Source organism: Falsihalocynthiibacter sp. S25ZX9 (assembly GCF_041205405.1).
GTDB classification, from domain to species: Bacteria; Pseudomonadota; Alphaproteobacteria; order Rhodobacterales; family Rhodobacteraceae; genus Falsihalocynthiibacter; species Falsihalocynthiibacter arcticus.
On record NZ_JBGFCD010000010.1, the window covers coordinates 1 to 178,196 of the forward strand.

Below are 178,196 nucleotides of genomic sequence, written 5' to 3' on the forward strand. Positions count from 1 at the left end.
ATACATCAATGGGTTCTACAATCCGCGACGGCGCCATTCAGCACTGGGATGGAAAAGTCCCGTCGCTTTCGAACGGAAAGTGGCTTAAACGAGCACTTGGGGCGGCACTAAAGCGCGACAGCTCCATGATACTATTACGTGGCCGTGCATGTTTACATGCATGAGAAGGCACAAACGCGTTTACCGGATCTACCGTGAACTGGAGCTGAACCTGCGGATCAAGCCAAAAAAGCGCCTAAATCGTGACAAACCTGAGCCGTTGGCGGTGCCTGACGTGCCAAACGATACGTGGTCCATGGACTTCATGGCCGATCAGTTGGCTGACGGCAGGTCGATCCGAACTCTGAACGTCTTGGACGACTTCAACCGTGAACGCCTGTGCATTGACGTGGACGTTTCATTGCCCGCTGAACGCGTCGTCCGGAGCCTGAACCAGATCATTGAGTGGCGCGGCAAACCCCAAGCCATACGTGTCGACAACGGTCCAGAATATGTAAGCGCAAGTTGATGGCGTGGGCTGAGAAACAAGATGTCAGGCTCGAATACATCCAACCAGGCAAGCCGCAGCAGAACGCCTATATCGACCGATACAACCGCACCATTCGCGGTGAATGGCTCAGCCAATACATTTTCGAAGCCATCGAGGATGGCGCAGGATCAAGCAACTGAATGGCGAGGGACTTCTGTGGTTGCCGCCCGTGATGCAAAAGGTTTTTCCCTTTTTGAACATGTGATCGAGTGCGGTTTTCTGACATGGCCCTAATTGTGCGGCGTTTTCAGGAGCCGCTGGCCGGTATGGTGATCTGCGGATTAAGTCCAAACCTTACAAACGAGCTTTGTTGGCTGGAAGTCCATAACTGGTTTTCCCAATCCAGATCTGTTCGATCATTGCGCCCATTCGGGTCGTCGCCTTCTCACACCCCCTTCACCGGCTCAGGTCGTGGCGGCATATGTAGATAGTGCTGCCACGGCCTGCGTCGGATCCTTATAATTTTCACCCTTGGTCAGCATGGCCCAGATCCCGCGCGCAATCTTGTTGGCCAACGCAATCGCCACCAGCATACGCGGCTTCCTTGCCAGCATTCGTGCCAGCCCCGATCCCGCGGGGATCATCTTGCACCCCATCCAGTTCAATCGTGACATTGCCCCGATGATTAGAAAACGACGGGGCAGTGTCAGCCGTCGCCGCCATTTCCTTCGCGGCCCTTGTCTTGGCGTCGTTCCGGATCGTTTGTTCTGCTATCTGTTTAACAAGACCCTTGCATTTGTCGCGGACTAACGATGGTAAATCACAGTTCGGTTCCTCCAGAATCGCGTCGATCCGCTTGATATTGCCGATTCCCTTCGGGAAAGCGTGGCCGAATTCATAAAGCACTGCGCGCAAGGCATTTACCAATTCCGTGCGCTGATGAACCGAGCGTTCGCGCCCCCCGGAACAGCACCGCTCTGCCCTGCTGCTCTTGCGACTTCGGGGCGACAAAACGCATCTCGGGGCGCTGTGCCGCAATCACAATCGCTTTGGCGTCGGCTGCGTCATTCTTCTGACGTTTCACAAAAGGCCGCACATATTGCGGTGCGATCAGCTTCACGTCGTGGCCAAACCTAACCATTTCACGCGCCCAGTAATGAGCGCTGCCGCAAGCCTCCATCACCACCATCGAGGGCGACTGGTCTGCCATAAATTTTCGAAACTGGGGTCGCGTAAGTTTCTTGCTGTCTTTCAGGTGGCCCGTCATTGACGCACAGTGAAATTGGAACACAGTCTTTGCCAAATCCACCCCAATCATTGTGTCTTTTATTTCGCCGTCCTCTCCGTTTCGTGGCTCTTTCAAAACCACATCTTGGCACATTGCGATGCCGTCAGGGGAGCGCGGCAACCACCCCATCTTACAACAATGAGCGACCCAACATGGGCATCAGCAGCGAAACCTCCGCTATGAAACTGAAAACGGCCGCGTAAATTCTACGACTGAACCCCACTAAAAATGGGGAGATTACCCATGAGATTGTATTCGGTCACAAAGAGGTTAGAGGGGGCATTGTCAATGTCTTAACAAGTTGACCGCAGTTCTTAGCGGGCTTATTGATAATCATGAATTCTGATTTGATCGTTCTTATTCTCGGTAGCGCTCCGGACGCTATGCGGGCGGCTACCTGGCCGAAGCAAGAGTCTTGCAAGGTAGTCAGCTTAAACAATGCGTGGAGAGTGCGTGATGATTGGGATTACAGTATCTATCCGGACGACTTCCCCGCCGGAAAAAGACCCGACCAGATAAACCGCACGCAGAGGCTGATCAATTCGTCGATCTATGTTCCGGCTAATAACCAGTTTGGTGGAGTTGTATATGCCGGAGCAACCATGGCGTTTACGGCGGGTTATTGGGCTCTGAGTGCATTGAAACCACGGGTTCTTGCCTATCTAGGCTGCGACATGGTCTATAAGGGAAGCAACACGCATTTCTATGGACAAGGGACTCCTGATCCCCTGCGCGAAGACGTTACGCTGGCATCTCTGGAAGCCAAGTCGGCAAGGCTCATGACGATCGCGGCTAAACAGCAATGTGCATGCATCAATCTATCGGAGGAACCGGAAAGCCGCCTGCTGTTCCCGAGAGTAAGCCACAACGCATTCGCTGCGGATATACCTATACCCAGCTACGACTCAGCATCGGCTAATGAGGCTCTGAGTTTGGAACAAAAGGCCGGTTACTTGGTAGCGGATGGCCAGTATTGGGAACATTACACCTCATTCGATCCAGATATATTGAACGAGATAGATATGCACTGGTTGTCTGCGATTGAAGGGCAAACCAAACCTCCTAACGGTGGTGTCAAACTAATTCGAACTCGTCTCAGCTAGGCCAGTACCCTTGCCCTTTTATGCCGCACAAAGGCCGCGCCACTCGGCGAGAGCGGCGGTGCTGGTGGCCTTAAAGTGATCGCGTTGGGAGAGGCTTCGGTCAAGATTGAAATGGCTGTGAATGGAAGCGTGGACAGCAACGAATTTCTGCAAGGTTCGCATGCGCCTGAAGCGGATCATTGCCCGCTCCCGTCGTCGAAACGGCAAGTGCGAATTTTCAGCGCTATTATTTTCCCAACGACCCGTTTCCTGTTTCGCCACGTTACCAATCACCTTCATCGCTGCGCCATAAGAACGCAATTTGTCGGTGACCACGACATCCGGCTGACCATACCGTTTCATCGCTTTCTTCATAAATTTAAGGGCCGCAGCGCGATCACGGCGTTTCGTTACAAAGCTTTCCAGCACTTCGCCTTCGTGATCTACTGCGCGCCATAGGATAGTATCGCTCGCCATTAATTTTGACGAATACTTCGTCCAGATGCCATTGCTAATTCAAATAAGAACGCAGCTGTTTAACCCGTTTTCGACGAATTTCCGACGCGAACGTTGCGCCAAATCTATTCCACCAAAAACGAACCGTTTCGGGGCTGACATCGATGCCATGCTCATAGAGTAGATCCTCGACATTCCGAAGTGAAAGCGGAAATCTGACGTATAACATCACTGCCAAGCGAATGATCTCTGGTCTTGAAGTAGCCGAAGGGAGAGCGTTTTGTCGTAATCATACGCCAATTCATTGCCCTGAACCACTCAAATCAATTTCCTCTGACACCACTCGCTAAGCTCTACAGCACACGGATAAGGCCTTTTTCGAGAGCATTTTTTGCCCGCGGTAGTTTCTCAGGACGTTTTGTCAGGGCCTCAAACACTAGATGCGTCGCAAATATCAATCCATATTTGTCAACCCATCCAAGATTGACGTCCGAACCATAGCCAGTCAGTAGTTTTGGAAAGTATGGCTGGAAAGAAATTTTTGAAAGTGCAAGATCGTATTCCGCAACCCCAACCGCCGCTTTTTCCCAATCTATAATCCCAGTAACTTTGCCCTGAACGGAACAAATATTACCTCTATTATAATCTCGATGTAAAAGTACCCCACATTTGGGAGAGGTATCAGAAAGTTCATCGACAGTATTTACTATTTGTTGCCGTTGCTCGTCGTTCAAAACACCGTTCTCAAATAGATAGCCAATTTTTTCGGCCGAAGCCACCCACCGGAGGAAATCAGCCCAACTGTCTTCACTTCCTCGAAACTTGCCTGTTTTATCGCGTTTAATTTTTCCGAATCCAGGCAACTCTAGTGAATGAATTTTTCTTAACTGCCTACCCACGTCTAGCATGGAAATCTCCATATTCCCAGCTGCTTGTAAGTTTTGCCCAGCAACAGATTTTTGAATCAAGTATGAGTATTTGGATTGCTCATCATGACCGCCAGTCACAATTTCAGCCAGAGGAACTAAGGATTGTAGTCCTATATTCCTGTGGAGAAAATATAAGATCTCACTGTCTTGTGGACGCAACAACGTGACATAGACATTCCGCCCGCCGACGTCGCAGGAAAACACTGATCTTGTGCTTCCGGAAGCGGGAACTTCGATTGAACGAATATCTACTCCGGCTCGCAACAAAATAGTTTTGGCCTCCTCTGGAGAGATTTTCATTGATCCACAACTCTTGCCAAAGGCCGTATTTCCATGCTGGGAAATCTAATTGCCGTCAAAGTGCACCCATTCGCATTCGATTCCAAAAATCTTGAAAAGCTCTTTACTGGTTGGCATACGCCGCTGTCGACCATCAAATATAACATTCTCCGCCCCTGCATGTTCGCAAAGAACTTCTAGTTTTTTTGCACCAAACTTTGGGATTCCCTCAATCACATAAGATGCCAACAGTGGATCGCAAAGTATAAGACCGTTGGTCGTTGTTTTTTGCTGTGCACTCACTTGTTCAATAGCAAAAGAACCGAGAAGTTCTTCTATTCTATCGTGAAAGTTATTGTCGGATTTTGTCTCAAAGTCTGGCCAATGAAAAATTCCAATCTTGCGTGATTGAGAGGCAGCTTTTGCGACGACGTCGGCAACCATGTCAATTTTGTGAGCGCGTTTCGAGAAATCGGCGATGAAAACTCGCGAATATCGACGGTTACTATTGATAATTGGTAGAATAGGCGACGGAGCAGCGAAAGCTCGAGAAGGAGCGTCCGTTTTTGGAAGGGCTAGCTCGTCTGGCGGAATGCTTTTTTGCCAGCGCCTATAGCTTCGGCGGTAATCTTTATGCAATCCGTGAAAGTCTGTCCGAGCATGAGTAACACTGTCGCGGTCCAGAGAATCTGGTGCCGCGAGTCCAACGGACACTGGTAAATCTTGATCGGTTCTCGCGATGGCGTCATTTCCATAACGCATTCTGAAGCGCCAAATGAACTCGTTTTCGGCCCCCACACGCACATTATCCCATGGTCCAATTTCGGCAAACACAGACCGTGGAATTAGGAAGGAGGATTGATTCATGCTGAAAAAATTCTCTTCTAGACGCCAATTTCCCACAACAAATAGATCGGCGCGAAGGCAAATCCAACGAGACATGACACCAATTGCCCCTTTGGATTTCCGTAAATAATTAAGCTGGTACTCAATTTTTTGAGGATGCGCCCACTCGTTGGCATTATGCACGCTCACATAGTCCCCAACAGCGATTTCTAGAGCGGCATTCCGCGCAACATACTCTCCAAGGTTGTCTGACAATTCCAGCAACTCAATGCGCGGGTCGGTTTTCGCCAGTTCCTTCACAATGCTGCGTGTCTCATCATTGCTTGCGCTATCGACGACAATAATTTGAAGGTTTGCCCAAGTTTGCTCCTGTAGACTACGGAGCGCGTTCTCCAGTGTCTCCGCGCCATTTTGTACGGGCAAAATAACGGAAACTTTTTCATCGATGGTGTTAGTATTTAAGGATGTTGGATCGTTTTCACCAATGATATTAAACATGTCCAGCGGTGCATTTTGGGTCCGCTTTTGTATGCCGGTCAAACCTTTCAGGAGATACAGTCTATTGAACCAAGACAGAATATTCCTTTCGTTTGTCATGGTGCCGGAGTTTGGGTCGGCAACATAGGTGTTTGCTATCTGGAGGAACAAATTTGGATCGTCAGGAAAATGTTGCAACATATCAATCGCGAATTGCCGCCCCTCCTCTGATCGGTTCAACTTCGTCAATAAGTTAACTTCCGCCAATACATAGCGGCGTCGGGGCGAGGGAGTTAGAGCCTGAGCCAGTTTCACATTTTTCAACGAGTCGACATTGTCACCGCAAAAACTTTGCCAGCGAGCTAAAGCCCAAGCCGCGTCTGCACGCCTACTTTTGGGTACTATTTCTGTTTGGCATATTTTTTTAAGAGGCTCTTGTGCGTAGCTCGAATATCCTCCCCAAAGACGAGCCTCAATCACTTTGATCTCGTCCACATTCGCTATATTTTTGGAATTAAGTCCTCGGAAAGTATTTTCGGACTGTGAAATCCGTTTTAACAGTTCATCATTGGCTTGCCCGCCAGATGCATCAACCATTCGCGATAGCATCCAAAACGGCATAATGCCGTCATGTGGCGAAAATATCGGTTTACGGACATAGCCTAAAGCCCTTTCCACCGCACCATCTCGCACATATTGTGCACGTGCTGCAAAGATTAGCGGTAAAAAACGATCCCTATCAAACGGAGTTATCTGCTTATATGGCCACTTTCCTTCGGACTGTTTGGACAATATCCAAGTAAAAGCAATAGCTAACCCTCGCCCGTCGGAATCAACGTAATCCCACAATCTATCACCACAACTATCGGCCAAAGTGGCAAGGTGGACCCAAGCCTGTAGGTTGAATGCACAGTAATGCTGCGTTTGTGTTCGGGTAAGCTCGTGCTCCTGCGCTCCTTGAATGTCAAACTGACCGGAAATCCGTTCACGACTTCTCCGAAAGACTGTCGAAAGGACTTCTACATCACCAAGGTAGGCCGCAATCGAACCAATTTGGAGGTCAAAATATGTACCATGGTTGTTTCTTGTTCGGACCTCGCCGATCCCCTGCAGACTTTCTTGAAGCCAAGTCATATATTCGCGTAGCCAAGCTGAGAACAGTTGGTGATCTTCTTCGGTAAACTCGCCTGACCGCCGCAGCAATCGGACAGCATCCAGAAAGAAATACAAATCTTTCATTTCGATCAATCCAGAGGAAACCCCCTCGCGTTTGCCTTTTATTGGCTTAACTTGCGCAAAATTTAGATTGGGATTCATCCGTGTTTCAGTGTTGATAAACCAATGCCTAACGAGCTTTGCAGCATGCCGGCTGTAGTCTGGCTGATTACACGCGGCTCCAGCGAGCGCCAAGAGTGTTGTATCATCAAATAGCTTTTGAAGCCGTGTTCGGTCATAGCGATCACTTTCGGGTTCATAAAGCCGCGTCCCAGGTGCGCGCAGGCCGTCGCGATACGTTGCAAGTCCGGTATCCGAGTCCGACGCGTCCCACCAATACGGTGATGGATGATAATAGTCATGCATGTCGCCACTTGGGGGCAAAGTTGTTTTTTGCGTTACCGAATATGGACCGCGTTGCAATGCGAGGTCTGCCTCTTGCAACAGCCGCGTATAGAGGTGGCCTTTTTCAGTATCCTCAGGAGCAACTTCAAGCGACTCAATAAGGTCACAATTATATGCAGTTAAGGCCATCGGATCGACATTCCGCCGAAGAACTTCGTGATCCACTTGGTCAATGATCAAACTGATTGCTTCGACTCTCGCTTGACCTCGTGCAACTATTGAACTCGGCAAGTCTGCCTCAAGATCATTGCGCCCAGATTGCATCCTTGCTACCCAACCAGCTTTGCCAAATTCGCGCACTTGAGTGGCACGGACAGGCCGAGGCAAGTCCCAGAGATCATCCCCCCAATTATCCCATATACCCCTAATGCCAAGCCGCCAAAACAACTCCACTTTAGGGCGACGACCGTATGAGCACTCCTCATTAAATTCTTCGGGAGCATCGTTGCGAAAGACCATTTGTGGCTCTTCTACAGCATCCGGACTGTATCGAGGGTTCAGAAGATCGTTATTATCTACGATGCGAGCCATAGGGACGACAAAATATTTTAAATAGGGTTCGCGCATTACCTCCTTGGTAATTTTAGACCACGCTGATTTTGTTAAGAAACAATTTCCATCCCAAGGTAGCACCCATTTGGCGCGCTCACGACCATCGCGGAGCGCCGCATTGCGAGCACCGTTATTGTGCATCAAGTATTTGTTTTTGTGACGTCTTGAATGAACTTGGGCGCGTTGCTGAGCTACTTCGGACATACCGTCATACTCTTTGCTGAGGAAAAACGCTTTCTGCGGAAAGCCCCCAAGGTCCCATTCAAGAGCTTGGTACTCCTGAAAATCGAACGGTATTCTTAGATAGGATTGATCAAACTCCTCTAGCAAGGCAATGGTTGCCCGCTCTTGCTCGGGGTCAACTATTCGGTTTACGATCCAACGCTTTTCACAGCGCGCAAGTTTTGGTTCATTTTCTAGAACAAACCGGACGTTGCGAAGGGTTTGCCCGTCTTGGTGCCGCGGTGGGAGATCATTTCCCAAAACTCGGTACAGCACAAAAGTGTCCGCAACTTGGTCCAACCCTTTCGTCAAATATTCGGCCTTCAAAGCGGCATTATCTGGCACGACTGGCGCGAGTGATGCTCCGCCGTCCTTCCGATGATCAAATCGTGGCGTTGTCCGCAAAGTGGTCTGAAAAAGTTGATCGTAATCATCCAACCGTAAACGTAAAAGTCCGGGCTGACCCAAATCTATGAAATGGCTGACTTTCCACTTTTTACGAGATGCCCTAAACCGACTATTGAAAATCCCTCGCTGATCTGGTTTCGCGTAAGCATCTGTTGGGAAATACTCAATTATTGCACCAGCTTTGCGCAAGATTGAATGGTCTTGAAAATCGGTCAGTATCAGCGGAATGAAACTGCCAGAAGTGTAATGAAGGCGGCTAATTTTTTGGAGGGCAATTAAAAGTTGATCTTCACGCAGGCCAAATAAAAGAAAACCAATTATCGGCGACGCACCCTTATTTTTAACATCTTCCTGCGAATGCCGCATGGGGAGGAGATTCTTCGCTGGAGGGGTCTCTGAAGGCCATACATTCTGCGGTGCGGCGGACCCTACATTTTCGTCGGAAGGCCAATTAAAAACGGGGCCCGGCGCGTCGCAGACGACGGTTAATACTGAGCGGTCCGCATACCCCGCTCCAGCAGTTGCGGATCGAGTCTGACTTTCCACGTTGATGTTGAGACCGCCGCGTGGCGCAGCATTCTCGAGCGGTTTCTGCGTGGGTTTGTTCATATCCGCTCCGCCAATTCTGTTATTGCTGCTGCCGCAGTTTTAGCACCATTACTCAAATACAATTTGTTCGCTTCGTCTCGGAACAATGCAGTGGCTTGATCTGTCATCAAAATTTCGCAAATTGTTGGCAAGTGGAATAACTCCTCTTGGGATAGATCGAAGCCCGCGCTATGTTGTTGCGCAAATTCTGCGCGCGCAGCTTGGTTGTCCATCGAAGGGTGGCGATTTGCGATAAATACGCTCGGCAAACCAAAAGCCATCACTTCATGGAAAGAATTATATCCAGCGGCAGAGATCGAGAAATCAAATGCGTTGAAGTAACGGCTAATCGGGAAACCGCGTAATATTTTGACGGAAGGCCAATTTGGAAACTCCACTGAACTATTCTCCCACTCGACCAATACTATTTGTAGGGTCGGGAAGCCTTTCAGCAGATCAATAATTTCACCGGTAAGCGAGACCACATCTCGAGTGGCGTTTCCGCCTAGCTGGATGATTACGGTTTTGCCTTCAGGCGACAAACCAAGCGCCCTTCGCGCAGCTTCGCGTGGCAATATCTCATCTCGATCAAGAAGTGTTATAGGGTCGACTTGCAGTGCTTCATGCTTGCGATCAACGGTTGAACCCACATCTAGCTCGCCCGCAATTTCCCCAGGTTCGATGATTAGGTCCATATAGCGGGAATTGCCTAGATAACGAGATGGCGTCGACCCAATCATGCCTCTCCTCACCCAAACCAATCCCCGACGCCGCCTAGAAAGCACTGCATTTATCAGCCCTGAGCTTGGGTTGTTACCGTCGAACACGACAACGTTTGGGTCGTAACGATCGATCACACTCCCAAGTTCATATCGCATCCAACTGTCCCACTGGCCGTGTTCAGTCCCAGTGTCGCTTTGGGACGGTATATATTCAGTTGGATAGCCGAACCCCTCAATAATCGGTGCCGCCTGTGCAAATGTAGCGAAAACTGGTTCCAAAGAATTTTTCAATTGTCGTGCGATCGCAAGTTGCCGTGTTACATGGCCAAGCCCGACTCCGTTTGAAGGGACAAAAAGTACTCTCTTGCTGGTGCTTTCTTTGCGTTTTCGCTTAGTCCGCGGCTTGTGGTCGTCGAGAAGGGATGAAATTTTATGGGAATAGTTTTGCTCTGTAAACTGGAACTTAGCATGATGCTTCGCATTTTTCTTTGCGACATCAACAGCATCGTCGTCGTTCAGTATACTAAAAATGGTTTCCTTTGCCATTGAATGTTCTGAATAGATAGCCCCTTGACCGAAATGACCCTCGAGGTGAGGTGGTAAAATGACAAGCTTTCCAGATGCCATAGCTGTTGCAATGGCGGCCTCAGGAAGTGTGGGAGTGGGTTTGCTCGGAAAGTACATGAATACATCAAGCATCTCAAGAAAGCGTTCAACCGTTATGTCCCGCTGTGAATAGACTTTGAGACCCGCTGGCGAACCTAGCTCTTTTAGCAACTTGGCTAGTGGCGGGCCCATTATCCGGAAGTCGTTTCCGTTTCCTATTGGGTAAGTCTGAATTAACTCTTTCTTTGTTGTGGGCCACTGTGCGGATCCCGAAACACTGACTCGCCCGAAAACCGGTTTCTGGCTGAATTTTAGGGCGCGGGTGACGGGGCTAAGTGGCATTCCAGTCGGGCGCCAGTCTTCCTCTTCCAGTGGGATTGCGGCATTGAGAGCAACCAAACCCGCGCGCACCCAGCGATTTGTTGGCGCCCAAGATACAGGCCCGAAATGAAAACTTAGCCACTGACCAAGTTGAGCCGGATCCGGCTTGCGATCAACAACCAACACAACCTTATCCGCACTTAGATAGTCGATTTTTTGAACCGAAGGTGTGACGTTGGAAGGAGAATGGACAATCGCTAACTTCGCGTGAACGGGCGTTTCCGGCAAAACTACCTCTGCAAGGTTCTCCTTAACACAGACCTGTACATCAGGTGAAACGATAGAATTGTTGGAATTGACCTGCAGGTGAACAAGTCCAACCCGACAGCCAATTCTGGTGCACGCTCTGATTTCTTGCGCGACGCGCAAGCCTGCGTCCCCACCACGAGTAAAATCCGCCAAAAATACTATATCATAGAGGTTATTCTTACTCGCTGAGACCATTTAAAATTCTGCCCTAATTTGCGTCAATTCGCCCACCCTAAAGGGAGTTTTATTGCTCTGGCAAGCCTTATAGGTGCCGTGCCGGAATTCCTAGTCACTTGGAAGCAACGGTTTTTGAAGGAAATTCTGCGCTTTCATCACCCAAATATGAGAGCGGCACCAGGGAGGGCCGCGTGTTTCTCAAAACTATTCTATGCGGAGTCCAAGCTTTCCACGTGATTAGAAGACAATCCCTCAAGAGCAAATCCAGCGTCTAATCGGTAAATTGGTATTGGCTTATTATTGCACCTAATTTTTCTTATTTCCGCCTCAATCCCCTGCCAACTCTATTGAAGAAGCTCAGATAGTACCCGCAAAAACGGCGAGCGAGCATACGCAAGTTGGAGTAACAGATGAAAAAATTGACACCATTCTTGGCCGTATGCCTCGGGTTTGCGCACGCTGCCTACGCAACATCTGACGACGTAACACGCAGCACCAATTCCCCAGCAGAACTTTCAGCAAGCATTGTACCGAACTCATCCTCCCGCGGCACAGCCACCCCACAAACAAGAGTGGCGGCTCTGTCTAATAAGTCATTCATACCTCAGAGAAAGGTTATTGTGATTTCTAGGGATGATGGTGGAGATCTGGTTAACTATGCCAAACGTGTTTCGCGCGCACGGCAAGAGAAAGACTGGCTTGTCTTCAATGGCCAATGCGCCTCAGCTTGCACATTGTATTTATCGCTTGATCCAAAACAGATGTGCATTACGAAGAACACGTCTTTTGTGTTTCACGCAGCCTACGGAGCAAAACGTGATGTCAATCAATGGGGAACGCGCTACCTAGCTAAACAATATCCTGACTGGGTCCAAAACTGGATTGCAAAGCGTGGAGGGCTTTCTAACCGCATTCTAAGGATGAGTTACACGCAGGCCTCAAAACATATTAACCCCTGCAAAATCGCGAAAAGCCGACCTTCCTAACAGTTAAAAGCCTGCGCCGAATACAATATCAGGCGCGACTTCAGCTTTCACTATTCTGAGGTGGACGCTACCCTGACTAGCGACGTTTAAGTGATAACAGCCTGTTGGCCCTCAAAAGGAAAACTCATAATTCGATCGCACAAACAATTGGGCCTGGAAGAAAGACACAAGATCGAGATGTGGCGCGCAGCCAAAATCAGCGTGGATGTGATAGCAGAACGTCTTGGACGCAACAGATCGACCGTTTTTCGAAACTTCACCTCAACCATTTCAAAGACGCAGACATGCCAAAAGTCGTCGGATATTTTGGTGTTGGTGCATCGATGAAGGCCCTGTCCCGACGTCAAAAAGACCGCAAACTGATGCGTCATCCACAGCTTCGAGAGTCGATCTTTGAGCGCATCAAAGACGGTTGGACGCCGGAGCAAATCGCGGGCAGTCTAATCTATGAAAATGCCTCGGTTCGGGTGTGCCAAGAGACGATCTACCGTTATGTTTACTCGGCCGAAGGCATGATGGATGATCTCTGGTGGTATCTACCAGAACACCGTCGCAAGCGGCGACCCCGCAACGGGCGGCTGCCTAAGAAACCCGAGCCCCACCCCGCCCTAAGCATCGCCAACCGCCCTGAAATCATTGGTAAACGGATCCGATTTAGGCACTGGGAGGGCGACCCAATGCTGCTTCGTCAGAAGTTTGGCAAGGCAAACGTGACGTCATTGGTTGAGCGCATCAGTCGCTTCACTGTGTTGCAAATGAACTTAAACCGAACAACTGCCCGCGTTATGGGGTATCTGGCGAAAGTCATGCGAACTCTGCCCTTAACGGCGCGCAAGTCTGTGACTTTTGATCAGGGTTCCGAGTTCATGGAGCGGCTGCACTTGCAGGCCTAGGTCGGCACCAAAACATGGTTCTACTATCCCTCAGAACCGTTGCTGAAGGGAACCGTCGAAAACACCAACCGAAGGGCAAGACGTTGGCTGCCGCGAGAAATCGATCCCATCAATATCTCCAATCATCATTTGGAGAGTATCTGTGCCCGCCTGAATGCCACACCTAGCAAATGTCTGGGATGGAAAACGCCTGCTGAGGTGTTCAAAGAAAAGGTCTTGATTAAAGCCCAAAACTCACCCCAACTCAAAAGTCGCGGTTCATGCAGCGCGAAAAAACGCGGCACGATCAAGTTTACAATTAATATGGCTCAGAAACAGAGGCCACAGTGATAGCTGGTCCATCAAAGACACTGTCAAAGGGTCCGTTTCCAAATTGTCCTCCTAAGCCAGAAATACTAGCTACTGGCGCTCCGCCTAGAAGGCCAACGATATAATCGACACATTCATCATCGGGGTTGAGGAATAGGAGTTTCTCTAGCTCCTGCTGAAGCACAGAGCGATCACTAATGTTCTTGTAAGCTTCGCAACGAATGTTAAGATTTATCAATGCCGCAGTTCGTGCATCCGCGTCTTGCGAAAAAGCCGCATCTGGAACTCCCATGCGCAATGTAATTGCCGCTAACGCTGCTACGATCCCAAGCTTCTTATTCATTTCGTCATCCCCTTATCTATTATAATAGAAGCGATAAAGTCATCAAATCTGCATAATTGCGTTAGACCTGAAATGGTCTTAAAGCAGAATCGCGAGCACGCATCATCATATTCTAGCCACTTGCTTGCCCAATTCTTGCCACAATATCAAGCCCTTTAAGGCAATCGTGCCTTATTTTGCAAAAACAGACTGTTTCCAATAAATGACGGAATTCCCAAAAAACGGACGCTTGGTGTTGGCACACGGTGTCAAACGGACTTTAGGCAATAAAGGTAGTTTTCATTATGTTGCGATCAAGACACATGCATCGTGCCTAACAAAACCACGAGTTCTCCAACCAAACGGTTCGGATATCGAGGAAAATTATAATCCGGACACATCTTCAATCGACTCAATTCTACTAAAGGGTGCTCGTTGATGGTTTGCCACAGCGCAGGTGCAATTGCTGCGATTCCAAAAGCCGCTAAGTAAGTGTATAAATTGAGTACACATGCGTGATCGCCTCTTGGAAGAATTGGGCAGAATCCTAAGTCTTAGATTTGATCTGATTGCGATTACGTTTCTGGGCCGAAATGTATTACGTATCGGGTTCACAAAAAAACGATCATTCAACTTCACATCGTTGTCTCTTACTTCTAATTGCAGCGCTCTTCCTGGCCAGTTGGAGCTGTCACAAAACGCGCTGATGGTCAGCATTCTGCTGTGCGGCCAACCGTTCGACGCACCATGTTTAACAAGCTTTCAGCTTGAGTGTAATATTTCAAAATTCTGCGGAAGCCCGCATTCAACCGTCTATTAATCGCGGCGGGAGTGCCGTCAGACAAATTCAAACTCGCCTTATCTAGTATGGTTTTAGCCGAGAACGTGCCGCGCCAATCAGCGAGAGCGGCGGTTCGGACAAACTTGAAATGAACTCTTTGCGAAAGGCTGCGATCCTGACTGAAACGGTTGAAAACGGATGCGTAAACGGAAATAAATTTCTGCAGACTTTGCGTCCGACGAAAGCGGAGCATAGCACGCGCACTTCGTGGAAAACGTAGGTGTGAATTTTGGCTCTATTGTTATTCAGGCGGCCGGCCTCATTTCTGGTCACATTCCCGATAACTTTCGTCGTAGCATCATTTGAACGTAACCTGTCAGTCACGATGATTTTCCGTAGCCCATAGCGTTTCATCACATCATTATGAATTTGGGGGCTACGACACTTGGTGGCGTAGCTTTCCAGCACCTCTCCTTCGTAATCCACAGCTCGTACTAATAGTGTCGCTCGCCGTTCATTTTTACGAAAACCTCATCCAGATGCCAATTCCATTGAGGTCAGGATCACAATCGCTCCACTCGTTTGCGCCGGATTTCCGAGGCGAACATCGGGCCGAACCGGGACCAACAAAACGGAATGGTTTAATGGTTAACGTCGATGCCGCATTCGTATCGCAAGTCTTCTACATTTATGAGGTAGAGTGGAAAACTGACGTACATCATCACCGCAAGGCGAATGATCTCTTGGCTCGTTTTTGAAATAGCTAAAGGAAGTGGATTTTGTAATACACTGAAGCTAGTTGGCTACCCCGGTTCGCATAGGTCAGTTTCCTCTGACACTACCTTCCGGTGCGTTCCAAAAGTCAACTTTTGTCCCTTTAAGGCATGAACTGCCAGACCTAGCCTATCGATTGATTTCTCTGAATTCGTCGCGTTAAAAACAAATCACAGTTTGAAGCGAGATTTATTATTGAGAGGCTTTTATCTTCTTTACGTCCACGCCCCGAGAAATCAATTTATAGTCAAACTTGTTCTTCGAATAGACCCCATGCTTGAAATAGAAAGTCTTGGACTTGAAGGCCCCCTTAAAATTGGGTTGGGAATAGGCTCCTGAGACCGCTGGCTTGCCATCAACCCAAACATCAGTACTAAACTCACCACGCCCTTTGAATTGGATCAGAATCCGAAGGTTATGCTCCACCCCATCACGACTTATTGTAACATTTGGTCGCCCGGTTTCTCGGATTTCCTCTTCGCACTGTTTACCGGACCCGAATTTAACGCCGCTTTGCAATCTGATAGTTCCATTCGGCGCCACTTGGACTTTTAGAGGCGGAGCACAGCTGTCACGACCGTCATGAATTTGGAAAATATCGAATTTTTCCTTTGATTTGCTCTTCATGGCGACGTTTGTCTCGAACAGATATATACCCGTAATGTTGGAAGAGACCTTTTCGGATTTGATTTCCGCACGTTGATTGTATGACCCGTTTTCACAGCCGTTGGTACTTGTTTTGAAGGTGTAGGTTCCTCGCTTTCTCTTTATTGCTCCTTTGTCAACCGAGCATGATATCGTCCAGCGGTCCAAGGGCGTAGCGTTACCAGATACGGGCAAGCAGAGCGCACAGAAGAGAACAATGGTTGATATAGCATTCATAAATCGGCCCTTTCTTCGATAGTTTTTAAAACGTAACTCATTTCAGAATAAGGATTCTGGTTTTCCCACGGTTCCAATGCTTTGAACCAGAAGACACATTCTGCTCATTTGCCAATTATTGTACACCAAAAAGACCGACTTAAGAATAAACGGTGGTGTCAGACTAATTCGAACTCGTCTCAACTAGGCTAGGATCCCTGCCCTTTTATGCCGCGCAAAGACCGCGCCACTCAGCCAGAGCAACGGTGCGACTGGCTTAGAAATGAACTCTTTGCGATAGGCTGCGATCCTGATTGAAGTGGTTGAAAACGGATGCGTGAACGGAAACAAATTTCTGCAAACTTCGCATTCGACGAAAGCGGTGCATCGCTCGCTCTCGTCGTCGGAACGGCAAGTGTGAATTCTCAGCGCGATTGTTTTTCCAGCGTCCTGTTTCCTGTTTCGCCGCGTTACCAATCACCTTCATCGCAGCGCCGTATAAGCGAAGTTTGTCAGTGACTATAATCTCAGGCTGGCTGTACCGTTTCATCGCTTTCTTCATAAATTTAAGGGCTGCGCCCTTATCGCGGCGCTTGGTGACGTAACTTTCCAACACCTCACCTTCATGATCAACCGCTAGCCATAAGTAGTGACGTTCGCCGTTTACTTTCAAAACAAACCTCATCTAGGTGCCACTGCCATTGAGGCCGGGATCGCAATCGTTCCACTCGTTTCTTCCGTATCTCAGATGCAAACATTGGCCCGAACCTGTTCCACCAAAACCGAACCGTTTCGTGGAGTAAATCCTCCACGTTTCGAAGTGAGAGCGGAAACCGAACGTAAAGCATCACCGCTAGACGGATGATTTCAGGGCTCGTTTTGAAATAGCGAAAAGGGGAGTGTTTTGTCATGGCCCTAAGCTAGTTACTTACCCCGCCCCGCCCCGCTCAAGTCAGTTTCCTCTGACAACACCCGCGACTAGATCAGGACCGGGCGGGATAGTAAAATTTAAGCTCGGGCAGTTCGAAGGTAAAAAGTTGAACGCAATTCGCTGCAATTCTAAGCGATTTTTTTATGTGGGGTATTATTTGCGGTATCTAGTCATATTCGTCATTTTATCTAATGATTTCAATAGACAGTGGCGGAGGAGCAGGGATTCGAACCCTGGGGACCCGTTAAGGCCCGTCGGTTTTCAAGACCGGTGCATTCGACCACTCTGCCACTCCTCCGACTTCGCACGTGTTAACGAGGGTTTTGTGATTCGAAAAGCCCTCAGTTGAGCGCAGAAAATCGCGCATTGGTGTAGGACAGGCTTTTCATGTGCCCAAGGCTTGGTTAGAGTGGCGGCAAAAGACACTATAGGTGTAATAAAATCAGGCGAATTGCCACCAGTGCATTTTACGAAAAATGGACCAAGGCATTGGGAAAGAAATATAAAAATAGCCAGAAACTGGCGGTTACGCGTGCAAACGCGGACGATAGAGGGCGAAGCATGTTGGGACAATCGTATATCAAATTTGCCGTAATCACGGCCTTGAGCTTTGGGCTTGCGGGTTGCGTCGAAAATACGGGCACAAAAAATAACCCTGGAAAATCAACATCAGGATCAACAAGAACCGTTGAAAATGATGTCGAAGCACCGGAGGTTTTTCAAGTCACCGAAGAGGGGCTTTGGGATGGCCGCCCGTCACTGGGTGGGGTTTGGGTTGCACATCCAACCGCAAAAGACCCTGAGCGGGTTTTAATCCGGAATGAGGCAAACGGCAAGTTTGTCATTGGCGCTCTTTTCCGAAAAGAACGTGAAACACCTGGCCCCAAACTTCAGGTTTCCTCGGACGCGGCAGACGCCATTGGGATGATCGCCGGTGCTCCCGTCCAGATGAGCGTTACCGCTTTACGGCGTGAAGAAATTACGATTGAAGACCCCGACGAGAGCATAGAAATGGTTGAGGTTTCGGATGGAGAGGGCGTGATCGCCGCTGAAGTTACGGAAACCGCGCTCGATCCAATTGCATCCGCTTCTGCGGCGCTTGATGCGGTAGACAGCGAAGTAGCACCAGTGATCGCGGCAATGCCAGCAGCGACACCAAAACCTGCTTTATCGTCGACGAAAAACACCTCCAAGCAATCCTTCCTACAACTTGGGATTTACAGCATCGAAGCCAACGCAAACTCAACCGCAGAAAAAATGCGCGGCGCGGGCATGATCCCAACGATCAAGAAACAAACCTCCAAAGGGAAAACTTTCTGGCGTGTGGCTGTTGGCCCTGTGGGCGGAAAATCCGAAAAAGATGCGTTACAAAAATCGGTGACCGCACTGGGCTATAGCGACGCCTACTACGTATCGAACTAAATCTAAAAAGGGGGAGCGTCATGCGTTTGTTCAATAACCTGCGATCCGAAATTGGGCGCCGATCCGTAATAACCGGATTTTTGACGCTTCTTCTCGCGTTACCCGCCGCTTTTACGGCACAGGCGCAGAACTACGATACGCGCGCCCAAAGCGCGTATGTATTGGACCTTACGACGGGTACAGTGCTTCTTGAAAAAAATGCCGACATCCCTTTGCCACCAGCGTCAATGTCAAAACTAATGACGATTAATATGTTGTTTGAGGCCCTACAGGACGGGCGCGTGACCATGGACACGGTTTTTTCCGTATCCACGCGTGCGAAAAACATGGGCGGCTCGACAATGTTTCTCAACGAAACCGACCGCCCCACCGTTGGCGAATTAATTCAAGGCATCATTGTGTTGTCTGGAAACGACGCGTGTGTCGTTGTAGCTGAAGGGCTTGCGGGCACTGAAGAGGCCTTTGCTCGCCTAATGAATGACCGCGCCAAGGCACTCGGGATGAATAATTCCACTTTTGAGAACGCCTCCGGCTGGCCTGCGCCCAATCAACGTATGAGTATGCGGGATCTTGGCTCATTGGGGCAACGGTTGATCACGGAATTTCCTGAATACTATCATTTCTTCGCTCAGACAGAGTTCGGCTATGACGGGCGGGCACCAGACAACCGCTTCAATCGCAACCCGTTGCTCAAACTGAACATTGGCGCGGACGGCCTAAAAACGGGGCACACAAGCGAAGCGGGCTATGGACTTATTGGCTCTGCCCTTCAGGGCGATCGACGGGTTGTATTTGTCATTTCTGGCCTTAACAGTGAAAAAGAGCGCGCAGAAGAGGCGGAGCAAGTGGTGAACTGGGCCTTTCGGCAATTTGTTCTAAAGACATTGGCCAAAAAAGACGAGATCTTGGCAACCGCCCCCGTGTGGATGGGCAGTACACAAACTGTCGATCTGATCGCCCCAGAAGACCTGCAGATATTATTTCCAGCTCTTGCACAGGGCGAAATTCAGGCAGAAGTAGTATTCAATAGTCCGATTCAAGCGCCCGTCAAGGCGGGGGACGCCCTCGCCGAACTCGTTTTGACGCTTCCCGACATGCCCCAAACCCGCTTGCCCCTCGTCGCCAAACAGGACGTCCTTGAGGGCGGTTTTCTCCCTCGGTTGCGCTCGAGTTTTTCAATTCTGTTTAATCGCTTCACGGGCGACACGCTGGGCTTGTCCATCTGAGCCTAGAGGGCTAGGTTCCGCAAATGACCATCGCTAAATTTTCATCCCCCAAATGCAATCCCTCCAACTCTGGGGGGCTTTTCATTAGTTTTGAGGGGATTGATGGCTCGGGAAAATCGACTCAGATCAAGCTCTTAAGAGATGCATTGCGAGCTGATGGGTATGACGTTGTTTTAACGCGCGAACCCGGTGGTTCTAAGGGAGCTGAAGAAATACGGTCGCTGGTCCTTGAAGGCGATCCGGATCGCTGGTCGGCGGAAAGTGAAATTTTGCTTTTTACAGCCGCCCGTCGCGACCACCTCGAAAAAACGATTTTTCCCGCCATCGAAGCCGGAAAAATCGTTCTCTGCGACCGTTTCGCCGATTCCACCCGCATGTATCAAGGCATAAGCCGTGGCGATTTACGCGCCGTAGTAGATCAGTTGCACAGCTTGATGATTGGCCGTGAACCCGATTTGACCTTCATCATTGATATGGATCCGAAAACGGGCCTCTCCCGCGCCAAGTCGCGTCAAACAACCGAAGAACGGTTTGAGGACTTTGGCGAAGACCTACAGAGCAAAATGCGCGCAGGATTTTTGAAACTCGCGCAGGAGTTCCCGACACGCTGTCAGTTAATTGACGGAAACCGAGATATGGAAAATGTTGCCGCCGATATCCTAGCGCGTGCGATGGCGAAGATATCTCAGAACATGGCGCAACAGAATGGCTGAAGCGCTAGAACCTGACCGCATCGAAGGCGCGCCCCACCCGCGTGAAACCCACGAAATCTTGGGGCAGAACCGTGCTCAGGCTGCGTTTCTTGAGGCGTTCAACACTGGCCGCCTGCATCACGGCTGGCTAATGACCGGCCCACGCGGTGTCGGCAAAGCAACCCTCGCGTGGCAAATTGCGCGCTTCCTTATCTCGCAACCTGCGCACAGCGGGCCAAGCCTTTTCGGCGACGATCCCGCCCCTGCAAAAACGCTTGCGATTTCTCCTGACAATCCGGTCTCGCACCGCATTGCGGCGATGTCGGAGCCACGTCTATTTTTGTTGCGGCGGCCAACGGATGAGAAAACGGGCAAACTTAAAACCGTCATTTCCGTTGATGAAGTGCGTCGACTCAAGAATTTTTTCTCCCTTTCGGCCACCGATGGAGGACGTCGCGTGGTGATCGTGGACGCAGCTGATGAGATGAATGTTCAGGCGGCGAATGCGCTTCTGAAGCTTCTAGAAGAGCCGCCAGAAAACGTAACGCTCCTCCTGATCAGTCACCAGCCCAGCCGCCTTTTGCCGACGATCCGGTCGCGGTGTCGCGAATTGCGATGCCACCCTCTTCCCCCCGAGGAAATGGCTCTGGCCCTCGCGGCGGCAGGGGCGCAAAACGACGCCAACCCCGTTATTCTTGCCGCACTCGCGGCCGGAAGCGTCGGAGAAGCCATGCGCCTCACCACGCTAGATGGGCTCAAAACCTACCAATACATCATTGATTTGATGCAGGCAGCACCCGGGCTTGATCGCCAACGCGCCCTCGCTCTTGCGGAAACGGCTGTTGGGGCAAAAAATGTGCCCCGATACGATCTATTGCTCGATTTGCTAGACCTTCTGCTGTCGCGCATGGCGCGTGCGGGCGTGTCGGGGCCACCTGTGATTGAAGCCGCCAAGGGCGAAGCGGGATTATTTTCCCGCCTGTCAAATTGCCCACCGCACGCGCGGGAATGGGCCAATCTACAACAATCGTTAAGTACACGCGTGCGCCATGGGCGCGCCGTGAACCTTGACCCTGCCGCGCTCATCCTTGATATGCTTTTGAAGATGGACCAAACTGCGGGCACACTTGCCCAAAATCAATAGACTTCAAGGGATTCCGGATGCTGCCCCAAATTACCGATAGCCACTGTCACCTTGATTTTCCGGATTTCGCCGACGAACTTCCTGACGTCATTGCTCGCGCTCAGGCCGCAGGTGTAAGCTGCATGGTGACTATATGTACGCGCCTCAAAAATGCCGCGAACGTTCGCGCGATTGCGGACGCCTATGATCCCGTTTTTTGGGCCGCGGCGACGCATCCTATGAGTGCCGCCGAAGAGCCGATGGCAACAGTACAAGAGCTTGTCGATCTTGCGAAACACCCAAAATTCGTCGCCATTGGCGAAACGGGACTTGATTACCATTACACCCGAGAAAGCCTTGATATTCAACAGGAAAGCCTGCGCATTCACATCGAGGCCGCCCGTAAAACAGGCCTTCCCCTCGTCATCCACGCGCGTGCGGCCGACGACGACATGGCGCGTATTTTGGCACAAGAGCACGCGGCTGGTGCCTTTTCCTGTGTTATGCATTGCTTCTCAAGCAGTGCCGAATTGGGCCGCGCGGCCCTTGATCTTGGATTCTACCTTTCGATGTCTGGCATCGCCAGTTTTCCACGTTCTACCGAGCTTCGTGAAATCTTTGCCTCGGCCCCCGTGGACCGGATTCTGGTCGAAACGGACGCACCGTATCTTGCGCCACCGCCCCACCGTGGCAAGCGCAACGAACCTGCATTTAGTGCTCTAACTGCCGCCGTCGGCGCTGAGGTCTTTGACATGCCCTTCGCGGAATTCGCCACCCAAACGCAGTTAAATTTTGATCGGCTTTTTGCAAAAGCCGCGGCTTGGACTCCATCGTGATGCGTTTCACTATATTGGGCTGCGGCTCCTCAGGTGGCGTCCCTCGATTGGGTGGGCTTTGGGGCGCGTGCGATCCGCAGAACCCAAAAAACCGCCGCCAGCGCTGCTCCATGTTGGTTGAAAAAATTGGCCCCAACGGGGTTACCCGCGTGTTGATCGATACATCGCCCGACATGCGCGCCCAGCTTTTGGCCGCCGAGGTCGGCACGTTGGACGCCGTGGTGATGACCCACGCCCATGCCGACCACATGCACGGCCTCGATGACATTCGCCAAATCGTTTTCAACACGCGCACACGCATGCCCGTTTGGGCCGACAGCGACACAACCAACGATCTAATCTCGCGATTTGGTTATGCTTTTGTGCAACCAAAGGGCAGCGACTACCCGCCCATTTGCGATCTCAACTCGATTGATGACGAGGATTTTGTGGTTGAGGGACCGGGTGGCGACATCACCTTTACCCCCCTTCCCGTTCAGCATGGACGCATCACGGCGCTGGGGTTTCGCATGGGGGGCTTGGCGTATCTTCCCGATGTTTCCGCGATGAGTGAAGACACGTTCAGTCGCCTCAACGGACTTGAAGTTTTCGTGCTCGACGCTCTTCGCTACAAGCCCCATCCAAGCCACATAAATCTTGAGACCTCCTTGGACTGGATCGCTCAAACCGCCCCGGAGCGCGCGGTCATTACAAACATGCATATCGATTTAGACTTCCAGACCCTCGCCAGCGAATTGCCTGCAAACGTGACCCCTGCCTTTGATGGTATGGTGATCGAAACCAAAGGCTAACCATGCAAGCGCTCATTGATGTCATCTTGCCGGTTTTTTTGGTTATCGGTGCGGGCTATCTTGTTGTTTGGAAAAAGCTATTTTCCGACGATGGTGTCGATGCCCTGATGAGGTTCACCCAGTATTTCGCAATTCCCTGCCTGCTTTTTCGGGCCATTTCAACGCTGGATTTGGGCGAAAACCTCGACCCGCGCCTTCTCCTCAGCTTTTATGCAGGGGCCACAATTTGCTTTGTCCTCGGTATGTTTGGAGCGCGTTTTTTGTTCAATCGCCCGTGGGAAGATTGTGTGGCCATTGGGTTTTGCGGGCTGTTTTCAAACTCGCTTTTGCTTGGTCTGCCCATCACAGAACGGGCATTTGGCCCCGACGCTCTTCAGGCAAATTACGCGATCATCGCGGTGCACTCGCCCTTCTGTTACGGACTTGGCATCACCGTCATGGAAGTCGTTCGCAATCGCGGCGGAAGCCCCCTTGCAACGGGGCGCGCCGTCTTGCGCGCGATGTTCCGAAACGCTTTGGTCATCGGCATCGCACTGGGGTTCGTAGTTAATCTGACGGGCCTCTACATCCCGACGCCCTTGTCCGACGCGATTGACCTCGTCGCAAGAACCGCTCTTCCCGTCGCGCTTTTTGCTCTCGGAGGCGTGCTCTTTCGCTATCGCCCTGAAGGGGATTTACGCACGATTTTCTTTGCGGTCACCCTTTCGCTGCTCGTGCATCCGATGATCACCTTTGCGATGGGAACTCAACTCGATTTGTCGACACAAAGCCTGCGCTCCGCTGTCTTGACGGCATCTATGGCGCCAGGTGTGAATGCCTATGTTTTTGCAAATATGTACGGTGTCGCGAAGCGTGTCGCGGCCTCGACTGTGCTCATTGCGACCGCCCTTTCTATTGGGACGATTTGGTTATGGCTCGCAGTTCTGCCCTAGGGTAAACTTTGGAACGCGGGCCACGCTCTAAATGTCCTTTTGACAGAACCGATTAGCGGCTATAGTTCCCACAGAGCAAAAAAATGTTAGAGCGCGTACATTATGGCAAAGAAATCTGACGTCGGCCAAAAATTCAACATTTTGATCATCGGACAAAATGGACGTCTCGTCTATGAAGCCTTGCTTTTTGTAGCCAGCCTGCGCGCGAGTTCGCCGAACTTCAATGGACGCGTTTTTGTCGCCGAACCCCAGCCATCGGAGCTTTGGCGCGGACAAGACCCCCGCATGCCCTCCGATATCCACGACGCGCTTACAGATATGGGGGCGGAAATCCTGCCGTTTGAGAACCAATATTTTGGCAAAGCCTATCCCAATGGCAATAAAATCGAAGCGCTGCTTGCGATGCCCAAGGGCGAGAATTTCGTCTTTTTCGACACCGATACTTTGGTGACCGGCCCCTTGGATGAGATCGAATTTGACTTTGATCGCCCGTCCGCTTCGATGAAGCGTGAAGGAACGTGGCCCGAACAAGAGCTCTACGGCCCCGGATATACCCAGACGTGGAAATCCCTCTATGATCGCTTTGGTCTTGAATTTGAAAGCACGCTCGATCTCTCGCAACCCGACGAATACTGGGAGCGCTACCTCTATTTTAACGCTGGATGGTTCTACTTTCGCTGCCCGCATGAATTCGGCACCCGCTTCCTCGAATATGCCCTCGAAATTCGCGACAACGCCCCAGAGGAGCTTGTGTGTCAGCCGCTCACCCCGTGGCTCGATCAAGTCGCGCTCCCCTTGGTCATTCACTCCTTTGGTGGCGGTCGCCCCTCTCCGTCGGTCAGCAAACTGGATGGTGAAACGAGTTGCCACTACAGGTTTCTCCCCCTCCTTTATGCACGCGAACCTGAACGGACCCTCGAAATTCTTGAGGCCGTAGCAGCCCCCAATAAGCTTAAAAAACGTCTAAAACTCTATGACCCGATCAAGCGCATGATCTATCAGGGGCGCGGACGCAAAGCCCGCGCGCTTTTTGATCAAGACAACCTACCGCGCCGCGAAAAAGTGATCCGAAACACCCTTCGGCGCGAGGGATTTTGGATGCGCTAGGGACGAAGTTTCCCTCAAGGCCAATTAAGGCATTGAGGCGACCCAGAGTATTGCTTAACCTTCTGGAGATTTTCATCAGGAGGTTCCAATGAGTGACGTAAAAACCCTCGGTTTTGACACCCAACAAATTCACGCGGGCGCACACCCCGATCCCGCGACGGGCGCACGCCAGACACCTATTTACCAAACGACGGCTTATGTTTTTCGCGATGCGGATCACGCCGCCGCGTTGTTTAACCTGCAAGAAGTCGGATATATTTACTCCCGCCTAACCAACCCCACCGTCGCAGTTCTGCAAGAACGTATCGCAACCCTTGAGGGTGGCATTGGCGGTGTTTGCTGCTCCTCAGGTCACGCAGCCCAGATCATGGCGCTCTTTCCCCTGATGCAACCGGGCTTGAATGTGGTCGTCAGCACCCGTCTTTACGGTGGCACAATCACGCAATTCAGCCACACGATCAAACGTTTCGGATGGTCAGCCACATTTGTTGATTTTGACGATGAGGCCGCGGTTGCAGCGGCAATCGACGAAAACACCCGCGCCATTTTCTGTGAAAGCATCGCAAATCCGGGCGGCTATATCACCGATATTCCGGCCATTGCGAAAATCGCCGACGCGGCAGGTATTCCGTTGATCGTCGACAATACATCCGCGACGCCATATCTCTGCAATCCAATCGCCCTTGGGGCCACATTGGTTGTGCATTCCACCACGAAATACCTCACCGGCAATGGCACGGTCACGGGCGGTTGCGTTGTGGATTCGGGCAATTTTGATTGGGGTGCTAACGATAAATTCCCGTCGCTGTCCCAGCCAGAACCCGCGTACCACGGCCTCGTGTTCAAAGACACATTTGGCCCGATGGCCTATACATTCCACGGTATTGCCATTGGTTTACGCGACCTTGGCATGACCATGAACCCGCAAGCCGCCCACTATACTTTGATGGGTACCGAGACGCTTTCACTGCGCATGCAACGCCACGTCGAGAACGCGCTTGAACTGGCGACATGGCTCGAAAAAGACCCCAGAGTTGACTATGTGACCTATGCGGGCCTGCCGTCGTCGCCCTACTATGGCCGCATTGAAACAGTCTGCCCCAAAGGTGCGGGAGGGCTCTTTACCATCGCGCTTAAAGGCGGCTATGACGCGTGCCTCAAGTTTGTGGACAGCCTCGAAATCTTTAGCCACGTCGCCAATCTTGGAGACACGCGCAGCTTGGTTATCCACTCTGCCTCGACAACCCACCGCCAATTGTCGCTAGAGCAGCAAGAAGCTGCGGGCGCTGCTCCAAATGTCGTGCGCCTCTCGATCGGAATTGAGGACGTCGCAGATTTGAAAGTTGACTTGGACCAAGCCCTTACCAAAGCAACGGCTTAACAAAATCGAGGGGGGTTCGCCCCCCTCATCCCCCAAAAACCGCTTCGCAATATGCCGTATTTTGCTATGGGCAAGAATACGCCTCCTCGGTAAAATTTGGCGCAATTGGGGGTGCCAAGATGACTCTAATATGTGGTAGATCAAGAGGATGAAGCCAAGTTTTGCCCTAAACCTTTCTCACGAAGGCATTCGCCTGTTCTCCCGCGCAACTGGGGGATGGCGACTCGTTGGTGAGACGGATCTCGACACGCCCGACCTCGCAGAAACGCTCGCCTATTTGCGCAACAAAGCAACCAAGCTTTCTGGCAGTGGTTTGAGCAGCAAACTCATTCTGCCAAACTCCCAAATCCTATTCACAAGCCTCACCGCACAAGGGCCAGATGACGCAAGCCGAGAGGCACAAATCCGTGAAGCCTTGCGCGATTTGACGCCCTATGATCCATCGGAACTCGTGTTTGATTGGCGTGTAGCAGGTGATATGGTGAATGTGGCCGCCGTGGCCAAAGAAACATTGCAAGAAGCCGAAGCCTTTGCCGTAGAGCATCGTTTCAACCCTGTTTCCTTTGTTGGGGATACGACGGATGCCAATTTCGAAGGGGAACCTTTCTTTGGGGCTACAGCCTTTTCATCCGCATTTCTTGACCAAGAAGATGCCGTTGAAAAAGACTTTGAAGCCTTTGTTATTTTAGACAAAATGCCCAACGGTAAAAACAAGATTTTCTCAGGAAAGCTACAGAAATCAGTCCTGTTGACACCTGCGGCTGAAGACAAAGTCAAGCCCACCGAAGAGCTTATGAGCGAGATACCGACGGAGATTTCCGCACCAGAAGTTACTCAGCAGACAGTAGCCGAAGACACAGTCCCAAGCGACGACATACCTGTAGTTGAACCCGAAATTTCCGATCCGGAAGCCTCGAAAGAGGACAAAATTTCGAGCAGTAAAAGGCGTTTATCGATTGCGCTAGGAACGCAGCCTGAAAGCGAGGAAGAAGCGAGCATCATCACACAAGTTGATCCGCAATTGGACACCTCAGAAGCGACTGAAAGCGACGAAGGCCCCTCTGATGACCTTGAATTTCAAAACGAGGAAGCCCCTGACACCACCAGCGTCCCCGACCTTGAGGCTTTCTTTTCGAGCATTGACGCGAAAAAACCTGTTTTAAACCAACAGACCCCCCCAATTCCCGCGCATTTATCCAAGGTGAAGGGCACATCCTCTGTGCCACCCTCAATCGCCGTGTCGCGCAAAGCACTCACAGCCGAGCGCAGTGATACAGGGGGCGCGGGCGAATTTGTGCACCGTCCTGTGGCTGCGCCAAAGATTCCCGACGGGATCGCCGCGCGCTTGAAAAACAACGGGGCGAAGCAAAGCGAAAAGCCCGCAAGCAAATCCCTAACGCAAACCGCAAGGGGACTTACGTCGTGGCGCAGAAAGTCACAGTCGGAAGACACCCAAACACCCCCCTTTGCCTCGACACGCGAGCCGACCGATATCGAGGCCAGCGAAACCCGTCAGAAGCCTTCGGACGCGGTCCTTTCTCCTGATCTCGTCGTCGTCACAAAATCAGAGCCTCTCCCCCTTCTTGCGCCCATCATTCCCACACCTGTTGTCAGCGAAAGCGCGAGCTCGGATCCAATTCCAAGTTTTGAGGAACGCTTGGCGCACGCCCATGTCACCTCAGCGGATATGGAATTGCCCGACAGCGAGCATTTAAGCGCAAGCCTTGGACATGAGGCACAACTCGCGCGTGACAACGACTTCAAACCCGCCGCAGTTCAGCCCCCATTGGACGTCACTGTATTTGGGGCACGAAAGAACAAAGCATCCTCATCGAAAACGCCACGCTTCCTGGGCCTTTTTCTCCTTTTGACGCTTCTTTTGGTCATGGGCATTGCCGTTCTTTGGTCTGTTATGGGACCGATTAAAGACGCGCGCATCAATATCGACTCCGATGTGGGAACCTTCACGGAATTCAACGCTCAAGCGCAAACATCAGCCCAAGAAGCGGCCCTGCCAGAAGACTCTGTTTTTGCAGCCTTTAACGCTGAGGCTGAAATTGAAGCTGAGGCCGACAATTTTGATCTCGAGCTGGAAATCCCATCGGATCAGACGCTGAGTATAGTAGAGCCAACGCGCCCTGCCCTGCTGACTGTGGCCGAAGCCGAAAAAACCTATAACGACTCTGGGATTTGGCAACGGTCGCCAGACCTCAAACCAGCGCCAGAGATTGAAGATACCGACCATCTCTATGTTCCGTCTCTTGATCCGGAAGTTGATTTGTCTGACCCAGTAGCGCTTCCGACAGCGGACGCCCTTCCAGATGACTCCCCCATTCCACAGCAACCGTCGCCCGCCCCTGCCGGAAGCACTTTTGCGCTTGGCGACAATGGTCTCGTTGTTCCTTCAGCGGATGGGACGATCAATCCCGACGGAATTTTGGTTTTTTCCGGTCCGCCTCCTAAACGCGCCGCGCCGCGCCCCGATACCGGCGACGTCCCCCAGACTACAGATTTGGCCCAGACCGAAATTGGCAATAAGCGCCCTTTGGCACGCCCAGAAAACCTAGCTGATCTGCGCGAAATCGCCCTCTTGGGGGGCCGCACACGAGAGCAGTTGGCCCGCCTTCGTCCGGCACCGCGCCCAGTGTCCGAACAAATCGCGGCACAAACCTCCCCCGAAGGCGTCGCTCTCAGCACAACAGCAACAGAGTTTGCCGTCAGCACCTCACGTATCCCAAAGACGCGACCGAACAACTTTGCCGCCCTTGTAGAGAAGGCTCGCGCCAACCCCAAGAACGTTGCTGAAAAAGAAACCGTTGTGGCAGCAGTGGCCGCAAAACCAAGCGCCGCGGCGACGGGGCCAAAAATTCCAACCCGCGCATCCGTCGCAAAAGAGGCAACACAAAAGAACATGATATCTCTGAGAAAAATCGCGCTAATTGGCGTTTACGGCACCCCGTCAAAACGCTCCGCCCTTGTGCGTATGGGCAATGGCAAAATAATCGAAGTCAGCGTAGGCGACCGTGTGGACGGCGGAAAAGTAGCGGCCATCGGCGCGGACGAAATCCGTTATGTCAAAGGTGGGCGCAATATATCATTAAAAATGCCGCCACGCGGTTAACACGCGTAGCGGCAAGACCGAAGATTATTCTGCGGCAACTCCCGCACCGTTTTTAGCGTCTTTTTCGGTATCAAGTTCGCCGTTATCGATTTGCTCTTGCTCGATGGATTCAAACAGCGCTTTGAAATTGCCCTCGCCAAACCCGTCGTCCCCTTTACGTTGAATGAATTCAAAGAAAATAGGACCGATCACTGTTTTTGAGAAAATCTGAAGCAGAATTTTCGTTTCACCACCATCTACAACGCCTTCGCCATCAATAAGAATGCCGTGTTTTTTCATGCGCTTAATCGGCTCGTCATGCCCGATAACACGATCCTTGGAGAGGGTGTAATATGTGTCCGGTGGTCCGGGCATGAATTTAAGCCCACGCTCTGCAATCGCATCAGTGGAAGCGTAAATATCATTCGAACCGACGGCAATATGCTGAATGCCTTCGCCTTTGTACTTCTTAAGATAGGCCACAATTTGCCCAGTTTCTCCTCGGTCCTCATTGATTGGAATGCGGATACGACCACAAGGCGACGTGAGAGCGCGGCTTAGCAGGCCCGTGTATTTCCCCGCGATGTCAAAGAAGCGAATTTGTTTGAAGCCGAAGATGCCGCTGTAGAAATTAAACCACGTATCCATATTGCCCTTGTGGACGTTATGGGTGAGGTGATCGAGGTAATAGAACCCAACGCCTTCAACAGGTTCTGTACGATGGAAAGTAAAATCTCCGTAGGCGGAGCCATAGTCGCCATAGGCGTCGATGAAATAGATGAGTGAGCCGCCAATCCCCACAATCGCAGGCACGTCGAGCGTTTTTGTGTCTGCATCAAACGGTGTTGCACCGGCGGAAATGGCGTGATCGTAGGCCTTCTGAGCATCAACAACCCGCCACCCCATAGAAGCGGCGCAGGGGCCATGTTCACTCACGAATTCCATCGCCATAGAGTCAGGTTCGGCGTTCAAAATATAGGTAATGTCACCTTGCTGCCAAAGTTCAATCGCTTTGGTTTTATGCGTGGCGGTGTGACTGTACCCCATCCGAGAGAATAGATCGCGTAACTCCTGCGGGTTCTCGTGGGCGAATTCGACAAACTCGAATCCATCTGTTCCAGCGGGGTTTTCTGCTGTTATTTTTGGGCGTGGGGCATCGTGAGGGAAAGGTCCCATTTTATATCTCCTGTGTGCGCTAAACACAGGCTATCTGCAGTATCGCGCGTAATGTGCGCGAAATGGCAACCTTAAGGGATTGATTCACACTTATATTGCAGAATAGAGTCTATTTATGAAGAAATCACGCACCTCGCTAGATCGAATGGATCTAAATATTCTCGGCGCCTTGCAACAGGACGCACGCCTCACGGCCCAAGAGTTGGCACAAAGACTCGGCCTGAGTGCCAGCCAAGTCGGGCGTCGCCGCCAGCGCCTCGAAACCGAAGGATATGTTCACCATTATACGGCGCGCCTTGATCCTGTCGCGCTTGGCCTATCTGTTCAGGCATTCATTGAGGTTTCCATGGCAACGCATGGAATCGAAAACGCGACCAGCTTCATGCGTCTCATCGGGACCTGCCGTGAGGTCACGTCAGCTTGGACTCTTACCGGTGCGGCTGACTATATGTTGCGGTGTTATTGCGAAGACCTTCCATCGCTCAATCGTTTAATCCACGAAGTGCTTCTGCCGCACCCTTCCGTCGCCCGTGTTCAAAGCCAAATCGTTATGGACCAATTCAAAATTGACGCACCCCTGCCACTTTGACGTCCGAAAATCACTTTTCCTCGCGAATTGAACTACACCTCCCGTGCAACTCCCCTTAAGGTCATCCCTATGGAAAGTTTCCTATTTCAAGCAACTATTTACCTCGGGATCGCTGTGATTGCCGTGCCGATTGCAATGCGATTTGGGCTAGGCTCGGTGTTGGGGTATCTTCTGGCGGGGATCATAATCGGCCCGATGCTCGGGTTCGTGGGCACCGAGACACAAAGCCTTCAACATTTCGCCGAATTTGGCGTCGTCATGATGATGTTCCTCATCGGCCTTGAGCTTGAGCCGCGCGCGCTTTGGGCTATGCGGCACCGCCTCATTGGGCTTGGTGGCTTGCAGCTGGTGCTCACGACGGGGGGCATCACGGCAATTGCGCTGTATTTCCAACTTCCTTGGCCGCAAGCACTGGCCGTCGGCCTTACGCTTGCCCTCTCTTCAACAGCCATCGTTTTGCAAACTTTAAACGAGAAAAACCTGATGCAAACGAACGGGGGGCGGGCGTCCTTTTCTGTGCTTCTGGCCCAAGATATCGCCGTAATCCCCATTCTCGCGCTTCTCCCCCTTCTCGCACTCACAGGAGTGTATAATGAGCCAGCTGCTGCGCAAATTGCGAGCGAGCACGGCCCCAAATTCGGCCCGTTTGAGCCTATCAACACTTGGTTCTCGGCCCTCTCACCTTTTGGCACGACCTTTGTGACAATCACGGTAATTCTCCTGATCATACTTGGGGGGGCCTATCTTACCCGTCCGCTGTTTCGGTTTATCCATTCCGCACATTTGCCGGAATTATACACCGCGCTTTCCCTTGTGATTGTCGTGTTCATCGCGGCCGTTATGTTGTTGATCGGCCTCTCGCCGGCTCTTGGGACCTTTTTGGCGGGAATGGTTTTGGCAAACTCTGAATTCCGCCATCAACTCGAAAGCGATATCGCGCCCTTCAAAGGATTACTCCTTGGCCTCTTTTTTATCACTGTCGGTGCAGGCATCAACTTTGCGCTGTTGATCGGGAACCCCATACAAATCCTCGGCTTTGCCATAATGCTGCTGGCCTTTAAATTTTTGGTTCTTTTTGTCATTGGTTTTGCGTTCAAATTGAAAGGCCCTGACCAATGGTTGTTTTCACTGGGCCTCGCTCAAGCCGGTGAGTTCGGTTTTGTACTGGCGTCCTTTTCGCTCACCCAAAACATCATTCCGCGCGACTTAAGCGAGAAGATCCTCCTGATTATCGCGCTTTCGATGCTTCTCTCGCCTCTCCTGTTTCTCCTGTACGAGTTTCTGGCACAGCGTTCAAAAAAAGAAACCAAGGCGCACCAGAAGGAAGATGAAATAGACGAGCAGAACCCCATTATTATTGCGGGAATCGGACGGTTTGGGCAGGTCGTAACACGGCTGGTTCAATCTGCGGGCTTCAAAACAACGGTTCTGGACCACGATCTTGCCACTGTTGAGGTGATGCGAAAATTCGGCTTTAAAGGGTTCTTTGGCGATCCGACACGCCCCGAGGTCCTCAATGCTGCAGGCTTCGCAAAGGCACGCGTTTTGGTGGTAGCCCTCGATGACCCTGAAGCCGCCCTGCGCCTTGTAACCTACGCACGCAGCAAACGCCCCGACATCCATATCATTGCGCGCGCACGCGATCGCGGAGACGTATATCGCCTTTATGCCGCGGGTGCGAACGATATCGTGCGCGAACTTTTTGACAGTTCTCTTCGCGCGGGTCGCTATGTTTTAGAGAACGTTGGCCTCTCCAAATACGAAGCCGCAGAAGCCGAACAGACATTCAAAACGCACGACCGTATTGCCGTCCGCGAACTTGCGGCTCTTTATGATCCACGGGTCCCGTTTGGCGAGAATCCCGCATATATCGAGCGCTCCAAGGAATTCGCCAAAGACCTCGAAGCTGCCCTTTTGGCAATCCGGAAATCCTCTGAAAATTAGTCGTTAGAAACCCCCGCCTCTGCGAAGGTGGACATGCCCGAGTGACAGGCCACGGCACCAATCAAAACCCCAATAGCCAAGGCCGCGCCCGACCCTTCTCCAAGACGAAGCCCAAGATCAAGCAACGGTTCTTTGCCAAGTTTTTTCAAGACAGCCCCGTGCGCGCCTTCGGCTGAGACGTGTCCCGCAACAGCATGGTCAAGTACATTTGCATTCAACGCGTGCAAAACTGCCGCCGCAGAGCAGCAGATAAACCCATCCAAAATGACTGGAATTCCTTCGATCCGCGCTCGTGCTATGGCGCCTGCCATTGCGGCGATTTCACGCCCCCCAAGGCAACGCAGCACCTCAAGGGGAGCACCAAGGGCGCTGGAATGTAGGGCAAGCCCCGCGTTGACTACGGAAATTTTCGCAGCCAAGGCCAAGTCATCCACACCGGTTCCGCGCCCGGTCCAGTCCTCACCTTGTCCACCAAAGATCGCCGCCAGAATTGCGCTGGCAGAGGTTGTATTGCCAATGCCCATTTCACCTGTCACCAGAAGGTCCGTGGCAGGATCGACCGCGTTCCAGCCAACCGTCAAGGCCTCAACGACCTCTGCTTCGCTCATCGCCGGAGCCGTCGTGAAATCTGCTGTTGGTGTATCCAACGAAAGTGCATGCACAGTCATCTTCGCGCCAAACGCTTTGGAAAGCTGATTGATCGCCGCGCCACCGTGCTCAAAATTCATCACCATTTGCGCCGTAACTTCGGGCGGAAAAGCTGACACGCCTTGGGCGGCAACACCATGGTTTCCCGCAAAAATCACCACCTGTGGCGCTTGAATCGAAGGGCGGTCTGTTCCACGCCAGCCAGCGTACCAAATGGCAAGGTCTTCGAGGCGCCCTAACGCTTGCGGGGGTTTGGTGAGTTGGGCATTACGCGCCCGCGCGGCTAAAACGACTTCAGGATCTGCAGATTTGGCGTCGGCGAGCACCTTTTCAAACTCGGCCAAAGTGGAAAATGGTGCGCTCATATTGTTATCCTTTATTGCGGTACGTGCCAGCAGTGAGTACCCTAGCTTTGAGATTGTATAGCGACAGAAAGGGCATGAAGATGCCTCAAAACGACACGCCCCTCATGCAAGTCACAGATATTCCAATTGCCCTTGGCATATTAAGCCGCTTCCCCGTCGAAGTAAGCCAAGAAGCCGCGCAGAAACGAGCGGCCTCGGCGGCATGGGCCTATCCAATTGCAGGCGCGGCGATTGGTTTTGCTGCGGTTCTCGCTGGATGGGCGGCAATGGCATTTGGTCTGCCGAATGTGGCGGTCGCTGGGGTGGTTTTGGCGACACTCATTATGGTGACAGGCGCAATGCACGAAGACGGGCTTGCGGATACATTTGACGGGCTTTGGGGAGGGCATACACGCGAACGACGCCTCGAAATCATGAAGGATAGCCACGTTGGTGCCTATGGTGTTTTGGCGCTTGCCGTGTCTGGTTTGGTTCGGTTCGGGTTGATTTTATCCTTGATCGCATCTGGGCATCTCTGGGCCATCATCGCGACCTGTGCAGTGAGCCGTGCGCCCATGGCCTTGCTGATGGCCAAAATGGAACCAGCGCGCAGTATGGGCCTTTCCCACAGTGTTGGGCGTCCACGCCTAGAAACCGCTTTACTTGCCGTTTTGATCGCGCTTTTGATCGGCTTTCTCTTCTTAGGCGGCACAATTTTACATGGCGTATTGCTCGCGGCAATCGCAGTTGGCGCTTTGGCGTGGATCGCTGAGAAAAAGATTGGCGGTCAAACGGGCGACATTTTGGGCACTTCGCAGCAACTGACGGAAATTGCGTTTCTCGCAGCCGTCGTCTCGGCCCTCCCCGCATAGAAAAACGCGCCCAACTTTCATTGAGCGCGTTCTCTAAAATCGTATTTGAAGCTTAGGCTGCGGCAGGTGCGCGCGAATCCAAAACGTCGTTGATCTGTTGCTGTGCGAGGTCTTCGCCCTCACCAGAAACAGCCGCAACTTCACGGGTCAAACGCTCTAGCGCCGCCTCATAAAGTTGACGCTCGGAATAGCTTTGCTCGCGTTGATCATCTGTGCGGTGAAGGTCGCGCACAACTTCAGCAATGGCCAACAAGTCGCCGGAATTGATTTTCTGTTCGTACTCTTGTGCACGGCGCGACCACATCGCGCGTTTCACCTTGGCTTTGCCCTTTAGGATACGCATGCAATGGGCAACGGTATCCGCAGACGCAAGCGAACGCATACCGACTTCGATCGCCTTATGGGTCGGCACCCGCAGTGTCATTTTATCTTTGGCAAAGGAAATCACGAAAAGCTCAAGCACGATGCCTGCGATTTCTTGCTCTTCAACATTCACAATCTGGCCAACACCATGCGCAGGATAAACAACGAATTCGTTGGGGCGAAAGTCTAGTTTTTTAGATTTGCTCATTCAGCACTCTTCCTTGTTTTGAGACAGCGCAAGGGATGCATCCGCGGACTTGGACAAAGCCACGTTCGGTCTGCACCTCTCAGAAGAAAAAGGCCCGCGCACGGTCTGTGCTAAGCGGGCAGCTTCGGGACACTGTCTGTATCTACTCGCCTACTATATCAGAAAATCAACCTATAGGAAAGTTACGTCAGCATAGGTTTGCACAACCCCCTAAAATCATGGGGGATTTCACAAAAACTCTCAAATTTAGGGCCGTTTTCTGAGCCCAAAATAGGCCAAAAAACGAATCACTCTTAGCTGCCTTCGCCGGGCTTCTCTGAGAAGTACTTCTCAAGTTTTCCGTCTTCTCCATCGCGCTCTTCCGCATCGGGGAGCTGGTCTTTCTTGGCGATGATCACAGGCCAAAGTTCCGAATACTTGCGGTTAAACTCAACCCATTTTTCTGTATCTGGCTCGGTATCGGGACGGATCGCATCCGCTGGGCACTCAGGCTCGCAAACGCCGCAATCGATGCATTCGTCTGGATGAATCACCAGCATATTTTCCCCTTCGTAGAAGCAATCTACGGGGCAAACCTCGACACAGTCGGTATATTTGCAAGCGATACAGGCGTCGTTGACGATATAGGTCATGCGGGAACTCGTTTGTTTGTTTCGACGCCCTAGCTATTCTAGCTCGCGTGATCTTTCAAGCATTTGACGTCGGGAAAGAATGCTTTTGCGCCGTTCCTTTTTGGTAGGCCGCGCTTTTCCCTCGTATTTCGGTTTAGCTGGAACAGTTTTCTGCTCGTAGGGCGCTTTGGGATCGGGCGGTGGCGAATGATCCTCATATAGTCCTTGCGCTTCGGGTGCTGGCCCGCGTCGAACCGACATTTGCATCACGCGCACGATCCGAACGCGGTCTCCTTGCGGAAAGGTTAGCGTATCCCCGAGGGCGACAACGTAGCTCGACTTAGTTATTTTCGCTCCATTCACCCGCAAATGCCCGCCGGTCACGAGTTTGCTCGCTAGCCCGCGCGTTTTAAAGAATCGCGCGTGCCAGAGCCATTTATCAACCCGAAGTTTGGGCGGGAGTTCACTCATAGATTATTTTTTATCTTTCAACCCCATGAGGGCCATTGCGAAGGGATTGTCGGGATCAATCGGCTTCTCTTTTTTAGGAGGTCGTGCTTGGAAGTTTTTGCTGCCTTGAGGGGCTGGCTTTCCACCTTTTGGCCCACCGCGTTTTGCGTCAGGTTTACGTCCTTGTGGCTTGCCCCGAGTACCTTCAGCCGCATCCTTTTGTGGACGACGATTGTTTGGCCGAGGCTTCGGTGCCCATGTAAACGTATAGAAAGCCTCCATTTCAGGAGCTTCGACGCCTGCATCTGGAGCTTTCGCCTCTTCTGCGTTTTCTTCCGCAGAAACGGCCTCTAACGGGGCCGTATCCTCTGGAACTGCAGTTGTTGCATCTTCGGTCGCAACCACTTCTGGCGCTTCTGGTTCAACCGCGGCCACAACGGGGACCGCTTTAATTTTGCTGCGCTCGCCCTTTTCGGCTTTATAGCCAAGGCCGACCATCAGCTTGGAGAATTGCTCCAAAGTCATGCCCGTAATCGACAACATGTCAGGATTGGCTTCAAAACCGGAACGACTGTTTTGTGTACGCAGTAGGTCTGCCAAGCGTTCCAACATATCAATACGAATGGCTCGGTCGCCCGCGTTCCGATATCCCGCCATCATATCAGCGCCCAATGGAGCCGAAGTGTCGGTCGGAATTGTCACAAGACCCGGAGGGGGGCTTTCGGGAAATTCTGCCAAATCTTTGGCCAACGACCAAAGAACCAGACGCAAACGTGTCGCGGCAGGCTTAAGCAAGAGCGGCATAAAGATCGTAAACTGACCGAAACGAATGCCGTGCTTGCGCAGCGCGCCACGGGCGTCCTGATCAAGGTCTTTCACTTCCGTGGCCACTTGATCGCGCGAAATAATGCCGAAATCTTCGACCATCCGGAAGGCGAAACCACGGGCCATCCCTGTGAGGGCTTCATCGCGGCTCATCGCCAGCAAGGGTTCAAACAAGGTCGCAACCTTGCGGTCGATAAAATGCTGTAGGCGGCGTGTAACCTTTTGGATCACATCGGGGCCAGCTTCTTCGTCAACAAAGGCAACGACCAAAGGCTTGAGGGGGTCCGATCCGACGACCAATTTTCCTAGCGCAAGTTCGCCCCACATAAGGCCGCCTTGCTCGGTGAAATCGATCTCCGTATCTGGAGCGTTATAAAAACGATCTGCACGCAAATGGAACTCTGGGGCCAGTGCTTGCAGGCTTGCTGCCCGCAGTGTTTTGGCCTCTTCAGAGCTAGCGCTCTTATCTTGGCTGAACTGAAATCCTTCTAGCTTACCGACGAATTCGCCCTCAACTAGAACTTCACCTTTATCGTTTACGTCGGCCACTAGGCCCTCCTTCTGCTTCAACCGCCGCAACAAAACACTTGTCCGCCGGTCAACAAATCGTTGTGTGAGCGCCCCATGGAGCGCGTCTGATAATCGGTCTTCTACAGCGCGCGTCGCTTCTCGCCAATGGGTTTCGTCGTCAAGCCACCCGCTACGCTGAGAAACATAAGTCCATGTGCGGATAAACGCCAATCTTTTAGATAAAACATCGATATCACCGTCCGTTTTATCGATCCGTTTGACCTGTCTGGCGAACCAATCGTCTGGCACACGGTTGAATTCCTGCAAGAATCGAAACAATTGCTCCAAAAGTCCTGCATGCTCATCGTGGCTGATTCCCCTAAAATCGGGAACACGGCAAACATCCCAAAGGCGTTTAACATCGCCAGCAGAAACAATTTTATCGCTCACAATCGGCATCGCCGTCAGTGTTTTGAGGGTGCGCAGATCGTCCGCTTCGCGCGCTTTTACCAAACGTTCGTCATTTGGCGCGACTTCAAGGCTTCGAATCAAGGCGTCGCTGGTACCAAATTCCAGCCGAGAATTACGCCAGTTTAGCTTTTTAATGGGGGCGAAACGGTGGTTCATTATGGCATCGGCCAAACCTTCCTCAAGCGGAGCAGCATCGCCCGTTACGCCAAAGCTACCATGGCTCATGTGCCGCCCTGCCCGCCCTGCAATCTGGGCCAACTCATTGGGCATCAAAGGCCGCATACGCCGCCCGTCAAACTTATCTGTGGCCGAAAACGCCACGTGGTTGATATCAAGGTTGAGCCCCATCCCAATGGCATCCGTCGCCACCAGATAATCCACTTCACCGTTTTGATACATCTCGACTTGGGCATTGCGGGTGCGCGGACTAAGCCCGCCCGTCACAACGGCCGCTCCACCTTTTTGCCGACGCAGAAGTTCCGCGATTGCATAGAGATTTTCCACCGAAAACCCAACGATCGCCGAGCGCCCCGGCATCCGCGCGATCTTTTTACTGCCCGCGTAAGTCAGCTCCGAAAGCCGTTCGCGCCTTATAAAATCCACATCCCCCAAGAGATCGGCAATTGCGCTGCGCATCGTGTCCGACCCCATAAACAGGGTTTCGTGCAAGCCACGGGCGCGCAGCAATCGGTCGGTAAAAATATGGCCTCGCTCGGGATCGGCGCAAAGCTGAATTTCATCAACCGCAAGGAAATCACAGCCCATTCCCTCGGGCATCGCTTCAACCGTACAGACCCAATATTGCGCGCGCGGCGGCACAATACGCTCCTCGCCCGTCACCAAAGCCACGACGGATGGCCCGCGCAGAGCGACAATCTTGTCGTAAACTTCGCGCGCCAAAAGGCGCAACGGCAGGCCAATCACACCAGTTCGATGTGCCAGCATACGTTCGATTGCATAGTGAGTTTTGCCCGTATTCGTTGGGCCTAGGATCGCCTTGATCCGCGGCGCATTCGCCATGTAAATCAGCCCTTAAAGGTTGGTCCCGCCGACTGATGCACTCAAGCGCGCAATGGCTTTTGCGACCTGCGGTTGGTTGGGGTGTATTAAGGCAACCTGCTGATAGACCTCAAGCGCTTGTTTGGGTTTACCCGAATCCTCCAAGATTCGCGCCAGTCCAATGATCGCGCCAAAGTGGCGTGGCTCTAACGATAGGACCGTTGCGATGTCCGAAACCGACGGCCCATACATACCTAGATTAAAATACGTCGTCGCCCGCCCATTATACCCTTCGGCAAAATCGGGTGCGTGGTCGGTGAGCGCCGTAAAATGTTCCACGGCCACTTCCAAATCCCCTTGTGAAAGAGCCGCATAACCGCGTTCTAGCAAGAAATTCATCGACTCCGAGCCGGATTCCCTGAAAAGAGCGCGGATTTGATCTTCGGTCTTTTCCCAGTTTTCGTTTTGCGGGTCTGCGAGGTCTGCGAAAAGCACATCCAAATCGACATCCTGCGCCTGCGCGGCTTGCCCGCCAGCCCATAAAATGACTGTCGCAAGAAGAAATGCCGTAACGATACGATTGAGAAAGGGGTTTAAAGCGCTCATAACAAATGCAACTGTAGCCGAAAGGTTGGGAAAAGCGACCCCCAAACCTTCACGTTTTTAGGAGAATCTAAATGAGCGAAATAATCACTGCTGCCGTCGGCGTTTTGTCTGAGAAAATCAAATCCTTCGATGGGACTGCAAAGTTCATGGTCGAAGGCGAAGGCGGCATTGTCATCGACGCGGACGGCGTGCGTGCGGGCGACGACGACACGGATGTTACTTTGTCGGCGGATGTCGAAACGTTTCAGGCCATTCTCGACGGCAGCTTGAACCCCACAACGGCCTTTATGACGGGCAAACTTTCTATGGACGGTGACATGGCAACCGCCATCAAACTCGGTGCAGAATTGTCCTAAGCCATGAAAACTGCCCCCTTTTATGACGATATAGTCGGCGCCGCAGACCCAGGAGACGCCACATGGTGGATGACTTCTGACGGTGCGCGGATTCGATTGGGCGTTTGGAACCAAGATGCGCCCATGGGAACGGTCCTGATCTTCCCAGGGCGCACGGAATACATCGAAAAATACGCGCCAACGGCCACGGTTTTGGGCGCGCGCGGCTATTCGGCTTTGGTCGTTGATTGGCGGGGACAAGGCCTCGCAGATCGGGATGCACCTGATCGCCTCCTTGGTCATGTTGAAGATTTTCAGGACTATCAACTCGATGTCGCGGCCATGGTGGCCGCAGCCAAAGAAATGTCCCTTCCCGAGCCGTATTATCTACTGGGGCATTCGATGGGCGGATGTATCGCTCTGCGCGCGCTTTCAAATGGTCTTGATGTCAAAGCGGTATGTTTAACGGGGCCAATGTGGGGGATCAATGTCCCGCCAAGGATGCGCCTTCCCGCGTGGGTTTTGGGTGCGGTTGCGCATCAGGTCGGCAAGGGGAAAACCCTAAGTCCGGGGACAAATATTCAGACCTATGTCCTTACGGAACCCTATGCGGACAATATGCTGACAAGTGATCGGCCAACCTACGAATGGCTTAAATCCCAAGTCGTTGCGCATCCTGAATTGGCTCTCGGCGGACCGTCGCTTGGCTGGCTCATCGAAGGGTTGCGAGAGTGTCGCGATCTCGCAAAACTGCCCTCGCCCAATGTTCCTTGCCTGACGTTTCTCGGAACAAATGAGCGCGTCGTTCGCGCAGGTGCCATTGGAAAACGCATGGCGCATTGGCCGAACGGACGTTTAGAAATAGTCGCGAAAGCCGAGCACGAAATCCTCTTTGAAACACCCGAAACATTAGATCGTGTAACCGACATGATGTGTGAGTTTTTTGGTGAGAATACTTAGCCCGCGCCCTTTCTAAATAAAATCCCGCGCGATTTTCCTGTGGCTTGGGGTGTTTTTACCTTTGCGCGCCCCCATACCCCTTGAACCGCCCCCCTCCGAAGGCCTATGTCTAGAGGGCAATTATTGAGGTTTTTCATGCGTTTTTCCCGTCCTATGCCCGTCTTCGATGCGACCCCTTCCACAGGGGAGGCCGCCGATTTCGGCGACCTGCCAGAATGGAACCTCGACGATCTTTACACCAGTGAAGACGCACCCGAATTGACCCGAGATATGGCTTGGCTTGAGACGGCCTGCGCCGATTTCGCCGCGGCCTACGAAGGTAAACTCGCCGATCTGGATGCCGCTGGAATGCTTGCTTGCGTTCACGCCTATGAGGCAATTGACCTGATCGCAGGCCGCATCATGTCATTTGCGGGCTTACGGTATTATCAGATCACAACCGATAGTGATCGCGCGAAATTCATGTCCGACACCCAAGAAAAAGTAACCGTTTTCACGACTCCGCTGGTTTTCTATAGCCTTGAGTTGAACCGCCTTGAAGACGAATCCTTGGCAAACATGTTTGCCGAAAATGCCGATTTGAAACGCTACAAGCCGATTTTTGATCGTCAACGCGCAATGAAGCCGCACCAATTATCCGACGAGTTGGAAAAATTCCTGCACGATCAATCAACCGTTGGTGCCGCCGCGTGGAACCGTTTGTTCGACGAAACAATCGCCGGCTTACAATTCACTATTGACGGCGAAGACATGAACCTCGAAGCCGTTCTCAACCTTCTGACCGACCAAGACCGTGCAAAACGCGAAGTGGCGAACTTTGAATTGGCCCGTGTTTTTGAAGAGAACATCAAAATATTCTCTCGCGTTCACAATACATTGGCCAAAGAAAAAGAAATTGATGATCGCTGGCGCAAAATGCCCTCGCCCCAGACGGCGCGGCATTTGTCGAACCATGTAGAACCAGAAGTTGTCGAGGCCCTGCGCAATGCGGTTGTGGCCGCCTATCCAAAACTCTCGCATCGCTATTATGCCCTCAAGGCAAAATGGCTTGGCCTTGAGACAATGCAAACTTGGGACCGCAACGCGCCTCTCCCCAAAAAAGACGAGAAAACCGTCGATTGGCAAGAAGCCAAAGACACTGTGATGGAAGCCTACGCGGGTTTTGACCCTAGAATGGCCAAGATCGCCGCGCCGTTTTTCTCCGAAGGTTGGATTGATGCAGCGGTCAAACCGGGCAAAGCGCCCGGGGCCTTCGCGCATCCAACGGTCACAAATGTGCATCCCTATGTCATGCTCAACTACCTTGGGAAGCCGCGCGACGTGATGACGCTAGCGCATGAACTTGGCCACGGCGTGCACCAAGTTTTGGCTGCGGAACAGGGCGAGCTTTTGTCCTCCACCCCCCTCACATTGGCCGAAACCGCCAGTGTTTTTGGCGAGATGCTGACCTTCCAAGCGATGCTCGCTAAGGCCACCACCAAAGAAGAGCGCAAAGTCCTGCTTGCGGGTAAAGTTGAGGATATGATCAACACGGTCGTGCGCCAAATCGCGTTTTACGACTTTGAATGCAAACTCCACGCGGCCCGCGCCGAAGGTGAACTCACCCCTGAAGACATCAACGCGCTTTGGATGTCAGTACAGGCCGAGAGCCTCGGACCTATCTTTGAATTCACACCGGGTTATGCCACGTTCTGGGCCTATGTCCCGCACTTCGTGCACTCGCCGTTCTATGTCTATGCCTATGCCTTTGGTGATGGCCTCGTGAACGCGCTTTACGCCGTCTACGCCGAGGGCGGCGAAGACTTCCAAGAGAAATATTTTGATATGTTGAAGGCGGGCGGCTCCAAGCACCACTCAGAACTGCTCGCTCCCTTCGGACTTGACGCCTCCGACCCCAAATTCTGGGACAAAGGTCTGTCGATGATTTCCGGCATGATCGACGAACTTGAAGCGATGGAGGACTAAATGCGCGTCACCCTCCCCGCTTTCACCCTCCTCGCATTGGCGCCCTTCGGTGCCTTTGCGGAACCATCTATGGTCGGTCAATGGAGTTGTGAAAACTACTCCGAGACCAACCAAATCATGGGAACCGTCGCCTATTACAATAATGGCACGAGCGAAGGCAGCTTTGACGCCACAATTGTCGGAAGCGACGCAACTGTCGAATTGATCGGGACTTATCGCGCGGATTGGAAACAGGAAAAATCGCTCCTTGTCGAAACAATGACGTCGGTTGATGTCCAAGACCTCTTGATCAACGGCCAAAGCTACATGGATACGCCCACCGAAACAGAATTTGAAAATGCCATGTTGGCGGAGGGGGCAACCACGTCGCAAATTATAGATTCGAGCGAAGTTATGGTTGTACTCCAAGATACCGACGGCAATATTTCTTCCTGTAGTTTGTTTTAAAATACTTTTCACATCACGTGTTTAGCAATTCTCATTGTTTATTCGCTCATATGAAATAGACTTTTCCGAAAACAACGAGGGTTCCTATGCGCGGTATTAAACGACTCCTGAAAATTGTTCTCGCCATCCTTGTTGTTGGCCTTGGGGCTTTGCTCACTTTTGGACCGGGCTATTTGGAAAGCAATTTGAATACGGTCGAGGCTCACGCGCCCTACCCCGTCACGCCTGATGCCCAAGCGTTACACGACAGCCTCGTGATCGGTGATTGGCACGCCGATACGTTGCTTTGGAACCGCAGCTTGCTTGAACGTGGCGACCGTGGCCATGTGGATGTCCCGCGCCTGCAGGAAGGCAACGTCGCCCTTCAGGTTTTTACCACGGTCACCAAAAGCCCCGCAGGGTTAAACTACGAAGAGAATTCCACCTCTGCGCGCGACAATATCACCCTCTTGGCTTATGCGCAGTTATGGCCACGCGCCGCATGGGACAGCCTGCTTGAACGGGCGCTGTATCAGGCAAGTCGTTTGCATAAATACGCAGACAAAGCTCCCGATGACTTAACGATTATCACCACGCGTAGCGAACTCGACAGCCTGTTGGAAAAGCGTGCCGCAGGGGCAAAAACCGTGGGCGCATTGCTCGGCACCGAAGGGGCGCATCCTTTAGAGGGTAAAATCCAAAACATCGCCGCCCTCGAAGCCGCAGGGTTTCGGATGATCTCGTTACAGCATTTCTTTGATAACGCCGCTGGGGGCTCGCTCCATGGCACAGCAGACGCAGGGCTGACCGATTTTGGCCGCGAAGTTGTCGCCCAAGTCCAAGCCCGCAACATGGTTTTGGACGTGTCCCATTCAAGCCAACAAGTCATTCGCGATGTGCTCGAAATTACTGAAATGCCCATCGTTGTAAGCCATACAGGTATCTTCAGCAACTGCCAGATCAAGCGCAATATCCCCGACGACCTCATCCAAGCCGTTGCTGCAAAAGGCGGCACGATTGCGATTGGCTATTGGAAAGACGTCACTTGCGACGATACTCCAATGGGCGTCGCAAAAACCATCAAGGCGGCGATTGACCTCGTAGGTACAGATTATGTGTCTCTTGGTTCGGATTTTGACGGTGCCGTGGGCACCGCCTTTGATACATCCGAATTGGCCGCGCTGACGCAAGCGCTCCTCGACTTAGAGATTTCTGAAACCGATATCCGCAAAGTTATGGGCGAGAACATGGTGCGCGTGTTGCGCGCCCGCCTCGCCCCCTAGGCTACTTTTTCGCTTTTGCAAAGATCTGATCCATCATGGATTGGGCCTTTTTGCTATCTTCCAGCGTGTATGGATAGGCGGAACCGGTGCCAACGGATTGAGCAAAGTTTTCGACTTGAAGCACATATTGGTTCAGCCCCGGATAACGCGACACAGTTTCGCCCGCTTCATTAGACAGCCAAACTTGCGCCTCTCCGGCGACATTGGCATTGAAAGGTGTCGTCACGCGGATTTTCCCTTTGTCTCCAAGGAATAGCATTTCTTGATGTGGCGCGAGGCGCATCGAAACCATGCCCGAATAGGTAAATCCTTCGAACTGCGCCTGAACATCGGTAAACACATCCACGCCCCCCTCCTCACGCATTGAAACGGCCGTAATTTCGGGCAGGTTTGCGCCCGTCGCGAAAAGGGTACTGGCATAGATGTATACGCCAATATCACGCGCCGCGCCGCCGCCAAATTCCGCAAGATTGCGGATATTGTCGGTCGCGGACTCGTTGTTGTAACAAAACTGACCACTCACATGACGTAGGGTACCAATATCTCCTGCAGCGATCCGGTCCCTGACCTCAATCCACTGCGGGTGATGTGCAATCATAAAGGCTTCGGCGGCGACAAGGCCCGTTTGATCGCGCAGGGCTATAAGGTCGTCGATCTCATTCGCTTCAAGCGCAACTGGCTTTTCGCACAACACGTGCTTCCCCGCCTGAAGAGCTTTTTTTGTCCATGCCACATGGAGATGATTGGGCAACGGAATGTAAACGGCATCGATATTTGGCGAGGCCAACAAAGCATCGTAATCGCCAAAGACCTCAAGCGACGGGCAGAATGCCTGAAATGGCGCGGCCTTGGCTGCATTTGACGTTGCCAAGGCTACAAGTTCGTTTCCTTTGGCTGCGTGAATTGCGGGTGCCATGAATCTTTCTGCGAAATTTGACGCTCCCAGAATTCCCCAACGTAAAATGTTGCTCATATGAAGCGCTCCCTATAAATTTTTGCTAAGTTACCATGTTGTCCACGTTGCGCAATACGCGTCAGCGACACAGAAAAAGGGCCCCGATCAACGGAGCCCTTTCTAAAAATTTCGATTGAAAGCCTTAGGACGGAACCAATAGGCCTTTGTCTTTGGCGGTCTCACGCATCCGCTCTTGAAGCTTCTCGAACGCACGCACCTCAATTTGGCGTACCCGCTCGCGGCTCACATTATATTGGCCCGACAGCTCTTCCAACGTCACCGCTTTGTCTGTCAAGCGGCGCTGTGTAAGGATATCTTTTTCGCGGTCATTCAAAACGTCCATAGCTTCGGTCAAAAGCTCGCGACGAATCGTCAATTCGTCATTCGCTTCATAGTCGCCCGCTTGGTCGGCATCGTCATCTTGGAGCCAATCCTGCCATTGTGTTGTGGTGTCCCCGTCGCTGCCGATCACGGCATTGAGCGACGCATCCCCACCGGAAAGCCGGCGGTTCATCGAGACAACTTCAGCCTCGGTCACACTCAGATCATGGGCGATACGCGCCACATGCTCGGGGCGCAAATCGCCGTCTTCAAGGGCACCAATACGGGCTTTCGCCTTGCGCAGATTAAAGAACAGCTTCTTTTGCGCGCTAGTTGTACCCAATTTAACGAGGGACCAACTGCGCAGCACATATTCTTGAATGCTGGCGCGGATCCACCACATGGCATAGGTCGCCAGACGGAACCCCTTCTCGGGATCAAAACGCTTCACAGCCTGCATCAAGCCTACATTCGCCTCAGAGACGACCTCGGCTTGTGGCAAGCCATAGCCCCGATACCCCATGGCGATTTTCGCCGCGAGACGCAGGTGGCTTGTGACCATCTTATGCGCGGCTTCGCTGTCTTGGTCCTCGACCCAGCGTTTGGCCAGCATATATTCTTCCTCGGGTTCCAGCATTGGAAACTTGCGGATGTCCCGAAGGTAATGACTCAGACCTTGTTCCGGTGTTGCGGCCGGTAGGTTTTTAAAATTGCTCATTTTTCTGCCCCCTGTTTGTTATGTTTAGACAGTTAACATTCAGATAATTACGTTCGTACTAAGTTCAAGTGGCAAAGGCACATGGAAGACCTAATAATGCGTTGATCTTAACCAAATATGAGCGCCACCCACAGTAAATTATTGGGAAATCACAGCTAAGTGCGAGTCTGAAACAATCCTATGGGAGTGCGTCAATATCCCCGCCAAGGGCTTGAATCAGGCCAACCATATCCGCAGGCATCGGCGCTTTGAACTGCATTTTTTCCTTGGTTACGGGATGTACGAAGCCAAGAGTTGCCGCATGAAGGGCCTGACGCGAGAAGGCACGAACGGCCTCGACACCACCAACGCCCACAACTTTCTCCGACAGTTTGCGTCTACCACCATAAGTCGGATCGCCAATCAAACTGTGCCCTGCATGCGCCATGTGTACGCGAATTTGGTGGGTGCGGCCCGTTTCAAGCCAACATTCAATCAGTGACGCCACCGCAGGTATCCCCAAAGGCATAACAATCCGACTGCGGGTCACCGCGTGACGTCCACCATGGAACAACACCGCCTGACGTTGGCGATCATTTTTATGACGCGCCAAATGCGTAGTGATCTTCATAATATTACCGGATTCAAAATTGACGCCTTTGACGCCCCGTACGCGCGGATCATTCGCATCGGGCATGCCGTATACAACCGCGTGATAGTGGCGCACAACAGTGTGTGCCGCGAACTGTTTTGCGAGACTGTGGTGCGCCACATCCGATTTTGCTGCCACCAAAAGGCCGCTGGTTTCTTTGTCGATCCGGTGCACAATACCAGGCCGCTTCTGGCCGCCAACACCCGAAAGCGTATCGCCACAGTGAAACATCAGCGCGTTCACAAGCGTGCCATTCGGCGATCCGGGTGCGGGATGCACCACCATGCCGACGGGCTTATTTACAATAATGAGATCGTCGTCCTCAAAAACCACCTCAAGCGGGATATCTTCAGGGAGGATATGGCTTTCGGCAGCAAAAGGAACTGTGATTTCAAAGACATCCCCTTCGCTTACCTTCGCCCGAGGGTCGGTTTGCACCGTGCCGTTTTGTTTGATCGCGCCTTCTTCGAGCAATTTCGCCATACGCGACCGACTCAAAGAGGCTTCTACTGGTACGTCACGCGAAAGCGCTTTATCAAGGCGTTTAGGGGGATCAGCAGCGATCACCACAGATACAACGGAGAGTGCGGACATGAATGAGGCTCCTGAAACGGAAATCGAACTTCCGGCCAACCTAAAATTTCTGCGCGTCTTGGTTACAATACTGACGGCAACGATGATTGCAGGGCTTGTAGTGGTGATTGTTCTGCTTGTCACCCGTTTCCCTGATAAGGAAACACTTTCAGGTACGAATTCAAGCATTCTACCCAGCGAAATTACGTTGCCCGAGGGCGTCGTTGCTCGCGCCTTTACGCAGGGAAGTGACTGGTATGCCATTGTCACGGATCAAGACCAAATCCTAATCTATGACCGTGACAAACAAACCTTACGCCAAACAATCACTTTGCAAAACAACTGACCCAAAGCGGATAGCCCAGCGAAGAACTGGGCTATTTACTCTATTTTACTGGTTTTCTTGGCTTGGCGAACTTGCCCTTGCCCGTGGCCTTATGGCGCAGCTTTTGCGACGTATCTTTGGGGTCAAATCCGGCTGGTGGTCCCGATTTTTTCGGGCCACCCGCAGGTTTTCCAGCCGGTCCACCACGTTTGGGTCCAGAATCTGCAGATCCACCGAATTTCGGTTTAAAGTCCGCGCCAGAAGCCCCTTCTGCACGAGGTTTGCGGGGTTTGTCATCCGTGTTTCCGGCGTATTTCCCTGCTGGCTTACCTGCATATTTACCGGCGGGTTTGCCTTCATACTTACCGGCAGGTTTGCCTTCGTATTTTCCCTCAGGCTTCTTGCCTTCGTATTTACCTGCGGGTTTGCCTTCGTACTTTCCCTCAGGCTTTTTGCCTTCGTACTTACCGGCGGGCTTGCCTTCGTATTTGCCTTCAGGCTTGTTGCCCTTGTACCCGTTGGCGCCATCATGCGGCTTGCGGTGCGAGTCCGAACGTGGGGCGCGTTCTTCGCGAGGGCCACGATCGGGGCGCGGGCCACCACGTGGTTTGTCACCAAAGCTCGGACGAGCACCTGAATGACCACTGCGCGCAACGTCTGGAACCTTGTCGAGCTTGGTCGCTTTTACGTCTTCTTCTAGGATGTTGTCTTTGCCCAACGCAGCAAAGAAACGATCTGCAATGGTGGCGTCCAACTCAACATATGTTTCATTGGGAACCATCTTGATCGCGCCGATTTCGCGTTTGGTAATGCCACCAGCCTTGCAAAGCAGCGGAATGAGCCAGCGTGGCTCGGCCCGTTGCTCGCGGCCAACATTGAGGGACAGCCAAACAGAACTCGCAAATCCACGATTCTCTGTGGGCGCGTCTACACCGCCGACTTCACGCAACTCTTCCGGAGAGGTGCGCAAGGAGCGATACTGCGCGATATACGCAGAAGCGATTTGCTCGGGAGTGTTCCCTTCGAGGAGCGCCGCAACAACGGCTTCTTCGCCGACAACTTCTTCTGTTTTGAAGCTGGCGATCAAACGCTCATCGTCTTTGGCGCGCACGTCAGACGCACTTGGAGGAGTGCCCCAATTCGCGGTAACTTTCGCCCATTTCAGCAAACGTTCAGCCTTGCCACGTTGATTTTTTGGAACGATCAACGCCGAAATGCCTTTTTGGCCCGCGCGACCTGTACGGCCAGAGCGGTGCAGAAGAGCTTCTTGGTTTTGTGGTAAATCAGCGTGCACAACAAGATTTAGACCCGGAAGGTCGATCCCGCGCGCCGCAACGTCAGTCGCCACACAAACTTGGGCGCGGCCATCGCGCATCGCTTGAAGAGCGTGGCTACGTTCTGCTTGGGAAAGCTCGCCGGAAAGCGCCACAACGCGGAAACCACGGTTGGTAAAACGCGCCGTCAAATGGTTTACGGTCACACGTGTGCCACAGAAAACAATCGCCGTTTCGGGTTCATGAAAGCGTAGCAAATTGATAATAGCGTTTTCGCGGTCAGGCGCGGCACAGACCAAAGCTTGATAGTCGATATCAACGTGTTGCTTGGCTTCGGAAGCGGTTGCAACCCGCTTGGCGTCTTTTTGGAAGTTGCGTGCAAGGTCGGCGATTTGACGTGGAACCGTCGCCGAGAACATCAAAGTGCGACGCTCTTCTGGGGCTTCGCCAAGAATAAACTCGAGATCATCGCGAAAGCCAAGATCGAGCATCTCGTCGGCTTCGTCCAAAACGATTGCCCGCATTTGGTCCATACGCAAAGATTTGCGCGCGATATGGTCGCGAAGACGGCCAGGTGTGCCCACAACAATGTGTGCGCCTTGGTCCAATTCGCGGCGTTCGGTCCGCATGTCCATGCCGCCAACACAGGACGCGATGCGCGCACCCGTTTCAGCGTAAAGCCATTCAAACTCGCGGCGCACTTGCAGAGCCAATTCACGCGTCGGCGCCACAATCAATGTAAGGGGCGCATCGGCCCGCTCAAATCGGAGAGCATCGCCAAGAATCGTCGGCGCAATCGCCAGACCAAAAGCAACCGTCTTACCCGACCCAGTTTGCGCGGACACCAAGAGATCGGATTCAGCTAATGCAGGATCGGATACGTCTAGCTGAACGGGGGTCAGCTCGGTGTAACCCTTTTTTACAAGGGCGTCGGAAAGGGGCGGCAGAATGCCTTCGAATTGCGTCACGGCGATATCTTTCGAAAAAATCATATCGACCCATTGGCCGACGGAAAGGGCGGGCATATTCAGAAGTAGGCGATAAAGCAATCAAAGAAGAGCCAAAAATCGCATTTACCCCTTAAAAAGTAACAAATGCATGAATTTCGCTCTCAAGAAGCAATAATGGCCCACGAATACGATGGCTGTAGGCGCGTTTACTTTGCGCGCGCGGCACGAGAAATGATCTCGCACCGTGCGGCAACAAGTGCCTCTGCCGTTTGCGCGAGTGAATTTGCAGACGCGAATGCTTCTAGTTCCGCGAGCACATCAAGCATCCATTGATGTTTTTCCAGATCTTCCCAAAACACCAATGCGCTTGCTTGATCCGCGCTTTGCCCCCGCGCCCCTATTTTCAAATATCCCGGTTGGATTGAAACAATAGTATCGGCAAAGGCATGCGTGCCCGTTTTGGTCGACCGGATGTGATTGGAAACTTCAGACAATACATCGCCTTTCCCGCCAATTACTTCGGACTTTTGCAAAGAAGCGTCATCGGCAGAAACATTTGCTCCGCGTCGTTGGTTTTTCACTGGGGCAAAGGGCACAACATTGATGCCGGATTTACCAGAGGCCAATCCCCCAAGAGCGACCATCGCTTCAGCTGCAGCAAAATACGCGCTAACGATTTTGTTTTTTTCGCTCTCATCCATAGTAAATCCCGTACCAACCCTAATAGTTACAAAACAAAATTCTCTTTTCGTCTCAATCTGCTTTTCTCCACACGCTGCGTCGCCGCTTGCGCAATATGGAGAACAACATCCTTAACCCCAGACTCGAATCCTACGACCCGATCAATTCCCGCAAGTTTTGCATCTTCAGGCGATACCTCATCAGAAATGACCAAAACCGTAGCAACACGTGTTCGCGTAGACTGAGAGCGAATGTGCCGCGCAAACTGCAACACCTGAAGTTCAGATTGCCTCGAAACAATAACCACAACATCGAATACCCGAAGGGACATTTGATCCAAAGCTCGTTCAAAATCTGTGACGACTGACAACCAATTCTCGGAACCCAACCTATTCAGGACAGCTTGTCCAGCGAGCGAATGCTCGCCAAGAATCAAGGCCGCGGGTCGTCGTTCTATTGCAAAAGAATCAATCACACACCGTCCACAGACAATTGCTTATAGCAACTTTATCTAAAGGAACCCTGCACATATGTAAAGATGCTAGTAGCAATAAGATAAATTTCAGTACGGTTAGAACACGATTGCGGTCATACCTAGGATTACTTGTGGATTAAAGGAGCGCCGAAGTGACAGCGGCGACTAAATCGTCGCCTTTAAATGGCTTGTACAGAAAGGTTTTTGCGCCTTTGATATCCGCGAGAGCCGTCGTCGTTTCCAAGGGAATAAGACCGCCGCCCCCCGATACGAAAACCACGGGTAAATCTGGTAGTTTCTGGAGAATACTGTCGTAGAGATCTAAACCACTATCCAGTCCTAGCCATACGTCCAGCACCGCAACATCAAAATCATCGGTTTCAGAAATGACAACAAGAGCCGGTTCTGGCCCCTCGCAAAGAACGACCTCAAATCCAGCTCTCGACAAAAATCTTTCCATCAATTCTCTTAATTGTGGATCATCATCAACGACCAATACTTTTGACATTAATTGCCCCAGCCAATTTTACCCTACATTCACGACAATACACTCTAAAGATTTTTTGAACACACCCTTTTCATCTTCAGGTAGTTTCGACACGCATTCAGCGAGGCGCATCAATGGATCGTCCTTTAGCGCTTGCAAGGCAGCAGGCTGTAACACCAATAAGAAACTGCGCGCATCGTGTTCGCTTTTCACCTGTTCTACAAACCCGCGTTTTACCAATGTTTGCACTGCGCGACTTGTCGGCGCGGCTGTGATCCCCAAGAATTTTGCAACCATATGTGCTGTGCGTTGCTCTGATGGAACCCTTGCAAGAAACCTCAGAATCGACCATTGGAGCGGCTGTATGGCCCCTGGTTCTCTGCTTGGATAGGTAGCGCGAACGATTTTTTCAATCAATACCGCCGCTGCAACATCACTTTTTACCATTAAAAACCACTCACACTTGCACAAATCCACTATAGCTAGGTACTTGTTACTAGCAATAAATATAACATTTTTTGTTAAAATATACGCTGTGACCTGAATAGAGCAAGATTTTTAATCCGACATTTTAAACGAAGGGTCAAAAGGCGGGCAACAGCTTAAAAATGGTGGGAATGGGTTTTGATTAGCAAAACGTTAGAGAAAGCCATGCGATACGCCCTACAACGGGTAACAAAATCCCTAAATGTTACTGTATTTAGAAAATGGTACCGCCACCCCGACTTGAACGGGGGACCTCTTGTTCCACAAACAAGCGTTCTAACCAACTGAACTATGGCGGCACACTTTGGCTGATTTAGCGCCCACGTGCGGTGAATGCAAGGGCCGCGAGGTATGAAATTGTGGAATTTCGCAAGTATTTGCCTCCATCACCGCGTCGGACCTCAAAACGTCGCCAATTGCCGCCTAAAAAACGCCCTCTTGCCTCCGTTGCCAGTTGGGTCTAGTCAATTTGGGCAATCAAGGAGAGCAAAAATGGGTATCAACACCGAAAAAGAAGTCGAAGCCAATCTACAGATTGGGCCAACATCTTTGGGGAACGTGCGCCTCTATATCGAAGCAGATGGTGTTGAAATTCCAATGGATTTCACGCCGGATGAAGCATTGGAAATCGCCGAAGAAATCCGTGCTGCAGCCCTTATGCTTGCGGGTAAGAAATAGCTGCCACACCAGGATCACGATAGCTTTGCAATCTTCGTGCGGCATCCCGCGCGAATTTTTGCGTGAGTTTTTTACGTCGTGCGGGCGCAATTTTCACTTCGGGCCCCATACGAACAATTTCGGCGTCATAGCTATCGGCAAGGATAAGCCCCGTTTCAAGTGGAAGCAGGTTTATTGGAAAACTCCCGTCAACGGCCCAGAAATATCGATCACACCAAGGTAGATACCCCTGCCATTTGCTGTCGGCTTGAAAATCGGCACGACTAGACTTGCATTCAACCACCCAAAACTCGCCTTTAGGGCCTAATGCGATGACATCCACACGCAACCCGCGCTCAGGAACGAATTCCTCGATCACCGTGAAATCAAGCTGCAATAAGTGCCTGCACACACCCCGCGCCAACAATTGCCCAGCTTTGCGCGCCTCTATGGAGTTATCGCCAGTTAAAGAGTTCATGCTAAACATGAACAAACCATAAACAAAAAGTCAAGACACAAGAGATTTCCAATTAAAGCCCCTTCGCCCCTTGCCGCATGCTCTGTGCCCACTTATGTCAATGGACGGCGGGTTCTGCTCTTCTCGTAAACAGTGGGTACAAATTCCAGAGGCCTTAAGCAAATCCTAGGGAGCTGGCTCTGTTTGGACCCTGGTTCAATTATCTGGTGCCCACCTGTACATACAGGTCCCCAGGAATTAGCTGCCCCTACGGTCGCTGCGGGCCCGCCACAATCTCCCAATAAAAAACGCCCCAAAAGGGGCGCTCCATGTGGCTTAGACCGGCAATTTTTTATGCAAAAGCTTCTGGTTTGATTTCACGCGCCATAAAATCCAGCACTGCGTTGACAAATTGTGGCTCTTTGCCACTAGGATCAAAAGCACGGGCAATATCGACGAACTCACTGATTATTACGCGTGGCGGCGTTTCCAAAGCCACCATTTCCGCACCCGCGGCCCGAAAGAGCGCACGCAAGGTGGGGTCGATCCGTGCGATGGGCCATTTTGCGACCAAAGCGCGATCGGTCATTTGGTCAATCTTTGCCTGATGGTCGACTGCGTTTTCGACGAGCGCTTGGAACAATTCCATGTTGCCCTCCATCATCTCGACACCCTCATAAATGGCACCGAAACGGAACTCTTGGAATTCCTGCACGATAGCTTCAATGGTTTGCCCAGAATTCTCCATCTGAAACAGCGCCTGAACCGCATAGAGCCGCGACGCAGATTTTTTCTGGCGGCCTTTAGATATTTTTGGCGCCGCTTTCGCGGAGGTCTCTGGGTTTGTCATGCGGTCGTTCCGTTTTCCTTGCCGCCCGATGAGGCGATCAAAATACTGTCGGGAGTGGATTTAAAGCCCGCTCCTTTACCTTGGCCGCCCCATTTGCGCGAAAGTGCGATGAGATGCAAGGCCGCAGCGGCCGCCCCGCCCCCTTTATTTTGATCGGCAGGGTCTGCACGCACCTCAGCTTGCTGCCGATTTTCGACAGTAAGGATGGCATTACCGATGCATACCCCTTGCAGTCCCAAGAGCTGAATCGCACGACTGGAGTCATTACACACCGTATCATAGTGCGTGGTTTCCCCTCGAATAACACAGCCCAGCGCCACATAACCGTCGAAGTTTGACATACGATCCGCGATGCCAATACAGGTCGGAATCTCAAGCGCACCAGGGACTTGCGCGATTTCATATGTGCCGCCAGCGGCTTCGATTTCGGCGATCGCGCCCGCAACCATATTGTCGGCAATATCTTTATAGTATGGCGAAACGACGATCAGAAGTTTCACCGGAGCCGCGAATTCCGCACGCGGCATAATGTAGTGCTGTTCGTGCCCAGCCATCAACCGATCTCCGAAATTTTGCGGGTGCCCGTAATTTCGAGCCCATAGGCCTCAAGCCCCACAACTTTTGGAATCGGTGAGTTGGTAAGCAATTCCAAGCGCGACAGGCCCAACGACGAGAGAATCTGTGCGCCGACTCCATATTGACGCAAAGTCTGTGGTGACGCTTCTTCGCTGGCGTGAAGTTTCATGTGAACGTCGCGCAACAGCACCAAAACGCCGCGGCCTTCGTCGGCAATCATATTCATCGCATCGCTAAATTCAGCGGCACGCCCCTTGCCGCCCACGCCGATCACATCCAGCATTGGATCAAGCGCATGCATCCGCACAAGGACGGGTTCATCGGTGGAAATATCACCCTTCACAAGTGCGATATGTTCTGCCCCGTGTGCCTCGTCCGTGTAAATCCGCAACTCCCATTCGCCGCCAAACTCGGACTGAATCTTGCCCTGAGAATTGATTTTAACGAGGTTATCGTGGCGACGACGATAGGCGATCAAATCGCTGATCGTACCGATTTTCAGCCCGTGTCGTTGCGCAAATGAAACGAGGTCCGGCAGGCGCGACATAGTGCCATCGTCGTTCATAATCTCACAAATCACGCCGGAGGGGTTTAAGCCCGCAAGGCGGCTGATATCGACGGCGGCTTCTGTATGCCCTGCCCGCACCAACACGCCGCCCTTACGTGCGCGCAAAGGAAAGACGTGGCCCGGTGTGGCAATGTCAGTCGCACCCTTCGTGGAATCAACAGCCACAGCGACCGTCAAAGCGCGGTCATGCGCCGAGATCCCCGTGGTCACCCCTTCACGTGCCTCAATTGAGGTGGTGAAGGCCGTTTCATGGCGCGAGGAATTGCTGCTGCTCATCATCGGCAAGCCGAGTTGATCAAGGCGCTCGCCTGTCAATGCGAGGCAAATCAATCCGCGCCCATGGGTCGCCATGAAATTAATCACATCCGGCGTCGCCATCTGGGCTGGAACAACCAAATCCCCTTCGTTTTCGCGATCCTCGTGATCCACAAGAATAAACATCCGTCCATTACGGGCGTCTTCGAGAATCTCTTCAATTGTGGAAACGGCCTCAGAGTAGTGGTTTGAAGAATCTGTCATTTACAGTCCTGTGATTTGGGCAGCTACGGAGGTGCACCTGATTAAATATTTCGGCAGGAAGGCCGCGCATTGGCACGTGCTCATGTCGAAAACTCCTGAAGTCTAGCCACATAACGGGCCATGGTATCGATCTCAAGATTGACCATATCGCCAACTTTCGCGGCACCCCAAGTCGTTACGTCCTTGGTATGTGGAATGATATTCACGCCAAAGGAACAGCCATCAACGTCATTCACAGTCAGGGAAGTGCCGTTCAACGTGACCGACCCTTTTTGGGCAATAAACTTGGCAAAGGCTTCGGGAGCGAGGAAGGTAAACCGCGTGCTGTCCCCCTCGTCTTTCATCGTGATAATTTCGGCCACGCTATCCACGTGCCCCGACACAATGTGCCCCCCGAGTTCATCGCCAATCTTAAGGGCGCGTTCAAGGTTTATACGGCGGCCAACATGCCAATCGTTGCCCTGAGTGCCAATATTGGTTTTCGCAACGGATTCTGCCGAGATTTCGACATCGAACCAATTTTCCGGGCTTTGGCCAAGGGCGACAACCGTCAAGCAAACACCATTGCAGGCAATCGACGCGCCAATATCAATTCCCGACACATCGTAAGATGTTCCAATACGGGCCCGCAGGTCGCCACGCTGTTCGGCTTCCAAAACCGTGCCAACATCCGTAATTATACCTGTAAACATCACGCATCCCTTCAAGAATTCTTATGTTTGGAGTAGCCGCTCAGGCCGGTCGGTGCAAGACCGACGCAGCGATGGTTTCAAGGAGATTTTTGCCACTTTAACGGTTTGGCATTGAATTTGCCATATTCCTGCCCCACGAACTTGGTATAAAAACTATGAAAACGGAAACTTTCGTCCTTTGAACGGAGATTTCGCCGCCTCAAGACCAAAAGCGAGACAGAGAACTCAATGAGCCAACTCCCCCCAGAAAAGCGGCGTTTTTTATTTCTGCAAGGACCGCACGGGCCGTTTTTTCATCGTTTAGGCAAAATGATGCGCCTCGCGGGCGCCGAGGTCTGGCGCGTGGGTTTCAACCAAGGGGATCGGGCATTTTGGCGCCACGCCGAGAGCTATATCCCTTTTCAAGAACCCCAATCCGCGTGGCCCAGTTTTTTCCAAGACCTGCTCACCAGCAAAGGCATAACCGACGTCACCCTCTATGGCGACACACGCCCAATACACGCGCAGGCTATTGAAATAGCAAATAAAAATGGCATCACAATACATATTTTCGAGGAGGGTTACCTTCGCCCCTACTGGGTAACCTATGAGCGCGGTGGTGCGAATGGGCACTCCGCTTTGATGGGAATGCAGGTAGCCGATATGCAGGAAATATTAGCCCATTCCGTTTTAGACATTCCAGAAGCGCCCGCCCATTGGGGCGATATGCGGCAACATGTGCTGTACGGCGCGTTGTACCACTGGTTTGTGATGTTCAGAAACGGACCTTACAGCAATTTTCGTGCCCATCGGGCCCTACCTGTTTCTCGAGAGTTTCAGTTATACATCAAACGTCTGCTTCTCATGCCGCTTCACTGGGTGGAACGGGTTCTGGCGACGACGCGGATCAAATGGTCGGGCTTCCCCTACCATGTGGCGCTTCTTCAACTCGAACATGACAGCAGTTTTCAAATGCACAGCCCGTTCGAAAGTATGAGTGATTTCCTCCAAGTTGCCATTGAAGGCTTCGCCAAGGGCGCTCCCCGACATCACCATCTTGTTTTCAAAGCTCACCCGCTGGAAAACGGCCAGCTCCCTCTTCGTAATAATATTCACGCGTTAGCCAAAGAGAACGGGGTCGAGAACCGCGTCCACTATGTCAGGGGCGGCAAACTCGCCCAGCTTCTCGACAACGCGCGCTCGGCCGTGACCGTCAACTCGACTTCAGCACAACAAGTTCTGTGGCGTGGCTTGCCCCTAAAAACCTTTGGTGTCGCCGTTTTTGACAAACCAGAGTTTGTCTCGACTCAACCGCTTGCAGAATTTTTCTCCGCACCAACACGTCCCGACAACGGCGCATACAGGGACTATCGTCACTTTCTTCTAGAGACCTCACAGGTTGCTGGGGGTTTCTATTCCGCTCGGGGGCGCCGTCAATTATTACGCCAAGTCGTTGACATGATGTTATCCCCCCTAGATCCCTACGAGGCCTTAAAAACGGGGAAAGCGGCTCCAAGGCAACAGTTGCGGCTCGTTAAATAAGTCCGTCTAGCTTTTTCCTCAGATTTCCGTAACTTGGCTTAAAAAGACTGAGGCAGTTATAATAATCGAGGAGCTCCAGCAGTGAGCATTCTGGCTTCCAAAGGTGTCCGTTCGGTCGCCCTACTTGCGCTTGTAACAGCGCTTGCATCCTGTACGCTTCCGCGTTCCGGCCCAAATAAAAACGAAATCTATTCGGGATCAGTCCTAAAACAGGGGGACGCATTCGTTGTAACCGTTAACGATCGTGTGACGCGGGCGACATCTGTTACGCCAGCCCTCGGGTTTTCGGCAGCGTTTAAAAATGCTGGCCTTTTAGGGTCCGATACCATTCGTTCCGGAGACGTTTTAGGCGTGTCAGTTTGGGAGAACACTGATGTCCCCATTTTGGGCGCGCCACAAGTCGCAACTATTTTGGAAGAAATCCAAGTTGACGGACAAGGATTTATTTTCGTTCCTTATGCAGGACGCATTAAAGCTGATGGCAATACGCCCGAGCAATTGCGCAATATTATCACGCGCAAGCTTGATCAGCAAACTCCCGACCCCCAAGTTTCCGTGCGTCGTCTTGCCGGCGACGGGTCTACGGTTTCGATTGTTGGCGGGGTTGGTGCACAAGGGGTTTACCCCATTGAGCGCCCCACACGCACACTTTCCGCCATGCTCGCGCGCGCATCCGGTGTGACGATTGAACCAGAGATCGCCCAAATAACAGTAACGCGAAACGGTTTGAAAGACAGAATCTGGCTCCAAGACCTCTATGAAAACCCCGAAATGGATATTGCGCTACGCGGAGGAGATAAGATCCTCGTTGAAAAGGACAATCGTGCGTTTACTGCCCTTGGTGCTATGGGGACGCAAAGTCGCGTCACTTTTGAATCCCAAACGGTTTCAGCAATCGAAGCCCTCGCACTTGTCGGCGGCCTCAATTCCAACCTTGCCGATCCAAAAGGCATTTTCATATTCCGCAACGAACCCCAAGAAATTTCTAATGTGGTGCTTGGGCGGAATGATCTACAAGGCGATCAACGGTTTATCTATGTCATTGATTTGACTGCACCCAACGGAATGTTCCAAGCGCGTGATTTCGCAATCCGCGAAAACGATACCGTCTATGTCACCGAAGCGCCTTATGTGCGCCTGCAGAAAACACTTGGTGCCATTATCGGTCCGGTTGCTGACCTCGCGGTCCTTGATGGCGCGTTCTAAAAAGGGTCGACATGTACGATGAAGAAACCAGCAAAGTTGCCGCGCCCCCCCCGCGGCAACTTTTTGTTTTTAACGGCGGATTTCTTACCCAACCAAGATTGCGACGCATCCTTGCGCTGTCTGGCTATGACGTAAAAATCGGAAAACCCTCAGCAAAAGACCTTGTAGGCGTTTGGGGGCAAAGCCCGACTTCGGGGCGCGGAGAAATCGTTTCTGCACACACCGACGCCGAAATAGTAAGAGTTGAAGACGCGTTTTTGCGCTCTGTTCTTCCTGGACGTTTAGCAGGTGATCCACCCCTTGGCCTCTGCATCGACCGATCCGGCGTGCATTTTGATCCTTCCACCCCGTCCGACTTGGAAAAAATCCTTGCCCATTCGCCCTTAGACAACACATCCATTCTAAACCGTGCTCGCAACGCGATTGATCGCATAAACGCGCTTAAACTCTCGAAATATAACGGCTTTGCGCTTGATACCTCGCCCCCCGCTCCTGGCTATGTCTTGGTCATTGACCAAACCCGCGATGACGCCGCCGTCACCGCCAGCGGGGCCGATTGGACTCGCTTCAAAGAGATGTTGGTTTTTGCACAAACGGAGCACCCGTCCGCAAAAGTCCTGATAAAAACCCATCCAGAAACGACTGGCGGGGCACGGCTGGGCTACTTTTCCGACAAAGACGAGAGCGCGCGCGTGTCCCTTTATACAAACGATATCGCGCCACAGACCCTCTTTGAGGGGGCCATCGCCGTCTACACGGTTTCATCTCAAATGGGGTTCGAAGCCATTTTTGCAGGGCACAAACCACGCGTTTTTGGCCAACCCTTTTACGCTGGCTGGGGCCTAACAGACGACGAATATCCAGTGCCACGTCGCGAACGAAAGCTAAGTCGCCCACAGCTTTTTGCGGCGGCCATGATCCTCTACCCAAAATGGTATGATCCCTATAACGATCGCCTCTGCCAACTCGAAGACGTCATAGAAACCCTTGCGATTCAGGCGCGCGCATGGCGTGAGGACAAGGCGGGATATGTTGCCGTAGGTATGCGCCTTTGGAAACGTCCCGCGCTTCAACGCGCCTTTGGGAGAGGCAAACCCCTTGAGTTTGTGAGCCCGGAGGCCAAGGCAATTCAACGCGCCTCCGCCCTCAACGCACCCCTGCTTGTTTGGGCAAACCGCGCGAACCCTTCGCTTTTAACGGCTGCAAACACCCAACAGGTTCCCGTGGTCCGCGCGGAGGACGGGTTCCTTCGATCACGCGGTTTAGGTGCGGCTTTGGTGCCCGCAATGTCGCTTATTCTTGATGATTTGGGCGTCTACTATGATCCTCGATCTGAATCCAGATTGGAGCAATATATCACCGCGTCATCGCACCTTTCGGACGCAAGCCTTGAGCGGGCCCAAAACCTTCTAACTGGAATTCTTCGAGCGGGGTTGAGCAAATACAACCTCTCCGGCGCCCCCCTTCCCAACCTTCCAAAAGGGCACCGTATCCTCGTTGTCGGCCAAGTTGAGGACGACGCCTCAATTCAGTTCGGCTGTCAAAGCACCGCAACGAATCTCGACCTGCTCAAAGAAACCCGTGACCGAAATCCCACGGCCGTACTTCTCTACAAACCCCACCCCGACGTTGAAGCGGGGCTGCGTAAGGGCGCACTTTTGCCAGCACAGGCGCTCGAATTTTGCGATGCGATCCTCGCAAAAACGGACCCAACGTCGCTTTTCCCCCATATTCAAGAGGTCTGGACCATGACGTCCCTCCTTGGCTTTGAGGCCTTGTTGCGCAACGTCCCTGTAACCTGTCTTGGCACCCCATTCTATGCAGGCTGGGGTCTCACAAACGATTTGGGCGAGGTCCCTTCACGCCGTTCGGCGCGCCCAACACTTTTAGGCCTCACCCATGCGTGCCTCATCGACGCACCACGATATTTTGATCCCGTCACCGCCCTACCCTGCCCACCAGAAATCATCCTGCAACGCCTCAAAAGCGTGGGTTCTGCTGCTTCTAGACGAGGTGCAAGCCTGAGATTTGTGTCAAAGGTACAAGGAATATTTGCAAGCTTCGCCCCGTTGTGGCGTCGCTAGAGCACGCGCCAATGATGCAGAACATCATCGCCAATTGCGCGGGCTTCAATGAGTTTAAACCGTTGAGCTTTTGACAGCTTGTTAAGTTGCATCGGGGCAATCCCCGCGAGCCCGTCACCGCCGATCACCACACCCGCAGTATAGGTCATCAGATCATCAACGAGCCCCGCATTCAACATTGACGCCGCCAAATGCCCGCCGCCTTCGCAATACACCCGTGTCAAACCTTCGTTGGCCAAAGTCGACATCATCGCGCGCACCGAGAGTTTTCGATCTACGCCCAACTCCACTTCAACAAGCTTCGCACCAATGCCGATCCAAGCGTCCTTCAGGAAGTTCGACGCACAGGATTGATGGCAAATCCAAAGCGGAATCTCTCCTGCTGTCGCGGCCAGCTTCCCGCCCAGCGGAATATCGAGCAGCGCCGATGCCACCACTCGAATGGGTTGGCGCACGACTCCCAAATCACGCACGTTGAGCATGGGATCGTCCGAACGCGCCGTGCCGCCCCCCACAAGCACCGCATCATGACAGGCACGCATCGCATGCACATGGTGCCGCGCAGCAGCCCCCGTAATCCACTTACTCTCGCCCGTTTGAGTCGCAATGCGTCCATCAATACTTGTGGCTAATTTCAGGGTCACAAACGGCAGACCCTGCTCCTTGGCCTTGAAAAAACCGGAGTGAGTTTCGCGCGCCTGGGTTTCCAAAACACCCGTGGTAACCGAAATTCCAGCGGCCTCAAGAAGCGCCTTCGCGCGCCCCGCAACCCGCGGATCCACGTCTTCAATCGCATAGACCACACGCGCAATACCCGACGTGATGAGAGCGTGTGTGCATGGCCCCGACTTTCCTGTATGCGTGCAGGGCTCTAAGGTCACATAAGCCGTTGCACCTCGCGCATGTACCCCCGCTTGCTCCAAAGCGACCACTTCGGCGTGCGGACGGCCCCCATGGGCCGTAACGCCTTCGGCAATTATTTGATCGGAATGAACAACAACACAGCCCACAGACGGGTTTGGCCATACCTGCCCCAAACCCTGCGCGCCCAGAATAAGGGCGCGACGCATAAACCGTTCGTCTTGAAGCCTAGATTGCACGGGCGCCCCTAAGCTCAGCCGCCATGGTCAGTCTTCCGAGGGGGCTGGCGGACGCAGCTCGCTCACAAACTTATCGAAATCGTCGGCAGCTTGGAAGTTTTTATACACACTGGCAAACCTCACATAGGCAACAGTATCAATGCGCGCCAAGGCTTCCATGACGATCTCCCCAATCGTTCCCGACTGAATATCCGTTTCGCCCATGCTTTCAAGACGCCGCACGATCCCCGAGATCATTTGATCCATCCGTTCACGCTCAATCGGGCGCTTCTGCAGAGAAATTCGCACCGAGCGCTCAAGCTTGTCACGGTCAAATTCCTCGCGTCGACCGTTGGACTTAATAACAACCAGATCGCGCAACTGCACCCGTTCATAGGTGGTAAATCGACCACCACAGGCAGGGCAAAAGCGACGTCGCCTAATGGCTACGTGGTCCTCAGCGGGCCGAGAATCTTTGACTTGTGTATCAACGTTTCCGCAAAATGGGCAGCGCATCGCCACTCCCTTGGGTTTAATGAGAAGTTATACACAGGCACTATAGGACAGCCGCGAGCCCTTGGGTAGAGAAGAATTTCAGACACAAGATAGACACACAAACTGTTGCGATTTGAATTCACGCATCCACAAAAAAAGGCGCGCTCCAAACCTGGAACGCGCCTAAAAACCTTGAAGTTAGGCGCCTTAGCGGAGACGACGGTTAAAGTTGGCGGCGCACTGTAGGCGGCCATGCGCTGCAGACCAGTTTTCTCCGACCCGCGTGACAGTCATGGTTAAGCCATTTGATTGCGCCGCAGCAATTTGTTGAAGCTCTGCATCAGGAGAGACTGTGAAGGCGGCCGTTTTCGAATTTTTAGACAGATGCCCATCACCGATAGGGGCGGCAAGGTAAATACGTGCCCCGGTCGCAACACCAAGACTTTGAACCGCATATTCGCCTGCGGCACACCAGTAGTCAGAGCCACCGCGGCTCGCGCGTTGCTGAACTTCAAAACGGCCAGCAACCGCAGGGTCACCATAAACAACCATATTGTTGCTTGCCGTAAAGATATGTGCGCCCGCACGGGTTGGTGTTGAAGCGGACACACCAACTCCACTTGAGCTACCGGAAACACTTGTGTTACAGGCGCTAAGCGCAACAAGAGAAAAAACGGTGGCGGCTTTTAAAAAGGTCATGAGCCAAAATCCTACTACTGGTGATTTGAAATATCACAGTGATAATAAATAATTCGGCCGGAAAGGTCTACACTTTCTATTTCACATTTACGCGTCGAACACGCGCTCTACATTCATACAAATGCAGCCACTCTTCCCCCACGCCCCTACGACAGATGCGCAACTATGTTGCGTACCTGTGGAGCGGTCCGATGTTCGAAAAGGTAAATTCCTTGCCAAGTTCCAAGCCGCAATTGGCCGTTCATGACAGGAATAGACAAGTTCACCGGTAGCATTGCCGCCTTAATATGCGCTGGCATATCGTCTGGTCCCTCGTATGTATGTGTCAAATAGGCCATCCTTGGGTTCGTCGTCGGCGGCACAAGGCGGTGAAAAAAGTTCTGCAAATCAGTCTGGACTTCGGGATCTGCGTTCTCCTGTATCAGGAGCGAACAAGACGTATGTTGGATAAAAAGCGTGAGCAATCCATCTCCGGACACCCAATCCGCAACGTCGCGGGTGAACTCGTAAAGACCTTGGCCTGTGGTGGCTTTTGAAAAGGTTGTCTGCATGGCGACTTATTGCATCCCATTGAAGAAGGCCAAAGCAATCGAAGTTACCGCCACCTTCCCTTGTGGACGAAGCGCGATTGCATACAAGGCGAAGTTCCAGAAAAATATCCGTTGTAAAGAAGTTCGGAACGGCTCTTTCGTTGTTTTATGTCGGAAGGCCTTTTGGCCGATTTTCGCGCCAAGCGCACCCCCGAGAATGGCTGTAAGCAAGAGAGTACTTTCCGAAATCCGCCATCGTTGCCTGATCGCGCAGTATTTATCCCAACTGAACTGCAGGTACGAAAGGATACAAAGCCCACCAAAAAAACACAAAATCCAGAAGTTAATATTATGGGCTGAGATAATTTGATCTAGGAAAGTGGGGTCTGAAAGAGACTGCTGACTTTCTGGAACGGAAATAAACTTCATCGTGATTGGCATGTAGTTAGGGATGATAGAAAAAAGGCGCCCCGAAGGGCGCCCAATTTATTGATCCAAAAAGCTGCGTAATTTGCGGCTGCGGCTTGGATGTTTGAGCTTGCGAAGAGCCTTCGCTTCGATTTGACGAATGCGCTCCCGTGTTACCGAGAACTGCTGCCCGACTTCTTCGAGTGTGTGGTCGGTGTTCATACCGATGCCAAAACGCATTCGCAAAACGCGCTCTTCCCGCGGGGTAAGTGACGCCAAAACACGTGTGGTGGTTTCTTTGAGGTTCTCTTGGATCGCAGAATCCAACGGAAGGACTGCGTTTTTATCCTCAATGAAATCGCCGAGTTGACTGTCTTCTTCGTCCCCAATGGGCGTTTCCAGCGAAATCGGCTCTTTCGCGATCTTCATCACTTTGCGCACTTTCTCAAGTGGCATTTGAAGTTTCGCGGCCAATTCCTCAGGCGTTGGTTCCCGGCCAATTTCGTGCAACATCTGGCGACCCGTGCGAACCAGCTTGTTGATGGTCTCAATCATATGAACCGGAATACGGATGGTGCGGGCTTGGTCGGCAATCGAGCGTGTGATCGCCTGACGAATCCACCACGTAGCATAGGTCGAGAATTTATACCCACGACGATACTCAAATTTGTCCACGGCCTTCATCAGGCCGATATTGCCTTCCTGAATGAGGTCAAGGAACTGAAGGCCGCGATTAGTGTATTTTTTGGCGATAGAAATAACGAGCCGAAGGTTGGCCTCGACCATTTCCTTCTTGGCCTGACGCGCTTCTTTTTCGCCCTTTTGAACTTGCTGAACAATGCGGCGGAATTCGGAAATATCAAGGCCCACATATTGGCCAACTTGTGCCATCTCGGAACGAAGTTCAGCGACTTTATCACTGGAGCGTTCGACAAAGCTCTGCCAACCGCGACCGGCTTTTTCGGCCATTTCGTCCAACCAAGATGGATCAAGTTCGCGCCCACGATAGGCGTCAACGAATTCACGGCGGTTAATGCGAGCTTGGTCGGCGAGCTTAACAAGCGAACTGTCGATCGACATAATGCGACGGTTGATTCCATAAAGCTGATCGATCAATGCGTCGATACGGTTGTTATGAAGGTGAAGTTCGTTCACCAACACCACAATTTCGGACCGCAATTTTTGATAGGCGCCTTCAGATTTAGATGAAAAGCTCTCGTCCTCGTTCAACGTCGCGGAAATCCGAATATCCTGCATTGCGGAAAGTTTTTCATAGTCGCGCGCGATCAAGTCCAGTGTTTCTAGAACGCGGGGCTTAAGCGCGGCTTCCATCGCAGCAAGCGACATGTTGACTTGTTCGTCCTCATCGTCGTCATCATCCGAAGCAATAGGGTTTCCGTCGGCGTCCAGCTCTTCGGCCTCGTCCTTTTTCTCAGGTCCCGCAGCAGGCGCAGCCCCCGATCCTGGAACAACGGGCACAACTTCGCCGCCGTCCTCTTCCAGCGTATTGCCGAACGTCGTCTCAAGGTCGATGACGTCACGCAGCAGAATGTCTTCGCTCAAAAGCTCGTCGCGCCAGATCGTAATAGCTTGGAAGGTCAACGGACTCTCACAGAGCCCCGCAATCATCGTGTTGCGACCCGCTTCAATACGCTTAGCAATCGCGATCTCGCCTTCGCGGGACAGAAGCTCAACAGAGCCCATTTCGCGCAGGTACATCCGAACGGGATCATCGGTGCGATCCAAGACTTCGGTTGTTGTCGTGGAAAGAGTAACTTCCCGATTGCCCGTCGCCTCGACAACGGCCGTCGCGCCTTTTTCTTCTTCTTCCGACTCTTCGTCTTCGATAATGTTGATGCCCATTTCTGAGAGCATCGACATCACGTCTTCGATTTGGTCAGTAGAAACTTGATCTGGCGGCATGACTTGATTGAGTTGATCGTATGTAATGTAGCCGCGCTCCCGCGCGTCAGCGATCATCTTCTTCACAGCAGCTTGGCTGGTATCCAGGCCCGAATCTGCATCTTGATCGTCTCTTTTACGGTCGTCTAAATCTTTGGCGGCCATTCATAGCTCCTACAAAATCGGCGGGTAGCGAATCGGTTCTTCGCCCCGAATCAACAACGCGAATCATTGATTCTCAACCCGTTTAACCTGTTTTCTTTACTTGTTCCTCACCAAACGCGTTTTAGGTCGTGTCTTTTTGACCAAAATGCCCAGTTGCGGCTAAAATATCGTCTAAAGCTGACCGTTCACTGCGTACCATTTGGGCACCGTTCTCTCCGACATCATATTCAGCGGAATCCTCCCCCTCGCACCTTTCAGCGCGGTTTCTGTTTTCTGCCGCTTGCCCTAAACGCCAAGTGACCCCCTCATCCACAAGGCCATCCATATCCCGCATTGCGTCAGAGACTTCCCTCTTGGCGCCGCGCCGCGCTGTCAATTTGGCCAATTCCTCTGCAACGCAGAGACTCGCAAGGTCAGTTTTTTCCGGCGTACGAATACCCGGTGCAAGCTGCACATGGCGTGGACGCAACAGGTTTTCAAGTGCTTCTGGCCCCACCGATTGAAAAACAGCCTCCTCTGCGTCGCTCTGAGGCGAAATTCGTAGTAAAACATCTCGAATAAGGTTCATTTCCGGGGTCGCAAACTCATAGCGCTCCAACTGACTTTCAAAACGCTCAATCAACGTAGGATTACGCATCAGGGTCGCAAGAATTACACATTCGCGCAAAACATCCGCAACGCTATCTGTCCCCATCGCGAGCAGAGACGTCTTGGTCACCGGTTGAAACATGGGCCCCTGTGGCTTCCATTTCCCAAAGCCGCCTTTTTTGCGTTCAAACGTTTGTTTTTGAAAATTACCTCCGCGATTTTCCTGCGGCGTTGTTCCAAAAAGCTCCCAGCGCATCCGCTTGAGATCTTCGCCATAATGGCCACGCACAGAGGGATCACGGATTTTTTTGATCGCCTCCCTCAGGCTTTTATCCAAACTTGCCTTGCGCTCGGGACTGTCAAACTTTTTACCCTCAGTTTCGCGCCGCCACAGGAGCTGTACCATCGGAATGGCACCGTCCAAAAGCCCTTGCATCGCTCCGTTCCCTTTGGATTTCAGAACGTCATCTGGATCTAACCCGTCGGGCATAATCGCAAATCGCAGGCTTTGCCCAGCTTCCAACAAAGGGAGCGCCAAATCGATAACACGCATGGCTGCGTTCAGCCCCGCCTTATCTCCATCCAGCGCGATAATTGGCTCGGGGGCAATTCGCCACATCAAGCGCAACTGGTCCTCAGTAACGGCCGTACCCAGTGGCGCAACACAGGCGTCAAAATCAGCCTCAGCCAAGGCGATTACGTCCATATACCCTTCAGCCACGATCAATGGTTTGCCTTTTCCGGCAGCTTCCCGCGCAGGGCCATGGTTGAAGAGACAGCGTCCCTTATCAAACAGTAATGTTTCTGGCGAATTCAGATACTTGGCGCGCGCATTTGGATCGAGAGACCGTCCGCCCAGCGCAATTGCGCGGCCACGTGCGTCCCGTATTGGAAAAATAATCCGCCCACGAAAACGATCATAGGGCGCGCCGCCATCGTCTGGAACAGCGCAAAGCCCTGCGTCGACAATCAAGTTCTGCGCGACACCTTTGCCGGTAAGATAGCTAAACAAAGCCTGCCGTGAATCGGGTGAAAAACCAATTTCCCACCGATCAAGTGCGGCTTCACGCAACCCACGCTTCTCAAGGTATGACCGTGCGTTTTGGCCCGCGTTTGTTTTGAGCTGGAGGCGAAAAAACTGAACGGCCTGCTCCATCACTTTGATCAGTTCGGCACGATAATCCTGTTTTTCCTGCGCTTTGGGGTCACGGACAGGCATAGGCATGCCACTTTCGCGCGCCAGTATTTCCACGGCCTCCATGAAATCAACATTCTCGGTTTCGCGTATGAAACTTATGGCGTCGCCTTTGGCCTGACACCCGAAACAATAATAGAACCCTTTTCGGTCATCGACATGAAAGGACGCTGATTTTTCTTGGTGAAAGGGGCACGGTGCCCACATGTCGCCTTTGCCTTGGTTGGATTTACGACTGTCCCACATCACTTTTCTGCCCACCACTTGTGAAAGCGATGTGCGTGTGCGCAACTCGTCAAGGAATCCAGTGGGTAAACTCATAGCAGCCAGTATCCCTATCCTGATTGGGAGAGTCTAGCGCCTGATGCGTTTTTCGATGCCTAAAACGCACCTATTTTAGAGGATCTCCCCCCAGACCATTCTGGGTTTGGGGGGAAGAAATGGTTAAAGGCCTTTCGCCTGATAACTTGCAGCAACCTTTCCAATGGATACCAAATAGGCAGCCGTTCTCAGATCAGTCACGTCTTCTCTACCGTGCCAAACTTCGCGCATCGATTGATAGGCAGTGCGCATTGTGTCGTCTAGGCCCGATCTCACAAGCTCTAATTCGTCGGCGCCCTTAAGGTATTTCGTCTTGAAATCAGGGGACAGAGTCCATCCGAGTTCTTTGTCTGCGGAAAGCCGCTCGAGTTCATCCACAACCAATTGGTGCCGCCCCTCTTCCTGACGGCGCTGCATGCGGCCAAATCGAATATGGCTTAAGTTCTTCACCCATTCAAAATAGGAAACCGTTACACCGCCGGCATTGGCATACATATCCGGAATGATTACGCAGCCCATTTCGCGAAGAATTTTGTCGGCACCCGCAGTCACGGGCCCGTTGGCCGCTTCGATAATAAGTGGAGCTTTGATGTTTTTGGCGTTTTTAAGGTTGATAACGCCCTCAAGCGCCGCAGGAATTAGAATATCGCAGTCATGCTCGAGCAGCTTTGCGCCCTGCGCAATATACTTCGCTTCTGGATATCCAGTAACACCCCCATGCGTAACGATCCAATGCCGTACGGCCTCAACATCTAAGCCATCTTCATCCAATAGCGCGCCATCGTGCTCGACTATGCCAATAATTTTGGAACCGTCTTCTTCGGAAAGAAATTTGGCTGCATGGTATCCAACATTTCCAAGTCCCTGCACAATTACGCGCTTGCCATCCAATTTACCCGACAAGCCCGCCGCTGCTTTATCTTCTTCGTGGCGGAAAAACTCCTTCAAAGCGTATTGAACCCCTCGACCGGTTGCCTCAACGCGCCCCGCAATACCACCTGCATTCAAAGGCTTGCCCGTAACACAAGCCCGCGCATTGATATCGGTTGTATTCATGCGTGCATATTGGTCGGCAATCCAAGCCATTTCCCGCTCGCCCGTCCCCATATCCGGAGCGGGGACGTTTTGGCTTGGGTGAATAAGGTCGCGTTTAATCAATTCGTACGCAAATCTACGTGTTATAAGCTCAAGCTCATGGGTGTCATACTCACGGGGATCAATACACAAACCGCCTTTTGAGCCACCAAAAGGCGCTTCAACCAACGCGCATTTATATGTCATCAAGGCTGCAAGGGCTTCGACTTCATCCTGCGAGACGCCCATGGAGTAGCGAATACCCCCCTTAACGGGCTCCATATGCTCCGAGTGAACCGACCTATAGCCTGTGAATGTTTGAATTTGCCCCCGCAAGCGCACGCCAAATCTCACAGTGTAGGTCGCGTTACAGACGCGAATTTTTTCCTCCAAGCCCGGCGACAAATCCATCAAAGCAACCGCCCTGTTGAACATAAGGTCAACGGATTCCCGAAAACTCGTTTCTTGCATTTCAGTCATAGATAGCCCTCCCAAAACGCGACAATGCGAATCACCGTGCGTATATAGTTACAGCCAGACTAGGTATTAATGATAAACATGCCACTTCTGTTAACGGTAACACCGAAAGAAATTTAAACCGAACAGGACGAAGGCCGTACACAACTGTGGCATCGCGCAGTTCGCGCCCAAATTCAACAATTTTAACCCTCTCATTAGATTGTCGCCGAACCGTCGACAGTAACGGCTAATTTTTCGTTAAATATCTCAATTTTCTCATAAAAATTGCCTTTCCGTCCTATCTGCGCCCTAATTCCGCCACAAGTCTCAATCATAAAACCCGTTGGCGCACTTTGCGTGTCGTGTAAGGGAGTCTGTGTTTTTGGACTCCGGAAAAGGCAAATGATATGTTTGAAAATTGGAAAAATTCTGTGGCTAACGTCAGCCCAACGTTTACCCCAACCCGCTTTGGGAAATCGTTTGGCGCGCGCTTGCGGGGATTGAAATCCTTTGGCCGGAATGAAGACGGGTCGCTGATCGTATTTTCACTTTTCATTTTCCTCGTCATGCTGATGGTCGGTGGTATCGCCGTTGATGTCATCTATCTTGAGACGCAACGTACACGCATGCAATACACCCTCGATCGCGCAATCCTCGCCGCTGCGAGCCTAGACCAGTCACTCGATCCAGAATTCGTTGTCCGCGATTATTTTGAGAAATCCGGTTTAACCGGTTTCGACATTCAGATTGAACATAAGACCATCGAGTCCGCAGGTTTGAGGAACTATCGTTGGGTAAAAGCATCGACTTCCCTCGAAATTGATACCTCCTTTATGCGCCTCGCAGGTGTAGATCATTTGTCGTCGCCTGCCTTCGGTTCTGCCGAAGAAGGCATTACCGATGTTGAAATTTCGCTTGTCGTCGACGTGTCCGGGTCCATGCGGTACACTTCAGAGTCTGGCAATTCAAAACTCTACGAGCTTCAAAAAGCCGCCAAAGAATTCGGATACGCAATGCTCTGCAATCCAAGCGATCCAAACCGCGAGCAGGAATGTACCGTCGAAGACGGGCGCGTTTCCCTATCGATCGTTCCTTACGCAGCACAAGTCGACGTGGGCGCCGATCTATCCGAACAATATGGCGTATTCTCGGACCATACGTTTTCGCGTTGCGTTGATTTCAGCTCCGATGACTTCAAGTCGACGAGCATCAGCATGTCAGGTGATTTGTTACAATCTGCGCATTTTGACTACTGGAATAACTCCTCCAGATCGCCTAGCTATTTTTACTGTGATACAACGGGATCGGGGCGAGATATTCAACCGATGCTGAGCGACTATTCCGACGTAGATACGTTTATCAATAGCCTTTACGCAGACAAGTCCACCTCCATCGACCAAGGGATGAAATGGGGTGTCGGGCTTCTCGATCCTGTGGCGCAACCTGCGATTCAAGCGATAACCGAAAAAGACAACCCAAATATCGATCCTGTCTACTCAGAGCGCCCCTTACCGTTTGGTGATGGAATTAATGTACGGGATTCCTCAAAAGTGATCGTTCTGATGACGGATGGTAAACACGAGGGTCGTCCGCTTATGAATTTACTCAAACGTCGTGGCGCCACGCCTGTTTATCAGGAATTGGTTTCAGGCGAAGACAACCTCTTTATCTATTACGAAGAGCGCGACGAGTTTAAGGAATTAAGCACAGGCGACTGGGTCAGCTCACCCGGCACCTATGAAGTCACCGGCGAAGAGGAAGAGTGCACTTGGTATCAGAACCGTAGAGGCCGGTGGTATCAGCGATGCGTGATGGTTCCCACCTATTCATACGTCGAAGTCGACATGGACGACGAGAACTCCATAAAACAGGTCACGTGGCCCGAACTGTTCGCCATGAAAACTGAGTCGTGGATTAAGCAATACAGCCCCCTGTATGACTCCCAGACCTCAAGGTTGAATACAGGGATCACTCCTACAATGCAGGACGCAAACCTTTTTGAATCCTGCGACGCCGCAAAAAAGAAAAAGATCCTGATATTCACAATCGGTTTCGAAGTTGAAAATGCCTATCTTGATGTCATGCGCGACTGTGCAAGCACCGAGAACCACTTCTTTGATGTGGACGGGACAAATATTTCTGCGGCATTCGCAGCGATCGCCAGCCAAATCAATCGTCTAAGGCTCACTCAATGATATCGCCCCTCTCCCTCCCCAAGCGGCTTTTGCGTAAATTTGCGCAGAGCGAAGCGGGATCGGCGACCATCGAGTTCGTGATCCTCTTCCCGTTTCTCATAAGCTTTTTGCTTGGATCGGTAGAGATCGGGGTTCTAAAAGTTCGTCACGTCATGCTTGAACGCGCGGTGGATCTTTCGGTCCGCGATTTGCGCCTTGGAACTTGGAACCCGCCAACACACGACGAGCTCAAAGAAAAAATCTGCAAACTCGCAGGCATTATTCCAGATTGCATCGACGTGATATTGATTGAGTTGCGCCCCGTTTCCACAGAGACTTGGGCCCCGCTAGGAACGGCAACCAAATGCCTCGACCGTGGTTCCGAAATCAAACCGCTCACAGCCTTTAACGGCGGCACTCAAAACGAAATGATGTTGGTTCGCGCATGTGTCATTGTGGACCCGTTTTTTAAATCCTCAGAATTCGCGTTGGATCTTCCAAAACACGACTCAGATGGCGGATATGCTTTGATTTCCGTTTCAGCCTTTGTAAACGAGCCAAATTGATATGAAACACATCTTCAAATCCAAAGAGACGCGCCAAACGCACATTCCATTGCTGCGCCGCTTCATGGTGGGCAATGAAGGCAGTATGACGGTCGAAGCAATCATCATGTTCCCGCTTCTGTGCTGGGCCTATGTGGCGACCTTCGCTTTTTTTGATGCCTTCCAAGCGCGGAGCACAAATCTCAAAGCGACTTTTACCGTGGCCGATATGCTCAGCCGCCAGCTCGACGTTGTGGATGCGCCCTATATTGAAGGCTTGTTGGACATGTTCGAATTTTTGTCCAACTCGGCAGATGACGACACTTGGATACGCGTCACTTCGGTCGTTTGTACCGAAGAATGCGACAAAGACGCGCGCGTTTTGGTCAAGGACTGGTCCTTTGCAACCGGAAACAACTACACTCTCACGGATGTAGATGTCGCAACTTATGGGGACCGCGTTCCCGTTATGCCCGTGCATGATCGTGTGTTGATGATTGAAACCTTTATGAATTATCAACCCGTATTTAACGTTGGCATTCCCCTCTTGGAAATGTCCGAACTTGCCGTCACACGCTCACGCTTCGCACCAAAGCTGTGCTGGGAAACCTGTGTTGAATAGCTTTTAAGGCTCCATATTTTCGTCTGGACCGTGCATCCGTTGATGCACCATCATCGCGAGAATTTCGGCCATGCTTTTTGTTTGCGATGCTTGAATAACCCCGCCAACCCCTACACGACGTCCCAAACGCCACCAAATGCCGGGGGACCAAGCGCGCGCCTGCTTCTTGTGCATAAGAACGGTAAAGCCATTTGACGGTTTAAAAGCAAACACGCCACGGTCGATTGACTTCACATTATCCACATCAACGATTTTAATACCGTCCGACGTAACCAGTCCTTCGGCCGTCAAGAATATCGATTGAAGCGTCGCTTTGCGCATCCGTTCCCCAAGATACATAATGAGCAGACCGAACAGGATCAAAAACACCTGCCAAAGGAGCTCTGCTGGGGGCTTCACGAATGAAATATAGAGCAGCAACCCACCCAACATATAAATAACTGCGAGCCCCATCAAACGTCGTGGCGCCGAGGGCTTTGCTTCTGCAAAAGGAACGTCAGGCGCGTTCTGTGGCTCGTTTTCCGCCGCTACGACTTCTGGTTCATGCGTCTCTTGTGTCATTGTGACCTCCCTAAATGCAGGCGTCGGTGTACCTTGCTTGTCGGCGAAATGATAGCGCGGATACTGGGTAGGGTTTTGAAGCGCGCATTAATGCACAGACGCTGTGCTGAATGTGCTATTTTGCAAAGGCATTGGAGCGACTATCTTCGTATCACACAGTTTGAAAGGACAAGAAAATGTCAATTCGCCCTATTTTGGATACATCCCTCGCCAAGCCAACCATTGAAGGCGCTGGCGTTAAATTGCACCGCGCCTTTGGGTTTGAAAACCCCGATATGTTGGACCCGTTCCTGTTGTTCGATGATTTCCGCAACGAAAGGCCCGAGGATTTTGCCGCCGGCTTCCCGTGGCATCCCCATCGTGGCATCGAAACCATAACCTATGTGTTGTCAGGCTCCGTCGAACACGGTGATAGCCTTGGAAATGTGGGCACTTTGGGCGCAGGCGATGTGCAGTGGATGACCGCTGGCTCTGGGATTATGCACCAAGAAATGCCTAGCGGGAATGCTGCGGGCCAAATGCATGGCTTCCAGCTTTGGGCCAACTTACCGGGTGATCTCAAGATGACCACGCCGCGATACCAAGATGTCACAGGAAACGATATACCTGAAATCATCGACGACGACGGCACGCGCGTAAAAGTTATCACGGGAAATTTTTGGGGGAAAAGCGGCCCTGTTGATGGCGTCGCCGCCGATCCGCAGTACCTCGATATTTACGTGCCCGCTGGTGTGAAAAAGAGTTTCAAGATCGACACCTACCGTCGGGCCTTCGCCTATATTTTCGACGGGTCGGGCCGTTTCGCCGATGCTTCAAGACCGACGGGTGTTCTCCTCGAGAAAGAAGTGCGCGGCGAAGAGGTCAATATTCGCGATATGTCGGGCAACCGGACTTTGGTTCGATTTGGCTCAGGTGACGAGGTCACCGTTCAAGCAGGCGAAAAAGGCATCCGGTTTTTGCTTATCTCGGGTGCGCCGATCCAAGAACCCGTTGCTTGGCACGGACCGATTGTGATGAACACACGAGCAGAGCTTCAACAGGCTTTCGCAGACTTGCGCAACGGAACCTTCATCAAACCTGCGCATTAAATCAAAACTTTACGCGCCGACGGCCTTCAGCGCCATCTGCGCGTAAACATCTTCGACCTCAGCGCGCGACATGCGCCCGCCCTCGCGATACCACGTGTTCACCCCCGTGAGCATGGCGATCAAAGCCATCGTCGCAAGCTTGCTGTCGGGTACATCAAAAATACCCTCGGCCTGCCCCGCCTTTACGATATTCTCCAACAGGCTTTCGTATTGGCGTCGCAGCTCCTCAATCTTGGTGAAATTCGCAGGTTCTAGGTTTCTCAACTCCATATAGGCGACAAAAACCGCGTCAGGCCGCTCCATGTGAAATCCGATATGAAACCGCGCAAATTGTTCTAGCCGCGCGCGGGCGGATCCCGCGATTTCAACGGTGTCAAATGCGGCCAATAACTCGTCCATGTGGCTTTGCATCAGATCAAAAAGCAGCGTTTGTTTGTCGGGCGTATACAAATACAACGCCCCCGCTTGCACGCCAACTTCACTGGCGATTTTGCGCATAGAAACGGCTGCGAATCCTTGTTGCGCAAACAGCGAAAGAGCCACCTCGCGAATGCGAGGGCCTGTGATATTGGAGTGTGAACCAGTTTTGCGTGCCATATCTTCTTTTAAATGAACAAACGTTCATGATCCAGAGAGAACCCCCATCGGCATCGCCTTCTTGTTCTTTTGCGACCAACGACTATAACCAAAGCTCACTATTCTTAGCTTTTGAGTCCGCCTTGTCGCTTCGTTTACCTTACCTATTCGCAACATTTTTCGCGTTGATGAGTTGCTCCTCTGCGCCCGACATCGGCGCGCAAGTCAGCGAAATTGATCGCGCGGCGAAGTTTCCATCGCTTTTGCCCTTATCCTCCTTGATTGCAGCCTATCCAACCGTGGCGGCCCCCTCCACACAACTCGTAGGAACCGCCGCCTTAAAAGCGCGCGCCGCCGCCTTGCGCGGGCCCGTCCTTGACCCGATCTCGCGTCAAAAACTCCTAGCAGCCATTGAAAGACACCGCCCCCTTTAGCATATTTCGTCTAAAGCACCTGCAAAACAAAGCGAATAGCGAGGAAAGTTGCGTTGCAACCGGCGCTAATTCCCGCTAACAGACGCCTAAGAAATCAGACATCGAAAACACCCTGCCCCTAGCACCAAGGACTTTCCTATGACCACGCCACTTCGACTCGGAATTGCTGGACTGGGGACTGTAGGAGTTGGCGTTGTCAAAATCCTACGCCAGAAGGCGAATTTGCTGGCGGATCGCGCCGGTCGCCCCATCGTTATCACCGCCGTTTCCGCGCGCTCCCGCGACAAGGATCGTGGCGTTGTGCTGTCAGATTATGCTTGGGAAGATGATCCCGTAGCCTTGGCAAAACGAGATGATGTCGACGTATTCGTTGAGTTGATGGGCGGTAGTGAAGGCGCGGCAAAGGACGCAATGGAGGCTGCACTTGCCGCAGGCAAAGATGTTGTGACCGCCAACAAAGCCTTGCTTGCTATCCACGGGCATGCCCTTGCACTTGCCGCTGAAAAAGCAGACTGCGTCATTCGATTTGAAGCGGCCGTTGCGGGGGGAATTCCCGTCGTTAAGGCCCTCACTGAGGGCTTGGCTGGCAACGAAATTTCCCGTGTGATGGGCGTCATGAACGGCAGCTGCAACTATATCCTTACACGGATGCAGAGCGCCGGCCTCACTTATGAGCAAGTCTTCGAGGAAGCCAGTCAACTTGGTTATCTTGAGGCCGATCCAAACCTTGATGTGGGAGGCGTTGATGCAGGGCACAAGCTTGCGATCCTGTCCGCCATTGCTTTTGGCACCAAGATCGACTTTGCAGGCGTGGAGCTTGAAGGCATCCAGCGCATCACAATTGAAGATATTCATCACGCCGCCGACATGGGATATCGCATCAAACTTTTGGGTGTCGCTCAGCGCACAGGACGCGGCCTAGAGCAGCGCATGTCCCCCTGTTTGGTGCCCGCAGACTCGCCGCTTGGGCAGCTTGAAGGCGGTACCAATATGGTCGTTTTGGAAGGCGATGACGTCGGCCAAATCGTTTTACGCGGCGCAGGTGCTGGCGAAGGTCCAACCGCAAGCGCGGTACTTTCGGATATTATGGACATCGCTCGTGGGACACGTCTTGCGACATTCGGCAAACCCGCCGAGGCGCTGGAAACCGCGCGCAGCGCGGTCTCGGGTACATCCGCCCCCTATTATCTCCGTCTAGAGCTTCTGGACAAACCCGGAGCTTTGGCAAAAATTGCCTCGGCCTTGGGAGAAGCAGGCGTTTCCATCAATCGGATGCGCCAGTATGAGCACAAGGCCCAAACAGCACCCGTATTGATTGTTACCCATAAAACGACCCCCGACGCGTTGGAAAACGCGTTCGTCGGATTTCAAAACTCGTCCGTTTTGGCCTCGGCTCCGGTCGCCATTCGTATCGAAACAGTTTAAAGTTACTGGGCCGGCCCGCCCCTGACTTTGACCGTCCCTTTAGTGAGAGCAAGGAAAACACCATGGCAAATGCCACTGATTTTAATGACCGAATGTTATCGTTGGGCCTTGCCCGCGTCTCCGAAGCTGCCGCGATTGCGAGCGCGAACCTGATTGGACGCGGAGACGAGAAGGCCGCCGACCAAGCCGCCGTAAACGCCATGCGCGACCAATTGAACATGCTAGATATCAACGGCGTGGTTGTGATCGGCGAAGGCGAACGCGACGAAGCTCCTATGCTTTATATCGGCGAAAAAGTTGGCACGGGCACTGGCCCCGCCGTCGATATTGCACTTGATCCGCTTGAGGGAACAACCCTTACAGCAAAAGACATGCCAAACGCGCTAACCGTGATCGCAATGGGCCCACGCGGCTCCATGCTGCACGCACCAGACGTTTACATGGACAAATTGGCTATCGGCCCTGGATTCGCCATAGATACAGTAACCCTCAGCATGTCGCCGTCAGAGCGCGTTGCAGCTCTTGCAAAGGCCAAAGGGTGCAACGCCAAAGATATCACGGTTTGCGTTTTGGAACGCCCGCGCCACGAAGCCATGATCGCGGAGTTGCGCGAAACAGGCGCGGCAATCCGTTTAATCACCGATGGCGACGTCGCTGGTGTGATCCACTGTGCCGAAGCCGCGATCACGGGTATCGACATGTATATGGGTTCTGGCGGCGCACCAGAAGGTGTTCTGGCTGCGGCGGCTCTGAAATGTATGGGCGGCCAGATTTACGGACGCCTCATGTTCCGCAATGACGATGAGCGTGGCCGTGCCACTAAGATCGGCATCACCGATTTTGATCGCATTTACACCCGCGATGATCTGGTGACACAGGACGTGATTTTTGCCGCGACGGGCGTAACCGATGGCTCCGTTGTTTCGGGGATCAAACGCGAAATTGGCTTTCTCACAACGGAAACAATCTTGATGCGCTCAAAAACCGGTTCCGTGCGGCGCATGTTGTACCGTAACCCAACAAAATAAGAGATAACGTCGCGCGCCTTTACCAGCGCGCGACACTGACTTGCCCCTAATTGTTGGGGTGCATGTCGTAAATATGGCTGATAAGATACCCAAAACAAACGGGGGCCATATGCAAGATTTTCTCAACGTTTCCAAATCTCTAAATGGACGCCGCTGGTGTGGCCCCACAGGCGATGAAGATCGCGCGGCGTTGGCATTGGAACAACAGACCCAACTCCCCCCTGCCCTGTGCCGCATTCTGGCAAAACGGGGCGTCGCAGCGGCTGACGTTGATAGCTTCCTCGCCCCAGCCCTGCGAGACCTCCTTCCTGATCCGCGCAGCTTGCTGGACATGGAAAAGGGTGCGACCCGCTTTCTCAAAGCGGTAAATACCAAAGAACGTATCGCCATTTTCGCAGATTACGACGTGGACGGCGCCACATCTGCGACGCTTTTGATCGACTGGTTGCGCCAAATGGGGTGCCAAGCGACCCTCTATATTCCCGACCGCATTGACGAAGGCTATGGCCCAAACGACGAAGCTATGGCCGCACTCGCCGCTGAGCATGACCTCATCATTTGCGTCGATTGTGGCACCGTTTCCCACGGGCCGGTGGCCGCCGCTAAGGGGGCCGAAGTTGTCATCCTTGACCACCACCTCGGTGCGGAAACCCTGCCCGACGCCCACGCGGTTGTGAATCCAAACCGCCAAGATGAAAGCGGCGACCTCGCGCATCTTTGCGCCGCCGCCGTTGTGTTTCTGATGTTGGTAGAGGCCAACCGACAACTCCGTGAAGCGCAGGCAAAAGGCCCAGACCTCATGGCGATGCTCGACCTCGTGGCCTTGGGCACAGTGGCCGATGTAGCCCCGCTGATTGGGGTGAACCGTGCGTTGGTGCGCCAAGGCCTCAAAGTGATGGCCAACCGCGCCCGTCTTGGCCTTGTGGCCCTCGCAGACGTCGCGCGCATGGACACGGCCCCCAATAGTTACAGCCTTGGATTTCTCCTCGGCCCCCGCATTAACGCGGGCGGACGGATCGGCAAAGCCGACCTTGGCGCGCGCCTCCTCGCCACAACGGATCCCAACGAAGCGCAAGCGCTTGCGGAACGTCTGGACCAACTCAACTCAGAGCGTCGTGAGATTGAAGAAGGCGTGCGTGCCGCCGCAATGGAACAGGCCGAAAACCGTGGCTTGGACGCGCCCTTGGTCTGGGCCGCGGGCCACGGCTGGCATCCCGGAGTCGTTGGAATTGTCGCGAGCCGGCTCAAAGAAAAAACCAACCGCCCTGCTATCGTAATCGGCCTTGATAATGGCGAAGGAAAAGGATCTGGGCGATCGATTTCTGGCGTCGATTTAGGAGCCGCCATTCAAAAGCTTGCATCGGAAGGTCTACTCATTAAAGGCGGCGGTCACAAAATGGCGGCCGGATTGTCGATAGAAGAAGATAAACTCGAACCAGCGATGGCACGCCTGAGCGAACTTTTGGCCAAACAAGGTGCGGGGAATGCCGGCCCTGCCGATTTGCGACTGGATGGAATGCTGATGCCCGGCGCGGTAACGGTTGAACTCATTGAACAGATTGAGACTGCAGGCCCTTTTGGCGCCTCCGCCCCCGCCCCCCGCTTCGCATTTTCAGACCAACAGATTTTCTTCACAAAACGAGTCGGCGAAAGTCACCTCAAGATCACATTCGGCGACGGAATCGGGCCCCGAATAGAAGCCATTTGTTTTGGAGCGTTCGACTCAGATCTCGGTCCTGCCTTGGAGAATCACGGCGGGGCACGTTTTCACCTCGCTGGACGGCTCGAAATCAACACTTGGGCCGGCAGACAGAAACCGCAGATGCGCCTCGAAGATGCAAGCCGCGCCTCAGAAGCCTAGTGTTTAAAGGCCTCAAAAGCTTGTTCATTTCACTTTTTTAAGTTTCGAAGTTTTTTTCGCAATTTTAGCAAATTTACCCTTGCACCAACCACGCACAAACCCTAAAACCCGTCTCACACAAGGTATGGTCCATTCGTCTATCGGTTAGGACGCTAGGTTTTCAACCTGGAAAGAGGGGTTCAACTCCCCTATGGACTACCACCTTTGTGTATTTCATCGCATCAGTGGTTTTATTTTTGGATTTCAAGTAATTGAAATCTGTGGATAAACTATTTGCGGTACAAAACACCCCTCCCGTGAGAATAGATATAATTCTAAGCAATGTGTTCTGTGAGGCTCACCAGAATTAACGCGCCCTTCAGTCTTTAAATGGCAAACCATAGGCTCGGAATGGAGTTTCTATGGATAGAGTTGCTATTTTTCTAATGTGCGTATTGGGGCTACTTGCTGCACCTGCAGCGGTTGTCCTCTCTGCCCCGGTGACCGAAGGGCAAGTCATGCTGGTTGTTGCACCACCGTGGCAGAACGCACAAGACATTATTCTACGCGCAAAGGCCGACTCTGTTGGTCCAGAAACCGCTCCATTTGCAGCCTTCGCAGCCAGCGATACGCCTGGCCTAGAAGCGCGCCTAAAACACGCTGGTGCGTGGGCGGTCCTAGACGGCCAAATAATTTCTCAACTTTGCGGGGCATAAATGACAAATGAAATGAACTCTTTCGCTGAAAGCCAAAACGTCGCTGCAAAATGGATGGCGTACGCTGGTTTCCTTTTCACGGCGGCGAATGTGGCAATAGCTTTTGTTGTTGGATCCAATTGGATGATCGCACTTGGTGCGTCGCTTGCATTTGCGCTCCTTGCACTGCTTTCGCTGCGCGGTTCTCCTGCGCTGGGACGCATTGGCGTGTCGCTCGGCCTTATCGGCCACGCGATGATCCTGACGGGCATATTTATCGGCCACCCTTGGCAAATTGACAGCCACATGGTCTTTTTTGCTGTCCTAGCAGCCCTCATTGCTCTTTCTGATATCCGCGTCATTCTCATTGCGACCGCTGCAATTATTGTACACCATCTGTCGCTAAGTGTTTTGACGCCAACGCTAATTTATCCCTCCACGGACGCTGTCGCAAATATTGGACGATCTCTCTTCCACGGCCTTGTTGTCGCCATCGAAACCTTCGCCCTCATTATTGCGGTCCGAACACGTCTGGCGCAAAACAAGGACGCAATGGAACGCAATACAGAACTCAGTGCAGAAAAGGCGAAGGCAGAACAAGCGCTTGTCCATGCAAATGAAAGTGCGGCGGCCGCAGAGGCAGCGCACGCCGAGGCACAAGAAGCCCTTGCTAAAGCGGAAGAAGCCATTCGCAATTCGGCTGAACAATCCGAAAAGGCGCGTCAGATAGAAGCAGAAACGCGTGCGATGGAAGCAGAGCAAAGGCAGGCTCAACTTGAACAAGAGCGCATGCAATCCGAAGTTGTTGAAGCATTGCGTGGCGGGCTGCAGCGCCTGTCATCTGGCGATCTAACTGCGTCAATTGATATCGTATTCCAGCCTGAATACGAGCAGTTACGTCAGGATTTCAATGAGGCTGTCAGGACTTTGGGCGAGGCAATGGTGAACGTTTTAGCGAACGCGTCTCAAATCCAGGGTTCAACAAATGATATTGGCCGTGCCGCGGAAGACCTTGCGCAAAGAACTGAGCGACAGGCCGCAACCCTTGCAGAAACAGCCGCAGGTCTAGATGGATTAACTCAATCTGTTCGGATTGCCGCAGAAGGCGCTAAGCATGCCAATACCCTTGTTTCCAGCACGGTGGAAAACGCTACTCAACGAGGATTTGTCGTAAAAGACGCTGTGGCAGCCATGGGAGAAATCGAAGAGTCTGCAAAACAGATTTCCAAAGTGATCAAAGTAATCGACGATATTGCCTTCCAAACGAACTTGCTGGCCCTTAACGCAGGAGTCGAGGCGGCACGCGCGGGCGACGCTGGGAGGGGGTTTGCGGTGGTTGCAACAGAGGTCCGCGATCTCGCTCAGCGCAGTGCGGCTTCGGCACGCGAAATTAACGAACTGATTTCCGCTAGCTCGCGTCAAATTGAACGGGGCGTTTCTCTTGTTGGAGAAACCGGAAACGTTTTAGAAGCTATCGTAACTTCGGTTTCAGAAATATCAGGACAGGTTTCAGCGATCGCTTCATCAGCCCAAGCCCAATCTGACGGACTGGTTGAAATCAACTTGGCGGTTAGTCAACTTGACCAAGTGACTCAGCAGAATGCAGCAATGTTTGAAGAAACTACCGCTGCAACCGTAGATATGCAGAGCCAAGTGAATGAGCTTTCTAGAACAACATCCGCTTTCATCACAAGGGACGGTTTAGGAAACACAAACCGGCCAACATCTTCTGCCAGAGTGTCAACGGGAACATAAACTTGCCACTGAATAATCCTACGGCTTTAGCCAGAGCCTCTCGAGTTTAAGCCGTCTAGCACAGGTTTGGCAACCGACTGCTGCGCGGCGATAAAGAAGTCAGGCGCTCAGCAAAGGCTTTGGGGTTCAGTTTCCACGTGCCCAATGTAGCCAGCTTGCATTGTAGTCACGCGCAGTCAGTGTTTACAATACTCGTAGGAGCGAGTCGCGGTGCATAGTCTCGTGGACAAGGCACCGAATTGAAACTTTCTTCAAATCTACCTGTTTTGCTCGATAAGACAACGCGTTGATGCCAAGTTTGCGAATAATGTGTGGCAAGCGCGTCCTCTATTTTTAGACGCGTAGAGCGCAATATCGGCATCATTAAGCATGCCTTCAGCATTAGGCATTTCGTAGTTGCTCGAGATCGTCGAGCCCAAGCTGCATGAAATTTCGCACATTTGGTCTTTGTATGGAATGGGTTCCTCCAATCGAGAAATAAGGCGATTGGCAATATCTTCCAACCGTTCCTCTCTCGCGAGCCCCTTAAACAGAATGACAAATTCATCGCCACCAACCCGGGCAACAACATCGTCATCACGTGTCTCTTCGTTCAAAACCTCAGCCACACGCAAGAGAACCCGGTCACCGGCAGCATGGCCCATATTGTCATTTACAGCTTTAAAAAAATCCAGATCCATGTTCATCAGCGTAAACGGCTTGCCACTTTTTAAATACCGCGCAAGATAGTGGTCCATGGCGCGCCTATTCTTTAAGCCAGTAAGCGTATCCGTAGCAGCCAATTCTTCGGCTTCATTTTTCTCCCCCTGTAAACGTTCGTTCAATGCAGAGATCTCGGACATTGCGAGTCCCTTTGCCTCTACGAGATAGAGCATTTCGACGGCCAAATCGGTTGCCGCGAAATCCGCGCTGGTCAATTCAAAGGCTTGAACCGCATCCACAACAGAGATACCGAACGATAGATTGACGAGGAGATTTTCACTTCCTTCGACCGGGACGGCCAACCCCACCAATTGGATTTTTCGGTGACCGCGCCCCCTCAGATAAAGCTTCTGACCAAGCAGACATCTAAACTTTTCCATTGTCCGGATTGCGCGCGGTCGTGCCAACTCAAACACTTCTAAAAACCGTTTTCCCTCAAGCGTTTCTTCGGAAAAAAGCTTAGCGAGCGTGTCACCTACGTGTAAAATATGCCCCGTATGTGAAATCAACGCGTGCATCGGCATAAGGTGAGAGCATTGTTCAAAATCAAGTTTCATTGTTTTATCTTTCACCTAACTAACCCTATCTGCCAAAGTGAACGCGCGCCCTTCTGCAAACGCGCTTTCAAGCACATCGATCGATATGGTTTCGACACCGTGCTGGCCACCTTGATGCTCCAAAAGGACAAGGGAGCCATAATCATCGGCCATTGCGCGCAAAAGCCCAACCATAACGTGGCCAAAATTCGGCCCAAATGCCTGCATATTCGAACTGCAATTCAAACTATACTTTCCTGGAGCATGCTCTCTTAATTCAAGATGAGGTAACTCTAAATCCGATACCGCCAATCGCGCGCGATCATGCAAATCATCGAGGGAGTGTAGAAACTCTTGAAATGTCGTCCCGCCAAATCGCAATAGCCTTCTCAGCGCCTCGACATTCTTGTGTGAAACCAAATAAGTTCCCAAATCTTCCAGAATTTCCTCGCGATTCCGTCGCAATTCCGATGATAAACTATCCAGCAGAACAAAAGTGCTTTCGTCCGTGTAGGAAAGCATGGTTTCAAAATTGTCGGATTCAAATTCCGATCGCGCAATAACATTGCTCCAGACCTGAGGTCCATAAATGTCGCGTGTAAAACACTGAATAGAACGGTTGATCAATCCGTGCATATGCCACCCCCCTTGATTGGTTGTCCAACCGTAAGGGGCGCTTCTTAAGAAACAGCCAAGACTATCCCTAACCGATAAAATTTTCAGAAGATTTCAGAACCCCTGTCGTCGCGAAATCAACTCGCGATCGACACACGCTCCTCCTGTTTGGTTTGAGCTTCAAGCCACGCAGGTAAATGCCCGATATGTGGCATTACGACGTCTGCAAAAGGCGCAAGATCCCTTTCCGTAGCGACGCCAGTCAGTACCGCAGCAGTCTTCATTCCGGCCGCACGGCCCGCGCTTAAGTCGTGCCGACTGTCGCCAACCATGACCACGCTGGACGGGTCCAACCCTGTTTTTTGACAGAACCCAAGGCACATGCCCGGCGCAGGTTTTGCCCCATAACCGCTATCAAATCCAACGACATACTCAAAATGCTCTTCGATTTTTGCCGCCCGCAAATGGGCCAAAGCCGGTACTTCGGCATCATTCGTCGCAACCCCGAGTACGAGCCCACGCGCCAATAACCCTCGCAATAAAGGGCCCAATGGCGCGGCTTCGATCATTTCAGCCGTTGCCGTCGAATGATTTATCGATTGGAGGAGGCCTTCTCGGCTCGCCCCTGGCAGATGCGGAAGTAGGTCGCTGATGATATCGTCTGGCGTGCCCGCAATAACGCGTGACTCTGCCTTAAAACGGCATTTGTCGATATCAAATCCTAGAGCATCCGCCAAAACGCGCTGCTTTGCCGCGTTTCCTGCGGCCAATTCCTCCAGAAATCGGAGGGTCCATCGTCCCCAGGACGTATGGAAATCGAACAGAGTCCCGTCCTTATCGAATAGGATACCTTTAATGTCGGCCATATCTCCTCCCAAAGAGCGTCTAAAACTTAAGACCTACCGCCTCGTAGTGTCGCGGCATTCTGGTCCTATGACAACCGCCTCATTGCATTTCTTCGAAATACCATCGCTTGACACAGTTTAACATAATTGACATCGTCAACTATGTTGTCAGAAAAACCTTACCTTCTTCACGCATCTATTGGGTATCAACTAAGCAAAACGGCGCGCCTTCAGGAGCGTGGTTTTGAGACTGAGTTGAAATCCCTCGGCCTGACGCGGATTTCGTGGTGCATTCTGCTTGCAGTCCATACCGAATCCCTGCGCAACCCTTCGGCTATTGCTGATTTTGTTGGGATTGATCGCACGGCCACCTCGCGCGCCCTTACCAAAATGGCGCGCGATGGTCTTGTTGAGCGCCATGAAGAGCAGTCAGATGGTCGCCGCGCCTCGGTTCAGGCCACCAAACTTGGACGTACACGCCTAGAAAAGGCGACACAATCTGCGCGCAAAAACGCCGCGCACTTTGAAGCTAAACTGTCTGGGATGGAGCAGGAAGCTCTGCGCAGTCTGTTACTTAAACTTCAGTCTGGCGAGGGTTCCCCCCTCCCGAATCTATAAGGCTTCCCAATGAGCAAACCTTTTTCTTATGCCAACCGCCCGTTCCATCTTGGGGGGTTCCCTATGGAAAAACTGGCACGAGACGCGCGGACAATCGATGCAAGCCGTCTTGCGCCGCAAACGGGTTTGTCTTTTGTCGATGCTCCGAAACACTCAATCATTTCCGCGATGCAAGACTATCAAGCGATGCTGGACGCCACCCGCGAAGGGATGGTCAAAAAAGAGATTGCCGAAATTCCAAGTGCCCCGTCCGAGCGCTCCAGCCACCTAAAATCCTTCGGATACTTTTGTGATTCAGAGATGGTGTCCGCCTGTGCAATTCCTAAGGGTGCTTGGTTGAACACGCCGATCAAAAATCCAGATGTTGCCCGCCTGACTGCCAAAATTGAAACGATGCAACCCAAGAGTATGGCCGCAGGTGTCGATGTTATCATGGCCGGTCTGCGCGAGTCATTGCGCGTCCCTCCCGCAGAATGCACCCACCACACCCACGCGCTTGTGTTCCTCTATGCCCTGCCACGCGCACCACATAAAGGCGAGCAAGGCACTGATTGGATTCAAGGCGCTGAAGCGCAACGCAGCTGCTTACGTGCGGCGGAAACCGCTGTCACCCTTGCGAGCTACATTCGCAGTTTGGGCCATGACGCCCGCGCACATACCGAAGCCGCAACGGACGTCCATTTGCGCCACCTCGCGCTTTGTGCGGGGCTTATTGACAAGGACGGCAACAATCCCTTCCTCGGCAAAGATTTCGCGCTTGCTGTTGTTACCACAACTTTAGAGCTGGCCGGCGACCTGCCCCTTGCAGCCTCCGCAAAGGCCCCCGCGAGTTACACCACGGGATTGGGTCGCCATGCCCAATCGGCCTCTCGCCGCGATCCCTACAGAAAACGTGATTTTGCCATGGGTCCGCACCCCTTCGAAACCCTCAAACGGGTGGATAATCCAACAACCTATATCGACACGCCAAATGTTGCCCGCGTTCCAAAACGCGCCAATCTTTTTGTCCGCGCCCTGTTTGGCGACATGGGAAAAAAGGTCCAAGAGGCCGCAAAAAACGGCAATTACGTGCGCAAATCTGCGTCTGCCTTCGCGTTTCGACCGTCCCTTGGCGCGTTTTTGCTGCTTCAAGATGGCGAAGCAGCGCCGGAACGCGATCAGTCAACCCTTGATCCCGTCCAAAACGCCGCCAATATTAAAGCCGCGCTGTACTTCCTTGGCGTCGACGCTGTGGGCCTTTCCGCTTGCCCTGACTTTGCCTATTACAGCCATGATGTGACGGGTACGCCGATCACGCCTTACCATAAAAACGCGATCTCTATGATCGTCGATCAGGGCCACGAGACTATGGAGGGCGCGACGGGTGATGATTGGATCGCCTGCGCCCAAAGCATGCGGGCTTACCTACGGTTTTCATTGCTTGGCGGCGTGCTCGCTGGGCATCTAAGGCGGCTTGGGTATACCGCGCGCGTGCATTCCGTCATGGACGACGAGGTCCTGCACCCGCCGCTCCTCCTTCTATCTGGCCTCGGCGAAGTTTCCCGCATCGGCGAAGTCATCCTAAATCCCTTCCTAGGTCCGCGCCTAAAATCCGGCATCGTCACGACGGATATGCCGATGGCCCACGACAAACCGATCGATTTCGGGCTGCAAAAATTCTGTGAGGCCTGCAATAAATGCGCCCGCGAATGTCCGTCTGGCGCCATCACGGCAGGCCCGAAGGCCATGTTCAACGGCTATGAAATATGGAAAAGCGACAGCCAAAAATGCACTACATATCGTGTTACCAACGAGAATGGCGCGATGTGCGGGCGTTGTATGAAAACCTGCCCCTGGAACCTCGAAGGCCTCTTCGGCGAGGCTCCGTTTCGCTGGGCAGCGATGAATTTCCCGGCAACCGCAAAAGCCCTCGCAAAGCTGGATGATTTGGTTGGAAACGGCGAAGTCGTCGCGGGCAAGAAATGGTGGTGGGACCTTGAGATGCGCGACGACGCGGCCTATCGCGCTCCACTGAACCCCGTGAGTATCCGCCCGTTACAAAAGAACCTCGATCTTAAATTCGCGGACCAAACCTTGGCCGTCTATCCGGCTCCTCTGGCGCCGCCGCCCTATGCTTGGCCGTTCCCGATGGATCGCGAAGCGGGCATCTCGGCCTATGAAAACATGATTTCCGCTGAGGAGCATAAAAAACGCCGCGCGGCGGGCCTGCCAACAGAACATATTTACAGCGCCGATCACGGTGACACGCCTGTTATGCAATTGGTGGTCTCCAAGGTCGAGAAAATGGGTGATCTGGTCACCAAATACGAGTTCTCAGATCCCGATGGACATCCCCTTCCTGCAGCCACGGCTGGTGGGCATATCGATGTCGTTGTCGCGCCGGAATTCTTTCGGCAATATTCCCTTTCAGGCGATCCCGCAGACCGTTCAAAATATCAAATCGCAGTGCTGCGTGAGGACAACGGGCGAGGTGGCTCAAAACTGATGCACCGCATTTTCACGCAAGGACGCCGTGTCTTTGTTTCCAAACCCATCAACCATTTCCCCCTGACAGAAGACGCGCCAATGAGCTATCTTATGGGCGGCGGAATTGGGGTCACTCCGATGATCGCCATGGCCCACCGCCTACACGCGATTGGTCAAAAATTCGCGCTTCATTACAGCTGCTCATCGCGCACCAATGCTGGCTTTATTGCAGACCTCGCGGGCTATCCTTGGACAAAAAACGTCCATTTTCACTTCTCCGACGAAGGAACCCGTGCGGATTTGAGCAAGGTTCTGGCATTCATGGAGGGGGCCCATGTCTACACATGCGGCCCCGAGGCATATATGGCCAGCGTTATAGACGCGGCAGAAGTTAACGGATTCCCCGAAGACACGCGCCATCTTGAGTATTTTGCCGTCCCTGAAACGCCCGATTACGTTAACACTCCCTTCACACTTCGGCTCAAAGACGGTCGTGAACTCCCTGTATCGGCGGAAAGCAGCGCATCGGATATTTTGCTCGCTGCGGGCATTCACGTGGACATAAAATGCTCCGACGGCCTCTGTGGCGTGTGTAAATGCGGCGTCATTTCGGGCGAAGTCGAGCACAGAGATTTTGTGCTCTCAAAGGCCGAGAAATCGAGCAGTATCATCCTTTGCCAATCTCGAGCCGCAATCGAAAACGGCGTTATCGAAATTGATCTTTGATCCATGCCTGCCTAGAAACGGATAGGAAACCACTTCCTATCCGCATATAAACAAACGATTAAGTCCAACTCCTATCCCGACCACCAGGAAGCGCTTGGCGCGCTTGCATCAGGGTTTCATTTGGCATTGAAAGCGCCCCGCAGGCGCGCATGACCCATGCATCATCCATCATGAGAAAGTCTAAAACCGAGCCCAAAAATATGGGATCTTGGGCGCTTGTTTTGATGCTTTCAATGTTCGCCCCTGAGGACCCAAGAAACACATCCCAAAGGTCATCTTCACTCGCGAGCCAGCCAAGTGTTTGGATTGCAACTGTATGCGCTGATTTCTCGTCCATCTTTTATCTCTTTCGGAAAGGAATTTTTAACCAATCTAAACAAAGAATAGGACATTCAACAGTAATTTGAGTTAAATCTGTGAGGAAACATGGCCGGACGGATCCTTATAGCGGACAACGTTGCGACAAATAGAATTGTCCTGAAGGTAAAACTATCTTCGGCATTTTATGACGTGATCCAAGCGGCCAGCGGCCAACAAGCACTTGAAGCGGCGCGTTCTGAGCATCCGGACCTGATCATCCTCGACGCGCAAATGCCCGAAATGGACGGAATCTCAGTATGTGAAGCGCTGCGAGCGGACCCGATCACGGAACATATTCCGGTCATTATGATCACCTCATCGTCAGATACGACCTCCAAATTACGCGCCCTCAAAGCAGGGGCAGACGACATTCTCTTTAAGCCTCTCGACGAACTCACCCTCTTGGCGCGAGTCCGCAGTTTACTCCGTGCTTGTGGTACGGCGGATGAATTGCGCTTGCGTGCGTCAACTTGCAGAGAGTTGGGTTTTGCAGAAGCACAGGCGGGTTTTGAAATGCCCGGAAACGTTGCTCTAATTGCGGCGCACAAAGAAACCGCCCTTCGATGGCGCTCCCTGCTAGAGTCCAAAGTCAGTGACCGGATCACTATTCTCTCGCGGAACGAAGCTTTACAGTCGCTCTATAATGGTCCAATGCCGGACATGTTTATCATCGCAGGCGACCTTGATCATCCTGACGAAGGACTGCGACTTTTGTCCGAACTCAAGAGTCGAACGGAAACGCGCTATACCCCTGTTTTAATGGTGTTAAAACAACCTTCCCACTCGCAAGCAGTTGTAGCGCTTGATCTGGGAGCGAGCGACCTGATCAGTGATGATTTCGACCCCGAAGAACTTGCCTTGAGGGTCAAAACCCAAATCAAACGCAAACGACAGTCGGACCGCCTGCGCGAAACCGTTCAGGATGGCTTGCGGATGGCGGTGATCGATCCCCTTACGGGCCTTTATAACCGCCGCTATGCCCTTCCCCATTTGGGACATATCGTTGAGCGCGCCTACCAAACGAAACGAAGCTTCGCAGTCATGATCCTAGATTTGGACCGCTTTAAAAGCGTAAACGATAGCTTTGGCCATGCCGCGGGCGACGAGGTCCTCATCGAAGTTGCAAAACGCATACGTGAAAATTTACGAGGTGTTGATCTTTTGGCTCGTATTGGAGGCGAGGAGTTCCTGATCGCAATGCCCGACACGTCCTTAAGTGTGGCGCGGATTGCCGCCGAACGCTTGCGACATGCCGTGGAACAGACTGAAATCACAATCGGGGCCGTCCCAAAATCATTGAGCGTAACTTTAAGCATTGGCGTCGCAATGGGGGATGGAAAAAGTCACAACTTGACTGAACTCCTTGCCCGAGCTGATCGTGCCTTGTTTACGGCAAAGTCCGACGGGCGCAATCAGGTGACGGTTAATTTAAGCGCAGCTTGATTACTTCTGCTCGGGGGAGGTTTTTTTAGGTCTGGAGCGATGTTTCTTTACTTCCCGTTCCAACCTTTCGACATAGGTAGAACGTTCTTGCGGGGTCATCGTTTCAAGGGCATCTAAGTACGCATTTGTACCCTCCATGCGCCGCGTTTTGCTCTGCATTTCCATCGCATTCAAAGCATCTACAACCTTTGCGCGCTCGAACGGTTCCTGCTGCAAAGACGCTAAAAATGCGGCAAACGCCCTCCGGCTTTCCCGCCAGTCATTTTTACGCCGCACCTCCATGTTTTCTTTGAGGTTTTCCCTGATTTTTTGGCGTTGAACGTCCTCTAATGCTTGCGTAAAGGCACCGACCGAAAAGGAGGAGGGCAAAGGCTGGCGATGCTTGTCTGCCGTGAGAATAAACCCAATTGCGCCACCAATAATTAGAAAATTAAGCGCCAGTGAGCCGATAAGAATTCCACGCGTCAAGCGGGAGGTTTGGGAGGGGGGCGGATTTTTGATCATGATCTATCCTTCCGTCAAAACGCTGTCAAAGCTAGGGAGGTAGTCCGAATAATCAAAACTGTTGCCCAAGACTGAATCGGTCAAAGTATCAAGGCCTTGCGGAGGGCTAACCCCGATCCAAACACCCGCGATGGTCGCCGTTGCCAGTCCTGCAAACGTTGGCCAACCGCCAAGAACCACATTGAGTGTTCGCCAAAAACCAACAGATGTCTTTGGTGCCTTGTTTGCTGAACCAAGCTGATTTTGCACAAGAGTCGCATCCGCCAAAACGTTCGCCAAAAATTCTGCGGACGGCTCTGACGTATCCTTTTTCTCGGCCTCAAAAAAGCTATCAAGGTCGAACGGATCGGTTCTATGATCACTCATCTGTATATCCCAACTCGTTGCGTTTTCCCGCCAACATGGCCGTAAGCGAACGTTTGCCCCGTGCCGTCAAACTTTCGACGGCCTCGGTGGTAATTTCAAGTATTTCCGCAATCTCTGGGTTTGAAAGCCCATCAATGTGCCGTAAAATAACGGCTTCACGTTGCCGCTCAGGCAGGGCAGCAAGCGCTTGTCTCAGCGCGGCGGCCCGACCCTCATTTAGCATAACCTCAACCGCAGATGGAGAGTCATCCAGTGGTTCAGCGATTTCATCTAGCCCCACACCGCGTTTTTTACGCAATCGGTCCGTACATAAATTTCGAACGACGCGATACAGCCACGTTGAGACTTGCGCCTCGCCCTGCCGCCAATCTGGAGCAATTTTCCACAGGCGCAGCATGGCTTCTTGTGTCACATCTTCGGCTTCCGCCCGATCCCCAAGCATACGTGCGGCAAATCCCAACGCACGGGGCGTCAATCGCAACGTCAAAGCCTGCGCCGCTCCCCGATCACCGTTGGCGAACAGCACCAAAAGGGCGTCATCGGCAACATCTGAAAGAGCATCTAGCGGCATGGACATTCTCAGGGCGTAACTCGTTTCAAATCATCTGGCAACTGATTGGTCGTCCGAAGGACCGTAACCCTTCGGACAGTCTTAACGCGCCCTAATTTGAGCTTTTGTCTTTTTTACCATGGCCACCTTTTTTGCCATGGCCGCCTTTGCGGGCATCCATCTCTTCTTTGCTCACGGCACCATCTCCGTCCGTGTCGAGACGTTCAAACATTTTATCCGCATCTTTTGGCGCCATTTCGATCGCACTCAATGCGCCATCAGCATCCGTATCCATTCTTTCCATCATCTTCTCGAGACGCTTTTCAGCACGTTCCATCCGGCCTTCTTCAGAATGGCTGCTTAGCTCTTCTACGGAAAGTTTTCCGTCACCATTTGTGTCCACAGCGGCGAAACGTGCTGCTTGATGGGCCTGCATTTCTTCGGCCGTGATTTTACCATCGGAGTTCAAATCAACTTCTTCGAAGTTAAAGCGCGGGCCATTATGGCGTCCCTTGCCGCCTTTTTCATCCGCGAAGGCCCCCGTGCTCAACGCGGCTGCGCCGATAGAAACTGCTGTCAAACCTGCGATCAATGTAGTGCGTTTCATCTTTATTTATCCTTTGTAGTTCAAACCTCACAAGCAGTGCTTTCTGCCTATGTTCTGAGTAATAAACGCGCCACCCAAAGCTTTCCGTCGCAATTAGGCGAAAAATTTGCGACATCCCGACGCAATTCCAATTTACCCCTGTGAAAAAAGGGCTTTCGCCGTTACCTAAGTTTACGCGACGAATAGGATCAAGTGATGAGCATGCCCCAAACCCAAACTGAACGCCCCCTTAAACAAGCCTTAAAACGTGGATGGCGCCGCCGCTGCCCTAACTGCGGGTCCGGCCCTATGCTTGTGAGCTACCTTAAAGTGCGCCCACATTGTTCGGTTTGCAGTGAGGAATTGCATCATCAACGCGCAGACGACGGCCCAGCCTATCTCACGATCCTCGTGGTCGGGCACCTTATGGCCCCAACACTCTTGATGGTTTTTGTGCGCTATCAGCCCGATCCCCTTCTCTTAGCGACGGCTTTTACGGTTGGCTGTGTCGGGCTTTCGCTCTATCTTCTGCCTAGATTCAAGGGCGCATTTGTGGCGCTACAATGGGCAAAGCGGATGCACGGATTTGGAATAGTCCCACCGGTGCGTAAGTCCGCCTCCTAGGAGGTAATTTGGATAAATCAGCCCTTCGCAACGCGGCAACAACGATTTTACACCGCGACATCAACGGCGTTCCGCATGTTCTTATGGGGCAGCGCGGCGCAAAAGCGGCGTTCATGCCCAATAAATACGTGTTCCCCGGGGGCGCGGTTGACCAAGGCGATCACGACATTCCTTTGTGCGCCACGGTTGGTGGGAAATGCTTGGAGCGCTTGCAAGAAGGCAGTCCTCGCAACCTATCCCACGCTCTTTTAGTCGCTGGAATCCGGGAACTTTGGGAAGAAACCGGACTGATCCTTGGTCGTGAAGGCCAATGGGCTAGCGATATTCCTCCTGATTGGACAGATTTTGCTGCGCGCGGTTTTCTCCCCTCCGCGGAAGGTCTGTCCTTTGTTTTTCGCGCCATTACGCCCCCCGGACGCCCCCGCAGATTTGACGCACGCTTTTTCCTCGTCGACGCACATCATGTTCATGGCGATCCAAGCGATTTTTCGGCAGCTTCGGACGAGCTTTCCCATCTGCATTGGATTGCAATTCCCAACGCTAAGGAGCTTGATCTTCCCTTTATTACCGAAGTTGTCCTCGCCGAAGTTTCCCAAGTTCTACGCGACGGATTACCGCCAAAATCGGTGCCCTTTTTCAAGAATAACGACGAAGAAAACCTGTTCCTGCGACTCAACTCCTAGGCAAAAACCACAAGAAGCAAGATAGATCCTGTCAGGAAGAGCATTGCGATGCGTTCCCGCTCGGTCGTCTTTTCGTGAAAAAACAGCGTGCTTGCAAGGAAGCTAAACAGTAACTCGACCTGCCCCAAAGCCTTCACATAGGCCGCGTTTTGCAGCGTAAAAGCTGTGAACCACCCCAGTGATCCGATCATAGATGTGACTCCAACAAGGCCCGCAACCCGCCAGCTGGCAACCACACGTGTCATTTCTCCACGTTCCCGCATCAAAAGCCAAATCCCCATCGCAACCGTTTGGCTGGTCGTCACAATCGCCAAAGTAAAGCACGCCCGCGCAAAAAACGGCACGTCCAGCCCAAGCGACAATGACGCGCCCCTATACCCCGTTGCCGAAATCGCAAAGAGGACGCCAGACAACAATCCAAGCCCCGCTGCCCGATTGAAAAGCCTTGCTTTCCAGCCAGTTGCGCCCATTCCCCGATTGTCGGCAAGAAGTACGACTCCTACAAAGCCAACCAAAATTGCCCCCAAGCCCCAAGCTGAAATTTTTTCGCCAAGGACGACAAAACTCAACAGTGCCGTTTGCAGGACTTCGGTTTTCTTGAAGGTAATACCGACGGCAAAACTACGGTGGGAAAACAATGCAACCACACACATTGTTGCCAAGATTTGCGCGAGTCCACCAGACAGAGCCATGACCCAAAATCGCGCATTCACTTGCGGAATGGGTGTCCCACTAAAATGCAGGTAGGCCGCAAGCAAAAGCGCCACCAATGGCGCGGAATAAAGAAACCGCGCGAAGGTCGCCCCTCCGGTGGAAAGCTGGGTTGACTTGAGGTGCTTTTGCAACATGAACCGCAAGTTCTGTGCAAATGCAGCAGCAATCGTGATGGGAATCCAAAGTTCCACGGGCAATTCCTTTAGGAATAATTGGCGCTTTAAGCGAGAATGATTCGAGGGTCCAAGCCAAGCGTTTTTAAAAACTCAGAGAGTTGAGCAAGTAGCTCTAGCGGACTTAATGGGCCTTCCAGAACACCCACTTTCTCGGTCGTAAATCCCGCGCTCAAAGGACGAATAACCAGCATGTATTTTGCGCGAGTTGCACTGGCTTGAATATCGGCCGAAGTCAGCGTCTCGGAGGACGACGCAATCAAGGCACTGGGCTGCGAATGCGCCTGAACGATGTGATATATCTGGCGTTTTAAGTCTAATCTGTCAGGCGCAGATTCTTGAATCCAGACAGCCCCTTGTACGACCTCAGAGAGCCCCTTGTGGAAGCTTAGCGCTGTATCTTGAACCTTCTCAAACGCTAAAATCTCCGCTTGGGCCTGCTGAAAAAGACGACGCATTTTTTCTTCCGCCAGCGGATCGGGATCAAAAACCCGAACGCGCCACCCCGCCCGCAGAAAGAGCAACGCCCAATTCCGCCCCACGGTCCCGCAGCCAATTATGGCTACGGTTTTTTCCTCGTCGCGACTCATCTAATACGGCATCGGATGGCTGCGGTAAGCCTGATTGATGTCGGCCAGTACCTCTGCGCTTAAGGTAAGCGAATCCGCTTTAAGCGAGTTTTCCAATTGTTCAACCGAGGTTGCGCCGAAGATTGGCGACGTCAGGAAGGGGCGTGTCATTGTCCATGCAATCGCCATTTGTACAGGGTCGATCCCATGCTTTTTTGCAATCGCATGATACGCATCAATGGCGGGCCATACGCGCGGGGTCACGCGTCCGCCAAGTGTCTCCTCAAGCGTGCGGCGCGACCGCTCAGGGAATACTGTTCCACCTTCATATTTACCGGTCAAAAGGCTCGCGGCCAACGGGGAGTAAGCCAGCAAGGTGACGTCCTCGTTACAGGAAAGCTCTGAAAAATCGGTATCAAACACACGGCACAGCAAGGAGTATTCGTTTTGCACGGTTTGGACGCGCGGTGCGCCAAGCTCGTCGGCAAGGCGCAACCACTGGGACGTGCCCCATGCACTTTCGTTTGAAAGCCCAAACTCGCGGATTTTGCCTTCTTTCTGAAGGGCGGCCAACGTCTGGAGGATGTCGGCCATGTGATCCATGGTTTTCGCGCGATCCTGAGAAGACGGGTCAAATTCCCAATACTGGCGGAAGTGATAGGACCCGCGATTGGGCCAATGGATTTGATAAAGGTCGATGTAATCGGTTTTGAGGCGCGCAAGAGAGCCTTCGAGCGCGGCGCGCATTGTTTCGCCCGTAAGGGGCTGCCCTTCGCGCACAAACCGTTCGTTAAACCCGCTGACTTTCGTCGCGATCACCCAATCGGCGCGGCGCGCTTGGTTCTTGGCAATCCAGTTTCCAACGATGGTCTCTGTGTTGCCGACGGTCTCTTTCGCAACTGGCGTCACCGGATACATCTCGGCGGTGTCCATGAAGTTGATGCCGCGTTCGGCAGCGAAATCAATCTGAGCATGCCCTTCGGCTTCGGTGTTTCGGCTTCCCCAAGTCATTGTTCCCAAACAAAGTTGTGTGACTTCGAGAGAGCTGCGGCCCAATTTGATTTTTTTCATAACCCGATCCTTTTTATAGTGCCGCCAACTTAGGGGTAGACGCGCCTATGGCAAGGGGAAAATAGATTGAGAACAAAGTGGGAACGTGTTACTTTTGGACCATGTCCAGCCCCCTTATCACCCGCGCGCGGCCGAGTCCGAGTCGCGACATCACTTTTCTAAAGGAACTCACTCTGGCGCCCTCCCGCGCCCATGAGTTCTGTGGAAACGCCCGTCACAGCCTTGCCTTGATGGTCGCTCAAGAAACACAGGGGCCGGTTTTCTGGATTCATCCCGGCTGGATCCCCGACCAGCTCAATCCCGATGGCGTCTGTCGGTTCATTGATCCGTCACGCCTGATTTTCGTGACGCCAAATCGGGCCGAGGATTTGCTTTGGAGTGTGGAAGAAGTTCTGCGGGCGGGGATCGTGCCGCTTGTGGTCGCCGATATTCCGGGATTTCCCAGCCTTACCTCGGTGCGTCGCCTGCATCTTGCGGCGGAAACCGGTACGCGGGAAGGCCGCGAGAGGCCGATTGCCCTTTTGCTAACGCCAGCAGATGGCGGGGCGCAGGGATGCGAAACGCGCTGGCATATGGCGCAGGATTATAAGGCCGACGCTCCGGCATGGCACCTAGAACGGCGCCGCTCCCGCTCCCTCGCGCCAAAAGCGTGGCACATCACCCGAGATCAGGAGCGTTTTCACCTTACCCGTGCTCTTCTCAAAGCGGACTCCACACAAAACCCAGAGCAGCGCGCCCAAGCCAAGGCCGTTAAGTAAAGAGAAAATCACCTTGGTACCCGCGGCCGGGCTCGAACCGGCACGGCCTTTCGGCCCAGAGATTTTAAGTCTCTTGTGTCTACCATTCCACCACGCAGGCCAAGGTGTGGCGACCATAGCGATTGGGGGAAAAAGGTAAAGGCCACACAGACGAAATTCGGCAAAAAATCGGGATCAAAAAACCGCGTTAATTTCGCTGCTCCATTGCCCGCCCTCTTTCACCGTTTCCATGGCAACATGGGTGCTGGTGTGGGCAACAAAGGGGAGTGCCGAAATATCCTCGCCCAAAACTTTTCGAAAGTCCTGCATGTTTTGGGTCCGTACCTTCAAGAGATAGTCGAACTGACTCGCAAGCATGTGGCATTCTTCAATTTCAGACACTTTCTGGGCAGCCAAGTTGAACATCTTCAGCGCAGATTCACGCGTATCCGTCAGGCGCACCTCGACAAACGCCACGTGATCGCGCCCAAGTCGAATAGGATCAATGATCGCCTGATAGCCCGTAATATAGCCCTCGACCTCAAGGCGTTTAAGACGCACCTGCGTCGGGGTCTTGGATAAACCGATCTCTCGCGCCAAGTCTGTCACGCTCAAGCGACCGTTGCGCGACAAGAGCCGAAGGATCAACGAGTCAAAACTATCCAGATCGCCTAAAATTACCGCCAAAATAAGTCTCCTAGCCTATTAAATCTCGAATTACAGGAAAAAGTACCTTATTTTCTCAGCTACACCAAGGAAATTGTCAGTCACCTCAAGTCTAGAAGAAAGGCTTCTATATGGAAACAATCTCAGACCTTCGCTCACAAATCACTCAAGCCACTTATATGGATCAAGAACAAGCCATTTCCCGTCTTCGGGACATCGCCGACCTTGACGCATCGGTGCGCGCGCAAATCAGTGAAGAAGCCGCAGCCCTCGTTGTGGCCATCCGCGAAGGCTCCAAGCCGAGCATTATCGAGAACTTCCTTTCGGAATATGGTCTTTCCACCGAAGAAGGTGTGGCGCTGATGTGCCTCGCTGAAGCCCTGCTACGTGTCCCTGACGCGCCAACCATGGACGCGCTGATTGAAGACAAAATCGCGCCGTCCGATTGGGGCAAACACCTTGGCCAAGCGGCGTCGTCCCTCGTGAACGCCTCGACATGGGCACTGCTTTTCACAGGGCGCGTTCTTGAAACCAACACTCCCGGCATCGGCGGTGTGTTGCGCAGCGCAGTTAAGCGTCTGGGCGAACCCGTGATCCGTTCCGCAGTTAAACGCGCAGTCCAGGAAATGGCGCGGCAATTCGTACTGGGGGAAACCATCGAAGGCGCCCTCAAGCGTGGCTCTGGCATGATGGCCAAAGGCTACAGCTATTCTTTCGACATGCTCGGCGAGGCGGCCCTTACTGAGGACGACGCCCTTAAGCATTTCGAAGACTACGCTACCGCCATTCGCACCATCGGACACCAGGAATCCCCACAAGCTGGGGCTGGCATATCGGTCAAACTTTCGGCCCTCTATGCGCGCTATGAACCCGCGCAAAAAGCCAAGGTTATGGAAATTCTCCTGCCCCGCGTCAAAGAGCTGGTGCTCATGGCAAAAGAGCGCAACATGGGCTTTAATATCGACGCCGAAGAGGCCGCGCGCCTCGACATTCTACTCGATATCACTGAGGCCCTGATCTCCGATCCCGACCTCGGCGATTGGACGGGCTTTGGCTTTGTCGTTCAAGCCTATGGGCAGCGGGCAAGCTATGTCATCGATTGGCTCGCAGCCCTCTCGAATACCCATAACCGCCCGATCATGGTCCGCCTCGTCAAAGGTGCCTATTGGGACACCGAGATCAAACACGCTCAAGAGCTTGGCCTCACAGGCTACGCCGTTTTCACAACAAAACCCGCGACCGATATCTCCTACATCGCTTGTGCGCGCCGCCTTTTCGCAGCGGGCGACACGATCTTTCCACAATTCGCAACCCACAACGCACATACGATTGTCGCCATTCGCACCATCGCCCCCAAAGGCGCGCGGTACGAGTTTCAGCGCCTGCATGGCATGGGTGAATCCGTCCACGAAAGAGTCCGCGAAACCTATGGCGATGCCTGTCGGATTTACGCCCCCGTCGGCACCCACAAAGACCTGCTGGCCTATCTGGTGCGCCGCCTTCTTGAGAACGGTGCAAACAGTTCCTTCGTCAACCAAATCGTTGACAGTTCTGTGCCTGCAAGCGAAGTCGCAGCAGACCCGTTTTCCCTCGAAACCACCAGCACCCTCCCAACGGGCGACGCGCTCTTTCAGCCCGAAAGACGCAATTCTGCGGGCATTGATTTCGACTACCCGCCCGATCTTGCAAAAACCCTCGCGGCACGCGCGCCCTTTATGAAGTCAAGCTTCACCGCCGCCCCCACAAATGCCACCGATCTCACCACTGGCGAGGACGTGCAGAATCCCAACGATTTTTCGGACATCGTCGGAACGGTACACCACGCCTCCCCTGAACAAATTGAGGATGCATTCGCGCAAGCAAAACCTTGGGAGGCATTGCACCCCGAGCGCATTCTTGTGCTCAATCGTGCAGCGGATCTCTTTGAGGAAGAAGTCGGACAGGTCTTTGCGATCCTCGCACGCGAGGCCGGAAAAACGCTCCCCGACTGCCTTGCTGAACTGCGTGAAGCCGTTGATTTCATTCGGTACTATGCCGTTCAAGCCCAAGCCAGCCCACAACCGGCTGTTGGGATTTTCGCCTGTGTTTCCCCTTGGAATTTCCCGCTGGCGATCTTTACGGGCCAAATCGTGGCAGCGCTCTCGACGGGGAATGCCGTACTGGCCAAACCCGCCGAAAGCACACCACTGATTGCGGCTTTGGCGGTCTCGCTGTTTCACAAAGCGGGCGTACCAAAGAGCGCGCTACAACTCCTACCCGGCACTGGCGCGACCGTTGGCCAAGCCCTAACTTCCGATCCGCGCGTCGATGGCGTTTGCTTTACGGGGTCAACGGGAACAGCCCACAGAATCCGCAAGAATATTGCCAACAATCTCTCGACCGGCGCGCCCTTGGTTGCCGAGACGGGCGGCATAAACGCGATGATCGTCGACAGCACGGCCCTTATGGAACAGGCCGTTTCGGATGTGATCGCGAGCGCGTTTCAATCCGCGGGTCAACGCTGTTCTGCACTGCGCTGCGTCTATGTGCAATCGGACGTCGCACAGGAATTTGAAACCATGATCGCGGGGGCAATGGACTTGTTGAATATCGGCGACCCTGCTGATATTTCAACCGATATTGGCCCTGTTATCAGTGAGGTAGCGCGCAAGAGCATTCAAGACTACATCGACGAAGCCCGTACAAATGGCCGCGTTATGAAGGAACTTGCACGCCCTGAAAACGGTCATTTCGTCGGGCCAACTCTGCTTAAAACGCCCGGTGGCTTGAAGGACATGCCGCGCGAAGTTTTTGGCCCCGTCTTGCATTACACCACGTTCAACAGCGAAGACTTTGAACGTGTTTTGGCCGATGTGAACGCCAGTGGATACGGGCTTACCTTCGGTCTTCACAGCCGGATTGATGCCCGCGTTGAAGTCGTCAAAGCCACGCTCAACGTCGGCAACCTCTATGTGAATCGCAACCAGATTGGGGCTATCGTTGGAAGCCAACCCTTTGGTGGGGAAGGATTGTCCGGCACAGGCCCAAAGGCGGGCGGGCCCTATTATCTTGCGCGATTTACGCGGCCAAATGCACCCGACGACCAAGAGCCCAGAGAGCCCTATGTCGACGAGCCGACCCCCTATGGCACAGGCGAAATCTTCCCGCTGCCGGAACGTCTTCTTCCGGGACCAACGGGCGAAGCAAACACCCTTTGGACCTCTCCCAGAGCGCCCCTTTTGTGCCTTGGACCAAGCGTCGCGGCGCAAAATGCCCAAGCAGCCGCCGTTCAGGCGCTTGGGGGTGCGGCGATTGTTGGACGTCTCGCGCCTCAGCAACTCACTGATTTAGAAGGGATTTCTGGCGCAATCTATTGGGGAGATCACAGCGATCCAGAAGCGCGTGCTTATGTACAAGCGCTTTCGGAGCGTGAAGGGCCGATCCTGCCGTTCATCACCTCGCATCCTGACATCGCGCATGCTTTGCATGAACGTCATCTGTGCGTTGACACCACAGCGGCGGGCGGAAATGCGGCCCTTTTGGCAGAGGGAGGCCTCTAGCGCTTGACCAAAACTCGCGAATAGGCAAGCTACCCAAATGCTTCCTATTCGCGACCACAACCCATCGACCCGCAAACCGTATGTGACCCATGCGCTCATTTTTCTGAATGTCGCAATTTTCGTCAGCTACTACATGAAATTGGGCGTCCCATCCGAGATAAATCCGTTCCTCGCCCAATGGGCGTTGGTGCCACAGTGGGTTATGAATGGTGAGGGGCTTTATACGCCTTTGACGGCAATGTTCCTGCATGGTGGCATTATGCACCTTGCAGGTAACATGTTGTTTTTATACATTTTTGGCGACAACCTCGAAGACCAACTCGGGCATATTGGCTTCCTTGCTTTTTACCTTATTGGCGGGGTCGCCGCCGGATTTGGGCATGCGATTTCGGACCCGAATTCCCTCACACCGATGATCGGCGCCTCGGGGGCGATTGCCGCAGTGATGGGCGGATATTTACTGTTATTCCCGCGCGCCAAGGTGGATGTATTCTTCTTTTTCCTCGTGTTTTTCAGGATTTTCGCGCTGCCCGCGTGGATTGTTTTGGGGGTTTGGTTTGGGATTCAGGCCGTTAATAGCGCGATTATGACCGCCGCTAGCAGTGGCGTTGCCTATTGGGCGCATTCGGGGGGTTTCGTTGCGGGGGCGCTTATGATGATCCCGTTTTGGCTCAGCCAAGGCGGCACCGGATTTTGGAGGCGCACCCATGGTCACGCCCCCAATCCCGAAGCGAAATACCCCGTGTCGCGGAGTTCGATTCCCAGCGTGCGACGGCGCAAATAAAAAGGGAACCGGAAGGCCCCCTTTTTTAAACTTTTTAAACACCGCAGATGGAATTTTTTAAAGTTTTTAAACCTTTTTGAAGCCCGTTTTAGCCGCGAATGACCTTTGCAAAGCGTTCGAACATCGGCTCGTTGGCACAGATGACCGAGCCGCTTTCAATAATGTTGTCGCCCTTGGCGAGAGGTTCCACGAGAGCACCCGCTTCGCGCGCGAGCACGAGGCCAGCGGCCATGTCCCACGGCTTGAGGCGACGCTCCCAGAAGCCGTCATAGCGGCCAGCGGCCACATAAGCGAGATCGAGGGAAGCAGCCCCCCAACGGCGTACGCCAGCACAGGCGGGAAGGATGCGCGCGAGGTCTTGAAGCGTGTCTGGCAAATCGCCGCGACCCGCAAAAGGCAGACCCGTGGCGTAAATTGTTTCGATCATATGGGTGCGACCGGAGGCGCGAATGCGGCCTTCGTTCATCCAAGCGCCTTGGCCTTTTTCGGCAAAGAAGGTTTCGTCCTTGCAGGGGTCAAAAACCACGCCCGCAACGATTTCGCCTTTGTGCTCCAATGCAACCGAAACGGCCCAATGCGGCAAGCCGTGGAGGAAGTTTGTGGTGCCATCAAGCGGGTCGACAATCCAGCGGCGTGTTGGGTCAGTTCCGGGGATTTCGGCACTCTCTTCGGCCAACCAACCGTAGGTCGGGCGCGCTTCCATCAAGTCTTCTTTGAGAATTTCTTCGGCGGTAATATCGGCTTTGGAGACGAAGTCGCCCGCACCCTTTACCGAAACCTGAAGGTTTTCTACTTCGCGGAAGTCTTTTGCCAGGCTGCGACCAGCCCGACGGGCGGCTTTCACCATGATATTAAGATTCGCACTGCCGATCATGAGGGTACTCCATTGATAAGATCGCGCATATACGCGGCGACAGCCGATTTGCCAAGCCAAAAGGCGCTATTAGATTAAACAGTCGCCCTTAAGCGTTGGAGCTTCACGGGTTCGGTGCGCGCCAAACGAATAAAATGCGCCATAAAAGGTTTTTGGATGTCGTCGGTGCGCACGGCGGCATAGAGGCGTTTTGTGGCCCCCTTTTTGCCTAACGGGCGCGTGACATAATCGGAGTTGTAGCGCACTTCGCGCACGACCCAATCGGGCAACACGGCCACCCCGCGATTAGAGGCGACGAGCAAAAGGATGACGGCCGTCAGTTCGACCTGACGAATGGCGGCGGGTTCGATTTTGGCGGGTGTGAGGAACTCGGTGAACACATCCAGACGGGTACGATCGACGGGATAGGTTATGAGGGTCTCGCCGCGCAAATCCTCGGGTTCGATGAATTCTTTTTTGGCCAGCGGGTGGCTTGCGGCGGCGACAAACACAGGCTCATAGTCAAAAAGAGGTGAGAATTGAATGCCTTCCAGCGTTTCGGGGTCCGAAGAGACGACCAGATCAACGCCCTCCTTTTGCAAGGCAGGCAGGGCATCAAAGGCCAATCCAGGGCGGATATCGACATCGACATCGGGCCAAGCTTTGCGGAATTCCTCAAGCACGGGAAACAGCCACTCAAAACAGGCGTGGCATTCAATTGCGATATGCAAGCGGCCAGACTTGCCGGAAATAAGCCCCGCAAACTCGGCCTCAAGGGCGGCAACTTCGGGGAGGACCTTCTCGGCCAACCGCAGGAGTTTCATGCCCGCGGGGGAGAGCTTCATCGGTTTGGTGCGGCGAATGAAAAGCTCCACCCCCGCCTGATCCTCAAGCCCCTTTACTTGGTGCGAAAGCGCCGATTGTGTGGTATTGAGGAGGTCAGCCGCGCGGGCCAAACCGCCAGCCTCATGAATGGCTTTGATCGTTCGCAGGTGCCGGAATTCCAGATGCATTATGCATGAGCCTCATATTAATCTTGAGAATTATGAATTTGTCTCACATTGCGAGATGTGAGACAAGGGTTCAAGCCAAAAGGATGGATACAAAATGACAACGACACAGACGCCGCGCATTTCTTTCGAGTTTTTCCCACCGCAATCCTTGGAGGCCTCTTTTCGGCTTTGGGATACGGTGCGCGCCTTGGCCCCTCTTGAGCCCAGCTTTTCATCGGTGACTTATGGCGCGGGGGGCACGACACGTGACTTGACCCATGAAGCGGTCGCCACGATCCACAAAAATTACGGCCTGAATGTTGCGGCGCACCTTACCTGTGTGGACGCAACCCGCGAAGAAACCATGCAGATTGCGCAATCTTATTCCGACGCTGGTGTGACGGAAATTGTAGCGCTGCGCGGCGATGCGCCCAAGGGAGCCGAGTCGTTTACGGCCCATCCAGACGGGTTTGCGGATGCCTGTGAGTTGATCGAAGCCCTCGCAGATACAGGGAAATTCAAGCTGCGCGTTGGCGCCTATCCTGAGCCGCACCCCGATTCGCCGTCATCGCAGGCCGATGTTGACTGGCTTAAGCGCAAGATTGATGCAGGGGCGCATTCGGCGATCACCCAGTTCTTTTTTGAAGCGGATACGTTTTTTCGCTTCCGCGATGCCTGTGTAAAAGAGGGTATTGATGCGCCTATCATTCCGGGCATTTTGCCGATCCAAAGCTGGAAAGGCGCACAACGTTTTGCTGCGCGCTGTGGCACCTCGGTTCCGACTTGGGTTGCGGAAGCGTTTGAGAAGGCGGAGCGCGATGATCGGAGCGAACTTTTGGCGACGAGCCTGTGTACGGAACTGTGTTCGGACCTGCTTGAGGGCGGTGTTGAGGACTTGCATTTCTATACGCTCAACCGTCCAGAACGCACGCGTGATGTGTGTCATGCGCTGGGAATTACACCGTCGAAAGTCTTGCAAAACGTCGCATAACTTTAGCTGACGGGTTCGCTTTGTAGCCGCTCAAGCGAAGATTTTTGCGGGTGATCGCGGGGAACCGACGGGTGAATGCTCTCGGAGGGATCGCGTCCGACTTTGCGTTTCCAACGGGACACAAACATCGGCCCCCAGCGGTACTGCGTTGTGACCGAAGGCGCGGTTACATCGCAGGGGTATTGCGCGCGCCATCCGTTTGGGAGCGTAAGGCCGAGCGCCTCGGCTTGCTCTAACATCCAGACGAGGGGAATGTTGGAGAGCGGTCGGGCAGCCTCAAACCCGCCCAATTGCCCACCGATATCGGCATGGTGTCCGCGAAACCACATTTGCTCCACATGACCTGTCCACGAGGGCGAACTTTCCCACATGACGGGCGCAAAGGTCTGGCGCGTTTCGTCAAGCGCCAGCGCCTGAAACCCATTGCGCACGGAGGTTCCAAGGTGGGGGCTGTGAAAGGCGTGACGGTGATCGGTGAGGCGCCAGAGGAAGGGAATTGGCAGGCCGAGCGCTTTGACCGTTTCCCAAACGCCGACCATTTCGATCTCGATACGCGGGTGGCAAAATGCTGCGCGAAAGGCGTGGATTGCATCGGTGTCGGCGGGGCCTTGATACAGGCGATAGGCTTGGCGAATGTTGCGTTCGGTGGCGTGGTGCGGTTTGAGCAAGCCGACTTGTTCGATCATCCCCGCCAAGGAGCGCACGGTAAACGCGCCGCGTGAATATCCAAACAGGTAGATGCGATCCTCGGTGTGATAGCGGCTGGCTAAAAAACCATAAGTCCGGCGGATTTGGCGATTGATGCCGCGCCCTTCGATGACGTCCCGTGTGCTGCGCCAATCGGGCCATTGGATACCAGATTCATACCGCAGATTTGGGCGATCTCGAGCAGGAAGGCTGCACAGAAGTTTATAGAACAGACCGGCGTTGGAGCGCCGCCCATCGTCGAGGCTAGAGAGCGTTCCATCAAGGATAATCACATGATTTTGAGCACCGCGATGCGGCGTTAACGGCGGTTGCTCGACCTCCTTTTTGAGGCGAAGCCAACGCAGTAAGTGATCACGCAGCCTTGTCATGAGCCTCCTGCAGGAGGGCCCAAACGCGCGACGGAGTGAAGGGCATATCGGCCTGTTTTACACCACGTGCATGCAGTGCGTCCTGCACCGCATTGGCGACGGCAGCCATGCTTCCGACGGTGCCCGCCTCGCCGCAGCCCTTCATGCCCATGGGGTTGGCCGTGGAGGGGGTTGGCTCGGTGGTGAAGTCCACGAAGGGCATATCATCGGCGCGGGGCATGCCGTAATCCATGAAACTCGCACTCAGGAGTTGGCCTTCGGCGTCGTAAACGACATGTTCCGAGATCACTTGACCCAGCCCTTGGGCCACGCCGCCGTGAACTTGGCCTGCGACCAACATCGGGCTGATGAGATTGCCGAAATCATCGGTCACCGTATAACGCACCACGCTTGTTTTGCCGGTTTCAGGATCGATCTCGACCTCGGCGACATGGGCGCCGTTTGGATACGAGCGCCCCGGTATTTCGGCGCGGGCTTCGAACGTCAGTAAATCAGTGCGACCGTCGACCCGCGCCATCTCGGCCACCTCAAGCATGGTCGGGGCAAGGTTGGAGGCGTCGGCGCGGAACTGGTTATCGTCAAAGGAGATTTGCGCAGCGTCGACGCCCATTTTCTCGGCCAAATAGGGGGTGAATTGCGCCACGATTTTGGCCACGGCCGCGAGGGTCACGTGGGTTTGTACTGTGACCGAGCGCGAACCGCCCGTGCCGCCGCCCTTGGCGATGCGGTCGCTGTCGCCTTGAACCACTTCGATAAGCTCCATCGGGATGCCCGATTGATCGGACAGGAAGGTGGCGTAGACGGTTTCGTGGCCTTGGCCGTTGCTTTGGGTGCCGACATAGATTTTGGCGGTGCCGTCCTCAACGAACTCAACTTTTACCGCCTCGGAAGGGTCGCCAAGGATGCTTTCGATGTAGAAACACAGGCCAAGGCCGCGCAACTTGCCGCTGGCTTCGCTTTTGGCGCGACGATCTGCGAAACCTGCCACGTCACATTCGGTTTCTACCCGCGTGAGGACGCGGTCAAAATCGCCTACGTCATAGAGTTCGCCCGTGGCGCTTGTGTAGGGGAAGGCGTCTTTGGGGATGAAGTTTTTGCGGCGCAATTCCCATGGATCGACGCCCAATTCGCGGGCGGCTTGGTCCATTGTACGTTCTAGCGCGAAGATGGCTTCGGGGCGGCCCGCGCCGCGATAGGCGTCGGTTTGGGTGGTGTTGGTATAGATGCCCTTCACGGCGTGGAATGTGGTGGTGCAATCGTATGTGCCCATCAAAACCTTGGAAAAAAGCTCGGTTTGAATGGGCTGTCCGAATTGCGAATTATAGGCACCGAGGTTGTTGACCGTGGTGACGCGATAGGCTTGGATTTTGTGGTTTTCGTCGAAGGCCAATTCGCAGGTCGAGATCAAGTCGCGGCCAGCGTTATCCGACAACATGCTTTCGGAACGGTCGCCCATCCAGCGCACGACACGGCCCAAGGATTTGGCAGCGGCGGCGACCAGAAAGTTTTCCGGATAGGCCATGGCTTTCATGCCAAAACCACCGCCGACGTCGGGGTTGGTGATGCGGATATCTTCGGGGTCCATCTTGAAGGCGTGCGCGATTTGATCTTTGTGCTCCCAGACGCCCTGTGCATTGATGGCGACGTGCAAACGGGTGCCGTCCCACTCGGCATACGCGCCGCGCGGCTCCATTGAATTGACGATAATGCGGTTATCGACCACCTTGGCTGTGATGTGATGCGCGGCGGCGTCAAACGCGGCTTGGGTGGCGGCCTCATCGCCCATCGACCAATCAAAGGCAATGTTATCAGGAGCTTCGGGGTGGATGAGCGCGTCACTTGGGATGGGGTCTGCGGAGACGGGAAGATCGGTATAGTCAAATTCGATCAGTTCAGCGGCGTCGCGGGCCAAGGCCAGCGTATCGGCGACGATGAAGGCGATGGCCTCGCCGACAAACCGTACACGACCCTTAGCCAAAATCGGCCGCAGGGGCGCGGCCCCTTTGGAGCCGTCGCGATTTTTCACGGTCGCGCCCTTCATGCCTATATTCATGCCCATTGCATCTAGATCGGCGGCAGTTAAAACCGCGTGAACGCCCTCCGCCTCCAAGGCCTCACTCACATCCAAATTCACGATGTCCGCGTGGGCCACCGACGAGCGGAACACATATCCGTAAAGAGCATTCGCCGGAACGATATCGTCCACATAGCGTCCCTGCCCCGTTAGAAACCGAACATCTTCGGTTCGTAACACAGACTGACTTTTTCCAAACTTTTCCATAGTGCCTCCACGCGTTTTGGGTATCTTTAGCGCCCATGTTCCAAGTGTCCAGAGCGATGGCCTAAATCCATGGATAAAGTGGCACCCTGCGCGGGAAAACGCGGATATTGCACAATAATTGGCGTTCATCCTTGACAGATCATGCGATACATATCGTAACAATCGGTAGAACAAACGACATATAGGACAGGCGCTATGGACCCTCTTGATCGCAACATTTTGGCACAATTATCCAGCGATGCGCGCCTGTCTGTGGCGGTATTGGCACGCAATCTTGGGGTGGCGCGCTCGACCATTCAGGCGCGAATTGCGCGGCTTGAAAAGCAAAACATCATCGCGGGATATACGTTGCGGATCGGGGCCTTAACACAAGAATCGCGGATTCATACGACGGTTTTACTGACGGTTGAGCCAAATGCGCACCTGATCGTGTTGGCGGGTTTGCGCACCATTCCGGAGGTGGAGCGTGTCTCGACCACAAGCGGGCGGTTCGACCTTTTGCTGCAAGTTGTCTGTTCCACACCGCCCGCCCTCAACGATGTCCTCGACCAAATCGGCGAAATCAGCGGTGTGCAAAGGAGTGAGAGTTTGATCCACTTGGCCACAAAACTTGACCGCACGACATAATTTGTAAAGCGCGCCCTTCCCCTTGGGCTATGCATTCTATAAGGCATTCGGGACAGATTTTTTGCGCGGACACCGTGGCAAACCAATGGACTTAGCAAGATTGAGGGCCAAAAATGGCGATGGAAAAAACATTCGACGCGCGTGAAGCCGAAGCACGGATTTACGCAAAATGGGAAGACGAAGGCGCGTTCAAAGCGGGGGCAAATGCCAGCCGCGAAGAAACCTTTGCGATCATGATCCCACCACCGAATGTCACGGGCAATTTGCACGTGGGTCACGCCTTTAACAACACGCTTCAGGATATCCTCACGCGGCAAAAACGCATGCAGGGGTATGACACTTTGTGGCAGCCAGGCACCGACCACGCGGGCATTGCGACACAGATGATTGTGGAGCGCAAGCTGGCCGCTGAGGGCCTTCCGACCCGCGCCGAGATGGGGCGCGAAGCCTTTTTGGAGAAGGTTTGGGAGTGGAAAGAGGAGTCCGGTGGCAACATCAAGAACCAGCTTAAGCGCCTTGGATCAACCTGTGATTGGTCGCGTGAAGCCTTTACGATGGACCCAAACTTCCACGATGCCGTGATCAAGACCTTCGTGAAAATGTACAACGATGATCTGATTTATCGTGGCAAGCGCCTTGTGAATTGGGACCCCCATTTTGAGACCGCGATTTCGGATCTTGAGGTGGAGAATATCGAAGTTGACGGCCATATGTGGCACTTCAAATACCCGCTCGCGGGGGGGCAAACATATGAATACGTTGAAAAAGACGAAGACGGCGTTGAGACATTGCGCGAGACCCGCGACTATATCGCGATTGCGACAACCCGCCCTGAAACCATGCTGGGCGATGGTGCGGTTGCAGTGCATCCGGACGACGCGCGCTATGCGCCAATCGTTGGCATGCTCTGTGAAATTCCCGTTGGCCCCAAAGAGAGCCGCCGTTTAATCCCGATCATTACCGATGAATATCCCGAGATGGATTTCGGCTCGGGCGCGGTAAAAATCACCGGAGCCCACGACTTTAACGACTATCAGGTTGCAAAGCGTGGCGGCATTCCGATGTATAACCTGATGGATACAAAGGCCGCCATGCGCGCGGATGGGCGCCCCTATGTTGAGGAAGCCGCCACCGCACAAGCCATTGCAAACGGGGACTTGGAATTCGACGAGGCGATGATCGCCGCGATGAATTTGGTGCCCGAAGCCTATCGCGGCATGGATCGTTTTGAGGCGCGCAAAGCGGTGATTGCAGATATTACGGCTGAGGGTTTGGCTGTGATGACGACCGAGGTGCGCAAGGACGACGAGGGCGAGGAGTTCACGGTTTCCGTGCCCTACGTCGAAAGCAAAAAGATCATGCAGCCGTTTGGGGACCGCTCCAAAGTGGTTATTGAGCCAATGCTGACGGATCAGTGGTTTGTGGATACGGCGAAAATCGTCGGCCCCGCGCTGGAAGCTGTACGCGAAGGTCGTGTGAATATCATGCCCGAGTCTGGCGAGAAAGTATTCTATCACTGGCTGGAAAACATCGAGCCTTGGTGTATTTCACGCCAACTTTGGTGGGGCCATCAGGTGCCTGTTTGGTACGATGAGGACGGGGCGTTTTTCTGTGCGCCGACCGAAGCGGAAGCCCAAGCGCAAGCGGGTGACAAGGTTCTGACCCGTGACCCCGACGTTTTGGACACATGGTTCTCGTCTGGCCTTTGGCCCATGGGGACGCTTGGTTGGCCTGAGCAGACGCCGGAATTGGCGAAATACTATCCGTCTGATGTGTTGATCACGGGGCAGGATATCCTGTTTTTCTGGGTCGCGCGGATGATGATGATGTCGCAAGCCGTTGAAAAGAAAGACCCCTTCCATACGGTATACCTCCACCAACTCGTGCGTGACGAGAAGGGCGAGAAGATGTCGAAAACCCGCGGCAATGTGATTGATCCGCTGGAAATTGTGGACGTTTACGGCGCGGACGCGTTGCGGTTTACCATGGCGCAAATGGCGGCGATGGGCGGGGTTTTGAAGCTGTCTGAGGACCGGATTAAAGGCTATCGCAACTTTGGCACCAAGCTGTGGAATGCGGCGCGTTTTGCCGAGATGAACGAATGCGTTCCTTCGCCAGATTTCGACACCGCGAGCGTTAAGCAGACCGCCAACAAATGGATCATCGGCGAAGCGGCAAAAGCACGAATTGACGTGGACGCAGCCCTTGAGGCGTACCGTTTCAACGACGCGGCCAACACGCTATATGCGTTTGTCTGGGGCAAGGTTTGCGATTGGTACGTTGAGTTTGCCAAGCCGCTATTCTATTCCGAAGACGATGAAATCATTGCAGAAACACGCGCGACAATGGCGTGGGTTATTGATCAATGCCTCATCCTTTTGCATCCGATCATGCCCTTCATAACTGAAGAGCTTTGGTCCTCGATTGCGGCACGTCCCAAGATGTTGATCCACACGGATTGGCCGACGTATGGCGAAGACATCATGGACAAGGACGCGGATGGCGAGATGAATTGGGTCATCGGATTGATCGAAGCGATCCGTTCTATTCGCGCCGAAATGCGGGTACCTGCGGGGGCGAAATTGCCGATGTTGCAAATGCAACTCGACACAAAACAGCAAGACGCCCTTGCACGCAACGAAGCGATTGTGTGCAAATTGGCCCGTATCGAGAGCATCACGCCGGTTTCCGAACTGCCCAAAGGCTGTGTGACGATCGCCGTGACAGGCGGTACCTTCGCGCTTCCGATCGCCGATATCATTGATTTGGATGCAGAAAAATCGCGTCTTGAGAAAGCGGCAGAGAAGCAGAAGAAGGAATATGGCGGTTTAAAAGGGCGGTTGAGCAACCCGAAATTCGTGGCCTCGGCCCCTGAAGAAGTGGTTGCGGAAAGTCGTGTGCGGATGGCGGAACTTGAGGCAGAAGCCGAAAAACTCGCCGCTGCATTGCAAAGACTTGCCGATCTTGTTTAACTCTGGTTGGGCCGTGTAAATTCGGCCCAACGCTGCATTTTATGGGATTTTCGCCAATGAAAACACCACGACAAACGCGCCTTGCTCAAACGCTTCCGGCCTCGGTGCCCTTCGTTGGGCCTGAAACCCAAGAACGCAAACGCGGCAAGGTTTTTGCAGCGCGGCTTGGCGCGAATGAGAGCGTTTTTGGCCCCTCACCCCGCGCCATTGCGGCGATGCAAAAAGCGGCCAAAGACGTCTGGATGTATGGCGACCCTGAAAGCTATGATTTAACCCACGCGCTGGCGAAAAAGCACGGTGTCGCGCCGGAAAATATTCTTGTCGGCGAAGGTATCGACGGAATTCTGGGCTATACTGTGCGGCTGTTTCTGGAACCCGGCGACACTGTGGTGACCTCGGCGGGGGCCTATCCGACCCTCAATTATCACGTCGCGGGGTTTGGCGGAAATATCGTCACCGTCCCGTTTACCGGCGACCACGAAGACCCCAAAGCCCTTGTTGCGAAAGCCCACGAAGTTGGGGCGAAAATCGTCTATTTGGCCAATCCTGACAACCCGATGGGAACGTGGCATTACGGCCCGATGATTGACGACATGATCGCCGCCTTGCCCAAGGGCAGCCTGTTGATCTTAGATGAGGCCTATATCGAATTTGCGCCGCAACACACTGCGCCCGACTTGGATGTGACGACCCCGCAAGTCCTTAGAATGCGCACATTTTCAAAAGCTTATGGCATGGCGGGCGCGCGGGTTGGTTATGCGATTGGCCACGCAGAGAACATCCAAGCCTTCAACAAAATCCGCAACCATTTCGGCATGTCGCGCATCTCGCAGGCGGGTGCGCTTGAGGCATTGGCAGACACGACCTACCTTGCGGAGACCTTGGAAAAGGTCGCCCATGCCCGCGAGCGTCTTTATCAGATTGCACAGGACAACGGGTTGACCGCCCTCCCCTCGGCGACGAATTTCGTCACGATGGATTGCGGGCGAGATGGCGCGTTTGCCAAGCGGGTTTTGGCGGAACTTTTGGCGCGCGATATCTTTGTTCGCATGCCGTTTGTTGTCCCACAGGATCGATGCATTCGCATTTCGGCGGCGTCAGAAGCGGACCTCGCGCTGTTTGCGCGGGCCTTGCCCGAAGCGTTGCAAGCGGCCAGCCGTTAAGCCTCTGAGATCACCCGCGTTGCGGCCTCTAAAGCGCCGTTTCCATGGGGGATTTTCAACGCTTTGAGGCCTGCGTCGATGCAAGCGAGCGTGCCCAAAACCATATGCGCATTCACGTGGCCCATGTGGCCGATGCGGAAATACCCGTGCCATTCGGGGGAGCCGCCGGGCGCCATGCCGAGGCCAATTCCAAGTGTCACGCCGAGGTTTTTGGTGAGGTAGTCGCGCAAGGCCGTGCCGAGGGGAGCGTCTATTTTGACCGAGGTTACCGCGTTGCTTCGCAGGGCTGGATCCGTGACATTCATCCGGATAGAGCCCTCCTGCCCCCATGCATCGAGTGCCGCCCAAACCGCGTTGGCGAGGATTTTATGGCGGCGATATGCGGAGTCTAACCCCTCTTCGTGGACCAACATATTCAGGGCTTCGCGCAAGGCAAAAAGATGGTGCGTTGGCGCGGTTCCGCAGAAATATTCATAGAATTCTTGCGGGTTGCCACGCACCGTCCAATCCCAATATTTGGAGATTTGACCTAAGGCTGCACGGGTTTTTTCGGCCTTGTCATTATAGAACACAAAGCCAATTCCGGGGGGAGTCATCAGGCCTTTTTGGCTGGCGGCAATCATGACGTCGACGCCCCATGCGTCCATTTGGAACTCTTCGCAGCCAAGGCTGGCGATGCAATCCACCATCAGGAGTGCGGGATGGCCGACGGCGTCGATCACTTCGCGCAACTCTTTGATATTATTGCGAAAGGATGTGGATGTATCCACATGAACGGTGGTTACCGCTTTGATTTCATGGGCTGTATCCGCCCGAAGAGCGGCTGCAACTTGCGTCAAATCTAATGTGGAATGCAGCCCGAAATCCAGCACTTGGGTTTCAATTCCCATAGCCGTGGCCATTTCGCCCCAGCCAATGCCAAAGCGACCCGTCGCCAACACCAGCGCTTTATCCCCGCGTTTGAGCGTATTGGCGATGGCCGCTTCCCAGATACCGTGGCCGTTCGCGATATAAATCGCGGCGCGGTGACGTGTTCCGGCGATGGCTTTTAGATCGGGGATCAAGGTGGCGACCATCTCGACCAATGCGCCTGTATAGATATTGGGCGCGGGTTGGTGCATGGCTTGCAAAACGCGGTCTGGCATGACCGATGGGCCTGGAATGGCGAGGTAGTGGCGTCCGTTGGCAAGGCTCATTCTGGTCTCCGTCAATTGGCTATAGAACCCGCTTACTCGGGAAATTCCGACCCGTCAATCGCCGCCGCGCCTGTCTTGCGTTGACCACGTATCAGGGTTAAACAATTGTCTAGTCTAGCCGCGATTGAGAGACACTTTTGCCCCATTCTGCTCCTCGGAATCCCCCCCACGCTCCCACGCTTTCGGGCTATACATCGCGCGAATTGTTCCGCCGTTTATGGCATGATTATTTGCGCCGATATTCGGGCCTTATGCTCATTGCTTTCTTTTTCATGGTTATCGAGGGCGGTTCGCTTGGGGTGTTGTCCTACTTACTGCAACCAATGTTTGACCAGATTTTCATCGCGGGGGATTCTGCTGCGATTTGGCGGGTTGGGGGGCTTATCGTGGCCCTGTTTTTTGCGCGCGCGATTAGTAATCTTGTGCAAAAAACGCTGCTAACGACGGTTGCGCAGCGCACCTCCACGACCATGCAAAAAGAGCTTGTGGGGCATCTGATGACGCTTGATAGCCAGTTCTTTCAAAAGAACTCTCCCGGGGCGCTGATGGAGCGTGTTCAAGGCGATACGCTGGCGGTTCAAGGCGTTTGGAGCGTGATTATTTCGGGGGTCGGGCGCGATTTCATCTCGTTGCTTGCGCTTATGTATGTGGCGATCCAAGTGGACTTGATTTGGACCCTGATTTCCATTGCAGGCATCCCTCTGCTTCTTCTGCCGATGGTGGTATTGCAGAAATATATTCGTCGCAAAACCAATGCGTTACGGGTTGAGGCCAGTTTGCGCTCGACCCAACTCGACGAGATTTTTCACGGGATCAACCCGATCAAGCTCAACGTCATGGAGAGCTATCAACAGAGCCGTTTCAACTATATTATTGGCCGCATTGTGCGGGCCGAAATCAAGACAGCCGCCGGACGGGCGTTTATTCCGTCGATGATTGATATCATGACGGGTTTTGGGTTCCTTGGCGTGTTGGTTTTTGGCGGCCAAGACATTGTGACGGGGGATAAAACCGTCGGCCAGTTCATGAGCTTTTTCTCGGCGATGGGTCTGACGTTTCAACCCATGCGGCGTTTGGGTTCCATCGCGGGCACATGGCAGGTTGCAGCGGCGAGTTTGCAACGTTTGTATACACTATTTGACGAGCGCCCGACCATCTTGTCGCCAGCCGTTTCAAAGGGAACCGAGGCATTTTCGGGTGATGTGACCCTGCGAAATGTTGAGTTTTCCTACGGCGATACGCCCGTTTTACATGATGTGAGTTTTGTGGCGAAAGCGGGCGAAACCACGGCACTTGTGGGGGCGTCGGGGGCGGGGAAAAGTACCGTTTTCAACCTCCTCACGCGCCTGATTGAGCCAACCAGTGGCGCGGTTTTGGTTGGGGGTGTGCCGGTTGCAGATTTTGACCTTTCTATCCTGCGGCATTCGTTTTCGGTGGTGTCACAGGACTCGCTTTTGTTTGACGAAACCTTGCGCGACAATGTTTTGATGGGGCACACGGATATTACAGAGGTAGACCTTGAACGCGCGCTTGAGGCGGCGCATGTGACGGATTTCCTTGGTCAGCTTCCCGATGGGCTGGCGAGCCCAGCTGGCCCCCGTGGTACGAACCTTTCTGGCGGTCAGCGGCAGCGGGTGGCCATTGCACGGGCCCTGTTGCGCCGCTCGCCAATACTGCTGCTGGATGAGGCAACATCCGCGCTGGATGCCAAGTCCGAGGTCTTTGTGCAGTCGGCACTGGAGGAGTTATCCAAGGGGCACACGGCGATTGTGATTGCGCATCGCCTCTCGACGGTACGAAATGCGCATAAAATTGTCGTTATGGATCAGGGGCGCGTGGTTGAAGAAGGCACGCACGATGAACTTTTAGCCCGATCGGGGACCTATGCGGCGCTCTATGCCATGCAATTCAAAACCGAGGAAGACGTTACTTCTTAGCGTAGGACTGCGCTAATTTCTTTGGGTCAGCGCCCAATTTATAGCGCAGAAGTGTCGTTAGATTTCGCAGGGAACGTTTGGCATAGCCTTGTTCGCGGTAACGTGCGGCGCTGGTTTGAGACTGAAAACCGCCGCGTTTGAGCCGCCCTTTGAGGGCTTTGGCGAGGGCGACATCTTCCATGAGCGGAATGTCAGGATAGCCGCCCACCTCGTCGTATAAAGCCCGCGAAATCAGTAGGGTTTGATCGCCATAGGGCAGCCCGAAAAGGCGGGACCGCAAGTTGGCGCCACGGGCCGTCATCCGCGCCATCATGGCGTCATCGCGTAAAACCAGATCGCCGTATCCAGCATCCGTTTCCTGCGCGATAAACCTTGAGACATGCGCGCTCCACCCCTCCGAGAGATGGGAATCGGCATGGAGGAAGAGCAGCCATTCGCCCGAACAGGCCGCCGCCCCAAGGGCGAGTTGCGCCCCCCGCCCCACCGCGCCAGAAACGACCTCGGCCCCCGAAAGTTGTGCGATTTCAACGGTATCATCAGATGAGCTTGCGTCGGAAATCACCAGTTCGCGGATCAAACCTGCATTCAACCCCTCCATCAAACAGGCAAGGGTCGGCGCCAATTCTGAGCCTGCGTTCAATGTCGGGATCACAATGGAGAGAGGGGCGCGCATCTTGGACCTTTTCACTAAATTTGGCGCTGTTCCCTGCGCCCAATCACCTATATTGAATAAGGCCCAGAATGAGGAGCGGAATATGTCGCAAGCTGATCGCAAGATTTATACAATTTCGGGAGCCGACCGTGTGGAGTTTCTGCAGGGGCTGGTGACCAACGATGTGGCGCGGGGCGGGCTGATTTATACGGCGCTGCTGACGCCACAGGGGAAATACCTGGCGGATTTCTTTTTGATGGTGCGGGTGGATGATATTTTGCTGGACGTAAATGCGCAAATCGCAGATGCGGTGGTGCAACGTTTGAGCATGTATAAATTGCGCGCTGACGTGCAGATTTCACCTAGTGACCTCAAGGTTTCCAACGGGTTTGGCGCGGCACCAGAGGGAGCGGTTGCCGACCCGCGCCATGTGGGTCTTGGCTGGCGGTCCTACGGGACGGGGGTGCAGGTTGCGGCGGACCTCACGGCGCAGCGTGTGGCTCATTGCATCCCTGAGACGAGCATTGAGTTGACCCCTGACACGTATATCCTTGAAGCCGGATTTGAGCGTTTCAACGGTGTGGATTTCAAAAAGGGCTGTTATGTCGGCCAAGAGGTCACAGCGCGGATGAAGCATAAAACCGAGCTGCGCAAAGGCTTGGCAACGGTTTCGATTGACGGCGCGGCCCCCATTGGCACAGAGATCACCCGCGAGGGCAAGACGGTCGGAACACTGTATTCTCAAGCCGATGGACGCGCCATTGCCTATCTGCGGTTTGATCGGGCGATTGGGGAAATGCAGGCGGGTACGGCGACCCTGACCTATAACGCGACATCATAGGGTAACGCGCCCCCTCGCAGGGGCGCGATTGGAACAAGCGTTAGGACGCGCGTTCGGAATATTCCATGGCAACGGTGTCGACGACAACGTTTTCGCCCTGTCCCACAAACGGCGGTACCATGATTTTGATACCGTTGTCCAAGATCGCAGGTTTAAAGGAATTCGCGGCGGTCTGGCCTTTGACAACAGGCTCGGTCTCGACGATTTCGCAAATCACTTTTTGCGGCACGCGGGCGTTCAAGGCTTCTTCGTCATAAAATTCGATGACAACCGTCATGCCGTCTTGCAAAAACGGGCGACGTTCGCCGAGCAAATCCGAGGGCAGTTCGATTTGATCGAAGGTTTCGACGTCCATGAACACCAACATTCCGTCGTTTTCATAGAGAAACTGCTGATCTTTTTGCTCAAGACGAACGCGTTCGACCTTATCGGCACTGCGGAAACGCTCGTTCAGCTTGGAACCGTTACGCAGATTCTTGAGTTCCACTTGCGCGAAAGCTCCGCCTTTTCCTGGCTTTACGTGATCTACCTTTACGGCAACCCACAAACCCTCGTTGTGATCAAGCACATTTCCGGGGCGAATTTCGTTTCCGTTTATTTTTGGCATGGTAATTCTCGTCTCGGAGGGTTGATGTAAACAATGGTGTACCTATATATTGGCCAAGGTTGGCTGACAAGGCGACTATATCGATGTTTATTGAAATAAAGCTATGCGTGGAGCGCATATCTGGTATTCCAAATGAGAAATACCGAATCGTCAAAAAACCGTCATATTCGCCGAACGCTCAAAAGTACAAGTGCAATATTTAAAAGGGGATGCCCAAATGGCTGATTTCGTTGATGGCACCGCTTTCAACCACGAACAAGGGAACCGCTCGCGAAAGCTTTTCGCGGCTGTTGTTTTGGCTGCGTTGGATGATGCGATTGCAGACGATAAGAAATACGGGAATGGTCCTGAGCAAATTGCTCGCTGGGCACGTTCACGTGATGGCCGCGAGGTTTTGTCCTGCGCGGGTATCGATCCAAACGAACGCGTTGTCACAGGCTTGATGAGCTTTGTGTCCAATGGTGTTCGGACTTCTGTTGCTCTTTCTCGTGAAGAAAGCGACCGTCGTAATCAACAGGCTGAAGCCGCTTAAGGCTTTGACTACCAGTTTTGCTGAGCGCGTCCTTAAGGGCGCGTTTTGCGTTTTTAGGTTAAAAACGTTGCACATGCTGCCTGATTTGGTGTTTCTAGGACAAAGAATTTTTGGGGACAGATTTGGCCAAAGCGATCATGATTCAAGGGGCTGGCTCTAACGTCGGCAAGTCGATGCTTGTCGCGGGGCTTGCCCGTGCCTTCACGCGACGCGGGTTAATCGTGCGCCCGTTTAAGCCGCAAAACATGTCCAACAATGCAGCCGTAACGCTGGATGGTGGCGAGATTGGTCGCGCCCAAGCGCTTCAGGCTATGGCGTGCCACACGCCCCCCATCATTGATATGAACCCCGTTTTGCTCAAGCCCGAGTCCGATACAGGCGCGCAAGTTGTGGTTCAGGGCAAGAGATTTGCCACCATGAAGGCCCGCGATTATGGGCGCGCCAAGGCGCAACTTCTGCCTGCGGTGCTTGAAAGTTTTCATCGCCTAGCCGCGTCCTGTGATTTGGTCCTCATTGAAGGCGCTGGCAGCCCTGCGGAAATCAACCTGCGCGATGGCGACATTGCCAACATGGGATTCGCCGAAGCGGCTTCGGTTCCGGTTATTTTGATCGGCGACATCGACCGCGGTGGCGTGATTGCGCAAATTGTCGGGACGAAGGTTGTTTTATCAACCTCGGATTCGGCGCGGATCAAGGGGTTTGCTGTGAATAAATTTCGCGGGGATCCCAGCCTGTTTGACGCGGGTGTGACGGCGATCGAAAGCCGGACCGGCTGGCCCTCGTTGGGGGTTGTGCCGTGGTTTGAGGGCGCGTGGCGCCTGCCCGCCGAGGATGTGATGGATATTGCGACCCGCAAGGGCGGCGCGTTCAAAATCGCCGTGCCGCGCCTGTCGCGCATTGCGAATTTCGACGATCTTGATCCTTTGGTTGCGGAACCCTCAGTTACAGTTGAGATAATCGAGGCTGGACGCCCCCTGCCCGCCGATGCTGACCTGATTTTGATACCCGGCACGAAATCCACCATTGCCGATCTCGCGTTCTTTCGAGCCCAAGGATGGGACATTGATTTGGCCGCACATATCCGGCGCTCGGGGGCGGTTCTGGGTATTTGCGGCGGCTATCAAATGTTGGGAAAAGAGATTGTCGACGAGGACGGAATCGAAGGCACGCCCTCCCGCGTCGAAGGCCTCGGCCACCTCGACATCACCACCCATATGAAGCCTGAAAAGCGCGTGGCATTAACCAAAGCGACCCACATCGAAAGCGGCTGCGCGGTTGAGGGGTATGAAATTCATATCGGGGAAACCAACGGGCCAGATTGCGCGTTTGCGTGGCTGGAAATTGACGGACGGGCCGAAGGGGCCGCGCGCGGGCGGGTTCAGGGATGCTATCTACATGGCATTTTCGCTTCAAACGCGTTTCGAGCGGCCTATTTGAGGCAACTTGGCGCACCAGTTGAGATGCGCGATCACACTGCGGATGTGGAAAAAACGCTCGACGCGCTTGCTGCGCATTTAGAAATGCACATGGATCTTGCGAAAATTCTGGACCTAGCGGACGAGGTTTAGCTCATTCGAACTCTTGGCTTGAGATAATCCGATGAATTTCACGCCGTACCAATTTGCGCACATTGCGGGTAATTCGCTCGCCCAAAGCCCCTTGCAACTCTTGGCGGACAATCTCCGACACCAAATCCCTGAGCGCATCTTCGTCGATAGGCAGATCATTGACCCCAAAATCGCGATCCAACGCTTCTTGGAGATCGTCAGGTTCGGAATGAGCGAAACTTGGTGCAGGATCCTCGTCTTCTTCAAAATCATCTACGCCCACGGGTGCCGCGTGACGCCGCACAAAGTCAGGATCGACCTCTTGTGGCCCCGCATCAAGCTCGATGACTTCAGGCTCGGCAACCAGCGCTTCAAGCTTGGTGCGAGCATCCGCATCTTGCCACTGAAGCGGTTCATTTTCCGGAATAGACCCGACTTCCTCGCTTCCATCAGGCTCAAACACGCTTCCCTGCTTGGAAATTGCGGCCTCTAGCTCAGCGATGGTCGCTTTGAGCGAGGACTGGCGGATCAGGGAAGCTGAAATAGCGTCAGCTTGCGCCGCCATTTCAGATTCAACTTCAACGTGGGTTTTAAGCGACTGCTGAACGAGGCTTTCGACTGCCACGTTTGGCGTATTTTCTTGAGGGGTCTCGTCTAAGGTTTTTTGCCATGCCCCAAGAACCAAAACCTCAAGGTTTTCCTTGGGAGCCTCATCGGGGAGGAGATGCAAACGCGTCACAGAAGCTTTTGGCGGCTTATCCACAGAATCAGCGCCGCTGACAGGCGCGTCAATCAACGATTCGAGTTCAGGATCAAAGGCTTCTGCAGCCCACTTCTCGCGATTTGGATCAACCCGAAAAGCGGGTATCAACACAAGGCGATCATCACTGTCTTCTTGTGGTAGGGCCGTTGAAACGCCTTGTTTCTCGGGGTTTTCCTCGGCAACATTTTCGTGCCGACTGTCCTCTTTGAACAAGCGTCTGATGGACGACAAAACGTCTTCAATTTCAATATTTGCAACTGGGTCGGACATGAATTACCTGCTATCGCCTCATGAATGAGTTTACCCGTTTTCGCAAATTTTCACAACAGATAGCGCCAATTCTACTCTTTTCCCAAGCCTTTGAGGACACGGTCCAGCGCCTTCCCCTGCTTACTATACCCAGAGGGCGCATTTTCGACAGCGTTGTAATAGACCGAAGGGTCATAGATTTGGACCTTAAGCTTCAAGTGCTCGGCGGTTAGCAACCCCATTTGAGCCAGCAAAGCATAGTCGGCAAGATAGCGAATTGTATTCGCCACGATCACATCCGCTTTTGCATCCAAGACTTCTTGCTCGGCGTTCAAAACATCCAATGTGGTGCGCGCGCCCAAGGCGGCCTCTTCGCGTGTGCCATCAAAGGCAGATTGCGCCGCGACGACCTGCGCTTGCCGTGATGACAGACTTGCTTCTGAAACCAACAACCGCGCCCATGCGGTCCCAACGTTTTGTTGCACCGCAAGGCTTACCAAATGAAGTTGGGCACGTTCAGCTTGGACCGCAGCAAGCGCTTGCCGCGCGAGCGAAGGAAGACGGCCACCTTGATAAATCGGGCCCGAAAGTTCGAGGGATACAACAGCACTTGAACTGTCGTATTCATTCCAAACGCCATTCAAACCCGCCCGCGCCGCGCCATTTAACGTCGGGTATTTCAACCGTTCTGCCCGTTCTTCATTCAATTCGGCAACTTTAATTGTTCGCTGAACGGCTTTCAAATCCGGATGATTTCTAAGCGCCACGTCCCGCGCTGCGTCAAGAGAAGTCGCAACTTTGGGGGCACGCGGAGGGCTGGCCAAAGTCGTTGGATAGTGGCCAATCGCAGAATTATAAACTTCTCGCGATACGGCAACTTCGCCCTTGGCCTCCGCCAAACCTGCCTGCGCCGCCGCTAAGCGGGCTTCGGCGTTCGAAACATCCGTGCGCGTCACTTCGCCCACTTCAAAGCGATCCTGAGCAGCCTTAAGTTCTTGCCCAATAACCCGAAGGTTATTCTGGCGAAGATCGACAAATTCAAGATCTTCTGAAAGGGACAAAAATGCGTTAATCGCGTTAAAGAGCACTTGTTGCTCGATACCGATCAAGTTTTCGCGCGCCGCGAGCACCGATTCTTTTGAGGCTTTAACAGCTAGTTGATTGCGCCCGAAATCATAGAGGGTCATTTCCGCGACAAGGTTTAGCCCTGTCCCAAGACCATCAGAGTATCCGCCAAGATTTGGGCGCTCGAGGTCAGAGTACGAGTAATCAAGAGAGGCAATATAAGACAAGGTCGGGCGCAATGCCGCAACCGATTGCGCTACATCCTCATCCGCAGCCCGCAAAAGCGCCCGGTTTTGTTCTAGCAATCCACTATTATTATAGGCGGAAACAAGGGCGTCGGCCAATGTCTCGGCACGACTGGCGATCGTAGAAGACATGAGCATCGCGACCGTGAACCCGATCACCTTTTTCATTTTCTGCCCACTCATACCACGCTCCAAAATTTTGCTGGGCTTGCCGCCCTTTGGTTGTATTTTTCTTGTTAGCCGCCAAAAGGAGCCTACAAAACAAACTCTTGCTTGTGCTGGAAGCCCGCCAAAACCGGTGCGGAAGCATTGAACGCCCGACGCCAGTTGATGTTTGCACCGTGACGTACGCCGATACGAACCTCGCCTAACGCGCCCTCCATAAAGAGCGCGGCAATACGGCCACCGTCTTTGAGTTGCGCCGTCAAAGCTTCGGGAATGATCTCAACGCCACCTTCGATAACGATCACATCATAAGGACCGTGCTTTGCGTCGCCCAGTTCAAGCGCGCCAGCCACGACAGCCGCGTTATCAACACCGTTTTCCGACAACGCGCGCTGCGCCTCCTCGGCTTGTGTTTCATCGCTTTCAACTGCAACCACAGTATCCCCGAGGCGCGCCAGCAACGCTGCCGAGTATCCAAGGCCACAGCCGATATCGAGAATGAGGTCATCCTTGCGCACATCCAAGGCGTCCAACAATTTCCCCATGGTACGTGGTTCAAACACCACGCGTCCCACGCCGAGCGACAGATTTCCGTCCAGATAAGCTGCTTGGCGCAACCCCTCTGGCACGTATTTCTCGCGTTCGACATCCAGCATAGCTGCAATAATTGGGAATTTCGTTACATCCGACGGGCGAACTTGCGTATCAACCATCATTGTGCGGCGGGTCATAAAATTAGTCATGGACTAAACTCGTTCGTCTAGTTTCGTTTAAACCGTCTTGCCACAGATCGCCACGCTGGGCAAGACACCCTCTCCACACAATGATGCGGAATGTCTCTTATTTTCGACAGCGCTGCGTTTCACAGGGCGATATTGCGAAGGGCGCGCAAAAGAGCACTTGATACGCACCACAATCCCCCCTAAATAGCGTCCAAGACCACCACGGCGGCGAGTTGGCGGAGTGGTTACGCAGCGGATTGCAAATCCGTGTACACGAGTTCGATTCTCGTACTCGCCTCCAATATTTTCAATGACTTACAGTTTTGTTGATTCATAGGGTATCACCTCGGGTATCAGTTTCACGTTCTGTGCTTGTTCTGTTCGTTAATCATCTGCGCTTCGCTGCGGCCTGACGTGCCCGCATGATTTGCCGCGCTTCGCCTGCATATTTGATAATCATGGCTTTGGACGTGTGGCCACTGAAGCTGGCGATCTCATCGTCGGTACAACCGGCCCACGCCAATTCCATCACACCCCGATAGCGTAACGCGTGTTGATCAAAGGCCATCAACCCCAGCCGCTTGCGCTCTCGCACCATCACCCGCGCCATCGCGTGATAATCCATCGCAGAACCGTCAGCGCGCGTCAGGATGTGCCGTGATGGATGTGGCGTAAATTCAAGACTGGATTTGGCACGGTCCAACGCTCTTTTCAAAGCTTCGGTGCAAGGAAGAAGCAAAGGTTTGCCAGTCTTATTCTGCCGTAATTTCAAAGTTTCGCCGTCATAGTCGCCCCACTGAAAGTCCACCCAGTCACCGGGACGCTGTACACTCCCCACACCGATCTCAAAGATCAGCAACGGCAGCAGCCCACCCTCTTCCCGCATTTTCTCAACCGCCCAGTCGGCCCATGGCAGATGTGGTTTTTCACGATCTTTAGGAACTTTAAGCTGTTCGATATCAACGGCAGGGTTGTCTTGCCGCCACCGCTTGCGGATCGCCAGCTTGGATAACATGCTAATTGCAGTCGGAATGTAGTTGGCAAAGCGGACTCGATGGCAGTTATTGTCCATCGCCTCATAAATGTCGGCTTGGGTCAATTTGGCGACATCTGCGCCACCGATTTTTTCAGTCAGATATTTGAAGACTTTTTCGAGGTCGCCACGATATCGGGCAGAATAGTTGGCCCACTTGTCGGTTTCGCGCATCGCATCGATTAGCGCGGCCCATGACGTTTTCACGTTGGCCTTCTTTCCGCTCAAGATCTCCCAATATTGCTGATCAAACGCAGCTGTGCCCTCTTCGGCTGTAATCCGCCCCAGATAGATCATTTTTCCATTCACGCATTTCCGAACGTACCAACGTCCCGATTTATGCCGCCAAAGGTACTTTTTGCGTGTGGTCACCAATCGATTCCCCCCCACGTGTCGCTGTTATCGCCATTCGATATTCGGCGAAGGCCTTCCGTGTCCCAGCGAAGCACGCCCGGGGCAATCTCTCGCCCAGGCGGCAAATGGCCCTGCTTAACCAAGTCCGTGAACTGATTTGTTCTAAGGTCTAGCAAGCGCGCGGCTGTTGCGTCGCTTGCGAAAATGGGGGTCCTAGGCTTCATCAATGAACCTTCCGTCTGCTTGGGCTTTGACGCTAAATTGTGAAACGTACTTCTCCCATGATCCTTTAGGTATCTTTGGGTTCCGCTTACCCGGGGCGGTGAAGACATGCTCAAGCATCTCTTCTCGGATGAGGTAGCGAATGTTGGTGACTGGCAATCCAATGCGGTTTGCCAATTCCTTCGGTGTTTCCAGAACTTTGGGCACGTTTCACCTTTCTATTGAAATCAATCTTTAGTTCCTCCAAAGTGAACAGAACGACGCAAAACGCACTTAAGGGGCACCATTGTGCACCATAAGTAACCAGAGGTGCACCAATGTCAACAGGTTTGTATGGAATAGGGCAACGACTGAAGGAGGTAAGGAATAAACACGGCCTCACCCAGCCCGTATTGGCCGCCGTCATCGACGTCTCAGACCGGACCTACAAATACTACGAACAAGAAAAACGGGAACTGCCTGCACTGGCAGCTGTGAAGATTTGCGAACGTTTCAACATGAACCTTGAGTGGCTGCTAACGGGGAAGGGTCCGGTCGAAAAGAGTGAGAAACGCCTCTCTCAGATTTGCTCCTTTGCGGTCCTAAATGAGAGAACGCAACGCAAGCTCGATCTCAGTGACGAAAAGACAAGTAAAATCGTCGGCTTCGTCGAAGAACAAGCATCCCAATCAAGCGAGCCGGCGGCTGAAATTGCCAAGAAGTACTTTGACACCCTTTAGACAAGAGGAACTTAAACAAATGACTACAAGCGCACCTGATGTAGAACTTGAAGACCGTCCCCGTCTCATTCGAGGGCAGCGCATTGGCACTTTCGGTTTGGTCTGCCTCCTTGTTGGCGCATCAAGCATGATCGCGTCGTCTGCGCAAACTGAGTGGGATGCCGTTCGGTCGTTCTACGTCGTCCTGATCGTATTTGGAGTGTTTGGCATTATCTTCGGCCAAAAGACGCTTCGCCCACTGATGAAAAAGTATCTCCGATCATTTCCGTTCATTTCTTGAGCCCCGGCCGATTGTGCATTAGCCTCATAGGATCCCCCCGGAGAAGAAAGCAATACGCTGCTCGCTCCAACCAATGGCGGCATCGATGCAGGTCGCGGCAAAGACATCCCGCACTATTCTAGAAGGTGTAGTGAACGGCCCTGAGCCGACCTGCGATCAAGCTGCGGCGAATGTCTGCTTCTAGGGTCTACAAGAATGCACCAAGCATCTTCAGATAGAACAGGACGGTCGCCAGAACACCAATAGCACCTGCATCTGGGCCTATTACGGGAGCGTTAGATATTCCGTGTCATTTCTATAAACTGAAGAAAAGGAATGACACATGCGCGAAGAATTTGATTTTGATGCGGCGTTGGCTGCATTGCAAGATGGCCATGGGCTCACCGGCAAGGATGGCATCCTGACGCCGCTGATCAAGCAGTTAACCGAAGCGGCTCTTCAGGCCGAAATGGACGCGCATTTGCGTAATGCCAAGCCAGCCAACCGCAGAAATGGTTCTGGCCGCAAAACCATAAGATCCACCACAGGCAGCTTTGATCTAGCCACACTACGCGACCGGGACGGGTCGTTTGAGCCGCAACTGGTGAAGAAACACGAGACCCATATGAGCGACGAGATCGAGCGCAAAATCCTTTCGATGTTTGGGCTGGGGATGAGCTATCTGGACATTGCGGGGCACATCTCTGAAATCTACGGGCTTGAGGTTTCCAATGCCTCGATCAGCGCCATCACTGACAAACTGATCCCCGAAATCAAGGCATGGCAAAACCGCCCGCTCGCCAGCCACTATACTTGAGGCATTTCATAGATCGAAAGTATTGTGACAACGCCGTGGGTTTCTCTCAGTCACGCTCACTTTGCGGGCTGGGTGCTGTCGCGGTCAGGTTGCAGTATGTCCAACAACTCAACAATTTCCTTGTCGGATTTCTCAAACGTCAAGATTTTGGGAACGTCCAAGTCCAACCAATTATTGAGTACCCTTCTGATCTCGATAATGTCCGACGGGAGCGGTCTGGGTTTTTCGAGTGCCGGATCGGTTGGTCTGGCTGATAGCAGAAGCGCGGATGTGTGTTTCGAGTAATCGTAAAAGATGTGATGGTTTTTTTCAAATTGTTCCGCCGTGACCATTTTGTGATAAACACTGACGGCTTTTGATTGGTCGTAACCAACAGTTTCCAACAGTTTTTCCATCAGTTGGAATATCGGATCACTGGACGGCACTCGGCCAGACAGCCAAGCCAGGGCTGTGGTTATCTCTAACTTGAATTGTCGGAGTTTCGGAGCAAAGGAAACGATCTCATCAAACATATACGTTTCTTTCCGTTGTCATGGATTTGTAGATAGAAGACCGTAGTTTCTATCTAAGGTATGGGTATAAGATATTGTTATAAAACATATACTTCCTATAATTTTTGCAACCTGTCTGATATAGGCGCGCCTGATCCCGAGATTTCCAACATGCGTTTAGGAACTCCTTTTAGGTCCGGGCGAGTGTGACAATGTCCTATAACTTAGTACTTGGGTCGCCGAAAAGGCCCTTCCACAACCAGGCGAAGATCTCGCAACGTTCAGAGTGTACCCTCCAACCGCGCCCTGAGGTACGCCTATCTTCAGACGAGAAGCACGAATTTTATTTGCGTTATGATAATACCCACCTCGCTGCTAGACATCCTTCATGATGAAAGCTCTTCTCGCGGCCACTTTGGGTTTGGTCTTAATGATGCCCTCGAGTATTTCGGCACAAACGCTTCGCGCTCTACCTGTTGACGAAGGCGCGTCAAATCAAAGCTTTTCGAGTTTTCGAAGCGATCTACTTCAAGCAATTGAACGCCGTGATGCGGACTACGTCGTTAGCCAAGCAAGTAGCGAAATCGAACTTAGTTTTGGTGGTGCGTCTGGTCACGAAGATTTCCGCAAACTTTTGACGGTAGGTCCCAATAACCTAGCCGAGGATTATCGGCATTTAGCACCACAAATGCGTGCGGAATACTGGGCTAATCTGGAAACCACGCTACGGCTGGGTGGTCGATTTCAAGAAGGCGGAGATGTATTTGTTGCTCCTTACACTTGGAGTGTTGATCTTCCGGAGTATGCGGATCCATTTGAGACGTACTTCGTTACGGGCGATGGCGTTGCACTGCGGGGCGGGCCAAGTAAATCCGGAGAAGTTATTTCGCGTTTAAGCTATGACATCGTCACAATGATGGACCTTGGCGAAGTGAGTGCACCCTACCTGAAAATTCGACTTAATGACGACACCACAGGTTTCGCCCACAGCGACTACCTCAGATCATCCGTTGGTTACCGCGCCTTTTTTACCTCCGAGAATGGCCAGTGGAAAATGACGACGTTTATTGCAGGAGATTGATAGGAAAACCGCTCACCATTAAAAAAGCGGTAGCCTCCTATCAGCCCAAAACGTGTAACTTGGTCACACTGGATGTAAATTCAGTCCCCCACTCAAGTTTTCTAAAAAATAGCTTGGCGACCAAATATAACCTTCTGAAAAGCGAAGGAGAAGTTTCTTTGTCGCTTTGGGAAATGTTGGTTTTTGAAAGGTTGTCATCGTGAAGCTTGGGTTACTATTAAATATCGTCTTGTTAATGTTTGCGCGTGCCGTTGTGGCGCAAGAGTCATGTGACGAGGCGCGCTCCGTTTGGCCTGACGTAAAGGACAGCGGATCTGAGGCCGCGCTTCAAAGCTATGCTAACGCATTTTCTCACTGTGGAATTTACCATGAACTCGCGCAAGAAGCATTGCGTGGCATTGGTCAGCCGCAGGTCGCGATGGAGGAAACAGATACAGAGCTTCATATGGAAACTGAAACCGCCGAAAATACACCACGTTATTCGACAAAAGAATTTGATTGCTTGCTTGCAGCAGGGGCTCCGACACAGCTTCCGGATTTTGTCGGAGTGGATTGGAATGACATCGAAACAGATTATGCCATTGAGACATGTAAAGCGGCGGCTTCGTCTTCGCCTGAAGTTCAAGCCGCGTTCTCGCGGGCCTATTATAAAGCCGAGGAGTACGGACTTGCCTTTGATCTCGCCTTAGAGGCAGCTGATGGCGGCAGCGGGTTGGGAATGAATACGGTGGGAGTGGCGTATTCTCACGGAGACGGCCGTTCACAAGACAAGGAAAAGGCGTTCATATGGTTCTCCAAGGCCGCCAAGACCGATTTTCCCATGGGGCAATACAACTTAGCAAGAATGTACGAAAATGGCGAGCACGTTGAAAAGGACGCTTACAAGGCGATAGAAATTTATACTCAGGCAGCTGAAAGTGGATATACCTCCGCTCAAGACGTGCTCGGCGACATGTATCGTAGAGGAGAGGATGTTCCAAAGGATTTGGGCCTCGCCCTTCGGTGGTATGAGCGCGCTATTGAGTCTGGTGAAGATACTGATTCAATGTATTGGTCGGCGAGAATACACGGAGGTCACACTGGGGACTATCCGATTGATGAGCTTCAAGCGCTCGAATTTTACGAGCGGGCGGCCTATCTTGGTGACCCAGATGCGCAACACAGCGCGGCACAAGTGTATTTTCATGGTTATGGCGTCGAGATAGACCACCTGGCAGCCGCGATGTATTTTCAAGCGGCCGCCGAACAAGGGCATGTAAAATCCATGCGCAAATTTGGCCGCATCACGCATGAATCAGGAGACGTTGAGGGCGCCATTGATTGGTATCGCAAAGCCGCGGCAGCTGGAGATGAAGTCGCTCAACAGTTGCTGGATGAGATACTGAATTAATTGTGAACTAGAGAAAGTGGCCAAGTTCCGGTCGAATGGAGCTTGGCCTATTCCGTCCGGTAGGCAATGAATTTGTCTAGGGATTTAACTACATAATCTATGCCAAGATCATGTTTCACATTTATCATTAAGACAAGATCAGGGCGCCTCTCGTCGTGTGTATCACGGGAATCTGTCTCATAATAATGCTCTGATACACTCAAACCAGCGAACTCGATTGTTAATACATATCCCGAAATGTCGTAGGCCGTGATGTCCGAAACGAGGAACCTAAACTCCGACATCCGGTCCTTATATTCTGCGCTTCCGCAAACAGGAGCGGTATGGCCAACTTTTAGTATGTTCTCGCCAGTCTTCTCATCAACAACCGACTCGTGAACTTTGTACCCAGCTTTGCCGCAATCAGTCTCGAAGATACCATCTATTGCGATATTTTCTAACCAAGAGGCCAGTGTCCCAGCCTCATATTTGTAGTCTATCTCAACGTGTTTCGCCGGAGCAGGAGAGTCTTCTGTGTCCGTTATCTTTTCTGGTGTTGTATTGGCCTCAAGCGCATTGGCCGCAATTTCCGCAGCAATGGTTTCACGCTCCTTTTGAGCGGCGTCCATTTCTGACTTGAAATGGATTTGCCAAAATTCTTCCTTTGTCTCGGGCTCATCCACAGCCTGTAAAAAGGGTTGCAGGTTTTCGTGGAGGGTATCCATCGTGGCCCGCAAGTTCTCTTTTCCACCCTTCTGCGCCAAATCCCGATGCAACGCTTGAATATCATCAATCGTTTTGCGCAAGGCCGCAGAATTTTTAGGCACGGGCTGGGCAGCGTCCGTTTTAATGCGTTGTGCGACTTCTTCGGGATAGGCCTCGAATGTGTCGCTTCCCCAGTCGGCCAAGCGGTTGGCAACAGTTTCTAGGGTATTTGCGGTTTTCACGCGCATACCAAAGTTTGATTTGGCTGCGGACATATCGAAATCAACATCCGCGACGGTCACTTCGGAAACGGAAAACCCGCTCCGGAAAATCTCTTTGGCGGCGTCGGCGGGGAGATATTGATACAGATCGGTGTTCCAGAAATCAAACGATCCACTGGGCATCATAAATAGAAAGCGGTTCCAATTTGGCGAGCCGGACGTGTTGTAGCCTTCCTCGCCAGCCGTCGCGCTGAGCGCGCCTGGGTTAAAGCTGAGGAACGTTTGGCCTTGGATGGAAGGGCCGACAAGCTCGGCAACGAGATCCATGTTATAGGGGTGTGACTTCCCCTCTGGATCGTACTGACGCAGGTTTGTCAGCCGAACCAAGCCGTCTTGATTGTAGGGCTCGATGCACGAAACGCCAAACCCGTAGGGATTCCATATCGCCGAGGACCGAACGACGGGTTCGCCCATGAGCAAATCAATGGAAAGCCCCACATCAAACTGGAAGGGCATCCCTTCTTGCTCGACCCGTTCGAAAAAGCCGCCACCACAAGAGGGGTTGAAATAGCCCTGTAGCGAGAAGTCATATTCTTGGGCAAATGCGCTTGAGAAACTCACCATGTTACAAACAGTGGCCAAGGGCAGAACCCAATGACTAAATTGACTTTTTTTCATTTATTCTTGCCTCAAGCTTCGATTTATCTGAGAGTAGATAAGCACGGTTGATACGGCAATGTATTTTTGCAGTCCCATTCTCTTTGTGCCGTAATGGAGTGTCTTGCGTGTTGAAAATTGTAATATCTACTCTCGGCTGCCTGGTCCTCGCGAATTCCGCACTGGCCCAGAATTCGGACTGTTTGGAACAACTCCTCGCGTCGGATCGGGCCACTATTCCGCATGACCGGTTCTTCCAAGCTTTGGGCGAGGTGACAAACACCCCCGAGAATTGCGCGAGCATCGTGGAAAAAGCGCTTGATCCCAACTCGGGCAAGGACCAACAACCCGTAGCGACCGCGGCAAATCTTTGTCAGTCCGCTCGCGAAACTTGGGGGGATATTAAGTCTACCCAGTCACCGAAGGTTTTAGACGCCTTTATTAGCTATTACTCCGAGTGCCCTATTTATTTAGCTTTGGCACAAGATAAATTGAGAAAATTTCCGTCCGATGGTTTTCCGGAAAAATTGGGGCCGTTTCGAATTGGCGACATTCTTTCTGAGGGAGAGACCTATTTGGAAACAGATGTTGGAGGTCTGCCTGGTTATATCGAAGCCATCACGTCTCCTTCAGGCAAAGTAACGCACGTAGTTTTCTATCATGAGGGTGCGAGTGCGTTGGATCCCCTGTTGGCGACGTTTACAAACAAATTGGGCGCTCCAACTGAGGACTTAACGACTGAATGGTTCCCGCAATATCGTTGGGATTCACGGGATGGAAGAAGGCGTTTTACACTCGGCCATACCGAGCCATGTTGCGGAAGCGATTTGCAGATGACCGCTGTTTTGGAAACAACAGATTCAAAACGGCTATGTGGCCCAGAAGACGGGTTTACCGCTTGGGCCAAGGACCTGCAATCTGCGGTCAAACAAAACGACATTCAATATTTTTCCAAAATGTTTTCGTTTCCCTTTGAACGATGGGAACAAAAACACGATGCTGGCGCCGAAATTCCAGAGAACGAAAGCATTTCTTTTGAGAGTGCTGGGGAGTTGAGGGCCGCCCTTCCGACAAACTATGCATTGAGAGGCATTTTTGATGCGCTTGAGGAGATGGATCTAGAGGATATGTCCTGCAACATTGTTGCACCGGAAGGGCAGCAAGTCGGATACAACATCTATGTGAGGAGTGTAGGGGGATTGCAATTTGGAGCGCAAGAATCCGGGTGGACAATTGAGGGTACGTTTTACACGCCATAGCGATTTTTTGTTCGATAATCACTTATGCGGAATCCGGAAAGGCTCATAGATTGATGACAATGACTACCCTTCAACGCCTCATTGTATGCACCCTTTTAAGTATAGGTGCCGCCGTAAATGCTAATCAATCTGTTGCGGGGGAAGAAAAATCGGCCTGCACCAAATTGGAGGGTCCCCTTCTTACTGATCTTGAGGACGGTGACACGCTAAATCTATATGCGAAGCCACGCATGAATTCAGATGTTCTTGGGTTGCTGCCTTCCAATGCTGGAGGGATAATTAGTGACAAATGCAAAATCCGCCTTCACAACCAATGGTGTCAAGTTCAGTGGGGGTGTGTTTCTGGATATGCGCGCATGGTCATGATGGCGCGCACATCAAGGCCTATTCTCCCTGAAGATAGAGTGTCGCCGCCAGTAGTCACCAAAGTTTCAATAACTGGTCTCGCGGAGGGCGAGTATTTGACCCTCTACTCTGGACCAGGCGAGAGTTTTAGTAAGACCGCTGCGATTCCTCCTACTACCCAAAAACTGCGTATCTTTGATTGTGTTAACCGAGAAATTAAATGGTGCGCTGTAGCTTTGGGTAGCGTGACCGGATGGGCCCCCAGAGAGTACTTTAAATGGTGAAATTGTTGCAGGGCGCCCGCAATTTTCTGCCGTTCTACTGCCTGCCCGATACGACAGTATTGGGATAAGTGCAGCCAAATTCAGAAAACACACCCACCCCCCGCGAGGCAATTCCCGCACAGCAGACATTGGTGCAATGCGCAGCGAATGGCCGCTCTCCGCCCTTAGTGACGAATGCTGCGGGAGCATAAAAATCTCGAGCCTAGCTCTACCTTTGATGTCGCGAACGGCCCTTAGCTGCCTCTCGCCGGACACGTTGTATGCTGCAATGCGGCCCGTCGAACCTGCCGTTCGCGGCATCTGCGAAACACGCACCTAACTGAACTCACAGTGTGTGGGACAAAGCGCTCTTTCGCTGCTGTTACTCGAATGGCCGCTTTAATGTATCAGGCCGTGATCGCGGGAAGTTTTGCTCAGACCTCTTTCAAACGCTCATTAATCTCGTCGATGCGCCGCAGGCGGGTGCGCGCTGTCAACCCCGCGCGTAAAGTGGCGCGCGTGACGATTTGATGGCATAGCGACATAACTGACGCATGGTTGAACTGCGGGCTCGAGGTTTCGATGCGGCACCGGAAATGCCACTGAGCGCGATCATCAAGCTGGCTTGCATCATCAGTAATAAGCGCGACTTTTGCCCCGAGATTTTGCAATTCATCCAGCACAGAATCAGTATTTGCCATCTTGCGGCGCAGGGCGATCCAAATCACCAGGTCGTCTGGCTGCATCGCGGCAAAATGCTCGCCAAGGCTTTCGCCTGCCTGAGGGATGATTGCCGCGTCAGGAACCACCTTGACCAGTTGCCAATAGACGTACTCCGCAAAGCTGCGGCTGATACGATACCCAGCAAGCCAGACTTTGCGCGCATCTATGATCTTATCGGCTAGAGCATCCAGCTCGGTGGCATCGATGTGCCCGAATGTCCGCGCAATGTTCTGCACTTCCTCTTGCATGCTGGTAGCGAGCTGGCTTTTCCGTGGCACATTCTCTGCATGGGCTAGAAAGTGGCGCGACCCACTTTGTCGTTCTTCCCGTGCAGCGCGGCGCGCGGTTTCGTAATTGGCAAAGCCTATGCGCCTAACAAATCGGGATACCGTTGCTTTAGAAACCCCACTCAGCCGCGCCAGTTCCTGCGCATCGTAGGACGCAAGGTCGCCCGGAAAATCGAGTAGGAAGGCCCCCAATTTGCGTTCCGCGCGGTGCAGACTGGGAAAGCTGGACCGAATGCGGGCCAGAAATGTCATGTTTTCGTGAAATTCAGGTTCCATATCGCCAATCTGATGGGATGGCTCTTTTGGTGCAAGTTCAAAGCCTCCCCGATTCGGCAAAAACTCCGAAAGCCGACTTGAAGTAGCAAAAATTTCTATCCAATCAGGCGCGAAAACGGTCGATTCTTGCGAAACTGCTCAATAAACATGCAAACCAAAGTTTCTTGTACCCTAATTTTTAAAACTACAGTTTCATGCGTTGATGGAAGAGCCGCCCTTGTGGAACTGTGGTTTCACAAAGTCATCACAGGGAACCAGATAATGAAACGTAGACATCTTCTCGGCGCAACTGCTGCCACACTCGCCATGCTATCCATGCCTGTCCTCGCCGACACCGCTTGGCCTGAGCGCCCAGTGCGCATTCTGGTGTCCTTTCCTCCGGGTGGGTCCAGCGACCTGGTCGCACGGATGTTGGGCGAAAAGCTTTCGACATCACTTGGCCAACAATTTGTGGTCGAAAACAAACCCGGTGCGGCAGGCACTGTTGCTGCGTCGGCTTTGAAAGACGCAGAACCCGACGGTTACACATTCATGCTGTCCAATCTTACGCCGTTCAACGTCGCCCCAATCCGTTTTCCTGACACCCCCTACGATCCAATCGCCGATTTTGATCACATCACTTATATCGGCACTGTGCATCTTGGCCTGTTTGCGACGCCTGCCATGGGCGTCAGTGACCTTGGTGCGCTGATCGAGGCTGCAACAGCCGATCCTGGCAAGTACGAATATGGCAGCTCTGGCGTTGGGTCTTGGGGGCATATCATTGCCGAGCAGTTCCAGAACGAAACGGGGGCTGAGTTGTTTCATATCCCCTACAAAGGGTCAGGCCCGATGCGTTTGGACTTCCGCGGCGGCGTGATTCCTTCGATTTTTGATGCGGTCCCACAGAATCTGCCTGCGGTGCAAGAAGGTACGGCAATTCCACTGGCCGTTACGGCCACAAGTCGTCTGTCGTCTTTGCCGGATGTACCGACCTTTACCGAGTTGGGATATGACATCGTGGCCGAAAACTGGCTGGGCTTCAGTGCGCCAACGGGTGTTCCCGATGAGATAAAGACCAAACTGGATACGGCGCTAAGTGAGGCGATGAACCTGCCTGATGTTCAGGCTCAGTTTGACACGTGGGGTCTTGTCCGCGAGCCGAAGACAAGTGCGGAGTTCGAAACTTTTGTGAGCGATTTGCTGGCGCAATGGGAACCTCTGGTCAAGTCGGCGATGGAGTGAATGTCAAGATGAAGATTGCCGTTTTTTTTGTAGGTGAAGTGCGGGACGCTGGCTTCAATGCCAGCGCCCTTGCGGGCGCGGACGTTGCTACCGCCGAAGGATTGGCCGAGATCTCGATTATTTCAGGGGTGCGATATGATCAAGACGCGATCCGCGCACGTCTGGCCGAAGTTGTGCCGGAGGTTGATGGTCTCGTGTTTATTGGCGGTCAGGGCAATATAACAACCCCGGAGATTGCAGCGCAGTATCCCGGCAAGAAATTTGCTATCGTGCAGGGACAAAAAACAGGACCAAACCTTGCCAGCTACGATGTCCTGCAGGAAGATTCTGCCTTTCTCGCTGGTGCACTTGCCGCGCGTTTGACGCAATCGGGTACGGTCGGGCATTTGTCTGGCCATCGAGTGCCGCCCGGCCTCAAAGGTCGTGCGGCCTTTGTCGCAGGGGCTAGGCAAGCCAATCCGGATATACAAGTGCTCACCGGATTTTGTGGCACGCAGGACGACAGAACTGTCACCAAAGCTTGGGCAGCTGCGGAAATTTCAGCCGGCGCAGATATCATTTTTACGATGTTAAATGATGCGCGATCCGGTGCTATTGAAGCGTGTCGCGAAGGTCGGGCTCGCCAGATTGGCAACGCAATGGATTGGGTCGAAGTTGATCCGGAGGTCTTCATCGCGTCTGCGATTGCTCGGATTGATCTGGGAGTGAAAGGCGCCATTAAAGACATGGTTGCGGGTATCATCCCGGACACGCCTGTCCACCTTGGCTTGGCACAAGGGGATTTTGCATCCCTTTCCATGGGGGGCGATGTCCTTGATGTCCACAAGGAGTACATCGCAAAAATAGCGCAGGATATTCGGAACGGCACATGCACCGTTCCGAATACCTATGACGGACCTGAATTTCAGCCATAGGAGACTTTATGCACCGCAAAGCTTTGATTTCGCAGATCGGCCCACTCATCATGCTGGCAGCGGGGCTTGGCTTCGTTTTTGGCGCAGTGGCGACCCTTGACCTTGGCTCGTTTCGCCGGATGGGATCAGGCGCTTTTCCGCTTTTAGTTGGTGGCCTTTTGTCATTGCTGGCTGCGATCGGACTGGTCCAGAACCTACGCGCTCCCATGACGACGTCGAAGGCTGATCCAGTCGCTGTGCTGGGGGTTGTTGGGGGCGTTGGATCCTTTGCCTTTTTTACACCGTTGCTTGGGGTGCTTCCGGCCACCGCCATTGCAGTTTTCGCCATCGGATCGGCGATCCCGGGCTTTCGCTGGCCGTTTCGCATTGCTTTGGCCGTTGGGGTCGCCTGCGGCGTCTGGCTGATCTTTGTGCGCGGGCTGGGTATGCCTTTTGTCGCCATCAGGGGCCTTTGAAATGGAACTTCTTTCAAATCTTGTACTGGGGTTCAGCACCGCAACAACGCCATCCAATCTGCTTTATTGCTTTGTAGGCGTCTTTCTTGGTACCTTCATTGGTGTGCTGCCCGGCGTGGGGCCGCTGGCCGCCGTTGCGATGCTTCTGCCTGTGTCGTTTTACCTAGAGCCGACAACCGCCTTGGTGATGTTGGCCGGGGTCTATTACGGTGCGGAATACGGTGGCTCAATCGCGTCAATCCTACTAAACATTCCGGGCACACCGTCTTCATCTGTCACCTGTATCGATGGCTATCCAATGGCTCAACAGGGCCGGGCTGGAATTGCCCTTTTTGCCACGTCAGTCGCGTCCTTTTTTGGTGGCGTCTTTGGCGTGATTGTGATGGTCCTGCTCGCGCCAAGGCTGGCGGAGTTCGCCCTATTGTTCCAACCGGCCGAGTATTTCTCGGTGATGGTTTTAGGGCTGATCGCAGCATCAATTGTCAGCTCTTCTGGCGTTCTACGCGGTTTGATGATGGTGTGCCTGGGCATATTGCTTGGCACAATCGGTGTCGACGTCAACAGCGGGGACGCCCGGTTCACCGCAGGTATTCCAGAGTTGCGCGATGGGGTGTCTTTGGTTGTCGTCGCGATGGGCCTGTTTGGCATATCAGAAGTCATGGTGTCGCTGCGTGGTGCCACCCAAAGCTATGCTGGACAAAACGTGCGTGGGCGCGACATTTTTCCGACAAGAGCCGAGTGGCGACGTAGCTTTCTGCCCGCGTTGCGCGGCGCTACCATCGGATCCTTTTTTGGCACATTGCCCGGCACTGGCCAGACGGTTGCAAGCTTTGTGGGATACGCACTTGAGAAAAAGATCAGCCGCAATAAAGCGCAATTTGGCAAAGGTGCGATTGAGGGAGTCATAGTGCCGGAGTCCGCAAACAATGCAGCGGCTCAGACAGCCTTCATCCCGACCCTAACGCTGGGTATTCCAGGATCGACCACGATGGCCTTGATGCTTGGGGCGCTCATGATCCATGGGATTACGCCTGGTCCGCGCCTGATATCTGATCATCCTGACTTGTTCTGGGGTTTGGTCGTAAGCTTCCTCTTTGGAAACTTTTTCCTACTGGTTCTTAATATTCCTCTGATAGGTCTGTGGGTGCGCCTGCTGCGCGTGCCACACTATTATCTATACCCGACCGTAATCATGATGATCTGTGTTGGGGTCTACGGAATTTCGAATTCGCTGACTGATGTTTGGGCAACGCTTGCCTTTGGCCTCATTGGTTACGTCCTGCGTCTCTTTCGCTTCGAACCTGCTCCAATGTTGATTGGTTTTGTTCTTGGGCCAATGATGGAGGAATTTTTCCGTCGCGCTATGCTGCTCTCGCGTGGTGATCCGATGGTTTTTCTTGAACGTCCCGGCAGCGCTGCATTGCTTGGTATCGGGGCCCTTTTGCTTTGTGCGTCCGCATTGCCGTTAAAAAGAATCTTGCGATGGCTGGTGCCTCACACATAAAGTAAAGACAAAAACACTCCATTCGGCACTGTCAGAAGAAACTGACTTGAACAGTGTAGGGCGGTTTCGTAGCGTTTGCGGATGACAAAACCTTCGCCATTTCGCTACTTCAAGACGTCTCCTGAAATCATCCGCCTTGCAGTGATGATGTATGACCGGTTTCCACTGTCGCTCCGGAATGTGGAGGATTTGCTGCATGAACGCGGCATCGACATCAGCCACGAGGGCACTGTCAGAGGAAAAATAATTACTTGCCCAAACGAAAATTTGGCAATTTGCTGCCATTGATTTCTCACGGGTTTTTCGGATCGGATCAATCGAATCTGCACCGCTTCAAGTGTTCAGAGTTTTCCTCTGACAGTGCCAGCGAATGTCCTGTTCCCGCCCTTATGGTAGAAATGTGAGGGGTGCAGCAATCGGACCACTTCACTCGCGTATCACGGCCGCGAACGGCCCGGAGCAGACCTTCGCCGAGGAGCTCGTCGCCGCGATGCAGATTTCCCAGACCGGACAATCGCAAACGCATGCAGCATTTGCGGGAGCCGATGACATCTATGTCAGGGCGGAGTTCAAATCATTGCAGGCCAAAAAAGCGACCTTTCGATCGGCAATTCAGAACTCTATTGGTGTAGACTTGCAGCCTTAAAAATCACGTCGGGTGTTCTTCGACCTCCTAAAGCCCATTCAATCGGCTTAGTGCTTTCTGCACCGATGGGGTGGGAAGGTCGAAATAGTCTGAAGTCCCCGCATATCCATCGCCGCCCATGCGGCCAAGCGCATCAAGCTTTTCATGGTCTGAATGATAATTTGCAGGATTAATAATATCCTCGCGGATATGCGCTCTGACGATGCGCCCAAGTATGATCTCGCGGGCAGAGCTTACTGCAATGCCAAGGTAGCGTTCACACTCGAACGCAACCGGCGCCTCGGCGATGCGCGGGCAGGCAACCCTTTCGCCAGGCGCGGCTGTCAGCCCTGCCAACTCCAGTTCGTCTATTTCTGGCGCAACACCTGCTGCCGTCACTGCCATCGCCTCGACATTGGCGCGGTCAACAATATTCACAGTAAAACATTCGGTCATTCGTATGTTGTAGGCAGTGTCTTTTAAGCTGCGATCCGGTTTGTTCTCAACGCCAAGCGCAAGGATCGGTGGATCGGCCGAAAGGCAGTTGAAAAACGAATAGGGCGCGGCATTGACGACCCCGTCTGGCGATACCGTCGTAACCCAGGCGATGGGCCGAGGAACGATGGTTCCGATCATAATTTTATATGCATCGCGCGGGGACAACTCTGCGAAATCAAAGGCGTGATAACCGTCTTTCAATGTCATTGGGCCAGCTCCTCCCCATAGCGGGACAGAATGGATTGGATACTATCTTCATTGACAGAAAACTCGGCTCGATCCGCCACCGCAGTCAGGTGATGCTCCATAATGTCGCTTGAGCGTTTTTCATCACCTACGCGGATTGCCTCGATAATCTGGCTGTGTTCATCGACCGCGCAGTCAGACGAATGGTTGCGCGCATAGAGTGACATGATGAGCGAACACCGTAGAACTACCTCGGACACATAGCGGGTCAACAGAGTGTTCCCGGTCAGATCGGCCAATAGAATATGAAATTCGCCCGACAGGCGGATTGATACAGGGCCATCTTTGCCTTTGACCGACTTCTCCTGCCGCATGTGCGCCTCGAGCCTATCATAGCCATTCTCGGGCATACGATGGCATAAAAGCCTTATAACCTCTCTTTCGAGGCAACGGCGGAGCTCAAATACATGCTGTGCTTCCTGCCGGGAAGGTTCAGCAACAAAAGCGCCCCTGTTGCGGCGCGACACAACCAGTCCCTCGTTCTCCAGCCGGACAAGCGCGTGGCGCACGATGGTGCGCGACACCCCGAATTTTTCTCCCACCGTATCTTCTGGCAATCGCATCCCCGGCTTCAGGGCCTGTTCAATGATCGCCTTGCGGAGCAGGTCATATACCGCGTCGGTCAGGGTGCTTTTTGTATCACTCATTATCAGGTCTGCCTATCTAATTTGCACAATTCATATCGCATACAGTTTTTATAGTCAATCGGATACAATTTACTTGCTTGCTGACATTTGATGTGCAAGCGATGAGCATCGAATACAATTTCTCCGATTATTAAATACAATCTCAATGGATGGGGACAAGATTATGAAAATGAGAAATCTATTGCTCGTAACGGCGGCAATTGCCGCATTTGCAGGCACTGCTCACGCAGAGAACGTTCTGAAGTGGGGCGCAAAACGCGACATCGGTTCGCTCGACCCGTATTCCTTTGGCGACAGTTTCACCATCAACGTGCTTAACCACGTTTACGAGGGGCTGGTACGCTACAACAAGGATCTCAAGATCGAACCGGCGCTGGCAGAAAGCTGGGAAGTTCTGGAAGACCAAATCACATGGCGCTTCAAGCTGCGCGAGGGTGTGACGTTTCACAACGGCAACCCTTTCACCGCCGCAGATGTGGTCGCTTCACTGACGCGGGTGAGCGACGAGACCTCGCCGCTCAAAGGCAACCTTCCCGCCTATGTCAGCTCGAAAGTCGTCGATGACTTTACCGTGGATATCACGCTGAACGGCACCTATCCGCTGCTGCTCAACGATCTGACAAATATCCATATGTTCGACGAAGAATGGATGGCAGAGCATGACGCGCTGAAGCCCACCGACGTGGGTGCAGGCACCGAAGGGTATGCCACCTACAACGCCAATGGCACCGGACCGTTTGTCGTTGAGAGCCGCCAGCCGGACGCGAAGACCGTCTTTGTTGTAAACCCCGACTGGTGGGACGAGCCCCAGCACAACCTTGATCGGATCGAACTGACCCCGGTGAATTCCGCCCCAACCCGCGTAGCGGCACTGCTCTCGGGCGAGATCAGCTTCACCGAAGATGCTCCGGTACAAGATCTACCGCGCCTTGCCAGCGCGCCGAATGTTGAAGTTCTGGAAGGTGTCGATCTACGCACGGTGATGATCGGCTTTCCCTTCCGGGACACGCTGACGACCGGCGAGATCAATCCGTTCGCCCAGAAGTCTGCGCGTGAAGCACTCTACAAGGCGATTGACCTCGACCTGATCCAGCAAAGGGTGATGCGGGGCAAATCCCGTATTGCCGGTGCTGTCATCGCCCCGGCGATCCCGGGCTATACCGATGCGCTCGATACGCTTCCGGGGTTCGATCCTGACGCGTCACGCGCCCTGCTGGCCGAAGCAGGTGTGCCCGAAGGGCTGGAGTTCGAGTTCAACTGCCTCAGTGATGGATTGGTGAACGAAGAACAGTTCTGTCAGGCCATCGCCTCCATGTGGAGCCGGATCGGCCTGTCACCGCAGCTCAGCGTGGCGCCGCGCGCCGTGCAATCGCCCAAGCGGACAAACGGTCAGACTGACATCTACACCCTTGGCTGGGCCACCCTGCCGCTGCTGGACAGCTATTCACCCCTTTTGCAGATATTCCACTCCAAGGAGGGCAATGCAGGTGTTTTCAACTGGGGCGGCTGGTCCTATCCGGAGCTCGACATGCTGATCCAGGCCGCGGGGAGCGAGCTTGATCTCGAGGCGCGGCTCGCTCTGCAAACTGAGGCGCTGCAAATCGTCAAGGATGAGATGGTCATGATCCCGCTGCATCAGCAACCAATGGCCTGGGCCATCACGGACGACGTCGCGGAGATGCCGCTCTTCCCCGATGCCAAGCCCCGCCTGTGGTTTGCGCGCATGGCGTCGGACTCCTGACCCCGCAGGCCGGACCGCCCTCAGGTCGGTCCGGCTCACCAAAATGGCACCCTCATACGGAAGTCTCAAATGATAGCTTTTTTGCTCAAACGCACGGCCAATGCTCTGTTTGTCATGCTCGCTGTGGCGCTGCTGGCATTCGTGATCTTCCGCTTTTTTGGCGATCCGGTTGAGATGATGGTGAATGAACAGGCGACACAGGCCGACCGGATAGAGCTGCGCGAGCGGCTTGGCCTGAACGACAGCTTCGTCACGCAATATACCCGATTTGTCACCAATGCCGCGCAGGGCGATTTCGGGATCTCCTACCGCAACCAGCAAGATGTCATGGTGCTGATCAAGGAACGCTTTCCCGCCACGCTTGAACTGGTCTTGGTGGCGACGGTGATATCCCTTGTCGTTGGTATTCCGGCCGGTGTGATCACGGCAGTCTACCGGGAAACGCGTTTGGCCAACATGCTTCAACTGGGGTCGATTGTCGGAGTATCGTTGCCCAGCTTCGTTGTGGGCATCCTGCTTATTCTCGCATTTTCGGTCTCTCTCGGCTGGTTGCCTGCGTTCGGACGCGGCGAGACGGTGCAGATCGGCTGGTGGTCCACCGGCCTGCTGACACCCTCCGGTAGGGCGGCCCTGATCCTGCCTGCGATATCCTTGTCAACTTTTCAGGTCACCTTGGTGATGCGGCTGGTACGGGCCGAGATGCTGGAGACGTTGCGCGCCGATTACATCAAATTTGCCCGCGCGCGCGGTGTGCCAAAGGCGCGGGTGCAGTGGCGCCATGCCCTGCGCAACTGCCTGATGCCGGTCATCACCTTGACAGGCATGCAGATCGGCAACCTGATCGCCTTCGCTCTGGTGACCGAAACGGTCTTTCAGTGGCCCGGCATGGGGATGCTCTTCATTCAGGCTGTGACGTTTGTCGATATTCCGGTGATGGCCGCCTATTTGATGATCGTGTCGTTGATTTTCGTGACCCTGAATACCTTTGTCGACATCACCTACGCATGGGTTGACCCGCGCCTGCGCGATGACACGGCCCGTTCAAATGACTGATCCGGAGAACGTTATGAACAAGACTGATCAAGTTCCAACCGGTGCGCTGCAGCCGCCGGTGCGCCCTTCGCGGCTTGCGCGCTTGCGCGAGAGCGACTTGTCACATTCCTTTCGCTCGCATCCTTCGGCGATCTTCGCCACAGCCCTTCTGGCACTGGTCGCCATCACCGCTTTTGCGGCGCCTTTGATCACACCGCAGAACCCTTATGACCTCTCCGCGCTCCTGCTCTGGAACTCCGAGATTCCACCGATCTGGAACGCGGAAGGCCATTGGCCCTATCTGCTTGGCACAGATACGCAAGGCCGCGACATCCTGTCGGCGGTGCTGTACGGCTCGCGCATCTCGCTGATCATTGGTTTTGCCTCGGTCATTTTGGCACTTGTCATAGGGCTCACGCTCGGGTTGATCGCAGGATATTTCGGCGGCTGGATCGACAATGTGATCATGCGGGTAGGTGACGTGCTGCTGTCGATGCCCTTCATCCTGATCGCCATTCTGATCACGGCCATCGCCACAGCGTCCCTGCCAACCGGGTTAAAGGGGGTGTTGGCCGCGCCAATCCTGATCTTTGCCATCGCTGTGCCCTCTTGGGTGCAGTATGCCCGCACCGTGCGCGCCTCTGCGATGGTCGAGGCCAGAAAAGAATACGTACATGCGGCCCGACTGATCCGGGTCCGGCCATGGCGCATCATGCTGCAACATATCCTCCCGAACTGCCTTACCCCGATCATGGTGGCCGCGACCCTGAACTTTGGCCTCGCGATCCTGTCGGAGGCGACGCTGTCGTTCCTCGGTGTGGGGATGCCCCCGGACCAGCCCAGCCTTGGAACGTTGATCCGTATCGGGAACCAGTATCTGTTTTCTGGCCTGTGGTGGATCGTCGTGTTCCCCTCCATCCAGCTTTGCCTGATCGTCCTGTCCGTCAACATGATCGGTGACTGGCTGCGCGATGCCCTCAACCCCAAATTACGGTGAATAGAATGACCTCCAAAACACTGAAAAACGTGCGACCCATGGGCGCCCCGGCGACGGATCTTCATATCGTCGAGGGCAGGTTCAGCACAGCGGCCGCAGAAGGCGCAGAAGTGATTGACTGCGGTGGCCGCATTCTGATCCCCGGCCTGATTGAAGCGCATACACATCTTGATAAATCCCTGCTTGGCCTGCCATGGTATCGCAACGAAGTGGGGCCACGCCTGATCGACAAGATCAACAACGAGCGCAAGGTGAAGGTCTCGCTGGGTCTCGACCCGCGTGTGCAAAGCGAGCGGCATGCGATCCTTGCCATTTCCAAGGGATGTACCCACATCCGCAGCCATGTCGACGTGGACACCCATCACAGGCTTGCCGGTGTCGAGGGCGTGATGGCCACCCGCGAAAAACTGGCGGGACTTATCGACATCGAGATCGTCGCTTTCCCGCAGTCGGGCATGATGACCCGTCCGGGCACGGCCGAGTTGATGGACGAAGCGCTTGCGATGGGTGCTGAACTGGTGGGTGGCATTGATCCCTGCGGTATGGAGCATGACCCCAAGGGCCACCTCGACACTGTTTTCGCGCTGGCGGAAAAGCACGGCAAGCCCGTCGACATCCACCTGCACGAACAAGATGCGTTGGGGTGGTTCTCCATGGAGGAGATCATCGACCGGACCGTGGCGCTGGGGATGCAGGGCAAGGTCGCGATCAGCCATGCCTTCTGCCTCGGGGCAGTGGACCGCGCCTATGTGGCGAGGCTGCACGAGAAGCTTGCCGAAAACCGCATTCATATCCTGACGACGGCACCTGCCTCTGCGCCAGTGCCATTGGTAAAGGAGTTGCACGCACATGGCATCCTGACCGGCGCTGGGTGTGATGGTATCCGCGACACTTGGGGCCCTTACGGCAACTCGGATATGCTGGAGAAGGCCATGCACATCGGCATGCGCAACAACCTGCGCCGCGATGACGAGGTTGAGCTGGCGTTGGAAATATGCACCAGTGGCGGTGCCGCGATCATGGAGATCGAGGGCTATGGGCTGGACGTCGGATGTCGCGCGGATTGCGTGCTAGTCGAGGGTGAAACATTGGCCGAGGCGGTGGTCACGCATGCCCCGCGCAAACTGGTGTTCAAGTCCGGCGAGATCACCGCTCGTGACGGCACCTGCGTGATCGAGGCACCCTGATGTCAGACAGGACACTTCTGACTGCCCGCTGGGTGATCGGCCATGAGGACGGCTGTCAGGTCGTTTACGAAAACGGTGTGGTGGTTCTTGAGGGGGCATGCGTGCTCTATGTTGGTGCCACTTTCATGGGTGAAGTCGCAAAGCGCATCGACTATGGTCAGGCCATCATCTCGCCCGGTTTCATAGACCTCGATGCGCTCTCGGATCTCGACACGACGATCCTCGGCTATGATAATAGCCCTGCATGGAAAAAAGGCCGTGTCTGGCCTGAAACCTATGTGGCCCGCGGTCCCTACGAGATGTATGCGCCAGAAGAACTCGCCTTCCAGAAGCGCCACGCCTTCGCCCAGCTGATCCGCAACGGGATCACCACAGCGCTTCCAATCGCCTCGCTGTTCTACCGCGCTTGGGGCGAGACGGTGGCGGAATTTGACGCCGCCGCACAGGCCGCGCAAGACCTTGGGCTGCGTGTCTACCTCGGGCCCACCTATCGTACTGGCGGGCAGGTCACAGATGGCACCGGCAACATCCGCGCGGTCTATGACGAGGAACGCGGGTTGGAAGGGCTCGACCAAGCCGCCGATTTCGCGGGCCGGATCGAGGAGACGGCGGGAGGTCTTGTCCGCGCCATGTTCGCACCCGACCGCATCGAGACCTGCACGCAGGCGCTGCTGCGCCGCACGGCACAGATCGCCAGCGACATGGGTGTTCCCGTACGCCAGCATTGCAGCCAGTCACCCACCGAAGTGAGGCTGGTGCGCGAACAACACGGCTGCGCCCCGATTGAATGGCTGGACCGGATCGGCGCGCTTCGGTCCAACTGGCTGTTGCCCCATGGCACAGAAGCAACGGTTGCGGAATTTGATCTTATCGCAAAAGCTGGTGCGACACTGGTACACTGCCCACTGGTGTCCGCGCGCCACGGCGGGATCCTGAAATCGTTCCGAAAATGCCGCACGAAAGGGATCAATATCGGGCTTGGCACGGATACCCATCCGGCTGACATGATCCTGAACATGCAGATAGGCATGATGACCGCGCGGCTGGCTGATGGCATGGATTCGGTCCGGTCCGAGCAGATGTTCGACGCAGCGACGCTAGGTGGCGCGCAGGCCTTGAACCGCAGCGATCTGGGGCGGCTTGCGCCGGGTGCAAAAGCCGACATCGCCGTCATTGATCTGCGCACCAGCTTGCAAACCACTGATCCGGTACAGACGCTCATGACATCATCGTCGGGGCGCGACGTGCGCGATGTCTGGATCCACGGGCGTCATGTGATGAAGGATGGCGTCATTCCCGGCGTGGACGCGGGCAAGGACGCCTCGCGCGCCCAAGCGCAATTCGACGGATTGATCTCGAAGTATCCCGATCGCACCACCGGTCATCCTCCGGTGTCAGAGATCTTCACACCCAGCTACAGGAGGGCAGCACCATGAGTGACGTGGTTCTTGACGTGCGCAATCTAAGTGTCGAATTCCCCACGCGAAAGGGCGTGTTGACCGCGGTTGACGATATTTCGTTACAGATCCGGCGGGGCGAAATTTTGGGCATGGTCGGTGAATCGGGCGCGGGCAAATCCATGACCGGCATGGCCATTCTGGGCCTGCTCGAGCCGCCCGGCCGGATCGCGGCAGGGTCCATCCACCTGTCCGGTGACCGGATCGACAATCTTGACGACCGCGCCATGCAGTCGGTTCGGGGCCGCCGGATCGGTGCGATTTTTCAGGACCCGCTCACCTCGCTGAATCCGCTGTTCCGTGTCGGCGACCAGTTGAGCGAGACAATCCGCCTTCATACCAACCTTGATAAGGGACAGGCGCGCGCGCGGGCAAAAGAGCTGATGCGCGAGGTCGGCATACCGGCTGTCGAAGAGCGGATCGACAGCTACCCGCACCAGTTCTCCGGCGGCATGCGGCAACGCATCGTGATTGCTCTTGCCCTTTGCGCCGAACCTGAACTCATCGTGGCGGACGAACCTACTACCGCGCTGGATGTCTCGATACAGGCGCAGATCACAGCGCTTCTCAAGCGGCTGTGCCGTGAACGCGGGACGGCGGTACTGCTGGTGACGCATGATATGGGCGTTATCGCCGAAACTGCTGACCGGGTCGCAGTAATGTACGCGGGTAGGCTGGCCGAGGTGGGTGAGGTCGACGACGTCATCCGCCGCCCGCAACACCCCTATACCACAGGTCTGATGGGCTCGATCCCGTCGTTGCGCAAAGACGTGGAGGAATTGCAGATGATCCCCGGATCAATGCCGCGTCTGGACGCTATCCCCACTGGCTGCGCCTTCAACCCGCGCTGCGCATTTGCCGGACAAAAATGTCGCACCGAAGTGCCGCAGATTGGCTCCGTTCAGAGTGGTGCGGCCTGCTGGCTCGCCATTGAAGGAGAAGTCGCATGAAGATACGCCCTCAAGCTATCCTTGAAGTCGACGCGCTGGAGCGCAGTTTCGATGTCTCCGCGCCCTGGCTCAACAGGGTGATTGAACGCAAGCCACGCCGGACCCTGCGCGCCGTGGACGGTGTCGATTTTGTGATCCAGCGGGGTCAGACGCTCGCGCTGGTCGGAGAATCCGGCTGTGGCAAAAGCACCATCGCAAAGCTTGTGACAGGTTTGCTGCCGCCTTCAGGCGGCAGTATACGCTTTCACGGCGACCGCGACCGCCTCCAAATGATTTTTCAGGACCCTTTCGCCAGTCTCAACCCGCGCTGGCGGGTTGGCCGGATCATTGCGGAACCTTTGCGGACATTGCGCCCCGACACCCCTTCAGAACAGGTGTCTGTGCGTGTCGACGAGTTGTTGCTCACAGTCGGCCTTTCCCCGTCTGACGGGCTGAAGTTTCCGCATGAATTCTCGGGAGGGCAGCGACAGCGGATTTCCATTGCGCGTGCCCTCGCGGGCGACCCGGAGTTTCTTGTCTGCGACGAGCCGACATCGGCGCTCGACGTCTCGGTGCAAGCGCAGGTTTTGAACCTCATGAAAAAGCTGCAAAAAGAAATGGATCTGACCTATCTTTTTATCAGCCATGACCTGAGTGTGGTGCGTCACATGGCTGATGTGATCGCGGTGATGTATCTGGGGCGTATTGTCGAGATTCAACCAGGCGCTGATCTGTTTGCAAATCCGCTACATCCTTATACGCGACTGCTGCTTGAAACGATTCCAGATCTTGAAGCGCCCAAACGCGATCGTAGCCCGATGGGTGGCGAAGTCCCATCACCTGTGTCACCGCCCTCGGGGTGCAGCTTTCACCCGCGCTGCCCGCTCGCTTTTGATCGCTGCAAGAAAGAGCGCCCCCAGCGTCGGACCCAAGTGCATAATCGGCGCGTAGCCTGCTTTGCCGCTGAAAAATACTGAGGATAAAAAACATATGTACAACGAAGACTTCATGCGTCGCGCGATCAGTATCTCCGCAGAGGCGATCGAGACGCCCGGCACGGAACCGTTCGGAGCAGTAATCGTCAAGAACGGCAAAATCGTCGGCGAAGGGATCAATCGCTCGCTGCTTAACCACGATCCCACATCGCATGGAGAGACCGAGGCAATCCGCGATGCATGCCGTAATCTGCAAACTGTCGACCTGCGCGGATGCGATCTATATTCCAGCTGCGAACCCTGCCCGTTGTGCGTGGCAGCGATGAACATCGCGGGCATCGCAGCGCTCTACTTTGCGGCCGATATGGATCAGGCTGCAGCCGCACTTAGCGATTTGCCGGAGAAGGCACGCTTTCCTGTCGATGTGAGCCGGTTGATCCATGAATGCGGGCGTTCGGTTGTGAACAGGCTCATGCCCTCAGAGCAACACCTGTCAACGCAGGCAAGCGAAGTTCTACACACTTGGGCCCGTGCCGCCCGAACTCAGGGGTGAACATGCGGATCCTCTACATAAATCCAAACGCGACCGAGGCGATGACCGATAGTATCGTAGCTGCCGCACGTGCCGCAGTATCAAAGACTGATATCATGGGATGGACAAACCATGACGGCCCAGTTGTCATTCAAGGGCCCCGTGACGGAGAGGCGGCAGTCGACGGTATTCTCGCCTTGTTGCCCCGCGCGCGAGCCGAAAGGGTAGATGCTATCGTCATCGCTTGTTTTGATGACACCGGGCTTATGCAAGTTCGGGCCGCCGCGCATTGCCCCGTGATTGGTATCGGTCAAGCTGCTATGACAGTCGCCGCGTTATATGCCGGGCCCTTCGCTATCGTCACAACGCTCGCGGCTTCTGTCCCAGTGATCACAGCCAATGTGGCTTCTTATGGCTACGATCAGGCATGTTCTGGTGTCTTCGCCTCTGGCTTGGCGGTTCTTGAAGTAGAAGCAGGTGGATCCGATGTGGAAAAGCAGATGGCTAAAAGCATCGCTACGGCCCAGGATGCCGGCGCTCAGTCAGTCATACTTGGCTGTGCAGGCATGTCGCACCTCAAGCCCGCTCTCTCAGACAAAACAAGATTTCGGCTAATTGATGGCGTGGCTGCTTCTGCCCATTTAGCAAAGGCCCTTTTTTAGAAAATCTACTGCATCTAAACAGCCACGAATATTGAATACAATAAATCCGCTCATCGACCGAGTTTATGGCATCAGCACCTAACCGCTTGGTAATCACCAAAGGATGTGCCCAGGGACACTATCTCACCAAATTGTAGGTGGGGGCCAGTTTTCGAAGTGAGACGGCTGCTTTCAATTTAGTTCCGGGGATTATGCTGCCGATAGCTATCGATACAAAGGTCAGAGTGGCTTGAGCGACCAAGAGTTGAATTTTCGCAGCAAACTCGAAACTCGCAAGAAAACCTCCAAGACTGCGACCAAAGTCCGCTTTCACAGCGCGTCCAAATCAATTTTGCGGTTGCGGCGAAAGGCAGCTTCCCGCCCTTTGTGTAAAGGGCTAGCGGACAAGCCTCATGCCTATCTAGAAAGTTCAACTAGACCAGCGAACACTAAACACGCATTGTCATTTCATAGGTATTTAGATTTTCGGGTTAACCAATGAGCAAAGCATATTATCAATCGAATTTAAAAAATTTCTGTATTGAAGGTGAAGCTTCGATTTTGGGGAAGCTCGCAGCACATCATCGTCACGACCTTGAACATCTGCAGCGAAATGCGTGGATAGGGCAGATCCATTATCTTCAAGATGTTTTGGCACCGCTACATTCCGGAGAGGTGTTTTTTGAATTCATCATTCCTCGCATGGGTAAACGGGCTGACTGCATCATCCTGTTTGGTGGCGTTGTTTTTGTCATCGAATTCAAGGTTGGCTCTTCGACTTTCGACCGTCACGCTATCGAACAAGTTCATGACTACGCCCTGGATCTCAAAAATTTTCATGAAGGCAGTCACTCCGCCACAATTGTTCCAGTATTGATTGCAACAAAGGCTGATAGGGCAGATTTCGCGCTGGAGTTTGGAACAGATGGGGTCGCAACCCCGGTTTGCATAGGGTTGTCTGGCCTCGACAACCTTCTCACTCAAGCGGCCGCCATACCACGTGAGCGCAGCATTTCATCGCCCAGTTGGGAAGAAGCCGGATACAAGCCGACACCGACCATAATCGAGGCCGCGCAGGCCCTCTACAAATCTCACGATGTCACAGACATTTCCCGCTCTGACGCGAGCGCTAAAAACCTGATGGCGACTTCTGACCGCATCGCTGAGATCATCGAGACTTCCAAACGCGACCACAAGAAATCAATTTGCTTCGTAACTGGTGTACCAGGCGCCGGCAAAACGCTCGCGGGACTAAACATCGCAGCAAGTCGTGCTGAACGGCATGAGAACGAAAATGCGGTTTTCTTATCTGGGAACGGACCGCTGGTCACCGTGCTGCGAGAAGCACTGGCCCGCGACAAGGTAGAGCAAGGGAAAATGAGCGGTGAAAAAATATCAAAGAAGGATGCTGAGCGGGAGGTGAACCTCTTCATTCAAAACATTCATCACTTCAGAGACCACTACCTAGACGATCCGAATGAGCCATTTGAGCATGTGGTGGTCTTTGACGAGGCCCAACGCGCATGGACAACAGACCAGGCCTCAAAATTCATGAAAGCAAAGCGGGGACTGGCAGATTTCAACCAATCTGAGCCAGAATTCTTGATTGGCGTTATGGACCGTCATTCGCAATGGTGCACGATCGTTTGCCTTATCGGTGGCGGCCAAGAGATCAACACTGGCGAAGCTGGGCTTGGGGAATGGTTGCGAGCGGTTGAGAACCGCTTCTCTGATTGGGAAGTGCATGCCTCAAGCCTCCTGGAAGATCCGCACTATACGGTATCTCAGGATGCTGTAGAGCTCCTGCACTCGCCTAATATCACGAAGCACGAAGACCTTCACTTGTCTGTTTCGATGAGGTCCTTTCGCGCAGAAACGCTATCTGCTTTTGTGTCATCTGTATTGGATGGTGATGCGCCATCGGCCTCTGCGGCGCTGACAGGATTGGGCGATCGATACCCTATATTTCTGACGCGCGACCTTGATGACGCCAAAAACTGGTTAAACGATAGGGCGCGAGGCAGCGAACGGACCGGCCTAGTGGCGTCATCAGGCGCTCATCGTCTGCGCCCCGAGGGTATACATATCAAATCGGCGATTGATCCCAAAAGCTGGTTCCTGAACGATTGCCAAGACGTGAGATCCTCATACTACTTGGAAGATGTTGCAACAGAGTTTGACATCCAAGGCCTTGAGCTGGATTGGGCCGGCATGTGCTGGGATGCAGATCTCAGAATGGTGGATGGCGCCTGGCAGTCTAATGCCTTCAAAGGAAGCAAGTGGCAGACCGTTAGATCTTCAACGCGACAAGTATCTCTGCTCAATGCTTATCGGGTTCTTCTCACAAGGGCCCGTCAAGGCATGATCATTTTCGTCCCGAATGGCGATCCTAAGGATCCAACCCGGCCACCCGATTTCTATGATCAAACCTATGACTATTTGCGGGCATGCGGGATTTCGGAACTCAAGTAGGACAGGTTCCAACTTCCACCACAACCACCTGCCCCACCTGCATCTCCTTCGCATTCAGATCCAGCTCACGGATGATGTACTGGCCTGCACGGCCTGTAATGTGACGGCGGTAGGTTTTGCCTGTTTGGTCGATGAACAGACAGCGGATGTCGCTGTAGTTTCCCCAAACGCCTGCGATGGCCATCAAGGGGATGCCTTCTGGCAGGCGGTCGATCTTTTCGAAGTCGCGATAGTCGATGCCGTATTCCAACGCTTGGCGGAAACTGAGGGTGAATTGGGTGTGTTTAAATTTCATATGGTGCCTTTCTGTGGCTTAAAATGGTCAGAGGGAATGGCCTGCGCTGCGGTGGTTCTCACGGGCGTCTAGTTCTCGTTCAGCCGTTTCTCGGCGTCTTTCGCTAGTTTCCAGCTGGCCTCTAATCCCGCCTGCAGCGTCTCGTAATTCTGCTCCTCTCTCAGCAAGTCGGCCAATGTGGCGACTGATGTGAGATGTGATTTCATCAACAGCGCCACGCAGCGCGCCAAGCCATTCAGCTTGCTCTCGACCCCCTCCGTTGAGCGCGCTTCCAAGGCGCGCAATTCCGTCGCTGAGGCTTCGCAGGCCGTCACCAACCGCTCCACGGATGCGAGCAATTCGCGTTCCAATGCTGTCAGGGTTTCCATCTAATTCAGCACCCTCAGGCAGGTGATTGGCCTGCCTGCCGTCGTGCAACTGGCCATGCGGATCTGACTTGGATCCAAGATCAGATAGGTTTGGTCGTTCAGTGTCACCGACCTCAAACCAAAAGCCGCCATCTCCATGCGCTGGATCTGCCAAACCCATGTCAGGCTGATCGCGATCAACGCTGCCACCCCGATCAAACTCGCCGTCAGCAAGGCCCATGGCGCGATCCGCAGGCGTTGGTGCATCCATTGCGTGCGTTGCGCGGTCACTGAGCGCGTGCGCATCGCCATCTCGGCCAAATCGCTCTCGATTGTACGTCGCGCGTCGGTCAACATGTCCTGCGAGTTCTCGACAAAGCTGGTCATGTGGGATGCCATCAAGTCTTCTTGGTCGCTCTGCATCTGCACCAACTTCATACTCAGCCGCGATTTTTGCGTGGCGGGCTGCGGTCCAGTTTTCATGGGTGAGACTCCCTTCTAGTTTGAATGGTTTTTGGAATTCTGGATCGCGAATGCTGATGGATTTTTCCGCGCGGCGGGTGATTTCAAAACCGGCATCCTCAAGGAAGTCCACCATTGAGGGGCGATCCGTGACCAGACGCGCATCTATCTGGTCATAGATTGCGCCGACGATCACCGCGCGCGCCTCGGCCCGTTCCGTGCTTTCACGCACAATTTTAAATTCGCGGGCGCGGTCTGGCTCCATAGGGTCGGCCCAGTTGTGGGTTTTGTTCAACTGGTCGCGCAGGGTTGCAAACGCCGTTTCATGGCCCGGTGGCGCAATGTTGAGCGCCTTGCCCGTGCTGAGTTCCATTCGTGGCGCGCAAAAATGCAGCTCAACGTTGCCCTCATGAACGTGGCGCACCCAGAGGCAATCGTATTGATCCGCTTCAAGCCCTGCAAAGGCCAGAGCCTCAAATTGCTCAATGGCCTCTTGCTGGGCGTCGCCGCTGGGGGCATCGCGCTCAGTAAAGCTGATCACGCCAGCGGTGTAGGTCCATTTATTGGGGCTGGCATCGATCAGATCGCGGGTGCAATCGGGATTGCCGTGCAGCACCTCGGGCAGTGGGTCGCGGATCTTAGCTTCTGGCTGGCCGGTATCGTCGCGGATCAGGTTGCGGTTTTCGTCATAGGCCAAGACTTCGCGCGCAATCAGATAATCCACAGGAGCCGAGCCGCCGCCGGTGCCCGTGGCAAAGAACGAGATGATCATGCGCTGCCCCCATGTGAGGGCTGAGAATGTGCGGTGATGACCTGCGCCATCTGCCGCTCGATCACCACCAACTGCGCCGCAACTTTGAGCGCATCAATCTGGGTCGCACGCCCTGATTTAACCGCGCTGTTGATCCAGCGGGAGAGTTGATTGAGGTTGCCGCCAACACGGGCAATCGCAAAGGTCAGCTTCGGGTCAACACGTGGGACGGGCTTGCGCCGACGTGCCTCGGTCAGCCCCAAGGCCTCGCGCATCAACGTGGCATTGGGTAGGCCAGCGGCCTGCGCCTTGGCCACAAGCGCTGCCTTTTCCGACGGTGTGCAGCGAAAGATCACGCTTTCGGACAAGCTCGCTTGCGGCCCGTCTTTAACGCCGCTTGCGCGCGTTTGGTTGGGGTTTGAAGGGGAGGCCCGCCGCCCCTCACAAGTCCCGCCGATGTAATCGGTGGGTAACCTTGCTGTTTTCTCTTTGTTTGGATTTGTAACGGTCATGATCTGAGGCCCGCGGTTTGGATTTGTGCCTGCGTCACTAGTTTTGAGGCAAGCAGGGCCGCGACTTGGGTGGCCGTGATGTGTTTGCACATTGGGCTGCGATCGCTGATCCAGCTGGCCAGCCGCTGATGATGGTCGGCTTGCAATGTTGCTGTCTTTTCGCGGCCTTCTGCTTGTTTCTCAACGTAAGCCAGCCAACGTCGTGACTGAAACCAATTGTCGGAGAAGCACACCTTCGAGCGGGTGAATCCTTCGCTCTCGCTCGCATAGGCCTGCACAGCGTCCTCGAGGTCTTTGGCGTCCACTCCGTCGGCCAGCGCTTGGCGGATCTGTGAAAGACAAACCGCTTTTCCTCGAACTCGATCCTCGGGGTAGGCCGCCAAGATCTTTTCTGAAATTTCATCTTCCACCGCCGCCTTCGCCCGCGAAGGATATGGGTTTTGATATGGTTTATATCTGTTCTTATAGGATTTGCCCTCAGGGGCAGACGGCTTGCCCTCAGGGGCAAATGCATCATTTTCCCGTTTGGTCGGATCCATTTGCCCATTTGGGCAAATGGAGTTGCCCAGGGCATACCAACAGGTCCGGTCATAGCGATCATCGCTGAAGTTGCCTTTGAGGATCAGGCCTGCGCTAACCAGCTTTTCGAGCGCTGTTCGGATCTGCTTCTCGCTCAGATAAGGGAAGAGTTCACCAAAGGCCGAGATCGAATTGTAGGTCCAATACCGCCCGTCTCGAAGGTTACGGCGGTTGGCTTGGTTCTTTTCAACCCAGAAGGTGATGTTCTGGAAAATCACCGCTGCATTGAGACCGACACGTCCGGCGATTGTGGGATCAAAGCTATGGCGGCTCATCGAAAATGCCGAACTGGCGTTATTCTCGCAAGAATAGCCTCAATTTCATGGGTATCAGGTTCACCTAGGGTTCTGCATATGTCTTGATACCATTTTCGACCTAACTCATTGATATTTAAAAGGTAAGCTCTGGATTGCAAATCCGTGTACAGGAGTTCGATTCTCCTACTCGCCTCCATTTTCACCATTCTTTTTAACAGCTTGTGATATACTGGATTTCATTCGCTCCGCAAAGCGAAGCGACGGGTATAGCAATTTCCTCCAATATATGGCCTTAATTTCAATAATTTAGCCGCTTCTTACAAGTCCGCTGCATCCGATCTCTGAGTTTACAGGTAGTGCATGGCGTACAGTTAAGGGGTTTTCCACACAAAGTGCTGGAGCCCATTATTCTATTGCAAATAGCCGAATTAGTTCCTCCCAGAGGGCGTCCAGCGCGGGAAACGTGACTTTTTTACGTCGTGCGGCACAGATGTTCCAAGTAAGTCCTTGAGTGGTCTGGATTTCCTTCAACAGACCAAGCGCCGCATGTTGCTCAACTGCATCGCCCATTCCTCCACAGATCAGATCACTCTTACAGGCCAAATCGACCAGAAGTCCGTAATCGTCACATTCGATTTTAGGGATTTGCTCCACCGCCTGCCAAGCCGCGCGATCTCCGCCAAGGATTCCGGCGATCGCGGCCTTCCAATGTTTGTGGATTTTGGCCGAAATGAAGGGATGGCGGAAAACCTCTGCCAAGCTGACCGGCGCGACCGAATGTATTGGATGTTGCGGGCGCGCCCAAAATGAAACGGCCTTTTTCGCTATGACTTGAATGTCGAGATCACTCAGATCAGGCGTGTGGGTCAGATCACAGATCGCAACATCAAGCGTCCCACGCCGTAGAGCATCGAGCGGCTCCTTACCTGCGCTTACCATGACACGCACGCGCAATTCGGGCATCTCCAGAATGAGTTTCTCAATCAGAGGAGTAATTAAAGTGCGTGTGGTTAGCGGACCGCACCCAATATTAAGCGTCGGCGCCCCCGTGGACCTTAAGTGCTCTACGCGTTGTTCGAAAATACCGCTCGCCTCATCCAAATCATTAAGGAGAGTCAGGAATTGCTGCCCTGCGGGCGTTAATTGTGCACCATTCCTGCGGCGCTCGAACAACGAATTCCCTGCGTATTCTTCTGCTTGGGTAATGTAGCGCGAAAAACTTGCAGGCGATGTCCCGATCACTTGCGCCGCTTCCTTAAAACTTTCGTAACGGGCGAGTGCTTGCACTGCTCCAATGCATTTGGTGTCGATCACGGGGGCTCCTGTGCGTTTCAAAAATTGAAATGTAGCTACCAAGTTTTGAATTTAACGACAAAGTCCATCGCTTGAAAGAAGAAAACGTGCAAAACCTTTGGCACAGATTTTAGCACACAGTCCCCCGAAAAAATTCAATAAATCAAGGACTTTCTGATGATTCAACAAAGAATACTTCAATCGACATTAAGCGCATTTGCGCTTTCTATTATAGGAGTCAGCGCCCACGCCGAGAACGCGCGACCCAATATCCTCATTATTATCGCTGATGATACGGGTTTTTCCGATGTCGGGGCCTTTGGCAGCGAAGTGGAGACTCCTGCCATTGACCAACTTGCCGCCGATGGCATGTTGTTCACCAATTTCCACGTTGGCGCATCCTGTTCACCCACCCGCACAATGCTCATTAGCGGCGTTGACAACCACCTCGCGGGGCTTGGGAACATGGCGGAAATTCAAGCTGACAATCAGTTTGGAAAGCCAGGCTATGAGGGCCATTTGAACGACACAGTCGTTACGATGCCGCGTCTCTTGAAGGACGCTGGCTATCATACTTACATGACGGGCAAATGGCACCTTGGCAGCAAGCCGGGTTCAATTCCCCATGACCGCGGCTTCGAGAAATCATTTATGCTTGCCGAAAGCGGCGCCGACAATTGGGTCGAACAGCCCTATGCGCCTTTCTATGACCGCGTGCACTATTTTGAGGACGGTGAACTGGCGAGCCTCCCTAAAGAGGACTACTTTTCATCGAATTTCTATACGGATCGATTGATTGAATATATCGACAGCAACCTTGATGATGATAAACCGTTCCTTGCTTGGATCGGGTATCAGGCCATGCATTATCCACATCAAGCGCCGAAAAAATTTATCGACAAATATGATGGCGTTTATGACGACGGTTTCGAAGCACTGCGTGCCTCGCGTCTCGCAAAACAAAAAGAACTGGGCTTGATCTCGGCTGATGTCGAACTGGATCTTGAGATGCTCAAGACCTCCTATGAGCCTTGGCAGATGCCCGACTGGGAAGCACTTTCTGACGAAGAACAAGCCTTTCGTGCGCGGCAGATGCAAACTTATGCTGGTATGCTCGACAATATGGACGTCAATATCGCCAAGCTGCTTGCTCACCTCGAAGAACGGGGCATTGCCGATAACACGATCGTTGTCTTCATGTCCGATAACGGTCCCGATCCCAACCAGCTTCCGCTAACTGATGCCTATCGCGAGTGGTATAAAGCCAACTACGACAAGGTTTACATGGAAGATTTCAACGGCGATTACTCAAGCATGGGACAAAAAGGCGTCTACGCCGATTACGGCCCAGGTTGGGCTGCGGCTTCTGCTGTGCCGGGTAGTTATTTCAAAACTTTCTCAACTGAAGGCGGGTTGCGCGTGCCGTTGATTGTGCGTTTCCCCGGTGTTGTTGACGCTGGCAGCCGGATCAACAGCTTTTCCTACGTGCGAGATATTATGCCAACATTGCTCGAAATAGCTGGTGTTGACATGCCTGGTCCAGTTTACGACGGCCGTGAAATCAATGTGCCCGACGGTATAAGCATGTTGCCTGTCCTGAGAAGTGAGGTCGAATCCGTTCGTGGCGATGACAATCCTGTTGGTTATGAACTTGCGGGGTCAAGTGCCGTGTTTCAAGGTGCCTATAAACTGATGCAAAACCTCGAGCCCAAAGGTTTAGGGGATTGGGAACTGTATGACATTGAGACCGATCCGTCGGAGCTGCACGATCTTGCTGGTGAAATGCCGGACCTCGTGGAGGAAATGAAAACTTTCTACGCAGAATATTCCGAGCGCGTAAATCTTGTTCCTGTTCCAGAGGGGTATAACCCACTCGAACAGACGGTGATCAACGCCAAGCGTGGAACGTCGCACTAAAATGGCGAATGTGTGTCGCCCCGAAATGGGGCGGCACACAGACCACGATCGTTGGAAAAATCCAGTTGTCTTGCCACTCTCAAAAGCAGTTTGCAAACTTCCGCTAAACCATTGTTTCAACTGACATCAAACCGCCGAAATTTTACAATATATCAATAAAATCAGAGATAGGCGCGAATTTCAAATCCGTGTACAGGAGTTCGTTTCTCCTACTCGCCTCCCAAAAACCACAACCTTTTGCTATGGAATAGAAAATAGCCTTAGATGCTGTACCTTTCGTTCTGTACCTTTCGTTCTGTACCTTTCGTTCTGTACAGAGCCTGTGAACAGTTCTTTCTGTAAAATCCACATACTTCAGTATCAGCTCATACTGACATGCGCGACTGACTCTAGATAACGGCAAACGCGTGATTAAATGGACCAAGACTGACGATTTCGAAGACGCGAAAGAGTTTGCGATCAAGCTGAATTACGAAACCCATGCTCGCATCGAAAACCAACTCCCAGCGCAAACCCGCAATCAAACCCGTGGCTGACTTCGTAAAAAAACGAATGAATAACGTCCTAAACCAAAGTGGCGGGAAAATACCTTACAATTGACCTGCGCCCCAAGTTCCCTCCAGCTTGCGCGGCGTCCTTGGCGTTAAATCTTTTACCTGACGCGGCCATCTTATCCATCGTCTTTCTCTGCAAGAATTCCATCGGGGTCAGGTTTGCCAAACTGGGAACCTCGGTCCCGTTGTCTGAGACTATCGGCTTTGGCATACCACGTTAAGCAATCACCCTATCTAGTTCTCTGGCAACGCGCGGTCCTGACAGCAATGTGTCCGCTATCAGGACCAAGTTCTCTGGACTGTAGTCATCTACAACCGCAAGAATGCGGAAACGCCGGCCTTCGGTTCGCGCGTCAGACACAAAATCCAGTGACCACCGCCGGTTGGGGCCACATGGTAACACCATCGGCTTTCGCGTGCTCAACGCACGCTTTCTACCGTCTCTGTGGCTCATCTGGAGCTTCTCACACCTCAGCTTCTTGTGGTTTACCTCGAAGCCCTCACGCGCAACCATCACTTGGATACGCCCCCTCTCATCGCTGCAAGCAGCAACTGCCGGGCAATGGATACCCAAACCTGCGGCGTTCTCGGGAAACGCACTTGATTGCATTGCGCAGATCAGCATCATCGCCGCGACGCGACAAATACCGCATCGACGACCGATCAACCTGTAAAACATCGCACGCCCGTCGCTGGCTCACCCTGTGCGTCTCGCACAAGTCGGCCACAGCATTCCGCTTTGCCACGGGCGTCACCACTTTTTTGAATTGATGTCCCGCAACATGGCGCACGACCATTGTCCTTAGACCAATGGCGGACAAAGTCACATTCCAACATCTGTTCTGCGAGTGGTTTCTTTAGCTTCCTGTTCCTTAATCATCGCTATGATCTGTTTGCCCGCAAATCGTACCTTCATTTTTCCGTCCTTTTGTTGGGCGGACTCTACACAAAACTGGAGGAGCTTTAGGGGCTCAGGTCACAATGACTACATAGCCGCTCTCAATCGTTGGCTAACTCCTTACTTTGGCAACTGGGATATTGCCAAAATTGACTTAGCAGACCTTACTGCTTTTGATACGTGGCACACCAACAACAATGAACATGTCGCCTTTTCACCAAGCGGATTAAACAATCACAACTCAGCTTTAAATCGAGTTTTGGACGAGGCGGAACTTCACGGGCGAAACGTAAAAGCGTTGCGGTCAACACTTTTGAATAAGGGCAAAAAAGCGGGAGCAGAGACCGTTTCACCAATTCCGAATACGTAACAATTTTCACAGGCCTTCGTCGCCGGCCCAAGAAAACCAGAAACCGTAAAGGGTGAGCGATACCTGAACCGCCTCTCTTGTTAGCTCAAGGTAGGGGCGTGTTCGCATTTTCTCCATCATCTTTTTGCGGAAGGCTTCGGCGGGTGTCTTCCAGCCGAGGCAATTGCGCGGCAGCCAGCGTCTCGCCTTTGAATCGGTGTTTCCGACTGTGCCTTTTTGCCACGATGAAGAAGGGTCATAGAACCAATTCTGTGCCGCGATCTAAGCTTACAGATGTGGCCAGCTAACAATCTCCGTACCGAGATCAAAAGTAATCGATTTGCGGGCGACATAGGGCAGATCTTTGATCGCCTTCATAATTTCGCCCATGGCTGGTTTGGCGCGCTTGCTTGGGATTATCAGAATGAGAGTAATCCGGCTCACACGTTCAACCAGCGAGATGACATAGTTTGCCCAAGCATTTGCTTGAACAGTTTTAAATCTGCCCCCAGTGGCCGAACGGGTGCCTATGAGCCATCTTATCAACAGGAACCCTTGCGTTTCCACTGGCTTGCGGTTGTTTGCTTTGCCAGCAATGAGACGAAATTCTGCGCCGCCCTGTAATACTTAATTGGGTGTGAGCCGTTCCCATCCCGAGTCCCCTCGTTAGATAAACGATTATTTTCTAACAAGAGCCGCAGTTGATGCTGCGCGCACTCAATCCGAAACACACCCGAACAACCTGTCAACTTTGGGGGAGGCCACCGTGTATCCGATTGCCTGAGCAAGCCTTTCCGCCTTCTCGGGTGAACGGTTCCAAAGGAGAATCTGATGCCCTACCGCCGCCAAATTTCTGGCCATATGGCACCCCAGACGACCCAGTCCGACAAATCCGACCCGTATCAGGCGACTTTTTCTGACTTGATTCCAGAAATCGCCTGTACCAGATTATCCTCGTTCACTTCTTCGGAACTAAACTCGCGAATGATTTCGCCGTGGAACATCGCAATGACTCGATCCGAGACGCGCAATACTTCGGGCATTTCCGAGCTAATCACGATGACTGCGTACCCTTGTTTTGCCAAATCACGGATCAAATTGTGGATTTCCGACTTAGACCCCACATCAATGCCGCGCGTTGGCTCGTCCACAATGAGCACCCGAGGCGCCATAGAAAGCCACTTGCCGATGACAATTTTTTGTTGATTGCCACCTGACAAATTGCCGACTTGTTGTCGCCAACTCGGCGTTTTTATCGCCAGTTTGTCGCGATACAGATCAAAGATCGCAATTTCAGCCCCGTCAGAAACGAAGGGCCCCGCCGTAAGATCGCCGACTTGGGGCAACGTCATGTTGTCACGACAGTTCATCCCCAACACCAACCCTTGTTCTTTGCGGTCCTCAGGCACCAGCGAAATTCCGTGCCGGATCGCATCAATGGGAGAGCTAATGTTAACCTCCTGCCCGTCCAACAAAATTTTCCCTGCAGAAGGGCTACGAAGCCCGAATAAGGTCTCGGCAATTTCGGTCCGCCCTGCGCCTACGAGGCCATAAAAGCCGACGACTTCGCCTGCGTGTACCTTGAAATTTACGCCATGGAACAGCGCACCACAGGAAAGATCTCGCACCTCAAGCGCAACCTTCCCAAGGGGGGCGTGCTCGATCGCCGCCGTAAGATCGAGGCTGCGCCCGATCATCAACTGTGTCACCTCGTCTTCATTGGTGTCCGCAGTGATAAGCGACCCGCGATATTCTCCGTCGCGTAACACACTGACCTTGTCGGAAATTGTGAAAATCTCGTCCATGCGGTGGGAGATATAAACGATGCCTACGCCCTGACTGCGCAAATCATTAATGATGTCAAACAGCACAACTTTTTCCGCGTCAGTCAAGGATGCGGTGGGTTCATCAAAGATCACCGCCTTGGCGTCCACCGTGAGGGCGCGGGCGATTTCGACCATTTGTTTGTTGGCAATCGAAAGGTCGCCAACGATAGTTTGCGGTGTGAACCCACACTTCAGACGCTCCAATATCGCACCAGAATCCGCATAGAGTTTTTCAAAATCTACGCGTCCGAAGCTTTTTCGCGGCAGCTCTCCCAAGTAGATATTTTCGGCAACGCTCAACTCATCAGCGAGGCTCAACTCTTGGTGGATGAACACAACCCCCTTGGATTTCGCATCTAAAGGCGAGGCCATGATGGCGGACACTTCTTCAATGAAAATACGCCCCTCGTCGGGTTGGTGGATACCGCCAAGGACCTTCATCAACGTGGACTTGCCAGCGCCGTTTTCCCCGAGAAGTGCATGCACCTCTCCGGGCATAACCTGAAACGAAACGCCATCAAGGGCGCGCACCCCGGGGAAGGTTTTTACGATATTTTCCAACCGCAGTGCTGGGATTTGGTCCGTCATGCTTTCAACTCCTCTTTGCCCTTGCGGTTCAATTGCTGGTCAAAAAGCAGGACGGCAATCAAAATCAAACCGATTACAAGGTTGACCATCGCCGTATCCGCCCCGATGTGACCAAGGCCTTTGCGCAGTAGTTGGATCGCAATCACCCCCCCAAAAGTGGAAATGATCGACCCGCTCCCCCCCGTCAATTTGGTGCCCCCAAGAACAACAGCTGTGATGACCCAAAGCTCGTAAAGGGTGCCATCATTGGGATTCACCGAACCGCTGGCGGCATAAAAAACCACGGCACTGAGGGCCGCGAGAAAGCCGATTAACACAAAGTTCCACACCATATGCGGGCCGACTTTGATCCCCGCATTGACCGCAGCACTCCGGTTGTCCCCAACCGCATAGGCGTTGCGCCCATGAATTGTGCGCGTCATGATCAGCCAGATTATAACGGTCGCAGCAACAAAAATGATCGTCGGAGTTTCAATCCCGAAAACGTCGGATTCAGCAAAATCGACCAGCGTCCAGTTCAGATTAGAGGTGGGATTCTCGCCATTGTACATAAAGACCAAGCCGCGAAAACCGAGCATCGATCCAAGGGTGACGATGAAGGCATCCACACCCGTTTTCCACACGATCATGCCGTTTATCAGGCCTAAAACCATACCGGTGATCAAAGAAAGGAAAATCGAAATAGGTATGACCCAATCCCCAAGACTCGCGAAGATTGGCCAAGTCATACTATCGAGCATAACAACGGCACAAAGTGCGTAGGTTGCACCGACCGAGAGGTCGATATTGCCGTTAATCATCACAATCGTCATACCAAGCGCGATAATGCCGATGGGGGCCGATTGCTTAAACAACAATAACATATTTTCGCCGTCCATAAACGCCTTATCAGAAAGGGATAGGTACTCCCCTGCGACCGAGAAAAAGATCAACTCTAGAACGATGAAGGCCCAGATCGCGTTGTCTTTCAGAAACGTTAGTTTTTTTGAATTTTTCATGTCCGTTCCCTCAAGCTATTGGTGACAAAAGGCGGCCACGTTTTGCCGCGATATCCAGCCAAACAGCTAGAATAATGATGGCCCAAGTGACGACGTATTGAACGTAGAATTGCAATCCAACCAGCAACAGGCCGTTCTGGATAAAGCCAAGGATCAACACTCCAATGACCGTTTTGAACACCGTGCCAGAGCCGCCCATCAACGACGCGCCCCCAAGGATAACAGCCGCAAGAACGTCGAGTTCCAGCCCCTGCCCCACGGTGTTTTGGCTACCCAACGACCGACTGGCCTGAAGCAAACCTGCCGTGGCAACACAGAAGGAAGAAATCAGGTAACACATAAAGATCACCCGTGCGCGCGGCACACCAGAAAACGTTGCCGCAATCCCATTGCCCCCCACCGCATAGGTTTTTCGCCCAAACGGCGTCTTGGCCAACAACAGGCTCAGAACAATGGCCAACAGCCCGAAAATAAGAACCGGCACAGGCACGCCCAAAACTTCTTCTCGACCGAAGAACCCGAACCATGTGCCTTGTTTGTCGGCGATATCCATGTTTTTCCCGCCGGAATATGTAAGCGTCAGGCCGTGGATGGCCGACAACATTCCCAGCGTCACAATCAACGAATTCAGCTTTAAATATCCAACAAGAAATCCAACCAAAGCTCCCAAGGCCATTGTCATCGCGAACATGACAGGAATGGCGAGTTCGGGGCCGATTTTGTCATGAAGATCGAGAACGACGATGGTTGAAAAGGACATCATCGAGCCAACAGAGAGATCAAGATTGCCGCTAATAACCACGAATGTGACACCGAGCGCCATCACCCCAAGAATGGCCGACGAGCGCACAACGCCCAGAATATTATCTAGGCCAAGAAACCGATCATTCGCCAAAGCAAATCCAACCATGAATATCGCAAAAGCGATCAAAATCCCTTGGCGCGCCAAAACATTGCCAATAGCCTTCATTTTATCATCTGCCATTATGTCCTCCCCACGCGGTCCTTCAGACCAGCGTCATTCCCCCGTCGATCATCACGATCTGTCCGGTCATATAGTCGCTATCACTAGAAGCCAGAAACGTTGTTGTACCCGTAATATCAGCAGGTTGCGCCACGCGTCCTTTTAAAATTCCCGTCGCGAATTCTTCCATCGCTTCGCCTGGTCGGCTTGAGGCGCCCATTTCCATCAGGCTTCGGTCCACATCTTCCCACATCTCCGTGGCAACCACGCCCGGCGCAAAGCCTGTGACAGTAATATCATGCTTCGCAAAATCACGCGCGCCCGCTTGCGTTAGGGCGACGACGGCGAATTTTGAGGCACAATATGGGGCCACGTTATCAAACCCCTGTCGGCTCGCAATTGACGCGGTGTTAATGATTTTCCCACTGGTTCCTTGCGCAATCATTTGCTTGGCGGCTTCCTGCATCCCGATCATTACACCAAGCGCATTGATGTCCATTATGAACTTCCAGTTTTGTTCCGTAACATCCAAGAAATTCATCGGTTTGTTAACACCAGCATTATTGAATTTCACGTCCAACTTACCAAAGGCATCCACGGTCTGGGAAATCATCGCGACGACCTGTTCACGCTGGGTGACATCGACCATACAGGACAAAACCTTCCCGCCATGTTTCTTGGCGCGCGTCTCGTTCTCTGACGCGACCTTCGCAACCTTATCGCCATTGATGTCCGCGAAACAAACGTCCGCGCCCTCGTCCAACAATGCCTCACCAATGGCGCGCCCAATTCCCTGCGCCGCTCCCGTGACAATACAAGATCGCCCAGTGACTCGTCCCATGGCACCCCCTCAGTGTTTCAAAATATTTGGAAAAAGGGCGGATGGATCGTGTATAATCCATCCGCCCTCGGGAGCGTTCCTAGAAGACAGGCTTCGTGAACTCATCCATATTCGCTTTGGTGATTTTGGGCGTATCGAAGTAGTTCAAAAACGGAACTTCTTTGCCATTCAGAACATCCAAGGCGGTCTTGAGCGCTGCTTCGGCGTCATCGACCGGAGACTGGTAGATCGAGCCATAATACTCGCCGCGCGCCATCGCTTCATAGCCAACTGCAAAGTTTGTAGCACCGACGAAAGCGATTTCGCCAACGCGACCCGCCGCAACGGCAGCGTTCATCGCGCCAACACCCATGTTGTCATCCCCAGCGTAAACACCGTCGATGTCATCATATTTTACAAGGAATGCTTCCATGACCGTTTGCGATTTCTCACGGTTCCAGTCACCAGGTTGCGTTTCGACCAACTCAACGTCTGGGCACACTTCGGGAAGGCGATCTTCGAACCCTTTGGCGCGCTCGATCGCCGTTGTGTAGCCAGGTTGGCCCGAAATTTGCAGGACGCGGCCTTTGCCACCCAACGCTTCACACATCAATTCCGCAGACCGAGATCCTTGTGTGATGTTGTCCGGCCCCGAGAAGGATTTAACAAACTCGTGCCCCGCTTCGGCGATATTCGAGTTGGTGACAATAACCGGAATGCCTGCTTTGAACGCTTCGCGCACGGCGGGGATAACCGCTTCGCCATTCGTTGGCCAAATGATGATCGCATCAACTTCCTGTTGAATTAGATCCTGCATTTGGGCAATTTGGCGCGCAACGTCACCGCCAGCATCCAAAACCACTGCCTCTACATCTGCATTCGCTTCGGCCGCTGCAATAAAAGCCTTTTCATAGGTCGTTTGATAGCTATCGACACCAACGTTGTTTTGCGTAATTCCGATTTTATATGTGTCGGCAGCTGCGGCACCAGCAATAACTAATCCTGCGATTGCCGTTGTCCCCACAATCAGTGATTTTAATGACGTGTTCATTTAAGTTCCTCCCATTTATCCATTTTCCCTCAGGTTGCAGCCCCTCCCGGACTAGGAACGAATCCTTAAAGCAACCTCGTTCGTCAATCTTCGCGAAATGCAGAGCGCACCTGCCTTCAAATATATCCATTTTGAATATTTTAGTATCCATAATGGATTTTTTCCCCATACTTCCCAGACACTCATTCTGAACATTCTACGGAGGTGGGGCATTCCCCATAGGTATTAAATGAACACTTCTCGCAAAGACGGACTGGCTCCTTTGAAAATGCAAGACATCCTTAAAGACAATCTGAACACCCCGGGGGTCCCCTCTGGGGCGGCTCCCACCAAGGGTGGCGTAGAAGTGTTGCGTGTCATTGGATTTCTTGAGGCATTCACAAGCGAAGTTGATACCGCGTTGGAAATCACGGCTCCCAATCCGTATTTGAATATGGCGCTCACACTGATCCGCAACCACGTTGAAGGCAAGGCAATAACCGCCTCGGCGCTTGTCGCGGCCTCCGGCACCCCATATGCGACGGGCCGACGCAAGCTCGACGAGATGCTAACCTCAGGCCTTATTGAACAGCGCCCCCGTACAAAAACTGGCAAAACATTCTCGCTTCATCCAAGCGTCGACCTCATGTCCAAATGGGATCAACTGACGGGGCGTGTTCTGCGGTTGGCCGCACAAAGCCTTGGCACCAGCGACAAAGAAGCCGCCGAGAAGCACTATTATTTCGGCGGCTCCTATATGGATGGCAAGACCATTCCGGCACCGCAAGTCTTGCCCGAACCGCTCGCCCTTGCGGGTGGTCTTCGTATTTTGGTGCATGGCGATCCAACCTTCATGGTGATGGATAATCTCAAGCGTCAATTTGAACAAATGATCGGTGCCAAGATCAACCAGCGCGCCTTTTCCATCGACCGCCTACACGAGGAATCCCTGCGCAATTTTGATCGCAAGGTAAGCCGCTACGATATTATCGCGGTTGATTTGCCATGGATCGGCGAGTTTGCGGACAAGGGCGTTCTGCTCCCCCTCGACAATCTACTGGATGTCGAGCGCCTTGATCCGAGTGATTTTCACACTGCAGGTTGGCAAGGGGCACATTGGGGCGGCCGCCCCTTTGGCGTTCCCAGCCAAACAACGCCTGAGTTGTTGTTTTACCGCAAAGACTGGTTCGCCCAAGCGGGACTTGAACCGCCTTCAACGACCGATCAAGTGTTAAACGCTGCCCGCACCCTCCATAACCCATCTCGGGGACGATATGGCATTGCGTGGAATGCCGCGCGCGGCACCGCGCTTGGACACCAATTCATGATGGCCTGCGCCGACTTCGGCCAACCGATCTTGAACCTTCATCCGATCGCGGGGGGCTACAGCGCGGACGTTGCAAATAGGACCGATTTGGAGCCAACGATTGACACACCGCTTGGGTTGCAAGCAGCCGAATACCTCAAAAACCTGCTCGACTTTTCGCCCCCCGACATCCTCTCCATGTCTTGGTATGAGCGGATGCGCCCCTATGCGGCCGGCAAAATTGCGATGGCCTATGGCTATACGTTGCTCGCGCCATATTTTGAGTCCGACCCCTCGTCTCCTGCCTTTGGCGAGACCGGATATTTACCGCACCCTGCGGGACCTTCGGGGCATCCCGTTGCCCCTGTGGGCGGCTATGTCTTGGGCATTCCGTCCAATATCGCCGAAGAACGACGCGGCCCAGCCGCCGAAGCGCTGATCGCCTTCACGTCTCCTGCGGCACAAAAACTCTATGTCCAAAATGGCAGCCGCACCGCCCCACGGTATTCCGTGGGCGCTGATCCCGAAGTCCGCCGCCTCTCCAGTATTTTCGAAGCTGTGGATGCAATGTCTTGGCGCGATGAGCTGCAATTTTGGCCCCGCCCTCCGATTCCGCAAATTGCTGAAATCACACGCATTTGCGGCGAGGAAATGCACGACATGTTGCGCGGAATTATTAGCCCGCGCGACGCCCTGAAAAACTCTCAATCGAGGGCAGAAATCGCCCTAAGACAATAACATAGCGAGGACACCATGGACCCTAAACGCCTATCAGGTAAGAATATTCTCATCACCGGTGCCGCCCGTGGCATGGGGGCAGCAAATGCCGAAAACTTTGCGGCTCAGGGGGCAAACATTTGCGTCGGTGATCTGGATCTGGACGAAGCGCAAAAGGTCGCGGACGGTATCAACGCCCAAGGCAACGGCAAAGCAATCGCGGTCCGAATGGATGTGACAATACGCGAAGACAACGCTTCGGCGGTTGCGGCCACGGTCGCCGCTTTTGGCTCCATCAATGTTGGCGTTTTCAATGCCGGCCTCAACAAACCCCGTTTCTTCATGGATATTGATGAGGAAAACTGGGACACGATCATGAATGTAAACACTAAGGCAATGTGGCTTGGTATGCAGGAAACCGCCCGCCAAATGATCGAACAAGGTCCGATGGCTGATCATCCCTACAAGTTGATCAACGTCGGCTCAATTGCATCACGCAAACCTCTGGTCGATGTGACGGTCTATTGCACATCAAAATACGGCTGCCTTGCTCTTACCCATTGTGGCGCGGTCTCCTTGGGCGAGCACAATATTACTGTCAACGGCTACGCCCCTGGTGTGGTGGTGACCCCGCTTTGGGAACAGCTCGACAAAGATTTGGTCGAGATTGGCTTTAAGGAGCGCGCCGGACAGGCCTATGAAGACATCGCCGAGAACGAATTGGTGATCAAACGGGTGTCCTACCCCAAAGATATTGTTGGCACGGCTTCTTTCCTTGTCAGCGACGACAGCGACTACATGACGGGTCAAATGATCCACATCGATGGCGGCTGGTGCATCCAGTAACCTTCGGGCGCTAAGCCCACCCACGATACAACATTCAATTTTTTAGCGCGCCCATTGGCGTGCCAAGGAGGCTATCATGGCTCAACCAAATATATCCGCCCTCAACCCGCGCATCCTGCAACCGGGCGATATCGACCCTAACTGGCGCTGGGACAAGCACATCCCGTCATCGGGCCATATGTCCGTCGATTTCGAGAACCGCGTCAATCACGACCGCTTGCGCCGCTACCGTCTTTCCCGTGCCAAGGACGCGTTGAAAAAGTCCGACCTTGGCTCGATGCTGATGTTTGACACCAACAATATTCGCTATGTGTCCGGCACCAAAATCGGCGAATGGGAACGCGATAAAATGTGTCGTTTCTGTTTGTTGGCGGGCGACGAAGAACCCTATGTTTGGGATTTTGGATCCGCCGCGGTCCACCACCGCGACTATTGCGATTGGCTTGATCCAGAGCGGATGCTTGCGGGTGTTGTCGGCATGCGCGGCACCATTCCGCCTTCCTTCGGACTTATGAAACGCTATGCCGAAGAGATCGCGGGCCTGATCAAAAAGGCTGGCATGGCCGGAATGCCTGTGGGTGTCGACTATGCCGAAACCGCCATGTTCTTTGCGCTGCAAGAGGCAGGTTTGAACGTTGTTGACGGCCAGCAAGTGATGCTCAGCGCGCGTGAAATCAAGAATATTGACGAAATCCAACTGCTAAACCAAGCCGCCGCCATGGTCGATGGTGTTTACCATATGATCTATGAGGAGCTCAAACCGGGTGTGCGGGAAAACGATATCGTCGCGATGTCCAACAAAATGCTCTACGAAATGGGCTCGGACGATGTCGAGGCGATCAATGCGATTTCCGGCGAGCGCTGTAACCCACATCCACACAATTTCACCGACCGGCTTATCCGCCCCGGAGATCAAGCGTTCTTTGATATTTTACAATCTTATCAAGGCTATAGAACGTGTTATTACCGCACTTTCAACGTCGGATTCTCGACCCCAAGTCAGGACGACGCCTATGTCAAAGCCCGCGAGTGGATTGACGCCTCAATAGAAGCGATCAAACCCGGTGTGACCACCGACGAGGTCGCCAAACTCTGGCCCAAAGCCGAAGAATTTGGCTTCCCAGACGAGTTGTCCGCGTTTGGCCTTCAGTTTGGCCACGGTCTCGGCCTCGCGCTGCACGAACGCCCTATCATCAGCCGCGCCGTATCCTTGGATAACCCAATGGAAATCCAAACGGGCATGGTCTTTGCGTTGGAAACCTATTGCCCCGCAACCGACGGGTATTCAGCGGCACGGATCGAGGAAGAAGTCGTGGTGACAGACACGGGTTGTAAGGTGATTTCGCTCTTCCCCGCGCAAAACCTCCCGATCGCCAACCGATACTAACCTCCCTGAACGTCCCCGCTTGCGCCTTCTTGCTCGGGCGGGGACTTTTTAGCGAAAGGCCAGACATGAGTACCGCGAAAACAAACACCGAAGACTATCTGCGCATGTACACCCAAATGGCGCGCATTCGCGCGTTTGAGGACAACGCAAACCAGCTGTATCTCAGCGCCAAAATGCCCGGTCTGACCCATATGTATTCCGGTCAAGAGGCCGTTGCCGTTGGCATCTGCGAAGCTTTGACCAAAACGGATAAAATCACCTCGACCCATCGCGGCCACGGCCATTGCGTCGCCAAAGGCGCCGACTTCAAACGGATGTTTTGCGAGCTTTTGGGCAAAGAAGAGGGCTACTGCAGGGGCAAAGGTGGCTCGATGCATATCGCGGATCAGTCCAACGGAAACTTGGGCGCAAATGCCATTGTTGGCGGTTCCATGGGCATTGCCACAGGGTCCGCTCTCAGCGCCAAACGTCTGGGAACAGAGGATGTAACGGTCTGTTTCTTTGGCGATGGCGCCACCGCACAGGGCTTGATGTATGAGGTCATGAACATGGCCGCGCTTTGGAACTTGCCGGTGATTTATGCCTGCGAAAACAACCTTTACGGCGAATATACCAGAGTTGAAGAAACAATGGCCGGATCGATCACTGCCCGCGCAGAAGCCTTTGGTATTGAAGCGTTCAAAGTCGATGGTCAGGACGTTTTGGCCGTCAATGATTTGGCGCAAAAGCTGGTGGCGCGCTGTCGCAAGGGCGAAGGGCCGTTCTTTATTGAGTTGGAAACCTACCGATACCACGGCCACCATGTCGGCGACATTAACCGCACCTATTACCGCTCCAAGAAAGAAGAAGCCCATTGGAAAACGGAACGCGACCCCATCATCAATTTTGGAAAATGGCTCACCGCTGAGGGCATCACAACGGAGGCGGAATTGGAAGCCATCAAGGCCGACGTGAAAACCGATGCCCAAGCCGCCGTGGAATACGCCCTTTCCGCCAAATACCCTGACGAGGCTGAAGTCGACATGCACGTCTTCGCCACCAACGCCTAAGGAAAAACCATGCGCGAAATTACACTTTCCAAGGCCGTAAACGAGGCCATCGCCGAAGAAATGCGGCGCGACGATACCGTTTTCCTGCTGGGCGAAGATGTGGCCGAGGCCGGCACCCCGTTCAAAGTCCTGTCGGGTTTGGTCGAGGAGTTTGGTCCCGAGCGGATCATCGACACCCCCATCGCGGAACCCGGTTTTATGGGCATTGCCGTTGGCGCCGCCATGACGGGCAGTCGTCCTATCGTCGATCTGATGTTTGGCGACTTTCTATTTTTGGTCATGGATCAACTATGCAATCAGGCCGCAAAGACGCACTATATGTCTGGTGGCAATATGAGTGCGCCGCTTGTCCTGCGGACAAATCTCGGGGCCACACGCCGCTCGGCAGCTCAACACAGCCAATCGCTCCATGCCCTCGTTGCTCATATACCGGGCCTTAAAGTTGCGATGCCTTCGTCCGCCTATGAGGCGAAGGGCTTGATGAAAACGGCCATTCGGGACAACAATCCCGTCGTAATCTTCGAAGACAAGCTGATGTATAACGACAAAGCCCCCGTCCCCGAGGAAGAATATCTGATCCCATTCGGGGTCGCTAATATCAAACGTGAAGGCACGGATATCACCCTGATTGGCACCTCATCCATGGTGCAGATTGCCGAAGCCGCCGCCGAGATTTTGGCCGCTGAAGGGATCAGCGCCGAGGTCATTGACCCGCGCACAATTGTCCCTCTCGACGAGGACACCATTTTAAAATCTGTCCGCAAAACCAGCCGCGCTATTGTGATCGACGAAGGTCATCAGAGCTATGGCATCACGGGCGAAATCGCGTCGCGGATCATGGAAAAAGCCTTCTATCATCTAGACGGTCCGGTGATCCGCATGGGGGCGATGGATGTACCCGTTCCGTTTTCGCCAGCCTTGGAAGACATCACCGTTCCAACCGCCGAAACGGTCGCCGAAACCGCCCGAAAACTCATGCGCGGGGAGATGTTCCATGGCGCATGAGGTCATCATGCCCGCCCTAGGGATGGCGCAGGAAACAGGTAAAATCGTAAGCTGGCAGAAGCAAGCGGGCGATGCCGTCAAGATCGGCGACGTGTTGATGGAGGTCGAGACCGACAAAGCGGTCATGGATGTAGAAGCGCTCGCAGATGGCTATTTAGGCTCCGTTAGTGCCGCGGAGGGCGACGACGTGCCCGTCGGACAGGTCATCGCATTGATTTCAAACAGTGCAGACGCAACATCCGATGTGCTACCCGTTGCGTCACCCGCCATACCGCAGACTACCGAGCCCGCAATATCGCTGCCGACGGCGCCTTCGATTGCGAAAACAGCACCCCCTAAAAACCCTTCAACCCTGCCAATAAATGGTACGGACGCGAAGATATTTGCCTCGCCCAAAGCCCGCCGTTTGGCCAAGGAACAAGGCTTGGATCTGGAGCGCTTGGTCGCTCTTGGACACCCGCAACCCTATCACGCAGCTGATCTGGAAACTCTGCGCAATTTACCCGCAACCAGCGCGCCCACAGCACAGCAAGGCGCGGCCTTGCCAAATCAAATCACCGCGCGGGTCGCCACCAAAGGCACGCAGGACTTTCTTAAATGGATGCAGAACGAGGGCAATGTCACGCTCGCACCCTCTGCCATCTGGGCCGCTTTTGCCGCCGCCGCGCTGCGAAGCGCGCTCCAAGCGGGCGATGATGAACTGGTTATTTCGCTATTGGACCTCCACGCAGAAGGGCGTCGTCTGACAAATCCTGACCGGGCGCGCTTGTCGTTTTTGCCTGAGAGTGACCCCGACGCCCGCGCCAATTTGGCCCTGCGGGATTTAAGCGCCAGCCCGATTTCCAGTCTGCGCCTCGCGGGTTGGGACGCGCCTTCCCTCAGCATCGCCACCGAGGGAGATACCTATCTGATCTGCCTTGATTTCACGCCCGATCAGCTCTCCGACGCGCAGGCCATCCAGCTTATTTCTGAATTCGCTGATCGCCTGACCGACCCTTTGCGCCACTTACTTTGATATTCTGGAGACCCTAATGAAACATACTGACCTCTACATTGACGGCCAATGGCGCACTGGAGCATCCGGCTTGCGTTTTGACGTGATGAACCCCGCAACCGAAGAGGTGCTTGCTTCTGTGGCCTCTGCGGAAATCGCCGACGCCGATGCCGCCCTTGATGCCGCCGAGGCCGCGATGGCGCTTTGGGCGGCCCAAACCCCACGCCAGCGCTCCGAAATCTTGCGCAAAGCATGGGAGCTGATGACGGCCCGTTTACCCGAATTCGCCCACCTGATTACGTTGGAAAACGGTAAAGCTCGCGCCGATGCGATGGGCGAGGCAACCTATGCCGCCGAGTTTTTCCGCTGGTTCTCCGAGGAAGCCGTGCGCGCCGACGGAATGATAACGCATGCCCCAGCCTCTGGCGCACGGATCATCGTGCAACACAAACCTGCGGGCATCGCGGTGCTTGTCACCCCGTGGAATTACCCCGCCGCAATGGGCACCCGCAAGATCGCTCCCGCTTTGGCTGCAGGCTGTGCCGTGATCATTAAACCAGCCTCCGAAACGCCGCTGACCATGCTGGCGCTGATGCCGCTTTTGGAGGAAGCTGGCGTGCCCAAAGGCTTGGTCAATGTCCTCCCTTCGCGCAAATCCGGCGCATTGGTGGATCACATGCTGCATGACCCTCGCGTACGAGTTGTCAGCTTTACCGGCTCGACGGGCGTGGGTCGAAAGCTGCTCCATTCCGCAGCCGACCAAGTGTTGAAGCCAGCAATGGAACTGGGGGGCAACGCACCGCTGATCGTCTTTGAAGACGCCGATCTTGACGTCGCCGTCGAGGGGGCAATGTTGGCAAAAATGCGCAATTTGGGCGAGGCCTGCACCGCCGCCAACCGCCTCTATGTGCATGCCGATGTGGCCGAAGCCTTTACCACGAAATTCACCGCAGCAATGGCGGCCTTAACGATGGGCGACGGGACCGATCCAAGCGTGGACGTTGGGCCACTGGTGAATGCCGATACGCGCGATAAGGTTGCCGCATTTGTTGCAGATGCCGTTGCCAAGGGGGCCAAAATTGAACTGGGCGGCACCGCGCCAAGTGGCAAGGGTTTCTTTTACCCGCCAACCGTTTTGTCCAACGTCGCAGAGACCTCTGATTGCGTGCACGACGAGATTTTCGGCCCCGTTGCCGCGCTGCAAACCTTCACCGACCAAGAAGACGTCATCCGACGCGCCAACGACACGGAATATGGCCTCGTGGCTTACGTCTTTTCCGAAAATATGAAGCGTGCTCTGCAGGTCTGTGAGCGTCTGGAATACGGTATGGTTGGTTTAAACCGTGGTTTGGTCTCCGATCCCGCAGCGCCCTTTGGGGGAGTCAAACAGTCAGGCTTAGGCCGCGAAGGGGGCCATGAAGGCATGCTAGAATTTATGGAAACACAATATATTTCGGCCAGCTGGTAGGGTGAGCAGTGTGTCGGATAAAATTGTCGTCCGACGTCGGCGCAATTAGGTCTAGATAGCGCCATTTGGTAAATAGATGTATTTGGTACGGTAACCACCGCATCCTAGCCACAAAAAGCGTCCTCTTTTAGTCAGAACTAATAGGTGCCCGTTTAGAGAACACGTTTAAACAAAGTGACCATAGATTGGCCTGCTTCCCGTCTCCGCAGCCTTCTTTTGTTCTTTTTCAATCGTTTGCATAAAGCGTTCCAATGCACGCTCACTACCAGATTGTTTTGTCTTAGTTATATTGGTGGTGTCATCTGTTGACGGCCCCTGTTTTGCAAGGATTTATTTGAGCTGATTTTGATCGTTGCAGGTTGCGGTCATGTGTCCGGCCTGTTGACGCGGTGCATGTGACCGCTGGCCTTTCCTCTCAGCGATGCCAGCATCGCCTGCCAGACAACG

General features: G+C 53.3%; 159 protein-coding genes, 5 tRNA genes and 6 pseudogenes. 86 read left to right on the forward strand and 84 right to left on the reverse strand.

Annotation, left to right across the window (positions count from 1 at the left end; all coding sequences use genetic code 11):
• Nucleotides 1–169: 169 nt before the first annotated feature.
• Nucleotides 170–763 (forward strand): annotated as a pseudogene (locus AB9F29_RS12230) (DDE-type integrase/transposase/recombinase); the annotation flags it as partial.
• A 231-nt stretch (nucleotides 764–994) separates the two neighbouring features.
• Here AB9F29_RS12230 and AB9F29_RS12235 read toward each other — a convergent pair.
• Both AB9F29_RS12235 and AB9F29_RS12240 read right to left on the reverse strand, forming a co-directional pair.
• Entirely contained in the window at nucleotides 995–1,384 is a 390-nt protein-coding gene (locus AB9F29_RS12235) for a hypothetical protein (RefSeq protein WP_369755874.1), read from the reverse strand.
• A complete protein-coding gene (locus AB9F29_RS12240; RefSeq protein ID WP_369755875.1) occupies nucleotides 1,365–1,877 on the reverse strand; it encodes a hypothetical protein in 513 nt (170 codons plus the stop codon). Before AB9F29_RS12240 ends, AB9F29_RS12235 begins: the two co-directional genes overlap by 20 nt.
• Nucleotides 1,878–2,206: 329 nt before the next feature.
• On the opposite strand from AB9F29_RS12240, the gene AB9F29_RS12245 reads away from it, so the two are divergent.
• Nucleotides 2,207–2,860 carry a hypothetical protein gene (locus tag AB9F29_RS12245; protein ID WP_369755876.1) on the forward strand — a complete coding sequence of 218 codons (654 nt, stop codon included), beginning with the start codon at nucleotides 2,207–2,209 and terminating at the stop codon, nucleotides 2,858–2,860.
• Nucleotides 2,861–2,878: 18 nt separating this feature from the next.
• Here AB9F29_RS12245 and AB9F29_RS12250 read toward each other — a convergent pair.
• The 4 genes and pseudogenes from AB9F29_RS12250 to AB9F29_RS12265 all read right to left on the reverse strand — a co-directional run bounded on the left by AB9F29_RS12250 (nucleotide 2,879) and on the right by AB9F29_RS12265 (nucleotide 11,294).
• Nucleotides 2,879–3,524: pseudogene (locus tag AB9F29_RS12250) on the reverse strand (IS6 family transposase).
• 124 nt (nucleotides 3,525–3,648) lie between these two features.
• The gene (locus tag AB9F29_RS12255) at nucleotides 3,649–4,524 is read right to left on the reverse strand and encodes an aminoglycoside phosphotransferase family protein (RefSeq protein ID WP_369755877.1); all 876 of its coding nucleotides are present in this window, start codon (nucleotides 4,522–4,524) and stop codon (nucleotides 3,649–3,651) included.
• 45 nt (nucleotides 4,525–4,569) lie between these two features.
• On the reverse strand, nucleotides 4,570–8,079 hold the full coding sequence (locus AB9F29_RS12260; RefSeq protein WP_369755878.1) for an alginate lyase family protein: 3,510 nt from the start codon (nucleotides 8,077–8,079) through the stop codon (nucleotides 4,570–4,572).
• A 1,154-nt stretch (nucleotides 8,080–9,233) separates the two neighbouring features.
• Entirely contained in the window at nucleotides 9,234–11,294 is a 2,061-nt protein-coding gene (locus AB9F29_RS12265) for a glycosyltransferase (RefSeq protein ID WP_369755879.1), read from the reverse strand.
• A gap of 467 nt (nucleotides 11,295–11,761) precedes the next feature.
• Between AB9F29_RS12265 and AB9F29_RS12270 the strand changes: the two genes are divergently transcribed.
• The 3 genes from AB9F29_RS12270 to AB9F29_RS12280 all read left to right on the forward strand — a co-directional run bounded on the left by AB9F29_RS12270 (nucleotide 11,762) and on the right by AB9F29_RS12280 (nucleotide 13,230).
• Nucleotides 11,762–12,337 carry a hypothetical protein gene (locus AB9F29_RS12270; protein WP_369755880.1) on the forward strand — a complete coding sequence of 192 codons (576 nt, stop codon included), beginning with the start codon at nucleotides 11,762–11,764 and terminating at the stop codon, nucleotides 12,335–12,337.
• 177 nt (nucleotides 12,338–12,514) lie between these two features.
• Entirely contained in the window at nucleotides 12,515–12,664 is a 150-nt protein-coding gene (locus tag AB9F29_RS12275) for a hypothetical protein (RefSeq protein WP_369755881.1), read from the forward strand.
• Entirely contained in the window at nucleotides 12,622–13,230 is a 609-nt protein-coding gene (locus AB9F29_RS12280; RefSeq protein WP_369755882.1) for an IS30 family transposase, read from the forward strand. Before AB9F29_RS12275 ends, AB9F29_RS12280 begins: the two co-directional genes overlap by 43 nt.
• Nucleotides 13,231–13,528: 298 nt before the next feature.
• On the opposite strand, the gene AB9F29_RS12285 is transcribed toward AB9F29_RS12280, so the two are convergent.
• From AB9F29_RS12285 to AB9F29_RS12305, 5 genes and pseudogenes are all read right to left on the reverse strand, one after another.
• Complete coding sequence (locus AB9F29_RS12285; protein WP_335586479.1) at nucleotides 13,529–13,882, reverse strand: hypothetical protein; 354 nt, start codon at nucleotides 13,880–13,882, stop codon at nucleotides 13,529–13,531.
• Between the two features lie 869 nt (nucleotides 13,883–14,751).
• Nucleotides 14,752–15,428, reverse strand: a pseudogene (locus tag AB9F29_RS12290) (transposase); the annotation flags it as partial.
• A gap of 180 nt (nucleotides 15,429–15,608) precedes the next feature.
• Entirely contained in the window at nucleotides 15,609–16,298 is a 690-nt protein-coding gene (locus AB9F29_RS12295) for a heparin lyase I family protein (RefSeq protein WP_369755883.1), read from the reverse strand.
• A 256-nt stretch (nucleotides 16,299–16,554) separates the two neighbouring features.
• Nucleotides 16,555–17,188: pseudogene (locus AB9F29_RS12300) on the reverse strand (IS6 family transposase).
• A 228-nt stretch (nucleotides 17,189–17,416) separates the two neighbouring features.
• Nucleotides 17,417–17,506, reverse strand: a tRNA-Ser gene (locus AB9F29_RS12305).
• A gap of 263 nt (nucleotides 17,507–17,769) precedes the next feature.
• Between AB9F29_RS12305 and AB9F29_RS12310 the strand changes: the two genes are divergently transcribed.
• The 10 genes from AB9F29_RS12310 (at nucleotide 17,770) to AB9F29_RS12355 (ending at nucleotide 29,839) form a co-directional block, all read left to right on the forward strand.
• Nucleotides 17,770–18,630, forward strand: coding sequence for an SPOR domain-containing protein (locus AB9F29_RS12310; RefSeq protein WP_369755884.1), 861 nt, complete (start codon nucleotides 17,770–17,772; stop codon nucleotides 18,628–18,630).
• A gap of 20 nt (nucleotides 18,631–18,650) precedes the next feature.
• On the forward strand, nucleotides 18,651–19,856 hold the full coding sequence (locus AB9F29_RS12315) for a D-alanyl-D-alanine carboxypeptidase family protein (protein ID WP_335585699.1): 1,206 nt from the start codon (nucleotides 18,651–18,653) through the stop codon (nucleotides 19,854–19,856).
• Nucleotides 19,857–19,879: 23 nt separating this feature from the next.
• Nucleotides 19,880–20,569, forward strand: coding sequence for a dTMP kinase (gene tmk, locus AB9F29_RS12320; RefSeq protein ID WP_335585700.1), 690 nt, complete (start codon nucleotides 19,880–19,882; stop codon nucleotides 20,567–20,569).
• Entirely contained in the window at nucleotides 20,562–21,692 is a 1,131-nt protein-coding gene (locus AB9F29_RS12325) for a DNA polymerase III subunit delta' (protein ID WP_335585701.1), read from the forward strand. The genes tmk and AB9F29_RS12325 overlap by 8 nt, the downstream gene beginning before the upstream one ends.
• A 17-nt stretch (nucleotides 21,693–21,709) precedes the next feature.
• Nucleotides 21,710–22,507, forward strand: a complete 798-nt coding sequence (locus AB9F29_RS12330) for a TatD family hydrolase (protein ID WP_369755885.1) — start codon at nucleotides 21,710–21,712, stop codon at nucleotides 22,505–22,507.
• Nucleotides 22,507–23,298, forward strand: a complete 792-nt coding sequence (locus AB9F29_RS12335) for an MBL fold metallo-hydrolase (RefSeq protein WP_335585703.1) — start codon at nucleotides 22,507–22,509, stop codon at nucleotides 23,296–23,298. Before AB9F29_RS12330 ends, AB9F29_RS12335 begins: the two co-directional genes overlap by 1 nt.
• Before the next feature lie 2 nt (nucleotides 23,299–23,300).
• Nucleotides 23,301–24,230: an AEC family transporter gene (locus AB9F29_RS12340; protein WP_369755886.1), complete on the forward strand. Its 930-nt coding sequence runs from the start codon at nucleotides 23,301–23,303 to the stop codon at nucleotides 24,228–24,230.
• A gap of 102 nt (nucleotides 24,231–24,332) precedes the next feature.
• Nucleotides 24,333–25,337: a hypothetical protein gene (locus tag AB9F29_RS12345; protein WP_369755887.1), complete on the forward strand. Its 1,005-nt coding sequence runs from the start codon at nucleotides 24,333–24,335 to the stop codon at nucleotides 25,335–25,337.
• Nucleotides 25,338–25,425: 88 nt separating this feature from the next.
• Nucleotides 25,426–26,718 (forward strand): O-acetylhomoserine aminocarboxypropyltransferase/cysteine synthase family protein, encoded by a 1,293-nt coding sequence (locus tag AB9F29_RS12350; protein WP_369755888.1) that lies wholly within the window; start codon nucleotides 25,426–25,428, stop codon nucleotides 26,716–26,718.
• 148 nt (nucleotides 26,719–26,866) lie between these two features.
• Complete coding sequence (locus tag AB9F29_RS12355) at nucleotides 26,867–29,839, forward strand: hypothetical protein (protein WP_369755889.1); 2,973 nt, start codon at nucleotides 26,867–26,869, stop codon at nucleotides 29,837–29,839.
• Nucleotides 29,840–29,863: 24 nt separating this feature from the next.
• Here the strand turns inward: AB9F29_RS12355 and hppD are convergent, their stop codons facing one another.
• The gene (hppD, locus tag AB9F29_RS12360) at nucleotides 29,864–30,994 is read right to left on the reverse strand and encodes a 4-hydroxyphenylpyruvate dioxygenase (protein ID WP_369755890.1); all 1,131 of its coding nucleotides are present in this window, start codon (nucleotides 30,992–30,994) and stop codon (nucleotides 29,864–29,866) included.
• A gap of 115 nt (nucleotides 30,995–31,109) precedes the next feature.
• Between hppD and AB9F29_RS12365 the strand changes: the two genes are divergently transcribed.
• The gene (locus tag AB9F29_RS12365; protein ID WP_369755891.1) at nucleotides 31,110–31,583 is read left to right on the forward strand and encodes an Lrp/AsnC family transcriptional regulator; all 474 of its coding nucleotides are present in this window, start codon (nucleotides 31,110–31,112) and stop codon (nucleotides 31,581–31,583) included.
• A gap of 69 nt (nucleotides 31,584–31,652) precedes the next feature.
• Nucleotides 31,653–33,527, forward strand: a complete 1,875-nt coding sequence (locus tag AB9F29_RS12370) for a cation:proton antiporter (protein WP_335585710.1) — start codon at nucleotides 31,653–31,655, stop codon at nucleotides 33,525–33,527.
• On the opposite strand, the gene cobT is transcribed toward AB9F29_RS12370, so the two are convergent.
• Nucleotides 33,524–34,540, reverse strand: coding sequence for a nicotinate-nucleotide--dimethylbenzimidazole phosphoribosyltransferase (cobT, locus tag AB9F29_RS12375; protein WP_369755892.1), 1,017 nt, complete (start codon nucleotides 34,538–34,540; stop codon nucleotides 33,524–33,526). The two genes, AB9F29_RS12370 and cobT, sit on opposite strands and share 4 nt — an antisense overlap.
• A 74-nt stretch (nucleotides 34,541–34,614) precedes the next feature.
• On the opposite strand from cobT, the gene AB9F29_RS12380 reads away from it, so the two are divergent.
• A complete protein-coding gene (locus tag AB9F29_RS12380; protein WP_369755893.1) occupies nucleotides 34,615–35,391 on the forward strand; it encodes an adenosylcobinamide-GDP ribazoletransferase in 777 nt (258 codons plus the stop codon).
• 52 nt (nucleotides 35,392–35,443) lie between these two features.
• Here AB9F29_RS12380 and AB9F29_RS12385 read toward each other — a convergent pair whose 3' ends face one another.
• From AB9F29_RS12385 to AB9F29_RS12405, 5 genes are all read right to left on the reverse strand, one after another.
• Nucleotides 35,444–35,962 carry a CarD family transcriptional regulator gene (locus AB9F29_RS12385; protein WP_039001046.1) on the reverse strand — a complete coding sequence of 173 codons (519 nt, stop codon included), beginning with the start codon at nucleotides 35,960–35,962 and terminating at the stop codon, nucleotides 35,444–35,446.
• A gap of 293 nt (nucleotides 35,963–36,255) precedes the next feature.
• Nucleotides 36,256–36,594, reverse strand: a complete 339-nt coding sequence (gene fdxA / locus AB9F29_RS12390) for a ferredoxin FdxA (RefSeq protein WP_039001047.1) — start codon at nucleotides 36,592–36,594, stop codon at nucleotides 36,256–36,258.
• Nucleotides 36,595–36,627: 33 nt separating this feature from the next.
• A complete protein-coding gene (locus AB9F29_RS12395; protein WP_335585713.1) occupies nucleotides 36,628–37,044 on the reverse strand; it encodes an RNA-binding S4 domain-containing protein in 417 nt (138 codons plus the stop codon).
• 3 nt (nucleotides 37,045–37,047) lie between these two features.
• Nucleotides 37,048–39,849 carry a helicase-related protein gene (locus AB9F29_RS12400; RefSeq protein WP_369755894.1) on the reverse strand — a complete coding sequence of 934 codons (2,802 nt, stop codon included), beginning with the start codon at nucleotides 39,847–39,849 and terminating at the stop codon, nucleotides 37,048–37,050.
• Between the two features lie 12 nt (nucleotides 39,850–39,861).
• Nucleotides 39,862–40,434: a tetratricopeptide repeat protein gene (locus tag AB9F29_RS12405; RefSeq protein ID WP_369755895.1), complete on the reverse strand. Its 573-nt coding sequence runs from the start codon at nucleotides 40,432–40,434 to the stop codon at nucleotides 39,862–39,864.
• Nucleotides 40,435–40,505: 71 nt separating this feature from the next.
• On the opposite strand from AB9F29_RS12405, the gene AB9F29_RS12410 reads away from it, so the two are divergent.
• From AB9F29_RS12410 to AB9F29_RS12430, 5 genes are all read left to right on the forward strand, one after another.
• Nucleotides 40,506–40,790, forward strand: a complete 285-nt coding sequence (locus AB9F29_RS12410; RefSeq protein ID WP_039001050.1) for an SCP2 sterol-binding domain-containing protein — start codon at nucleotides 40,506–40,508, stop codon at nucleotides 40,788–40,790.
• Nucleotides 40,791–40,793: 3 nt separating this feature from the next.
• The gene (locus tag AB9F29_RS12415) at nucleotides 40,794–41,729 is read left to right on the forward strand and encodes an alpha/beta fold hydrolase (RefSeq protein WP_369755896.1); all 936 of its coding nucleotides are present in this window, start codon (nucleotides 40,794–40,796) and stop codon (nucleotides 41,727–41,729) included.
• A 135-nt stretch (nucleotides 41,730–41,864) separates the two neighbouring features.
• Complete coding sequence (locus tag AB9F29_RS12420; protein WP_369755897.1) at nucleotides 41,865–43,694, forward strand: M3 family oligoendopeptidase; 1,830 nt, start codon at nucleotides 41,865–41,867, stop codon at nucleotides 43,692–43,694.
• Nucleotides 43,695–44,141 carry a hypothetical protein gene (locus tag AB9F29_RS12425; protein WP_369755898.1) on the forward strand — a complete coding sequence of 149 codons (447 nt, stop codon included), beginning with the start codon at nucleotides 43,695–43,697 and terminating at the stop codon, nucleotides 44,139–44,141. It abuts the gene before it with no gap.
• A gap of 86 nt (nucleotides 44,142–44,227) precedes the next feature.
• Entirely contained in the window at nucleotides 44,228–45,403 is a 1,176-nt protein-coding gene (locus AB9F29_RS12430) for a dipeptidase (protein ID WP_369755899.1), read from the forward strand.
• Between the two features lies 1 nt (nucleotide 45,404).
• Here the strand turns inward: AB9F29_RS12430 and AB9F29_RS12435 are convergent, their stop codons facing one another.
• The 3 genes from AB9F29_RS12435 to AB9F29_RS12445 all read right to left on the reverse strand — a co-directional run bounded on the left by AB9F29_RS12435 (nucleotide 45,405) and on the right by AB9F29_RS12445 (nucleotide 48,622).
• Nucleotides 45,405–46,376, reverse strand: coding sequence for a Gfo/Idh/MocA family protein (locus AB9F29_RS12435; RefSeq protein ID WP_369755900.1), 972 nt, complete (start codon nucleotides 46,374–46,376; stop codon nucleotides 45,405–45,407).
• A 124-nt stretch (nucleotides 46,377–46,500) separates the two neighbouring features.
• On the reverse strand, nucleotides 46,501–47,397 hold the full coding sequence (gene rpoH, locus AB9F29_RS12440; RefSeq protein ID WP_039001056.1) for an RNA polymerase sigma factor RpoH: 897 nt from the start codon (nucleotides 47,395–47,397) through the stop codon (nucleotides 46,501–46,503).
• 178 nt (nucleotides 47,398–47,575) lie between these two features.
• Nucleotides 47,576–48,622 (reverse strand): RluA family pseudouridine synthase, encoded by a 1,047-nt coding sequence (locus AB9F29_RS12445; protein WP_369755901.1) that lies wholly within the window; start codon nucleotides 48,620–48,622, stop codon nucleotides 47,576–47,578.
• On the opposite strand from AB9F29_RS12445, the gene AB9F29_RS12450 reads away from it, so the two are divergent.
• Nucleotides 48,621–48,947, forward strand: a complete 327-nt coding sequence (locus AB9F29_RS12450; protein WP_369755902.1) for a DUF6476 family protein — start codon at nucleotides 48,621–48,623, stop codon at nucleotides 48,945–48,947. The genes AB9F29_RS12445 and AB9F29_RS12450 overlap by 2 nt on opposite strands.
• A gap of 40 nt (nucleotides 48,948–48,987) precedes the next feature.
• On the opposite strand, the gene AB9F29_RS12455 is transcribed toward AB9F29_RS12450, so the two are convergent.
• The 6 genes from AB9F29_RS12455 to AB9F29_RS12480 all read right to left on the reverse strand — a co-directional run bounded on the left by AB9F29_RS12455 (nucleotide 48,988) and on the right by AB9F29_RS12480 (nucleotide 53,578).
• Nucleotides 48,988–51,192, reverse strand: a complete 2,205-nt coding sequence (locus AB9F29_RS12455) for a DEAD/DEAH box helicase (RefSeq protein WP_369755903.1) — start codon at nucleotides 51,190–51,192, stop codon at nucleotides 48,988–48,990.
• 164 nt (nucleotides 51,193–51,356) lie between these two features.
• Nucleotides 51,357–51,851, reverse strand: coding sequence for a hypothetical protein (locus AB9F29_RS12460; RefSeq protein ID WP_369755904.1), 495 nt, complete (start codon nucleotides 51,849–51,851; stop codon nucleotides 51,357–51,359).
• A gap of 26 nt (nucleotides 51,852–51,877) precedes the next feature.
• A complete protein-coding gene (locus AB9F29_RS12465) occupies nucleotides 51,878–52,306 on the reverse strand; it encodes a hypothetical protein (RefSeq protein ID WP_369755905.1) in 429 nt (142 codons plus the stop codon).
• A 136-nt stretch (nucleotides 52,307–52,442) separates the two neighbouring features.
• The gene (locus AB9F29_RS12470; protein WP_335585726.1) at nucleotides 52,443–52,814 is read right to left on the reverse strand and encodes a response regulator; all 372 of its coding nucleotides are present in this window, start codon (nucleotides 52,812–52,814) and stop codon (nucleotides 52,443–52,445) included.
• Between the two features lie 18 nt (nucleotides 52,815–52,832).
• Entirely contained in the window at nucleotides 52,833–53,240 is a 408-nt protein-coding gene (locus AB9F29_RS12475) for a MarR family winged helix-turn-helix transcriptional regulator (protein WP_039001062.1), read from the reverse strand.
• A gap of 261 nt (nucleotides 53,241–53,501) precedes the next feature.
• A tRNA-His gene (locus AB9F29_RS12480) sits at nucleotides 53,502–53,578 on the reverse strand.
• 193 nt (nucleotides 53,579–53,771) lie between these two features.
• Here AB9F29_RS12480 and AB9F29_RS12485 point away from each other — a divergent pair.
• Nucleotides 53,772–53,957 (forward strand): DUF6324 family protein, encoded by a 186-nt coding sequence (locus AB9F29_RS12485; RefSeq protein WP_039001063.1) that lies wholly within the window; start codon nucleotides 53,772–53,774, stop codon nucleotides 53,955–53,957.
• Here AB9F29_RS12485 and AB9F29_RS12490 read toward each other — a convergent pair.
• The 5 genes from AB9F29_RS12490 to AB9F29_RS12510 all read right to left on the reverse strand — a co-directional run bounded on the left by AB9F29_RS12490 (nucleotide 53,935) and on the right by AB9F29_RS12510 (nucleotide 57,598).
• Nucleotides 53,935–54,423, reverse strand: a complete 489-nt coding sequence (locus AB9F29_RS12490; RefSeq protein ID WP_369755906.1) for an MmcB family DNA repair protein — start codon at nucleotides 54,421–54,423, stop codon at nucleotides 53,935–53,937. The genes AB9F29_RS12485 and AB9F29_RS12490 overlap by 23 nt on opposite strands.
• A gap of 322 nt (nucleotides 54,424–54,745) precedes the next feature.
• Nucleotides 54,746–55,243 (reverse strand): transcription antitermination factor NusB, encoded by a 498-nt coding sequence (gene nusB, locus AB9F29_RS12495; RefSeq protein WP_335585729.1) that lies wholly within the window; start codon nucleotides 55,241–55,243, stop codon nucleotides 54,746–54,748.
• Nucleotides 55,240–55,797, reverse strand: a complete 558-nt coding sequence (locus AB9F29_RS12500) for a 6,7-dimethyl-8-ribityllumazine synthase (RefSeq protein WP_335585730.1) — start codon at nucleotides 55,795–55,797, stop codon at nucleotides 55,240–55,242. The genes nusB and AB9F29_RS12500 overlap by 4 nt, the downstream gene beginning before the upstream one ends.
• Entirely contained in the window at nucleotides 55,797–56,906 is a 1,110-nt protein-coding gene (gene ribB / locus AB9F29_RS12505; RefSeq protein ID WP_369755907.1) for a 3,4-dihydroxy-2-butanone-4-phosphate synthase, read from the reverse strand. Before ribB ends, AB9F29_RS12500 begins: the two co-directional genes overlap by 1 nt.
• An 80-nt stretch (nucleotides 56,907–56,986) precedes the next feature.
• A complete protein-coding gene (locus tag AB9F29_RS12510) occupies nucleotides 56,987–57,598 on the reverse strand; it encodes a riboflavin synthase (RefSeq protein WP_369755908.1) in 612 nt (203 codons plus the stop codon).
• Between the two features lie 228 nt (nucleotides 57,599–57,826).
• Here AB9F29_RS12510 and AB9F29_RS12515 point away from each other — a divergent pair, with 228 nt between their 5' ends.
• The 3 genes from AB9F29_RS12515 to AB9F29_RS12525 all read left to right on the forward strand — a co-directional run bounded on the left by AB9F29_RS12515 (nucleotide 57,827) and on the right by AB9F29_RS12525 (nucleotide 62,409).
• Nucleotides 57,827–59,119: a capsule biosynthesis protein gene (locus tag AB9F29_RS12515; protein ID WP_369755909.1), complete on the forward strand. Its 1,293-nt coding sequence runs from the start codon at nucleotides 57,827–57,829 to the stop codon at nucleotides 59,117–59,119.
• 81 nt (nucleotides 59,120–59,200) lie between these two features.
• Nucleotides 59,201–60,325, forward strand: a complete 1,125-nt coding sequence (locus AB9F29_RS12520; RefSeq protein ID WP_369755910.1) for a polysaccharide biosynthesis/export family protein — start codon at nucleotides 59,201–59,203, stop codon at nucleotides 60,323–60,325.
• A gap of 11 nt (nucleotides 60,326–60,336) precedes the next feature.
• A complete protein-coding gene (locus AB9F29_RS12525; protein ID WP_369755911.1) occupies nucleotides 60,337–62,409 on the forward strand; it encodes a capsular polysaccharide biosynthesis protein in 2,073 nt (690 codons plus the stop codon).
• On the opposite strand, the gene ribD is transcribed toward AB9F29_RS12525, so the two are convergent.
• From ribD to AB9F29_RS12565, 8 genes are all read right to left on the reverse strand, one after another.
• A complete protein-coding gene (gene ribD, locus AB9F29_RS12530) occupies nucleotides 62,406–63,509 on the reverse strand; it encodes a bifunctional diaminohydroxyphosphoribosylaminopyrimidine deaminase/5-amino-6-(5-phosphoribosylamino)uracil reductase RibD (RefSeq protein ID WP_369755912.1) in 1,104 nt (367 codons plus the stop codon). The two genes, AB9F29_RS12525 and ribD, sit on opposite strands and share 4 nt — an antisense overlap.
• Before the next feature lie 27 nt (nucleotides 63,510–63,536).
• Nucleotides 63,537–64,004, reverse strand: coding sequence for a transcriptional regulator NrdR (gene nrdR / locus AB9F29_RS12535; protein ID WP_039001072.1), 468 nt, complete (start codon nucleotides 64,002–64,004; stop codon nucleotides 63,537–63,539).
• Between the two features lie 186 nt (nucleotides 64,005–64,190).
• Nucleotides 64,191–64,682, reverse strand: a complete 492-nt coding sequence (locus AB9F29_RS12540) for a hypothetical protein (RefSeq protein ID WP_335584731.1) — start codon at nucleotides 64,680–64,682, stop codon at nucleotides 64,191–64,193.
• 146 nt (nucleotides 64,683–64,828) lie between these two features.
• Complete coding sequence (locus AB9F29_RS12545) at nucleotides 64,829–65,233, reverse strand: secondary thiamine-phosphate synthase enzyme YjbQ (RefSeq protein ID WP_369755913.1); 405 nt, start codon at nucleotides 65,231–65,233, stop codon at nucleotides 64,829–64,831.
• Nucleotides 65,234–65,239: 6 nt separating this feature from the next.
• Entirely contained in the window at nucleotides 65,240–65,641 is a 402-nt protein-coding gene (locus AB9F29_RS12550) for a DUF1294 domain-containing protein (RefSeq protein ID WP_369755914.1), read from the reverse strand.
• 57 nt (nucleotides 65,642–65,698) lie between these two features.
• Entirely contained in the window at nucleotides 65,699–67,687 is a 1,989-nt protein-coding gene (rpoD, locus tag AB9F29_RS12555; protein ID WP_335584729.1) for an RNA polymerase sigma factor RpoD, read from the reverse strand.
• Between the two features lie 121 nt (nucleotides 67,688–67,808).
• Nucleotides 67,809–69,791 carry a DNA primase gene (gene dnaG / locus AB9F29_RS12560; protein ID WP_369755915.1) on the reverse strand — a complete coding sequence of 661 codons (1,983 nt, stop codon included), beginning with the start codon at nucleotides 69,789–69,791 and terminating at the stop codon, nucleotides 67,809–67,811.
• Between the two features lie 123 nt (nucleotides 69,792–69,914).
• Nucleotides 69,915–71,345, reverse strand: a complete 1,431-nt coding sequence (locus AB9F29_RS12565) for a Glu/Leu/Phe/Val dehydrogenase (RefSeq protein WP_335584727.1) — start codon at nucleotides 71,343–71,345, stop codon at nucleotides 69,915–69,917.
• A 386-nt stretch (nucleotides 71,346–71,731) separates the two neighbouring features.
• On the opposite strand from AB9F29_RS12565, the gene AB9F29_RS12570 reads away from it, so the two are divergent.
• The 3 genes from AB9F29_RS12570 to AB9F29_RS12580 are packed head-to-tail and all read left to right on the forward strand — an operon-like array spanning nucleotide 71,732 to nucleotide 74,665.
• Nucleotides 71,732–73,519, forward strand: a complete 1,788-nt coding sequence (locus AB9F29_RS12570; protein WP_369755916.1) for a TadE/TadG family type IV pilus assembly protein — start codon at nucleotides 71,732–71,734, stop codon at nucleotides 73,517–73,519.
• On the forward strand, nucleotides 73,516–74,064 hold the full coding sequence (locus tag AB9F29_RS12575) for a TadE/TadG family type IV pilus assembly protein (protein WP_369755917.1): 549 nt from the start codon (nucleotides 73,516–73,518) through the stop codon (nucleotides 74,062–74,064). The genes AB9F29_RS12570 and AB9F29_RS12575 overlap by 4 nt, the downstream gene beginning before the upstream one ends.
• Before the next feature lies 1 nt (nucleotide 74,065).
• The gene (locus AB9F29_RS12580) at nucleotides 74,066–74,665 is read left to right on the forward strand and encodes a TadE/TadG family type IV pilus assembly protein (protein WP_369755918.1); all 600 of its coding nucleotides are present in this window, start codon (nucleotides 74,066–74,068) and stop codon (nucleotides 74,663–74,665) included.
• Between the two features lie 3 nt (nucleotides 74,666–74,668).
• On the opposite strand, the gene AB9F29_RS12585 is transcribed toward AB9F29_RS12580, so the two are convergent.
• Nucleotides 74,669–75,226 carry a hypothetical protein gene (locus AB9F29_RS12585; protein ID WP_369755919.1) on the reverse strand — a complete coding sequence of 186 codons (558 nt, stop codon included), beginning with the start codon at nucleotides 75,224–75,226 and terminating at the stop codon, nucleotides 74,669–74,671.
• Between the two features lie 176 nt (nucleotides 75,227–75,402).
• Here AB9F29_RS12585 and AB9F29_RS12590 point away from each other — a divergent pair, with 176 nt between their 5' ends.
• Entirely contained in the window at nucleotides 75,403–76,314 is a 912-nt protein-coding gene (locus AB9F29_RS12590) for a pirin family protein (protein ID WP_369755920.1), read from the forward strand.
• A 9-nt stretch (nucleotides 76,315–76,323) separates the two neighbouring features.
• On the opposite strand, the gene AB9F29_RS12595 is transcribed toward AB9F29_RS12590, so the two are convergent.
• Nucleotides 76,324–76,911: a TetR/AcrR family transcriptional regulator gene (locus tag AB9F29_RS12595; protein WP_369755921.1), complete on the reverse strand. Its 588-nt coding sequence runs from the start codon at nucleotides 76,909–76,911 to the stop codon at nucleotides 76,324–76,326.
• Nucleotides 76,912–77,033: 122 nt separating this feature from the next.
• Here AB9F29_RS12595 and AB9F29_RS12600 point away from each other — a divergent pair, with 122 nt between their 5' ends.
• The 7 genes from AB9F29_RS12600 to AB9F29_RS12630 all read left to right on the forward strand — a co-directional run bounded on the left by AB9F29_RS12600 (nucleotide 77,034) and on the right by AB9F29_RS12630 (nucleotide 84,067).
• A complete protein-coding gene (locus AB9F29_RS12600) occupies nucleotides 77,034–77,324 on the forward strand; it encodes a hypothetical protein (RefSeq protein WP_335584722.1) in 291 nt (96 codons plus the stop codon).
• Nucleotides 77,325–77,462: 138 nt separating this feature from the next.
• Complete coding sequence (locus AB9F29_RS12605; protein ID WP_335584721.1) at nucleotides 77,463–78,749, forward strand: homoserine dehydrogenase; 1,287 nt, start codon at nucleotides 77,463–77,465, stop codon at nucleotides 78,747–78,749.
• Nucleotides 78,750–78,811: 62 nt separating this feature from the next.
• Complete coding sequence (glpX, locus tag AB9F29_RS12610) at nucleotides 78,812–79,777, forward strand: class II fructose-bisphosphatase (protein ID WP_335584720.1); 966 nt, start codon at nucleotides 78,812–78,814, stop codon at nucleotides 79,775–79,777.
• A gap of 109 nt (nucleotides 79,778–79,886) precedes the next feature.
• Nucleotides 79,887–81,638 carry a single-stranded-DNA-specific exonuclease RecJ gene (gene recJ / locus AB9F29_RS12615; protein ID WP_369755922.1) on the forward strand — a complete coding sequence of 584 codons (1,752 nt, stop codon included), beginning with the start codon at nucleotides 79,887–79,889 and terminating at the stop codon, nucleotides 81,636–81,638.
• A 126-nt stretch (nucleotides 81,639–81,764) separates the two neighbouring features.
• Nucleotides 81,765–81,839: transfer RNA gene (locus AB9F29_RS12620), tRNA-Glu, on the forward strand.
• 200 nt (nucleotides 81,840–82,039) lie between these two features.
• Complete coding sequence (locus AB9F29_RS12625; RefSeq protein ID WP_335584718.1) at nucleotides 82,040–82,333, forward strand: hypothetical protein; 294 nt, start codon at nucleotides 82,040–82,042, stop codon at nucleotides 82,331–82,333.
• Nucleotides 82,334–84,067 (forward strand): methyl-accepting chemotaxis protein, encoded by a 1,734-nt coding sequence (locus AB9F29_RS12630; RefSeq protein ID WP_369755923.1) that lies wholly within the window; start codon nucleotides 82,334–82,336, stop codon nucleotides 84,065–84,067.
• A gap of 257 nt (nucleotides 84,068–84,324) precedes the next feature.
• Here the strand turns inward: AB9F29_RS12630 and AB9F29_RS12635 are convergent, their stop codons facing one another.
• The 3 genes from AB9F29_RS12635 to AB9F29_RS12645 all read right to left on the reverse strand — a co-directional run bounded on the left by AB9F29_RS12635 (nucleotide 84,325) and on the right by AB9F29_RS12645 (nucleotide 86,786).
• Entirely contained in the window at nucleotides 84,325–85,326 is a 1,002-nt protein-coding gene (locus tag AB9F29_RS12635; RefSeq protein WP_335584717.1) for a diguanylate cyclase domain-containing protein, read from the reverse strand.
• A 15-nt stretch (nucleotides 85,327–85,341) separates the two neighbouring features.
• Nucleotides 85,342–85,941: a heme NO-binding domain-containing protein gene (locus tag AB9F29_RS12640; RefSeq protein ID WP_369755924.1), complete on the reverse strand. Its 600-nt coding sequence runs from the start codon at nucleotides 85,939–85,941 to the stop codon at nucleotides 85,342–85,344.
• A 116-nt stretch (nucleotides 85,942–86,057) separates the two neighbouring features.
• Entirely contained in the window at nucleotides 86,058–86,786 is a 729-nt protein-coding gene (locus tag AB9F29_RS12645) for an HAD family hydrolase (protein ID WP_369755925.1), read from the reverse strand.
• A 141-nt stretch (nucleotides 86,787–86,927) separates the two neighbouring features.
• Between AB9F29_RS12645 and AB9F29_RS12650 the strand changes: the two genes are divergently transcribed.
• Both AB9F29_RS12650 and AB9F29_RS12655 read left to right on the forward strand, forming a co-directional pair.
• Nucleotides 86,928–87,383, forward strand: a complete 456-nt coding sequence (locus AB9F29_RS12650; protein ID WP_369755926.1) for a MarR family winged helix-turn-helix transcriptional regulator — start codon at nucleotides 86,928–86,930, stop codon at nucleotides 87,381–87,383.
• Nucleotides 87,384–87,392: 9 nt separating this feature from the next.
• The gene (locus tag AB9F29_RS12655) at nucleotides 87,393–90,575 is read left to right on the forward strand and encodes a reductive dehalogenase (protein WP_369755927.1); all 3,183 of its coding nucleotides are present in this window, start codon (nucleotides 87,393–87,395) and stop codon (nucleotides 90,573–90,575) included.
• 58 nt (nucleotides 90,576–90,633) lie between these two features.
• Here AB9F29_RS12655 and AB9F29_RS12660 read toward each other — a convergent pair whose 3' ends face one another.
• Nucleotides 90,634–90,912 (reverse strand): DUF3572 domain-containing protein, encoded by a 279-nt coding sequence (locus AB9F29_RS12660; protein WP_082802246.1) that lies wholly within the window; start codon nucleotides 90,910–90,912, stop codon nucleotides 90,634–90,636.
• Nucleotides 90,913–91,001: 89 nt separating this feature from the next.
• Here AB9F29_RS12660 and AB9F29_RS12665 point away from each other — a divergent pair, with 89 nt between their 5' ends.
• On the forward strand, nucleotides 91,002–92,378 hold the full coding sequence (locus tag AB9F29_RS12665) for a diguanylate cyclase (RefSeq protein ID WP_369755928.1): 1,377 nt from the start codon (nucleotides 91,002–91,004) through the stop codon (nucleotides 92,376–92,378).
• On the opposite strand, the gene AB9F29_RS12670 is transcribed toward AB9F29_RS12665, so the two are convergent.
• From AB9F29_RS12670 to AB9F29_RS12685, 4 genes are all read right to left on the reverse strand, one after another.
• Nucleotides 92,379–92,882 carry a periplasmic heavy metal sensor gene (locus tag AB9F29_RS12670; RefSeq protein WP_335584712.1) on the reverse strand — a complete coding sequence of 168 codons (504 nt, stop codon included), beginning with the start codon at nucleotides 92,880–92,882 and terminating at the stop codon, nucleotides 92,379–92,381.
• 3 nt (nucleotides 92,883–92,885) lie between these two features.
• Nucleotides 92,886–93,248: a hypothetical protein gene (locus AB9F29_RS12675; protein WP_369755929.1), complete on the reverse strand. Its 363-nt coding sequence runs from the start codon at nucleotides 93,246–93,248 to the stop codon at nucleotides 92,886–92,888.
• Nucleotides 93,241–93,825, reverse strand: a complete 585-nt coding sequence (locus AB9F29_RS12680; protein ID WP_369755930.1) for an RNA polymerase sigma factor — start codon at nucleotides 93,823–93,825, stop codon at nucleotides 93,241–93,243. Before AB9F29_RS12680 ends, AB9F29_RS12675 begins: the two co-directional genes overlap by 8 nt.
• Before the next feature lie 85 nt (nucleotides 93,826–93,910).
• A complete protein-coding gene (locus tag AB9F29_RS12685) occupies nucleotides 93,911–94,405 on the reverse strand; it encodes an EF-hand domain-containing protein (protein WP_039004644.1) in 495 nt (164 codons plus the stop codon).
• A gap of 195 nt (nucleotides 94,406–94,600) precedes the next feature.
• Between AB9F29_RS12685 and AB9F29_RS12690 the strand changes: the two genes are divergently transcribed.
• A complete protein-coding gene (locus AB9F29_RS12690) occupies nucleotides 94,601–95,008 on the forward strand; it encodes a DUF983 domain-containing protein (protein ID WP_369755931.1) in 408 nt (135 codons plus the stop codon).
• Nucleotides 95,009–95,016: 8 nt separating this feature from the next.
• On the forward strand, nucleotides 95,017–95,691 hold the full coding sequence (locus tag AB9F29_RS12695; RefSeq protein WP_369755932.1) for a DNA mismatch repair protein MutT: 675 nt from the start codon (nucleotides 95,017–95,019) through the stop codon (nucleotides 95,689–95,691).
• Here the strand turns inward: AB9F29_RS12695 and AB9F29_RS12700 are convergent.
• The 3 genes from AB9F29_RS12700 to AB9F29_RS12710 are packed head-to-tail and all read right to left on the reverse strand — an operon-like array spanning nucleotide 95,688 to nucleotide 98,218.
• Nucleotides 95,688–96,596, reverse strand: coding sequence for an EamA/RhaT family transporter (locus AB9F29_RS12700; RefSeq protein WP_369755933.1), 909 nt, complete (start codon nucleotides 96,594–96,596; stop codon nucleotides 95,688–95,690). The genes AB9F29_RS12695 and AB9F29_RS12700 overlap by 4 nt on opposite strands.
• A gap of 29 nt (nucleotides 96,597–96,625) precedes the next feature.
• Entirely contained in the window at nucleotides 96,626–97,168 is a 543-nt protein-coding gene (locus tag AB9F29_RS12705; protein ID WP_369755934.1) for a 3-hydroxyacyl-CoA dehydrogenase NAD-binding domain-containing protein, read from the reverse strand.
• Complete coding sequence (locus tag AB9F29_RS12710) at nucleotides 97,169–98,218, reverse strand: aldo/keto reductase (RefSeq protein WP_369755935.1); 1,050 nt, start codon at nucleotides 98,216–98,218, stop codon at nucleotides 97,169–97,171.
• A gap of 101 nt (nucleotides 98,219–98,319) precedes the next feature.
• On the opposite strand from AB9F29_RS12710, the gene AB9F29_RS12715 reads away from it, so the two are divergent.
• Nucleotides 98,320–98,976: an ImuA family protein gene (locus AB9F29_RS12715; protein ID WP_369755936.1), complete on the forward strand. Its 657-nt coding sequence runs from the start codon at nucleotides 98,320–98,322 to the stop codon at nucleotides 98,974–98,976.
• 14 nt (nucleotides 98,977–98,990) lie between these two features.
• On the opposite strand, the gene AB9F29_RS12720 is transcribed toward AB9F29_RS12715, so the two are convergent.
• Together AB9F29_RS12720 and AB9F29_RS12725 are read right to left on the reverse strand one after the other, a co-directional pair.
• A tRNA-Leu gene (locus AB9F29_RS12720) sits at nucleotides 98,991–99,076 on the reverse strand.
• A 74-nt stretch (nucleotides 99,077–99,150) separates the two neighbouring features.
• Nucleotides 99,151–99,642, reverse strand: a complete 492-nt coding sequence (locus AB9F29_RS12725) for an Lrp/AsnC ligand binding domain-containing protein (protein WP_082802245.1) — start codon at nucleotides 99,640–99,642, stop codon at nucleotides 99,151–99,153.
• Between the two features lie 110 nt (nucleotides 99,643–99,752).
• Here AB9F29_RS12725 and putA point away from each other — a divergent pair, with 110 nt between their 5' ends.
• Entirely contained in the window at nucleotides 99,753–103,160 is a 3,408-nt protein-coding gene (putA, locus tag AB9F29_RS12730) for a bifunctional proline dehydrogenase/L-glutamate gamma-semialdehyde dehydrogenase PutA (protein ID WP_369755937.1), read from the forward strand.
• 37 nt (nucleotides 103,161–103,197) lie between these two features.
• A complete protein-coding gene (locus AB9F29_RS12735; RefSeq protein ID WP_369755938.1) occupies nucleotides 103,198–103,944 on the forward strand; it encodes a rhomboid family intramembrane serine protease in 747 nt (248 codons plus the stop codon).
• Between the two features lie 88 nt (nucleotides 103,945–104,032).
• On the opposite strand, the gene AB9F29_RS12740 is transcribed toward AB9F29_RS12735, so the two are convergent.
• Both AB9F29_RS12740 and AB9F29_RS12745 read right to left on the reverse strand, forming a co-directional pair.
• The gene (locus AB9F29_RS12740; RefSeq protein WP_039004632.1) at nucleotides 104,033–104,818 is read right to left on the reverse strand and encodes an inositol monophosphatase family protein; all 786 of its coding nucleotides are present in this window, start codon (nucleotides 104,816–104,818) and stop codon (nucleotides 104,033–104,035) included.
• A 74-nt stretch (nucleotides 104,819–104,892) separates the two neighbouring features.
• On the reverse strand, nucleotides 104,893–105,810 hold the full coding sequence (locus AB9F29_RS12745; RefSeq protein WP_039004631.1) for a LysR family transcriptional regulator: 918 nt from the start codon (nucleotides 105,808–105,810) through the stop codon (nucleotides 104,893–104,895).
• A gap of 94 nt (nucleotides 105,811–105,904) precedes the next feature.
• Here AB9F29_RS12745 and metF point away from each other — a divergent pair, with 94 nt between their 5' ends.
• Nucleotides 105,905–106,780, forward strand: a complete 876-nt coding sequence (gene metF / locus AB9F29_RS12750) for a methylenetetrahydrofolate reductase [NAD(P)H] (RefSeq protein ID WP_369755939.1) — start codon at nucleotides 105,905–105,907, stop codon at nucleotides 106,778–106,780.
• A 2-nt stretch (nucleotides 106,781–106,782) separates the two neighbouring features.
• Here metF and AB9F29_RS12755 read toward each other — a convergent pair whose 3' ends face one another.
• The gene (locus AB9F29_RS12755) at nucleotides 106,783–107,856 is read right to left on the reverse strand and encodes a DUF2235 domain-containing protein (protein WP_369755940.1); all 1,074 of its coding nucleotides are present in this window, start codon (nucleotides 107,854–107,856) and stop codon (nucleotides 106,783–106,785) included.
• Complete coding sequence (locus tag AB9F29_RS12760; protein ID WP_369755941.1) at nucleotides 107,840–110,137, reverse strand: xanthine dehydrogenase family protein molybdopterin-binding subunit; 2,298 nt, start codon at nucleotides 110,135–110,137, stop codon at nucleotides 107,840–107,842. Before AB9F29_RS12760 ends, AB9F29_RS12755 begins: the two co-directional genes overlap by 17 nt.
• A gap of 195 nt (nucleotides 110,138–110,332) precedes the next feature.
• Here AB9F29_RS12760 and AB9F29_RS12765 point away from each other — a divergent pair, with 195 nt between their 5' ends.
• The 3 genes from AB9F29_RS12765 to AB9F29_RS12775 all read left to right on the forward strand — a co-directional run bounded on the left by AB9F29_RS12765 (nucleotide 110,333) and on the right by AB9F29_RS12775 (nucleotide 114,899).
• Nucleotides 110,333–110,764, forward strand: a complete 432-nt coding sequence (locus AB9F29_RS12765) for an Lrp/AsnC family transcriptional regulator (RefSeq protein ID WP_335584697.1) — start codon at nucleotides 110,333–110,335, stop codon at nucleotides 110,762–110,764.
• A gap of 113 nt (nucleotides 110,765–110,877) precedes the next feature.
• Entirely contained in the window at nucleotides 110,878–113,736 is a 2,859-nt protein-coding gene (locus tag AB9F29_RS12770) for a valine--tRNA ligase (protein WP_369755942.1), read from the forward strand.
• A gap of 56 nt (nucleotides 113,737–113,792) precedes the next feature.
• The gene (locus AB9F29_RS12775) at nucleotides 113,793–114,899 is read left to right on the forward strand and encodes a pyridoxal phosphate-dependent aminotransferase (RefSeq protein WP_369755943.1); all 1,107 of its coding nucleotides are present in this window, start codon (nucleotides 113,793–113,795) and stop codon (nucleotides 114,897–114,899) included.
• Here the strand turns inward: AB9F29_RS12775 and AB9F29_RS12780 are convergent.
• Nucleotides 114,896–116,095, reverse strand: a complete 1,200-nt coding sequence (locus tag AB9F29_RS12780; RefSeq protein WP_369755944.1) for an alanine--glyoxylate aminotransferase family protein — start codon at nucleotides 116,093–116,095, stop codon at nucleotides 114,896–114,898. The genes AB9F29_RS12775 and AB9F29_RS12780 overlap by 4 nt on opposite strands.
• Nucleotides 116,096–116,346: 251 nt before the next feature.
• Here AB9F29_RS12780 and AB9F29_RS12785 point away from each other — a divergent pair, with 251 nt between their 5' ends.
• Nucleotides 116,347–118,032, forward strand: coding sequence for an ABC transporter ATP-binding protein (locus AB9F29_RS12785; RefSeq protein ID WP_369755992.1), 1,686 nt, complete (start codon nucleotides 116,347–116,349; stop codon nucleotides 118,030–118,032).
• Here the strand turns inward: AB9F29_RS12785 and AB9F29_RS12790 are convergent.
• On the reverse strand, nucleotides 118,022–118,705 hold the full coding sequence (locus AB9F29_RS12790) for a TIGR04283 family arsenosugar biosynthesis glycosyltransferase (RefSeq protein ID WP_369755945.1): 684 nt from the start codon (nucleotides 118,703–118,705) through the stop codon (nucleotides 118,022–118,024). The genes AB9F29_RS12785 and AB9F29_RS12790 overlap by 11 nt on opposite strands.
• Nucleotides 118,706–118,787: 82 nt before the next feature.
• Here AB9F29_RS12790 and AB9F29_RS12795 point away from each other — a divergent pair, with 82 nt between their 5' ends.
• Nucleotides 118,788–119,525: a folate-binding protein YgfZ gene (locus tag AB9F29_RS12795; RefSeq protein WP_369755946.1), complete on the forward strand. Its 738-nt coding sequence runs from the start codon at nucleotides 118,788–118,790 to the stop codon at nucleotides 119,523–119,525.
• 40 nt (nucleotides 119,526–119,565) lie between these two features.
• Here the strand turns inward: AB9F29_RS12795 and efp are convergent, their stop codons facing one another.
• Nucleotides 119,566–120,132: an elongation factor P gene (efp, locus tag AB9F29_RS12800; RefSeq protein WP_039004621.1), complete on the reverse strand. Its 567-nt coding sequence runs from the start codon at nucleotides 120,130–120,132 to the stop codon at nucleotides 119,566–119,568.
• A 217-nt stretch (nucleotides 120,133–120,349) separates the two neighbouring features.
• On the opposite strand from efp, the gene AB9F29_RS12805 reads away from it, so the two are divergent.
• Both AB9F29_RS12805 and AB9F29_RS12810 read left to right on the forward strand, forming a co-directional pair.
• Complete coding sequence (locus AB9F29_RS12805; RefSeq protein WP_039004620.1) at nucleotides 120,350–120,664, forward strand: DUF6280 family protein; 315 nt, start codon at nucleotides 120,350–120,352, stop codon at nucleotides 120,662–120,664.
• A gap of 122 nt (nucleotides 120,665–120,786) precedes the next feature.
• Complete coding sequence (locus AB9F29_RS12810; protein WP_369755947.1) at nucleotides 120,787–122,232, forward strand: cobyric acid synthase; 1,446 nt, start codon at nucleotides 120,787–120,789, stop codon at nucleotides 122,230–122,232.
• Nucleotide 122,233: 1 nt separating this feature from the next.
• Here AB9F29_RS12810 and AB9F29_RS12815 read toward each other — a convergent pair whose 3' ends face one another.
• The 3 genes from AB9F29_RS12815 to AB9F29_RS12825 form a co-directional block, all read right to left on the reverse strand.
• On the reverse strand, nucleotides 122,234–123,244 hold the full coding sequence (locus tag AB9F29_RS12815; protein ID WP_369755948.1) for a hypothetical protein: 1,011 nt from the start codon (nucleotides 123,242–123,244) through the stop codon (nucleotides 122,234–122,236).
• Nucleotides 123,245–123,315: 71 nt separating this feature from the next.
• Entirely contained in the window at nucleotides 123,316–124,716 is a 1,401-nt protein-coding gene (locus tag AB9F29_RS12820) for a TolC family outer membrane protein (protein WP_369755949.1), read from the reverse strand.
• Nucleotides 124,717–124,787: 71 nt separating this feature from the next.
• Nucleotides 124,788–125,441: a protein-L-isoaspartate O-methyltransferase gene (locus AB9F29_RS12825; protein ID WP_039004617.1), complete on the reverse strand. Its 654-nt coding sequence runs from the start codon at nucleotides 125,439–125,441 to the stop codon at nucleotides 124,788–124,790.
• A gap of 206 nt (nucleotides 125,442–125,647) precedes the next feature.
• Between AB9F29_RS12825 and AB9F29_RS12830 the strand changes: the two genes are divergently transcribed.
• Nucleotides 125,648–125,721, forward strand: a tRNA-Cys gene (locus AB9F29_RS12830).
• 87 nt (nucleotides 125,722–125,808) lie between these two features.
• Here the strand turns inward: AB9F29_RS12830 and AB9F29_RS12835 are convergent.
• Together AB9F29_RS12835 and AB9F29_RS12840 are read right to left on the reverse strand one after the other, a co-directional pair.
• On the reverse strand, nucleotides 125,809–126,825 hold the full coding sequence (locus AB9F29_RS12835) for a tyrosine-type recombinase/integrase (RefSeq protein ID WP_369755950.1): 1,017 nt from the start codon (nucleotides 126,823–126,825) through the stop codon (nucleotides 125,809–125,811).
• Between the two features lie 195 nt (nucleotides 126,826–127,020).
• Entirely contained in the window at nucleotides 127,021–127,236 is a 216-nt protein-coding gene (locus AB9F29_RS12840; RefSeq protein ID WP_369755951.1) for a hypothetical protein, read from the reverse strand.
• Between the two features lie 110 nt (nucleotides 127,237–127,346).
• On the opposite strand from AB9F29_RS12840, the gene AB9F29_RS12845 reads away from it, so the two are divergent.
• The 3 genes and pseudogenes from AB9F29_RS12845 to AB9F29_RS12855 form a co-directional block, all read left to right on the forward strand.
• Nucleotides 127,347–127,748: a helix-turn-helix domain-containing protein gene (locus tag AB9F29_RS12845; RefSeq protein ID WP_369755952.1), complete on the forward strand. Its 402-nt coding sequence runs from the start codon at nucleotides 127,347–127,349 to the stop codon at nucleotides 127,746–127,748.
• 19 nt (nucleotides 127,749–127,767) lie between these two features.
• Nucleotides 127,768–128,028 carry a hypothetical protein gene (locus AB9F29_RS12850; RefSeq protein WP_369755953.1) on the forward strand — a complete coding sequence of 87 codons (261 nt, stop codon included), beginning with the start codon at nucleotides 127,768–127,770 and terminating at the stop codon, nucleotides 128,026–128,028.
• A 322-nt stretch (nucleotides 128,029–128,350) separates the two neighbouring features.
• Nucleotides 128,351–128,818 (forward strand): annotated as a pseudogene (locus tag AB9F29_RS12855) (transposase); the annotation flags it as partial.
• Nucleotides 128,819–128,880: 62 nt separating this feature from the next.
• Here AB9F29_RS12855 and AB9F29_RS12860 read toward each other — a convergent pair.
• Nucleotides 128,881–129,336 carry a hypothetical protein gene (locus AB9F29_RS12860; protein ID WP_369755954.1) on the reverse strand — a complete coding sequence of 152 codons (456 nt, stop codon included), beginning with the start codon at nucleotides 129,334–129,336 and terminating at the stop codon, nucleotides 128,881–128,883.
• A gap of 367 nt (nucleotides 129,337–129,703) precedes the next feature.
• Between AB9F29_RS12860 and AB9F29_RS12865 the strand changes: the two genes are divergently transcribed.
• Entirely contained in the window at nucleotides 129,704–130,396 is a 693-nt protein-coding gene (locus tag AB9F29_RS12865; protein ID WP_369755955.1) for an SH3 domain-containing protein, read from the forward strand.
• Between the two features lie 199 nt (nucleotides 130,397–130,595).
• The gene (locus AB9F29_RS12870) at nucleotides 130,596–131,786 is read left to right on the forward strand and encodes a tetratricopeptide repeat protein (protein WP_369755956.1); all 1,191 of its coding nucleotides are present in this window, start codon (nucleotides 130,596–130,598) and stop codon (nucleotides 131,784–131,786) included.
• Nucleotides 131,787–131,833: 47 nt separating this feature from the next.
• Here the strand turns inward: AB9F29_RS12870 and AB9F29_RS12875 are convergent, their stop codons facing one another.
• Nucleotides 131,834–133,369, reverse strand: coding sequence for a hypothetical protein (locus AB9F29_RS12875; protein WP_369755957.1), 1,536 nt, complete (start codon nucleotides 133,367–133,369; stop codon nucleotides 131,834–131,836).
• A 107-nt stretch (nucleotides 133,370–133,476) separates the two neighbouring features.
• On the opposite strand from AB9F29_RS12875, the gene AB9F29_RS12880 reads away from it, so the two are divergent.
• Nucleotides 133,477–134,607: a hypothetical protein gene (locus tag AB9F29_RS12880; RefSeq protein WP_369755958.1), complete on the forward strand. Its 1,131-nt coding sequence runs from the start codon at nucleotides 133,477–133,479 to the stop codon at nucleotides 134,605–134,607.
• A 1,042-nt stretch (nucleotides 134,608–135,649) separates the two neighbouring features.
• Here the strand turns inward: AB9F29_RS12880 and AB9F29_RS12885 are convergent.
• The gene (locus tag AB9F29_RS12885; protein ID WP_369755959.1) at nucleotides 135,650–136,501 is read right to left on the reverse strand and encodes a MurR/RpiR family transcriptional regulator; all 852 of its coding nucleotides are present in this window, start codon (nucleotides 136,499–136,501) and stop codon (nucleotides 135,650–135,652) included.
• A gap of 261 nt (nucleotides 136,502–136,762) precedes the next feature.
• Between AB9F29_RS12885 and AB9F29_RS12890 the strand changes: the two genes are divergently transcribed.
• The 5 genes and pseudogenes from AB9F29_RS12890 to AB9F29_RS12910 all read left to right on the forward strand — a co-directional run.
• Nucleotides 136,763–137,725: a Bug family tripartite tricarboxylate transporter substrate binding protein gene (locus AB9F29_RS12890; protein ID WP_369755960.1), complete on the forward strand. Its 963-nt coding sequence runs from the start codon at nucleotides 136,763–136,765 to the stop codon at nucleotides 137,723–137,725.
• Nucleotides 137,726–137,733: 8 nt separating this feature from the next.
• Entirely contained in the window at nucleotides 137,734–138,639 is a 906-nt protein-coding gene (locus tag AB9F29_RS12895; protein WP_369755961.1) for a BMP family protein, read from the forward strand.
• 8 nt (nucleotides 138,640–138,647) lie between these two features.
• Nucleotides 138,648–139,094 carry a tripartite tricarboxylate transporter TctB family protein gene (locus tag AB9F29_RS12900; protein WP_369755962.1) on the forward strand — a complete coding sequence of 149 codons (447 nt, stop codon included), beginning with the start codon at nucleotides 138,648–138,650 and terminating at the stop codon, nucleotides 139,092–139,094.
• Nucleotide 139,095: 1 nt separating this feature from the next.
• Entirely contained in the window at nucleotides 139,096–140,598 is a 1,503-nt protein-coding gene (locus tag AB9F29_RS12905; protein WP_369755963.1) for a tripartite tricarboxylate transporter permease, read from the forward strand.
• An 81-nt stretch (nucleotides 140,599–140,679) separates the two neighbouring features.
• A pseudogene (locus AB9F29_RS12910) lies at nucleotides 140,680–140,835 on the forward strand (IS6 family transposase); the annotation flags it as partial.
• Between the two features lie 436 nt (nucleotides 140,836–141,271).
• On the opposite strand, the gene AB9F29_RS12915 reads toward AB9F29_RS12910, so the two are convergent.
• Nucleotides 141,272–141,928 carry a flavin reductase family protein gene (locus AB9F29_RS12915; protein ID WP_369755964.1) on the reverse strand — a complete coding sequence of 219 codons (657 nt, stop codon included), beginning with the start codon at nucleotides 141,926–141,928 and terminating at the stop codon, nucleotides 141,272–141,274.
• Entirely contained in the window at nucleotides 141,925–142,614 is a 690-nt protein-coding gene (locus AB9F29_RS12920; protein ID WP_369755965.1) for a GntR family transcriptional regulator, read from the reverse strand. Before AB9F29_RS12920 ends, AB9F29_RS12915 begins: the two co-directional genes overlap by 4 nt.
• 163 nt (nucleotides 142,615–142,777) lie before the next feature.
• Here AB9F29_RS12920 and AB9F29_RS12925 point away from each other — a divergent pair, with 163 nt between their 5' ends.
• From AB9F29_RS12925 to AB9F29_RS12970, 10 genes are all read left to right on the forward strand, one after another.
• Nucleotides 142,778–144,355, forward strand: coding sequence for an ABC transporter substrate-binding protein (locus AB9F29_RS12925; RefSeq protein WP_369755966.1), 1,578 nt, complete (start codon nucleotides 142,778–142,780; stop codon nucleotides 144,353–144,355).
• A gap of 69 nt (nucleotides 144,356–144,424) precedes the next feature.
• Nucleotides 144,425–145,408, forward strand: a complete 984-nt coding sequence (locus tag AB9F29_RS12930; protein WP_369755967.1) for an ABC transporter permease — start codon at nucleotides 144,425–144,427, stop codon at nucleotides 145,406–145,408.
• A 13-nt stretch (nucleotides 145,409–145,421) separates the two neighbouring features.
• Nucleotides 145,422–146,384 (forward strand): ABC transporter permease, encoded by a 963-nt coding sequence (locus AB9F29_RS12935; protein ID WP_369755968.1) that lies wholly within the window; start codon nucleotides 145,422–145,424, stop codon nucleotides 146,382–146,384.
• A 5-nt stretch (nucleotides 146,385–146,389) separates the two neighbouring features.
• On the forward strand, nucleotides 146,390–147,571 hold the full coding sequence (locus tag AB9F29_RS12940; protein WP_369755969.1) for an amidohydrolase family protein: 1,182 nt from the start codon (nucleotides 146,390–146,392) through the stop codon (nucleotides 147,569–147,571).
• Complete coding sequence (locus AB9F29_RS12945) at nucleotides 147,571–149,007, forward strand: chlorohydrolase family protein (protein ID WP_369755970.1); 1,437 nt, start codon at nucleotides 147,571–147,573, stop codon at nucleotides 149,005–149,007. Before AB9F29_RS12940 ends, AB9F29_RS12945 begins: the two co-directional genes overlap by 1 nt.
• Nucleotides 149,004–149,978, forward strand: coding sequence for an ABC transporter ATP-binding protein (locus AB9F29_RS12950; RefSeq protein ID WP_369755971.1), 975 nt, complete (start codon nucleotides 149,004–149,006; stop codon nucleotides 149,976–149,978). Before AB9F29_RS12945 ends, AB9F29_RS12950 begins: the two co-directional genes overlap by 4 nt.
• Complete coding sequence (locus AB9F29_RS12955; protein ID WP_369755972.1) at nucleotides 149,975–150,934, forward strand: ABC transporter ATP-binding protein; 960 nt, start codon at nucleotides 149,975–149,977, stop codon at nucleotides 150,932–150,934. The genes AB9F29_RS12950 and AB9F29_RS12955 overlap by 4 nt, the downstream gene beginning before the upstream one ends.
• 13 nt (nucleotides 150,935–150,947) lie before the next feature.
• Nucleotides 150,948–151,445: a nucleoside deaminase gene (locus AB9F29_RS12960; protein ID WP_369755973.1), complete on the forward strand. Its 498-nt coding sequence runs from the start codon at nucleotides 150,948–150,950 to the stop codon at nucleotides 151,443–151,445.
• A 2-nt stretch (nucleotides 151,446–151,447) separates the two neighbouring features.
• The gene (locus AB9F29_RS12965) at nucleotides 151,448–152,086 is read left to right on the forward strand and encodes an aspartate/glutamate racemase family protein (RefSeq protein WP_369755974.1); all 639 of its coding nucleotides are present in this window, start codon (nucleotides 151,448–151,450) and stop codon (nucleotides 152,084–152,086) included.
• A 477-nt stretch (nucleotides 152,087–152,563) separates the two neighbouring features.
• Nucleotides 152,564–154,537, forward strand: coding sequence for a DNA/RNA helicase domain-containing protein (locus AB9F29_RS12970; protein WP_369755975.1), 1,974 nt, complete (start codon nucleotides 152,564–152,566; stop codon nucleotides 154,535–154,537).
• On the opposite strand, the gene AB9F29_RS12975 is transcribed toward AB9F29_RS12970, so the two are convergent.
• From AB9F29_RS12975 to AB9F29_RS12995, 5 genes are all read right to left on the reverse strand, one after another.
• Nucleotides 154,530–154,832, reverse strand: coding sequence for a hypothetical protein (locus AB9F29_RS12975; RefSeq protein ID WP_369755976.1), 303 nt, complete (start codon nucleotides 154,830–154,832; stop codon nucleotides 154,530–154,532). The genes AB9F29_RS12970 and AB9F29_RS12975 overlap by 8 nt on opposite strands.
• 27 nt (nucleotides 154,833–154,859) lie before the next feature.
• Nucleotides 154,860–156,413 carry a relaxase/mobilization nuclease domain-containing protein gene (locus AB9F29_RS12980; protein WP_369755977.1) on the reverse strand — a complete coding sequence of 518 codons (1,554 nt, stop codon included), beginning with the start codon at nucleotides 156,411–156,413 and terminating at the stop codon, nucleotides 154,860–154,862.
• Nucleotides 156,410–156,904: a hypothetical protein gene (locus AB9F29_RS12985; protein WP_369755978.1), complete on the reverse strand. Its 495-nt coding sequence runs from the start codon at nucleotides 156,902–156,904 to the stop codon at nucleotides 156,410–156,412. The genes AB9F29_RS12980 and AB9F29_RS12985 overlap by 4 nt, the downstream gene beginning before the upstream one ends.
• On the reverse strand, nucleotides 156,901–157,758 hold the full coding sequence (locus AB9F29_RS12990; RefSeq protein WP_369755979.1) for a hypothetical protein: 858 nt from the start codon (nucleotides 157,756–157,758) through the stop codon (nucleotides 156,901–156,903). Before AB9F29_RS12990 ends, AB9F29_RS12985 begins: the two co-directional genes overlap by 4 nt.
• Before the next feature lie 387 nt (nucleotides 157,759–158,145).
• Nucleotides 158,146–159,054, reverse strand: a complete 909-nt coding sequence (locus AB9F29_RS12995) for a LysR family transcriptional regulator (RefSeq protein ID WP_369755980.1) — start codon at nucleotides 159,052–159,054, stop codon at nucleotides 158,146–158,148.
• A gap of 156 nt (nucleotides 159,055–159,210) precedes the next feature.
• Here AB9F29_RS12995 and AB9F29_RS13000 point away from each other — a divergent pair, with 156 nt between their 5' ends.
• Complete coding sequence (locus AB9F29_RS13000) at nucleotides 159,211–160,950, forward strand: arylsulfatase (RefSeq protein WP_369755981.1); 1,740 nt, start codon at nucleotides 159,211–159,213, stop codon at nucleotides 160,948–160,950.
• 407 nt (nucleotides 160,951–161,357) lie between these two features.
• Complete coding sequence (locus tag AB9F29_RS13005) at nucleotides 161,358–161,486, forward strand: hypothetical protein (RefSeq protein ID WP_369755982.1); 129 nt, start codon at nucleotides 161,358–161,360, stop codon at nucleotides 161,484–161,486.
• Between the two features lie 1,553 nt (nucleotides 161,487–163,039).
• On the opposite strand, the gene AB9F29_RS13010 is transcribed toward AB9F29_RS13005, so the two are convergent.
• From AB9F29_RS13010 to AB9F29_RS13040, 7 genes are all read right to left on the reverse strand, one after another.
• Entirely contained in the window at nucleotides 163,040–163,297 is a 258-nt protein-coding gene (locus AB9F29_RS13010; RefSeq protein WP_369755983.1) for a hypothetical protein, read from the reverse strand.
• Between the two features lie 171 nt (nucleotides 163,298–163,468).
• Entirely contained in the window at nucleotides 163,469–163,657 is a 189-nt protein-coding gene (locus AB9F29_RS13015) for an NAD(P)-binding domain-containing protein (protein WP_369755993.1), read from the reverse strand.
• Entirely contained in the window at nucleotides 163,654–165,165 is a 1,512-nt protein-coding gene (locus AB9F29_RS13020) for a sugar ABC transporter ATP-binding protein (RefSeq protein ID WP_369755984.1), read from the reverse strand. Before AB9F29_RS13020 ends, AB9F29_RS13015 begins: the two co-directional genes overlap by 4 nt.
• Entirely contained in the window at nucleotides 165,162–166,163 is a 1,002-nt protein-coding gene (locus AB9F29_RS13025; protein ID WP_335584658.1) for an ABC transporter permease, read from the reverse strand. The genes AB9F29_RS13020 and AB9F29_RS13025 overlap by 4 nt, the downstream gene beginning before the upstream one ends.
• 10 nt (nucleotides 166,164–166,173) lie before the next feature.
• The gene (locus AB9F29_RS13030; protein ID WP_369755985.1) at nucleotides 166,174–167,148 is read right to left on the reverse strand and encodes an ABC transporter permease; all 975 of its coding nucleotides are present in this window, start codon (nucleotides 167,146–167,148) and stop codon (nucleotides 166,174–166,176) included.
• Nucleotides 167,149–167,170: 22 nt separating this feature from the next.
• Entirely contained in the window at nucleotides 167,171–167,968 is a 798-nt protein-coding gene (locus AB9F29_RS13035; protein WP_369755986.1) for an SDR family oxidoreductase, read from the reverse strand.
• A gap of 79 nt (nucleotides 167,969–168,047) precedes the next feature.
• Nucleotides 168,048–168,998: a sugar ABC transporter substrate-binding protein gene (locus tag AB9F29_RS13040; RefSeq protein WP_335584655.1), complete on the reverse strand. Its 951-nt coding sequence runs from the start codon at nucleotides 168,996–168,998 to the stop codon at nucleotides 168,048–168,050.
• A gap of 229 nt (nucleotides 168,999–169,227) precedes the next feature.
• Here AB9F29_RS13040 and AB9F29_RS13045 point away from each other — a divergent pair, with 229 nt between their 5' ends.
• The 7 genes from AB9F29_RS13045 to AB9F29_RS13075 all read left to right on the forward strand — a co-directional run bounded on the left by AB9F29_RS13045 (nucleotide 169,228) and on the right by AB9F29_RS13075 (nucleotide 177,749).
• Nucleotides 169,228–171,021, forward strand: coding sequence for an ABC transporter substrate-binding protein (locus tag AB9F29_RS13045; protein ID WP_369755987.1), 1,794 nt, complete (start codon nucleotides 169,228–169,230; stop codon nucleotides 171,019–171,021).
• A gap of 15 nt (nucleotides 171,022–171,036) precedes the next feature.
• Nucleotides 171,037–171,846 (forward strand): SDR family oxidoreductase, encoded by an 810-nt coding sequence (locus tag AB9F29_RS13050; RefSeq protein WP_335584653.1) that lies wholly within the window; start codon nucleotides 171,037–171,039, stop codon nucleotides 171,844–171,846.
• Nucleotides 171,847–171,922: 76 nt separating this feature from the next.
• Nucleotides 171,923–173,233: a Xaa-Pro peptidase family protein gene (locus AB9F29_RS13055; RefSeq protein ID WP_335584652.1), complete on the forward strand. Its 1,311-nt coding sequence runs from the start codon at nucleotides 171,923–171,925 to the stop codon at nucleotides 173,231–173,233.
• Nucleotides 173,234–173,298: 65 nt separating this feature from the next.
• Nucleotides 173,299–174,282: a thiamine pyrophosphate-dependent dehydrogenase E1 component subunit alpha gene (locus AB9F29_RS13060; RefSeq protein WP_369755988.1), complete on the forward strand. Its 984-nt coding sequence runs from the start codon at nucleotides 173,299–173,301 to the stop codon at nucleotides 174,280–174,282.
• A 9-nt stretch (nucleotides 174,283–174,291) separates the two neighbouring features.
• Nucleotides 174,292–175,287 carry an alpha-ketoacid dehydrogenase subunit beta gene (locus AB9F29_RS13065; protein ID WP_369755989.1) on the forward strand — a complete coding sequence of 332 codons (996 nt, stop codon included), beginning with the start codon at nucleotides 174,292–174,294 and terminating at the stop codon, nucleotides 175,285–175,287.
• On the forward strand, nucleotides 175,277–176,302 hold the full coding sequence (locus AB9F29_RS13070; RefSeq protein ID WP_369755990.1) for a biotin/lipoyl-containing protein: 1,026 nt from the start codon (nucleotides 175,277–175,279) through the stop codon (nucleotides 176,300–176,302). Before AB9F29_RS13065 ends, AB9F29_RS13070 begins: the two co-directional genes overlap by 11 nt.
• Nucleotides 176,303–176,318: 16 nt before the next feature.
• Complete coding sequence (locus AB9F29_RS13075; RefSeq protein WP_369755991.1) at nucleotides 176,319–177,749, forward strand: NAD-dependent succinate-semialdehyde dehydrogenase; 1,431 nt, start codon at nucleotides 176,319–176,321, stop codon at nucleotides 177,747–177,749.
• Nucleotides 177,750–178,196: the final 447 nt, after the last annotated feature.

Excerpts from the sequence above, each read along its gene's own strand:
- AB9F29_RS12255 (WP_369755877.1), bottom strand. The coding sequence starts at position 4,524 with ATGAAAATCTCTCCAGAGGAGGCCAAAACTATTTTGTTGCGAGCCGGA.
- AB9F29_RS12270 (WP_369755880.1), top strand. The coding sequence starts at position 11,762 with ATGAAAAAATTGACACCATTCTTGGCCGTATGCCTCGGGTTTGCGCAC.
- AB9F29_RS12275 (WP_369755881.1), top strand. The coding sequence starts at position 12,515 with ATGTGGCGCGCAGCCAAAATCAGCGTGGATGTGATAGCAGAACGTCTT.
- AB9F29_RS12280 (WP_369755882.1), top strand. The coding sequence starts at position 12,622 with ATGCCAAAAGTCGTCGGATATTTTGGTGTTGGTGCATCGATGAAGGCC.
- AB9F29_RS12285 (WP_335586479.1), bottom strand. The coding sequence starts at position 13,882 with ATGAATAAGAAGCTTGGGATCGTAGCAGCGTTAGCGGCAATTACATTG.
- AB9F29_RS12295 (WP_369755883.1), bottom strand. The coding sequence starts at position 16,298 with ATGAATGCTATATCAACCATTGTTCTCTTCTGTGCGCTCTGCTTGCCC.
- AB9F29_RS12310 (WP_369755884.1), top strand. The coding sequence starts at position 17,770 with ATGTTGGGACAATCGTATATCAAATTTGCCGTAATCACGGCCTTGAGC.
- AB9F29_RS12315 (WP_335585699.1), top strand. The coding sequence starts at position 18,651 with ATGCGTTTGTTCAATAACCTGCGATCCGAAATTGGGCGCCGATCCGTA.
- tmk (WP_335585700.1), top strand. The coding sequence starts at position 19,880 with ATGACCATCGCTAAATTTTCATCCCCCAAATGCAATCCCTCCAACTCT.
- AB9F29_RS12325 (WP_335585701.1), top strand. The coding sequence starts at position 20,562 with ATGGCTGAAGCGCTAGAACCTGACCGCATCGAAGGCGCGCCCCACCCG.
- AB9F29_RS12330 (WP_369755885.1), top strand. The coding sequence starts at position 21,710 with ATGCTGCCCCAAATTACCGATAGCCACTGTCACCTTGATTTTCCGGAT.
- AB9F29_RS12335 (WP_335585703.1), top strand. The coding sequence starts at position 22,507 with ATGCGTTTCACTATATTGGGCTGCGGCTCCTCAGGTGGCGTCCCTCGA.
- AB9F29_RS12340 (WP_369755886.1), top strand. The coding sequence starts at position 23,301 with ATGCAAGCGCTCATTGATGTCATCTTGCCGGTTTTTTTGGTTATCGGT.
- AB9F29_RS12345 (WP_369755887.1), top strand. The coding sequence starts at position 24,333 with ATGGCAAAGAAATCTGACGTCGGCCAAAAATTCAACATTTTGATCATC.
- AB9F29_RS12350 (WP_369755888.1), top strand. The coding sequence starts at position 25,426 with ATGAGTGACGTAAAAACCCTCGGTTTTGACACCCAACAAATTCACGCG.
- AB9F29_RS12355 (WP_369755889.1), top strand. The coding sequence starts at position 26,867 with ATGAAGCCAAGTTTTGCCCTAAACCTTTCTCACGAAGGCATTCGCCTG.
- hppD (WP_369755890.1), bottom strand. The coding sequence starts at position 30,994 with ATGGGACCTTTCCCTCACGATGCCCCACGCCCAAAAATAACAGCAGAA.
- AB9F29_RS12365 (WP_369755891.1), top strand. The coding sequence starts at position 31,110 with ATGAAGAAATCACGCACCTCGCTAGATCGAATGGATCTAAATATTCTC.
- AB9F29_RS12370 (WP_335585710.1), top strand. The coding sequence starts at position 31,653 with ATGGAAAGTTTCCTATTTCAAGCAACTATTTACCTCGGGATCGCTGTG.
- cobT (WP_369755892.1), bottom strand. The coding sequence starts at position 34,540 with ATGAGCGCACCATTTTCCACTTTGGCCGAGTTTGAAAAGGTGCTCGCC.
- AB9F29_RS12380 (WP_369755893.1), top strand. The coding sequence starts at position 34,615 with ATGAAGATGCCTCAAAACGACACGCCCCTCATGCAAGTCACAGATATT.
- AB9F29_RS12385 (WP_039001046.1), bottom strand. The coding sequence starts at position 35,962 with ATGAGCAAATCTAAAAAACTAGACTTTCGCCCCAACGAATTCGTTGTT.
- fdxA (WP_039001047.1), bottom strand. The coding sequence starts at position 36,594 with ATGACCTATATCGTCAACGACGCCTGTATCGCTTGCAAATATACCGAC.
- AB9F29_RS12395 (WP_335585713.1), bottom strand. The coding sequence starts at position 37,044 with ATGAGTGAACTCCCGCCCAAACTTCGGGTTGATAAATGGCTCTGGCAC.
- AB9F29_RS12400 (WP_369755894.1), bottom strand. The coding sequence starts at position 39,849 with ATGGCGAATGCGCCGCGGATCAAGGCGATCCTAGGCCCAACGAATACG.
- AB9F29_RS12405 (WP_369755895.1), bottom strand. The coding sequence starts at position 40,434 with ATGAGCGCTTTAAACCCCTTTCTCAATCGTATCGTTACGGCATTTCTT.
- AB9F29_RS12410 (WP_039001050.1), top strand. The coding sequence starts at position 40,506 with ATGAGCGAAATAATCACTGCTGCCGTCGGCGTTTTGTCTGAGAAAATC.
- AB9F29_RS12415 (WP_369755896.1), top strand. The coding sequence starts at position 40,794 with ATGAAAACTGCCCCCTTTTATGACGATATAGTCGGCGCCGCAGACCCA.
- AB9F29_RS12420 (WP_369755897.1), top strand. The coding sequence starts at position 41,865 with ATGCGTTTTTCCCGTCCTATGCCCGTCTTCGATGCGACCCCTTCCACA.
- AB9F29_RS12425 (WP_369755898.1), top strand. The coding sequence starts at position 43,695 with ATGCGCGTCACCCTCCCCGCTTTCACCCTCCTCGCATTGGCGCCCTTC.
- AB9F29_RS12430 (WP_369755899.1), top strand. The coding sequence starts at position 44,228 with ATGCGCGGTATTAAACGACTCCTGAAAATTGTTCTCGCCATCCTTGTT.
- AB9F29_RS12435 (WP_369755900.1), bottom strand. The coding sequence starts at position 46,376 with ATGAGCAACATTTTACGTTGGGGAATTCTGGGAGCGTCAAATTTCGCA.
- rpoH (WP_039001056.1), bottom strand. The coding sequence starts at position 47,397 with ATGAGCAATTTTAAAAACCTACCGGCCGCAACACCGGAACAAGGTCTG.
- AB9F29_RS12450 (WP_369755902.1), top strand. The coding sequence starts at position 48,621 with ATGAATGAGGCTCCTGAAACGGAAATCGAACTTCCGGCCAACCTAAAA.
- AB9F29_RS12445 (WP_369755901.1), bottom strand. The coding sequence starts at position 48,622 with ATGTCCGCACTCTCCGTTGTATCTGTGGTGATCGCTGCTGATCCCCCT.
- AB9F29_RS12455 (WP_369755903.1), bottom strand. The coding sequence starts at position 51,192 with ATGATTTTTTCGAAAGATATCGCCGTGACGCAATTCGAAGGCATTCTG.
- AB9F29_RS12460 (WP_369755904.1), bottom strand. The coding sequence starts at position 51,851 with ATGGATGAGAGCGAAAAAAACAAAATCGTTAGCGCGTATTTTGCTGCA.
- AB9F29_RS12470 (WP_335585726.1), bottom strand. The coding sequence starts at position 52,814 with ATGTCAAAAGTATTGGTCGTTGATGATGATCCACAATTAAGAGAATTG.
- AB9F29_RS12475 (WP_039001062.1), bottom strand. The coding sequence starts at position 53,240 with ATGGTAAAAAGTGATGTTGCAGCGGCGGTATTGATTGAAAAAATCGTT.
- AB9F29_RS12485 (WP_039001063.1), top strand. The coding sequence starts at position 53,772 with ATGGGTATCAACACCGAAAAAGAAGTCGAAGCCAATCTACAGATTGGG.
- AB9F29_RS12490 (WP_369755906.1), bottom strand. The coding sequence starts at position 54,423 with ATGTTTAGCATGAACTCTTTAACTGGCGATAACTCCATAGAGGCGCGC.
- nusB (WP_335585729.1), bottom strand. The coding sequence starts at position 55,243 with ATGACAAACCCAGAGACCTCCGCGAAAGCGGCGCCAAAAATATCTAAA.
- AB9F29_RS12500 (WP_335585730.1), bottom strand. The coding sequence starts at position 55,797 with ATGGCTGGGCACGAACAGCACTACATTATGCCGCGTGCGGAATTCGCG.
- ribB (WP_369755907.1), bottom strand. The coding sequence starts at position 56,906 with ATGACAGATTCTTCAAACCACTACTCTGAGGCCGTTTCCACAATTGAA.
- AB9F29_RS12510 (WP_369755908.1), bottom strand. The coding sequence starts at position 57,598 with ATGTTTACAGGTATAATTACGGATGTTGGCACGGTTTTGGAAGCCGAA.
- AB9F29_RS12515 (WP_369755909.1), top strand. The coding sequence starts at position 57,827 with ATGAGCCAACTCCCCCCAGAAAAGCGGCGTTTTTTATTTCTGCAAGGA.
- AB9F29_RS12525 (WP_369755911.1), top strand. The coding sequence starts at position 60,337 with ATGTACGATGAAGAAACCAGCAAAGTTGCCGCGCCCCCCCCGCGGCAA.
- nrdR (WP_039001072.1), bottom strand. The coding sequence starts at position 64,004 with ATGCGCTGCCCATTTTGCGGAAACGTTGATACACAAGTCAAAGATTCT.
- AB9F29_RS12540 (WP_335584731.1), bottom strand. The coding sequence starts at position 64,682 with ATGACCTTTTTAAAAGCCGCCACCGTTTTTTCTCTTGTTGCGCTTAGC.
- AB9F29_RS12545 (WP_369755913.1), bottom strand. The coding sequence starts at position 65,233 with ATGCAGACAACCTTTTCAAAAGCCACCACAGGCCAAGGTCTTTACGAG.
- AB9F29_RS12550 (WP_369755914.1), bottom strand. The coding sequence starts at position 65,641 with ATGAAGTTTATTTCCGTTCCAGAAAGTCAGCAGTCTCTTTCAGACCCC.
- rpoD (WP_335584729.1), bottom strand. The coding sequence starts at position 67,687 with ATGGCCGCCAAAGATTTAGACGACCGTAAAAGAGACGATCAAGATGCA.
- dnaG (WP_369755915.1), bottom strand. The coding sequence starts at position 69,791 with ATGAGTTTACCCACTGGATTCCTTGACGAGTTGCGCACACGCACATCG.
- AB9F29_RS12565 (WP_335584727.1), bottom strand. The coding sequence starts at position 71,345 with ATGACTGAAATGCAAGAAACGAGTTTTCGGGAATCCGTTGACCTTATG.
- AB9F29_RS12570 (WP_369755916.1), top strand. The coding sequence starts at position 71,732 with ATGTTTGAAAATTGGAAAAATTCTGTGGCTAACGTCAGCCCAACGTTT.
- AB9F29_RS12575 (WP_369755917.1), top strand. The coding sequence starts at position 73,516 with ATGATATCGCCCCTCTCCCTCCCCAAGCGGCTTTTGCGTAAATTTGCG.
- AB9F29_RS12580 (WP_369755918.1), top strand. The coding sequence starts at position 74,066 with ATGAAACACATCTTCAAATCCAAAGAGACGCGCCAAACGCACATTCCA.
- AB9F29_RS12585 (WP_369755919.1), bottom strand. The coding sequence starts at position 75,226 with ATGACACAAGAGACGCATGAACCAGAAGTCGTAGCGGCGGAAAACGAG.
- AB9F29_RS12590 (WP_369755920.1), top strand. The coding sequence starts at position 75,403 with ATGTCAATTCGCCCTATTTTGGATACATCCCTCGCCAAGCCAACCATT.
- AB9F29_RS12595 (WP_369755921.1), bottom strand. The coding sequence starts at position 76,911 with ATGGCACGCAAAACTGGTTCACACTCCAATATCACAGGCCCTCGCATT.
- AB9F29_RS12605 (WP_335584721.1), top strand. The coding sequence starts at position 77,463 with ATGACCACGCCACTTCGACTCGGAATTGCTGGACTGGGGACTGTAGGA.
- glpX (WP_335584720.1), top strand. The coding sequence starts at position 78,812 with ATGGCAAATGCCACTGATTTTAATGACCGAATGTTATCGTTGGGCCTT.
- recJ (WP_369755922.1), top strand. The coding sequence starts at position 79,887 with ATGCAAGATTTTCTCAACGTTTCCAAATCTCTAAATGGACGCCGCTGG.
- AB9F29_RS12625 (WP_335584718.1), top strand. The coding sequence starts at position 82,040 with ATGGATAGAGTTGCTATTTTTCTAATGTGCGTATTGGGGCTACTTGCT.
- AB9F29_RS12630 (WP_369755923.1), top strand. The coding sequence starts at position 82,334 with ATGACAAATGAAATGAACTCTTTCGCTGAAAGCCAAAACGTCGCTGCA.
- AB9F29_RS12635 (WP_335584717.1), bottom strand. The coding sequence starts at position 85,326 with ATGAAACTTGATTTTGAACAATGCTCTCACCTTATGCCGATGCACGCG.
- AB9F29_RS12640 (WP_369755924.1), bottom strand. The coding sequence starts at position 85,941 with ATGCACGGATTGATCAACCGTTCTATTCAGTGTTTTACACGCGACATT.
- AB9F29_RS12645 (WP_369755925.1), bottom strand. The coding sequence starts at position 86,786 with ATGGCCGACATTAAAGGTATCCTATTCGATAAGGACGGGACTCTGTTC.
- AB9F29_RS12650 (WP_369755926.1), top strand. The coding sequence starts at position 86,928 with ATGTTGTCAGAAAAACCTTACCTTCTTCACGCATCTATTGGGTATCAA.
- AB9F29_RS12655 (WP_369755927.1), top strand. The coding sequence starts at position 87,393 with ATGAGCAAACCTTTTTCTTATGCCAACCGCCCGTTCCATCTTGGGGGG.
- AB9F29_RS12660 (WP_082802246.1), bottom strand. The coding sequence starts at position 90,912 with ATGGACGAGAAATCAGCGCATACAGTTGCAATCCAAACACTTGGCTGG.
- AB9F29_RS12665 (WP_369755928.1), top strand. The coding sequence starts at position 91,002 with ATGGCCGGACGGATCCTTATAGCGGACAACGTTGCGACAAATAGAATT.
- AB9F29_RS12670 (WP_335584712.1), bottom strand. The coding sequence starts at position 92,882 with ATGATCAAAAATCCGCCCCCCTCCCAAACCTCCCGCTTGACGCGTGGA.
- AB9F29_RS12675 (WP_369755929.1), bottom strand. The coding sequence starts at position 93,248 with ATGAGTGATCATAGAACCGATCCGTTCGACCTTGATAGCTTTTTTGAG.
- AB9F29_RS12680 (WP_369755930.1), bottom strand. The coding sequence starts at position 93,825 with ATGTCCATGCCGCTAGATGCTCTTTCAGATGTTGCCGATGACGCCCTT.
- AB9F29_RS12685 (WP_039004644.1), bottom strand. The coding sequence starts at position 94,405 with ATGAAACGCACTACATTGATCGCAGGTTTGACAGCAGTTTCTATCGGC.
- AB9F29_RS12690 (WP_369755931.1), top strand. The coding sequence starts at position 94,601 with ATGAGCATGCCCCAAACCCAAACTGAACGCCCCCTTAAACAAGCCTTA.
- AB9F29_RS12705 (WP_369755934.1), bottom strand. The coding sequence starts at position 97,168 with ATGAGTCGCGACGAGGAAAAAACCGTAGCCATAATTGGCTGCGGGACC.
- AB9F29_RS12710 (WP_369755935.1), bottom strand. The coding sequence starts at position 98,218 with ATGAAAAAAATCAAATTGGGCCGCAGCTCTCTCGAAGTCACACAACTT.
- AB9F29_RS12715 (WP_369755936.1), top strand. The coding sequence starts at position 98,320 with ATGTCCAGCCCCCTTATCACCCGCGCGCGGCCGAGTCCGAGTCGCGAC.
- putA (WP_369755937.1), top strand. The coding sequence starts at position 99,753 with ATGGAAACAATCTCAGACCTTCGCTCACAAATCACTCAAGCCACTTAT.
- AB9F29_RS12735 (WP_369755938.1), top strand. The coding sequence starts at position 103,198 with ATGCTTCCTATTCGCGACCACAACCCATCGACCCGCAAACCGTATGTG.
- AB9F29_RS12740 (WP_039004632.1), bottom strand. The coding sequence starts at position 104,818 with ATGATCGGCAGTGCGAATCTTAATATCATGGTGAAAGCCGCCCGTCGG.
- AB9F29_RS12745 (WP_039004631.1), bottom strand. The coding sequence starts at position 105,810 with ATGCATCTGGAATTCCGGCACCTGCGAACGATCAAAGCCATTCATGAG.
- metF (WP_369755939.1), top strand. The coding sequence starts at position 105,905 with ATGACAACGACACAGACGCCGCGCATTTCTTTCGAGTTTTTCCCACCG.
- AB9F29_RS12755 (WP_369755940.1), bottom strand. The coding sequence starts at position 107,856 with ATGACAAGGCTGCGTGATCACTTACTGCGTTGGCTTCGCCTCAAAAAG.
- AB9F29_RS12760 (WP_369755941.1), bottom strand. The coding sequence starts at position 110,137 with ATGGAAAAGTTTGGAAAAAGTCAGTCTGTGTTACGAACCGAAGATGTT.
- AB9F29_RS12765 (WP_335584697.1), top strand. The coding sequence starts at position 110,333 with ATGGACCCTCTTGATCGCAACATTTTGGCACAATTATCCAGCGATGCG.
- AB9F29_RS12770 (WP_369755942.1), top strand. The coding sequence starts at position 110,878 with ATGGCGATGGAAAAAACATTCGACGCGCGTGAAGCCGAAGCACGGATT.
- AB9F29_RS12775 (WP_369755943.1), top strand. The coding sequence starts at position 113,793 with ATGAAAACACCACGACAAACGCGCCTTGCTCAAACGCTTCCGGCCTCG.
- AB9F29_RS12780 (WP_369755944.1), bottom strand. The coding sequence starts at position 116,095 with ATGAGCCTTGCCAACGGACGCCACTACCTCGCCATTCCAGGCCCATCG.
- AB9F29_RS12785 (WP_369755992.1), top strand. The coding sequence starts at position 116,347 with ATGCTCATTGCTTTCTTTTTCATGGTTATCGAGGGCGGTTCGCTTGGG.
- AB9F29_RS12790 (WP_369755945.1), bottom strand. The coding sequence starts at position 118,705 with ATGCGCGCCCCTCTCTCCATTGTGATCCCGACATTGAACGCAGGCTCA.
- AB9F29_RS12795 (WP_369755946.1), top strand. The coding sequence starts at position 118,788 with ATGTCGCAAGCTGATCGCAAGATTTATACAATTTCGGGAGCCGACCGT.
- efp (WP_039004621.1), bottom strand. The coding sequence starts at position 120,132 with ATGCCAAAAATAAACGGAAACGAAATTCGCCCCGGAAATGTGCTTGAT.
- AB9F29_RS12805 (WP_039004620.1), top strand. The coding sequence starts at position 120,350 with ATGGCTGATTTCGTTGATGGCACCGCTTTCAACCACGAACAAGGGAAC.
- AB9F29_RS12815 (WP_369755948.1), bottom strand. The coding sequence starts at position 123,244 with ATGTCCGACCCAGTTGCAAATATTGAAATTGAAGACGTTTTGTCGTCC.
- AB9F29_RS12820 (WP_369755949.1), bottom strand. The coding sequence starts at position 124,716 with ATGAGTGGGCAGAAAATGAAAAAGGTGATCGGGTTCACGGTCGCGATG.
- AB9F29_RS12825 (WP_039004617.1), bottom strand. The coding sequence starts at position 125,441 with ATGACTAATTTTATGACCCGCCGCACAATGATGGTTGATACGCAAGTT.
- AB9F29_RS12845 (WP_369755952.1), top strand. The coding sequence starts at position 127,347 with ATGTCAACAGGTTTGTATGGAATAGGGCAACGACTGAAGGAGGTAAGG.
- AB9F29_RS12850 (WP_369755953.1), top strand. The coding sequence starts at position 127,768 with ATGACTACAAGCGCACCTGATGTAGAACTTGAAGACCGTCCCCGTCTC.
- AB9F29_RS12860 (WP_369755954.1), bottom strand. The coding sequence starts at position 129,336 with ATGTTTGATGAGATCGTTTCCTTTGCTCCGAAACTCCGACAATTCAAG.
- AB9F29_RS12865 (WP_369755955.1), top strand. The coding sequence starts at position 129,704 with ATGATGAAAGCTCTTCTCGCGGCCACTTTGGGTTTGGTCTTAATGATG.
- AB9F29_RS12875 (WP_369755957.1), bottom strand. The coding sequence starts at position 133,369 with ATGAAAAAAAGTCAATTTAGTCATTGGGTTCTGCCCTTGGCCACTGTT.
- AB9F29_RS12885 (WP_369755959.1), bottom strand. The coding sequence starts at position 136,501 with ATGGAACCTGAATTTCACGAAAACATGACATTTCTGGCCCGCATTCGG.
- AB9F29_RS12890 (WP_369755960.1), top strand. The coding sequence starts at position 136,763 with ATGAAACGTAGACATCTTCTCGGCGCAACTGCTGCCACACTCGCCATG.
- AB9F29_RS12895 (WP_369755961.1), top strand. The coding sequence starts at position 137,734 with ATGAAGATTGCCGTTTTTTTTGTAGGTGAAGTGCGGGACGCTGGCTTC.
- AB9F29_RS12900 (WP_369755962.1), top strand. The coding sequence starts at position 138,648 with ATGCACCGCAAAGCTTTGATTTCGCAGATCGGCCCACTCATCATGCTG.
- AB9F29_RS12905 (WP_369755963.1), top strand. The coding sequence starts at position 139,096 with ATGGAACTTCTTTCAAATCTTGTACTGGGGTTCAGCACCGCAACAACG.
- AB9F29_RS12915 (WP_369755964.1), bottom strand. The coding sequence starts at position 141,928 with ATGACATTGAAAGACGGTTATCACGCCTTTGATTTCGCAGAGTTGTCC.
- AB9F29_RS12920 (WP_369755965.1), bottom strand. The coding sequence starts at position 142,614 with ATGAGTGATACAAAAAGCACCCTGACCGACGCGGTATATGACCTGCTC.
- AB9F29_RS12925 (WP_369755966.1), top strand. The coding sequence starts at position 142,778 with ATGAAAATGAGAAATCTATTGCTCGTAACGGCGGCAATTGCCGCATTT.
- AB9F29_RS12930 (WP_369755967.1), top strand. The coding sequence starts at position 144,425 with ATGATAGCTTTTTTGCTCAAACGCACGGCCAATGCTCTGTTTGTCATG.
- AB9F29_RS12935 (WP_369755968.1), top strand. The coding sequence starts at position 145,422 with ATGAACAAGACTGATCAAGTTCCAACCGGTGCGCTGCAGCCGCCGGTG.
- AB9F29_RS12940 (WP_369755969.1), top strand. The coding sequence starts at position 146,390 with ATGACCTCCAAAACACTGAAAAACGTGCGACCCATGGGCGCCCCGGCG.
- AB9F29_RS12945 (WP_369755970.1), top strand. The coding sequence starts at position 147,571 with ATGTCAGACAGGACACTTCTGACTGCCCGCTGGGTGATCGGCCATGAG.
- AB9F29_RS12950 (WP_369755971.1), top strand. The coding sequence starts at position 149,004 with ATGAGTGACGTGGTTCTTGACGTGCGCAATCTAAGTGTCGAATTCCCC.
- AB9F29_RS12955 (WP_369755972.1), top strand. The coding sequence starts at position 149,975 with ATGAAGATACGCCCTCAAGCTATCCTTGAAGTCGACGCGCTGGAGCGC.
- AB9F29_RS12960 (WP_369755973.1), top strand. The coding sequence starts at position 150,948 with ATGTACAACGAAGACTTCATGCGTCGCGCGATCAGTATCTCCGCAGAG.
- AB9F29_RS12965 (WP_369755974.1), top strand. The coding sequence starts at position 151,448 with ATGCGGATCCTCTACATAAATCCAAACGCGACCGAGGCGATGACCGAT.
- AB9F29_RS12970 (WP_369755975.1), top strand. The coding sequence starts at position 152,564 with ATGAGCAAAGCATATTATCAATCGAATTTAAAAAATTTCTGTATTGAA.
- AB9F29_RS12975 (WP_369755976.1), bottom strand. The coding sequence starts at position 154,832 with ATGAAATTTAAACACACCCAATTCACCCTCAGTTTCCGCCAAGCGTTG.
- AB9F29_RS12980 (WP_369755977.1), bottom strand. The coding sequence starts at position 156,413 with ATGATCATCTCGTTCTTTGCCACGGGCACCGGCGGCGGCTCGGCTCCT.
- AB9F29_RS12985 (WP_369755978.1), bottom strand. The coding sequence starts at position 156,904 with ATGACCGTTACAAATCCAAACAAAGAGAAAACAGCAAGGTTACCCACC.
- AB9F29_RS12990 (WP_369755979.1), bottom strand. The coding sequence starts at position 157,758 with ATGAGCCGCCATAGCTTTGATCCCACAATCGCCGGACGTGTCGGTCTC.
- AB9F29_RS13000 (WP_369755981.1), top strand. The coding sequence starts at position 159,211 with ATGATTCAACAAAGAATACTTCAATCGACATTAAGCGCATTTGCGCTT.
- AB9F29_RS13020 (WP_369755984.1), bottom strand. The coding sequence starts at position 165,165 with ATGACGGACCAAATCCCAGCACTGCGGTTGGAAAATATCGTAAAAACC.
- AB9F29_RS13025 (WP_335584658.1), bottom strand. The coding sequence starts at position 166,163 with ATGAAAAATTCAAAAAAACTAACGTTTCTGAAAGACAACGCGATCTGG.
- AB9F29_RS13030 (WP_369755985.1), bottom strand. The coding sequence starts at position 167,148 with ATGGCAGATGATAAAATGAAGGCTATTGGCAATGTTTTGGCGCGCCAA.
- AB9F29_RS13035 (WP_369755986.1), bottom strand. The coding sequence starts at position 167,968 with ATGGGACGAGTCACTGGGCGATCTTGTATTGTCACGGGAGCGGCGCAG.
- AB9F29_RS13040 (WP_335584655.1), bottom strand. The coding sequence starts at position 168,998 with ATGAACACGTCATTAAAATCACTGATTGTGGGGACAACGGCAATCGCA.
- AB9F29_RS13045 (WP_369755987.1), top strand. The coding sequence starts at position 169,228 with ATGAACACTTCTCGCAAAGACGGACTGGCTCCTTTGAAAATGCAAGAC.
- AB9F29_RS13050 (WP_335584653.1), top strand. The coding sequence starts at position 171,037 with ATGGACCCTAAACGCCTATCAGGTAAGAATATTCTCATCACCGGTGCC.
- AB9F29_RS13055 (WP_335584652.1), top strand. The coding sequence starts at position 171,923 with ATGGCTCAACCAAATATATCCGCCCTCAACCCGCGCATCCTGCAACCG.
- AB9F29_RS13060 (WP_369755988.1), top strand. The coding sequence starts at position 173,299 with ATGAGTACCGCGAAAACAAACACCGAAGACTATCTGCGCATGTACACC.
- AB9F29_RS13065 (WP_369755989.1), top strand. The coding sequence starts at position 174,292 with ATGCGCGAAATTACACTTTCCAAGGCCGTAAACGAGGCCATCGCCGAA.
- AB9F29_RS13070 (WP_369755990.1), top strand. The coding sequence starts at position 175,277 with ATGGCGCATGAGGTCATCATGCCCGCCCTAGGGATGGCGCAGGAAACA.
- AB9F29_RS13075 (WP_369755991.1), top strand. The coding sequence starts at position 176,319 with ATGAAACATACTGACCTCTACATTGACGGCCAATGGCGCACTGGAGCA.